We start from the raw sequence: 226,438 nt of genomic DNA, 5'->3' as shown, positions 1-226,438 counted from the left end.
CCACGCGCGGAGCACGGCGGTCGTGTGCGCCCCGAGGGCCGCCCACGAGTAGCCGAGTCGCACCTGGGACCGTTCGCCTCGCAGCTCCGCGACCGCACGGTCGAGCTCGGCGTTCAGCCGGCGGGCCGTGCCCGCGAAGGCGGCGCCCGCGGCCGTCGGCTCGACCCGGCGGGTGGTGCGGTGCACGAGCGGGGTGCCGAGCTCGTGCTCGAGCGCCGCGATCGCCCGCGAGACGGCCGCCTGCGAGAGCCCGAGGCGCGCCGCGGCCGCGGTGAACGAGCGCTCCTCGTCGAGTGCCACGAGGACCCGGAGGTGGCGAAGCTCGACATCCATGCGTCTAGCGTATCGATCGTCCGTGATTGCATTTCACTTCGAACACAATGCGACCTAGCGTCGAATCATGGAATCGACACGCGCGGCGAGCCTCGCCATGGTCGGCAGCGCGACCTCGGTCGCCGTCGGCGCCGCGATCGGCGCGACCGTCTTCCCGATCGTCGGGCCGGCCGGTGTCGTCGCCCTGCGCCAGGCGGTCGCCGCGATCGCGACGCTCGCCGTGGCCCGCCCCCGGCTCCGCGCGATCGGCTGGCGCCGCCTGCGCCCCGCCGTGCTGCTCGGCGCGGTGCTCGTCGTCATGAACCTCTCGCTCTACGCCTCGATCAGCCGGGTCGGCCTCGGCCTCGCGGTCACCCTCGAGTTCCTCGGCCCCCTCGCGGTCGCGCTCGTCGGTTCGCGCCGGCGGCTCGACCTCGCCTGCGCACTCGGAGCGGGGCTCGGCGTCGTGCTGCTCACCGGCACGGTCGCCGGCCTCGACCCGCTCGGCATCGCCTTCGGATTCGTCGCGGCGGGCGCCTGGGCGGCCTACATCGTCATCGGCCAGCGGGCCGCGCTCGCGCTGCCGGGCCTCACCGCGACCGCGGTCGCGAACACCGCCGCCGCAGCGGCCACCTCGCCGCTCCTCGTACTCGCGCTCATCGGGCTCGACCCGGCGGAGCTTCCGCGCGTGCTCCTCGTCGGGGTCGCGGTCGGCCTGCTCTGCTCGGCGCTCCCCTACGCGATCGACATGTGGGCACTGCGACGCGTCTCGAGAGCCAGGTTCGGCGTGCTGCAGAGCCTGCACCCGGCCGCGGCGACGCTCTTCGGCTTCCTCATCCTCGGGCAGACGCTCACCGGATGGCAGCTCGCGGGCATCGCGCTCGTGATGCTGAGCAACGTCGTCGCGACCGCACGCCCCGCCGACGCATCCGGCCCGCCCGACGCCGCGTCGCCGCGACCGGGGTCGCGTCGGCTCCGGCTAGGCTCGGGGGCGTGACCGGCTCAGCTGCCCTCTTCACCGACCGCTACGAACTGACGATGGTCGATGCCGCCCTGCTCGACGGCACCGCCCACCGCGAGAGCCTCTTCGAGGCGTTCGCGAGACGCCTGCCCGACGGACGCCGCTACGGCGTCGTCGCCGGCACCGGGCGCCTGCTCGAACTCGTCCAGCGGTTCCATTTCGAAGACGCCGAGCTCGAGTGGCTGCGCGAACAGGAGATCGTGCGGCCCGCGACGCTCGACTGGCTCGCCGACTACCGGTTCACGGGCGACATCTGGGGGTATCGCGAGGGCGAGGCGTACTTCCCGGGCTCGCCGCTGCTCACCATCCAGGCGTCGTTCGCCGAGGCCGTCATGCTCGAGACCGTGGTGCTCTCGACGCTCAACTACGACTCCTCCATCGCGAGCGCCGCAGCACGCATGGTGTCGGTCGCACTCGGCCGACCGATCGCCGAGATGGGTTCACGTCGCACGAGCGAACGCTCGGCGATCGCCGCCGCGCGCGCCGCCTACATCGCCGGGTTCGACGCGACCTCGAACCTGGAGGCCGGCCGCACCTGGGGCATCCCGACGATGGGCACCGCGGCGCACGCCTTCACGCTCCTCCACGACAGCGAGGAAGACGCGTTCCGCGCCCAGGTGGCCGCATTCGGCCCGAAGACGACCCTCCTCGTCGACACGTACGACATCACCCGCGGCGTCGAGCTCGCCGTGCAGGTCGCCGGTCCCGAGCTCGGCGCGGTGCGCATCGACTCGGGCGACCTGCCGACGGTCGTCGCCGCGGTGCGCGAGCAGCTCGACGCGCTCGGGGCGGTCGATACGAAGATCACCGTGACGAGCGACCTCGACGAGTTCACGATCGCGGGGCTCTCGGGCGCACCGGTCGACTCGTACGGCGTCGGCACCGCCGTGGTCACCGGCTCGGGCTTTCCCGCCGCAGGCATGGTCTACAAGCTCGTCGCCCGCAAGGACGACGCGGGCGAATGGGTGCCGGTCGCGAAGGCCTCGACCCAGAAGGCGAGCGTGGGCGGACGCAAGAACGCCGCCCGCAGGCTCGACTCGACCCGTACCGCTCGCGAGGAGCTCGTGTTCGTGGGCGACGGGCCCGACGGCGAGGCCGAGTTCGAGGCGGGCGACCGGCTCCGCCCGCTCATGGTCCAGCTGGTCGCGAAGGGCGAGCCCGACCCGGCGCACCTCGGTCCGGCCGGCACGGCCGCTGCGCGGGCGCACCGCGCCGAGGTCATGCAGGAGCTGCCGATCGAGGCGTTCCGCCTCGGCCGCGGCGAGCCGGTGATCCCGACGAGCTACCGCTGAAGAAGGTGCGCGCCTACGAGCGACGCATCTTCTCGTAGATCTCCTTGCAGGTCGGGCACACCGGGAACTTCTCGGGGTCGCGACCCGGCGTCCACTTCTTGCCGCAGAGCGCCTTGACCGGCTTGCCGGTGAGCGCCGACTCGAGGATCTTCTCCTTCTGCACGTAGTGCGAGAAGCGCTCGTGGTCGCCCGGCTCGATGGCCTCGTCCTCGAGGAGCTTCTCGAGTTCGCGGTCGAGGACGTCGGTGCCGCCGCCCGGCTGGCCGGGGTCGGCGATGCTGGCGCGCACGCTGTGGATCATGACGAAGAGTCTACGCGCGGCTCAGGCGCGGATGGCCGCGGCGAGCGTCTCGGGGCCACGGGCGTCGAACACGCGTCCGCCCCACCACACGCCGATCGCGAGTGCGCCGAGCCCGAGGCCGACGCCGGCGGCGAACGCCGCCGCATGCCACGACGGGTCGACGAGCACGCCCATCGCGGCGAAGATCAGGGCCGGAGCCGCGATGAGGACGGAGGCGAGCATCGTGAGCGACTGCACGAGTGCCGTGAGCCCGCCCGTGGCCTGGGGCTGCTGGAACGGGCTGTCGCCCGGCTTCACCGCAGGATAGGGGAACCGCGCGGACGCGACCGAGCCGACTCCGAGCCCGGCGAGCAGCAGCGCGGTGCTCACGCCGAGCAGCGACGGCAGGAGGCGCCAGTCGTCGAGCACGAAGACGGTGACCGCGCTGCCGAGGCCGATCACGAGGACGCCTGCGAGGAGCACCGGCACCAGCCGGCCGAACCGGTCGGAGACCCCGCGCACCCCGGACACGACGTGCAGCCAGATCGCGGTCGAGTCGTACGCGGTGTCGTTGTGCAGGCTCCAGCCGAGGAACAGGCACATGAGCGGCACCGGGATGAGCCCGAGGTACTGGGTCGGCACGCCGGCGACGCCGAGCGGCACCATCACGAGCACGGGCACGATCGGGATCATCACGACCGACACCCAGTAGCGGGCGTCGCGGAACCAGTACGTGAAGCTGCGGGCGGCGACGGCGCCCGTCGCGCCGTGCGGCATCCGATCGAACCAGCCGAGCCCGCGATAGCTCTTCGCCGAGGCCTCGCGGCCGGGCGTGACGAGCATCTTCGCGACGAGCGCCTGCCAGGCGAGCCAGACGGCGCCGAGCGTGGCCGCGGCGATGAGGAGTTCGAGCACGGCCGGACCCCACGCGCCGGCCGAGGCGTCGCCGGGCACCGCGAAGGCGGCGCCGAACGGCGTCCAGCCGAGGAATCCGCCGAGGGTCGAGAGGATGCTCTGCCCCGAGTTCGCCCAGTCGAGGGTCGCGATCGCGACGATGATGGGCGAGAGCATGACGATGAGCAGCAGGCCGATGACGCCGAGCAGTTCGCGGGCGCGTCGCGTCGACAGCAGGAACGATGCGAGCGCGGTCGTCACCCGGGCCAGGAGCAGGCAGGTCGCGAACGCGAGCGCGGCGGAGATGAGCGCGAGCAGGGTCTCGGCGACACCGCGCGACCAGGTGACGACGGTGCCGAGCAGCACGATGCCGAGCACGAGCGCCGGGATGCCGACGAGCCCGGCGACCGCGAGGCTCAGCGCGAGCGTGCGGTCGGGCAGGCCGAAGAGCGCGAACTTGCGCGGGTCCATCGTGTCGTCGGTGCCGAACACGAGCGGGAACACGATGAACCCGACCATCGTCGCCGACCCGGCGATGACGAGCGCGTTGCGGATCGTCTCGACGTCGCCGACGACGCGCAGCGCGACGAGCGAGAGGAACAGGACGATCGCGAGCCCGAGCCCGTAGACGAGCCCGACGACGATGCCGACGACCTGCCAGGTGCTCCGTTTGAAGATGTTCGCCAGCAGGCGCAGTTTCAGTCCGAGAAACTGTGCAACCATTCCATGCCTTCCGCAGCCTTGCGCCCGCCCGCGAGCTCGACGAATCGGTCTTCGAGCGTCTGGCCGGCGCGCACCTCGTCGAGGGTGCCGGAGGCGAGCACGCGGCCCGAGACGATGATGGCCGCCGAGTCGCACACCCGCTCGATGAGATCCATGCCGTGGCTCGAGAGCACCACCGTGCCGCCGCCCGCGACGTACCGTTCGAGGATCTCGGTGAGGTTCGCGGCCGACACCGGGTCGACCGACTCGAAGGGCTCGTCGAGCACGAGCAGCCGGGGCGAGTGGATCAGCGCGCACGCGAGCGCGATCTTCTTCGTCATGCCGGCCGAGTAGTCGGCGACGAGCCGGTCGACCGCGTCGTCGAGCCCGAATGCGGAGATGAGGTCGGCGCTGCGATCGCGCACCGTGCGGTTGTCGAGCCCGCGGAGCACGCCCGAGTAGTAGAGCAGCTGGCTGCCGGTCAACCGATCGAACAGGCGCAGGCGGTCTGGCAGCACGCCGGTCACGCGCTTCGCGGCGCGCGGGTCGGCCCAGGCGTCGATGCCGTGGATGGCGACCGTGCCGGCGTCGGGCCGCAGCAGGCCCGTGACCATCGAGAGCGTCGTCGTCTTGCCCGCGCCGTTCGGCCCGACGATGCCGAAGAACGACCCCGCGCGCACCGAGAGGCTGATGCCGTCGACCGCCGTGTTCTCGCCGAAGCGCTTCACGAGGCCGGAGATCTCGAGCACGCGCGGCGCATCGACGGGCGGCGCCGGCCGCGCCACCCGGAGGGTGCGCTTCTTGCGCGGCGCCGTCGACTTCTTCGCGGGGATCACGGTCACGGCCTGGGCAGCGATGGTCGGTGCGGATGCCTCGGCGGCGGGTGCGTCGTCGAGCACGCCGTCGGCGCCGGGCGCCTCGGCGGGCGAGGTCTCGGCGAGTGCCGCCGAGCCGTCGGGGTCGACCGCGTCGGCAGGCGGCGTCGTGACGCCTGCGGCGGGCGCTTCGTCCGATTCGTGGACCAGCACCTCCGTCGCCGCGGTCGCCGCCGTCGCCGCCGTGCGCTTGCGTTCGGTGGTCGCCTCCAGGTCGAACGCCCCGTCCTTCGCCGGGGCCTCCGCGGGCTCGACGGCGGGGGCCGCGGCGTCGCCGCCCTTGCGCGGGCCGCGTTCGGCGGCGGTGGTCTCAGTGGTGAGCGAGGCCGCCACGCGCTGCGACTGGCGATGCGCCGACGCCGACGCGGCGGCGCGATTGCGCGTCTCGGCGGCGCTCGCGACGCTCGAGGACCGGGTGGCCCCCGTCGATCGCGCGGCCGCGCTCCGCGCCGAGCTCGCCGAGGCCGACGCGGCGCGGGAGGCACCGCTGCGCTTCGATCCGGACGCCTCGGCCGTCGTGCTCGAGGGCGGCTCGCCCTCGGCCGCCGCGGCTGCCGCGGCGGCAGCGGCGGCCTTGTTGGCCTTGCGCGTCGCTGCGGCCTTCTTCGCTGCCGCCGAACGTGCCGCCGAACGCTCGGCGGGCGTCATCGCCGCGGTCTTCGACCTCGCGGAGGCCGGCTTCGCGCCGCCCTCCTTCGAGCCGGCCGGCTTCGCAGTTGCACCCTTCTCGGAGCCCGCCTTCGAACCGGCCGATGAGCCGGCGCTCGTCGAGCGGGCGCCGGAGCCGCCGGTCGACCCGGTCGGGGCACCACCCTGCTCGGACGCCCCCGCACCGGTGCCTTCGACAGCTTCGTCGTCGTGGTCGGAACGCGAAACGGAAGTCACCAAGCCAACCTACCAATGACCGCCCGTCGAGCGCGCCCCCGCCCTCGGCGGCGCTTTCTGTGCATTGCCTGTGCGTCGTATCACGATCCGACTACGACCGTCCGGCCCGAATGGCCCGTTCGGCAGGCGCCCCGATAGTCTGTAGTCCGGCATAACGGCGTGTCCATATGTGAACTTCCGGATGAACTCCGGGCGAATTCCTCGGTTCGAGGCCGCCCGGTGGGGGCGTCCGACCACCGAAGGAGATGCAGTGACCACCCAGATCGTGATTCTCGCGGCCGGCATGGGGAGCCGACTCGGGCGATCCCTCCCCAAGCCGCTCACCGAACTCAGCGACGGCCGCACCATCATGCGCCAGCAGTTCGACAACATCGAGCACGCGTTCGGCGGCACCGCCGACGTGACGATCGTCGTCGGCTACAAGCTCGAGCACATCATCGAGGCGTTCCCGCAGGCGTCGTTCGTGTACAACGAGGAGTACGACCAGACGAACACCTCGAAGTCGCTCATGCGCGCCCTCGCCGCGTCGCAGCAGGGCGGCGTGCTGTGGATGAACGGCGACGTCGTGTTCGACCCGGCGATCCTCGACCGGGCCCTTCCGCTCATCGCGCGCGACCAGTCCTTCGTCACGGTGAACACCGCGAAGGTCTCCGATGAAGAGGTGAAGTACACGACGAGCGCCGAGGGCTACATCAAGGAGCTCTCGAAGACCGTCAAGGGCGGCCTCGGCGAGGCGGTCGGCATCAACTACATCTCGAGCCGCGACAAGGCCACGTTCCTCGCGCACCTGCAGCGCGTCGGCGACCAGGACTACTTCGAGCGCGGTCTCGAGCTCGCGATCGAGCACAACGGCCTCCTCGTCGAGCCGATGGACGTCTCCGACCTCTACGCGGTCGAGATCGACTTCGCCGAAGACCTGGAGCGTGCGAACCACTTCGTGTGACCTGCAGCACACAGCGCAATGACGAAGAGCGGATGCCTCGAGGCATCCGCTCTTCGTCGTTCAGGGCACGTCAGGCGAGGGTGCGCGCGACGCCCGCCCGTGACAGCGAGCGCGCGATCACACGACCGAGCCAGGTGAAGACCACGGGGCTCAGCGTGAACATCGCGAGGTAGAGCACCCAGAACCAGGGCGCGTAGTGCTCGGGGCCGAGCGCGACGAACGTTCCGGCCGCGAGCGCGAGCCCCGATCCGCCGGCTGCGGCGTAGAACAGCCACGGCGACCACGAGCGGTAGCGCGTGACGAAGAACGGGAGTTCGAGGAGCGCGCCGACGAGCAGGCCCGTGAGCAGGAACCGCCAGATCCACTGCGGCGCGAACGCGGCGCCAACGAGCCCCGCGATGAACCCCGTGAGGATGCCGACCCCCGGGCGCTTCAGCAGTGCGAGTGCGACGGCGCTCGGCAGGAAGTGCGAGCCGATCGTGATGCCGTAGAGCATGGGCGCGATGCCCGCGATGAGGCCGGCGAAGTAGCCGGCTCCCGCGGCGAACAGGCCGCCGCCGACGCCGATCGCGGCGCAGCTCAGAATGACGCGGGTGCTGGTGCGGTGCACGGGTGCGCGGCTCCTCTCGACCGGGCTCGGCAGGTCGCCACCCGTCCGCATCAAATCTACCCCGCCCGGGCATCTACGATGAGATGCGTGACGAGCACCGCACCGGTCGCCTACGGCGACGCCCATCCGCTCCAGCGGACGCCGTGGGCGCGGTACCGGCACGCGCTCTGGCTGCTCACGACGCGCGACCTCAAGGTGCGCTACTCGACCTCGGCGCTCGGCTACGTGTGGTCGGTGCTCGACCCGCTGCTCATGGCGGGCATCTACTACTTCGTGTTCACGATCGTGTTCCAGCGGCTGAGCGGCACCGAACCGTACATCGTGTTCCTGCTGTCGGCGCTCCTGCCGTGGATGTGGTTCAACGGAGCGGTGTCCGACTCGACGCGCGCGTTCCTGAAGGATGCGAAGCTCGTTCGGTCGACGATGATCCCCCGCACGATCTGGGTCAACCGCATCGTGCTCGCGAAGGGCATCGAGTTCCTGCTCGCGATCCCGGTGCTCGCGCTGTTCGCGATCGTGTTCCGCGCGACCGTCTCGTGGGAGCTCGTGCTCTTCCCGCTCGGGATCGCACTGCAGGCGCTGCTCACGGTCGCCGTGTGCCTCATCGTCGCGCCGCTCGTCGTGTTCTTCCGCGACCTCGAGCGCGCGGTGAAGCTCATCCTGCGGTTCCTGTTCTACGCGTCCCCGATCGTCTACGGCGTCTCGAACCTGCCGGCCGACCTGCGCCCGTGGGCCGCCTTCAACCCGCTGTCCGGCATCTTCAGCCTCTACCGCGCCGGGTTCTTCCCGGGCGAGCTCGACTGGTTCTCGGTCGCGGTGTCGACCGGAATGTCGCTCGTGCTGCTCGCGCTCGGGCTGTGGGTGTTCCGTTCGTGCGAGCGTCAGGTGCTGAAGGAGATCTGATGACGGAAGCCACCACCGCCGTCTCCCCCGGCGCCGCCGCCCCGCCACCGCCGACCGCGATCCGCACGGAGGGCCTCGGCATCCGGTTCCGACGCAACCGCCGCGGCCGCCGTTCGTTCAAGGACCTGTTCGCCGGCAAGCGCCGCCGCAACCGGCCGGGCGAGTTCTGGGCGCTCCGCGACGTGTCGATCGAGGTGCGCCCCGGCGAGGCCATCGGCGTCGTCGGACGCAACGGCCAGGGCAAGTCGACGCTCCTGAAGCTCGTGGCGGGGGTCATGCTGCCCGACGAGGGCACGGTCGAGATCACGGGCGGCGTCGCGCCGCTCATCGAGATCACCGGCGGGTTCGTCGGCGAGCTCACGGTGCGCGACAACGTGTACCTGACCGCGGGCCTGCACGGCATGACGCGGGCGCAGATCGATGCGAAGTTCGACGAGGTCATCGGGTTCGCCGAGATCGGCGACTTCCTCGAGACGCCGTACAAGCACCTCTCGAGCGGCATGAAGGTGCGCATCGCCTTCGCGGTGATCTCGCAGCTCGAGGAGCCGATCCTGCTCGTCGACGAGGTGCTCGCCGTGGGCGACGCCGCGTTCCGCGAGAAGTGCTATCGGCGCATCGACGAGCTGCTCGCCGGCGGCCGCACCCTCTTCTTCGTCTCGCACAACGAGCGCGACCTGCGCCGGTTCTGCACGCGCGGTCTCTACCTCGACAAGGGCAGGCTCGCGCTCGACGCGCCCATCGACGAGGTGCTCGAGCAGTACAACAAGGACTACGGCACGAAGAAGTAGCGACGCTCGCGCGGTCGAGGAGCGCGCGACGGTGGGCCTTGTGCCTCGGGAGCCGTCTCGCAGAGCTCAGGCGAGTGCGTCGCGCTCGATGATCGCCCGGATCGCGGCGGCGTCGTTCGCCGTCTCGGTCACGACCTGCGGCGCGTCGAGGAGTTCGCGCAGGTGCTCGGGCACCTCGGGCGTCCGCCCGATCGCCTCCTCCACGATGTCGGGGAACTTGGCGGGCTTCGCGGTCTCGAGCACGAGCATCGGGATGCCTCGTTCGAGATTCCGACGCGCGACGGCGAGCCCGTCGGCCGTGTGGGGGTCGACGACCACGCCGTAGCGCTCGTGGGTCTCGCGGATCGCGGCGACCCGGTCGGCGTGCGTGCTCGAGCCGCTCACGAACCCGAACTCGCCGGCGAAGCGCTCGCGTTCTGCCGACAGGTCGAGCACGCCGTCGCGTTCGAGGCCAACCCAGGCCTCGCGGAGCCGCTCGGGGTCGCGCCCGAGCACCTCGAACACGAACCGCTCGAAGTTCGACGCGCGGGAGATGTCCATCGAGGGGCTCGACGTCGCGAGGGCCTCGACGCCGGCGCGCGGCCGGTACACGCCCGTGCGGAAGAACTCGTCGAGCACGTTGTTCTCGTTCGTCGCGAGCACGAGCCGGCGGATCGGCACGCCCATGCAGCGGGCGAGGTAGCCCGAGAAGATGTTGCCGAAGTTGCCCGACGGCACGGTGACGTCGATGCGTTGCGCAGCGCGCTCGGCCTCGGGCAGCGCATCGGTGACGCGCAGCCACGCCCAGACGTAGTAGACGACCTGCGCGCAGACGCGTGCGAAGTTGATCGAGTTGACCGCGCCGATGCGATAGCGCCGCTTGAACTCGGCATCGCCGGCGATCTGCTTCACGAGGTGCTGGCAGTCGTCGAAGTCGCCCGCGACGGCGATGTTGTGGATGTTCTCGTCGGTGAGCGAGTACATCTGTGCGCGCTGGAACCGGCTCATGCGCCCCTGCGGCGACAGCATGAACACCGCGATGCCGCGCTTGCCGCGCAGCGCGACCTCGGCGGCCGAGCCGGTGTCGCCCGACGTCGCGCCGAGGATGTTGAGGGTGGCGCCGTCGTGGGCGAGGGCGTACTCGAGCGCCTGCCCGAGGAACTGCATCGCCATGTCCTTGAAGGCGAGCGTCGGCCCCTCCGAGAGCCCCACGAGCGCGAGCTCGTCGTCGAGGCGCCGGATCGGCACGATCTCGTCGCGGTCGAACAACGCCGGGTCGTAGGCGGCGCGGCAGAGCCGTTCGAGGTCGTCGCGCGGGACGCCGTCGGCGTAGCGGCCGATCACCTCGATCGCGAGGCCGGCGTAGTCGAGCCCGCGCCACGCCTCGAGCTCGGCAGCCGACACCTGCGGCACCGTCTCGGGCACGACGAGACCCCCGTCGGGTGCGAGGCCCTCCACCAGGATCTCGGAGAACGGCGACGGCTGCATGCCGCCGCGGGTCGAGACGTACTTCACGGCGCTCCTCCGGGATCGGTGCGGAACTTCGATCGTATCGAGGATCGGCCGAGTGCGACGGCGGGTGACGCGGATGCCCCGAGCCGTCGACCGGCCCGAGGCATCCGTTCCCGCTCCGCCGTCCGTCGTCAGTCGGTGTCGCAGATGAAGTTCTCGAAGTGCCCGGGCGTCGACGAGAACGCCTTGCCCGAGTTCTCCTTCAGGTCCTTCGTGTAGACGATCGCCGCCTCGCGATACGCCGACCCGCTCGCGGACTGCACGTCGGCGAGGGTCGGTGCCCCGTCGAAGTCGGCGCGGGCGCCGGTCACGTAGGCGAGCTTCTCGAGCCCGAGCAGGTTGTTCGGGTCGAGCTTGCGCACGTTGTTCCATCCGCCGTAGGCCGCGTTGCAGGCCGTGTAGAGGTTGTACGCGCCGTTCCAGTCGAGCAGCTTGTCGCCGTCGTTCGGGCCGTTCGCCGAGACATCCGCCTGCAGCACGTCGCGGTCCCAGCCGCCGTACAGCCAGTCGGTGCCGTGGTGGTGCTGCCTGGTCTCCGCGCCGGCGTTCTCCGGCGCGGTGTCGGCGTACGCGGCGACCATCGTCTGCCACACGGCCGGGTCGGTGCCCGGTCGCGGCTGGTAGTCGAGGACGTCGGCGCCCGCCTCGGCCGCGGACTGGCCGTGACCGCCGAACAGCACGTCGATCCACTCGCCGTCCTCGCCCGGGTCGTTGCGGCCCGGCAGGTCGGGGCTGCCGACCGTCGGGTCGCCGCGACCGCCCCACATCACGTCGGCGCCGTCGTCGCCGTACGCGTAGTCGCCGCCGGAGTCGCCGTTCATGAGGTCGGCGCCCTCTCCTCCGTGCAGCGAGTCGTGCCCGGGCCCGCCGCGCATGCGGTCGGCACCGCCGACTTCGTGCCCGTTCTTCTCGAGCACCGAACCGTCGCGGTCGTGCGTGAGCGAGGTGCCGCGGTAGAGCGGGTGCGCCTCGAAGGGATGGAGCACCGCGTCCTGCGCGCCCGAGTCGGGACCGCCGAGGTTGATGCCGGGAGGGCCCTGGCTGTTGTGCGTGAGGAGGTCGGGATCGTCGCCGTCGCTGCCGTCGACCTCGACGAAGCGGGTCTGCACTCCGCCGCGGTCGCCCACCATCGCGTCTTCGCCGTCGCCGCCCCACATGGTGTCGTCGCCGAGCTCGCCGAACTGGTCGTCGTCGCCGTCCTCGCCGAACAGCCGGTCGTTGCCGTCCTGACCCCATTGGCTGTCGTCGCCGTCGCCGGCGCCTGCGGAGATGAGCGGGTTCGTGCCGTTGCCGCCGAAGACGAGGTCGGCGCCCCAGACCCCGGCCGCCGCCGGCGCTCCGACGTCGTAGCGGGTGACGTCGCGTTCGATCACCGCGGAGCCGTCGTCGGGCGGGTCGTTGTCGGGGTATCGCTCCTCGTAGACCGCGTAGGCGGCGGCGTCGCCCTCGCCCTCGACCGTGCGGTCGAGCTCGCCGTTGTCGCCGAGCTGGAAGTCGGCTTCGCCGTCGCCGAAGAGCCAGTCGCCCGTGTCGCGGTGGCCGGCGAGGTTCGATCCGCCGAACTGGTCGTCCTGCCCGTCGGCCTGCGCCGGGCCGACGAGGTCGGCGCCCGTGCTCGGGGAGCCGGGCAGGCCGGCCGGCACCGCCGGGAGCGCCGGCAGTACTCCGCCGACCTCGGGCGGCAGGGCGATCCCGCCGTACGCCGCGACCGGCCGGTCGCCGACGACGATGTCGGCGTCGCCGTTGCCGTGCTGGAAGTCGGCGCCGCCGTCGCCGAAGAGCGCGTCACCGCCGTCCTGGCCGAACTCGGCGTCGACGCCCGAGCCGCCGTTCAGCGTGTCGCGCCCGAACTCGCTCGGGAACGGCCCGTCGAGGTCGTGGTAGACGAGGCCGCGCCGCGTCTCGACGCCGAGCTGGCTCGTGACGTAGTGGAACTCCTCGGGCGCCGGGTCGTCGAGCTCGGGGCACGAGCTCGGGTCGAAGTCGACGCCGGGAACGTCGCGCACGACGCACGCGTTGTCACCGGCGAGCACGTCGGCGCCGCCGCCGCCCCAGAGCACGTCGCCCGTGTCGAGCTGGTCGGGGAACGACGAGCCGCCGATGACGTCGTCCTCGTCGGCGTTGCCCTCGAGCCAGTCGCCGTCCTGGTTGCCCTCCACCAGGTCGTCGTCGGCGTTGCCCTTGGCGAGGTCGTTGCCGCCCTCGCCGAACATCCGGTCGTTCTCGTCGTTGCCGGCCATGAAGTCACCGCCCGAGACCTCGGCGAGGTCGGCTCCGGTCTTGCCGGTGTCGAGCAGGGTGACCTCGCGGAAGACCCCGCCCGTGACGGGATCGGTCTGCCAGGCGTTCGGGTCATCGGGGTCGGCGTGACGCGTCAGCACCGCGTTGTCCCCCGTCATGACGTCATCGGCGCCGTTGCCCTGCATCTCGACCTCGCCCTCGTCGAGCGCGTGGTCGAATCCGTCGGGGTCGGCGAGCGGGTTGACCGGCGACGATCCGCCGATCAGGTCGTCGGCGCCGTCGGTCGAGTCGTCGGCCGTGTGGTCGCTCTCCTCGTCGAAGCCGAAGATGCGGTCCTGCCCGCCGTTGCCCTCGAGGTGGTCGTCGTGCGATCCGCCGCGCAGGGTGTCGGTGCCGTGTCCGCCGAATCCGCGGTCGTCGCCGCCCGTCGGCCAGGGGGCGGCCGCCGTGTCGAAGTCGCCCCAGATCGCGTCGCCGCCACCCACGGTGGGCGCCACGAGGCTCAGCTCCACGTCGGGCGAGCCCTGCGGGGTGCCGGGCTTCCAGCCGCCCGCGGGCGGCTCGATCTCGCGAGCCGGCGGCGCGATCGTCCCCTGGTCGCCGATGATGTCGTCGGGATCGGCACCGCCCACGAGGTGGTCGCCCGCGAGCTCGCCGAAGAGCTGGTCGTAGTCCTCGGCGCCGTAGAGCCGGTCGACGGCGTCCTGGCCGTGCAACTCATCGAGGCCCGTGCCGCCGTCGCCGATGTCGTCGCCGTAGGTGCCCACGACGAACGACGGCTCGAACGTCACGTCGTCGAGCGCGTCGAGCCTGGGATCGAACGCACCGTTGAACCCGCCGTCGACGTCGATCGAGACGTCGTCGCCGAACGTGCGGTCGTCGTCGGGCCCGCCGTACATGGTGTCGCCCGCATCGGCGCCCGCCGGGTCGTCGTGACCGCCGACGATGAGGTCGACGCCCTCCTGGCCGTGCAGCTGGTCGCTGCCTGCGTTGCCGATCACGACGTCGGCGCCGGGACCGCCGTAGCCGAAGTCGTCGTCGCCGTCGCCCCTGACCTCGTCGTCGCCGAGCTCACCGTAGAGGTGGTCGGCGCCGCCGTTGCCGTGCACCAGGTCACGACCCGCTCTGCCGTAGGCGTTGTCGGCGCCGCCCTCGCCGTAGACGCGGTCCTTGTCGGCACCGCCCGAGAGCGACGGGTCTCCGACGCCGACCGTCTCGCTCGGGTGCGCGACCCGTGCACCGGGCGCGCCGTCGATCGTCCCGTTGTCGCCGAGCACGAGGTCGTTGCCGTCGCCGCCGTCGGCCGTGTCGCCGCCCATGGTCGCGGCATCCGCGCCGTCGCCGTCGCCGATGAGCTCGTCGTTCCCGGCCTCACCGTTGATCGTGTCGGCGCCGGGTCCGCCCCACATCCGGTCGTCGTCGGGCCCGCCGTTCAGCGCGGGGTCGGCATCGGACTGGCCGTGCACCTCGTCGGCGCCGGCCTCGCCGTTGACCGCGTCGGCCCCGCGCCCGCCGTAGAGCAGGTCGGCGCCGTTCGACCCGTACAGCTTGTCTGCACCGTCTCCGCCCTGGAGCTGGTCGGCCGAGTCGTCGACACCGCTCGCGACGAGCCGGAACCCGCCGTACAGTTCGTCGGGGGCGCCGCCGCCGAAGATCACGTCGGCTCCCGCTTCGCCCTCGATGCGGTCGACGCCATCGGTGCCGGGTGCCGCCGTGCCTTCGGCCTCGACGGTGTCGTCGTCGGGCGTCGCGTCGGGCGGGTCGTCGCCGAAGAGCCGGTCGCCGCCGCTGCCGCCGAGGAGCGTGTCGGCGCCTGCGCCGCCGATGATGAGGTCGCCCGCATCGATCTTGTTGGGCTTGTCCTGGGGCGGCGTCTGGCCCGGCGGCACCGACAGCTTGTCCTTGCCGCCGCGCAGGGTGTCGTTGCCGGCGTCGCCGCGGATCACGTCGGCCGCCAGCCCGGCGTCGATGTTGTCGTTGTCACCGCCGCCGCTCAGGGTGTCGACGCCCTCGCCGCCCGTGATCGTGTCGCGCCCGCTGCCCGTACCGTCGGAGTTGTCGCCGGCTGCGGTGTTGGTTCCGTCACCGAGGTTGATCGTGTCGGCCCCGTTGCCGCCGTTGACCGTGTCGTCGCCCGAGCCCGTGATGATGCGATCATCGCCGTCGCCGAGCGTCTGCGCGTCGACCGGTGCGCTGAACGCCCACTCGCCCGCCTCGGGCGGCTCGGCCTCGGGGTTGAGGTCGCCCGGCTTGGCGCCGGCGCCCGATCCGTTGAACAGGAACGAGTCGTTGCCGCCGAGCGCGTCGATGATGCGCACACCGGCGCCCTTCTCAGTCTCGGTGTAGCCGAATGCGCTGATGCTGAACTCGTACTCGCCGCCCTGCGGTTCGGCGCTCAGCTGATGCACCGTGAACGACTCGTTCTCGACGTCCTCGAACGCCCCGCGCACGTCGGCACGACCGCCGACGTTGAGCACGACCCAGCCGCCTTCGACGCTCGCGAGATCGGGTGTCTTCGCCTCGCACGACGACGAGAACTCGAACAGCGTCACCTCGGCGAGACGCCAGCTGTCGGAGTAGCAGAACGGGCAGGGCCCGAACTCGGCGTACACCTCGAGGAAGGCGATGAGCTTGCCCTCGATGTCGAACAGGCAGATCGGCGTCTTGAACTTCGCGACGATCTCATCGATGTGCATGCGCCCGTCGGCCTCGGGGCTGTCGTTGAGATTGAGCCCGAACGTCGCGGTGATGCCGCCCTTCACGCCGGCCTCGGCGATGAAGATGTCGAGCTTCGCGCCCGCGGTGATCGTGCCCGACACCGAGAACTCGGGGATGTCCTTGCCCTCCGCGTCGAGGTCGGTGAGATAGAGGCTCTGCAGGAAGGCCTCGCCGGCCTTCGTCGCCGCGTCGAGTGCGCTGTCGACCTCACCGCCGATGATCGACTCGGCGAGCATTCGCACACCGCGCGTCGAGACGCCGCCGCCGACCTGGGCGTTCACGTCGAGCGCGCCGCCGATCGTGATGTACAGCACGCCGAAGAACGGGCCGAAGCTCTGCGTGTACTCCATGTGCACGGCGAGCGGGTCGGGCCGCCACTCGACGACGGCGCAGTCCTTGCCGAGCAGGAGGCCCACGAGGCAGGTCGGGTCGTCGAACATCGGGAAGGAGAAGTCCGACTCCCCGGCCGGCGCACCCTTCTGCCGCAGCTTGTCGAAGTCGCCGGATGTGCCGCCGAGCGCGGTGCCGACCTGGGCCTCCGGGTCGCCCGTCATCGCGGCCGAGCCTTGCACGGCCTTGAGCTTCTGATCCTGCGTGAGCGGAGCGCCACGGGCGGTCTCGGGCGAGAGCTCGAGCTCGTCGACGAGGATGAACGGCGAACCGTTCGCGAGTCCTTCGATCATCTCGAGGAAGTCGAAGAGCTGGTCGATGTCTTCGAGCAGCGACACGTCGACGACGCCGAACGCCTTCGCGAGGGTGGCCATCGTCACCGGGTCTCCTCCGAAGTACTCGGAGAGGTCGCTGATCACGGGGATCGGCGAGAACAGGAACTCCCGCACCGGCTTCGTGGGAGCGAGGATCGGGTCGAGTGTCTTCAGCACCGAGCCGAAGAGCTTGGTGAACATCTCGCCCGGCGCGACGCCGATGTTGCGCAGTTCGAGCTCGAGGTCGCCCGCGCCGGTGCCGTCGAACTCCCATGTGAGCCCGAACTCGGCGGTGAAGGTCGGCAGCGTCGTGTTGACGTTGCCGCCGTCGGCGATGCCGGTGTCGATGTCGAGGTCGAGTGCGATGCCGCCGTCGATGCGCGGCTCGGTGAGCAGGCCGCCGATGTCGCCCGAGAGGAACGACGAGATCGGGATGACGCTCGTGCAGTGCGCTCCACCGGTGACGCCGTTCCCGTACGTGGCCGGGTCGAGGTCCTCGCAGCCGTCGGCCTCGAGCCCGAGTTGTGCCATCAGACGTGCGCCGCTCGGCTGGTTCGGGTCGGTGCTGCGGTCTTCGGCCTGCATTCCGATGAAGCCGATGCGCCCGGTGATGGGTACCCCGGCGGTGAGGTTCGCCCCGACGTTCACCCGGATCTCCTCGAGGGCGTCCGCTCCCTCTGGAGTGGCCTCGCCCGTGCCGGGCACGGGGTTGTCGAGCAGGTAGAACCCGTCGTCGCGCGAGACGCCGAAGCCGAGCTCGACGGTCCAGCCGGCGCTCGCGGTGACCTTGCCGGTGAGCGAGAGCGGCAGGCCCGGCAGCCCGAGGTCGAGTGGGATCTCGCTCACGCCCGGGCACGCCGCGGCATCGCCGACGGGGCAGCCGCCCGTCAGGTCGCGTGCGCCCTGCCCGAGTTCGAGCTCGAACCTCAGGTCGACGAGGTACATCAGCGACTCGGTGCCGTCGCAGAGCTCGTCGCTGCCGCTGTCGTTGCAGATGGCGACGACGCGGATGTCGGTGGCGCTCGGGTCGTCCCCGGCGTCGCCGGGGAACACGCCGACGGCCTGGTAGTCGCTGTCGCGCAGTACCCCGGCTGCGATGAGCTTCTGCGCGAGCACGTCGCGGATCCCGCCCGCGCCGTACACCGCCGCGTTCACGTCGGAGTCGGGCAGGCCCGGGATCTGCGGGTCGTCGAGGAACGCCTTCACGTCTCCGAGTCCGTCGGCGAGTGCGGTGAGGTCTTCGCCGACGACCGGGAGATCGCCGCCGGCCTTGCTCGCGTCGATCGCGAGGCCGAGGATCTTGCTGATCGACTTCAGTCCGTCGCCGAAGCTGTCGAAGCTGAAGCTCGCGGCGTCGAGCACGCTGGCGAGAGCCGCGGGCGCATCGACCTCCAGGTCCGTGAGGCCGCTGGACGGGTCGGCTGGGTCGCCGTACCTGACCGTGAGGTAGTCGACCGCAGTCGGTGCGGTCGCCGGCGCGCCGCTCGGAAGCTCGGGGCCGGAACCGAGGTCGACGAGCACCGGCAGTGCAGCGCACGCGAACTTGCCCTCGACGGGCGCCTGTCCCGGGGCGGCGCACGTGTACTTGCCGCCCTCGGCGGGCGAGGTCACGCCGGCCGTGAAGTCGCCGTCGAAGAACGCGTCGAGTTCGCGAGGCTCCTCGGCCGGGTCTCCCGGCTGGGGTGCATTCGTGCGCTCGAGCGCGAATCGCACGCCGACCGCGATGCGACCGGTCTTGTTCGTCGCGTCGCCGAGTTGCGCCGAGAACGGCCCGAGGTGCACGCCGAGCTGCACCGACCCGGGCGGCTGCTCGGTGACCTCGGCCTTCACGCTCACCCGGCTCGAGTCGAGCAGGCGCGGAGGTGCTGCGGCGGCATCCTCATCGAGACCGACGACGAGCCCGAGGGCGAGCTTCGCCTCGAGGACGGCGTGCAGCGTGCCTTCGCCCTCGGTGCCCGCGATCGAGGGAAGCTCCGCATTCACGAACGACATCGGCACCTCGGCCTCGACCGACTTCGTGCCGTCGAACGCCGCGATCAGCGCGGGCTCGATCGCGCCGCCGTCGTCGAGGTCGCGCAGACGGAACTCGACCCCGAGGCCGAGCGCGTCTTCGAGGCCCTTCTCGAGCTTGGCGAGGTCGGTCGGCAGCAGCCCGCCGCGGAACTCGTTGTACTTGTCGCGGAGGCCGGTGACCTCCCGCAGGATGCTCTCGACGCCACGGTTCAGGAACGGCACCGTATCGCCGCCGACCACGCTGTCGACGGCGTCGAGCCGGTCGACCACGGCGCCGATGCCGTCGAGCGCGCGGCCGAGCAGCACGTCGGGCTCGGACGTGTCGATGTTCAGCGCCGCGAGCAGGGTCATCTCGTCGTTGCCGAGCACGACCGTCTGCCCCGGCTGGTCGAACGCGGGGCCGTCGACCGTGAACGTGCCGGGTGCCTCGGTCAGGTGCTGGGCGGCATCGAAACCGTGCCCGACGACCGTGTAGTCCGCGTCGATGAGGCCGCGCCGTACGGCCGCGGCGACCGGGTAGACGGCGGGCTCGCCGTCGTGCTCGTAGAGCCCGGCGAGCAGGTCGACGATGCGCGGCGTGGCGGTCTCGCCGGAAGCCGGGTCGACGTCGGCGCCGGTCGTCGGCGAGGTGCCGTCCGGCAGCAGCTTCCAGGTGCCGCCGATCGCCGCCGGCACGATGCCGAGCTGGCCCTCGCCGTGCACCGCGGCCTCGGCCTGCTCGGTGATGGTGAGCTCGGCGCCATCGATGAGCTCGGTGCCGAACCGCTCGTAGACCATCGGCGACTCGAACTCGACGACGGCGGTTGCGGCGTCGTCGGCTGCGGGCTCGGCCTCGTCGAGGTCGATGAGGATCGGCAGGTCGATGTCGTACGCGACGTCCGTCTCGACGGTCTCGGGGTCGCCGCTCGCCGAGACGCCGCGCAGGCCGGTCGTGTCGAGCAGTTGGTCGCCGAAGGCGGCCTGCCCGGGCGGCGGGGTGTCGTCGGTCGGCTGGTCCTCGAGCACCGGCGGCACGTCGGGCTGATCGTCGAGTGCGTGGTGCACGACGAAGTCGAGCCGCACCTCGGCGGCGTCGCGGTCGTAGACGGGCGTGATGGTGGCGGGTGCACCGGGGATGTCGCTCTCGATGCGGTCGGCGAGGTCGCCGACCGTCGAGATGCCGACATCGATCACGGGCTGGGGATCGGCCGGATCGGGGTCGGGGTCGGGTTGGACGTCGATGAGATCCTCGGCGAGCTTCGCGAACTCGCCGCCGAGGTCGTAGAGCTCGCTCAGCGTGCCGCTCGCGAGCGGCAGAGGGGCGTCGACGTTGGTGTGTCGCTGCAGTGCCCGCAACAGGGTGCCGTACTGGATGATGCCCGAGACGAGGTCGACCGGCCCCAGGCGGGTGAACGCCTCGAATGCGGCGCGATCCCCGTCGCTCGCGACGAGCTCGGCGAGCGGTTCGGGGACCTGCGCGAGGTCGGCGTCCATGGTCAGCGAGGGCGCCGGGTCGGACGACAGCCCGAGCAGCGACGACCCGAAGCGGATGTCGGCCGTCGCGGTGCCGGCGAGCTCGAACGTCGTGAGCTGGTCGGCCGGCACGGTGAGCTCGCCCGGCGTCTGCTCCCCACCCTCGAACGCCGGCGGCTCGAACATCGCGAGCCGGCCGTCGCCGTTGACGTCGTCGATCGTGCCCGACCATTCGGCGGAGACGTCGACGGAGCTGTCGTCGAGGATCTCGACGTCGGCCACGCCGATCGCGGCCGCGCCCCCGGGGAAGGCGAACGCGTCGTCGCCGGCGAGTTCGGCGGTGACCTCGACGGTGGGCTCGCCCGACGCGGTGTCGAGCCAGAAGCGCAGGCCCTGCGGGTCGGTGCGGACCGTTCCCGTGAACTCGAACGCGATCTCGTACGGAGCGGGGTCGGCCTCCGCGGTCACGAGGCGCAGCGGCTCGCCCCCGGGGCCGTCGGGGTCGACGATCGCGATGGGCGAGTCGACGGTACGCGAAGCGCGGATCGCGAGGTCGAAGCCACGCGTGTCCCCCGAGTCGACGAGGTTCGACGTCGTCAGCTCGAGCTGCGTCCCCGCGACGTCGGCGTCGAGTCCGTCGACGCCGGCCATGAAGTCGGCGGTCGTGGCCTGCTGCGCGAGGCCGAGGAGCGCCGTCTTCACGCCGACGATGAACGTGTTCGTCAGCTGCAGCGCCGCGCCGGGGCGGACGACCGCGACACCCGGTGCCGTGTCGGCGAGCGGCAGCGGAGCCGCGAGTGGGCCCACGTCCTCGTAGTCGCCGAGCGCGACCTCGGCGAGCGCCGCGATGCCCGCACGGAGCTGGGCGACATCGGCGGAGTCGGTCACGGGGTCGGCGTAGGCGACCTGCGCGCCGGTCAGGGCGAGCGCCCAGGCGCCGACGACGGCGATCGCCCGGAACGGCCATCGCCGACCGTCCTGGCGGCGCCGTCGGATCACGCCTTCGGCCTGCGTGTACGAACGGTTCGGGACGTTCTTGGCGCGCATGAGACTCCCCCAAGTCGATGCCGGCACGGTGCACGCCGTCGGCGTATGCACCCGTCGCCCGTTGTACTCCTCCGGAGAACGCGCTGACAAGAGAAACCCTCACTTTGGGGGGCAAAATCAGTCGGGGCGATCTAGGATCGACGGCATGGCCGAGCCGGTGCACACGATCACGTCGATGGACTCCGGTGCGCCTCGCGAGCACTCCGGGCACGCCGACGAGCACTCCGGGCACGCGAACGCCGATGGGCGGCCGTCAGTTGCACCGACCGTCGATGGGGGACGTGCCCATGGCGTCGAGCATGCGATCGATCGTGCGCTCGCCATCCAGCGACCGGTCGTCGTCGCGCACCTCCGGAGCATCCGCCGGCGAGCCCCCGGCGCGACGCCCGATCAGCTCGTCCGCATCCTCGAGCGCCGCTACCTCACGGCCGTGACGACCGGCGGCGCCGCCGTCGGTGCGACCGCGGTGATCCCGGGCATCAGCACCGGCATCACGCTCGCCCTGTCGGGGGTCGAGACCGCCGGCTTCCTCGAGGCCACGGCCCTGTTCGCCCAGTCGGTCACCGAGGTGCACGGCATCCCGCTGGAGAATCCCGAACGCGCGCGTGCGCTCGTGATGACCCTCATGCTCGGCGACGAGGGCAGTGATCTCGTCCGCCAGTTCGCGGGCCAGGTGACCGGCTCCGGCGTCGCACGCAGCGCGTACTGGGGCGAGCTCATCACGAACAGCCTGCCGAAGGCGGTGATGGGCACGGTCGTCGACCAGCTGCGCCGCACGTTCATGAGGCAGTTCGCCGTGCGCGGCGGCGCGGGGATCATCGGCAAGGCGATCCCGTTCGGCATCGGCGCCGCGATCGGCGGCGTCGGCAACCACATGCTCGGCCGCAAGGTGCTCGCCCAGTCGCGGCTCGCGTTCGGGCAGGCGCCCGCACTGCTGCCGTCCGAGCTCGAGCCCGTCGGCGACGACGCGGCCGTCGTGGCGGCGGGCCGGCGAGTCGCTCGTGCTGCCGGCGTCGTCGGCGGCGCGGTCGGGCGCGCGGCGAAGCGGCCGTTCGCGCAGATCGCAGCTCGACGCGCGACCGCGGAGACCGATGCCCGCGACGCCGCAGATGCCCGTGACACGCCGACCGCAGATGCTGGCGGCGGCGGCGGCGAAGCGGCCGCGCCTCCGGCCTGACCGGGGCCGGGCCTCGAGCGCAGCCCCCTATCCCAGTTCCACTCCGAGCAGCCCCGCGAGTTCCCGCGTCTCGACGTCGAGCACGTCTTCGGCCTTGCCGGCGTCGCGGCGCACCCGGTAGCGCCCGGCGAGGGCCGCGATGCGGTCGTCGACGTCGTGCTCGGGGTCGCGCTCGACGCAGCGCAGCGCGATCACGAACCAGCGCTCCGCGAGCTCGAGCTCGTCGGCCAGCTCGAACACCTCGGCGACGTCGAGCAACCGCCACCAGTCGTCGAGCCGGGCGGCGCGCAGCCGGTCGGCCTCGGCGATCGCCGCGTCGCGCTCACCGAGATCGAGCAGGATCGACACGAGCGTTCCGCCCGCCTCGCCCGGTTCGACATCGGATGCCTCGGCGGCACGCCGCGCGACCGCGAGTGCGCGATCGAGCTCACCGGCCGCTTCGAGGTGCTCGGCCGCGATGAACAGCAGCTGAGCGCGCCGCACTCCGTCGCCGAGCACGAACCCGTCGCCCTCGACCGCCCATCGCTCGAGCAGCTCGGCCTGCGCCGTGTGATGGCCCGGGCCGTCGGAGACCCGGAGCTCGAGGTCGTCGAGGTCGGCTTCGGTGATGAGCTGCGCCATGACGTCAGTGTAGGTCGACTTCGGAGGGACGCGACGGGTTTCGAGACGCGTCACCGCTTCGCGTCGACGCTCCTCGACCAGCGGGCTTGGTCGTGGCCTGGAGACGGCGCTGCGCGCCTACTCGACCGGCGAGCAGGGTGTCACCCGAGCTCGGCCTCGTCGCCCGCGCCCGATTCGGCCGCCTCGCCCTCGACGTCGTGATCGTCGACCTCTCCGTCAGCGGCGTGCAGCGCCGCGAAGCGCTCCCACTCGGCCATCAGGTGGTCGATCGCCGCATGGAACCTGGCGGTCGTCACCCCCGGCGTCGTGTCGCCGAAGTAGCGTTCGACCCAGAACTTCAGGCGCTCGAGCGCCTGCTCGTCGTGCGCCACCTCGTCGACGCGTTCGACCATGGCCGAGGCATCCCCGGCGTCGAGCCACTCGCACGCCTGCAGGTAGCCGCCCGTGTCGATCTGCGCGGCCGGGTTCGCCGGGCGCGTGATGAGCAGCGGCTTTCCGGCGGCGAGGCGGTCGTAGACCATCGCCGAGATGTCGACGATCGCGACGTCGGCGGCCGCGAGCTGCCAGCCGAGCTTCGGCCCGTCGTCGAACACGTGCTGCGCGGTGGGGTCGGCGGCGTTCGCCTGCTCGAGCGCGGCGATGATGCGCTTGTTCGCGGCGGCGTACTGCTCGTCGAGCACTCCCGAACGCGGGTGCGGGCGGTAGATGACCCGGTGCCGCCCGGTGGCGAGCAGGCCCTCGACGAGGGTGACGCCGTGCGACGCGATCGAGCCGTATGCGGCGGCCGCGCGGTCGCCCTCCCAGGTCGGCGCGTAGAGCACGACCTCGCGCTCGTCGGGCGTGTACGGCAACGGGCTGCCGTCGAGGTAGTGGTCGGCCTGCGGGCGCCCGATGGGGATCGCCCGCTTGTCGAAGTCGTAGTCCCACAGCACCTTGTCGAGCCGCGCGCGAGCCGCGTCGCCCGCGATCAGGGCGTAGTCGTACGCCTTGAACTGGTTCGTGGTCATGTACATCTTGTCGGACTCGCCGTGGTTGATGAACACGTGCCAGCGGCGCCCGTAGCGCATCATCTGGAAGTTCTTCGCGTTCTGGTTCACGTAGAGGATGACGTGCAGGTCCTGCTCATGGATGACCCGCTCGAGGTCGGCGACGCGACGCACGTACGCGACCGGCAGCGGCGACTCGTCGAGGAGCTTCAGCGCCGCGCCCGAGGCTCGGCTGAGGATCAGCACCGGATGCGTCTCGGCGAGCTCGGCGAGCGGGGCGTACCACTGACGCAGCTGGTAGAGGTTGACCTTGCCGTCGGCGAAGTACACGCCGACGCGGTAGCGGTGCGGCTCGAGCGGCGGCCGGTCGGCGAGCTTCGCCTTGAGCGACCGCTGCGCCCGCCGCGACCACATGATGTCTTTCGCGAGCTTCACGGCGCGACGCGCGTCTTTCCTCAATCCCACCGTCCAAGGGTAGCGAGCCCCGGCTGGGCGGATGCCTCGTGGCGGATGCGCGGCCGAGACCGAGAGCCGATCGTTACGGCGGCCGGTGGTCAGTCTCAACAGCCCGGACCCGAGGGGTTCGCCTTCCAAGCACCGATCGTGAGCACCGTGTGTCGACCTCACTCGCGAGCGACCTGGTACCCCGCGACCGCGAGAACGCCCGAGATCGGGCCGGCACCCCGAATCGCCGAACCGATACTCCGCCGACAACACCGCCTCGAGGGTCACCGTGTGCTCAGTGCGCTCGGCAGAGACAGAGCCGGTGCGGGTCGGGCTGAACTGGTTGGCGTCGAGGTCGGCCCGCCTCGCACCCGGCGACGCACTCTCCACCACTCCGCCGTCGCTGTGCGGCCACCGGAAGGCGTGCGATGAGCGGGTCATCCACAGAGTGGCGGCGGCGTCGGGTGCGGCAAGTTGCAGGACTCTGCGGTCGGCACCCCGCGTTGGGCGCCTGCCGACCCGATCGTCCTGCGTTCGTCGAGTCGACGCGGCAGCTGCGGTCGTCCGCGCGGCGGCACCGGTGGCAAGCTGCAGGACTGTTCGGCGGGCACCGTGCATGAAGAGCCGGCTCGACGGATCGTCCTGCATCTGGGTCTCGATACGTCGCCTGCGGCGGCGCCAACGACCAGCGAGACAGCGAGACTGCGAGACTGCGAGACTGCGAGACTGCGACGCCACGCTACTCGACCACCGGGGCCGGAGAACGGCCTCAGACGACGGGCGGGCGCCCTGCGCGAGTCATCCGCCAGACGGTGCGCCAGGAGATCGGCCGTCGCTCGCCGGGCGACTCCCGCCACCCGGCCCGCCACCCGCCGAACCAGGCGCCCAGCGCAGCGGGCCGCCGCGCCCAGCGCAGCACCTGGATCGCCGTCCACGAGCCGACGTAGAACGGCACGAGCACCGCGGGCAGGTTGCGTCGCGCGAGCCAGACCCGGTTGCGGGCGTTGAGCCGGTAGTAGTACGAGTGCCGGGCCGGATCGATCACCGGGTGAGCGGCCTCGAGGCCGCCCTCGTACCAGGCGATGTGCCCGGTGTCCCACACGCGCCACGCGAGCTCGATGCCCTCGTGCGCGTAGAAGAACGGGTCGGCCCAGCCGCCCGTCGCGTCGAAGACCGCGCGGGGCATGAGCACCGCGCCCTCCCAGCACGAGAAGACCGGGCTCGAGTGCGCCGGGTCGCCCTTCCGGATCCGGGGTATCCAGCGGCGCGGAGAGGCGAGACCGGTCGGGTCGACGACCCGGGGCTGGATGAGCCCGAGCTCGGGTCGCTCGGCGAGCAGACGGCAGCCGTCGGCGAGGAACGTGTCGCTCGGCAGGGACGCATCGTCGTCGAGGAAGAAGAGCGCCTCGCCCGCGACGAGCGGCACGCCGGCGTTGCGACCCGCGGGGATGCCGAGGTTCTCGGGAAGGTGCCGGGTCTTCACCCCGGCCGGCAGCGACGGGTCGGCGGTCGCCGGGTCCCAGCCGTTGCCGACCACGACGATGTCGACCTCCACGCCGCGCTGGTCGAGCACGCTGCGGATGCCGCGGGCGAGGTCGTCGGGCCGCTCGCCCATCGTGAGCACGACGACGCCGACGGTCGCGGTGCCTGCGCCCGTCGCGGGCGGGAGCGGAACGTCAGGACCGGACACGACGGCTCGCCATGATCGCGACGAAGTGGCCGATCACCGCGAGCACGGCGAGCGGCAGCAACGCCGCGACGACGATGCGGTCGACGAGGGGCTGGCCGGCGAAGAGCCCGACGACTGCCGCCGCGAACGCGATGAGCGTGAGCTCGACCGAGTGGTAGAGGCGGTGGAACGGCACGAACCTCGCCGCCCTGCGCAGCTTCGCGACGAGTCCGCCGCGGGGCGCCGTCTCGCCGTGCGTGTCGGCGAGCTTCGGCAGCCCGGCGTTCGCGCGGGCGACGTGCACCATGTCGTTGAGCGCCTTGTTGAGCACGATCACGAGCGCGAGCATCGCACCGATCGTGGTCCACAGGAAGTCCTCGGGGAACTCGAGCGGGTACGCGGCCGCGCGGATGCCGAGCGCGATCGGGATGAGCGCCTCGGTCGTGTAGTGGCCCACCTTGTCGAGGAACACGCCCGCGGGCGACGACGTGCGCCGCCAGCGCGCGACCTCGCCGTCGCAGCAGTCGACGAGCATCTGCAGCTGCCCGAGCACGACCGCGAGGAGCGCGCCCCAGACGCCCGGGATGAGGAGCGCGGCGGCCGTCGACCAGCCGACGAGGATCATGAGCCCGGTCACGCCGTTCGCCGAGATCCTGGTCTTCAGCAGCGCCCACGTGAGGTAGATCGAGAACCGGCGGAGGTACAGCGAAGCGGTCCAGTGCTCGGCGTTGCGGCGGCCGCGCACCTCAGGCGGCTGCGCGACGGCGCGCAGCTCTGCGATGTTCGCCGGCCTGGTCGTCACCGGTCGGGCGTCAGTCATCCCGTGCTCACCTTCCCGTGTGCCGTGCGATGTTGCTCGTCAGCGACAGGTAGCCGAGCACGAAGCCGATGCCCCACGTGACATGTATGCACGGCAACACTACGAGAAACCAGCCGGCGGTGCCCGCACCCCGGCCGCGGGCCTCGGCGATCGTCGCCGCCACGACGAAGGCCAGGTACACGAGCGGTGCGGCGAAGCCGAGGAGCAGCCACGGCGCGGCCCCCACGGCGAGCTGCACGAGCCCGCCGATGCCGAGCAGGAGGCCGATGGTCACGCCGACGACCATCGCCGGCGGAACGAAGTAGCGGAGGCCGTTCGATGCCGGGAAACGGCGGGCGAGCTCGCCCCGCCAGAGGCCCGTCGAGAACATCTGCCGCGCGAGCCGGTCGAGGCTCGAGCGCGGTCGGTACGTCACCGCGAGCTCGGGGGTGAACCACACGGTGCCGCCGGTCTCGCGCAGGCGACGGTTCAGCTCCCAGTCCTGGCCGCGCTTGATCGACTCGTCGAAGAGCCCGACCCGCTCGAGCGCCGACCGTCGGAAGACGCCGAGGTACACCGTCTCGGCCGGGCCCTCGACCCCGCCGACGTGGAACGCCGAACCGCCCAGCCCGACCTTGGTCGTGTAGGCCAGCGCGACCGCTCGTTCGAAGGGGGTCTCGCCACGCGCGTCCATGATGCCGCCGACGTTGTCGGCCCCCGTGCGCTCGAGCGTCTCGACGGCGATGCGCGCGTAGTCGACGGGCAGCATGGAGTGGGAATCGACCCGGACGACCACGGGGTACTGCGCGGCGCGGATGCCGATGTTGAGCCCCGCGGGGGTCGAGCCCACCGCGTTCTCGAGCACGCGCACCCGGTCGTCGCGCGATGCGAGGTCTCCGACGAGCTCGGCCGTGCCGTCGATCGACGGGCCGAGGGCGATGAGCACCTCGACCGGGCCCGGATAGTCCTGCGCGAGGATCGATTCGACGGCGGCCCGAACGTGGGTGGCGTCGTTCAGCACGGGCATGACGTACGACACGCCGACGAGCGACGACGGTGCCGTCTCGGGGTGGTGCTCGGGCATGTTCCTCATTCGTGCTCGGGTCGATCGAGCCTAACAGGCGACGCCTCGCGGCGGGCGACGCGCCGGGCGACGCCGAACGGGGCCGGATCGAATCCGATCCGGCCCCGTCGCGTGGCCTCGGGCCGAGGCATCCGTGCCGTTCTGGGTCAGCCCTCGAACGTGTCGAGCTCGACCGTCACGGTCTTGGTGTCGCCGTCACGGGTGACGGTGAGCTCGGCCTTGTCGCCGCCGGCCAGTGCGCGCACCTGGGCGGTGAGGTCGGTCTGGTCGGTGATCGGCAGGCCGTTGAAGCCGGTGACGACGTCGCCCTGCTTGAGGCCGGCCTTCTCGGCGGCGCCGCCCGACGAGACGTCGGTGATGAGCGCGCCGACCGTGTCGCTCTGCTCGTCGGCCGCGGCCGAGGTGACCGTCGCGCCGAGCAGGCCGTGGGTGGCCGAGCCGTTCTCGATGATCTCCTTCGCGATGCGCTCGGCGAGGTTCGACGGCACGGCGAAGCCGACGCCGATGTTGCCGCTCTGACCGCCCGACGAGTCGCCGGTGCCGAGGATCGCGACGTTCACGCCGATGAGCTTGCCCTCGCTGTCGACGAGCGCGCCGCCCGAGTTGCCCGGGTTGATGGCCGCATCGGTCTGGATGACCGGCAGCGCCACCTGGCCCGCGCCCGCAGCCTGCTGCTGCGGCGCCTGCTCCTGCGACTGGCCGCCCTCGTCGGGGATGTCGAAGAAGAAGTCGAACGGGCTGTCGCCGTTCTGGCCGCCGTCGCCCTGGCCGCTGTCGCCCTGGCTGTCGTCGCCCTCGGTGCTGTCGTCGGGGGTCGACGGGGCCGCCGAGGAGGCGACGTCGATCGAGCGGTTGAGCGCCGACACGATGCCGTTCGTCACGGTGCCCGAGAGGCCGAGCGGCGCGCCGATCGCGATCGCCGTGTCGCCCACGTTGAGCTTCGACGAGTCGGCGAACTCGAGCGGGGTGAGGCCCGACGCGTCGACCAGCTTGATGACCGCGAGGTCGCTGAGCGGGTCGGTGCCGATGAGCTCGGCCTTGTAGAGGTGGCCGTCGTTCGTCTTGACCTGGATGGTCGGGTCGGCGGTCGCGCCGTCGAGGGTCACGACGTGCGTGTTGGTGAGCACGTAGCCGTCCTTCGAGAGGATGATGCCCGAGCCGGTGCCCGCGCCCTCGCCGCTCGAGACCGAGATGGTCACGACGCTCGGGCTCGCCTTCGCGGCGACCGCCGAGATCTGGTTCACCGAGTCGGGGTCGTTGACGACGATGTTCTGCGCCGAGTTCGACGCGGCCGTCGAGTTCGCCGGCTGGTTCGCAGCGACGAGCGCGGTGATGCCGGCGCCCGAGGCACCGCCGATGAGGGCGGCGGCCACGATCGCGGCGGCGACGCCGAGTCCGACCTTGCGCTGCTTGGGCTCCTTGGCGGAAGCCGCGGGGCCGTGCTGGCCCGGGGCGCCGGCGATCGGCGCCGTGGGCTGCGACGGCTGCGGGCCGCCGAAGGCCGGGGGGACCTGGCCCGCGACCGGAGCCGTCGGGGCGGTCGCCTGCGTCTGCTTGGCGTACTGCGGGGCGTGGTAGGGCTGGGGCGCCTGGCCCGGCTGGTACACGACGCCGGTCGCGGCGGCCGGGGCCGCGGGCGCGGCAGGAGCCGGCTGCGGCGCGGCGGGAGCCGGGGCGGCGGGCGCCTCCGCCTTCGCGACCGTCTCGACGGCGGTCGTCTCGACGGCGGCGTCGGGCGTGGTGGTGACGGCGGTCGTCTCGACGGCCGCCTCGGGCGTGGTGGTCTCGTGGGCCTCGGTGGGGCCGGCCCCGGTCGCGGCCGAAACGGCGGCAGCGTCGGTGGTGCTGGTCACGGGCGTGGTCTGCTCCGCGGGGACGTCGGCCTCGCGGGGCTCCCCCGTGGCGCCGTTGGTCGTGTCGGTCATGTCTGCTCCTTCCAAAGCGATGCCAGCATCCCGCGGCAGCCTGTGCGGGGGATTTGCGGAGTCTATGTCTCGGCTATCAGCGAGCAGTGATTCATCCGGCAGTGGTCCGCCCCGGGCCCGGGCGACCCGAGGGCCCGGCGCCAGCGTACCGGCCCGAGCCTCGCGTACGGTGTGAAGATGAGCGACTTCTCCCCCGTGACGGCCGGTCTCAGCCCGTGGCAGCGCACGGCGGCCGGGGCGGGCCTGCTCGGCGCCGACGGTGCGATCGCCACCACGATCTTCGCCGAGATGAGCGCCCTCGCCGCACGCACCGGGGCCATCAACCTGGGCCAGGGGTTCCCCGACGAGGACGGCCCGGCCGCCGTGCTCGACGCGGCCCGCGATGCGATCGCGGCCGGGCTCAACCAGTACCCGCCCGGCATCGGCATGCCGGTGCTGCGCGAGGCGATCGCGCGCCACTGGTCCCGGTGGTACGGGATCGAGCTCGACGCGGCGTCCGAGGTGCTCGTGACCGCTGGCGCGACCGAGGCGCTCGCCGCGACGATCCTCGCGTTCGTCGACACCGGCGACGAGGTCGTGACCTTCGAGCCGTACTACGACGCGTATGCCGCGCTCATCGCGCGCGCGGGCGGCGTGCACCGCACGGTGCCGCTCGCGTTCCCCGGCTGGCGGCCCGATCTCGACTCGCTCGCCCGCGCGATCACCGACCGGACTCGCATGATCATCGTCAACTCGCCGCACAACCCGACGGGGGCCGTGTTCGACGACGACGTGCTCGCCGAGATCGTGCGCCTCGCGGAGCTCCACGACGTGCTCATCGTGACCGACGAGGTGTACGAGCACCTCGTCTTCGACGCGCCGCACCGCCCGATCGCGACGTTCCCCGGTGCCCGCGAGCGCACGATCTCGATCTCGTCGGGCGGCAAGACGTTCTCGACGACCGGGTGGAAGATCGGCTGGCTCAGCGCGCCCGCATCGCTCGTGAGCGCCGTGCTCGCGGTGAAGCAGTTCCTGACCTACGTGAACGGGGCGCCGTTCCAGCCGGCGATCGCGACCGGGCTCGACCTGCCCGACGAGTTCTTCGCCGGCGCCGCGGCGGCGCTCGCCGCGAAGCGCGACCTGCTCGCCGCGGGCCTCGAGTCGGCCGGGTTCGCGGTCTCGCCGCCGCAGGCGGGCTACTTCGTCGTCGCGGATGCCTCGCCGCTCGGCCACTCGGACGCGGCGCGGCTCTGCCGCGAGCTGCCGGGGCGAGCGGGCGTCGTCGGGGTGCCCGTGTCGGCGTTCGTGCACCCCGACCGCCATGACGCGTATCGCAGCCTCGTGCGCTTCGCGTTCTGCAAGCGCATGCCCGTGCTCGAGGAGGCCTCCGCGCGTCTCGCCTCACTCGGTCGCGGCTGAGCGGGGCACGACCGCGTACCGGCGCAGCGCGAGCGCCGGGTTCACCCGCCTGACGGCGGCGACGCGCTCGCGCGACACCCAGGCGACCGCGACGCCGGCCTGCTCGCCGAGGCCCGCGAGCTCGGTGCCCATGGGGTCGATGACGAAGCTGTTGCCGACCGCGACGGGCGGCGTCTGGTCGGCGGCGGCGAGGTACACGGTGTTCTCGATCGCGCGCGCGGTCGCGAGCGTGCGCCAGTGGTGCTCCTTCAGCGGGCCGCGCACCCACTCGGCCGGCACGAGCACGAGTTCGGCCCCGGCGTCGACGATCGTGCGCGTGACCTCGGGGAATCGCAGGTCGTAGCAGGTCTGCATCCCCACCGGCACGCCGTCGACGGTGAAGATCTCGGTTGCGTCGACCGCCCCCGCGACCACCCGGTCGGACTCCCGCTGCCCGAACGCGTCGTAGAGGTGCTGCTTGCGATACGTCGCCACGAGCCGCCCGTCGTCGTCGAACGCGACGAGCGTGTTCGAGAAGCGCTCGGGGTCGGAGGCCTGCTCGAGCATGCCCGCGACGAGGTGCACGCCGAGGTCGCCCGCGAGCGCGCCGAGCGCGCCCGCGAAGGCGCCGTCGATCGGCTCGGAGGCATCGGCCATCTCCTGGCCGAGCTCGGCGGTGAAGAACATCGAGTACTCGGGGAGCACGACGAGCCGCGCGCCGCGCGCCACCGCCGTGCGGGCGAGCCCCTCGATCGTGTCGAGATTCGCCGCGACATCCGCAACAGGTGCGAACTGCGCGACGGCGACCCCCAGGTCACCGCCGGATGCCTCGCCGTCGCTCCGTTCGTCATCCATCACGACCTCGCCGTCCACCATGCCACCAGCGTAGGCCCGGGCCTGGCCTCGAAGCGTCGCCCGCACTCCCGATCGGCGGGTGGCGACGCGGTACTGCGCATCACGGGCGGGTGTGCAAGCCCCTTCCGATGAGAATTCCGAGGTGCTGTACTGGCCGGGTTCATCACGGAGGCCGCGACGACGCGGACTCCGAACAGATCGGTCCCGCGCGACGAAGGGCAGACCGTCCGGCGCCACGGGTCCACGAGAGAAATGGGACACCGCCGTGCTCCGAGTACCATCAAGGGCGGTCGGCGCCGCCACGAGCATCGCCGTCGCCGCCGCGGCCTTCGTCGCGGCATCCGCCATGCCGGCCCAGGCCGACGACCACCTGAACCTTCCGGGCGAACCGACGATCACGCTGCCGATCAACGACAGCGAGGCCGGCGGCACCTACGACCAGGACTTCACCCGGGTCTACGCAGGCACGACGCCCGACGACACCCCCGTGTACATCTACGTGCCCGTGGGCACGCCGCTCGACGGCAGCGCGCCGACCGGCGTCGACAGCCTCGACCCCGCCTTCGACCCCACCCCCGACGACGAGTTCGTGCCGTGCGCCGACGCCGACGTCGCCGACTACACGCTCACGCAGGCGCAGATCGACTACATGGGCGCCGAGCTCTCGAACCAGATCGTCGCCGTCGACGAGGAGCACTTCGGGCCCATGGACGCGGCCGACCCCGACGAGCCCGCGAGCGACTCGCTCGTCATGGTGGTCTACAACGTGCAGGACACCCAGTACTACGACTGCACGGAGACCACGTACACCGCCGGGTACTTCGCCCCCGAGTTCATCGACTCGTCGGGCATGAACGCCATCGTGATCGACGCGTACGACTGGGCGAACCGGGTCGGCCCCGCCGACTCGGAGTGGAACGACGACGACCCCGACAACGACCAGCCGACCCTCTACGAGGGCGTCATCGCGCACGAGTTGGAGCACCTGCTGCACAACTACAGCGATCCCGGGGAACTCTCCTGGGTCGACGAGGGCCTCGCCGACTTCGCGGTGTTCCTCAACGGCTACGACGTCGGAGGCTCGCACCTCACCTACCACCAGGTGTTCTACGCCGAGACGTCGTTGACCAGATGGGGCGGCGGCCTCGAGAACTACGGCGCCGCGTACACCTTCTTCCAGTACCTGTGGGAGCAGGCCGGCGGCAACGGCGACGGAACCTACGAACCCGATCTCGAATACGACGGCGAGGGCGGCGACCTGCTGATCAAGCTCATCTTCGAGAACCCGGCCGACGGCATGGAGGGCGTGCAGGCCGCCATCGACGCCTTCAACGGCGAGACGGGCGCCGAGCTCCGCTCGGCCGAGGACCTCTACCGCGACTGGGCGGTCGCCGTCTACCTCGACGACGAGGCATCCGACCGTTTCGACATCAAGGCCGTCGACTTCGGCGACCCCGCGTTCACGAACTGGACCTTCGACATCGCCGACGACCAGTTCTGGGAGGGCCGGGGCTCGAACCAGGGCGCCCAGCCCGAGGCCAAGTGGCTGCGCCGGGCGAACCCCTCGAGCGACGTGGCGCTGCCGTACGGTATCCAGGTCGAGCGTTTCCGCAACCCCGGGCCGACCGTCACCGTCGCGCTCGACGGCGACGACACCACGCGGATCGCACCCCACACCGGCGACACGCACTGGTACGCCGGCTACGAGAGCCAGTCGGAGAACGTCCTCGACGTGGACGTCACCGGAGCGGTGACCTCGCTCGACTTCTGGACCTGGCACTTCATCGAGGAGGGCTGGGACTACGGATTCGTCGAGGCGCTCGTCGGCGGCGAGTGGGTCACGGTGCCCCTCGTCGACGACGCCGGCACCGAGGTGACGACCGATGACGACCCGCACGGCAACAACCCGACGGGCAACGGCCTGACCGGCACCTCGGGCGGTGAGTACTTCGTCGACGAGCCGGTGTACGTGCACTACACGGCGCAGCTGCCCGCCGGCACGACCGACGTGCAGTTCCGGTACTCCACCGACGCGGCGTACCTCGACACGGGCTGGTTCGTCGACGACGTGATGGTGAACGGCACCGCGGCGACGCTGTCGTCGGACGAGGGCGAATGGTTCGAGACGACGGGACTCCAGGACAACAACTGGACGCTCCAGATCGTCGCGACCTGCGACCTGACGCCGGGCGTCGACTCGCCCTTCGAGATCACCGACGACGCGGGCAACTTCGTCTACCGGCTCGAGGGCGACGCGATCTCAAAGGCCGGCTTCCAGACGAAGTGCGCGAGCGGCAACAACCGCGACTTCGTGACGCTCGTGTCGAACCTGCCGACGGGCGACCTGACGTACCTCGACGCCGGGTACACGCTCACGGTCACGAACACGGGGAACCGCAAGTCCGGCTGAGGCCGGGCCGTCGGCTCGGCGTGCCGAGCCGCTCGGGGCCGGGAGGATTTCGCACCCTCCCGGCCCCGGCATGCGTCAGTCGAACCGCGCCGCGATCGCCTCGACGGCCCAGCCGTAGTGCCCGCCGAGACACTCGTGCGCGGGTACCGCGAGCGGCTGGCCGAGCCAGTCGAACCGATCCGCATCGAAGAGCACGTCGCCGCCGATGGCCGACACCCGCGCGAGGGCGGCGGCATGGCTCGCCTGGACGCGGGCGAACGCCCGCGCGACGTCGCGCACGCGGTACTTGTCGCGCAGCGACCGGTTGAGTGCGTCCAGGTGCTCCCAGTCGTAGCCCTCGGCCGGATAGGCCGGCGTCGTGCCCGCATCGATCGCATCGAGCCAGCCGAGCAGCAGCTCGTGCCACGCGTGCAGGTGGTTGAGCACGTCCTGCAGGTCGCGGTCGCGCCCGGCGCCCGGAACGCCGGATGCCTCGGCGGACGCAGGGGCGATCGGGAACGGCCGATCGCGAACGGCCGGCGGGATCACGTCAATCACGTCCTCGAGCGTGCGGAATCCGCGCATCGCGGCGGCCTGCAGGGCGACGGCGGTCTCGGGTACGGGCATGTGGCCATCGTAGGGGCCCCACGGCGGCGGTCGGCCGGGTCGGTGCACGTCGATCGCCGTGAGCCGCGTGCGCGCCCGGTTACCTGTGAGTGCGCACATGTTGAGTGCCGATACTGCGAAGCGGAGGACATCACGGACTCCGGGCGCTGAAGAGGAGGTGCCCATGAACAAGAAACGCGCTCCACGCGAAGGCGCTCGAGCGGACGAGCGTTGGGAGACCGAAGGCGGATCGCTCGACGCCTCCGGAAACGAGGCCGACGCCGCCGACGCCCAGGCTGACGCCGACGCGCGGGTCGACGCCCACGCTGACGCCGACGCCGACGCCCGGGTCGATGCCGACGTCGAGGCGGACGCCCAGGTCGACTCCGTGGCCGACGCCGATGCGGCGGCCGGTCGCGGGGCGGCGCAGCGACGAGAGGGCCGCTGGCGCGCGGCGCAGGGCGAGCACTGGCACAAGGCCGACTACACCGACGAGACGAAGCGACGCGATGGGAATTGACGCCGCCGCAGACGGTGACGTCGCCCGTGCAAGTGCCCGGCGCAGAAAGCAGAAGGCCCGGAATCTCGACGATTCCGGGCCTTCTTCTCGTTGCGGGGGCAGGATTTGAACCTACGACCTCTGGGTTATGAGCCCAGCGAGCTACCGAACTGCTCCACCCCGCGGCACAAGAGAAAACACTAGCACGGGAAACGGGCACCGTCCAATCGGCCGCCTTCTCGCCCCGCGACCGCTGCGGCGAGCACGCTCATCGGGAGGCGGAAATCACGCCGAGCCCTCGGCCGCGGGTGTGCAGCATGTGCACGCCCGCGCGATTCGATTGGAGGTCTCCACAGCGACCGTGCGGCTTCGCTCGCGACATCCGCGAACCTTTGTGAGGAGTCTTAACTTACGTGGACGGCCTTGGTAGTGTCCCGGCAACCGCCGCACCCGCGGCGGCCGGCAGACCACGATCGATGAGGATTCCATGTCACCACGCCCCCTCCTGCGCGGCGCGGCCATCGCCGCCGCCACCACCGCGCTCATCGCCGCCTCCGCGGCCGCCCCCGCCGTTGCGAAGGGCCACGACGGGCCCGAAGGCCCGAGCGACATCAACGGCTACCGGAGCGTCGGCTACCTGATGGCCGACACCCCGGTGACCCGTGACTTCGAGATCGAGGACCTGCTCACGACGGGTGCCATCGAGGACGTCACCCACATCAACTACGCGTTCGGCAACGTCACCGCGAACCTCGCCTGCGAGATCACGGATGTCGCGGGCGAGGGCGATGCGTACAACGACTACCTGCGACTCGTCTCGCCGCAGGACTCGGTCGACGGCAAGCGCGACCTGCCGAACCGGCATCAGCGCCTCGCCGGCAACTTCAACCAGCTCAAGAAGCTCAAGGCCGTGAGCCCCGAGACGAAGGTGCTCATCTCGCTCGGCGGCTGGACCTGGTCGGACAACTTCTCGGCCGCCGCGGCGACCGCCGAGAGCCGCGAGCGGCTCGTCTCGTCGTGCATCGACCTCTACCTGAAGGGCGACCTGCCGAGGGTCGGCCATCTCGGCGGCCCCGGCGCCGCGGCCGGCGTCTTCGACGGCATCGACGTCGACTGGGAGTGGCCGGTCAACGGCGGCGAGACGGCCAACGCCTCCCCCGCCGACCGTGAGAACTTCCTCGCGCTCATGGAGGAGTTCCGCCGCCAGCTCGACGCGTACGGCGCCGAGACGGGCGAGGACTACCTGCTGACCGCGTTCGCCCCCGCGGGCGGCTGGAACACGAACGCGGGCGGCTGGACCGACCCGCGCCTCTTCGACGTCGTCGACTGGCTCAACATCCAGGGCTACGACTACGCGGGCGGCTGGACGGGCAACACGGGCCACCAGGGCAACCTGCACCCGGACGGCTCGAACAACTGGGGCCTCGCCCTCGACAACGCGGTCGGCCTCTACACGGCCGCCGGCGCCCGGCCGGAACAGCTCAACGTCGGCATCCCCGCCTACGGCCAGGGCTGGACGGGCGTGACCGTCGGCGACCGCGCCGTGTGGACGCCCGACCCCGCCGTCAGCTCGATCGGCACGAAGCCGTACTACGAGATCCGCTCGATCGGCGAGGGCTACTACGACCCCGCGATCGGCGCCTCCTGGCGCTACGACGCGGCGACCGGCCAGTGGTGGAGCCTCGACGACCCGAAGTCGGTCGAGCAGAAGGCCGAATGGCTCGCCGAACAGGGCTACGGCGGCGCGATGTGGTGGGACCTCTCGGGCGACTACCGCAACGAGCTCGGCGGCGCGCTCGGTGAGACGCTGCGCGCGGCCGAGGAGGGCCCGCTCGGCTGATTCCCCGGAGGACGGCGGATGCCTCGGAGCGGGCACGCTCCGAGGCATCCGTGCTGCTCGCGGTCGCGGGCCCGACGCGGGTCGCTACGCCGCCGACGGGTTGCGCGCGACGATCTCGTACGAGAGCGGCAGCCAGTGCTCGGCCGGCCAGCCGTACATGCCCTCGCCGAGCGCGGGCGTCGCCGGGTAGATCTGCCACGGCACCGAGTAGTGCTCGTCGAACGCCTCGACCTCGAGGCCGGCGTCGCGCAGCGCGCCGAGCACCGTGCTGAGCGGATGCAGCCATTCCCAGTTGCGGGAGTTGACGAGCTTCGCCCCGGGGTCGGCGTAGTCGCTCGGATCGTCGAGCACGTCGGGCTGCCCGGCGTTGTCGTACGCGTAGCTGATCGTCGGCAACCCACCGGGTCCGTCCGCCCCGTCGAGCACCATCGCCGACGGATGCCCCTCGGCGAAGTACAGGCGACCGCCCGGCTTCAGGAACCAGGCGACGATGCGCGCCCACTCGGCGATGTCGGGCAGCCAGTTGATCGTGCCCCAGGTCGCGAAGACGAGGTCGAACGACTCGGGCTCCGGCAGCATGTGCCGGGCGTCGTAGACGTTGGACTCGATGAACCGCGCGCGACCTTCGACGCCGAGCTCGGCGGCCATGCGCCGAGCCTCGGCGACGGCCGCGGGGGCGAAGTCGATGCCGACCGCCGTCGCGCCGCGGTTCACGAGCGAGAGCGTGTCCGAGCCGAAGTGGCACTGCAGGTGCAGCACCCGGACGCTCTCGAGGCCGTCGGGATGCAGCCGGTCGATGCCGGCCGCGGCGATCGGGTCGAGCACTCCCCCGCCGGCGCGCAGCGGCGCCTGGTCGTAGAAGTCGCTCGCCAGGTGCACCCCGACGCGCTCGTCCCAGTTGGCCCGGTTGTCGTCGAGCCACTCGCCGTCGCGCAGGTCGAAGCCCATCGTCAGTCGCCTGAACCGCCGTCGGTCGTGCCGCCGTCGGTCGTGCCGCCGCCCGACTCGTCGGTCAGGGCGATCATCTTCGAGATGATGTCGGCCAGCTGCGCGTCGGCCTGGCCGTATGCGGTCCAGTCGCCCTCCGCGAGTGCGGTCTGCTTGTTCTTCAGCGCCTGCTTGGCCTGGTTCAGCAGCGCCTGCATCTCGTCGCTCGGCGTCTCGGGCGTCGTCGGCGTCGAACCGCCGTTCTCGCCCTCGCCGCCCGGCTCGGGCTCGACGTTCTCGTCGCCCGTGGTCGCGCCCGAGTCACCGCCGAACAGCACGTTCAGCGCCTGGTCGAGCGTGTCCTGGAAGGCGATCTGGTCGCCGAACGCGACGAGCACCTTCTGCAGCAGCGGGTAGCTCGTGTTGCCCGTCGACTTCACGTAGACCGGCTGCACGTAGAGCAGTCCCCCGCCGACGGGCACCGTGAGCAGGTTGCCGTTGATGACGTCGGACTGACCCTGCTTCAGCAGGTTGAGCGACTGCGACACGCTCGGATCGGAGTTGAACTTCGCCTGGACCTGGCCGGGGCCGGGCACGTTGTCGTCCTCGGGGAGCGTGAGCAGCCTGAGCTTGCCGTAGCCGTCCGACCGCTTGCCGTCTTCTGCACCTGCGTCGGAGTCGACCGCGAGATACCCGCGCAGCACGTTGCGGCTCTGGTCGCCCCGCGCCTCGGGGATGAACGTCGAGTAGAGCGAGTAGGCCGGTGCGTCCTGGCCCGGCATCTGCATCGTCAGGTAGTACGGCGGCTGCAGCAAGGCGGTGTTCGCGCCCGCGGTCGGCTCCTTCGGCGTCGTCCACGCGTCTTCGCGCGAGTAGAACGGACTCGCCTCGGTGACGTGGTAGCGGCCGAGCACGGCGCGCTGCACCTTGAACAGGTCGGACGGGTAGCGCACGTGGCTCATGAGCTCGCCCGACATCTTGCTCATCGGCTCGACCGTCGTCGGGAAGACCTTCTGCCATGTCTGCAGCATGGGGTCCTCTTCGTCCCACGCGTAGAGCGTGACCGTGCCGTCGTAGGCGTCGACCGTGGCCTTCACCGAGTTGCGGATGTAGTTGACCTCGTCGAACGCGAGCGACGGGGTGAGGCCTTCGCTGTCGGCGATCGCCTCCGACATGCTCACCTTGTTCGAGTACGGGTACTGGTCGCTCAGCGTGTACCCGTCGACGACCCACACGATGCGCCCGTCGACGACGGTCGGGTAGGTGTCGGAGTCGAGCGTGAGGTACGGCGCGACCTTCTGCACGCGCTGGATCGGGTCGCGATCGTAGAGGATCTGCGAGTCGGTCGTGACCTCGTCGGAGAGGAAGATCTGCTCCGACTGGAACTTGAGCGCGTAGACGAGCTTCGTGAACACGTTGTCGAGCTTCGGCCCGCCGTCGCCCGCGAAGGTCGTCTGCGTCTGCTGCTCGTTGTCGCCGCCCGCCGGGTAGTCGAGCTCGATCGGATCGCTGCCCTTCGGGCCGCCCACGATCGAGTACTGCGGCGATCCCTCGCCGAAGTACACGCGAGGCTCGAAGTCGCCGAGCGTGCCCGACTGCGGGATGCCGGACTGGATGAAGACGGGCTGGCCGTCGACCGAGCGCTGGTTGCCGGCCGCGGCGACGAGGCCGTAGCCGTGCGTGTACACGAGGTGCGAGTTGAACCAGGTCTCGGCGTCGCCGAGGCCCGAGAGCTTGACGTCGCGGACGGCGACCACGGTGTCCTGGGTCTCACCGTCGATGTCGTAGCGGTCGACGTCGAGCTGCTTCGGGAACTGGTAGTACTGGCGGAACTGCTCGAGCTGTTCGAAGGCGGGCGAGATCACGAGCGGGTCCATCAGGCGGATGTTCGCGGTCGTCTCGGCGTCGGAGCGGAGCGCGCCCGGCTCGGCGTCGGTCTTCGCCTCGAACGGGATCTCCTCGACCTCCGCGACGCCGTACGCGTCGCGGGTGAGGTCGATGTTGCGCTGGATGTACGGCGCCTCGAGCGACTTCGCGCTCGGGTCGACCTGGAAGCGCTGCACGACCCACGGGTAGAGGGTGCCGATGAGCAGGCTCGTGACGATGAGCAGCGCCGTGCCGATGAGGGGCAGCCGCCACCTTCCGATGATCGCGGTCACGAAGAAGAGCACGGCGACGACGACCGCGACACCGGCGAGGATGCCTCGGCCCGGGATCACCGCGTTGACGTCGGTGTACGCGGCACCCGTGATGAGCGAGCCCGATTCGGTGACGGTGGCGTACTGGTCGAGCCAGATGCTGATGCCCTGCAGCAGGAGGTAGATGCCCGCCGTGACCGCGATCTGGATGCGCGCCGACTTCGAGATGACGACCTCGCGGCCCGAGACGCGGATGGCTCCGTAGAGGTAGTTCGTCGCGATGACGAGCAGCACCGAGAGCAGGACGACCGCCGACGCGAAGCCGACGACCCCGCGATAGAAGGGGAGCTCGAAGATGTAGAACCCGATGTCGAGGCCGAACTGCGGGTCGGTCTGCCCGAAGGGGGTGCGGTTCAGCCACGCGAGGGTGACCTCCCAGCGGCTCGAGGCGGAGACACCGGCGAAGACGCCGAGGACCACCGGGATGCCGTACATGGCGAGCCGGCGGAGCGGCTCGAACACCTCCTGGTAGCGGTCGAGCTGCGAGTTGAGCTTCGCGTACACCGGGCGCGTGCGGTACGCGATCTGGATCGAGCCCCACACCGGCAGGGCCATCGCGAGGAAGCCGATCACGAACAGCGAGGCACGGGCGATCCACTCGGTGGTGAGCACCGAGAGGAATCCGAGCTGCTGGTACCAGAGCACGTCGGCGTAGAGGCCGGTGAACACGAAGAACGCGATGACGAGCACCACCACGATGCCGATCGTGATGGCGATCGGCGCGCGACGGCGCGGAATCCTCGGTTCTTGCGGCTGTGCTGACACTCTCGGCCTCATGTTCGGTCGGGATGGGATCGGGACTCCATCCTAGAGTCGCGATGCTTGGAATCTGCTGGTCAGGAGGCGTCGCACGACGGGTAGGAACCCGTCACCTCGCCGTCGGCGAGGTCCTCGACGATCGTGCGCGCCTGGTCGAGCGTCGACACCGCGAAGACGTTCAGGCCGTCGGGGACATGCCCGACCACCTCGTCGCAGTTCGACTCGGGCGCGAGGAACCAGTCGGCGCCCGCGCCCTCGGCACCCCACAGCTTCTGGCGGATGCCGCCGATCGGGCCCACCCGGCCCGCCGAGTCGATCGTGCCGGTGCCCGCTACGACCTCGCCGCCGGTCATGGCGCCCGGCGTCAGCTCGTCGACGATGCCGAGCGCGAACATCATGCCGGCGCTCGGGCCGCCCACGTTGTCGAGCTGCAGTTCGACGTCGACCGGGAACTCGTAGTGCATGCGAACGCCGACCCCGAGCACGGGCGTGCCCCCGTTGTCGACCGGTGTCACCTCGACGGTCTGCTGCTCGCCGTCGCGCTCGATCACGATCTCCGCCGGGTCGTCCGTGCCGTGCTCGCCGACCGCCTGCTGCAGTTCGCCGATCGAGTGCACCGGGGTGCCGTCGAGCGAGACGATGACGTCGTCGGGCTCGATGACCCCGGCCGCGGGCGAGTCGTCGAGCAGCGACACGACGGTCACCTCGCGGGGGAAGTCGTAGCCCAGCTCCACGAGCGCCGCCGCGATCGCGTCCTGCTGGGAGTCGACCATCGCGGCCTGGTTCTGCGCATCGCGGTCGGAGTTCGACACCCCGGGCGGGAAGACGGCCTCGATCGGCATGACCGAGCGCGTGCGGTCGAACCATGCCGTCATCACCTCGATCCAGCTGGGGGTGTTGCCGGGCTTGCCGAACACGGAGACCGTGAGCAGGTTGAGCTCGCCGTCGGTCGGATAGGTCGTCTCGCCGGGGATGTGGATCAGCGGCACCTCATCGCCATCGGCGTTCTCGGCCGAGCCGAGGGTGTCGTAGACGGGACCGGGCGCCTCGATCACGTAGGGCGACGGCATCACGGCGAAGACGAGCCCGATCACGACCGCGACCGTGACGGAGCCCCAGCCGATGCGCTCGCGGAGCGACCACTCGTGCCGGTGATGCGCCGACGAGGAGTCGTCGGAGAAGAGGGCCATCGGGCATCCTTTCGCGCCGATCGCAGCGGGTGCGGGGGTTGCGGGGGCGGCCAGGCCGGCGCTGTTCGCGAAGGGCGGACACCCGAAGAGCCAGCCTAGGCCATTTCCCGGTCGCCACCCGGGATCGTCGCGTTACGGTTGAAGCGACGAGACGTGGAGGTGGCGCACGTGGCCGATCAGCAGGGTGAACCCGGCGACCGGAGCCCGGAGGACGAGTTCCGCGAGATGCTGCGGGAGCTGCTCTCGGGTGCCGGTGGCATCGACCCGTCGAAGCTCGCCGGCGCGGCCGGCCTGCCCGACGACCCGGCGAGCGTCGCGGCGCTGTTCGGGCAGTTGCAGCAGGCGATGAACCACAGCGGCGACGGCATCGACTGGAGCATCGCCACCCGACAGGGCGAGGAGCGCGCCGCGGCGGGCCAGCAGCAGATCTCCGACGCCGAGCGGGCCCGGTTCGACCAGGCGTTCCAGGTCGCCTCGCTGTGGCTCGACGAGGCGGTCGACTTCTCGTCGCTGCCGCAGACGCCCGAACTCCTCACCCGCAGGGCGTGGGTCGCCGCGACGATGCCGATCTGGACGCAGCTGGCCGAACCGGTCGCCCTCTCGATCTCCGACGCGCTCACGCGCGTGATGCTCGAGCAGGCGCCCGAAGAGATGCGCGGCATGATCGAGAACGCGAGCCGCATGCTGCGCGGCATCGGCGGCACGCTGTTCGCCATGCAGCTCGGCCAGGTCGTCGGCCAGCTCTCGACCGAGGTCGTCTCCGGCGGCGACGTCGGGCTGCCCCTGCTCGACGACTCGCGGGCGGCCATCCTGCCGCAGAACGCCGCCGAGTTCGGCCAGGGCCTCGACATCCCCACCGACCAGGTCGAGTTGTACCTCGCCGTGCGCGAGCTCGCGCACGCTCGGCTCTTCCGCCACGCGCGGTGGCTGCGGCTGCACTTCATCACGGCGATCACCGCGTTCGCGAAGGGCATCGACATCGACACCGACCGGCTCGAGCAGCTGGCCGAGGGCTTCGACCCGTCGAACACCGAAGAGCTGCGGCAGGCGGTCGTGTCGGGTGCGCTGATCCGCCCGAAGAGCGAGGCGCAGCAGGGCGCCCTCGCCCGCCTCGAGACGATGCTCGCGCTCGTGGAGGGCTGGGTCGACGCCGCCACCGCCGACGCGACCGGCCGACTCCCCCGTACCGACGCGATCGCCGAGACGATCCGACGGCGACGTGCGTCGGGCGGCCCCGCCGAGTCGGCGTTCGCGACGCTCGTCGGCCTCGAGCTGCGTCCGCGCCGCCTCCGCGAGGCGACCGCGATGTGGCGGGCCGTCACCGACGCGGTCGGCGTCGAGGCGCGCGACGCGCTGTGGGCGCATCCCGACCTCCTGCCGACGGCCGACGACCTCGACGACCCGAGCGGGCTCATCGCACGGCTCACCGGTGCCGACAGCGCCGAGAACGAGGCCGACGACGAGTTCGACCAGGCCCTCGAGCAGCTCCTCCGCGGCGAGACGCCGGCCGGCCCCGGAGAAGACGGCGAGTCGCCCGAGGCCTGAGCGCTCATCGCACGAGGGCACCCTGTGGAAGGATTCCGCGGCGGTGTCGGGTCCTGGGGCATGCTCTCGGCATGGCTCCGCGAATCGATCCGGCCCTCCCGCTCGTCTGGCGCTCGCCCGTCGAGCTGCAGCTCGGCGCCGAGACCCCGCGCGTGATCATCGACGACCCCGGCCCGCTCGAGACCGGGCTCATCGGCCTGCTGCGCCACGGCGCGAGCCTCGCGACGGTGCGCACGATCGGCGCCGGCCTCGACGGGTCTCCCGGCGACATCGATCGCGTGCTCGCGCTGCTCGCGCCGGCGTTCGTCGCGGACTCCGACGAGGCCGACGACGCCTCCGACCGTGCACCCGCCGAGACGGGGGCGCGGGCACTCGTCGTCGTCGACGGGCCGGCACCCTTCGCCGCGCGCCTGTCGGCCATGCTCGCCCATCTCGGCCACGCCACGACCACCCCCGCCGAATTCGACGGCGCCACGGCCGCCGCGGTGCCTGCGCTGGCGGTCCTCGCCGCGCACTGGGTCGTGCCGCCCTCGCAGCACCTGCGCTGGCTCCGGGCGGACGTGCCGCACCTCGTCGTCGTCGATGACGACCGGGGCTGGCGCGTCGGGCCGCTCGTCGAGCCCGGCCGCGGGCCGTGCGTGCGCTGCCTCGAGCTCGAGCGACGCGATCGCGACCCGGCATGGCCGGTGATCGCCGCGCAGCTCGCCGGTTCCCCGGCACCGTCCCTGCCCCGAGGCATCCGCGCGCTCTTCGACGCCGCCGTCGCGGCGGCCGGTGCCGTCGACGATCGACTCCGGCGCGGCGACGAATCGCTCATCGCGGCGAGCCTCAGACCGGGCGAGACGTCGCCGTCGACCTCCTATCGGCCGCATCCGGAGTGCGGGTGCCGAGCTCCTGCAGGAATCGCGACGGCTCCCGCTCCCCTCGCTGGCCGTCGCCCTGCCGGGCCCAGCTCAATCGCAGGCGTCGCCGTGCCCGCGTGAGGCCGACGTAGAGCAGTCGCCGCTCCTCGTCGATGGCGTCGAAGCCCTTGGCGTACGCGATCGGCAGCATGCCCTCGTTGAGGCCGACGAGGAACACCTCGTCCCATTCGAGGCCCTTCGCCGAGTGCAGCGTCGCGAGCGTCACCACCGCGAGCGCGGGCTCGTGCTGGGCCTCGGCGCGCGCGCGGAGGTCGTCGGCGAACTGACGGAAGGTCGTCCCGGCGGGGGCGTCGTCGACGAGTCGGGCGATCGCGTTGAGCGACTCCCACCGTGCGCGCACCGCGCCCGGCCCGTCCGGCGCCTGCACGCTCCAGCCGAGCGAACGCAGCACGTCGCTCACCGACTTGAACAGCGGTTCGCCCGTGATCGTGAGCGCGGCGGCCCGGAGCGCGTGCACCGCCTGGCGCACCTCGGGCTGGTCGAAGAACCGCGCCGCGCCGCGAACCCGCGACCCGACGCCGACCTCGTCGAGCGCGTGCTCGAGGATCGCCGACTGGGAGTTGACGCGCATGAGCACCGCGATGCGATCGGGCGTCACGCCCGCATCGACGCGATCGCGGATGAGCGTCGCGACGCCCCTCGCCTCGGCGAGGTCGTTCGCGTACTCGGTGACCTCGGGTTCAGGGGCATCCGCCCGCCCGTCGGTGACCGCCTCGAGGCGCAGCGCGCCCTCGCGGCCCCGCATCAAGCGGTTCGCCGTGTCGACGATCGGCCCGGTCGACCGGTAGTTGCGCTCGAGCCGCACGATCGTCGCGTCGTCGTAGCGGCGCTCGAAGCCGAGCAGGTAGTCGCTCGTCGCGCCGGCGAACGAGTAGATGGTCTGGCTCGCGTCGCCGACGACGCACAGCTCGGTGCGATCGCCGAGCCAGAGTTCCAGCAGGTGCTGCTGCGCCGGCGAGACGTCCTGGTACTCGTCGACGATGAAGTGCCGGTAGCTCTCGCGCACCTGCAGCGCGACGGATGCCTCGGTCTCGATCATCCCCGCGGTGGTGAGCAGCACGTCTTCGAAGTCGATCATGCGCCGCTCGTCCTTGACCTGCTCGTACGCCTCGACGAGCTCGACGAACTGCTCGATCGTGAGCCGCCCGGGGGCGCCGCGGCCTTCGAGCCGGGCGCGATACGCCTCGGGGCCGTGCAGGCCGACCTTGCGCCACTCGATCTCCGCGGCGACGTCGCGCAGGGTCGGCGTGTCGACCTTGAGGTTCACCCGCTCGGCCGCCTGCCCGAGCGCACGCCCCTTGTAGTCGAGCACGCGCGGCGCCGGTCCGCCGACGACGATCGGCCAGAAGTGGTTGAGCTGCGCCAGCGCGGCGGCGTGGAACGTGCGTGCGCGCACGGCACCGGCGCCGAGCGTCGCGAGCCGCCCCCGGAGCTCGGCCGCTGCACGGGCGGTGAAGGTGAGGGCCATCACCCGTGCGGGATCGTACGAGCCCGAGGCGACGCCGTAGGCGATCCGGTGCGTGATGGCCCGGGTCTTGCCGGTGCCGGCGCCGGCGAGCACGCAGACCGGTCCGTGCAGCGCCTCCGCCACGATGCGCTGCTCGTCGTCGAGCCCGTCGAGCAGCGGGTCGCCGGTGGTGCGGGCGTCGACGTCGGTCACGCGCCCGACCGCTCGGCGACCGCGGGTGCGCGGTCGGGTTCCTGCGGGGCGGTCTCGACCGGGCCGCCGTACCACTGTTCGATGAGCCACCGGGCGATCGAGGTCGCCCCGGGCAGGAGCACCCCGCCCCACGCGTCGGCCAACTCGTCGCGCGTGAACCACCTGAGCTCGAGGATCTCCTCGCCGTCGGGGGTCGCGGTCGCCGGGTCCGCGCCGGGGGCGACTCGCGCGGCGAAGCCGAGCATGAGGCTCGCAGGGAACGGCCACGGCTGCGAGGCGCGGTACTCGACCCGGTCGACGGCGATGCCGGCCTCCTCGGCGATCTCGCGCACGACCGCCTCCTCGAGCGACTCGCCCGGCTCGACGAAGCCGGCGAGCAGCGAGAACCGGCGCTGCTCCCACAGTGCGTTGGAGCCGAGCAGCAGGCGGTCGTGGTCGTCGGTGACGAGCATGATCACCGCGGGGTCGGTGCGCGGGAACAGCAGTGCGTCGTCGCGGTCGCAGCGCCGGACCCATCCGGCCTGGCCGGGTGAGGTGGTGGAGCCGCACCGAGGGCAGAATCCGTGCGCTGCATGCCAGTTCGCGAGGGCGAGCGCCTCGACGAAGAGACCGGCGTCGAGCGCGTCGACGGCCGTGGCCACGGCTCGGAGGCCCTGCCAGCGCGCAGCCTCGGGCTCGAGCGCGGCGGCCGTGTCGTCGTCGACGACGCGCGCCTCGTACGCGAAACGCGGATCGCGACCGAGGTAGATGCGCAGGTCGCCCGCCGGGGCCGCCGACGGCCGACGCAGCTCGAGCGCCGGCGCCGACCCGTCGACCTGCTCGGCCAGCAGCACGCGGTCGCCGTGCACGAAGAGCACCCGCGAGGCCGGGTCGGCGTCGAACGAGGACTCGAATCCGGGAGCGGTGCGGCGCCCGGCGTCGCGATCGATCACGGCCCGCGCGAACGGCGGCAGCGGGTCGTGCTCGGTCACTGGGCCCCTCTCACTGCGGTCTGCGGGAGTCGTCACCGCGGCTGCGGAGTCAGCGGGAAGGTGTGGCGGTCGCCCCTCGCCCGAAGATGCCTGCTTAAGCTGAATGCCATGGCCAGACCCCCTCTCACTCTAGCCGCGTTGGCCACGGCGGCGGTGCCCGGACTCGAGGTCAACGCGGCACGCGCGCACACGCGCCGCAGCCACGGGGCGTACGACGCCGTCGAGTTCCGCACCACCGACGGGCGCCACCTGATCATCCGCGTCCCGCGCACGCAGGCCGCCGAGTCCGAGCAGTCGGCCGACCTCGTCGCGCTCCGCGCGCTCACCCCCGGCATCCGCAGCAGGCTGCCGTTCGCCGTTCCGACGTTCGTCGGCCAGGCGCCCGTCGACGGCACGCGCGCCGTCGTCACCGACTTCCTCGAGGGCGGGATCTCGACCCCCGATGAGCTCACCTCGCACGACCGCCTCGCCGAATCGGTCGGCCTCGCGATCGCCGCGATCCACTCGCTGCCCGCCGGGTTCGTCGGCGACGCCGGCCTCACCCGCCAGTCCACCGACGGCGCGCGGGAGTCGGTCGTCGCGCTCGTCGGCCGCGCCGCCGACACCGGGCACCTCCCCGCGGCGCTGCTGCGCCGGTGGGAGGAGGCGACCGACGACGACACGCTGTGGCGGTTCCGCCCCACGGTCGTGCACGGCGGGCTCACCGCCGACGTCATCCTCAACGACGGCGAGACCGTGACCGGCGTGCTCGGCTGGTCGGGCCTCGCCGAGGGCGACCCCGCCCGAGACCTGCACTGGCTGCTCACCTCGCGCGGGGCGGCGGCCGAGCGGGCGCTCGGCGCGTACGTCGCGGCTCGCGAGGGCGGCGCCGACGCGCACCTGCCCCAGCGCGCCCTGCTCTACGGCGAGCTCGAGCTGGCGCGTTGGCTGCTGCACGGCGTCGACGAGCACGACCAGGCCGTCGTCGACGATGCGATCGGCCTGCTCGACGGGCTCGTCGAGAGCGTGCACGACCGCTCGAGCGAGCCGCTCTCGCCCGAGACGGGGCCCATCCTCGCCGTCGGCGATGTCGAGCGGATGCTCGACGAGACCCCTCACGACCGGCTTCCCTCCGACCGTGGCGGCGCCATGCTCACCGACAGCTACGACTTCTCGGCCCTGCAGTCGGGCGAGACGCCGATGGATGCCACGGCCCCGATCCCGCTCGACCTCAGCGACTGGGGCGATGCCGCCCCGCCGCGTTCGCCGGGGACCGCGGACAGCTCGAGCGAGGGGACGGACGGCGCCGGCGCTCAGGCAGGTGACGACTCGCGTGACGACGCCGACGACCAGGCCCGGCGCAACTCCGCCTCGTCGTAGAGGGCGTCGGGGCGGATGACCCGATCGTCTTCGACGAAGTAGAACACCGCGTCGACGGTCGACGGATCGACTCCGGCCCAGTGGGCGTACGCCAGTCGGTACAGCGCGAGCTGGGTCTGCTTGAGCTCGAGGTCGCGAGCATCGCGCGGCGCCTTGCCCGTCTTCCAGTCGACGACCTGCACGGCGATGCCCTGCGCGCCCAGCTCCGACGACGGGTCGACGTCGTAGACGGCGTCGAGCTTGCACACGAAGACGTTCTCGCCGAGCGGAAGGTGGAGTTCGAGCTCGACGGCGGCCGGTCGGCGGTCGCCCCACTCCGATGCCGCGAACCGCTCCTGCAGCGCACGGAGCCGATCGGGCGAGTCGTCGACGAGTGCGCCGCCGGCCGGGTCGTCGTCGAGTTCGACGAGCAGCGCATCGAGCTCGTCGAGCCCGGCCGGGGCGCTGCCCTCGATCGCGCCGATCGAGCGCTGCTCGACCCATTCGTGGAACAGCGTGCCGATGCGGGTCGCCCGGAACGGGCGCTGCGGCATCGGCCGGCGCAGCGCCGCCGCGACCTGGAGCGGGTCGTCGACGTAGTCCTTGAAGCGCGAGGCGGGGACGCGGACGGGGATCTCGGGCGCCGCGTCGGGTTCGTGCCTGCGCCGGCGCTCTTCGAGGAGCAGCCGGAGCTCGTCGGCCAGCCGCGGTCCGATGCCCTGGCCGGTGGGTCGGGTCGCCGCGAGCCGCACCGCCTCGGCCGCCGCCTCGACGGCATCGCGACGCCGGCCGAGCGGATCGAGCGGCCAGCGAACCCGCTCGGTCGAGCCGGTTCGCGGGTTCTCGGCTTCGGCGGGGGTGCTCGGCAGCGCATCGGCCGCGATCACGCCCGCGACCGCGAGTTCGCGCAGGAACGGGCTCGGCTCGCGGGCCGTCTTCTGGGTCGACCACCACGAGCCGGTGAGCAGCAGCTCGGACTTCGCCCTCGTGACCGCCACGTAGGCGAGTCGGCGCTCTTCCTCGGCGTGGCGCTCACGGTTCTCGTCGGCGAAGGCGGTGACGGCCTCGTCGAACTCGGCCTGGCTCTGGACACCTCGCCACTGCAGCTCGGGCAGCTCATCGTGGTCGCCCTTGAACTCGTTCGGCAGCTCGCCGAACGACAGCCAGCCCTTGGTCGAGCGCGGCTTCGACGGCACCTCGGCGTCGACCATGCGGGGAATCGCGACGAGGTCCCACTCGAGCCCCTTCGACCCGTGGATGGAGAGCAGCTGCACCGCCCCCGGCTCGGGTTCGTCGTGACGGGGCGAGAGCCGATCGCGCTGCTCGGCCTCGGTGAGCCACGCGAGGAACGCCCCGAGCGTCGGCTGCTCGGCCATCTCGACGAAACCGACGAGCAGTTCGTCGAACGCCTCGAGGCTCGGCGCTCCGAGCGGCTGCGCCGCGTTCGCGGCGACCTCGACGTCGAGCAGGAGCTCTTGTTGCACGAGGTTCACGAAGTCGACGAGCCCGAGTCCCGCGCGGCGGCGCAGCGACTGCAGCTGCGCTCCGGCGCGGCGCATGCGCGCGAGGCCGACCGGGCTGAACGCGCGGAGCGCCGAGTGCTGGTCGGGCGCCGTGAGCACGAAGTCGAGGGCGTCGACGATCGAGGGCGACTCGTCGACGGCGATCGACGAGCGCAGCCCCCTGCGCACGTCGTCGTCGAGGCGTCGCATCGCGAGGTCGCGGTCGGCGAGCCACTTGGCGAGGCCGCGGAGTGCATCGAGGTCGGCGGCCCCGATGCTCCACCTCGCGCCGCCGAGCACGCGGACGAGCTCGGAGCCCGCCGACGGATCGTGGAGCACCCGCAGCACGCACACGAGGTCGGCGATCACCGGCTGGTCGAGGAGACCGGCCATGCCGAGCACGTGCACGGGCACGCCCCGGGCCCGGAGCGCCTCGGTGAAGACCTCGGCGTTCGCGAAGGTGCGGCAGAGCAGCGCGCCGCTCGGGCGATCGCCCGTTCGGCCGAGGCGCGTCGCGAACCACTCGGCGACACGGGCGGCCTCGGCCTCGATCGTCTCGGCCCAGGCGACCTCGAGCCGGCCGGGCCCCGCGAACGGCGAGGCCGTGAGCGGTGCCTTCGGAATGCCGGCGTCGAGCGGGGCGATGAGCACGTTGGCGGCGTCGAGCACGATGCGGGGATTGCGCCAGCTCGTGGAGAGGTCGTAGACGGCCGCAGCGCCGGTCGTGGCGAAGTCGCGCCCGAACCGGGCGAGGTTCGCCGCGCTCGCGCCGCGCCATCCGTAGATCGACTGGTCGGGGTCGCCGACGGCCATGACCGGATGGTCGGCGAAGAGCGCCGACAGCAGGCGGGTCTGCACGACGCTCGTGTCCTGGTACTCGTCGAGCAGCACCGTGCGGTAGCGCTCGCGGTGCGCCGTCGCGACCTCGGGGTGCTGCTCGCAGATCGCGAGCGCGAGCGACACCTGGTCGGAGAACTCGACGAACCCGCGCTGCTGCTTCGCCGCAGCATAGGCGTCGGCGAGCTCGAGCAGCGGCGGAAGCGCCCCGACCACTCCGAGGGCGTCGACGAACGACGCGAAGTCGGTGCGCTTGCGCGGCGCCTCGATCGGCAGTCCCTCCATCTGCAGGAAGTCGCGCACCATGACGCGCACGTCGCGACTGTCGGCGACGTTCTCGGCGAGCGCCCGGCTGAGGCCCAGCACGGCGCCCGTGACGCGGTCGAGCGAGGCGTCGAGCTCGACGAGGCGGGGATCGGCCGATGCCTGCGCGACCGACCGCGCCAACTGCCAGGCCGATGCCTCGCCGAGCACCGAGGCGTCGGGCTCGCGACCGATCAGCATGGCGTGCTCGCGGTAGATCGCGCTCGCGAACGCGTTGTACGTGCCGACGGCGGCGGACCCGAGCGGGTCGAGCACGACCTCGGCGATGCCCTCGTCGACGAGTTGCCCGACTCGCTCGCGCACCCGCTCGGCGAGCTCGCCGGCCGCCTTGCGGGTGAACGTGAGCCCGAGCACCTCCGGCACTCCGACATGGCCGTTGGCGAGCAGCCACACGACGCGGTTCGCCATCGTCTCGGTCTTGCCGCTGCCGGCGCCCGCGACGACGATGCTCTGGCCGAACGGGTCGGCCTCGATGACGGCCCGCTGCTCGGGCGTCGGCGCGTGCAGGCCGAGTCGCGATGCGATGTCGAGCGCGCTGAGCCCCGCGCCCGTCGACGCCGATGACGCGCTCACGCGGACACCGCCGGGATCAGGTGCACCCGGTACTGCCAGGCGCCGAACCTCGAGCCGAAGCCGAGCTCGGCGGGCCCGTCGAAGCCCGACGCGGCCATCGTGCGCGCGACGTCGGCGAGCCGCTCGCGGAACTCGCCCTCTGCCTCGTCGTCGAACGGCTGCTGCGCCCGCTCGGTGTAGCCACGGCCGTGCGCCGGTCTTGCGACGTAGACGAGCTTCGCGCCGCCGAGCGATCCACCGCCGGGCACCGCCCCTGACCTGGCGGCCAGCTGGTACGCGGCGAGCTGCGGATGCGCCGCCGTCTGGGCCGCCGTCGGCGGGGTCCGGCCGGTCTTCAGGTCGACGATCACGGTCGTGCCGTCGGGCGAGACCTCGACCCGATCGATCGTGCCCGTGACGCGCACCCGATCGATCTCGAGCGTGAACCGCCCCTCGGCCTCGAGCAGCACCTTCTCGTCGTCGGCGAAGTTCGCGAGGTAATCGGCGGCGCCCTCGGTCATCTTGCGCGCGCCCCGGCGCTCGCGCTCGGCGACCCAGCCCGCCTCGAAGCGGAGTTCGTCGAGTCGGGCCGACACGCCCGCCCAGAGCGTCTCGACGCTCGTGTCGCCGTCGGCCCGGGCGCCGGCCTCTTCGACGACGGCGTGCACGATCGTGCCGATCGAGGCGGCGATGCCCGACGGGGGCGACGCGACGTGATCGATGAACCAGCCGAGCGGGGACTCCTCGACGCGGTCGATCTGCGACGGCGAGACCGCGACGACCGCCTCGGGGTCGCCGTCGAGGTCGACGAGCGGCGCCGAGGTCGAAGGCTCGGCCAGCCCGTACCAGTCGTCGGGATGGGCCCCGGCGACGCCGGCCTCGGCGAGCAGCGCGAGCGCCGCCGGCGCCTCGCCCGACGGAGACGCGACCGACTCGCGACGGAGCGCACCGACGAGGCCGCGCAGGTGCAGCGGGCGCGAGCGCGGCGTGCGCAGGCGGTCGGGCGCGTAGCCCATCAGCATCGAGGGCTGCTCGTCGTCGTTCGCGGTGCAGCTCAGCACCAGTTGCCGCTCGGCGCGCGACGCCGCGAGTGCGAAGAGCCGCAACTCGTCGCCCCGCACCGCGGCACGGGCCTCGGCGACCGTCTCGACCGACGGCACGGGCGCCCCGGACCGGAGGGCGCTCGCGGTGCGGGCGAGCAACCCGGCGTGCAGGAGCGTGCCGCGCGGGCGCAGGTTCGGCCATACTCCGTCTTGGAGGCCGGCGACGACCACGACGTCGAAGGCACGGCCGATGAGCGCCGGCGGCGTCGTGACGACCACCGACTCGGCCGCGCGCTGCGGCGCGAGCGAGTCCTCGGGCAGCTCGCTCGCGAGCACCTCGTCGATGAACCGGACGGCCGGCGCGTCGGGCTCTCGCTCGACGAACCGCTGCGCCGCGGCGAACAGGGCGACGGCGGCGTCGAGCGACCGGTTCGCCTCGTCGGCGAGCACGCCGGTGCCCGCCGCCTGCGGACCCCATTCGGCCGCGAGGGCGCTCGCGTTCCACACCGACCAGAGCAGCTCCTCGACCGTCCGGCCGCGCGCGGCCTCGGCTCGGGCGGCGGCCAGGAGCTTCGCGAGCCGTGCGGCCCGGCGCGCCGGTGCGGCGTCGATGGTGTCGAACCCGCCGGGTGCGGCGAGCGCCTCGACGAGCAGCTCGTCACCGGTGCGATCGCCGCCGCCCGCGAGTTCTTCGTGGCGGAGGGCGAGGCGGAGCCGCCTGAGCCCCACTGCGTCGAGCCGCCCGATCGGGCCCGTGAGCAGGCTCACCGCGAGCTCGGGGGTGAGGGGTTCGCGGTCGAGCACGAGCGAAACGGCCGAGAGGAGCGCGGCTGCCGCCGGCGCATCGCGCAGCGCCGTGCGCCCGGCGCCGCCGGCGGTCGGCACGTCGGCGAGCGCCAGCCCGCGCTCGAACGCGGGCACGTCGCCGCCGGAGCGGAGGACGACGGCCATCTTCGACCACGGCACGCCGTCGAGCAGGTGCCGTTCGCGGAGGAGCGCGGAGACCGCGCGGCACTCGGCCGCATGCGACGGCGCTTCGAGGCCGACGACGGACTCCAACGCGGGGCGGCCCTCGGCCGCGTCCTGGGTGCGGTCGTACCGGTCGCCGCCGCGCACCGGCCGCGCCCCGCGACCTTCGTCGCCCGCACCGGCCCGGTCGCCCCGCTCGACGCCGGCGGCCCGGTGCGCCCCGCCGAGCGCGGCGCCGATGTGACCGGTGGCCGACTGCACGACGGCGCGCAGGGCGGCGTCGCCTCGATGCACCGTCGGCAGCACATGGCGTTCGACCGGCGCCCCGTCGAGCACGCTGGAGAGCGCGCCGAGCAGTTCGGGCCGGCCGCCGCGGAATCCGTTGCTCGCGACGTCGGGATCGCCGATCGCGATCACCTGCACGCCGCGCGCGGCGAACGCGGCGAGCAGCGCCGCAGTCGCCTCTGTCGCCTCCTGCGCATCGTCGACCACGATGAGACGCAGCGCGGCCAGGCGCCCGAGGGCCTCGGCGGATTCGGCGTCGACCGTGCTGCGCCGCACGATCGCCGCGGCGAAGGCGGCGAGCTCGGCCGAGTCGTACTGGGTCGGGCGCACCTGCGCCTTGACCTCGTCGTACTCGGCGAGGAAGTCGGCGGCGGCCACCCATTCGGGCCGCCCGCACCGCTCGCCGAGCCGGGCGAGGGCCTCGGCGTCGACGCCGTGCTCGACCGCGCGCATCATGAGGTCGCGCAACTCGGTGCGGAAGCCCCGCAGCGCCCGCACCTCGGGCGAGAGCGGCTCGGGCCAGTCGGGCCCGAAGCCGTCGCGCACGCCGCCCTCGAGCAGTTCGCCGATGATGTGGTCGTGCTCGGCTCCGGTGAGCAGCGTGACGGGTCGGCCGGTGTAGGCACGCACGAGCTCGAAGGCGATCGAGTTCGCCGTCCTCGCGAGCGGCCCGCGCGTCGTGAGGCCGAGCCGCACCGCGAGCGCATCGCGCAGCGAGGTCGCAGCGGTGCGCGTCGCGGACACCACGAGCACCTCGTCGGCCGTGCCGCCCTCGCGCTCGATGCGGTCGGCGACGACCTCGATCGCGAGCGTCGTCTTGCCGCTGCCGGGCGCCCCGAAGACCGCCGCGTGCCCGCCGGAGACCAGACGGCGGACGAGCTCTGGAGCGGTTCGGGTGCCCTGCATGCCGGCAACGTTAACGTGTTCCGCCGACAGTGAACGCGAACGGCTCGCGCCTCGGCGATGTGTAGGGTTTCAGCAAGAGCAGAAAGGCGTACCGTGGACGTTCGCATCGGCATCCAGAACTCCCCCCGTGAACTCGGGTTCGAGACCTCCCAGTCGGCCGCCGAGGTCGAGCAGGCGGTCGCCGCGGCGCTCGCCGGGCAGGCCCCCCTGCTGAAGCTCGCCGATGACAAGGGCACCGTGTACGTCGTGCCCGCTGCTGCGCTCGCGTACGTCGAGATCGGCTCGGAGGAGTCGCGTCGCGTCGGATTCGTCGCCTGACGATGGAACTCCTCTTCGTCACGCTCGGCGGCGCCATCATCGGCATCGCCGCGCACTTCCTCTTCCCGCTCCGCAAGCTGCGGGGCGTCGCACTCGTGCCGGCGATCGGCGCGGGCGTCGCCGCCGTGGTCTGGGTGGCGCTCACCTGGCTCGGCTGGCCGTGGGACGGCGGATGGATCTGGGTCGTGTCGCTCGCCGCATCGGCGATCGCGTCCGCGGCCTCGGCCTGGCTCATCGGGCCTGGTCGCCAGAAGGCCGACGACGCCCGCTTCGAGCACCTCTCCCGGCACGGGCTCGGCAAGGCCTGACGGGCGTACCTGCCCGATCCGAACTCGTCCGTGCCCTCTGGCACGGGGGCGGTGTCAGGCCGTGAGCCCGAGCGCGTCCATGCGGCGGGTGTGCTCCGCGATGAGCTCGGTGAACACCGGCTCGACGCGATCGCCCGTGCGGTCCGCCGGCTCCGAGCCCCGCAGCGCCGAGCGCGCGATGAGCAGCGTGTCGCCGACGATGCTGCGTCCCCAGAGCGCGAGCCGGTCGGCGAGACCCGGTTCTGCCTCGATCGCGGCACGCAGTTCGGCGTCGAGCACCTCGCCGATCCCGCCGACGGCGAGGATCGATCGCACCCGCGCACGCAGTTCGACCGGCAGTCCCTCGGCCAGGCGGGTGAAGTAGTCGTCGAGCATGCCCGACGTCACGTGGATGCCGAGCATGAGCTCGTACTGGTCGGCGCCCGCGGTCGACTGCCCGAGCCGATCCGTCGCGGGCGCGAACGGCGCCATCACCGCGTCGGGTTCGACGTCCAGCCTGCGCAGCTCGGCGATGAGGTCGTGGTGCTTGCGCAGCGCGACGCCGGCTGCCGAGCTCAGCCGCTCCTTCGAGTGCATGGCCGCTGCGCCGATCACCGCCTGCGACAGGCTCTCGAAGAACTCGAGCTGGATGTACGCGGCCTGGCCGAGGAACGGCACCGGGTCGGGGACGAGCTCGGTGAAGTCGACCTTGGTGACCTCCGTCGGCGCGACCCGCGGACGCAGCCGCGGCAGCTCTTGACGCACGCCGCGCCGCTTGGACCAGAACACCACGCGAACAGCCTATCCGAGGCTCACAGGGAGTCTCCGATAGGGTGGTGGGGCATGCGGACGCTGGATCCGCGGCCGTGCGCCCGGGGATGAGTCGAGGCGCACCTTCCGACCTTCACTCTCGAAGCACGACCGACAGGCAGATCTTTGACCACTTTCACCGACCTCGGCATCGCGTCCGACATCGTCGACGCGCTCGCGGGCAAGGGCATCATCGATGCCTTCCCCATTCAGGAGCAGACCATCCCCCTCGCCCTCACCGGGCAGGACATCATCGGCCAGGCCAAGACCGGCACGGGCAAGACCTTCGGGTTCGGCCTGCCGCTCATCCAGCGCCTCGGCGACGACCCCGAGCACGGCGTCAAGGCGCTCGTCGTGGTGCCGACGCGCGAGCTCTGCGTGCAGGTGACCGAGGACCTCGAGCTCGCCACCTCGAACCGGCCCACGAAGATCGTGTCGATCTACGGCGGCAAGGCCTACGAAGGGCAGATCGAGCAGCTCAAGGCCGGCGCGCAGATCGTCGTCGGCACGCCGGGCCGCCTCATCGACCTCGCGAACCAGCGCCTCCTCTCGCTCGCCGACGTGCGCGAGGTCGTGCTCGACGAGGCCGACAAGATGCTCGACCTCGGCTTCCTCGCCGACATCGAGAAGATCTTCTCGAAGGTGCCCGCCGTGCGGCACACCATGCTCTTCTCGGCCACGATGCCGGGGCCGATCGTCGCGCTCGCCCGCCGCTTCATGTCGAAGCCGATCCACATCCGGGCGACCGACCCCGACGAGGGCCTCACGCAGGCGAACATCAAGCACCTCGTCTACCGCGCGCACTCGCTCGACAAGGACGAGGTGATCTCGCGCATCCTCCAGGCCGACGGCCGCGGCAAGACCGTCATCTTCACGCGCACGAAGCGTGCCGCCGCGAAGCTCGTCGAAGAGCTCAACGACCGCGGCTTCAACGCGGCCGCCGTGCACGGCGACCTCAACCAGGACCAGCGCGAACGCGCGATGGCCGCGTTCAAGGCGGGCAAGAAGGACATCCTGATCGCCACGGATGTCGCGGCCCGCGGCATCGACGTCGACGACGTGACCCACGTCATCAACCACACCATCCCCGACGACGACAAGACCTACCTGCACCGCGCGGGCCGCACCGGCCGCGCCGGCAAGACCGGCATCGCCGTCACGTTCGTCGACTGGGACGACCTGCACAAGTGGGCGCTCATCAACCGCGCCCTCGAGTTCGGCCAGCCCGAACCGACCGAGACCTACTCGTCGAGCCCGCACCTCTACACCGACCTCGACATCCCCGCCGGGACGAAGGGCCGCCTGAAGCCCGCCGCCCCCGCGGCGAGCGCGACGCGCTCGAGCACGGCCGGCCGGACCGAGGGCGACGCCGAGCGTGCTCCGCGCAGCCGCAACCGCCGTCGCACCCGCAACGGCGTGCCCGCGGGTGACGGCCAGGCGGTCGAGACCTCGGGCCAGACCTCCAAGGATGCCTCGGAGAAGGCTGCCGGCACCGGCACGCACGATGGCAAGGGCAAGGAGCACCACGACGGCAACGCCGCGCCTCGCCGTCGCCGTCGGCGGCGCGGCGGCAGCTCGGGCGGCGGGCAGACCGCCGCACCGGCGGCGCCGCAGGGCTGACCCCGACACCTCCACCTCGCGAGCGCGCAGGCCCCGTCGATGACGGGCGCCCGCGCGCTCGCGGCGTCTCAGCGCCCCACGAGTCGACGCGCTTCCGACGCCGCGGGCCTATTCGGGCGGCAGCACCGGCGCGCTGCCGCGCGCCTCGGCGACGAGCCGAGCGACCACGTCGGCCGCCGTGCGGCACTCCCCCAGGCGGTTCGGCTTGCCCGCGCCGTGGTAGTCGCTCGACCCGGTGATCTCGAGCCCGAATCTCGCCGCCAGTTCGCGCAGCCGGGGCTTGGCGTCGGCGCGGTTCTCGGGGTGGTCGACCTCGAGGCCGAACAGTCCGGCGTCGACGAGCTTGGCGAGGCGAGCGGGCGGCACGACCTGTTCGGCGCCGCGTGTGCCGGGGTGCGCGAGCACGGGCACGCCCCCGGCGGCGCGGATGAGGCGCACGCCCGTGAGCGGGTCGGGCGCGTAGTGCGGCTGGGCGTACCCGGCCCGAGGGTGCAGGATGCCGGCGAAGGCCGCCGAACGGGTCGCCGCATGCCCTCGGGCGACGAGCGCGTCGGCGATGTGGGGCCGTCCGATCGTCGCCCCCTCGACGGTCTGGTCGAGCACGTCGCTCCAGCTGAGGTCGTAGTCGCGCGCGATGCGCCGCACGATCTCCTCGGCGCGGGTGAGACGCGACTCGCGGATGCGAGCGGTCTCGGCGAGCAACGGCTCGTCGAGCGGGTCGACGAGGTAACCGAGCAGGTGCACGCTCGTGAACCCCTCGCGGGTCGACAGCTCCATGCCGGGGATGAGCGCGACGCCCGTCCCGGGCACCGCGGCGGCCGCCTCGGCCCAGCCGCTCGTCGAATCGTGATCGGTGAGCGCGACGGCCCGGAGCCCGGCGGCCGCCGCCTGCCGCATCAGTTCCGCCGGCGACTCGGTGCCGTCGGACACCACCGAGTGGGTGTGCAGATCGGCCTCGCCGATCGCGGCAGGAGCTCGCGACATCCCCCTATCGTATCGAGGGCGCCGTTCTCGGGGCCCTCTCAGAACCCGGCCCCGTAGGGTGGGTGGAATGCTCCCCCGCATCCTCGGCTGGGTCGTGATCGTCGGCACGGCCGCCCTCGCCGCCGTGCTCCTCTGGCCTCAGGCGTTCGGCTTGCAGAACCAGTGGATCGCGGCGCACGTCGTGGCGCTGCGCGGGGTCGCCGCCGTCTGCGGGGCGATCGTCGCGGTGCTGTTCCTCCTCCTCGCGATCCCGCGCCGCGGTCGTCGCTTCGCGATCGCCATGGCGATCGTGTTCGCCGTGTTCACCGCGGGCCAGGTCGCGGTGCTCGCGGTGCGTGGCACGGGCGGCGCGGCCACCGCCGCTGCCGACGACCGCGCGGCGGGTGCCTCGGGGCCCGAGGCGTCCGTCACGGTGCTGTCGTGGAACACCCTCGGCGAGGTGCCCGACGCGTCGACGATCGCGGAGCTCGCCCTCACGGAGGGCGCCGACGTCGTCGTGCTGCCCGAGACGACCGACTCGCTCGGCGAGGAGGTCGCGATCGCGATGCGCGAGGGCGGCTCGCCGATGTGGGTGCACACGCAGGCGTACGACGACATCGCGAAGGCCCGGTCGACGACCCTGCTCATCAGCCCGGAGCTCGGCGACTACGAGGTCGTCTCGGCCGACTACCCAGGCCCGCCGGGCAATACGAACACGCTGCCGAGCGTCGTGGCCGACCCGATCTCGGGCGACGGGCCGCGCATCGTGGCCGTGCACGCGGTCGCGCCGATCCGCTGGGAGCTGCGGAACTGGCGCAGCGACCTCGACTGGCTCGCCGAGCAGTGCACCGGCGAGAACGTGATCATGGCGGGCGACTTCAACGCGACGGTCGACCACTTCGCCGGGCGCGGCATCGACGGCGGCGACCTGGGGCGCTGCCGGGATGCCTCGGTGCAGGCGCGCGCCGCGGCGCTCGGCACCTGGCCCACCGACCTGCCGCCGCTGCTCGGCAGCCCGATCGACCATGTGCTGGCGACGCCCGGCTGGGCGGTCGAGGACTTCCGCGTGATCGAGTCGCTCGACGACGCCGGCAGCGACCACCGCCCGGTCGTGGCGACGCTGACCCGGGCGGGTTGACGAGCCCCGGACCATCCGCCGGCACTCGGGGCCGGTGCGAGAATGGGGGCATGGCGAACTCGAGCGACACCTCCACCACCGAGACCGCGGCAGCGGCGAACCCCTCCGGCGACGAGGCCGGACGCAACGCGAACCGGTCGACCACGCCGGGCTCCGAGGGCTTCAAGGCGTTCATCTCGAACGGTTGGGCCGAACGCGCCGAGACGCTGCCCGAGGCGCGCCCCCAGGCCGCGTACGCCGCCGCGCGCCGCGCGAAGGTCTCGGCCGAGTTCCCGGGCCGGCGGCTCGTCATCCCGGCCGGCGACATGAAGCAGCGGGCGAACGACACCGACTACCCCTACCGGGCGCACTCGGCGTTCGCGCACCTCACCGGCTGGGGGTCCGACTCCGAGCCCGGCGCGGTGCTCGTGCTCGAGCCCACCGGCGACGCCGGGCACGAGGCGACCGTCTACTTCCGCGAGCGCGCGGGTCGCGACTCCGAGGAGTTCTACGCGAACGCGGCGATCGGCGAGTTCTGGATCGGCCCGCGCCCGTCGCTCGCCCACGTCGCGGCCGACCTCGCGGTCGCGACCCGCGACATCAGCGCCTTCGACGCCGTGGTCGACCGGATCGACACCGCGACGCTCGTGGTGCGCGAGGCCGATGCCGCGCTCACCGAGCGCGTCGACCACGCCCGCATCCGATTCGCGGCCGAGCGCGTGCTCAGCGAGAACGCGCAGGACGCGGCGTTCTCGCTGGAGGTGGGCGACGAGCACGAGCCCGACGGCGAGCTCGCGCGCGTCGTGAGCGAACTGCGACTCGTGAAGGACGACTTCGAGGTCGCCGAGATGCGGGCGGCGATCGCAGCCACCGAGCGCGGCTTCGGCGAGGTGCTCGCCGAGCTCCCCCGCATCACCTCCGAGGTGCGCGGCGAGCGCGTCATCGAGGGCGTCTTCGCGACCCGGGCTCGGCTCGACGGCAACGACGTGGGCTACGGCTCGATCGCCGCGGCGGGCCCGCACGCGACGATCCTGCACTGGACCCGCAACGACGGGCCCGTCGTGCCGGGCGATCTCGTGCTGCTCGACGCCGGCGTCGAGATGGACACGTACTACACGGCCGACATCACCCGGACGTTCCCGGTCAACGGCACCTTCTCGCCCGTGCAGCGCCAGGTCTACGAGGCGGTGCTCGAGGCAGCCGACGCGGCGTTCGCGATCGTGAGGCCGGGCATCGTGTTCCGCGAGGTGCACGCCGCGGCGATGCAGGTGATCGCGCGCAAGACGGCCGAGTGGGGCTTCCTGCCCGTGTCGGCCGAGGAGTCCCTCGAACCCGAGAACCAGTTCCACCGCCGCTACATGGTGCACGGCACGAGCCACCACCTCGGGCTCGACGTGCACGACTGCGCGCAGGCCCGCCGCGAGCTCTACATGGACGGCGTGGTCGAAGCCGGCATGATCTTCACGATCGAGCCCGGCCTGTACTTCCAGCCCGACGACCTGACCGTGCCCGAGGAGTTCCGCGGCATCGGCGTGCGCATCGAGGACGACATCCTCGTCACGGCGGACGGCGCCGAGAACCTCTCGGTGCGCATTCCGCGCACCGCCGACGAGGTCGAGGCCTGGGTGCGCGGCGCGAGCCGCTGAACGATGCGTTCGCTCCCGCCGTCATCGGGCATGCACTCGCCGTCGCACGGGCGGTGAGTGCACGCCCGACGCTCGCAGATCAGGTGCGCTCGACCGTCGCCCGCCTCGCCCGCCACCAGGCCCAGAACCGGGCGAGCTGACGCTTCGTGAACGCCGCGGCGCGCTTCGCCCAGGCGAACTCGGTGCCCAGGATCGCGAGACCGAGGAAGACGACGAGCCAGCCGGGGCCGGGGAGCGGTACGAGCAGGAGGCCGGCCACCGTCACGATGCCGCCGAGCACCCCGACGAGCACGCGGTAGGCGCGCTGCAGGCCCGGGCGGCGGCCGATCGCCTGCCGCAGCCGCCGCAGCGCCCGACGGATGGGTCGGTCGGGCCGCTCGGCAGCGGCGATCTCATCCGCGATCTCGAGTTCGAGGGCGGGCCGCGGGGCGTCTCGTCCGGTGGTCATGCGCGTCACGATATATCGCGAGTCTGGGAGCTCCCCGGGTCTGGCGGGTCGCGCCGGGGCACGGCTAGGGTCGGGACGAACCCCGATCGCACCCACGTGCTGGAGGATCCATGTCGCACCGCCGCAGCACCCTCGCCGTTCTCGGCGCCGCGGGCCTCGCCCTCGCCGTCGCCACTGCCCCCGCCGTCGCCTCCGCCGCACCGGGCGAGCCCGGCGCACCCCGGTACAGCGCCGGCTCCGACGGTGCGGGCGACCCGTACTTCCCGCTCGCGGGCAACGGCGGCATCGACCTCGTGCACCTCGGACTCGACCTCGACTACACCCCGCCCGCACCCGAGCCGGCCCCGCTCGAAGGGCAGCTCGACGGCGTCGCGACGATCGACCTGCGCGCGACGCAGGACCTCGACCGGTTCGACCTCGACCTCCGTGGGCTCACGGCGACGACGGTCACGGTCGACGGTCACGCCGCGCGATTCGAGCAGACCGACAACGAACTCGTGATCACCCCGCGGCCGAAGCTGAAGCGCGGGCACGACGCCCGCGTCGTCGTCGAGTACGGCGGCACGACGACGAGGCCCACCGACATCGAAGGCGCGCTCTACGGCTGGGTGACGACCCGCGACGGCGCCATGGTCGTGTCGGAGCCCGACGGCGCCGCGACCTGGTTCCCGGTCAGCGACCACCCGACCGACAAGGCCGCCTACGACTTCGAGATCACGGTCCCCGAGGGGCTCGTCGCCGTCGCGAACGGCAGCCTCACCGGGTCGGACACGGCCGACGGTCGCACCACCTGGACGTGGCACGCTCCCGACCCGATGGCGGCGTACCTGGCCACCGCGAGCGTCGGCGACTACGTGCTCGACGACTACACGACCGCCGACGGCCTCCGCATCATCGACGCCGTCGACCCGGCGCTCCCGGCGTCCGCGTCGGCCGCGCTCGCGCTCACGCCGCAGATGATCGACTTCTTCGACGACCGCTTCGGGCCGTACCCGTTCGTCGCGTACGGCGCGATCGTCGACGACGACTCGGTCGGCTACGCGCTCGAGACCCAGACCCGCTCGTTCTTCTCGCGCCGCGCCGGCGAGGGCACCGTCGCGCACGAGCTCGCCCACCAGTGGATGGGCGACCACGTGAGCCCCGGCCGCTGGGCCGACATCTGGCTCAACGAGGGCTGGGCGACGTACGCGTCCTGGATGTGGGCCGAGCACCAGGGTCGCGCCACCGCCGACGAGAGCTTCGACGAGGTGATGTCGATTCCGGCCGACGACGAGTTCTGGAGCCTCGTCGTCGCCGATCCGCAGCCGCTCGGCCTGTTCGCCGACCCCGTCTACGACCGCGGCGCCGCGACGCTGCACGCCCTGCGCGTCGAGATCGGCGACGACGCCTTCTTCGAGCTCGCGACGGAGTGGGTCGACCGCTACGGAGGAGGCAGCGCGACGACGGCCGACTTCACGGCGCTCGCCGAGGAGGTCTCGGGGGCCGACCTCGACACCCTCTTCGCAGCGTGGCTCTTCACACCCCAGAAGCCGACGACCTGGTAGGCCGGTCGGTCAGGCCCCGTCGCCCTCCGAGGCGCGACGGCGCGCCGCATCGGCTTCACGAGCGGCACGGCGCGCGGCATCCTGCGCCTCGCCGTACGTGAGGCCCTGCGGTTCGTCACCCTGGCCTGTTGCCGAGCCGGATGTCTCGTCGCCGGCGCCCGTCGTCGCATCGCCGTCGCGCGGCGTCGGAGCCGGCGCGGCAGGCGGGGCCGACGCGGGCGTCGGGGTCGGTGCGGTCGGCGCCGCCGCGGCCGGGACCGCAGGGGCGACGTCGCTCGCGGTGCCGAGCAGGTTGCGCGCCCGGGCGACGTGCGACGGATCGGTGATGATGATCGCGTAGCGCCTTGCGAGCACCTGGATGTTCGACGTGAAGTCGCGACGGCGCCGGTTCACGGAGTACGTGACGACGCTGAAGATCATGCCGAACCCGGCACCGATGAGCACGGCGGCGCCGAGGATGCCGAGCGAGGCGCCGCTGGGCGCGAAGATGAAGAACAGCAACCCGAGGAAGAGGCCGAACCACGCCCCCGAGATCGCGCCGGCGCCGGCGGCCCGGCTCCACGTGAGCCGTCCGGTGATGCGCTCGACCGTCGTCAGGTCGGTGCCGATGATCGCCAGTTCCTTCACGGGGAACTCGGCCTTCGACAGGCGGTCGACGGCGTCTTGCGCCTCGGCGTAGGTCTCGAAGCCCGCGACCGTCTCGCCCTTCGGCATGGTCGGGAGCTCGCGGCCCGCGCGGCCGCCGAACGGCGTCTGGTTCGTCACCCGGCCATTGTCCCACGATGCGGGCCGGGTCGCCCGGATGGCGCCGCCGCCGAGGCATCCGGGGGCTAAGTTTGTAGCGTGAGCGCCACGAGAGTCTTCGTCGCCCGACTCGCCGGGTGCGCCGTCTTCGACCCCAACGGCGATCGAGTGGGCAAGGTGCGCGACGTCCTCGTCGTGTACCGCAAGAGCGACCCGCCGCGCGTGGTCGGGCTCATCGTCGAGATCCCGGGCAAGCGCCGCGTCTTCGTCTCGATCGGGCGCGTCACCTCGATCGGCGGCGGCCAGATCATCACGACGGGCCTCATCAACCTTCGCCGCTTCGAGCAGCGCGGCGGCGAGGTGCGCGTGATCGCCGAGATGCTCGGTCGCAAGGTCGGCTTCAACGACGGCTCGGGCACGGCCACCATCGAGGACGTCGCGATCGAGGAGCAGGAGCCCGGCGAGTGGGAGGTCGACCAGCTGTTCGTGCGTCGCCCCAAGGGCGCCTCGCCGTTCTCGAAGGGGCAGTCGGCGTACGTCACCTGGCGCGAGGTTCGCGAGCAGGTCGCGAAGGGCGAGGCCCAGTCGGCCGAACAGCTCATCGCGACGTACTCCGAGCTGAAGCCCGCCGACCTCGCTTCGACGCTGCTCGACCTGCCGGCGCAGCGCCGGCAGGAGGTCGCCGAGGAGCTGCCCGACGACCGTCTCGCCGACGTGCTGGAGGAGATGCCCGAGTCCGATCAGGTCGACATCCTCGCCGGTCTCGGCGACGACCGCGCGGCCGACGTGCTCGACCACATGCAGCCCGACGACGCGGCCGACCTCATCGCACAGCTGCCCGAAGAGCGCGGCGAGCACCTGCTCGAGCTGATGGAGCCCGAAGAGGCAGAAGACGTGCGGTTCCTGCTGTCGTACGGCCCCGACACGGCCGGCGGCCTCATGACGACCGAGCCGATCATCGTCTCGGCCGACGCGACCGTCGCCGAGGGGCTCGCGCTCATCCGCCGGCACGACCTGCCGCCCGCGCTCGGCGCGGCGGTCTGCGTCACGCTGCCGCCGTACGAGCCGCCGACGGGCCGGTTCCTCGGCATCGTGCACTTCCAGCGGATGCTGCGCTACCCGCCGCACGAGCGGCTCGGCACCCTCATCGACCAGGGCCTCGAACCCGTGACCGCCGACACCTCGGCCGCCGAGGTCAGCCGCATCCTCGCGAGCTACGACCTCGTCTCGGTGCCGGTGGTCGACGAGAAGCATCGACTCGTCGGGGTGGTGACGATTGACGACGTGCTCGACTACCTGCTGCCCGATGACTGGCGAAGTCACCCCGAGGAGGACGAGCTGGCCAAGCGCAGCACGGCGCGGGCGCAGCTGACGACGGGAAGCATCCCGATCCCATACGGAAGGAGGGGCGCAGATGGCACGCGCTGAGTCGGAAGACCGTCGATTCGACACGCCGAAGGGCATCCGCCGCACCGCCACCTTCCGCGGTTCGGGCGACAGCGACCGCTTCGGCCGCTTCACCGAGTGGGTGGCCCGCGGCATGGGCACGCCCGGCTTCCTCGTCGGGCTGTCGGTGTTCGCGATCGGCTGGATGGCGTGGAACACCTTCGCTCCCTCCGCCTGGCGCTTCGATGACATCGCGATCGGCTTCACGGCGCTCACCCTCATGCTCTCGCTGCAGGCGTCGTACGCGGCACCGCTGATCCTGCTCGCGCAGAACCGGCAGGACGACCGCGACCGCGTGCAGATCGAGCAGGACCGGCAGCGCGCCGAGCGCAACCTCGCCGACACCGAGTACCTCGCACGCGAGGTGGTCGCCCTGCGACTCGCCGTGAAGGAGCTCGCGTCGAAGGAGTTCATCCGCTCCGAGCTGCGCGCGATGCTCGACGAGCTCGACCGCCGCGACGAGGAGGAATCCGAACATGCTGGCTGACGCCGCCTCGGGCGACGCGGCGCTGCTCGAGGAGGCGGTGCGGCGCGTGCTCGCCTCCGTCATCGACCCCGAGATCCGCAAGCCCGTCACCGAACTCGACATGGTCGACCGCGTGGTCGCCCGCGAGGGCGGTCGCGTCGAGGTCGGCATCCGGCTGACGATCGTCGGGTGTCCCGCATCGGATCGCATCGAACGCGACGTGCGCCAGGCGGCCGAGTCGATCGTCGGGGCCGGCAACGCCGACGTGGAGCTCTCGGTCATGACGCCCGAGCAGCGGGCCGCCCTCACCGAACGCCTTCGCGGCGGCCGCGCCGCCCGCGGCAATCCGTTCGGCCCCGGCACCCTGACGAAGGTGCTCGCGGTCACGAGCGGCAAGGGCGGCGTCGGCAAGTCGACCGTCACGGCGAACCTCGCCGTCGCCCTCGCGGCGCGCGGGCTCGCGGTCGGGCTCATCGACGCCGACGTGCACGGGTTCTCGATCCCGGGCCTCCTCGGCCTCGTCGACGACGACGGCCTCGCCGCCCGGCCGACCCGGGTCGACGAGATGATCCTGCCGCCCGTCGCGCACGGCGTGAAGGTCATCTCGATCGGCATGTTCATCGAGCCGGCCGAGCCCGGGGCGCGCGCCTCGTCGACGGCCGTCGCCTGGCGCGGGCCGATGCTGCACCGCACGCTCTCGCAGTTCCTCACCGACGTGTACTTCGGCGACCTCGACGTGCTGCTCGTCGACCTTCCGCCCGGGACGGGCGACATCGCCATCTCGCTCGGCCAGCTGCTGCCGAACGCCGAGGTCGTCGTCGTCACGACGCCGCAGGCCGCCGCGGCCGACGTCGCCGAGCGATCGGGCGTCGTCGCGCGCCAGACCGGCCAGCGCATCGTCGGCGTGATCGAGAACATGGCGGGCCTCGTGCAGCCCGACGGGCAGGTGCTCGAGCTCTTCGGGTCGGGCGGCGGCGAGCTCGTCGCCGAGCGGCTCTCGGCCGGTCAGCCCGAGCCCGTGCCGCTGCTCGCGAGCGTGCCCCTCAGCATGGCGCTTCGCCAGGGCGGCGACGACGGCGTGCCCGTCGTCGTGTCGGCGCCCGACGACCCGGCCGCGCGCGCGATCGAGGCGGTCGCCGCACGCCTGGCCGGGATGCCTCGCGACCTCGCGGGCCGCCGCCTCGACGTCTCGGTGCGCTGAGCGCGAGCCGCTGGTCGACGAGCGCGCGCTCGGCCGACGGACACGTCACCGCTGAGGACAAGCTGCCCGCATCACGGCGAAACCGGAGAAGACGTCCTGAGCGGCGCGCTCGCTCCTGAAACGGGTGGACGGATCAGGTCGGCTCGACGACCCGTGCGAGCAGCTCGATGAGCAGGCGCTCGGTGAGCGACCCGGGCAGGGCCTCGACGAGCGCGAGCACGGGCGCGAGCCGGTCGGGCAGCGCCCCCTCGCCGCCGAGGAGCCCTGCGGCCGAGAGCACCGCGGCCGCGGCATCCGAGTCGAGCGAAGCGGCGAACAGGTCGAAGGCCGCCGCGTCGGTCCCGCCTGCATCGAGCAACGCTCCCCCGACCCCGCCGGGCAGGGCCTCCGCGAGCCCGGCGAGCGCGACCCGGCCGTCGATGCGCGGGATGCCGCGCACCTCGTCGGCCGCCGCCACGAGCGCCGGAACGAGTTCGGGCAGCACCCGCTCCGTGACCGGGGTGACCGTCAGGTGGGTCGTGTGCGGCAGTCGGGTGCCGTCGGCCTGGGCGAGTCCGGGCTGCAACTGCAGCTGCCAGCCGGCCTCGCGCGCGGCATCCGCCCAGTGGTGCGGGTCGACCCGCGACGTGACCGGAGCCGCCTCGTCGGCGGCGACCGCGAGCAGCGGCCCCACGGGCTCGCCGACGACGCGCAGGCCCTCGATGCCGTCGATCGCGGCGCGCAGCTCCGCGGTCGCACGCGCCGTCTGCGCGGTCAGGTCGCGGAAGCCGGGCTCGCCCAGCGCCTCGATGATCGCCCACGCCGCCGCGAGCGGCCCGGCCGGCTTCGAGCCCGTCATCGTGGGGTTCACGACCGGGTAGCCGGGCCAGCCGGTGGTCGCGAAGTACTGGCGGCGCTGGCGGTCGCGTCCGCGCGTGAGCAGCACCGAGGCGCCCTTCGGCGCGTAGCCGTACTTGTGCAGGTCGGCCGAGATGCTCGTGACGCCGGGCACCGACAGGTTCCAGGCGGGCAGCGGCTCGGGCCAGAAGGCGAGCGCGAATCCGCCGATGCAGGCGTCGACGTGGAGGGCGATGCCGCGGGCGGCGGTGATCGCGGCGACGTCGGCGACGGGGTCGAGGCTCGCGAACGGATAGGAGGGCGCACTCACCACAACGAGCGCGACGTCGTCACCCAGGCGCTCCTCGATCGCCGACGGCGCGAGGGTGCCGGTCTCCGGGTCGACGGGAACGAGGTCGAGCTCGAGGCCGAAGTAGTGGGCCGCCTTGTGGAACGCGGCGTGCACCGTGACGGGCGCGACGACGCGGGGCACCCGCGGCGAGCCGATCCGTGCGGCGCGCCAGGCGTCGCGGGCGGACTTCACTGCGAGCAGGCAGCTCTCGGTGCCGCCGGACGTCACCGAGCCGACGACAACCTCGCCGTCGGCGCCGCCGCCGTCGCCCCCGCCGAGCACGCGCCGGGCGAAGCCGACGACGGCGCGCTCCATCGCGGCGACGGAGCCGAACGTGGTCGGGTCGAGCCCGTTGACGGGTTGCACCCGCCGGGCGGCGCGGCCGGCGAGCTCGTCGAGTTCGTCGAGGCCCGAGTCGTACACGTACGACAGCACGCGGCCGCCGTGGGTGGGCGCGTCGGCGGCGCGCAGCGCGTCGAGCTCGCGCAGGATCTCGGATGCCTCGCGGCGGAACCCGATCATCGGGTGCTCCCTTCGGTGGTGCCGGCGGCACCGGTCGTTCCGGGGTCGCCGGCGATGCCGGCGAGGGCCGCGACGTCATGATCCACGTCGGCGCGGCGCAGCGGGTAGGCGCGCAGCACGACGACGCTGACCGCGACGAGCAGCGCGGGCACGAGGCTGAACGAGAGCGCGATGCCCGCGACCGCCGCCGCCGACTGCTCGACCGTCTCGGCGCCCCTCGACTCGAGGTAGCCGGTCGCGGCGAGCATGAGGGTGAGCAGCGTGGCGCCGAGCGCCATGCCGGCGGTCTCGCCCGCGGTCCACACGCCGCCGAAGCTGCCGGCGTTGTCGCGTCCGGTCCGCCGGGCGTCGTGCGAGATGACGTCGGGCAGCATCGCCATGGGCAGCGACTGCATGCCGGCGTAGGCGGCGCCCGCGACCGCGACGGGCAGGTACACCCAGGGGCCGGGCGCCCAGACGAGCAGGACCATGCTGAGGGCCGCGAGCGCGAACACGATGCTCGCGACGCGGAAGCCGCGCTCCTTGCCGACGCGGCGGGCGAGCCGCCCCCAGAGCGGGGCGAAGAACAACGCCGGGGCGATGAGCGCGACGAAGAGCAGCGTGACCGCGGTCTCGGACTCGAGCACCCACGTCGCCACGAACTGGGCACCCGCGAGCATGAGCCCGGTCGCGAGCCCCTGCAGCACGAACACCGCGAGCAGCACGCGGAACGGCAGGCTGCGACGCAGCGCGCGCAGTCCCTCGCGGTACCCGCCCTCGGCCGACACCGCCGACGCCCGCTGCTGCGATCGGCCGAGGGCCGCGGCATCCGCCCGCTTCGCCGTGCCCGCGGCGATCAGCATGCCGACGCCGATGACGACGCCCGCGACGATCGCCATCACGAGGTAGCCGGTCGCCTCGTCGTCGAACGCGTTGCGGATCTCGGGCCCGCCGGCTCCGAACAGCAGGATCGCGAGGGTGAGCACGACGACCCGCCACGTCAGCAGTCGGGTGCGCTCGTCGTAGTCGCCGGTGAGTTCGGCGGGCAGCGCGATGTACGGCACCTGGAAGAGGCTGAACGCGGTCGCGGTCGCGAGGAACGCGACGAACACCCACACCCCGGACGCCCCGGGTGCGACGCCCGCCGGCACCGCGAACGTGAGTGCGAAGCCCACGGGCAGGGCGATCGCGCCGACGAGCATCCACGTGCGGCGGGTGCCGGTGCGCACGAGCGCCCGGTCGCTGCGCGCGCCGATCCACGGGTCGATGACGACGTCCCACACCTTCGCGGCGGTGACCACGAGACCGGCGATGAGGGCGCTCACCCCGAGCGTGTCGGTGAGGTAGTAGACGAGGACGAGTCCGGGCAGCGTCGCGAACCCGCCGGTGCCGAGCGAACCGATCGCGTAGCGGGCGACGACGCCACGGGACAACGCGCCTCGGGACTGGGGACGCTCCGCTGCGGTCATGGGGGAAGTGTACTCACACGGCGGCGAAGTGGGTCACTTGACCTAGACTGTGCGCATGCGCGCCCAGACCGCCTCCCCCGACCTGTTCCGCAGCCTGACCGACGACGTCGTCGCGTCGGGCGCGGAGACCACCGCCGTGCCGACGCCCACCACGGGCGAGGTGCTGCACGATCTGCCCCGCTCGAGCGCCGACGACGTGCACGACGCCGTCGACCGGGCACGGCTCGCCCAGCTCGCGTGGGCCCGCGCCGGCTTCGCGGAGCGCCGCCGCGTGCTGCTCGCCGCGCACGACCTGCTGCTGGAGCGACGCGACGAACTGCTCGACCTCATCCAGCTCGAGAGCGGCAAGACCAGGGGGCAGGCGTTCGAGGAGATCTTCGAGGCCGCGTCGGTCACCCGCTACAACGCGATCGCGGCCCGCAGGGTGCTGCGCGGTCGTCCCGTCCGTTCCGGCATCCCGACCGTCGCGACCTCGCGCGTGCGCTTCGCACCCAAGGGCGTCGTCGGTGTCATCACGCCGTGGAACTACGCGCTCAGCCTCGCCGCCATGGACGTGGTGCCCGCCCTCGCCGCCGGTTGCGGCGTCGTGCAGAAGGCCGACGACCAGGGAGCACTGTCGATCCTCGCGCTGCGTCGCGCGTACATCGACGCGGGCGTGCCCGAAGCCCTCTGGGCGGTCGTGACGGGCGATGCGGCCGAGGTCGGTGAGGCGCTCACCGACACCGTCGACTACATCTGCTTCACGGGCTCGACGGCGACGGGACGCAGGATCGCCGAGAAGGCCGGGCGGCGCCTCGTCGGCGCCTCGCTCGAACTCGGCGGCAAGAACGCCCTGCTCGTGCTCGACGACGCCGACCCGGCCCGCGCGGCGGCGAATGCGGCCCACGCCTGCTTCTCGGCGATGGGGCAGCTGTGCGTCTCGATCGAGCGCATCTTCGTCGACCGGAGGATCGCGGGAGACTTCGAGCGCGAGCTCGTCGACCGGCTGCGTACCGCGAAGCTCGGCACGTCGGTCGGCTTCGGCGCCGACTTCGGCTCGCTCGCGAGCGCCGCGCAGCTCGCGCGGGTGCAGGCCCACCTCGACGACGCCGTCGAGAAGGGCGCGACCGTGCTCGTCGGCGGCAAAGCCCGCCCCGACCTCGGCCCGTGGGTGTTCGAGCCCACGATCCTCACGGGCGTGACCCCTGAGATGCGCGTCCACGCCGAGGAGACGTTCGGCGCGATCGCGTCGCTCTACCTCGTGTCGGGCGACGACGAGGCGGTGCTCGCCGCCAACGCGAGCGAGTACGGGCTGAACGCCGCGGTCTTCACCGGATCGACGCGCCGCGGCCACCGCGTCGCCGACGCGCTCGAGGCCGGGAGCGTCAACATCAACGAGGGCTACCGCGGCTCGTTCGCCTCGGTCGCCGCCCCCATGGGCGGCGTGAAGCAGTCGGGCGTGGGCCGACGCAACGGCGAGGCGGGGCTCCTGCGCTTCGTCGAGCCCGTCACGATCTCGCAGGCGGCCGGCCTGCTGCAGTTGCCGCGCACCTCGGCCGAGTACGAGGCGCAGGCGCCGCTGCTGCTGCTCCTGGCGCGGGCGCTCAAGGCCGTGCGCCGCGCCTGACCCGCGCGCGAGCCATCCCGGTCGGTCGTGTCACGAGCGCTTCGGGATGCCTCGGGCACGAGGCATCCCGGCCGATCAGGTGGCCTCGGAGTCGAACGGAGCGGGCTCGCCCGCGCCGAGCGCCTCCCGCTTGCGCTTGCGCTGCAGGTAGGCGGAGTTCTCGTTGACGCCCGCGCGCGCCACGACCGGCGTCGGCGCCGCCTCTTCGGCGAACGGGTCGACGTCGGTGAGCGCCTCGCGGATGATGCGCCGCGGGTCGTACTGGCGCGGGTCGAGCTTCTTCCAGTCGACGTCGTCGAAGTCGGGGCCCATCTCTTCGCGCATGCGGTCTTTCGCGCCGTTGGCCATGTCCCGCAGCGAGCGCACCAGCCGGCCGAGCTGTGCCGCGTAGTGCGGCAGGCGTTCGGGGCCGAGCAGGAAGACGGCGATCACCCCGATGATGAGGAGCTTCTCGAACGTCAGACCGAACACCCCTACAGGATAGTCGGCGGCGAGGCATGCGAACGCCACGCCATCGGCCCCCTAGGCTGGGGTGTCGAGAGAGCCACCAGGGAGCCGAACCGTGTCCGATCACGACCTGAACTGGAAGTACGTCGACGAGTCGGTCGTCGAGTCCGAGCCGATCATCAAGGCGCGTCAGCAGTCGCTCGAGCTCGGGGTCGATCCCGTCTCCCCTGCGGTGGGCGCCCAGCTCGCCGTCATCGCCGCCGCCTCGCGTGCGAGCTCCATCATCGAGGTCGGCACCGGGCTCGGCGTCTCGGGACTCTGGATGCTGCAGACCGCCAGGCACGCGATGCTCACGTCGATCGACACCGAGAACGAGTACCAGCAGCACGCCCGCCAGCACTTCGCCGACGCCGGCATCGCCGCGGCGCGCGTGCGACTCATCGCAGGTCGCGCGAGCGAGGTGCTCCCGCGCATGAACGAGAGCTCGTACGACATCGTGTTCGTCGACGCCGACGCCCCGTCGGTGATCGAGTACGCCGAACACGGCCTCCGCCTCGCAAAGCCCGGCGGCAGCGTGCTCGTGGCGCGCGCCCTCTGGAAGGGCCGCGTCGCCGACCCGGCCAAGCGAGACGAAGCGGCGAGCGCGTTCCGCACGCTCATCACCGAACTCGCCTCGTCGACGGCGGTCGCGACCGCGATCTCGCCCGCCGGCGACGGCCTGCTGCAGATCGTCAAGCTCGGCGCCTGAGCGCCCCTTAACGCCACGAGCCCCGAGAACGCTCTCGGGGCTCGAACAGTGCGTATAACTCAGGCAGGGTTCACGACGCCGCCGAGGACGTCGTAGAGCTCCTTGGCCTCAGCGTCGTTCACCGAGACGACGAGGCGCCCTCCACCCTCGAGCGGCACGCGCACGATGATGAGTCGCCCCTCCTTCACAGCCTCCATAGGCCCGTCTCCGGTGCGTGGCTTCATGGCCGCCATTGAGCTCCCCTTTCGCTGCTGAGATTCCATTATCGGACATCCCGAGCGTTGCTGTGAAATCGCCGCGAAGTTGTGGATGAGCGGTCGACCCTGATTCGCCCCCTGTTCACCGGCGTTTCGCCCACCCCGGATGTCAGGATTCCTGCCCCGATCAGGGAGGCGTCCAGTCGTAGTCGTCGACGCGCCAGACCCCGGCGAGCCACCAGTATTGGAGCGCGATGAGCAGCAGCACGATCGACCACCGGTACCATCGCGCCCTCGGCACCGCGAGCGCACCCACGATCGGGAACAGCGGCGCGAGGATGCGGAACGTCGACGACTGCGGGAAGAACACCGCGAAGAGGTACAGGCCGTAGCTCGCGAGCCAGAACCGGATGTCGACGCCGAGCCGGCGCACCGCAGGCAGGAACAGCATCGCCGCGAACCCGACCGCGAGCACGCCGACGGCGGCGATGCCCACCCAGGCCGGCAGCCCGACCCAGGTCGCCCACCACGCCCCGCCCTGGAACCAGGGCGTGAGCGGCACGAGCTCCTGCCTGCCGATGTACGCCGACCGCCAGGCCAGCTCGGTCTCGGTGTACCCGTCGACCTGCCCGGTCACGCCCCACACGATGAGCGGCCATGCGAACCCCGCGAGCACGGTGAAGAGCCCCACTCCGATCACGACGAGCTGCTCGCGCGGCGGGAACGGGTCGCGGTCGCGGTGCCACCAGCGCCACACGAAGTGCAATCCGAGGGTGAGCGCGAACGCGAGCGCCCCGGGTCGGGTGAACGCCCACGCGAGGACGACCGGTACGAGCCATCCGTACCGTCGATCGACCAGCAGGAGCAGCGCGAGCGCGACCCAGAGGAACCCGAGCGATTCGGCGTACCCGAACTGCATGATCGGCGACACCGGGGCGATCGAGAACAGCACCACGGCGAACAGCGCCCGGTCGGGTTCGAGGAAGCGCGACATGAGCCGGTGCAGGACGAGTGCGGCGCCGTAGCCGGCGGTGACCGCGACGATGACGGCCGCGAGCTTCCACGGCAGGCCGAGCAGGGTCGCGGCCTCGGTCGCGCCCGGGTAGAGCGGCAGGAATGCCCACGCGTTCTCAGCCACGTGGCCGTCGTCGGCGAGCGGCAGCTCGCGCGGATAGCCGCCGATGCCGATGATCTCGTACCAGCGGGCGTCCCACAGGCTCGCGAAGTCGAGGTAGCCGGGCTTCGCGCCCGTCCAGGAATTGGGCCCCTGCTGCCGCGCCACCTCGATCACCATGATCGTCGTCAGCACCCGGGCGGCGAGGTAGACGAGCGTGACCTTGACCCACCACGGGAGCAGCCGCCAGCGCACGCGCAGCGACCGGCGGGACACCCGGTACGGATCGGGTTCGCGCACCGCCGACCCCGAGTTCACGGAGTCTGCGCTCATGCCCCGGTGAGCCAGGCCCGCAGCGCCCGCTCGGTGTCGAGGATCTGGGCGACCTGCACGCGCTCGTCATCGGCGTGCGCCTTCAAGGGATCGCCCGGGCCGAAGTTCACGGCCGGGATGCCGAGGGCGCTGAAGCGCGCGACATCCGTCCAGCCGTACTTCGGCCGCGCCTCGGCGCCGACCGCGGCGACGAACTGCTGCGCGAGAGGGGCGTCGAGGCCCGGCCGCGCACCCTCGGCACTGTCGACGATGTCGACGTCGAAGCCCTCGAACACGGCGCGGACGAGGGCGGACGCCTCGGCGACGCTGCGGCTCGGAGCGAAGCGGTAGTTCACGGTGAGCACGGCCGAGTCGGGGATGACGTTGCCCGCGACGCCGCCCTCGACGAGCACGGCGTTGAGGCCCTCGCGGTAGGCGAGCCCATCGACCTCGACCGTCTCGGCCTCGTACTCGGCGAGGCGCGTGAGCGCGGGCGCGAGCTTGTGGATCGCGTTGTCGCCGACCCAGCTGCGCGCGGAGTGCGCCCGCAGGCCCGTCGTGCGCACCTCGGCCCGCAGGGTGCCGTTGCAGCCGCCCTCGACCTGCCCGTTCGACGGCTCGCCGAGGATCGCGAAGTCGCCCTCGAACAGCTCGGGGCGATTGCGCGAGAGCCGACCGAGGCCGTTGAGCGAGGCGGCGACCTCTTCGTGGTCGTACCACATCCAGGTGAGGTCGACGATGGGATCGGTGAGCTCGAGGGCGAGCTTCAACTGCACCGCGACGCCGGCCTTCATGTCGACGGTGCCGCGGCCCCACAGGTACTCGACGCCGTCGATCGTCTCGAACCGCGTCGGCAGGTTCTGGTTGATCGGCACCGTGTCGATGTGCCCGGCGATCACGACGCGGCGCTCGCGCCCGAGGTTCGTGCGCGCGACGACCGTGTCGCCGTCGCGGACGACCTCGAGGTGGGATGCCTCGGCGAGCGCCCGCTCGATGAGGTCGGCCAACGGGGTCTCGTCGCCCGAGACGCTGCGGATGTCGCAGATCGCCTGCGTGATGGCGACGGCGTCGGCGGTGAGGTCGAGCGAATCGGGGATCGCGGAGGGCATTCCCCGAGTCTATTCGCGGGTGGTCGGAGGGTCTGCGCGCACGACGACGACTCCTCGCGCCGACGGAGGGCGACGGGCGGATCGGGCTCAGCGTCCGCGAGCGCCGAGCATCGCCGCGTCGGCGGAGTGCGCCGCGTACGCGGCGCCGATCATCGGCGCCTCGTCCGAGAGCTCCGCCCGGATGACCGGGAAGCCCGGTCGGCGGAGCCCCGAGGACAGCGCCGGCTCGAGGAGGTCCCACGAGCGGGCGATCGTCCCGCCGATGATGAGCGCGTCGGCATCGAATCGGGCGAGCGGACCGTCGAGCGCTCGCCCGAGGAACGAGAACGCGTCCTCGAGCACGTCGCGTGCGATCGGATCGCCGCCGCGGGCCAGGTCGGCGATCTCCTTCACGTCGGGCACGGCTTCCGATCGGCCCGTCCTCCGCGAGTAGGCGGCCCTGATGGCCCGGCGCGACATCCGCGCCTCGATGCGCTGCCCCTCGAACTCGAGCAGATGCACCTCGCCGCCCGGAGCGGCGCCGTCGGTCAGTTCACCCGCGACGACCCATCCGGAGCCGACGCCGGTGCCGAGCGTGACGCAGCAGAATCTCGACAGGCCGCGGGCGGCGCCGGCCGCGTACTCGCCGAGTGCGAACGCGTCCGCGTCGTTGACGAACGTGAACGAGCTCGGCTCCGCGTCGAGGGCGTCGGCGAGCCGTGCGCGCAGGTCGATGCCGTACAGCGAGTCGAACTTCCCCACGCCGGTGTACCGCGCGATGCCGGCGGCGAAGTCGAACGGACCGGGCACTGCGACGGCCCAACGCCCCCCGTGCTCGGATCCGAGCACGCGGGCGGCGGCGGCGATGGCGTCGAGGATGTCGTCGGCGCTCCCGCCGGAGTTCAGGGGCCGGGTCAGGTGGGTGCCCCCGACGATCGCACGAGCGGCGAGGTCGATGACGGCGACGGCGACGTGGGTCCCGCCGAGTTCGATGGTCGCTACCCGGTTGCCGGTCACGGTGCTCCTTCCGTCGGCCCGTCGTCTGTTCCTAAGACAGCGCTGTCATACGGTGGAAGCTATCAGACTCCGACCACGGGTGTCCAACCTGGATCCCGCTCGATCGGCGCTCGACGTACGACGGACGCCCGGCGTCACACGCGGCAGCGCCCGCCGCCGCTCGCTACCCTTGGAGCATGCCCGCGAACGACGACGCCATCCGCCCTGCCCGCACGGCCTCCGCCGCCGGGCTCACGACGATCGCCGGCGACGGCACGGTGCTCGACGCGTGGTTCCCGAGGCCTCGGCTCGGCGCGGAGGCATCCCCCCTCGCCCCCGAGCACGCGGCCCTCGCGGGCGACGACGCCCGCCGCAACGTGCGCGTGGAGGTCGTCGAGCTCACGATCGACCTCGACGCAGCGCCCGGGGGCACCGCCGACGCCTACCTGCGGCTGCACGTGCTCTCGCACCTGCTCGCGGCCCCGAACACGGTCAACCTCGACGGCGTCTTCGCCCACCTTCCCGCCGTCGTGTGGACGAACGCCGGCCCCGTGCACCCGGCCGACTTCGACCGCCTGCGGCCGGCGCTCCAGCGCGCGGGCATCCACGCGACGGGGCTCGACAAGTTCCCGCGCCTCCTCGACTACGTGACGCCCGAGCGGGTGCGCATCGCGGACGCCTCGCGCGTGCGCCTGGGCGCGCACCTCGCTCCCGGCACGACCGTCATGCACGAGGGCTTCGTGAACTTCAACGCCGGCACGCTCGGCACCTCGATGGTCGAGGGCCGCATCTCGCAGGGCGTCGTCGTCGGCGACGGCAGCGACATCGGCGGCGGCGCCTCGATCATGGGCACCCTGTCTGGCGGCGGCACCCAGCGCATCGAGATCGGCGAACGGGCGCTGCTCGGCGCGAACTCGGGCATCGGCATCTCGATCGGCGACGACTCGGTCGTCGAGGCCGGACTCTACGTGACCGCGGGCACGAAGGTCGTCATCCTGGGCGACGACGGCGACGAGCGTACCGTGAAGGCGGTCGAGCTGTCGGGACAGCCGAGCCTGCTGTTCCGGCGCAACTCGCTGAGCGGCCGGGTCGAGGTGCTCGCACGCGACGGGCACGGCATCGTGCTCAACTCGGCACTGCACGCGTAGGGGCGCATCGCCCTCCGCATCCCACTCCCCGGGCGCTCCTCGACGGGCGGGACGTGGGTCATGCGCCCCACTGGCTCGGGGTACAGTGGTGCTCCGAGGCCGCCGAGTGGCGGCCCTCGTCATGCGCATCACGAAGGAGTGACGTGGGTACCGACGCCCCGAGAACCAGCCGCCATCGAGGCCTGAGCTTCCTCATCGGCCTCCTGGTCGCCGTGCTCGTGCTCGCGGTCGTCGGGGCCGGCATCGGCTGGTGGACGGTGCAGCGCTCCTTCCCCACGACGAGCGGACGCATCGACGTGCGGGGGCTCGACACCGACGTCACCGTCTACCGCGACGAGGCAGGCATCCCCCAGATCGTCGGCGACACGAGCCACGACCTCTTCTTCGCACAGGGCTACGTGCACGCGCAGGACCGGTTCTGGGAGATGGACTTCCGCCGCCACGTGACGGCGGGCCGGCTCGCGGAGCTCTTCGGCGAGTCGCAGGTCGGCACCGACACGTTCATCCGCACCCTCGACTGGCGCGGCATCGCCGAGCAGGAGTACGAGCTGCTCGACGAGGAGTCGCGCGCCTACTACGACGCCTACGCCGCGGGCGTCAACGCCTACCTCGACGAGCACTCGGGCGCCGACCTCTCGCTCGAGTACGCCGTGCTCGGGCTGCAGAACCCCGGCTACTCCCCCGAGCCGTGGACGCCGGTGGACTCGATCGCCTGGCTCAAGGCCATGGCGTGGGACCTGCGCTCGAACCTCGGCGACGAGATCGACCGCGCCCTGCTCACGACCGAGCTGACGCCCGAGCAGGTCGCCGAGCTCCACCCCGACTACGCCTGGGGGCAGATGCCGACGATCGTCGGCGGACCGATCGCCGCCGCTCCGGCCGCGACCGGGAGCCGGCCGCTCGATGCCGACGGCGCACCGCTCGCGACACCGGTCACGACCACGACGACGGATGCCTCGGCGCCAGGGTACGCCGCCCCGTTGACCTCGCTCGCCGCAGCCCTCGACGACCTCCCCGAACTGCTCGGTCCCGAGGGCGGCGACATCGGCTCGAACTCGTGGGTCGTCTCCGGCAGTCTCACCGAGAGCGGCAAGCCGCTCCTGGCCAACGACCCCCACCTCGGCCCGGCGATGCCGTCGATCTGGGCGCAGATGGGCCTGCACTGCACCGAGATCAACGACGACTGCGCGTTCGACGTGGCCGGCTACACGTTCTCGGGGCTGCCGGGCGTGATCATCGGGCACAACGAACGCATCGCGTGGGGGTTCACGAACCTCGGCCCCGATGTCGCCGACCTCTACCTCGAGCGGGTCGAGGGCGACTCGTACGAGCTCGACGGCGCGATGGTGCCGCTCACCCTCCGCGAGGAGGTGATCGAGGTCGCGGGCGGCGACCCGGTGACCATCACGGTGCGCTCGACCGGTCGCGGTCCCATCGTCACCGGCATCGGGAGCGACTTCACGGCCGTCGCGGATGCCGCAGCCGCGGCATCCCCCGACGAAGCCTCCGAGCTGCAGGTCTCCCTGCAGTGGACCGCGCTCACGCCCGGCACGACCGCCCAGGCGATCTTCGCGCTCGACCGCGCGCGCGACTGGGACGGCTTCCGCCACGCGGCGTCGCTCTTCGACGTGCCGGCGCAGAACCTCATCTACGCCGACGACGAGGGCAACATCGGCTATCAGGCGCCCGGCAAGATCCCGCTCCGCAAGTCGGGCGACGGCACGATGCCGCTGCCCGGGTGGACGAGCGCCAACGGCTGGAGCGGCATGCTGCCGTTCGACGAGCTCCCGAGCGTGCAGAACCCGCCCGCCGGGTACATCGTGACGGCGAACAACGCGGCCGCCGGACCCGACGGCCCGCTGCTGACGAAGGACTGGGACTACGGCTACCGCGCCACCGGGATCGACTCGCGACTCCGCGCGGCGCTCGAGGGCGGGGCGAAGCTCACCGCCGACGACATGTCGTCGATCCAGCTCGACACGTCCGATGCGAACGCCGCCCGGTTCCTGCCGGTGATCGCGGAGCTCGACCTGTCGGGCGACGCCGCTCGCGGCGCCGAGCTGCTCGATGGCTGGAACGGGCACGCCGACGCCGACAGCGCCGAGGCCGCGTACTTCAACGTGTTCTGGCGGACGCTCCTCGACGACATGTTCGGCGGGCTGCCCGCCGAGACCCTGCCGCAGGGCGGCGACCGATGGTTCACGGTCGTGGGCACCCTGCTCGGCCAGCCCGACTCGTCGTGGTGGGGCGAGGCATCCGGCGAGGTACCGGCTCGTGACGCGGCGATCGCGAAGGCGCTCGACGAGGCGTGGGACGAGGCGGCCGACCTCATGGGCGACGATGCCGCCGACTGGCGGTGGGGCGACCTGCACACGCTGACGCTCACCAACCAGAGCTTCGGCGAGTCGGGCGTCGCGCCCGTCGAATGGCTGTTCAACCGCGGGCCGTACGAGCTCGGCGGCGGATCGGCGATCGTGAACGCGATCGGATGGGACGCCTCGCAGGGGTACGGCGTCGACTGGGTGCCGTCGATGCGCATGGTCGTCGACCTCGACGACGTCGACCGATCGACGTGGATCAACCTCACCGGCGCCTCGGGGCACGCGTTCCACCCGAACTACGACGACCAGGCACCGCTCTGGCAACGGGGCGAGACGCGGCAGTGGCCGTTCACGCTCGACGCGATCGTCGCGTCGGCGCGCGACACGCTGCTGCTCCGCGCGGTCGAGTAGACGCTCTGCGCGGTATCGGGGGCGTCGCCGTGCCGTGGCTCCCCGACGCTCCCGCGTCGCTCCCCGACCGCGCGGTCAGGTGCGGATCGCGTTGATCGCGAGCCCGAGCACACGACTGCGCTGCGCCTCGTCGTCGAACGACGACACGGCCGCGACTCCCGAGACGAGCTTCACGACGTCGCCGATGGTGACGTCGTCGCGCACCTCGCCGGCGGCCTGGGCGCGCGCGAGCAGCGGCTCGCCGGCGCCCAGCATGATCGACCGGCATTCGCCGAGCACGGACGACTCGCGGTTGAGCCCCTCGAGCAGGGCGTGCTTGGTGCCCACGTACGAGACGAATCGGTCGAGCCAGGTCTCGAGCGCGGGCCACGGCTCGAGCGCCGAGACCTCGTCGGCCGCCTGGGCGAGCGCCTCGACCTCGCCCAGGTAGAGCGTCTCGATGAGGTCGTCTCGGGTCGGGAAGTTGCGGTAGAGCGTGCCGATGCCGACCCCGGCGCGCCGGGCGATGTCCTCGAGCGAGGCCGACGAGCCGTCTTCGGCGAACGCCTGCCGCCCCGCCGCGACGAGCGCGTCGAAGTTGCGCGCGGCGTCGGCCCGGCGGGGCCGCCGCGCCTCGAGGGTGTGCACCCGCAGCACCTCGGTCATTCCGCGCTCAACTCCTCTGCCGGTTGCGGCGGGCAGGTGACGTGCCGCCGACGAATTCCAGTGGACCCCTTGCGAAACGGAGGCACCCTCCGGTAATGTCGTCTTCGTCGATAACCGGAGGCTTCCTCCACTCGGAGCCATACTCCACTTTACCTCGCTCCTCGCGTTCGCGCACCTGACCGAAGGGTCCGCAGTGTCAACCACCTCACGCGCCGCTTTCGCGGCCATCGCCGTGAGCGTCGCCTCGCTCGCGCTGCTCCAGAATCTCGTCATCCCCGTCATCCCGACCATCGCCGCCGACTTCGGCGTCGCCGCCGACACGGCTTCGTGGACCAACACGGCCTGGCTCATCGCGGCCGCCGTCGCCACTCCCCTGCTCGGTCGCATCGGCGACCTCCGCGGGCGCCGCGCCACCTTCCTCGCCGTGCTCGCGGTCGTCGCCGTGGGCGACATCGTCGCCGCGGTCGCACCCGACCTCACGACCCTCATCGCGGGCCGCATCCTGCAGGGGGTGGGCGGGGCGCTGTTCCCCCTCGCGTTCGGCCTGCTGCGCGACGTCATGCCGCGCGAACGCCTCACCGGCGCGATCGGCGCGACGAGCGCGATCATCGGCATCGGCGGCGCCGCGGGCAGCGTGCTCGCCGGCCCGATCGCCGGCGTGCTCAGCTGGCGCGCGGTGTTCGCCGTCCCGCTCATCACCGCGATCGCGGGCATCGTGCTCGTCGCGCTCCTCGTGCCGGCGACCGGCACCCGCGCGACCGGTCGGGTGAACGTGCTCGCCGGCGTGCTGCTGTCGGGCTGGCTCGTCGCCCTCCTCGTCCCGCTCAGCTCCGGCGCCCGCTGGGGCTGGGGGTCGCCGCTCACGATCGGCCTGTTCGTGCTCGCCGCCCTGCTGATGGCCGCCTGGGCGGTCACCGAGCTGCGCTCGGCCGAGCCGCTCGTCGACCTGCGCCTGCTCTTCGCCCGTGAGCTCTGGCCGGTCAATGCGGCGTCACTGCTGCTCGGCGCCGCGGCATTCGGGTTCTGGGGCTACCTGCCGCAGTTCCTCGAGACGACGGCCGGCTGGGGGCTCGGCCTCGACGTGCAGGCCGCGGGGCTCGCCCTGCTGCCGCTGCTCATCGGCATGTCGGGCGTCGGCTTCGCCGCCGGGGCGCTCAGCCGCGTCATCCCGCTTCGCCTCATGCTCGCGGGCGGCGCACTGCTCATGGCCGCAGGCGTCGGGTTCGCCGTGTTCGACCACGACGCGGTGTGGAAGCTCGCGGTCGCCGGCGGCGTGTTCGGCGTCGGCATCGGGCTCGCCTACGCCTCGGCGGCGAGCATCGTCGTCGAGAGCGTACCCGCCGACCGCACCGGCGTGGCGACCGGCGTGAACGCGAACCTCCGCACGATCGGCTCGGCGATCGGATCGGCCCTCGTGAGCACCATCGTCTTCGGCGGCGCGGGCGGCACCGCCGCCCCGACGCAGACGGGCTACGACATCGCGTGGCTCACGGTCGCGCTGATGGCGGTGCTCGCCGCGGTCATCGTGCTCGCGGTCGGGCGAGCGCCCCGTACGGCGCGCCTCGACGAACTGGATGCCTCGCCGACGGCCGAACTCGTCGACGCGGCCTGATCGGCCGACGCGAAGGGTCCCGATTCCACCGGAATCGGGACCCTCGTCGTTCGTGCGCCCGACGCGCCGGGCTCAGGCGCCCGGGTAGTGCCGCACCGGCTCACCCGTGTAGAGCTGCTGCGGGCGACCGATCTTGGTCTGCGGGTCGAGGTTCATCTCGCGCCAGTGGGCGATCCAGCCGGGCAGGCGGCCGATCGCGAACAGCACGGTGAACATGCGCGTCGGGAAGCCCATCGCCTTGTAGATGACGCCCGTGTAGAAGTCGACGTTCGGGTAGAGCCGGCGCTCCTTGAAGTAGTCGTCCTGCAAGGCGAACTGCTCGAGCTCCTTCGCGATGTCGAGCAGCGGGTCGTCGATGCCGAGGCTCTCGAGCACGGCGTCGGCCGACTCCTTGACGATCTTCGCCCGCGGGTCGTAGTTCTTGTAGACGCGGTGCCCGAAGCCCATGAGCTTCACGCCGTCTTCCTTGTTCTTGACGCGCTCGACGAAGCGGGCGACGCCCTCGCCCGACTCCTGGATCCGGCCGAGCATCTGCAGCACGGCCTCGTTGGCGCCGCCGTGCAGCGGGCCCGAGAGTGCCTGGATGCCCGCCGAGATCGACGAGTAGAGGTTCGCACCGGTCGAGCCGACGAGGCGCACGGTCGAGGTCGACGCGTTCTGCTCGTGGTCCTCGTGCAGGATGAGCAGCCGGTCGAGCGCCTTCGCGAGCGTCGGGTCGATGCGATACGGCTCGGCCATGTTGCCGAAGTTCAGCCGCAGGAAGTTCTCGACGAAGTTCAGCGAGTTGTCGGGATAGAGGAACGCCTGGCCGACGCTCTTCTTGTGGGCGTAGGCGGCGATCACCGGCAGCTTCGCGAGCAGGCGCAGTGTCGTGAGCTCGACGTGGTCGAGATCGTGCGGGTCGGACGAGTCCTCGTAGTAGGTCGAGAGGGCCGCGACCGCGCTCGACAGCACCGACATCGGGTGCGCCGTGTGCGGCAGCGCCGAGAAGAAGCGCTTGAGGTCTTCGTGCAGCAGCGTGTGGCGGCGCACCTTCTCATCGAACTCGCCGAGCTGGTCGGCGGTCGGCAGCTGGCCGTAGATGAGCAGCCAGGCGACCTCGAGGTAGGTCGAGTGCTCGGCGAGCTCTTCGATCGGGTAGCCCCGGTAGCGCAGGATGCCCTGCTCGCCGTCGATGTAGGTGATCGCCGACCGCGTCGATGCGGTGTTGACGAATCCGTAGTCGAGCGCGGTGAGCCCCGTCTGGCGCGTCAGCGTCGACAGGTCGATGCTCGCATTGCCGTCGACCGCGGGGCGCACGGGGAACTCGGCGGTGCCGCCGGGGAAGCTGAGGGTCGCGGTCTCGGGGTTCTGCCCCGCCGCGGGGTTCACGACGTCGCTCACGGCGCCTCCTGTGATCGTCACTTGCGCGGTCACCTGCCTTTCGGGCTCGCGGCGTAGGGTCGGCCACGGTCCGACCTACAGCCTAGACGTGCCGGAGGCACACTGTCGCATCCGCCAAGAGATCGCTGTATACATTGGCGGCACCTGACACTGCGCCGCGCCGGGTTCGTGTCGGGATGCTACGAGCCGGCCGCCGCACGCAGGCGCGACGCCGCCGCGGCGATGCGCTCGTCGGTCGCCGTGAGCGACAGGCGCACGTGCTCGGGGTGGTGCACGCCGTAGAAGTGGCCGGGGCCCCCGATGATGCCGAGGTCGGCGAGCCGGCCGATCGACTCCCACGCGTCGCGCCCCTCGGTCGCCCACAGGTAGAGGCCGGCGTCGCTGCGGTCGATGCGGAAGCCGGCCGCCTCGAGCGCCGGCTTGAGCTGCGCGCGGCGCGCTCGGTAGCGCTCCTTCTGCTCGGCCACGTGCGCATCGTCGCGGAGGGCTGCGATCATCGCCTGCTGCAGCGGCTGGGCGAGCATGAGCCCGGCGTGCTTGCGCACGTTCGTGAACCGGCCGACGACCGTGCGGCACCCTGCGATGAACGCGGTGCGGTAGCCCGCCATGTTCGACTGCTTGGAGAGGGAGTACGCGACGAGCGTGTTCCGCCGGCTGTCGCCGACCACCCTGGGGTCGAGCAGGCTCGGCACCGCGCCCTCGGCCCACTCGCCCTCCCACCCGAGCTCGGCGTAGCACTCGTCGCCGACGATGACCGCGTCGAGCTCGAGGGCGCGCTCGCGCGCCGTGCGGAGCTCGTCGATCGTGAGCACGCGCCCGTCGGGGTTGCCGGGGCTGTTGAGCCAGACGAGCCTCGTCGCGTCGGGCCATTCGGCGGGGTCGTCGCTCGCCATCGCCGTCGCGCCGGCGAGCACCGCACCCATCTCGTAGCTCGGGTACGCGGCCTTCGGGTGCACGACGACGTCGCCCTCGCCGAGCCCGAGCAGGAACGGCAGCAGCGCCACGAGCTCCTTCGAGCCGACCGTGGGCAGCACGTTCTCGCGGGTGAGCCCGGTCACGCCGCGACGCCGGGCGAACCACGCGACGATCTCGTCGCGCAGCAGGTCGGAGCCGACGGTCTGCGGATACGCGTGAGCGTCGGTCGAGGCGGCGAGCGCCTCGCGCACGATCGCGGGCGTCTCGTCGACGGGCGACCCGATCGAGAGGTCGACCACCCCGTCGGGGTGGGCGGCCGCCCGCTCGCGGTACGGGACCATGAGGTCCCACGGATAGTCGGGCAGTTCGCCCCGCGCCACGGTCGGAACCTCGCCGACTAGTGCGCCTGCGGCGGAAGCGCCGCGATGATCGGGTGGTCCTTCGCGATGACGCCGACCTTCGCGGCACCGCCGGGCGAGCCGATGTCGTCGAAGAACTCGACGTTCGCCTTGTAGTAGTCGGACCACTCGTCGGGCAGGTCGTCCTCGTAGTAGATCGCCTCGACCGGGCACACCGGCTCGCACGCGCCGCAGTCGACGCACTCGTCGGGGTGGATGTAGAGCGAGCGCTCACCCTCGTAGATGCAGTCGACGGGGCACTCGTCGATGCACGCACGGTCTTTCACATCGACGCACGGGAGGGCGATGACATAGGTCACGGTGGTTCGTGCTCCTTCGGAGAGGCTGGATCTTCAGTCTATGCGCGGGCTCGGGCCCGCGACGGCAACTCGGGCCACGCGACGACGAGCACGGCGATGAGCGCGGGCGCGAACGACCAGACGGTGCCGAGGAGGTCGCCGACGACGAGCACCGAGCCGCCCGGCCCGGGCAGGTAGGTGAGCACGGCGACCATCACCACGAGGCCGGCCGCCGCGGCGGCCGTGATCGCGCGGCCCCGGGTCACGAGCCGGATGCCGACGAGGAGGGCGGCGATGCCGATGATCGCGACGACGAGGCCCCACGGGATCACCGCGTCACCGATGCGGAGCACCTGCCGGTGGCCGACCGTGGCGATCGCGCCGTAGACGGCGCCGACGAGTGCGGCGACGACGAGCGCGCCGACACGGGCGGCGATCGACGGCGACTCGTGGCGCACGACGTCGCTCATCGGGCGGCAGGGGTGGGGGTCGACGGCATGCGACGAGTCTACCGGGGCGGGCCCTCGGTGGGCTTGCGCCGGCGACCGCCGGCGCAGCGCCCGCGGGAGCCGATGCCGTAGCGTGGTCGGCACGCACCGAAGCACCGAGAGGATCGACGATGACCGACGCCACGACCGCCGCCCCGACCGACGTCCCCGAGGTGCGGGTCGAACGCGACGCCGACCTCGCCGTCGTCACGATCGACTGGCCGAAGGCACTCAACGCCCTCTCCCCCGCCGTGCTCGCCGCGCTCGAGACGGCGTTCACCGGGTTCGCCGACGAGATCGCCGGCGACGGTGCGGCGGTGCGCGGCGTGCTGCTGACCGGCGCGGGCGGACGAGCGTTCATCGCCGGCGCCGACATCCGGGCGATGGCCGGCCTCACCCCCGAGGAGGGCGAGGCGGCTGCACGCGCCGGCCACCGGGTCGCCGCCGCGATCGAGGCGCTGCCGGTTCCCGTCATCGCCTGCGTCGACGGGTTCGCGCTGGGGGGCGGGCTCGAGATGGCGCTCGCGTGCGACTTCATCTACGCGACCGACGCCTCGGCGTTCGGCCAGCCCGAGGTGCATCTCGGACTCATCCCGGGCTTCGGCGGTACGGTGCGACTGCCCCGCACGATCGGCCTCGCCCTCGCGAAGGAACTGATCTACACCGGCCGCCGCATCGGCATCGACGAGGCCGTCGCGGCGGGGCTCGTCGCCCGCCGCTTCGCCGACCGCGAGTCGATGTTCGCCGGCGCGCGCGAGACGATCGCGCTCGTGTCGCAGAACGCCGCCCCGGCCGTGGGCCTCGCGAAGCGCGTGCTCGTCGATGCGACGGGGATGCCGACCGCGACGGCGAGCGATCTGGAGATCGCGGGCTTCGGCGATGCGTTCCGAACGGCCGACATGCGCGAGGGGGTCTCGGCGTTCATCGAGAAGCGGGAACCCCGCTTCACCGGGGCGTAGGACGCCGAGCGGCCGAGGAGCGCGCGCCGAGGGAGCACGCGTATCGAGACCGGCGATCGTCGGCGCTCCTCGACCACCCGAGAGGACGTCAGCCGATGTGGGCGGCGAGCCAGGCGAACCCGTCGAACCGGGCCCCGTCGGCACCGAACATCTCGAGGTGCAGGTGCGGGCCGGTCGACTGGCCGGTCGTGCCGACGAGGCCGAGCTGCTGGCCGGCGGCCACGCGCTGACCGACCGACACCGCGATCGAGCCGAACTGCATGTGCGCGTACGAGCTCGTGACGAGCTCGCCGCCGATGTTGTGCTCGACCTCGACGTTGACGCCCAGGCCGCCGCCGTTCTCGGTCGCCTTCACGACGACGCCGTCGGCGATCGACATGACCGGCGTGCCGTCGCCGGGCGTGAAGTCGACCCCGTCGTGGAACGTCGAGCAGCCCGCGCAGGGTGCATCGCGCGGGCCGTAGCCGCCGCTGCGGCGGTCGGGGTTCTGCACCGGCCACACGACCACGTCGGACTCGATGATCGACACCGAGCCGAGCCCCGCGACCTGCGAGACGATGGGCGGCGGCGCCTTGACGACGTCGTACGACTCGGCCGCGAGCGTCGCCTCGACGGCGTCGGCACCGACCTCGACGTGTTGCGGGGTGAAGCTCACGGTGTCTTCGACGGGGGCATAGACCGACGCGCGGGACTCGGCATCGGTCGCGGTCACGGCGAGGGCGGGCACGCTCGTCGCGACGATCATCGCGCCGACGAAGCCCATCGCGGCGATCGAGAGCGCCTGGCGAGCGGTCGCTGGGCGACGTGCGGGGCGGCGGGCAGGAACGGGGGCGGCCGCGCGGCGGCCGTGCTGGGGGGAAGTCATCACGCGTTACGTATCAAAGGGGGTCGGGTTTCGTGGCGAAACTGGCTTGAGATCGAGACAATCTCAGCTACCGTACGCAGCGTTTCTGAGAGGAACCTCCGATACGCATGCATGGAAGCCGTGCGCCCTTGCGCGCTCTCCCCGCCCCGCCCCCGCCGCAGACACGACGACGCGGATGCCTCGGGGCCGGCCCCGGGGCATCCGCGTCGTGTGGTGGCGGAGCTGCGCTCAGCCCTGCTTCTTGAGGCGCGACGCCGCACGGGCGCGCGCCGTCTGGTCGAGCTCGACCTTGCGGATGCGCACCTTCTCGGGCGTGACCTCGACGCACTCGTCCTCGCGGGCGAACTCGAGGCACTCCTCGAGCGTCAGCTGGCGCGAGGGCGTCATCGACTCGAAGGTGTCGGCGGTCGACGAACGCATGTTCGTGAGCTTCTTCTCCTTCGTGATGTTGACGTCCATGTCGTCGGCGCGCGAGTTCTCGCCGATGACCATGCCCTCGTAGACCTCTTCGGTCGGGTTCACGAAGAAGGTCATGCGCTCCTGCAGGGCGATGATCGCGAACGGGGTCACGACGCCGGCGCGGTCGGCGACGATCGAGCCGTTGTTGCGGGTCGTGATCGCACCCGCCCACTCGTCGTACCCGTGCGAGATCGCGTTCGCGATGCCGGTGCCGCGCGTGATCGTCAGGAACTCGGTGCGGAAGCCGATGAGACCGCGGCTCGGCACGATGAACTCCATGCGCACCCAGCCGGTGCCGTGGTTCGACATGTTGTCCATGCGGCCCTTGCGGGCGGCGAGCAGCTGCGTGATCGCGCCGAGGTACTCCTCGGGGGCGTCGATCGTGAGGTGTTCGTACGGCTCGTGCGTCTTGCCGTCGACCTGCTTCGTGACCACCTGCGGCTTGCCGACGGTGAGCTCGTAGCCCTCACGGCGCATCTGCTCGACGAGGATCGCGAGCGCGAGCTCGCCACGGCCCTGCACCTCCCACGCGTCGGGGCGGCCGATGTCGAGCACGCGCAGCGACACGTTGCCGACGAGCTCGCGGTCGAGCCGGTCCTTCACCATGCGGGCGGTGAGCTTGTGGCCCTTGACCTTGCCGACGATCGGCGAGGTGTTGGTCCCGATGGTCATCGAGATCGCGGGGTCGTCGACGTGGATCGCGGGCAGCGGACGCACGTCCTCGGGGTCGGCGAGCGTCTCGCCGATCGTGATGTCCTCGAAGCCCGCGACGGCGATGATGTCGCCGGGGCCGGCCTCCTCGGCCGGGAAGCGCTCGAGCGCCTTCGTCTTCAGGAGCTCCGTGACGCGCACGTTCGAGTGCGAGCCGTCGTGGCGCACCCAGGCGACCGTCTGCCCCTTCTTGATCGTGCCGTTGAAGACGCGCAGGAGCGCGAGGCGGCCGAGGAACGGCGACGCGTCGAGGTTCGTGACCCACGCCTGCAGCGGCGCCTCGTCGTCGTACGAGGGCGCGGGGACGTGCTCGAGGATGGCGCCGAACAGCGGCTCGAGGTCTTCGTTGTCGGGCAGCGCGCCGTTCGCGGGCCGCGTGAGCGAGGCGCGGCCGGCCTTGCCGGAGGCGTACACCACCGGCACGTCGAGCAGGGCGTCGACGTCGAGGTCGGGCACGTCGTCGACGAGGTCCGACGCGAGGCCGAGCAGCAGGTCGTGGCTCTCCTCCTCGACCTCCTCGATGCGGGCATCGGGACGGTCGGTCTTGTTGACGAGCAGGATCACGGGCAGTCGCGCCTCGAGCGCCTTGCGCAGCACGAAGCGGGTCTGCGGCAGCGGGCCCTCGCTCGCGTCGACGAGCAGCACCACGCCGTCGACCATCGAGAGACCGCGCTCGACCTCGCCGCCGAAGTCGGCGTGGCCCGGGGTGTCGATCACGTTGATCGTGACGGGCCCGTCGGTCGCGTGGACCCCGTTGTACTCGACGGCGGTGTTCTTCGCGAGGATCGTGATGCCCTTCTCGCGCTCGAGCTCGTTCGAGTCCATCGCGCGGTCGTCGACGTGGGCGTGCTCGGCGAACGAGTGGGTCTGCTTGAGCATCGCGTCGACGAGCGTCGTCTTGCCGTGGTCGACGTGCGCGACGATCGCGACGTTGCGCAGGGAATTGCGGGTGGCCTTCGCCATGGATTTTCGTCCTCGCGGTGAGGCATCCGCCGGATCGGCCCGCCGGCCCGGAAACGGGCTCGGCTGGGCCGCGCGGATGCGCTGGATGGGAGTCTGTGGGAGCGCGGACGACCGTGGATCGACGGTTCGCGCCATGACAGCCTACCGCGCGCAACCGTGTGAACGCCGAACGCCCGGCATCCCATGTCGGATGCCGGGCGTTCGGGCGCATCTTGGGCGGCGTGGATGCCTCTCGGCCTCCTGCGCCCCCAGCTCGATGTCTCGCGCGCTTCGGAGCAGGTTGGCTGCCTTGCGGCGGCCTACGCCCCCAGCTCGATGTTCGCCCCGGGGATGGCGGCGAGCAGGTCGCGCGTGTACTGCTCCTTGGGGCTGCCGAAGACCTCGTCGGTCGTCGCCGCCTCGACGATGCGCCCCTTCTGCATCACGCAGACGTTGTCGGCGATGACGCGCACGACCGCGAGGTCGTGGGTGATGAAGAGGTACGTGAGGTTGAGCTCGGCCTGGAGCTCGGCGAGCAGGCGCAGGATCTGCGCCTGGACGAGCACGTCGAGCGCCGACACGGCCTCGTCGAGGATGACGATCTCGGGCTTGAGCGCGAGCGCCCGCGCGATGGCGATGCGCTGTCGCTGGCCGCCCGAGAGCTCGTTCGGATAGCGGCCGAGGAGCGTGCGCGGCAGCGACACCTGGTCGAGCAGCTCGAAGACGCGCTCGCGACGCGATGCCTTCGTACCGACCTTGTGCGTCTGCAGCGGCTCGGCGATCGTGTTGCCGATGTTGCGGAGCGGGTTGAGCGAACCGTACGGGTCCTGGAAGACCGGCTGCATGCGGCTGCGGAGCGCGAACAGCTCCTTGCCGCTCGTCGACGCCAGGTCCTTTCCGCCGACGACGATCTTGCCGCTCGTCGCCTCTTCGAGCTTCAGCAGCATCTTCGCGACGGTCGACTTGCCCGAGCCCGATTCACCCACGAGCGCCGTGGTGGTGCCGCGCCGGATCTGGAACGAGACGTCGTCGACCGCCTTGAAGTCGCCGGAACCGCGGATCTTGAACACCTTGGTGAGGTTCTCGACCACGATCGCCGGCGGCTGCGCGGCGGCGGCCTCGAGTGCCTCGGCGCGGGCCTCGGCCGTCGCGATGAGGTCGATCGCCTCGCCCGCCGCGGTCGCCGCGTCGGCCGCGATGGCCGACTCGGCCGCCGCGATGCTGCCCGTCGCCTGGATGCGGCGCGAGGCGAGGCTCGGTGCCGCGGCGACGAGTCGCTGCGTGTACGGGTGCTGCGGGTTCTGCAGGATCTCGCGCGACGGGCCCGCCTCGACGACCTGGCCCTTGTACATGACGAGCAGCTGTTCGGCGCGCTCGGCCGCGAGGCCGAGGTCGTGCGTGATGAACAGCAGGGTCGTGCCGAGCTCGCGGGTGAGCGACTCGAGGTGGTCGAGGATGACGCGCTGAACGGTGACGTCGAGCGCCGAGGTCGGCTCGTCGGCGATGAGCAGCTGCGGGTTCGCCGCGAGGCCCATGCCGATGAGCACGCGCTGGCGCATGCCGCCCGAGAACTGGTGCGGGTACTGCTTGAGGCGACGGTCGGCGTCCTGCAGGCCCGCCTCCTTCAGCACCTGGATCGCACGCGCCTTGACCTCTTTGCGGCCCGTGGCGATGCCGTTGGCACGGATCGCCTCCTCGACCTGGAAGCCGATCGACCACACGGGGTTGAGGTTCGACATCGGGTCCTGGGGCACGAAACCGATCTTGCGACCGCGGATGTGCTCCATCTCGTTCTGCGAAGCCTTGGCCAGGTCTTCGCCGTCGAGCAGGATCTGCCCGCCGGAGATGTGGCCGGTGCCCGGCAGCAGGTTGATGATCGCGTGCGCGGTCGTCGACTTGCCGGAGCCCGATTCGCCCACGATCGCGAGGCTGGAGCCGCGGTCGAGCGTGAAGCTCACGCCGCGGACCGCCTGCACGACACCGTTCTGGGTGCGGAACGCGACCTCGAGGTCTTTGACTTGGAGCAGGGGGGTGCTCATCGCTGGGCCCTCGCCTTCGGGTCGAGTGCGTCTCGCACGACTTCACCGAGCATGATGAACGAGAACACGGTCAGGGAAAGCGCGATCGACGGGTAGATCAGCACCTGCGGAGCGGTGCGGAGCGTCGTCTGCGCCTGGGCGATGTCGTTGCCCCACGACATGATGTTCGTCGGCAGGCCGACGCCGAGGAACGACAGGGTCGCCTCGGCGACGATCGCGCCGGCGAGCGAGATCGTCGCGATGACGATGACCGGGGCGATGGAGTTCGGCACGACGTGCGCCCAGAGGATCTTGAACCGCGATACGCCGATCGCCGTGGCGGCGGTGACGAAGTCGGAGTTCTTGACCCTCAGGATCTCGGACCTCAGCACTCGGGCTGTGGCCGGCCACGCGAAGATGCCGATCGCGAGGGAGATGACCCACACGCTGCGGTAGTTCGCGAGCACCGTCATGATCACGACCGCCGCGAGGATGTAGGGGATCGAGAAGAAGATGTCGCCGACGCGCGAGAGGATGCCGTCGGTCCAGCCGCCGTAGTAGCCCGCGAACGCGCCGAAGATCACACCGAGCGTGAATACGAGGATCGTCACGATGATGCCCACCGAGAGCGAGGTGCCCGCACCGTGCACGATGCGCGACCAGACGTCGCAGCCCTGCCGGGTGAAGCCGAGCGGGTGACCCGCGACGGGTGCGCCGTTGCTGTTGGCGAGCAGGCAGTTCGCGTTCGGAGGCTCGTTCGTGAACAGTCCGGGGAACAGCGCGATGAACACGATGATGAGGATCAGCGCGGACGAGATCCAGAACATCGGTCGGCGGCGCAGGTCGGCCCACGCGTCGATCCAGAGGTTCGACGGCTTGCCCTCGGTCTTGACCGAGTCGATGGCCTCGAGCTTGGTCTCCTCCAGCGGGGCGACGTAGTGCTCGATCGGGAGCTTCGATGAAGACTGGTCAGGCATAGCGGATCCTCGGGTCGAGCACGGCGTAGAGAAGGTCGATCAGGAGGTTCACGATGAGGTACAGCAGCACCATGATCGTGACGAAGGACACGACGGTGGGTCCTTCACCTCGGATGACCGCCTGATAGAGGGTTCGACCGACGCCGGGCACGTTGAAGATGCCCTCGGTGACGGTCGCGCCGACGAGGAGCGTGCCGAAGTCGGTGCCGAGGTACGTGACGACCGGGATCAGCGAGTTGCGCAGGATGTGCACCGGCACGATGCGCTTGCCGGAGAGTCCCTTGCTGTACGCGGTGCGCACGAAGTCGAGCCCCTGGGTCTCGATGACCGAGGAGCGCGTCAACCGCGAGATCTGCGCGAAGCTGATGGTCGCCAGCACCAGGGCCGGGAGGATGAGGTCCTGGGTCGGAGCACCGGCACCCACGGTCGGGCTGAACCAGCCCCACTGGATGCCCATGAAGTACTGCGCGACGAAGCCGAGCACGAAGATCGGCAGCGAGATGAGCACGAGGCTCACGCCGAGGCCGGTCGCGTCGAAGATTCCGCCCTTGCGCAGGCCGCTGATGAGGCCGACCGAGATGCCGGCGATCATCTCGAAGAAGATCGCGAGCAGCGCGAGGCGGATCGTCACCGGGAACGTTCGGGCGAGGACTTCATTGACCGGCTGGCCCGAGTAGGTGACGCCGAAGTCGCCTTGGAAGATGCCCGCGAGGTAGTAGAAGTACTGCACGATGAACGGTTCGTTCAGGTGGTACTGCTCGCGGAGCTGCTCGATCACACCGGGCGCCGGTGGCCGGTCGCCGAAGAGCGCCGCGATCGGGTCTCCGGGCATGGAGAAGACCATGAAGTAGATGAGGAAGGTGGCTCCGAGGAGCACGGGGATGATTTGGAGGAGTCGCTTTCCGGTGTACCAGAGCATCAGCGCTCCTCAGTGTCTAGTGCTGAGAGCATTTTGGGCCGCAATCACAGAGTCGTTCGGATATCAGCATGATGTCCGGGGCGTTGCCGCCCCGGACATCATGTTAGACGGGATTATAGACGAGGTGTCGTCTTAGCCCTGCGCCTTGGTGATCTCGGTGTACAGCGGAACCGAGTCCCAGCCGAACACCACGTTGTCGACCGTGTCGGCGGAAGCGCCGGTCACGTTCGAGTACCAGAGCGGGATGGCCGGAAGGTCCTTCAGGAGGACCTCCTGGGCCTTCTGGAAGGTCGCGGTCGCGTCTTCCGGAGTAGCGGCCTGCGAGCCCTCCTTCAGGAGGCCGTCGAACTCGGCGCTCGAGTAGCCCTCGTAGTTCGACCCGGCACCGGTCTGGTAGAGCGGCGCGAGGAAGTTGTACATCGAGGGGTAGTCACCCTGCCAGCCGGCGCGCGTGCCGCCGGTCAGCTTCTTGTTCTCGCGGTCGTCGAGGGCCGCGGCGAACGTCGGGTAGGGCTTGCCCACGGCCTGGATGCCGAGGGTGTTGGAGATCGAGTTCACGACCGCGTCGACCCAGGCCTGGTGGCCGCCGTCGGCGTTGTACGAGATGTCGAACACGGTGTCGCCGTAGGGCGAGATCGCGTCGGCCTCGGCCCACAGCTTCTTGGCCTCTTCGGGGTTGTAGTCGAGCACCTCGGCGCCCTCGAGCTGGTCGGTCCAGCCCGCGATGACCGGCGAGGTGTAGTCGGTCGCCGGGGTACGGGTGCCCTGGAAGATCACGTCGGTGATCTCGTCGCGGTTGATCGCCATCGAGATGGCGGCGCGACGGAGCTTGCCCTCGTCACCGCTCCAGTGCTCGAGGTAGTACGGCATGTTGAAGCCCTGGAAGATGGCCGCCGGCTGGTTGACCGCACGGTCGCCGAACTCGTCCTCGTAGGTCGCGAGCGCCGAGTCGGGCACGGCGTCGAGCACGTCGAGGTTGCCGGCCTGGAGGTCGGCGTACGCCGAGTCCTGCGAGGCGTAGAAGACGATGGTCAGGCCACCGTTCTTGGGCGTGCGAACGCCGTCGTAGTCGGGGTTCGTGACGAGGTCGATCTTCTCCTCGTGCGTCCACGCGTCGTCGCCGGCGAACATGTACGGGCCGTTGCCGATCGGGTGCTCGCCGAAGGCCTCCATGTCGTCGTACGCCGACTCGGGGAGCGGGTAGTACGCCGTGTAGCCGAGACGCAGCGGCCAGTCGGCCTCGGGGGCGACGAGCTTGACCGTGAAGGTCTTGTCGTCGACCACGTTGAGGCCGGTCAGCTCCGAGTCCTCGGTGTAGCTGAAGCCCTCGATGTTGTCGAAGAAGTACGAAGCGCTCTGGGCGTTGCTGAACTTCGCGCCGTAGTTCCACGCGTCGACGAACGACTGCGCGGTGACGTCGGTGCCGTCGGTGAACTTCTGCCCGTCCTTGAGGGTGACGGTCCAGGTCTGCTTGTCGTCCGACTCGATCGACTCGGCGACGTCGTTCACGATCTCGCCGTCGGCCGTGTACGACACGAGGCCCGCGAAGAGCGAGGTGACGATCTTGCCGCCGCCGGTCTCGGTGGTGTTGGTCGGGATCAGCGGGTTCTGCGGCTCGGAGCCATTCGTCGTGATGATCGCGGTGGGGTCGCCAGCGGCCTCGGTGGACTCGCCCCCGCCGCCGCTCGTGCAGCCGGTGAGCACCAGTGCGCCGGCGGCAGCAAGAGCAATGGCTGCAGCGCCGATTCTCTTGTTCTTCAATGTTCCTCCTGTGAGATGGGCGCGGAACAACACGGCTCTTGGCCGGGCTGTGCGCTTCGTGGTGCCAGACTACGAATCGTTCCCTGAGATGCAAAGTCGAGACGGAAACCGTTACCGAGGCGCAACCTAGCGACACCTTGCACGACATATTCCGCCGCGAATGCGCACGATCGTTGCGTGGGCGCCTCCCGTGCGATGATTGCGGCATGCCGGATGCACGACCACTGCACAGGCCGCACACAGGTGAACCCAAGGTGCGTGGTGCGCACGCGCGCTGGGCGTTCCGGCTGCGCGCCGAGATCGTCATCGTGCTCGGGCTCTCGCTCGGTGCGTCCGCGGTCTACTCGATCGTGTCCATCATCGCCCGCGTGACCGACACGACCCCGCTCGCGAAGCAGTCGGCGGCGATCAACCAGTCGCGTTCGAGTCGCGAGTGGCTCGACTTCACCTACCAGTTCCTCGACGTGTTCTTCGGCCTCTTCGTCGTCGCCCTCGCGATCTACCTGCTGTGGCAGCCGACGCGCAGCGGATTCCGCCGCATCGGGTTCGACCTCACGCGGCCCGGCCGCGACGCGGCATCCGGCCTCGCCCTCGTGCTCGTGATCGGCCTGCCCGGCCTCGCCCTCTACGCGCTCGGACGCGCGGCCGGCATCACCGTGACCATCGTGCCGTCACCGCTCGACACGCACTGGTGGACGGTGCCGATCCTCGTGCTCGCGGCGCTCAAGGCCGCCCTCACCGAGGAGATCATCGTCGTCGGCTACCTGTTCACGAGGCTGCGCGAACTGGGGGTGGGCCCGTGGGCGACGATCGTCTCGAGCGCGCTCCTGCGCGGCACCTATCACCTCTACCAGGGCTTCGGTCCGTTCGCGGGCAACGTCGCGATGGGGATCGTGTTCGGCTGGTGCTATTCGCGCTGGGGCCGCACGATGCCGCTCGTCATCGCCCATTGGGTGCTCGACATGGCGTCGTTCATCGGGTACCCGCTCGCGGTCGCGTGGTGGCCCGGGCTCTTCGCTCCGCCGGCCTGAGCGACCGCGTCGTCCCGCGATGGCGGGGACCGACGAGCACGCGGAAGCCTCGGGCGAGTCGCCTGCGGGGCGAGGCGTGCCTCGGGGCGAGGTGCCGTGCCGTCCGTTCGGGGCGCACCTCGGCGACGACGGCCGGCGCCTCCGCGACCGCCCGCACCTCGGGTGCGGCCTCGTCGGGCGGGATCGTCGCCGGCTCGAGGTCGCCCGAGAGTCGCATGCGCCGGGTCGGGGTGCAGACGACGCCGAGGTAGCCGCCGCGGGCGTAGTCCATCACGTCCTGCGCGTGCCGGATCGCCTCGGCCGCCTCGCCGACGCTGCCGCGGCGACGCATGCGCTGCTCGAGCACCCCCGTGTCGGCCGTCGCGACGCTCACGATGACGAACGTCGCGATGATCGCGATACCTGCGATCACATCGATGCCAGGCATGCGGCACCTCCCCGTGCGAGTGGAGCTCGGGCAGCCCGAACGGAAAGCCCGAGAGAATCTCAGTGTACTCCCGGGGTCGGTTCGGGGGTCCACCCGGAATCGGCGATCCGCCGCGCCGACGAGTCTTGAACCGCCCCCGGCCCGGGGGCGCCCACCGGCTCCGCCGGATCACAGAGATGGAATCGATTCCCATGAACCTCGCCGCCGCCTTCGCCGCCGGGCACCTCGCCGGCCGCGCCACCGACCGCCTGCACCGCACGACCGAGGCGGAGATCCGCGAAGCGCACGAGCGTGCCGTCGCCCGGCGAAGCGTCCGCTCCGGCGAGCCCGTGTCCGCGGCCCGGCGCGAGCTCACGGAGCGCGGCCGACACGCCGCGCCCCGCCTCGTGTAGCTGCGAACGCCGTCAGCCGCCGACCTTGTCGCCCGCCGGGGTCAGCACCCACCACACTCCGCCGACCCCCTGGCCGTTCGTGTCGCCCGCGGCGCTGTCGCCCGCATAGGTGTACAACGGCCAGCCGTTGAGCGTCACCTGCTTCGAGCCGTCGACTCCCGTGATCGTGCCGACCTCACCGGTCACGCCCTCGACCTCCGGCGCGTCGGAGTCGGTGGTCACGGCGGGCCAGTTCGTCGCGCACTGGCCCTCGCAGGTGCTCGAGTCGCCGCCCTGCGTGTCGGTGTCGAACATGTAGACGGTCATGCCGTGGCCGTCGACCACGATCTCGCCGAGGTCGGAGTCCGCGGTCGTGAGCGCCGACGACGAGCCGGCACCGCTGTCGGGCGCCTCCGTCGCGGTCGACGTCTCCCCACCGTAGCCCGTTCCGTCGGACGTGCCGCCCGACCCGCCGGACGTCCCCGTGCAGCCCGCGAGCGCGATGACGAGCCCGAGCACGGCGGCTCCTGTTGCAATGCGCGATTTCATGCGAATTCCCTCTTCTCCGGCATCGGCCGCGGTCGCGGCCCTGCAGTGAGCACGAGAGGGAGCGACGGATGGTTCAGCCGTTCAGTCGAGTGCGCTCCGCATGAGCACGTCGCCCGAGCCCACCGCCCGGATCTCGAGGGATGCGATCTCGTCGAGGTCGAGAGCGGCTCCCGCCGTGAGCCGGGCCTCGGTGCCCGGACTCGCCCGCCAGCTCGACACGTCCGTGCGCCCGCCGTCGTGCCCGACCACCACGAGCACGTACGGCCAGCTCGCGTCCGCGTCGCCGGATGCCTCGGTGTCGGCGTAGCGGCAGTCGAGTTCGATCCTCGTGCCCCACGCGACCTGTGTGAGCCTCGCGGTCGCGGTCAGCGGCACCTCCGCGACGGATTCGAAGGCCACCGACTCGGAGGCGACGGGCGTGCCGGTGAGGCCGATCGGCACGGCGATCGCGGCGACGAGCAGGACGGCGGCCGCCGCGGACGCGAGCCACCAGGTCCGCGCCCTGCGTCGGCGACGGCGACGACCCTCGAGCCGCACGACGTCGAGGAGGTCGTCGCGCGGGCCCGGCTGGGTGCCGGGCTCGCCCTCGCCGAGGAGTCCGTCGGCGCGCTCGGGCGTCAGGCGTGCGAGCAGGCCGGGCATCGGCGCGAGCTCGGCGACCGCGCGCCGGCAGCGGTCGCAGCTCTCGAGGTGCCGCTCGTACTCGCCGCGCTCGGCCGGCGAGAGCGCACCGAGCACGTAGGCGGAGTCCCATTCCGCGAAGCGCGCGTGATCGGGGTTCATCGCGTCACTCCCTTCTCCTGCAGTGCGAGCCGCAGCGCCCGGAGGCCGTAGTGCAGCCGGGACTTCACGGTACCCTCCGGGATCCCGAGCCGCCGCGCGACCTCCGCCACGCTGCATCCGCCGTAGTAGGCGTGCACGATCACCGCGCGGTGCTCCAGGCTCAGGGTCACCAGCGCCTCCTCGATCAACAGGCTCTCGAAGAGGGCGTCGGTCTCGTCCCCCGTCGGCGGCCCGGGCGGCTCGGGCGCCTCGGCGACTCCGATCTCGTGCCGTCGGCGTGCGCTGCGCGCCTCGTCGATCACGAGGTTGCGGGCGACGGTGATCATCCACGACCTCGTCGACGCGGGTTCTTGGGCGAGGATTCGAGGGCTCCGCCACGCACGCAGGAGCGTCTCCTGCACGATGTCGTCGGCGCCGGCGGGGTCTCCGGTGAGGTGGACCACGTAGCGCCACACCGTCGGGCCGTGCGCCTCGTACAGCGCGACCAGTCGTCGATCGTCATCGAGCGGCTCGTCGTCGTTCGGCATCCGTCACCTCCGGTCCTTCGACGGGAGAACGAGACGGCGGCGCGAAACGTTCAGCCTGCGGTGGAGGTGAACCGGCCGGGCGTGCGCGACGTGTTCTCGGCATGGATTCCACGATCGTCGCACCGCTCGCGTCCGGCGACCTCATCCAGGTCGCCGGACTGCCCCTGCATCCGCTCATCGTGCACGCGGTCGTCGTGCTCACTCCGCTCACGGTACTCGCGCTGCTGCTGGGCACGTTCTGGCCGCGGGCACGCCGCCGCCTCGGCATCGTGACCGCGCTGGGTGCCGCCCTCGTGCTGGTGCTCGTGCCGATCACGGTCGCCGCGGGGCGGTCGCTCGCGGCCGTGCTCGGCCCGATCCCCGCGGTCGCCCGGCATCAGGGGTTCGGCGAGATGCTCCTGCCGTGGGCCATCGCGCTCTTCGTCGTCGCTGCGGGCCAGTGGGCGTGGTTCCGTTTCGCCGACGACCGGGTGCGCCGAGACTCGCCGGGCGCGGCTCGCGCCGTTCGAGTCGGACTCGCCGCAGCATCCCTCGTCGTCGGGGTGGGCACGATGGTGCTGCTGGTGCTCATCGGCGACTCGGGAGCCCGCGCCGTGTGGGGCGGGCTCCCGAGCTGACGGTGGTCGCGACGAGGGCCATCGAATGTCGCCGTCTCCGCCCGACGCATCCGCTCCAGAGGAGACCGACGGTCGGAACGGCAACACTCGTGGGCGGGACACCCGAGCGGGCTACGCGAAGGCCTCCACCGGCGGGCAGGCGCACACGAGGTTGCGGTCGCCGTAGGCCTGGTCGATGCGGCGCACCGGGGCCCAGTACTTGTTGCGCACGAGGGAGCGCACCGGGTAGACCGCCTGCTCGCGGGTGTACGGGTGGCTCCACTCCCCCGCGATGGCCGACTCGGCCGTGTGCGGGGCGTTCCGCAACGGGTTGTCGTCGGCCGGCCACTCGCCGCGGCCGACCGCGTCGGCCTCGGCCTTGATCGCGACCATCGCCTCGACGAAGCGCTCGAGCTCGGCCAGGTCCTCGGACTCGGTCGGCTCGACCATGAGGGTGCCCGCGACCGGGAACGACATGGTCGGCGCGTGGAACCCGTAGTCGATGAGGCGCTTGGCGACGTCGTCGACGGTCACGCCGGTCTCCGCCGTGAGCGGTCGCAGGTCGAGGATGCACTCGTGCGCGACGAGCCCGTTCTCGCCCGTGTAGAGCACCGGGAAGTGCTCGCGCAGGCGCGACGCGACGAAGTTCGCCGCGAGCACCGCCGTCGCGGTCGCCTGCTTGAGGCCCTCCGAGCCCATCATGCGCACGTACGCCCACGAGATCGGCAGGATCGACGGGCTTCCGTACGGCGCCGCCGAGACCGGTCCGCCGCCGTGCACGAAGCCGCCGGCGTGGTCGGCGCGCTGCGCCATCGGGTGGCCGGGCAGGTAGGGCGCGAGGTGCGCCTTCGCCGCCACCGGCCCGACGCCCGGGCCGCCGCCGCCGTGCGGGATGCAGAACGTCTTGTGCAGGTTGAGGTGCGAGACGTCGCCGCCGAAGTCGCCGAAGCGCGAGTAGCCGAGCAGCGCGTTGAGGTTCGCACCGTCGACGTACACCTGCCCGCCGGCGTCGTGCACCGCCTGGGTGATCTCCTTCACCTCGTGCTCGTAGACGCCGTGCGTCGACGGGTACGTGATCATGAGGGCCGCGATCGATGCGGCGTGCTCGGCGATCTTCGCGCGCAGGTCGTCGAGGTCGACGTTGCCGAGCTCGTCGGTCGCGACGACCACGACGCGCATGCCGGCGAGCACCGCCGACGCCGCGTTCGTGCCGTGCGCGCTCGAGGGGATGAGGCACACGTCGCGCTCGGCCTCGCCGTTCGCACGGTGGTAGCCGCGGATCGCGAGCAGGCCCGCGAGCTCGCCCTGGCTTCCGGCGTTCGGCTGCAGCGACACCGTGTCGTACCCGGTGACCTCGGCGAGCCACGACTCGAGCTGCTCGACGAGCCCGAGCGAGCCGACGACGTCGGCCTCGGGCGCGAACGGGTGCAGGTTCGCGAAGGCGGGCCAGGTGACCGCCTGCATCTCGGTCGCCGCGTTGAGCTTCATCGTGCACGAGCCCAGCGGGATCATGCCGCGGTCGAGCGCGTAGTCGCGATCGGCGAGCTGCTTGAGGTACCGCATCATCTGCGTCTCGGAGTGGTGCGTGTTGAACACCGGGTGCTCGAGGTACGGCGAGGTGCGGCGGAGCGCCTCGGGGATGGCCGTCTCGGTGATCGCGCCCTCGAGTTCGCGCTCGTCGGGTCCGCCGAACGCCTGCGCGACCCGGTGCAGGTCGTCGAGCGTGGTCGTCTCGTCGACCGACACGTACACGGTCGCCTCGTCGGCCTCCCACAGCAGCACGCCGAGCTCGCGACCGCGGGCGACGACGTTCTTCGCGAGGCCCGGCACGTGCACCGCGAGCGTGTCGAAGTAGGCGTCGTGCGCGACTCGCTGGCCGAGGTCCTCGAGCCAGCCCGCGAGCAGCCTCGCCTTGCCGGCGGTCTGGGTGGCGATCGCGCGGATGCCGCGGGGCCCGTGGTAGACGGCGTACATCGAGGCCATCACGGCGAGCAGCACCTGCGCGGTGCAGATGTTCGACGTCGCCTTCTCACGGCGGATGTGCTGCTCGCGGGCCTGCAGGCTGAGGCGGTAGGCGGGGTGGCCCGCCGCGTCCTGCGAGACGCCGACGAGGCGGCCCGGCATCTGCCGCTCGAGGCCCTTGCGCACCGCCATGTAGCCGGCGTGCGGTCCGCCGAATCCCATCGGCACGCCGAAGCGCTGCGAGGTGCCGACGGCGACGTCGGCGCCGAGCTCACCGGGGCTCGTGATCAGTGCGAGCGCGAGCAGGTCGGCGGCGACGACGGCGAGCGCGCCCTGCGCCCTCGACGCGGCGATCACCGTCGACGGGTCCCACACCCGGCCCGAGGCGCCGGGGTACTGCACGAAGATGCCGAAGTGCTCGCCGAAGGCGGAGGCGTCCGTGTTCTCGGTGAGATCGACCTCGAGCAGCTCGATGCCGACCGCCTCGGCGCGCGAGGCGAGCAGCGCCTTCGTCTGCGGCAGCGCATCGGCGTCGACGACGAAGCGATTCGCCTTCGACTTCGAGCCGCGGCGGGCGAGCAGCATCGCCTCGACGACGGCGGTGCCCTCGTCGAGCATCGACGCGTTCGCGATGTCGAGGCCCGTGAGGTTCTCGACCATCGTCTGGAAGTTGATGAGCGCCTCGAGCCGGCCCTGGCTGATCTCGGGCTGGTACGGCGTGTACGCCGTGTACCAGCTCGGGTTCTCGAGCACGTTGCGCTGGATCACCGCGGGAGTGATCGTGCCGTAGTAGCCGAGGCCGATGAGCGGCGTGCGCACCGTGTTCTGGGCGGCGAGCGCCGCGAGCTCGGCGAGCGCTTCGCGCTCGGTCGCCGCCGCGGGGATGGCCGAGTTCAGCACCTCGCCCATGCGGATCGACGACGGCACGGCCGCCGACATGAGCGCGTCGAGCGAGTCGTAGCCGAGCTCGGCGAGCATGAGCGAGTGGTCGCTCGGCGAGGTGCCGATGTGGCGGCGCCCGAAGGCGTCGAGGTCGAAGGCCGACGAGGGCGAAGTCATCCGGGTGGTTCCTTACTCTCCGGTGAGGGCGACGTACTCGTCGCGGGTGAGCAGCTTCGGCAGGCTCGTGACCGTGACCTTGAGCAGCCAGCCCTCGCCGAACGGGTCGCTGTTCACGAGCTCGGGCGCGTCGACGACGGCCTGGTTCGCCTCGGCGACCTCGCCGCTCAGCGGGGCGAAGAGCTCGCCGACCGACTTCGTCGACTCGATCTCGCCGACGACGTTGCCCTCGGTGATGGTCGAGCCGGCGGCGGGCAGGTCGACGTAGACGACGTCGCCGAGCTTCTCGGCGGCGTAGTCGGTGATGCCGATCGTCGCGACGTCGCCGTCGACGACGACCCACTCGTGCTCTTCGGTGTACTGCAGGGCGTTGAGGTCGGTCATGGGGTGCTCCTTGTGGTTGGGATGACTCGGGGTTCGCGCCGCCCGCCCGTGCCGGGCCGGCGGCGCCGGGATCAGGAGGCGCGCTTGTAGAACGGCAGCGCGACGACGGTCGCGGGGATGCGCGTGCCACGCACGTCGACGAAGAGCGACGTGCCGTGCTCGGCGAGGCCGGGACTCACGTACGCCATCGCGACCGGGTGGCCGAGGGTCGGCGACAGCGCGCCGCTCGTGACGATGCCGACGCGAGCCGCATCGGCACCCTCGCCGTCGAACACCTCGTAGTCGGCGCGGGCGGCACGGCGCCCCTCGGCCGCGAGGCCGACGAGCACGGGCGCGTCGTCGGCGGGACCGCGTTCGATCGCGGCGCGACCGACGAAGTCGCCCTCCTTCGAGAGGGCGACGACGCGACCGAGGCCGGCCTGCACGGGCAGGATGTCGCGGCTGAGCTCGTGGCCGTAGAGCGGCATGCCCGCCTCGAGTCGGAGGGTGTCGCGGCTCGCGAGGCCGCAGGGCACGACGCGGGGACCGCCGGTCTCGGTCAGGGCCGCCCACAGGCGCGACGCCAGCTCGGGCGCGACGTAGAGCTCGAAGCCGTCTTCGCCGGTGTAGCCCGTCCGCGCGACGAGCACCGGCTGCCCCTCGAAGGTCGCCGGGAACGCCCGGTAGTACTTGAGCGCGGCGATCTGCGCGTCGAAGTCGTCCTGGTCGTTGCCGGGGCCGTCGACGCCGAAGCCGGGCGTCTCGAGCAGCACGGCGCGTGCGTCGGGTCCCTGCAGCGCGACGAGCGCGATGTCGTCGCTCTCGTCGGAGACGAGGGTGTCGAAGCCTGCGGCGCGGGTGCGCAGCTCGTCGGCGACGACGGCGGCATTCGAAGCGTTCGCCACGACCATGTACCGGTCGTCGCCGGTGCGGTAGACGACGAGGTCGTCGATGATGCCGCCGTCGTCGGCGAGCAGCAGCGAGTACTTCGCCTGGCCGACCTCGATCGCCGACAGCTTGCCCGCGAGCGCGTGGTCGAGCGCTGCAGCGGCCTCGGGGCCGACGAGCACGATCTCGCCCATGTGCGAGAGGTCGAAGATGCCCGACGTCGTGCGCACGGCATGGTGCTCGGCGAGGTCGGACGAGTAGCGCACCGGCATCTGCCAGCCGGCGAAGTCGGTGAAGCTCGCACCCGCGGCGCGGTGCACGGCATCGAGCGGGCTCCGTCGCTCGTCGGCGGGGATGGTGGTACCGGGGTCGTTCGTCACGAGTTCTCCAGACTGGCCGACGGACGGTGTCGGCGCGGTCGCGATTCGTGCGGCGGATGCCGCATGAGAACTCCCCCTCTGTCATGAGCCTGAGAGTTTCACGCGATGACGCGCTTTCACCGTGGGCGGCCCCGCGCGCATCGCGGGGCACTTTTCAGAGCGGCCTCGTCATCGCGGTGTGTGACCTGAGAGATTGGCAGGGAGGCTTGCTCCTTCGGTGCCGGGCGGCCCTGTTCGATGGAACTGAACGAGGCTCCGGCTCTCCCGCGACGCGTCGATGGCCCGGTATGAGGTTGTACCGTGATCCTAGCAGCGCCCGACCGGGCGGGCCGATGGTGTCCCCCTTCGCCCCCCGTACGCGGTACGGACGGCGATGTCCGCCGGGCGATAGCCTCGTCGCAACAGCAGGTTCGAGCTTGGGCGGGTGGTGCTGGTGACGCAAGCCTCGGGCGCGCGCGCGGCGGTGCAGGACGACGCCGCCGGAAGCCGCGACGACGTGCCGCGACCGACGTGGCCGGGCATCGGCGACGCGGTGTGGAGACGGGTCGGCCGCGTGCTCTCCCTCGCCGCGACCGTGCTGCTCATCGCCGTGGCCCTCGCCGAACTCGATCGGCTCATCGCGAGCGTCCCCGACGCCGACGGGCGGAGCCACTCCCTCAACCTCGTGCTCGGTCCGCTCGGGCCGTTCCAGCACGAGAGCTGGGCGGCCTGGGCGCACATGCCATGGCATGCCGACCTCGGCGTGTGGATCGCACTGTCCGCCGTGCTCGACCTCGTCATGGTGGCGGCGTACGCGACACTGCTCCGCGGCCTCGTGCGGCAGGCGCCGCGCCGGGCGCAGACGGTGCCGAGGATCGCCCTCATCGCGATCGTCGGGGCGGAGGTGCTCGAGGACGCGCTCCAGCTCGTCGCCGGACTCACCGTCGCGAACGGCCTCGAGGCGGCATCCGGTGCGGTCGGCGGCGTGCTCGTCTGGGCCACGGTCATCAAGGTGCTCGGGTTCGTCGTGTTCGGGGTGGCGGTGCTGCGGATCACGGCGTACCGGAGCTGGCTCGCCAACCGGATCGCCCGGCTGGGCCGCGCGATCTGGGTGCACCGCCTGGCCGCCCTCGCCATCGTCGTCCTCCTCGTGCTCGCCTGCATCCCGGCCGCCGACCTCCTCGACCAGCTGCCCGACGTGCAGCGCCAGTGGGCCGACGGCCCGATCGGCGCCGTGCACGGGTTCGCCGCGATCGTCGCGATGCTCGTCACGGGCGCACTCGCGCTCGCGCTCGGGCGCCGCCGCACCCGCTACATGATCGAGACCCGGGTGAACGGGTGGGTCGGCCGGCCGACGCCCCGGCCGTTCGATGCGGCATTCCCGTGGCTCATCGCACCGGTCGCCCAGATCGGCCTCGCGATCGCGACTGTCGCGATCGTCGGACCCGTCGATCCTGACGGGGCGTTCCCCGTGCACCTGCCGACCTTCCTCGCCGTGCTCGTCGTCGAACTGGTCATCGCCGGCCTCGCCGCGATCGGCGCCCGCTGGGTCGCACGTCACCCGGAGCAGCCCAGGCCCCTGTCGGTCGAGCGGGCGAGCGACAGCTGGATCGTCGGCGACTCGCTCTCCGCCGTCGTGCTCGTCGTCGGCGCGGTCGGCGTCGTGCGCTCGTTCCTCGTACCGCTCGTGCTCGGCGGCTCCGCGACGTCCGTGGCGGGTTGGCTGCTGGTGCCCGTGTCGGCCGCCGTCGCCGTGCTCGCGCCGATGGCCGTCATCGGCTTCGCCGACCGCACCTCGTGGGGCGGGCGCCTGCTGCGCGCGGGGCGTCTCGACCCGACCGACCACCGCTCGGCGAAGGACGGCAACGTGTCGCGCGCCATGCTCGTCGAGTGGATCGCGCTCGGGGTCGGCTCGGTCGCCCTCGTCGCGGCGATGCTCTGGCCGGCGCAGCTCGGCGCGGCGCTCGGCGCCGTCGCCGTCGTGCTCCTCGCACTCGGCGCCTGGGTGGCGGTGCTCGGCTCGTTCACGCTCATCCTGCAGGCACGGGCGCTCATCGCGCCCTTCCGCTGGCTCAACATGAAGGCGAGCCCCGTGATCGCGCTCGCCCTCGTGATGCCGCTCGCGATCAACGTCGCCCTCTCGGCCGTGCCGTGGGGGCTCTCCGACACGGCCCTGCACCGGGTGCACGTCTCGAACGAGGACTCCGCCCGCAACCTCGTCGAACCCGACGCGCTGGCCCAGCGTCTCGGCGACCTCCGATCGGAGAGCGCCTGCACCTACGAGGCCGAGGACGGGACACGGATCCGGCCGGTGTTCCTGATCGCGTCCGAGGGCGGCGGCATCCGGGCCGCCTACTGGACCGCCTCGGTGCTCGACGCGCTGCCGGGCTGCGCCGGGAAGTCCGGTCTCGTCGCGAGCGGGATCAGCGGCGGCTCGGTCGGACTCGCGCTCGCCAGTTCTGCGGGCACCAACCCGCAGGACGCCGACGGATCGCTCGTCGACTCGGCCGCGCGGCTCTCGGCGCCGGGCGCCGTGTCGACTGCGGCGCTCGCGCTCGTCGTCGGCGATGCGGTCGCGGGCGGGTGGGGCGTGCACATGCCGTCGTACCTCGATTCGTCTGAGACCGACGACGACGGCTGGCGCTGGCGGGATCGCGCCGCGCTCATCGAATCGTTCTGGGAGCAGGGCACGGCCCTCGGCGAGCCGTTCACGAACGACATCGACCCGCTGACGGGGGCGTTGCTCATGAACTCCGCCGACGTCGTCACGAAATGCCGGCTGCTCGTGCAGCAGGCGCCCGTCACCGCCGAGCGGGCGGCGTCGGACTTCGCACCGGTGGGCGGCGCGATCGGCCCGTGCGACGCCACCGGCGGGCTGCCGTCCATGCTGCAGTTCGGCGAGCTGCCCGGAGTCGACGGCGCGCAGGACGCGGCCGACTGCCTGGCGGGCCTCGACTGGTCGACGGCCGCCATGCTGTCGGCGCGCTTCGCGGTGATCACCCCGACCGGCAGCATGCCGGGCACGGGTCCGTGCCGCGACGTGGGCGGTCGCGCCGGCGCCCAGTTCGTCGACGGCGGGTACGTCGAACCGACGTCGCTCGCGACGATCGCCGACATCGCCCCGGCACTCATGAAGGTCTTCGCCGCCGTGAACGACGATCCGGCGTCCGACACCAAGCTCGTTCCGGTGCTCCTCTACCTGCGCAACTCGCAGGGCTACGACCTCGTCACCGACGTCACGAGGGCCGAGGCCGAACCGCTCGCGCCGATCACCGGCAATGCGGCACGGGTCCGGCTCACCGCGCAGGACGCGTGGATCCAGCGCATCGCGCTCACCCTCCCCGAGGCCTGTCCCGAAGGCGATGCCGCGTGCGCCGCGGCCGTCGACACCCTGATCGGCGACGAGGGCCGGATCGACGGCGGCGTCGTCGTGGTCGCACCCGCCTCCGAGCCGGCCGTCGTGCCCCCGCTCGGCTGGGCGCTGTCGTCGGCGAGCCGCGATCGGTTCACCGAGGCGCTGAGCACCGCCGCGCACTGCGGACAGGACTCGTTCGGCGAGCTCGAGGCCGCGAGCAGCCACTACCCCGGCCTCGACGAGCTGCCCCGGCTCTTCGAGCGCGACGGCGACGTCCGGGCCCTCCGCGACGACATGTGCGACCGGATCGCCGCGCAGCGCACCTCCGAGTGACCGGCGCGCCGGCGAGACATCCTGCCCCGCCGGCCCGCACCGCGCTCATTCCGGTCGGTTGCCGTGCCCGTCGTGCTCGAACGGGCTCGTGACGCCCTCGTAGGCGAGCGTCATCATCATTCCCTCGGCGGCGTGCTCGAGGTTGTGGCAGTGGTCCATCCAGATGCCGGGATTGTCGGCGACCAGGAGCACCTGCCACACCTCCCCCGGCCGAACGTCGACCGAGTCCAGCCGGAGCGGGGCACCGGTCGCGACGACCCCGTCGCGGGAGAGCACGAGCACGTGGTGCCCGTGCACGTGCATCGGATGCGATTCGAACCCGCGGTTGACGATCGTGAGCCGCACGAGGTCGCCCTCGCGCACCGACACGGGATCGATGTGCGGGAACACTCGGCCGTCGACCGTGTAGGCGTACTTCGGCGCACCGCCGACGAAGCGCGGCAGGCGGTCGAGCACGAGGCGCGCGTCGACGTCGGGGGTCGCCGCCGCGAGACGCACGGCGGCCGGGTCGGGCGCGCCGTACGACAGCAGGTCGAGCTCGGGCGCGGCCGAGGGCACCGGCATCGGAACCGCCGACGCGGTGTCACCGGCAACGGCGAGCGCCGGCCCCGAGGCATCCCCCTCGCCCGGCAGGAAGACGAGTCCCGCCTCGCGGGACCGGTCGACGCCGAGCGCGACGCGGGCGTCCGGCATCGTGAACTCGACGTCGATCCGTCCGCCGGCGGGCAGCCTGAGCGAACGATCCGCGACCTCGGCACCGCCGGCCAGGTCGCGGCCGTCGACCGCGACCACGGTGAACGGGACCCCCTCGAGTCGCGCAGCGAGCGGTTCGAGATCGGTGTCGGCGAGCCGCACCCGCACGCGCGTGCCCGGTGCGACCTCGCGGGTCTCGGCGTGCGCGTGCTCGCCGACGACGACGTGGGAGCCGAAGGTGTGCACGGGCGCGGAGACGTCGAGCGTCCCGGCGCCGTCGGCCGGCCTCGGGGGGTCGGCCGGTTCCACGACGAGCATGCCGTAGAGCCCCTTGCGCACGCCCTCGGCCGAACCCTGATGGGTGTGGTACCAGTACGTGCCCGGCTCGTCGGCCACGAAGCGGTAGTCGAACGAGTCGCCGGGCAGCACGGCGTCCTGCGTGACGCCGGCGACGCCGTCCTCCCCGTTCGGCACGTCGACGCCGTGCCAGTGCAGCGTGACCCCGGCGGCGATGTCGTCGTTGCGGAGCTCGACCTCGACGAGGTCGCCCTCGCGCACGCGGAGCTCCGGGCCGGGGACCTGCCCGTCGAACGTCCACGCGTCGATCGTCGCCCCGTCGTCGAGCACGACGAGCGAGCGCTTCGCGGTGAGGGTGAACCGGTCGGTGCGGCGGCCGGGGTCGGCCGGCGTGCGCAGGTCGGCGACCGAGACGGATGCCTCGGCACCGGCGCCGGCCGACGCGCCGGCCGCGACGGCGTGGTGGCCCGGGGCCGCCTCGAGGCTCGGTGGCGCGGTGTCGGCGAGCCATACCCAGCCGATCGATGCGCCGACGGCGAGGCCGGCGAGCGCGGCGAACCCGGTGACGGTGCGGCGGCCCCGCCTGTCGACGACGGCCCACGTCGCACCGATCGCGAGCGCGACCACCGCGAGCAGGACGACGGTCGGCACGACGCGCACCGGCCCGCCGATGATCCAGGTCTCGGCCGCCGCCCCCGCGACCGCGATGACCGCTGCGATGAGCGCGATGCGCGTCGCGGGGTCGTCGGTGCCGTCGGCTCCGTCGGCTCCGTCGGCGCGGCGGCGACGACCAATGGCGGCCAGACCCGCGACGCAGCCCGCGAGCGCGAGCGGGACGCCGACGAACAGCTTCTCGTCGGCGAACGCGACGTCGCGCACGGCGAGGCCGGCGGCGATCGCGGCGGCGCCCACGACGGCGAGGCATCCGCCCGCCGCGAACCAGCGGGCGTGCCGTGCACCGGTCGTCGCGGCGGCCGCCCAGAGGCCGGCCGCCGCGATGATCACGATGCCGTACAGGGCGAGGAGGGCCGCCGTGCTCATCGTGGGGTCCTCCTCGCCGTGGTGGTTGCGCAGGTCAAGCGACGCTCGTCGGCTGGGCCTGTTCGACCACGGTGTCGGTGGTCGGCTGCGACGACGCCGAGCCCTCGCGAACGAGCTTGCGCGCCCGGAAGAACAGCGCGACGCCGAGCACGATGATGAGTGCGCCGTTGAGGCCGTGCAGGCTCACCATGAGCATCGCCGGCAGCGGCGGGGCGGCGCTCTCCGGCCCGATGCCGAAGATCACGCCGGTCAGGATGAAGATGAGCAGCTGCAGGACGGTCAGCAGGAACACGGTCACCGTCATCCAGATCGTGCGCTTGCCGGCCCTCGCGAGCGCGGCGAACGCGATCATGGCGAGGGCGAGCACGCGAAGCACGATCTGCCCGTTGATGCCGTGCGCGCTGAACGCGTTCTCGTCGCCGGTCTCCATGCCGAACGTGCCGAATGCGGCGAGGTACACCTGCAGCATCGAGTCGACGATGAACAGGACGGTGGTCACGAGGAACGCCTTCTTCATGGCGCGCCTCCTCTCTGGTCGGGTGGGGATGGTGTCGGGACCCATCGAGCGTGCTCGCCCCCGGGCGCCCGGGCATCAGTGCCGACCCCGATCCCGGGTCAGCGGCGCCACCGAGTTCGCGTTCTGGTCAGAGTGACTGTAAGCTGTCGTCGACCACAGTTCGAGTCAGACTGACCTGAACTCTCCGAACCGAAGGACCGCTCGCATGCCGCAGCCCCGCGACGCCCAGATGCGCCTCGCCGTGTCGACGGTGATCTTCGCGCTGCGGCCGGACGCCGCCGGGCGCGCGGTGCTGTGGACTCCGCTCGTGCGCCGCACCCGCGAGCCGCAGCTCGGGCTCTGGGCACTGCCCGGAGGCTGGCTTCCCGTCAACGAAGAACTCGAGGTCGCCGCGGCGCGCACCCTGCGCGCGACGACGGGCCTCGCGCCCAAGTACCTCGAGCAGCTCTACACGTTCGGCGAGGTCGACCGCTCCCCCGACGCGCGCGTCGTCTCGGTCGTTTACTGGGCACTCGTGCAGAGCGACGAGGCGGCTCGCGCCGTCGCCGGGCCGAACGTGCGCTGGGTGCCGGCCGACACGCTGCCCGGGCTCGCGTTCGACCACAACCGCATCGTCGAGTACGCACTCTGGCGGCTGCGCACCAAGGTCGAGTACACCGAGCTCGCCCACTCGTTCCTCGGCGAGACCTTCACGCTCGCCGAGCTGCGCGAGGTCTACGAGGCGGTGCTGCAGCGGCCGCTCGACCCGGCGAACTTCCGACGCACCATGATCGCGTCGGGCCGCCTGCGCGAGACCGGCGAGCTGCTCGCCGGTGCGGCGCACCGCCCGCCCAAGCTGTACCGCTACGACGCCTCCGTCCGCACGGCCGGGGCCCGAGAACCGTTCCAGAGCGAGAGGCCAGCCTCATGACCATCACGACGCCGAGCATCCGCCGCGAGGCATCCGTCGACCGCAGCCTGCAGCTCATCGCTTCGGGCGCCGCGCCGGGGGCGAGCTGCGCACCCGAACTCGCCAAGGGCCCGTGGGAGTTCGACTCCGGCCCCGCCGGCTACGGCCCGGGCGCCTCGATGGGCGACGTCATCCCGACCGGGTCGCCGCGGCAGGGCGCGCTGCCCGAAGAATACCGGCTGGCCTCCGACGACGAGCTGCACGAGCGCATCCGCGCCGCGAAGGCGACGCTCGGCGACCGGGTCGTCGTGCTCGGCCACTTCTACCAGCGCGACGAGGTGGTGCAGCACGCCGACTTCGTCGGCGACTCGTTCCAGCTCGCGAACGCCGCGCTCACCCGGCCCGACGCCGAGGCGATCGTCTTCTGCGGCGTGCACTTCATGGCCGAGACCGCCGACCTGCTCTCCCGGCCCGACCAGGCGGTCGTCCTGCCGAACCTCGCCGCCGGCTGCTCGATGGCCGACATGGCCGACCTGTCGAGCGTCGAGGAGTGCTGGGAGCAGCTCGCCGACGTCTACGGCGACCTCGACGCGGTGGACGCCTCGGGGCGGGTGCCCGTCGTGCCGGTCACCTACATGAACTCGTCGGCGGCGCTCAAGGGGTTCGTGGGCCGGCACGGCGGCATCGTCTGCACCTCGTCGAACGCCCGCACGGTGCTCGAGCAGGTCTTCGAGCGCGGGCAGCGCGTGCTGTTCTTCCCCGACCAGCACCTCGGGCGCAACACGGCCAAGGCCATGGGGGTCGCGCTCTCGCAGATGCCGATGTGGAACCCCCGCAAGCCCCTCGGCGGGAGCACCGTCGACGAGCTCGCCGACGCGAGGGTGATCCTCTGGCACGGGTTCTGCTCGGTGCACAAGCGCTTCACCGTCGACCAGATCGCCGAGGCGCGCGCGACGCACCCGGGCGTGCAGGTCATCGTGCACCCCGAGTGCCCCATGCCCGTCGTCGACGCCGCCGACGCCGCGGGGTCGACCGACTTCATCGTGAAGGCGATCGCGGCGGCGCCCGCCGGTTCGACCTTCGCCATCGGCACCGAGATCAACCTCGTGCAGCGCCTGGCCGCCGAGCACCCCGAGCACACCATCTTCTGCCTCGACCCGGTCGTGTGCCCGTGCTCGACCATGTACCGGATCCACCCCGGCTACCTCGCATGGGTGCTCGAGGAGCTCGTCGGAGGGCGCGTCGTCAACCGCATCAGCGTGCCCGCCGATGTCGCGGATCCCGCGCGGCTCGCGCTCGAGCGCATGCTCGCGGCGAAGCCGCCGGCACCGACGCCCGCTCCGGGAGCCTGAGATGACGAGCGTGCTCGTCGTCGGCGGTGGCATCGGCGGCCTCTGGGCCGCCGTTCGGGCCGCCGACGCGGGGGCGGGCGTCGAGCTCGTCACGAAGACCGAGCTCGCCGAGACCAACACCCGCTACGCCCAGGGCGGCATCGCCGCGGCGCTGTTCCCCGACGACTCGGCCGAGCGGCACCTCGCCGACACGCTCGCCGCCGGCGCGGGTCTCGCCGACCCCGAAGCGGTGCGCGTGCTGTGCGACGAGGGGCCTGCGCGGGTGCGCGACCTCATCAGGTTCGGCGTCGCGTTCGACCGCGGCGAGTCCGGGCTCTCGCGCGGCCTCGAGGCGGCGCACTCGCGAGCCCGCATCGTGCACGCGGGCGGCGACGCGACCGGTGCGGCGATCGAGGCCGCGCTCGTCCACACGGTGCGCCGGCGTGCCGTGCGCATCGACGAACGCACGATGCTCGTCGACCTGCTCGTCGAGCCGGGCGACGACGGTCGTCCCGTCGTCGTCGGCGCCCGGCTGCTCGACGAGCACGGCGCGCTCGTCGAACGACGCGCCGACGCGGTCGTGCTCGCGACCGGCGGCAGCGGATGCCTCTATCGGCATACGACGAACCCCGACGTCGCGACCGGAGACGGCGTCGCCGCGGCGTGGCGCGCCGGAGCCGCGGTCGCCGACCTCGAGTTCACCCAGTTCCACCCGACGGCCCTCGCCGCGCCGGGCACACCGCTCATCTCCGAGGCCGTCCGGGGCGAAGGCGCGGTGCTGCGCGACGCCGCGGGCGCCCGGTTCATGGCGGACGTGCACGCCGACGCCGAGCTCGCCCCGCGCGACGTCGTCGCCCGCGCCGTCTGGCGTCGCATGACCGAGCAGGGCGGCGAACCCGTGCGACTCGATGCGACCGACCTCGGCGCGGCGTTCCTCGCAGAACGCTTCCCCGGGCTCGACCGGGTCGTGCGCGAGGCGGGCTTCGACTGGGCGCGCGAGCCGGTGCCCGTCACCCCGGCCGCGCACTACGCGATGGGCGGCATCGTCACCGACCTCGACGGCCGGTCGAGCCTCCGCGGTCTCTACGCGGTCGGCGAGTGCGCCCGCACGGGCGTGCACGGCGCGAACCGCCTCGCGTCGAACTCGCTGCTCGAGGCGGCCGTCTTCGGCGAGCGCGCCGCCCGCGCGATCACGGGCGGCGGCGCATCGCAGTCCGCCTCCCCGTCACCGACTGCAGCACCCGCTGCACGGCGCGCCGACGCGGCCTCCAACGGCGCGCCGTCGGAGCGTTCCGACGACTCGATCGGACGGCGCGGCGGCGTCGCCGACGGAGACGGAAGCGGAACCGGCTCGGGCGAGCGCACCCGCCTCGCTGGTGCGCCGGTCGAGCGCACCGCACTGCAGGAGCTCATGTGGCGCCGTGTCGGGCTCGAGCGCGACGTGCGCGGGCTCGCCGAGGCATCCGCGCTGCTCGACGCGTGGGACGCCCCCGCCCCCGTCGATCGCCGCCGCGCGGAGGACCGCAACCTGCTCGACCTCGCCCGACTGACCGTCGCCGCAGCGCTCGCGCGCCGCGCGAGCATCGGCGCCCACTTCCGCACCGACGACCCGCGCGCCGCGACCACCGCCGACCGGACGCGCACCACGACCCCCGACCTCGAGGAGGCCGCCTGATGACCGACACCCGTGAAATCGAGCGCATCGTCACCGCAGCCCTCGACGAGGACGCCCCCTGGGGCGACCTCACCGGCGACACGCTCATCCCGGCCGACGCGACCGCGACGGCCGAGCTCGTCGCACGCGAGCCCGGCATGCTGAGCGGCATCGACGTGTTCGCGGCGGCATTCCGCCTCGTCGACGCGCGCATCGCCGTGGAGCCGCTCGCGCGCGACGGCGAGCCCTTCGCGGCCGGTGCGGTGCTCGCCCGAGTGCAGGGTCCGGCACGGGGCATCCTGCGCGCGGAACGCGTCGGGCTCAACCTGCTGCAGCGCATGTCGGGCATCGCGACGCTCACGGCCCGATACGTCGCGGCGGTCGCCGGCACCGGCGCGCGCATCGTGGACACCCGCAAGACGACGCCGGGCCTGCGCAGCCTCGAGCGCCAGGCCGTGCGCGACGGCGGCGGGCGCAACCACCGCCGCTCGCTCTCCGATGCGATCATGGCGAAGGACAACCACCTCGCGGTGCTCACGGCCGGCGGCGTCGACCTCGCGACCGCGCTCCGCGAGGCGCGCGACCGGATGCCGCACACCGCGCACCTCGAGGTCGAGGTCGACCGCATCGACCAGATCGCGCCCGTGCTCGCGGGCGGGGCCGACACGATCATGCTCGACAACTTCACGACCGACGAGCTGCGCGCGGGCGTCGCGCTCATCGACGGCCGCACGATCGTCGAGGCGTCGGGCGGGGTGAACCTCGACACGGTCGCCGCGATCGCGGCGACGGGAGTCGACGTGATCTCGGTCGGCGCGCTCACCCACTCGGTGCGGTCGCTCGACCTCGGGCTCGACGTGGTGGTGGAGAGCGCCGCCGCCGGCGCCGCCCCCGCTGCCGCCCCCGCTGCCGCTGCCGCTGCCGCGAGGCATCCGTGATCTTCCTCGATCACGCGGCGACGACGCCCGCGCGCCGCGAGGTGCTCGAGGCGATGCGGCCGTACCTGACGGGTGCGTTCGGCAACCCGTCGAGCCGGCACGGGCTCGGCGACGAGGCGGCGCGGGCGCTCGCGGCCGCCCGGACGGCGGTCGCCGAGGCGATCGGCTGCCGGCCCGGCGACGTCGTCTTCACGAGCGGCGGCACCGAAGCCGACAACCTCGCGGTCAAGGGCCTCGCGCTCGCGGATCCGCGGGGCCGGCACGTGGTGGTCTCCCCCATCGAGCACGAGGCCGTGCTCGAATCGGCCGCCTACCTCGCCCGCCACCACGGCTTCGACGTCGACGAGGTCGCGGTGGACGCCGGCGGGCGCACGACACCCGACGCCCTGGCGGCCGTGCTCCGGCCCGACACGACGCTCGTGTCGGTGCAGCTCGCCAACAATGAGATCGGCACCGTGCAGCCCGTCGCGGAACTCGCACGACTCGCCCACGGCGTCGGTGCCCTCGTGCACACCGACGCGGTGCAGGCGGCCGGCCGGCTGCCGCTCTCGCTCGACGCGCTCGGCGTCGATGCGATCTCGCTCGCCGGCCACAAGATCGGAGCCCCGAAGGGCACCGGCGCCCTCATCGTGCGGGGCCGGCTGCCCCTCGAGCCCGTGCTGCACGGCGGCGGACAGGAGCGCGGGCGCCGGTCGGGCACCGAGAACGTCGCCGGTGCGGTCGCGTTCGCCACGGCCTTGCAGCTGGCCGAGGCCGAGCGCGCCGAGGCCGTCGAGCGCATCGGCGCGCTCGGCGCGCGGCTCACCGCGCGCGTGCTCGCCGAGGTGCCGGAGGCCCGGCTCACGGGCGACCCCTCCGACCGGCTGCCCGGCACCGTCTCGTTCGTCTTCCCCGGCACGAGCGGCGAGGCGGTGCTGCTCGAACTCGAACGCGACGGCGTCATCTGCTCGAGCGGCTCGGCCTGCGCCGCCGGACGCGACGACCCGTCGCACGTGCTGACGGCGATCGGCGTGCCCGCCGAGCTCGCGCAGACCGCGGTGCGGTTCACGCTCGGTTCCGCGACCACGCCGGCCGAGATCGAGGATGCCTCGGCCGCCGTCGCGCGGGCCGTGTCGGCGGTGCGCACTATCGTGAGGCCCTGATCGATTCGACACCGGTCGCCGCAGCCGCGGCGACCGGCACGGGCTTCGCAACGCGGCTGTTTCCATGCATTCCGATCCATCTCCGAATCCGGGAATAGCGCGTCGCCCGTACCGGGTTGACCCACCTGTCCGCTTCTTCCGCACCTTTCACGTCTCGACGCACGTTCCGGCGCGCTCCGCGCCGATCTCGATTGGAAACTCTGTGACCGAACGCGCCGTATCCGACCTCGACCCCTCGACCGCCTCCACTCCGGCCGTCGACGCCGACGCCGCGGCCCAGGACGCCGCGGTCGTCGCCCATCAGCCCGCCCACGGCGCGAGCAACACGCGCGTCATCTGGCTGCTGCTCGCCGCGACCTTCGTCGTCTTCCTCAACGAGACGATCATGGGCGTCGCGATCCCGCATCTCGTCGACGACCTGCACATCACGCTCTCGGCGGCACAGTGGCTGACCACGGCCTTCATGCTGACGATGGCCGTCGTGATCCCGATCACGGGCTTCCTGCTGCAGCGGTACCCGACCCGTCCCATCTTCATCACCGCGATGAGCCTGTTCTCGGCCGGCACGCTGATGGCCGCGCTCGCACCGGGCTTCGAGGTGCTCCTCGGCGCCCGTGTCGTGCAGGCCACCGGCACCGCCATCATGATGCCGCTGCTGATGACGACGCTCATGACCCTCGTCGCCCCGTCCGACCGCGGCCGGTTCATGGGGCGCGTCTCGATCGTCATGTCGGTCGCACCCGCGATCGGGCCGACGATCTCGGGGCTCATCCTGAACTACCTGACCTGGCGGTTCATGTTCTGGCTCGTGCTGCCGATCGCACTGGTCATGCTCGTCATCGGCATCCGCCGCGTCACGAACGTGAGCGAGACGCGCAAGCTGCCGATCGACGTGTTCTCGGTGATCCTCTCGGCGTTCGGCTTCGGCGGCCTCGTCTACGGGCTCAGCCTCGTCGGCGGTGTCGTCAGCGGTCGCAGCGCGGCCGACGCGACGGCCATGTGGGTCTCGCTCGCCGTCGGCGTCGCCGGCATCGCCGCGTTCATCGTGCGTCAGCTGATGCTGCAGCGCCACGACCGCGCCCTGCTCGACCTGCGCACGTTCACCTCGCGCAACTTCGCGCTGTCGGTCGCGCTCATGGTCGTCATGATGGCGGCGCTGTTCGGCACGATCATCCTGCTGCCGATCTACCTGCAGGACGTGCTCGGGCTCGAGCCGCTCTACACGGGTCTCCTGCTCCTGCCCGGCGGCCTCATCATGGGCCTGCTCGGGCCGACCGTGGGCCGGCTCTACGACCGGTTCGGTCCGACGCCCCTGCTCGTACCGGGCTCGATCGTCGTGTCGGGCGTGCTGTGGAGCCTGACGCTGGTCACCGACCACACGTCGCCCTGGCTCGTCCTCGTCGCGCACATGGTCATGTCGGCGGCGCTCGCCTTCATGTTCACGCCGCTGTTCACCTCGGCGCTCGGTTCGGTCGAACCGAGGTTCTATTCGCACGGCTCGGCGATCGTCGGCACCGTGCAGCAGGTCGCGGGCGCCGCGGGCACGGCGCTCTTCATCACCGTGATGACGTCGCGCGCAGCGATCGCCGAGGCGAACGGCGCCTCGACCGTCGCGGCGAACGCGGCCGGCATCAGCTCGGCGTTCATGGTCGGCGCGATCCTGTCGCTCGTGGCGATCGTCGGCGCGTTCCTCGTCCGCCGCCCGGCCGACATGGAGCAGGGGGCGCCGGTGGGCCACTGAGCCGCGGTACGTCCGAAGGGCGAGGGAGCACCGCTCCCTCGCCCTTCGTCGTCGGGCGCGCCGCCGTCAGCCGCAGTTCGGGCGGCAGCTGCGCTGCGAGAGCGCGTCGACGAGCACGGTCGAGAGGTCTTCGGGCTCCGTCGCCGAGTACGCGGCGCCCTGCGTGGCCTGGGCGATCTGCTGCATCGCCGCGAGGTCGGTGTCGGGCCCGAAGCCGATCATGATCACGGGCACGGGCTTCGCCGGGTCGTCCAGCTTCTTGAGCTCGGCGAGCAGGGTGTCGAGGTCGATGCCGTTCTCGTCTTCGTTGCGCCCGTCGGTGATGAGCAGCACCGAGTTGACCTTCTCGGGGTCGTACGACTCGCGCACGCGCTTCACGGCCGCGAGCGTCGTGTCGTAGAGGCCGGTCGCCCCACCGAGCCGAGCGGGCAGCGACTGGATGATGCCGGCGATCTGCTGAGTGTGGGCGGCGTCGGCGAGCGGCGCGATCGGCGAGACGTCCTCGTAGTCGAGGTCGCCGTTGCGCGCGGTGGAGAAGAGCCAGACCCCGAGCTCCACCTCGCCCGAGAACTTCTCCATGGCCCCGAGCGCCGCCTGCTGGAAGACGTCGATGCGTCGCAGCCCGTTGGCCGCCGGCTCCTCCATCGACCCCGACACGTCGATCACGGTCAGCATGCGCGAGCGCAGCGTCAGCACGCTCCAGGCGCGCAGGATCTCGAGCTGGGCCTGACCGTCGGTCGCCGGCTCCGCGCCCGGGCCCGAGGCGCCGACCCCGGCGAGGTCGAGCTTCCCGCTGCCGTCGGGCGCACGGAAGCCGTGCTTCGCGAAGGTCTTCGCCCCGTCGGCGAGGGCCGCCTCGAAATCGCCGAGCACCTCTCGCTTCGACTTCTCGAGGGTGAGATGCACGAAGGGGTAGTCGAGCGCGACGGTGCCGTCGGCCGGGTACGCGGCGACGAGCGGCTCGGCCGGCTCTTCGCCGTTGTACGCCGCGACCTGCGCCTCGCTCGTGACGACGACCGCCGGAGCCTCACCCACACCGAGCGAGCCGAAGGCGGCGCTCGTCGACGCGGGGATCGACTTGCCGAGCGCGAGCATCGCGCCCGCGAACTGCCGCGGATCGTCGGGCGAGGCGTGGCCGCGCAGCGCGAGGAGGCCCGCGAGGCTCGCCGCGGATGCCTCGGGGTCGGGCAGGATCGTCGGCAGGGTGCCGCGCAGCACCCGCGACCAGCTGACCGGCTCGCTCGCCAGCGCCGTGGCGTCGGTCGCCGCGGCGGCGAACACGATCGGCGTGGAGGCGACCGACCCGCCCGCCTCGACGACGGGGGGCGCCTGGCCGAGCGATGCGGCCGTCGCATTCATGCGATCGAGCCAGACACTCGATTCGGGCACCCAGGCGTCGGCTTCGATGGTGCCCGATGCGAGGACTGCGGACGTGTCGGCCGAGTCCTGCGGGGTGACCTTCGTCGTGACGCAGTTCTCCGACGCGCGGTCGAAGCGATCGGCGATCTCGGCGACCGCCGGCGCGATCGACCGGTCGGCGACGACGACGAGCTTCTGGGGGTCGTCGCAACCGGCCTCGGCGGAGGCGAGCAGCGGGTCGAGGTGCCCTCCGACCCAGAGGAAGACGCCCGTGCCGACGACGGCGACGACGGCGACCGCCCCGACGACGGACATGACGAGATTGCGGGCAGGCTTCTTCACCGGCGCCGCGACAGTATGACGTCCCACGGGTTCTCCAAGTGACGGGGTTGGGGGCCCGCCGAATCCTTGAACGGGTTCGCCCCGAACCGGGGAGCCCGGGGGAAGGATTTGCACCAGTGTAGGCGACGAGCCCCTGAACACGAAGTCCCCTCGGCTTTCACGGCGCCGGGCAAGGGGTTGACGCTCCTGCCGCGTCGGGCTAATCAGGAGAGTGCAGCCACCCACGAGGCATCCTGGCCGTTCTCATGGAGCATTTCGCGAACCGCGTCGAGGCGGGCGGGCGACTCGCCGCCCGGCTCCTCGAACGGTCGCGCTCCCAGGCGTCAGCGGCGCTGCACGACCCGGTCGTGCTCGGGCTGCCGCGCGGAGGCGTGCCGGTCGCCGCACCCGTCGCCGACGCGCTCGGCGCCCCCCTCGACGTGCTCGTCGTGCGCAAGCTCGGCACGCCGGGACAGCCCGAACTCGCGATGGGCGCGATCGGCGAGGAGGGCGCACTCGTGCGCAACGACGACGTCATCGCGTCGGCGCGCGTCGACCGCGCGCGATTCGACGCCGTGCTCCAGCGCGAGCGGGCCGAGCTCGACGCACGGGTGGCGCGCTTCCGCGGCGGTGCGTCGCCGGTGCCGCTCGCGGGGCGCGCCGCGATCGTCGTCGACGACGGCGTCGCCACCGGCGCGACGATGCGCGTCGCCTGTCGCGTGGCCCGTGCCCGCGGCGCCGCCCGGGTCGTCGTCGCCGTGCCGGTCGCCGCGCCCGACAGCCTCGCGGCGCTCGAGGCCTCGCCCGAGGTCGACGAGGTCGTGTGCCTCGCGGCACCGCCGGGATTCATGGCGGTCGGCATGCACTACCTCGACTTCGCCCAGACCGGCGACGACGAGGTCGCGCGCCTGCTCGCCGAACGCCGGCGACCATGACCGCGCGGCGTGGTCAGCCTCGCGGGTCGGTCGCCCGCGGGCGGCGGCCGACGACCACGACCGTGTCGTCCTCGTCCGCGTCGTCGGCCCGCACCGATCGCGGTTCGAGGCCCCCGGCGCGCATGAGCTCGGCCGCCGTGTCGGACTGCCACTCGCTCGTCTCGATGAGCAGGCTCCCGCCCGGCGCGAGCCACTCGCGCGCGGATGCCACGACCCGGCGATGCACGTCGAGCCCGTCCCGCCCGCCGTCGAGCGCGACCACCGCCTCGTGCTCGCGGGCCTCGGGCGGCATGAGCGCGATCTCGTCGGTGGGCACGTACGGGGCGTTGACCGCGAGCACGTCGATGCGGCCCGCGACCCCGGCGGGCAGGGCGTCGTAGAGATCTCCCTCGAACACGCGCCCGCCGCGCGGCTCGAGGTTGCGTCGGGCCGCGCGCACCGCGACCGGGTCGAGGTCGGCGGCGTACAGGTCGACCTGCGCCGCCGTCGCGGCCACGACGGCCCCGATGGCGCCCGCTCCGCAGCAGAGGTCGACGACGATCGCGGGGCGTCCGTGCGACCTCGTCGCCTCGCGCGCGATCCCGGCGGCCTCTGCGGCGAGCAGCTCGGTGCGATGCCGCGGCACGAACACGCCGGGTTCGACGGCGAGCCGGAGCCCGGCGAACTCGGCCCAGCCGAGCACGACCTCGAGCGGCTCTCCGGCGACTCGGCGGACGACGAGCGCCTCGAGCTCGACGTCGTCGTCGGTGGCGGCCGCCAGCAGCTCGGCCTCCGCCTCGGCGAAGACGCAGCCGGCCGCGCGGAGGCGGGCGACGAGCATGGGATCCGGATCGGCGGGCATTCCCGAAGCGTAATACGGGTGGCGCACCCTCGCGTCATGCCGTATGGTGCTCGACATGACCGCGTCGAACCGCAACTGGTGGCCCGCCTCCTAGGCGGCCTGCGCGTTCCGACGACTCACGACCGCCCGAGGGCGGTCGTTCCGTTTCTGCGGAGGGTCCATCCGAGGGCCCGACCCGGAGACACCATGACGAAGCTCCTCACCGCCCTGCTCGCCGCGAGCACGCCGCCCGCGTTCGCCGTCATCCGCCGCGAACGCGAGGCGACGCTCGATGTACTCGTCGGCGACGTGCTCGACGTCGAGCACCTCGCCGACATCCCGCTCGACGGCGCCGAGGTGCTCGCGCTCGTGCCGTTCCGGCAGGTGCGCGAGCGCGGTTTCGCCGCGCACGACGACGGCGCTCCGCTCCGATGCCTCGTCGTGCGCGAACGCGAGCAGGTCGCGGTCGACGCCGCGACCGGGCTGCTGCCGCGCCATCCGGTCGTCGTCGACGACCTCCGCGTCGACGTCGCCGACGACGAGTACGCCGCGATCGTTCGGCGCGTGATCGAGCGCGAGATCGGGCAGGGCGAAGGCGCGAACTTCGTGATCCGCCGCGAGTTCGCCGGCTCGACCGCCGAACGGCCCGCCACCGCCGTGCTGGGCTGGCTGCGCGCACTCCTCGAGCACGAGGCGGGCGCGTACTGGACGTTCGCGGTGCACACCCCCGGCCTCTCGGCGGTCGGCGCGACCCCCGAGCGCCATGTCTCGAGCGTCGGCGGCGTCGTCACCATGAACCCGATCTCCGGCACGTTCCGCCACCTCGACGGCCCGCCGTCGAACGACGCCCTCGAGGCCTTCCTCGCCGACGTCAAGGAGCGCGAGGAGCTCGTGATGGTCGTCGACGAGGAACTCAAGATGATGAGCGCCGTCTGCCCCGACGGAGGTCGCATCCGCGGGCCGTTCCTCAAGCGCATGTCCCGCCTCACGCACACCGAGTACGTGCTCGAGGGCCGGAGCACCCTCGACCCCCGCGAGGTGCTGCGCCGCACGATGTTCGCGCCGACCGTGACTGGCTCGCCGATGGGCAACGCCTGCACCGTGATCGCCCGCCACGAGACCACGCCGCGCGGCTACTACGCGGGCGTGCTCGCGCGGTTCACGCCGACGGCGTCGAGCTACGACCTCGACGCGCCGATCCTCATCCGCACCGCCTACCTCGACGGCGACGGCAGCGTGCGCGTGCCCGTCGGCGCGACGCTCGTCCGTCACTCCGACCCCGCCGGCGAGGTGGCCGAGACCCACGCGAAGGCGGCCGGGATGCTCACGGCGCTCGGTGCCATCCCGCGGCAGGACGACGCACGAGGCGGATCCGCCGTCGCCGACACCACGGGCGACGCCTCGGCCTCCGACCCGGTCGCGCTCGCCGAGCGCAACGCGCACCTCGCGCCCTTCTGGATCGCGCCCCAACCCGCCGCTCCCCCGCGCGGCGTGTCGGCGCTCGTGGTCGACGCGGGCGACGACTTCACGACGATGCTCGCGCACCAGCTGCACCACCTCGGCGTCGCGTCCCGGATCGTGCCGTGGCACGAGGCCCCGCTCGACGCCGCCGAGGATCTCGTCGTGTTCGGCCCCGGCCCGGGCGACCCGCGCGACGCCGGCGACGCGCGCCTGTTCCGGCTGCACGAGCTCATCGCCGCACGGCTCGGCCAGCGGCGCCCGATGCTCGCCGTCTGCCTCAGCCACCAGGTGCTCGCCCGTCTCTCGGGTCTCGCCGTCGCACCGCTGGCCGCACCGCAACAGGGCCTGCAGCGCGAGGTCGCGCTCTTCGGCGAGACCGCGACGATCGGGTACTACAACACGTTCACGGCGTACGATGCGGGGCTCGACCGCACCCCGCGACACGGACTCGAGATCGCCGCAGACCCGCACACCGGCGCCGTGCACGGCCTCAACGGCGCCGGCGTCGCATCGGTGCAGGGGCACCTCGAGTCGGTGCTCTCGATCGACGGGCTCGCCGTGCTCGAGCGCCTCGTCGACGCGGTGCTCGATGCCGGTGCGAGGCCGGGGGCGGTCAGCCGCGCGGATGTCGCGGCTCGAGGTGCAGCCTGACCATCGGGATCTCGGGGTCGGCTTCGCCGGTCGCATCGACGATCGAGCGCTGCAGCATCGCCCACGTCTTCGGGCGTTCACGCGCGTAGCGGTCGAGCAGGGCACGGCTCTCGACGGCGTCGAGCAGCTCGGCGCGCGCGGGGACCCGACGGCGCCAGCCCACACTGACGCCGCACCTGGGTTCGGCCTCGAGGTTCCGGTACCAGTGCGCGGTCGGCCCGAACCCCGAGGCGACGACGATGCGATCGCGCGACTCGTGCCGTGCCGCTTCGACGACGACGTACCGGCGTTCGCCGCTCACCCGTCCGCGATGCTCGAGCATGAGCAGCCGCCCGAAGAACAGGAAGCCGAACCCGGCCGTGAACATCGGGATCGGGAGTCGGACCGCCCACCGGGTCGTCAGGATCTTCGCGCCGAGATCCACCGCGCCCCTCTCGTTCGCCGCGATCAGTTCGCCGCGGTCCGCTCGGCGACCCGCCGCTCGCGCCACTCGTCGGCGAGGATGGCGTAGGTGTAGCCGTCGATCCACCCGAGCTCGGCGTGCCACGAGTCGCGCACGCCGTGCTGCTCGCGCCGCATGCCGAGCCGCTCCATGACCTTCCACGAGGCGATGTTGTCGGCGTAGCAGCCGGCGGTCACGCGGTGCGCGCCGAGCTCGTCGACGGCGAGGTCGATGAGCGCGCGGGCGATCTCGGTCGCGAACCCGCGACCTGCGTGGTGCGGGGCCACCCCGTAGCCGATGCCCGCCTCGGCGCGCACGTACTCGGCCGGGTCTCCGTGGGTCTGCCCCATCGCATCGGTGATCCAGAGGGATCCGGTGCCGACGACCTCGCCGTCGAGCACCGCGATCGCCGAGTGGTCGAGCGGGTCGTCGATGCCGTCGAGCCAGGTCTTCGTGAACGCCTCGGGCTCGACCTCGGTGCGCAGCAGCCACCGGGTCACCTCGGGGCGGTTGCGCCACACGAGGACCTGCTCGAGGAGTTCGCGGGTCGGCAGCCGGAGCTCGAGCGGGCCGGCGGGGCGCGGCCAGGCCACGTCGGAAGTCGTCATCCCCCCTGCCTACCATCCGGCACCGACGGTGTGCCACCCGCGGCAGGCGGGGCGCTACTTCACGAGCCGCGACAACACCCGGTCGGCCAGCGGCTTGCCGCCCGTCTGGCAGGTCGGACAGTACTGGAAGGTCGAGTCGGCGAAGATCACCTGCCGGATCGTGTCGCCGCACACCTCGCACGTCTCGCCGGTGCGGCCGTGCACGCGCATGGCGCGGCGCTTCGCGTCTTTCAGCTCCGCCGGAGGGCGACCGGATGCCACGGCCGCCGCCTCGGCGAGGGTGTCGCGCATCGCCCGGTAGAGCACCTCGGTCTGCTCGGGGGTGAGCTTCGCCGCGAGCAGGTAGGGCGAGAGCTTCGCGGCGTGCAGGATCTCGTCGGAGTAGGCGTTGCCGATGCCTGCGAACACCGACTGGTCGCGCAGCAGCCCCTTGATCTGCGTGCGCCGCCCGGCGAGGATGCCGGCGAAATCGTCGAGCGTGAAGTCGGCGGCGGTCGGGTCGGGGCCGAGCCGCGCGATGCCGGGGACGTCGGCGACGTCGCGCACGACGTAGACCGCGAGCGACTTCTTCGTGCCGGCCTCGGTCAGGTCGAATCCGGCCCCGTCGTCGAGGCGCACGCGCAGCGCGAGCGGCGACCTGCCCGGCTTCACCGGGGTCTTCGGCACCTCGTCGTACCAGCGCAGCCAGCCGGCACGCGCGAGATGGAACACCAGGTGCGCACCACCCGTCTCGACGTCGACGAACTTGCCGTGCCGATGCACGCCGTCGATGCGTTCGCCCTCGAGCGCGGAGAGCGGCGGGTCGAACGTCTTGAGCGCCGAGATCGCCGCGACCCGCAACGAGGCGAAGGCACGCCCGGTCAGCCGCTCGTCGAGGAAGGCGACGAGCGCCTGCACTTCGGGAAGCTCGGGCACAGAGGCATCCTGTCACCGACGGGCGACATCCGCACCCGGTGCATCGCGCGCTGCGTCAGGGCCGCCAGACGTACGGAGTCGTCGTCGAGACCTTCACGAGGCCCGACCGCTCGAGGATCGGGCGCGAGAACTCGGTCGAATCGCTGTGGAGGTATCGCTTGCCCATCGCCAGCGCGGAGCGCGCCCGCGCCGCGGTCAGTGCGCGGTAGATACCGCGCCCGCGCCATTCCTCGCGCGTCGCGCCGCCCCAGATGCCGGCGAAGTCCGATCCCTCGACCGGCTGGAGCCGACCGGCGCTGACGATGCGCCCGTCGGCCTCGGCGATCCAGAGTTCGGTGTCGTCGTCGCCGTCGAGCCGCCGCACCAGGTCGTCGGCGCGCTCGGCCGACACCGGGTCGCCGAACACCTCGTCCTGCATCGCGCTCATCGCCCGCACATCCCGTTCGTCGGCGGCGCGTCGCAGCACCACGCCCTCCGGCAGCGGCACGTCGGCCGTCAGCAGAGCGGCCTCGCCGACCATGATCGACTCCGGCTCCTCCGCGACGAACCCGTGCGCGACGAGGGCATCGAGGAGGCCGGGTGCGCGATCGTGCCCGCGGGTCTTCCACTCGACGGCCGTGATCGCCGGGTCGGCCGCGAAGTGCGCGAGGGTCGAGCCCACGAGCTCGCCCATCGAATCCTCGCGAACGCCCTCGAGGTCGCGGTAGCTCACGAAGCCGTACCCGCCGGGGAACATCGCGAGTCGAAGCGGCCCGCGCCGCTCGGCCGTGACGGCGTGCGCCGTCTCGGCGTCGGTGCGGAGCTGGTCGTCGTAGGCGTGCAGCAATGCGGCGGCGTCGGTCACCGCTCCATGATGGCCCATCCGCGCGGCTTCCGGCGCGAGGCATCCGATCGCCCCGGCCGGGGCCGTGCGGGAGGGCGCCGGCCGGGCCGATCGTGGTCAGCGACCGGCGCGCCCGGCGGGCGCGGCGGGCGCGGCGGGCGCGGGCCGGGCGATCACGAGATCGACGGGTTCGCGGCGGATCACGAGGGCGACCGCGACCGCGAAGACGACGGCGATGACGGCCATGAATGCGAAGCTCCACTCCCAGCCGCCGGATGTCTCGTGCAGGACGCCGACGAGCAGCGATCCCGCCCCGGCGATGGCGTAGCCGCCGCCCTGTGCGATCGCCGAGATCGCTCCGGCCGATGCGGCGTTCGCCGACATCCCGACGATGAGGCTGATGCCGAGCCCGAACGCCGCACTCTGCACTGCGCCGAGCAGGCCCACGACGAGCACGAACCCGTCGCTCGTGGCGAGGTGGAGCGCCCCGAGGCCGACCGCGACGGCGATGCCCAGGCCGGGGCCGAACCACGCCAGCACACGCGGCCTGCGGGCGAGCACGGGCGTCATGAGGGTCGGCACGAACCCGGCGATGCTGAACCATGCGAGGAGCGCACCGCGCACGGCGGGCGGCTCGCCCCGATCGGCGAGGAACTGCGGGAGCCACGCCGTGACCGCGAAGTAGAGCAGGGCCTGCAGCCCGAACACGGCCGTCACGAGCCCGATCGTGCAGCCGCCGCCGGGCGGCAGCCGGAGCCCGGGATGCTCGACCGCTCCGCCGCGGCCCGCGCCACGTCGCACCGCGAACGCCGTCGCCGCGGTCGCCGTGAGGGCGAGGAGGGCCCACATGCCGAGCGCGACGGGCGCGGAACCGGTCGCCGTGTACGCCGGCACGGCGAGCCCGGCCCCGAGCGCCGCGCCCACGCCGAACGACATGCTGCTGAGGCCGACCCAGAGTCCCGATGCGCGGAGCTCCTTGAGGAACTGCGGCAACAGCGTGCCCGCGGCCATGATGGCGACGCCAGCGACGAAGGTGCCGGGCAGCACGAGCACCGACGCGACGACCCGAGCCGCGAGCGTCGCGGCGAGCGCCGCCATCGACCAGGCGAGTGCGCGGGCGACGCCGACCCGCCTCGCGAGCCAGGGGCCGACGGGGGCGGTGAGTCCGAAGGCGATGACGGGCAGGGTCGCGAGCACGGTCGCGTCGGCCGAGGTCAGCCCGAACGCGAGGCGGGTCTCGTCGAGCAGCGCCGCGACGCCGGTGATCGCGGGGCGCAGGTTCACCCCGATCAGGAGGGCGGCGACGAGGCCGGCGGTCGTGCCGGCAACCACCCGCCGCTTGCGCCCGGCCCGCCGCTCAGGCGCCGACGACACGGAGGCCATCGGCGACGACGCGGCCGTCGTGGATGACGGTGCGGTCGCGACCCCGGTCCATGACCGCGCTCGTGGGCGTCTCACCGTCGACGAGCACGAGGTCGGCGCGGTCGCCGACGGCGACGCCGGGGCGGTCGCCGACACCCGTGACGCGGGGCGAATCATGCGACATGATGCTCGCGCCGCCCATGGTCGCCACGGCGAGCGCGAGCTCGATGTGGTCGTCGCGGCGGAACCCGTTGACGAACGCGAGCTGCCAGGTGCGGTCGAGCATGTCGCAGTTGCCGTACGGGCTCCAGTAGTCGCGCTGGCCGTCTTCGCCGAGGCCGACGCGCACGCCCGCCGCCGCGAGGTCGACGAGCCGCAGGTGGCCCGTCGTCGACGGCGCGACGGTGGCCATCGCGATGTCGAGATCGGCGAACTCGTCGATGAGGCGGCGGCTGACCGCCTCGGACACCGAGCCGAGATCGTACGCGTGCGACATCGTGACCTTGCCCTGCATGCCGAGCGCGCGCGTGCGCTCGAGCACGAGCTCGGTGCTGAACACGCCGAGCTCACCCGGCTCGTGCAGGTGGATGTCGATCTCGACCTGGTACTTCTCGGCGAGGCCGAACACGATGTCGAGGTGCTTCGCCGGGTCGCGGTCGAGCTGGCTCGGGTCGATGCCGCCCATGACGTCGGCGCCCTGCTTGAGCGACTCCTCGAGGAGCTCGACGGTGCCCGCCTCGCGCAGGATTCCGGCCTGCGGAAAGGTCATGACCTGCACGTCGGCGTGCGCGGCGAACTTCTCCTTCGCGGCGACGACCGCGTCGAACTTCTCGAGCCTGCAGTCGACGTCGACCTGCGCGTACGACCGCACCCGGGTCGTGCCCTTCGCGATCATCTGCTCGAGAGTGCCGGCGACGATCTCGTCGTGGGGCACGTCGGTGCTGCGCCAGTTCTCCCGGTCGTTCATCATCATGTCCCAGACACCGGGCCGACCCGTGTGCGGGCGGAACGGCAGGCCGATGCGGCTCGAGTCGAGGTGCACGTGCACGTCGCTGAACGCGGGCAGCGCGAGGCGGCCCCGACCGTCGACCGTGTCCGCCTCGGTGGCCGCGGCGGCGTCGTGGGGCCGGATCCCGCTGATGCGCGAGCCGTCGATGACGAGGTCGACGGGGTCGCCGCCCCAGGGGCGGACGTCATGGATGAGCATGCTGGAGTTCCTTTCGTGGCGACACCAAGGCTTTTCGTATACCAAAAGAACTTCACACTTTCCAGCATCGGACGCGATTGCGCAGGAGTGTGACCCAAGGATTAACCATGGTGATATCTTTTGTATACCAAATATTTCGAGAGGATACCCGTGCGCACGCTGATCACCGCCGATCACCTGCTCGCCTTCGACGGCACGAGCCACACCGAGATCAGAGACGGTGCCGTCGTGACCGAGGGCGATCGCATCGTGTACGCCGGTCCTGCCGTCGGCGCGCGCGACCTGGAGGTCGACGAGCGCATCGACCTCGGCGAGAGCCTCGTCATGCCGGGGCTCATCGATCTGGATGCGCTCACCGACATCGACCACCTCATCCTCGACTCGTGGTCGAGCGGCGAGGACGGCCCCCGCCTGCAGTGGTCGACCGAGTACTTCGACCGGCGAGCGCACGTGTTCACCGAGGCCGAGCGCCGTCGCATCCGCGAGATCGCGCTCGTGCAGCTCGCGCTGCACGGCATCACGAGCTACATGCCCATCGCCTCCGAGGTGCACTCCGCATGGGCGGAGTCGGCCGACGATTTCTTCGCGATGGCCGAGTTCTCGAGCCGGATCGGGTTGCGCGGGTTCCTCGGACCGTCGTATCGATCGGGCGTGCCCGTCGTCGACGAGACCGGTGCCCGCGACATCCGATTCATCGAGGAGGAGGGTCGCGCGGGCCTCGCCGACGCGATCCGATTCGTGGATGGCATCCGCGAGCTCGACGACCCGCTGCTGACCGGCGTCTTCCTGCCCTGTCGCATCGAGACCCTCTCCGCCGAGCTCATGGAGGCGACGGCCGCCGCCGCCGAGGCGCGCGACGCACTCGTGCGCATCCACGCCCTGCAGGGCGAGTTCGAGCGCGAGTACGTGATCGCCCGGTACGGGCGCACGCCGCTCGACCACCTGGAGGCGCACGGCCTGCTGCACGATCGCGTGATCGTGCCCCACGCCGTCGTCATCGACGTGCACCCCCTCGTGCACGGCGAAGACCGCGGCGACCTCGGCCGCCTCGCCGAGGCCGGCGTCTCGATCGTGCACTGCGCACTCACGAACGCCCGGTACGGGGCCGAGCTCTGGGACTTCGCGCGCTACCGCGACGCGGGCGTCAACTTCGCGCTCGGCACCGACTCGTTCCCGCCCGACCTCATCCGCGGGATCGACACGGGCGTCTCCGCCGCGAAGGTGCAGCACGGCGACCTCGCGAAGGGCGACATCGCCGCCTACGTCGACGCAGCCACCCTCGGCGGCGCGTGGGCGCTGCACCGGCCCGACCTCGGACGGATCGAGGCGGGTGCGACCGCAGACCTCACCGCGTTCCGCCTCGACGATGTGCGGATGGGGCCGACCGAAGACCCGATCCGCACGCTCGTGCTCAACGGCACCGCGCGCGACGCGTGCCTGACGATGGTCGCCGGCCGCGTCGTCATGCGCGACGGCCGGGTGCCCGGTGTGGACCTCGACGCGGTGCGCGCCGACACGAAACGGCTGTTCGCGAAGCTGCGCGCGGGCTACAGCGAGCGCGACGCCCGGCACGGCACGCCCGACGAGCTCTTCCCGCCCGTCTTCCCGGTGGCGGGCTGAGCGGGCACCATCAACCAGCACTGGGAGGAGGCGCTCGCCCATCGCGTCTATCGCGCTCTCCTGCACGCGATCATCGCCGGCGATCCGCGACGACGAGCAGGCGCACGAGCACGAACGGCTCTGTGAGGCCCTCCTCGCGGGCAATGCCGAGCTCGCCGGCTCGCTCGCCTACGCCCATATCGAACTCGGGCGCGCACCGATCCTTGCCCAGTCGGCCGACGTGCTCGCCGCTCGACCGAGAACGACGGAACACCCCGTGCCCGGCCCGAGGCCTCCCGGACGCCGAACGCGGAACGGTCCCGGGATGCGATGTCGGTGGGTGCTGAGATCATCTCAACATGGAGGTCACGGAACTGCGGCAGACCCGCGAACTTCGTGTCGGCGACACGCTCGTGAGCTCCACCGGCCGCGCCTACGAGGTGACGAAGCTCACCCGGGTGGGCCGAGGCATCCGCGTGCAGTACCTGACGCCCGAGGGGCAGCCCGGCCGGTTCACCGCCGCGCCCGATGCGACGAGCCGCGTCCGCATCGCCCACGCCCCGTTCGCAGCCTGAGCCGCCCGCCCGACGCTTCGACGCCGCAACGACAGGGTGCCCGCTCAGCGCAGCGGCAGTACCTCGCCGCCGGTCTGGCACGTCGGGCAGTACTGCGCCGTCGTGCTCGCGAACGTGAAGTCGCGCACCGTGTCGCCGCAGACCGGGCACGCTTCGCCCGCCCGGCCGTGCACGCGCATGGCGGCGACCTTCTCCGCTTTGAGGCGGTCGATCGGCACACCCCGCCGATCATCGATCGCCCGGTTGACGACCCCGACCGTGCTCGCGAACAGCCCGTCGAGCGCCGCCTCGTCGAGCGCCGCCGCGTGCTTGACGGGCGAGAGCTTCGCGGCGTGCAGGATCTCGTCGGAGTATGCGTTGCCGATGCCCGCGATCGACTCCTGCTCTTGCAGCACGGCCTTCACCTGCTTGCGTCGCCCCTCGACGGCGGCGTCGAAGTCGGCCCGGGTGAACTCGGGATCGGCCGGATCGGGCCCGAGCTTCGCCACCGCCGGCACCGCGATGGGGTCGTCGACGACCCAGAGCCCGAGCGAGACCCACTCGCCGGCATCGGTGAACTCGACAGCGGTGCCGTCGTCGAACTCGACGATCGCGAGTGCGGCCGGCCGGCCGTCGCCGGAGGCATCCACCTCGTCGTCGGATCCGTAGCGCGCCCAGCCGTGCCGCCCGAGCGAGACCACGAGGTGGCCCGTTCCGAGCACGAGGTCGAGCAGCTTGCCGTGACGCGACACCCCCTCGACGCGTTCGCCGACGAGCGACGTCGGCGGCGCCGTGCGCGTCTTCACCGTGCGGAACTCGACGACGTCGACCGCCGTGATCTCGTGACCGCGAAGTCGCTCGTCGAGCTCGTCGGCGAGCGCCTGCACCTCTGGTGACTCGGGCATGCGTCCAGCCTCGCACGACGACGGGCGGCCCGGAAGGGGCCGCCCGTCATCGTGCACTCACGACTCGGCCGAGAAGTCGAGCTCGGAGTCGGCGACCGCGATCATCGACCAGGTGCCGCCGTCCGCGTCCGTGAACTCGTACGCCGGCACGACGAGCACGCTGCCGTCGGGCTGCCATTGGCTCGCGAGTCCGAGTCGGGCGTCGACGATCTCGACCTCGTTCACCGGCCACGAGATGTGCACGCCGTCGGCGGGGGTCGCGGGCGGCTCGGTCGGCGGCGTGTAGACGTCGGGGGTCGCCACGGAGTCGCCCTCCGCGACGGCGTAGGGCATCGCGGTCATCTGCGCGCCGAACCGGGGGTCGGAGAGGCGCTCGAACGCCTCCTGCTCGCTCACGATCTCGTAGTCGCCGAGACGCACGACACGGGCGAGGAAGCCGCTCGCGCTGTACGTGCCCTGCGGCGTCAGTTCGATCGACCATGCCTGGTCGAGGCGCTGGCCGTCGACCACGGGCCAGGCCTGCGCCGACCGGGTGAACGCGCCCTCGTAGTTGTTGTCCGTCGTGTACTCGAACGCGCCGGGGTCTCCGCCGGCTGCGGCGATGAGCGACCGCAGCGCATCGGCCGCTGCGGCGTCGCTCGGCAGGTCGGGCACGGCGGGCTCGCACGGCTCGACCGGCGCAGCCGGCTCGGTCGCGCCCTCGAGGAGCTTGTTGCACTCGGCCCACGGGTCGAGCGCGGGGTTCATGAACCAGAAGCTCAGGGTGCCGTCGAGCCCGACCGACACCGAGGGACCGGTGCCGTCCTGCGGACCGGCGCTCCATGCCCCGTCCTTGAGCTCGGGCGCGCCCTCGACGCCGAGCGCCGCGGCGAGCGCGGAGACCGTCTCTGCGTTCGATGCGGAGCGCGGGTCGTAGCCGTAGCCGGCCGCGGTGCCCGACTCGGTCGAGAGGCCCGATGCGCTGAAGACGTTGCGGCCGTACCCGTACCCGTACGGGTACGCCATGTCGGCCGACATCTTGCCGGAGGCGTCGAATGCGCCGCCGACGGCCGGCGCCTGCTCGGTCACCGGCCGGTCGGCGGCACCGCTCGATTCACTGCCGCTATCACCGGCGCCTGGCAGGGAGATGGGCGGGGCAGCGGAACCTGCGAGCGTCGAGGCGCCGTTGAGTCCCGCACCTGCGGCGTAGCCGGCCCCTCCGACGATCGCGAGCGAGGCCGCGACGGCTGCGATCGCGATCCACCGCGGCCTGCGGCGCGCGCGCTCGGCTCGGAGGTCGGCGACGGGGGTGGTTCCGCCGCGGTCGGGCGTCGCACCTCCGGCTTCCGCGTCCACCGCGGCCGACGGCACCGCGGTGTCCGCCAGCACGCCGGCGACGATGTCGTCGGCGAACCCGTCGCGCGGTTCGACGCCTGCGGCCGGGTCGGCTGCGCGCAGCAGCGCCACCGGGTCGGATGCCTCGTCGGCGGGCAGCTCGCGCTCGAGCTCGTCGTCGGACCCGGGCTCGCCGTCGCGCTCGCGCTCGCCGTCGGACGCGAGCTCGCCGTCGCGCTCGAACTCGTCGTCGGACCCGAACTCGTCTTCGGGCTCGCGCTCGCCGGGCCCGTTCGGGTCGCGTTCGCGGTCGTCGTTCATGTCGATCAGCCTCCGTGGTGGGTACACATCGCATATGTCTCGGACCCGTCGGACCTTGCACGGCGCGCCCCCGGCACGCGAGCGCGGCAGGATCAGAAGGTCAGACGCTCGCCCCACGCCTCGCGAAGGCGTTTGCGGGCACGTGAGAGTGCGGCGTCCGCGCCCGAGCGCGAGATGCCGAGCACCTCGGCGAGCTGTTCGCCATCGAGCCCCTCCCACGCGTGCAGCAGCAGGATGCGGCGATCGCGCTCGCCGACGCTCGCGAGGGCGCCGCGCAGCTCGGCGTCGAAGAGCGCACTGAGCTCGGGATCGTCGGCGACGCGAGGTCGTCCGGCCTCCGGCACCTCCTCGACGGGAAGGTCGACGTGCTTGCGCCGGTGGTTCGCGAGGGTGAACCCGGCCGTGCGGTAGAGCCAGGGAAGCTCGGCGCTCTGCGGAACGTCGTCGCGCCGCCGCCAGGCCGTGGCGAACACCTCGGCGGCGAGATCCTCCGCGTCCTGACGGGGCCCGCGCCGGGCGAAGTAGCGCACGAGTGCGGTCGAGTGCGTGCGCACGAGACCCGTGAACCAGGCGACGTCGTCGCGCACCGCGGCCTCGACGTCGGGCGTGACAGGCGGGTCGGCGCTCGCTGGCATCGCGACTCCCTCGGTCGTCTCGACGGCGACGGCGGCATCGGCATTCCTCACACCATGCTTGTGTCACCCGTGCCGAGAGTCTTGCACGCGGCCGCGAAGATCGCCGATCCCTCAGGCCTCGGCGACCCGCCCACCCTCGACGCGCCAGCGCCGGTCGAGCCGCACGTGTTCGAGCATCCGCCGATCGTGCGTGACGAGCAGCAGCGTGCCCTCGTAGCCCTCGAGCGCCTGTTCGAGCTGTTCGATCGCGGGAAGGTCGAGGTGGTTCGTGGGCTCGTCGAGCACGAGCACGTTGACGCCGCGCGCCTGCAGCAGTGCCATGCCCGCGCGCGTCCGCTCGCCGGGCGAGAGGTCGTCGACCGGCCGCAGCACGTGGTCGGCCTTCAGCCCGAACTTCGCGAGCAGGGTGCGCACCTCGCCCGAGCTGAGTTCGGGCACGAGCAGCTCGAACGCGTCGGCGAGCGGCGTGCGACCGGCGAGCTGCGACCGGGCCTGGTCGATCTCGCCGATCGCGACCGAGGATCCGAGGCTCGCACGCCCGACTTCGGGCGCGATGCGACCGAGGAGGAGGCCGAGGAGCGTCGACTTGCCTGCCCCGTTCGGACCGGTGATGCCGATGCGGTCGCCGGCCTGCACCTGCAGCGAGACCGGTCCGAGCGTGAAGTCGCCCCGCGTGACCGATGCCGCATCGAGGGTCGCGACGACGGACGACGACCTCGGCGCCTGCCCGATCGTGAACTCGAGCTTCCACTCCTTCCGCGGCTCCTCGACCTCGTCGAGGCGGGCGATGCGGCTCTCCATCTGGCGCACCTTCTGCGCCTGCTTCTCGCTCGACTCGGTGGCCGCCTTGCGGCGGATCTTGTCGTTGTCGGGCGACTTCTTCATGGCGTTGCGCACGCCCTGGCTCGACCATTCGCGCTGCACCCGTGCCCGGGAGACGAGGTCGGCCTTCTTCGCGGCGAACTCCTCGTAGTCCTCGCGCGCGTGCCGGCGCACGGTCTCGCGCTCCTCGAGGTACGCGTCGTAGCCGCCGCCGTAGAGGCGGTTGGAGTGCTGCGCGAGGTCGAGCTCGAGCACCTTCGTCACGGTGCGCGCGAGGAACTCGCGGTCGTGGCTGACGAGGACGACCCCGCCGCGGAGGCCCGCGACGAACGCCTCGAGCCGGGCCAGGCCGTCGAGGTCGAGGTCGTTGGTGGGCTCGTCGAGCAGCACGAGGTCGAACCGCGAGCAGATGAGCGCGGCGAGGCCGACCCGGGCCGCCTGCCCGCCCGAGAGGCCGGTCATGAGCGAGTCGGCCGTGACGGCGTGGGCATCGACCGCCCCGTCGCCGACCGCGAGCCCGAGCTCCGCGAGCACCGCGGGCAGGCGCTCGTCGAGGTCGGCCGCCCCCGAGGCGAGCCAGCGCTCGAGCGCGACCGAGTACTCCTCCCCCGGGTCGACCCCGACGGGCGGTTCGGCGAGCGCGAGCTGTTCGGCCGCGGCATCCAGGCGGGCGGATGCCTCGGCGCACCCCGTGCGCCGGGCGACGTACTGGGCGATCGTCTCGCCCTCGACCCGCTCGTGCTCCTGCGGCAGCCAGCCGACGAAGGCGTCGGCGGGAGCCAGCGACACCGTGCCGGCGAGCGGCGCGATCGCGCCGCCGAGGATGCCGAGGAGCGTCGACTTGCCCGCGCCGTTGGCGCCGACGACGCCGACCACGTCACCCGGTGCGACCGTGAGGTCGAGGTCGTCGAACAGCGTCCGGTGGGCATATCCGCCCGCGAGGCCCTGGGCCACGAGAGTTGCAGTCACCGGACAACCCTAGTCAGCCCGGACTGAGCGCCGTGCCCTGCGCGCTCGGCCGTCGCGGCCGCACTCGCGCGGACGGGCCATGCCTCATTCGAAGACGGGCGCCAGGAACCGTCGCTCGTAGCGGCGGATGCACTTCGTCTCGACGGCGAAGCGGTACGCCTCGACGCACTCGGGGTCGGTTTCGGCGGCGCGGCGATACTGCTCGTACGCGGCGAGCGACGGGAACGTGAACAATGCGAACGCCTCGTCGCTGTCACCCTCGCTCGGCAGGAAGTAGCCGTGGTGGGTGCCGCCGAGGCGATCGACGAGTCGGATCCATCGCTGCCCGTACTCGCGGAACTCCGCGAGCTTGTCGGCGTCGATCTCGTAGCGCAGGTGCACGGTGACGGGTTTGCTCATCTGCGACATCCTGCCGCAGTTCGGCCGGGTCGAATACCGGGGGCGTACGCATACCGACACAGACATATGCGGTCGCATACGTTTGCGGGATGCTGCGTCGTCTCGTCTCCCGCGTCTACTGGGCCCTGAGCCGGTGGACACTCGGGGGCGAGCCCGCGCCCTCTCGACCCACCGTGCTGATCGGTGCTCCGCACACCTCGAACTGGGACTTCGTGCTCATGCTCGGCATCGCGTGGCGGCTCGGCATCGACGTGCGCTGGCTCGGCAAGAAGAGCCTGTTCGCGGGCTGGCGGGGTCCGATCATGCGCGGGCTCGGCGGGATCCCCGTCGATCGCGCCGATCCGAGCCGGGTCGTCGACGAGGTCGTCGCACGCATCCGCGCTGGCGAGGTGTTCGGCCTCGTGGTGACGCCCGACGGCACCCGCGGTGCGCACGAGTACTGGAAGTCGGGCTTCTACCGCATCGCGCGCGAGGCCGGCATGCCCGTGACCCTCGGCTACGTCGACCGCACGACGATGACGACCGGCCTCGGTCCGACGTTCGCGCTGACCGGCGACGTCGCCGCGGACATGGATCGCATCCGGGCGTTCTACGCCGACAAGGCGGGCGTGCACCCCGACCAGCGCGTCGAGCCGCGACTGCGCGAGGAGGCGGGGCGCGGCTAGTCCTGCTGGCGCTGGCGCCACTCGTCGGCGAGCAGTCCGAGCAGCACCTCGTCGAGGTGTTCGCCGACCACCCAGGCCGACGAGCGCAGCACCCCCTCGCGCACGAAGCCGTTGCGCTCGGCGGCGCGCAGCATCGCATGATTGTCGGCGAGCGTCTCGATCTGCAGCCGGTGCATGCCGCGGAACGCGAAGCCGTAGCGGCAGAGCGTCGCGACCACGTCGGTGCCGTACCCCTTCCCCCGCGTCGACGGCAGCAGGCCGAGCCCGATGTGCGCCGAGCGGTTGTGGGTGTCGATGCCCCAGAACGTCGCCGCCCCGATGAGGCTCTCGCCCTCGAGCTCGACGATCGAGAACTGCACGAGCCCCTCGGCGGCGTCGTCCACGACGAGCCTGCGGTCCTTCGTGCCCGGCGTCAGCGGGCGCCACGGCCCGCCGTCTGCGCGAGCGGAGTTGACCGGGTCGTCGAACAGTTCGGCCAGCAGAATCGGGATGTCGTCGTCGTGACGGGCCCTGAGCCCGATCTTGCCGCCTCGTAGCATGGTCTCTTTCCTATCGGGTCGGGGCTGTCGACGGCAAACCCCCGCCCTGCGACTCGGACCGGCCGGTGCTCTCCGGCCAACCGCTATCGGGCGGTCGGCCGCGGACCGTTCGCCGAGCGAACGATGCTGTGTTCGACACCGTCGAGGAGCCGAGCCAGGCCGAATTCAGCGCTGTCGAAGGACGTGTCGACGAGAGCACCGCTGGTGAGCGCCGCATGCAACGCCGGGAATCGTCGGGCAGTGACGAGCTGTGCCAGCAGCCGAGCCTCCGCCTCGACCACCTGCAGGGGTTCCTCGCCCGTCGCCCCGGCTCGCTGCTGGTATCCCCGCTCGATTGCGGCGTGGAACCGGGCGTGGCCCGTCACCTCGAGCACGACGGCGATGCGCTCCTGCTCGGTCAACCCGGTTCCGTCGAGCGCCGCCAACCCCGCGTCGAACCAGGCGAGGTTGTTCGGCGTGCTCGTGATGCCCCGGATCGGGATGTCCAGCATCCACGGGTGGCGCCGGTAGACCTCGGCCGATGCCGAAGCGTGCGCCTCGAGCTTGGCGCGCCACCCCTCCGCGCGGGCCACCGCGGCCGGTGGCGCGCCGGTGGCCCGCTCCTGGAGGAGGAGGACGAGCGTGTCCTTCGATCCGACGTATCGATAGAGCGACATCGCGGTGAGGCCGAGCGAGGCGGCGACGGCCGGCATGGTCACCGCATCGATGCCGTCGGCGTCCGCGATGGCGAGCGCCGCGTCGAGTACCTGGTCGAGGCTGTACTCGCGCCTCGGCCCGCGCTGGGCGGTCGGTGCTCTGCCCCAAGCGAGCGCGAGCTCGGCGGGAAGTGCGGGCAGCGCCGAGTCATCCGCCACGGCACCCTCCTCAAAGCTCAGCTCCAGCATAGGCCGAGGCCGATCACGGACTCGCCCCGATGGCGGGAGCAGATCAGGCTGCGGACCAGCCGCCGTCGGATGCGAGGACGACACCGTTGATGTTCGCAGCCGCGTCGCTCGCGAGCCACGCAACAGTGCTCGCGATCTGCTCGGCGCTCGCCGGGGGCGACATCGTCGCCTGCATGATCGGGCCGACGCGACCGGGGCCGTACTCCGACTTCACGGACATATCGAGCCCCGTGACCACCGCGCCCGGCGCGACCGCATTCGTGCGGATTCCCTGCGGCCCGTACATCACTGCGCAGCTCTTCGTCAGACCGACGACCGCATGCTTCGACGCCGTATACGCGGCACCGCCGACAGAGCCGCGAAGCGCGGCTTCGGAGGCGATGTTCACGATCGCACCCGACGACCGGCTCCGCATCAGCGGAATCACCGCGCGGGTCGTGCGAAGCACTGCGGTCACGTTGATGTCGAAGATGCGCTGCCACGTGGCGTCGTCGACCTCGTCGGCGGGTACGACGCCGTCCATGACGCCGGCGATGTTGGCGAGCACGTCGACCCGGCCCTCGGCTGCGCGGAGGAGCTCGCCCACGGTCGCCTCCTGCGTGAGATCGCCGGTGACGACGCGGAGATCGAAGTCGCCGAGATCGGCGATCAGGTCGTGCAATCGGTCCTCGGCGACGTCGTTTGCGACGACCGTCGCGCCCGCACGCGCGAGGATCTGAGCCGTCGCCCATCCGATGCCGGACCCGGCCCCGGTCACGATGGCGGTTCGCCCGGTGAATCGAGCGGTGTTGTGGTCGGTCATTTCGTCCTCGCTGTCGATGAAAAACTAGTACTTACATAAACTGTATATGTCAGCACGGGTTGTTGTCGACCGACTGTCGCTCGGGCGAGGCATGTTCAGGACCATCGCATAACCTGAAGTCGGCCGCGGAACGCTCGGCTCGACGGAAGGCTTCGCGTGAACATCACCCAGCTTCGACGGTTCGTCGCCGTGGCCGAGGAGCTGCACTTCCCACGTGCCGCCGACTCGCTCGACATCCCCCTCGCTTCCCTCCACTCGTCGATCGAGAAGCTCGAGACCGAGCTCGGGCGCCCGCTGTTCACCCGGCAGAAGCCGACCCGCCTGACGGAGTTCGGGGCGGCCTTCCTGCCCGAGGCCCTGGCCGAGATCGCTGCGGCGCCGCAGCCCGCCGCGGGGCCCCCGGTCAAGGCCGGCGGCAAGGCGAAGGCGTCGAAGGGCCGGGGCCGCGCCCCGATCGTGAAGGGCCAGCCCAAGCCCTACAAGAAGCGCCAAGGGCGCTGACCGGTCGACCGCGCATCGGATGACAGACCGGCCGACAAGCCGGGCAGGGGCGGCGACACGCCGTGCTCAGCCCGGACGCTGCTCCGTTCGCCGCCGTCTCACCGACGTCGGGCGAGAATCGCACCGTACGGACGACGGCCGGGGTCGGTTCGCGTGTGCACCGCGACCACCTCGAAACCCGCGACCTCGAGCGCGGATCGCATCTCGGGCACGGGCCAGAAGTACGCGGTGACCACGGCGTGATCGAACGGCTCCAGTCGAGGGCCCTCGAAGAAGCCGATGAGCAGCTCGCCGCGCGGGCGGAGAACGCGCGCGAACTCGCCGAGGATCGCGGGCACCTGCTCGGGTTCGGTGTGGATGACCGAGTACCAGGCGAGCACGCCACCGAGCGCGCCGTCGTCGGCGGGAAGCGATTCGAGCCTGCCGAGCCGGAACGTCACGTCGGGGAATCGCTCGGTTGCGCCCTCGATGAACTCGGGCACCATGTCGACGCCCTCGACCGCGACGCCGTGGTCGGCGATGAACCTCGTCCAGTGTCCCGGTCCGCAGCCCGCGTCGATCGCCGGGCCCTCGATCATCGTCGCCCAGTGAGCGATCAGGTCGCGGTCGGGGGCGGCCATGGCGTCGACCGACCCGAGCAGTTCGGTGTACTCGGCGGCACGCGAACGATAGCGCTCGCGCACGTCGGCCGACGTCGTCGCTGGATCGCCGCGCATCTCAGCCCTCCCAGTCGCGCCTCAGCAGTCCGTAGACCCAGGTGTCGGACACATCGCCGTTGACGATACAGTCCTCTCGCAGCGTTCCCTCGCGCACGAAGCCGAGCTTCTCGAGCACTCGGGCCGACGCCGCGTTGCGCGTGTCGGTCTCGGATTGCACGCGATTGAGATCGAGCGCGTCGAAGGCCCACTCGAGCATCGCGCGCGCCGACTCCGTCGCGTAGCCGTGGCCCCAGGCGGCCTTGGTGAAGCAGTACCCCAGGGAGGCGCTTCGAAAGTCGGGGTTCCAGCCGTTGAACGTGCACCAACCGACGAACGCCTGGTCGGCGACGCGTTCGATCGCCACGCGCGCACCGCTGCCCTCTTCCGCCATGCGTCGGCACCCGTCCATGAAGCGGGCGATCGAGGCCCGGTCGACCCACGGCGGGGAGTCCCAATAGCGCAGCACCTCCGCGTCGCTCAGCAGCTCGAAGAGCTCGTCGCCGTCGGCCTCCGTGAACGGACGGAGTCGCAGGCGCTCGGTGTGCAACGTCGGAGTCGGCAGTGTCATGGAGCCATCCTCGCAGGCACCGACCGCCTCGCGGTCAGACCGCGGCGAGGAACGCCTTCACCCGCTCCAGGAGCAGGGCGGATGCCTCGGGGTCGTACGCCTCGAGCGAGGAATCGACGAACAGGTGCTCGTCACCGGGGTAGACGAACAGTTCGGCGTCGTTCGTCGAGCCGACCAGTTCGCGCGCGGCGGGCAGGTCCTCGTCGAAGAACTCGTCGCCCTCCTTGCCGTGGATCTGCACCGGCACGCCCTCGGGCCAAGCTCCCCCGAACTCCGAGACGGGGATGCAGGAGAGCATGAGGAGCGCCCCGCGGGCACCCGGCCGCGTCTGCGCGAGTCGCTGCGCGATCGTCACGCCGAAGGAGAGCCCGGCGTAGACGAGGTCGGGGCCGAGCGCCGCGGCTGCGGCGGCGCCGCGCTCGCGGATCGCGTCGAACCCGGCTTCACGCGCGAACGCGAACCCCTCCTCGATGCTGCCGAACGTGCGGCCGTCGAACAGGTCGGGCGCGTGCACGGTGTGGCCGTCGCGTCGCAGGTCGTCGGCGAAGGCCCGGACGCCGTCGGTCAGCCCCTGGATGTGGTGGTAGAGCAGCACTTCGGCCATGTCAGCGGCTTCCTTCTCCGAATGATCGACTGTTTTGGATTATTCCATGATGCTAGTCTGTTCGATCATGGCGGACAACCCTCCGGACTACGCGCTCGCCGATCGGATGGCACTGACCGATCCCGCGCAGGTGAGAGCCATCGGGCACCCGGTCCGCACCACGATCCTGCAGCTCCTCCACGAGCGGGCTGCGACGGTCAGCGAGCTCGCGGAGGCCATCGGGCGCCCCAAGAGCACGGTCGCGCATCACGTGGACGTGCTCGCCCGCAACGGCCTGCTCCAGGTGGTGCGGACGCGGAAGGTGCGGGCGATCGAGGAGCGCTTCTACGGGCGAACGGCGCGCATGTTCTACGTGGCGGCCGAGTCGTCATCCGCCGGCGGGGAGGCCTCGGGCGACTTCAACGACTTCGAGGTCGCGGCACGCGAGTCGGCGACGGCCTTCGAGCAGGGAAGGCTCTGGGGCTTCATCCGGCATGCGCGGATCTCGGAGGATCAGGCCTCCGAGTTCTGGGACCGGATGGCCGAACTGGTCGAATCGTTCGACCGGTTGCCGAGGTCGGGCGAGACCGTCTACGGGTTCACGATCGGCATCTACCCCACGTCATATCCGGCCCTGCCCACCGCGGAGTAGATACCGCGCGCCTCGACGTCGGACCGGGATCCGACGAGGCCGACATCGGCGCACCGACGCAGAGAAACGGCCCCGGCACAACCCCTTGTCCGGCGCGCGCGCCGGCTCGTTGAATGATGCTGTCGCCGAAAGGGTGGAATCACTCATGGATACGAGCATCTGGATCTGGATCGTCGTCGCGATCGTCGTGGTCGCGATCATCGTCGCCGTCGTGGTCTGGGCCACGTCGCGGCGCCGGGCCGAGGCGCGGGCGGAGGCCGATCGCCGTCGTGCGGCTGAGCTTCGGGAGAAGTCGGACGAGACGGCCCGGGACGCCCGCGAGCAGGCCGCCGCGGCCTCGCAGGCCGAGGCCGCCCGGCTCGCCGCCGAGTCGAACGCCGCCGAGGCCGAGGCATCCGCCGAGCGCGCCAGGCTGGAAGCGGATCGGCTGGCGCGCGAACGAGCCGAACGCGCGGATCGTGCGGCTCACCTCCAGGAAGAAGCGGATGAGCACGCCCGCCGTGCGGCGGACGTCGACCCCGACGTGTCGACCGAGACGACTCGCGCCCGCCATGCGAGCAGCGACGACCAGGACGGTCACGTCGGCGAGGACGAACGCGTCGCCGCGCGGGCGGCGGACGAGCGGACCGCCGTGGACGATGCGCACCCCGCGGCCACGAACGAGGCGGCTGTGGACCCCGGCCGCGATGATCCCCGGCGGGCGGACGGCACTGCCGTGTGACGCCGACCCGAGCGGCGCGTGCGAACCGTTGAGGCTACAGTCCATGCATGGAGCTGACTGACGCCGAGGTCGCCGTCGCCGCCGCCCGGGCCGGTGCGGAGGTGGTCGCGCGCACGTATGGCGACGGGTCGCGGGCTGGTCGTCTCAGCGGACCCGGAAACGCACGACCGGATGCTCGCCGTCGTCGAACCCCGTCTTCGAGCGCGGCACGGGAGCGCGTGATTCCGCCCGGCTGAGGCATCAGTCGCGGAAGACTCACACGTTGAAGCGGAACTCCACCACGTCGCCGTCCTGCATGACGTAGTCCTTGCCCTCCATGCGGGCCTTGCCCTTGGCACGGGCCTCGGCGACCGAACCGGTCTCGACGAGGTCGGCGAACGAGATGACCTCGGCCTTGATGAAGCCGCGCTCGAAGTCGGTGTGGATGACGCCGGCAGCCTGCGGGGCCTTGTCGCCCTTGTGGATCGTCCACGCGCGCGACTCCTTGGGGCCGGCGGTGAGGTAGGTCTGGAGGCCCAGCGTGTCGAAGCCGACGCGCGCGAGCTGGTCGAGGCCCGACTCGTCCTGTCCGGTCGAGGCGAGCAGCTCGGCCGCATCCGCGGGGTCGAGGTCGATGAGCTCCGACTCGATCTTCGCGTCGAGGAACACCGCCTCGGCGGGAGCGACGAGCGCCGCGAGCTCTGCCTTCTTCGCGGCATCCGTGAGCACCGCCTCGTCGACGTTGAAGACGTAGATGAAGGGCTTGGCGGTCAGCAGCCCGAGCTCCTTGATCGGGGCGATGTCGACCTTCGACGCCGAGAGCGGGGTGCCGGCCTGCAGCACCTCGAGCGCCTCCTTCGCAGCGGCGAGCACCGAGGGGTCGAGCTTCTTGCCCTTGACCTCCTTCTCATAGCGCGTGATGGCGCGCTCGAGGGTCTCGAGGTCGGCGAGGATGAGTTCGGTGTTGATGGTCTCCATGTCGGCCTTGGGGTCGACCGCGCCGTCGACGTGCACGACGTCGGAGTCGCTGAACCCGCGCACGACCTGGGCGATCGCGTCGGCCTCGCGGATGTTCGCGAGGAACTTGTTGCCGAGGCCCTCGCCCTCGGAGGCTCCGCGGACGATGCCGGCGATGTCGACGAACGACACGGCCGCGGGCAGGATGCGCTCCGAGCCGAAGATCGAGGCCAGCTGCTCGAGGCGCGGGTCGGGCAGGTTCACCACGCCGATGTTGGGCTCGATCGTCGCGAACGGGTAGTTCGCCGCGAGCACCTGGTTCTTGGTGAGGGCGTTGAAGAGGGTGGACTTGCCGACGTTGGGCAGGCCGACGATGCCGATAGTGAGAGCCACGGGGGTCTATCGTACCGGTCCGGTGATGGCGGGCCCATGAGCGCGGTGGCGCGGATGCCTCGTGCCGGCACTTGCCTCGGCATACCAGTAAGTGGTAGCTTACCGTTCGTGGAGGCTTACCAAGTGCTCGACGCGCTGGGAGACCCGACCCGGCGCCGCATCGTCGAACTGCTGGCGACCTCGGGGCCGCTCTCGGTCGGCGAGGTCGCCGCTGGACTGCCCGTGAGCCGGCCCGCCGTCTCGCAGCACCTGCGGGTGCTCGCGAGCAGCGGCCTCGTCACGCACGACGCGGTCGGCACCCGCAACATCTACCGCCTCGACGACCGCGGCGCCGAGGCCCTGCGCGGCTGGCTCGACGAGTTCTGGTCGGCCGCGCTCTCCCGCTTCGCGGAAGCCGCGGAACGCGAATCGAAGGAGTCATCGTGAACGAGGACGTCATCATGGACGACATCCCGGGCGAGCCCGCCCCTCCGGCCGACGCGATCGTGAAGACCGTGCACGTGCCGCTCGCACCCGACCGGGCGTTCGAGCTCTTCACCGCCCGCATCGCCGAGTGGTGGCCGCTCGCGACCCACTCGGCCGGCCACGAGGACGCGGTCGACCTCGCGATCGACGGCCGGGTCGGCGGGCTCATCGTCGAGACGCTGCGCGACGGCTCGACGAGCGTGTGGGGCACGATCACCGGATGGCAGCCGCCGCACGCGCTCGCCTTCACGTGGCATCCCGCCCTCGGACCCGAGGAGGCGACGCAGGTCGCCGTCGCGTTCGCGGCCGACGCGGCCGGCTGCGCCCTCACGCTCGTGCACACGGGCTGGGCGAAGCGCCGAGACGGCGACGTGCGGGACCGCTACGTCACCGGGTGGGATTTCGTGCTCGGACGGTTCGTCGCCGCTGCGGCCTGATCGCCTGCGAGCGGCGTCGGCCCCGGGGCATCCGCCGCGCAGGGATGTCGATCAGGCGAGCCGCGCCCGGAAGCAGCGCGTCAGGTACGGCACCTCGAGCTCGTCTCGGCCGACGAGATCGGGATGCCGGGCGAGCAGTTCCTCGAGCTTCGCGATCGTGTCGGCCTGCTCGGCGGCGCCGGCGGTGATGAAGGTCGAGCGCGAGCGCACGAGGTCGAGGAAGCCGTCGCGGCTCATCCGCGCCGCCCAGGCCACCGTGTGCTCCTCGATCGGGCCGAACGGTGCGCCGATGCGCACGTACTCCTCGAAGCCGGCGCTCGCGTCGTGGCGCTCCTGCATGATCTCGCCGGCCTCGCGCAGCCAGCCGACACTCGTGTCCCGGCTGTTCCAGACGAGGCCGAGCACGCCGTCCGGGCGCAGCACGCGCGCGATCTCGGGCACCGCGCGCTCGGGGATGAACCAGTGCCACGCCTGCCCGACCACGACCGCGTCGACGGCATCGTCCTCGATCGGGATGTCCTCCGCCGTGCCGAGGATGCGCGGCACCCCGGGCACGGCGATCTCGAGCTCGTCGAGCATCTCCTCCACGGGGTCGACCGCGATCACCTCGCGATCGAGTTCGACGAGCGCCTGGGTCAGCTTCCCGGTGCCCGCGCCGAGGTCGAGCACGCGCTTCGCATCGCCCACGAGCCACGCGACCGCCTCAGCGGGGTAGCCCGGCCTGGCCGCGTGATACACGGATGCCGCGGAGCCGAACGATCGCGCGGCATGCTCGTTCTCGGGGCCGAGGGGATTCATGGTCCCCATTCCATGCCCGCGGCGAGGCATCCGTCAACCGTCGGCGGGCCGTGCGACGATGCCCGCATGCCAGTGGATTTCACCGCCATCGACTTCGAGACCGCGAACTCCTCCGGCGCCTCGGCCTGTTCGGTCGGGCTGGTCAAGGTACGCGACGGGCGCGTCGTCGACCGGGCGTACTGGCTGCTGCGCCCCCCGTTCCCCCACGACGAGTTCAACGAGTGGAACGTCCGCATCCACGGCATCACGCCCGACATGGTCGCGGACGCCTCGGGCTGGGCAGCGCGCCTCGACGAGTTCCGCGAGTTCACGGGCGACGACTGGCTGGTCGCCCACAACGCGACCTTCGACATGGGCGTGATCGCGAAGACGAGCGAGGCCTTCGGCCTCGAGGCGCCCTCCCACCGCTACCTCTGCAGCCTGCAGGTCGCCCGCAAGACGTACCACCTCGACTCCTACCGCCTGCCCGTCGCGGCGATGGCCGCGGGCTTCGAGGACTTCTCGCACCACAACGCCCTCGACGACGCCGCGGCGTGCGCGGCGATCATGGCGCACGCCGCGCAGCGGCACGACGCCGACGACCTCGATGCGCTCGCGCGCATCACGGGCGTGCGCGTCGGCATGCTCGGCGCGGCGCGGCCGGCGTCCGTGCGGGCTCCGGCGGTCGAGTAGGCGCGCTGCGCCGTATCGAGACCACCGCGACCATCGGCGTCGAGACCCCGCTCCCCCGAGCGCCTCGCCCCCGATGTCGGCGGCCCCTGCGACACTCGTGGCATGGAGATCCTGCTGCTCATCATCGGCCTCGTCGTCGGCATCGCGCTCGGCGCGCTCGGCGCGTGGTTCCTCGCGCAGCGACGCGCCGCCGGGTCACCGGTCGAAGCGACGGTCGTCGAAGACCCCGCGCTCGTCGCCGCGCGGCACGAGCGCGAGCTCGTCGAGCTCCGGGCCGCGGGCGAAGCCGCGCTCGCTCGCGCCGTCGCGGCCGAGCAGCAGACCCAGGCCGAGCTGCGCGCCGACCTCGCCGCCGCGTCGGCCGCCGTCGACGGGCTGCGCGAGCAGCTCGACCAGCAGCGGGCGCAGCAGCGCGATGCGGCCGAGCAGCAGCGGGCCGACCAGGCCGAGCGGGCCGAGCGCGAGAAGCGCGAGAGCGCGGTGCTGCAGGCGCTGAGCCCCGTGCGCGAGACGCTCGCGAGCATGCAGCAGAAGGTCTCGGAGCTCGAGCAGCAGCGCAGCTCCCAATACGGCTCGCTGGCCGAGCAGCTCAAGCAGGCCCAGGCCGCCGACGAGCGGCTGCGGGCGACGACCGAGTCGCTCGCGAGCGCCCTGCGCTCCAACAGCACGCGCGGAGTCTGGGGCGAGACGCAGCTGCGCCGGGTGGTCGAGGCCGCGGGCCTGCTCGAGCACGTCGATTTCGGTGTGCAGCACTCGATCTCGACCGATGCGGGCCGTGGGCGTCCCGACATGGTCGTCTACCTCCCCGGCGGCAAGTACATCCCGCTCGACTCGAAGGTGCCGCTCGAGCACTACATCGAGGCGTCCTCGATCCCCGAGACGGCCGTGGGCGAAGAGGCGGCGCGCCGCAAGTCGCTCATCGAACGGCACGTCAAGGCGGTTCGCCTGCACATCGACGCGCTCTCGAAGAAGACGTACTGGCAGGGCTTCGACGCCTCGCCCGAGTTCGTGATCGCGTTCATCCCGAACGAGTCGCTGCTCTCCGCCGCGCTCGAGGCCGACGCCACGCTCCTCAACTACGCCTTCGAACGTCGGGTCGCCCTCGCGTCGCCCGTCAACCTGTTCGCGGTGCTCAAGACGATCGACTACGCGTGGCAGCAGCAGGCCGTCTCCGACGAAGCGAAGAAGCTGTTCGACCTCGGCAACACCCTCTACCAGCGCATCGGCGTGCTCGCCGGTCACGCCGACGGTCTGCGCAAGGCGATCGAGCGCACGGTCGACAGCTACAACAAGTTCGCGAGCTCGCTCGAGTCGAGGGTGCTCGTGACCGCACGCCAGTTCCCGGGCATCAACGAGGCGAAGCTCGTGTCCGTCGCCGAGCCGCAGTCGATCCACGAGTCGCCGCGTCGCCTCACCTCGCCCGAACTGACCGAGGGTGAGGCGGCCGTCCCCGCCCCGGTCGCCGACGACCCGATCCAGAGTGACGACCACGCGGCCCCGGTCGCCGCGAGCGAAGCGGTCGACCGCGCCACGCCGACCACCGCCTTCGACGAGGGCGACGACGCGCTGCTTCCGCTCGATGACGCCTTCGAAGGCGCCGACATCGACCCCGAGGTCCGTTCAGCCTCGAACTGACGCGGTCCGACGGCGGCGTGCGTTGCACGAGCGCGCGGTCGCCGGCGGGCATCGACCCGTCGCGCGAGCGCAGCGGCGCGAGCGCGCGCACGTAGCGCCGACGCGGGCGTCTCAGGGCTGCAGCACGCTGAGCACGTTCCCCGCGGGGTCGCGGAACCAGCAGATGTCGGGTCCCGTCCCTGCCTCGCGGCCGTGCGCGATGCCGCGCTCATCGGTTCCGTAGTCCAGGTCGCCCGCGTAGATCTTCGTCACCACACCGGCGGCGTTGAGCTCGTCGGCTGCGGCGTCGACGTCCGCGACGACGAAGTTCAGCACCGTGAAGCCGGCGGGTTCGTGATCGGGCTTGCCGTACACGAACAAGGTCTGGCCCGACGGCAGCGTCAGGCGAAGACCGCCCATGTCATCGGCGACATCGAGCCCGATCACGTCACGGTAGAAGTTCCGCGCCGCGTCGATGTCGTCGACCGCGAGTCCCGGAAACGCGTCCAGCATCTGCACCATGGCTCCCCCTCGGGTCGAGTGCACGCAGCGTGCGGACACCCCGCGCCGAGCCTCGCAGGTCCCGTGCACCGCGGCAAGGCCGTGCGGAGCGCACGATGCGCTGCGCTCCCGCGCGAACTCGTTCGGGGCGCACTCCCGCAACTCGAGAGCCCTGCCGAACTCCGACCTGCGGGAAAGCCCCCGGAGCGAGGGAACGCGCCCTGACGCGTCTCAGTCCTCGTCGAGCCACTTCGAGGCGAGGTGCTCCGCCTGGATCCGCCGCAGCGTTCCCGACTTCGAGCGCAGCACGACCGACTCGGTGACGATGTAGTCGCCCTCGCGCTTCACGCCGGCGACGAGCGCGCCGTCGGTGACGCCGGTCGCGACGAAGAAGGTGTTGTCGCCGCGCACCATGTCGTCGATCTCGAGCACCGCGTCGACGTCGAGGCCGGCGGCGATGCCCCGCTCGCGCTCGGCGTCGTCCTTCGGCGCCAGCCGGCCCTGCATGAAGCCGCCGAGCGCCTTGACGGCGCAGGCCGTCGTGATGCCCTCGGGGCTGCCGCCGATGCCGACGCACATGTCGATGCGGCTGCCGCTGCGGGCCGCGTTGATGCCGCCCGCGACGTCGCCGTCGAGGATGAGGCGGGTGCCGGCGCCCGCCGCGCGGATGTCGGCGATGAGCTGCTCGTGGCGCGGGCGGTCGAGCACCGCGACGAGGATGTCTCCGACGTCCTTGCCGAGCGCCGCGGCCAGCGCACGGATGTTGTCACCGATGGGCTTGCGGATGTCGACGACCCCGTGGCCCGCAGGCCCGGTCACGATCTTGTCCATGTAGAACACGCTCGAGGCGTCGAGCATCGTGCCACGGTCCGACACGGCGAGCACCGACAGCGCGTGCGATCGGCCCGCGGCCGTGAGCGAGGTGCCGTCGATCGGGTCGACGGCGATGTCGCAGGCCGGTCCGTTGCCCGAGCCGACGCGCTCGCCGTTGAAGAGCATCGGCGCCTCGTCCTTCTCACCCTCGCCGATCACGATGACGCCGTCGAAGTCGACGGTCGAGAGGAACGCGCGCATCGCGTCGACGGCCGCGCCGTCGGCCGCGTTCTTGTCGCCCTTGCCGATCCACGGCACCGCCCGGATCGCCGCCGCCTCAGTCGCCCGCACGAGCTCGAGCGCGAGGTTGCGATCGGGGTGGTGGAACAGGCTGGCTTCGTTGCTCATGAGCGGGGTCCTCCAGGACGCGTCTGCGCCGTGGTCGTGCCGCGGCGCGCCGATCGGCGGTGATCCCGCCGTTTCGAGCCTAACGAGCCGACCGCGCCATCCGATGAAATTCGGCGGCCCACGGCGCGCAAGTTCGACGATTCTTAACCGTCGAGCAAGTCGACCCACCCGGCCACGCGTTCGGAGGTCGACCAGCGGTGCACCCGTGCCCCACCCGGCATCGCCAGCACGCCCGGCAGCGAGACGCCGATCTCGCAGTCCGTGACCGCGGCGAGGAGCAGGTCGACGGCCTCGACCGGCGCGGCGCAGAGGACGTCGAGAGCCACGACGTCGTCGATCGGGCGGAGGCCCGCGAGGTGGGCGAGCACGCCGACCCGCTCGCGCTCCGACTGCGGCGCGAACCGGGCCAGCATCGAACCGCCGAGTGCACGTGCGCCGGTCGCCACGATGACGCCCTCGGGCGCCCCGCCGATGCCGACCACCGCGTCGAGGCCGGCGATTCCACCCTGTTCGCCGTCGGTGCGCGATGCGGACGACCGGCCGTGCAGCGCCCGGAGGCTCAGCTCGACGTCGCCGTGCTCGAACAGCTCGACCCGACCGCCCGCTGCTTCGACCGCCTCGGCGTACGGCCGATTGCGAGGTCGATCCTGCACGGCGACCAGCACCTCGTCCGGCGCGACACCGCGCCGCGCCGCGGCGGCGGTCACGACCCGCACGACCGCGCCCGCGATGCCTCCCTCCGAGGCATCCGGCGCCGTGATGCCGGGCACCCACGTGACGAGCTTCTCGAGGTAGTGCGCCGGCCCGAGATCGAACAGTCCGCCGCGCGGTGCCACCGCGATGACCGCCATCGCACCGGGGCGTCCGGCGGCGGCGAGCCGGGTGCCGTCGACCGGATCGACGGCGAGGTCGATCGCCGGGTCGCCCGGCCGTGCACGACCGAACCGCTCCCCCAGGTGCAGCATCGGCGCACCGTCCTTCTCCCCCTCGCCGACGACGACCCTCCCGTCGAACGGCACGTCGGCGAGCGCGGCGCGCATCGCGGCGACCGCCGCGGCGTCGACCGCGTGGCCGTCGCCGGAGCCGATGAGGGGCAGGCAGGCGGCGGCGGCCCGCGCGACGGCGGGCACGAGCGACGAAGTCATGAGCCCATCCTGCCCGCCGTTCATCGTCCGCCGCGCGCCGCAGGTCATCAACATCTGAGCCTTGCTCGCGAGTCGTTAGACTCGTGCCGAACCCACTGTCGTCATCGAAGGAGCACCATGCCCATCGCCACCCCCGAGCAGTACGCCGAGATGCTGGACACCGCGAAGGCCAAGGGCTTCGCGTTCCCCGCCTTCAACGTCTCGAGCTCGCAGACCCTGAACGCGGTGCTCCAGGGCCTCACCGAGGCGGGTTCGGACGGCATCATCCAGGTCACGACGGGCGGCGCCGACTACTTCGCCGGCCACACCGTGAAGGCCCGGGCGACGGGCGCCCTCGCCTTCGCGCGCTTCGCGCACGAGGTCGCGAAGTCGTACCCCGTCACCGTGGCCCTCCACACCGACCACTGCCCGAAGCCGGCGCTCGCCGACTTCGTCTTCCCGCTCATCGAGGCCTCCGAGGCCGAGGTGAAGGCGGGTCGCAACCCCATCTTCCAGTCGCACATGTGGGACGGCTCGGCCGTGCCGCTCACCGAGAACCTCGACATCGCGAAGGAGATCCTCCCCCGCATGAAGGCGATCAACGCGATCCTCGAAGTCGAGATCGGCGTCGTCGGCGGCGAGGAGGACGGCGTCAAGCACGAGGGCTCCAACGAGGCGCTCTACACGACCCTCGAGGACGCGATCGCGACGGTCGAGGCGCTCGGCCTCGGCGAGCAGGGCCGCTACATGGCCGCCCTCACCTTCGGCAACGTGCACGGCGTCTACGCACCGGGCAACGTGAAGCTGCGTCCTGCGCTCCTCAAGGAGATCCAGGACGGCCTCGCCGCCAAGTACGGCACCGGTGAGAAGCCGCTCGACCTCGTCTTCCACGGCGGTTCGGGCTCGACCGACGCCGAGATCGCCGAAGCCGTTGCGAACGGCGTCGTGAAGATGAACATCGACACCGACACGCAGTACGCGTTCACGCGTTCGATCGCCGGCTACATGTTCCAGAACTACGACGGCGTGCTGAAGGTCGACGGTTCGGTCGGCAACAAGAAGCAGTACGACCCGCGGGCGTGGGGCAAGGTCGCCGAGTCGGCGATGGCCGTGCGCGTGGGTGAGTCGACCCGTCAGCTCGGGTCCGCCGGCCAGTCGATCACCGCGTAGGGCACCGGATGACTCCCGACGAGGCCGCTCGTACGCCCGACGACGCCGTGGCCGGTGCCGCTGCCCCGCAGCCGCCGGTCACGCCGTCCGCCGACGAGCGGCCTCGTCCGAGATACGGCGAGTACGCCCCGGAGGGGTGGACCTGGCAGCCGCCCGCCGACCCCCACTCGGCCGGCACGAACCACGCGCCCGACGCTGCCGGCCCGGCAGCCGGTTCGGCACGCTCCGCCGGCGCCCCCGTCCCGGCGTACGCCCGGCCCGGCGCGGTCGCCCGGCCGACCGACCGCGCCTGGACGGTCGCGCTCCTCGTCTTCGGCGCGATGGGCGCCGTCTACAACGTGCTCTCGCTCGTCTCCCTGCCGTCGAGCATGCTCCAGTCGCTGCAACTGACGGCCTCGATGCTCGGCACCACGCCGCCGACCGAGTTCAACGCCGGGCCCGTGACGCCCATCGCGATCGCCGTCGGCGTGATCGCGCAGCTCGCACTCTGGTTCGGGGCACTCGTCTGGTCGCGCGCACGCATGCGGGCCGGCACCAGCTCGTGGTGGATCCCGCTGCTCGCCGGCGTCGTCGCGTTCATCGTCGTGATGATCGTGACCTACGTGGTGGCGTTCAGCGATCCGGCCTTCGCCGAGTTCTTCCTGACGATTCCGACGGCGACCCCCTGACGGGCGCCGCGGCGTATCCGCCCCTCCCCTACCCGAGCGCCTCGATCGCGCCCGTCTCAGGTTCGGCGGTCGCCGACTCCACCGCCTCCGCGTCGCGCTCGTCCTCGCGGGCCGTCTCCTCCTCGCCGTCGACCGGCGCCGCGAACTGGGCCTGGTAGAGCCGCGCGTACGCACCGCCCGCGGCGAGCAGACCCGAGTGCGTGCCCTGCTCGACGATGCGGCCCGACTCCATCACGAGGATCAGGTCGGCGTCGCGGATCGTCGACAGCCGGTGCGCGATCACGAACGACGTGCGGTCGGCGCGCAGCGCGTTCATCGCGTGCTGCAGCAGCAGCTCGGTACGGGTGTCGACCGAGCTCGTCGCCTCGTCGAGGATCAGCACGGCCGGCTGCGCGAGGAACGCACGCGCGATCGTGACGAGCTGACGCTCGCCCGCCGAGAGGTTGGAGGCCTCGTCGTCGAGCACGGTGTCGTACCCGTCGGGCAGCGTGCGCACGAATCGGTCGACGTAGGTCGCGCGGGCGGCCTCGAGGATCTCCTCCTCCGAGGCATCCGGCCGGCCGTAGGCGATGTTCTCGCGGATGGTGCCCGAGAACAGCCACGTGTCCTGCAGCACCATGCCCATGCGCCCGCGCAGCTCGTCGCGCGTCATGCGCGTGATGTCGACGCCGTCGAGCGTGATTCGCCCGGCGTCGAGCTCGTAGAACCGCATGATGAGGTTCACGAGCGTCGTCTTGCCGGCGCCGGTCGGCCCGACGATCGCGATCGACTGCCCGGGCTCTGCGGTCAGCGAGAGGTGCTCGATGAGCGGCTTCCCGGGGTCGTAGCTGAACGACACGTCCTCGAACACCAGGCGACCGGACGCCTCGCCGGGCGCGGCTGCCTCGGGCACCTCGGGCTCTTCGGGGTCGGCCACCTGCTCGTCGGCGTCGAGCAGCTCGAACACGCGCTCGGCGCTTGCGACGCCCGACTGCAGCAGGTTCGCCATGGAGCCGAGCTGGCTGAGTGGCTGCGTGAACTGGCGCGAGTACTGGATGAACGCCTGCACGTCGCCGAGCGAGATCGAGCCGCCGGCGACCATGAGCCCGCCGACGACGGCGATCGCGACGTAGACGAGGTTGCCGACGAACATCATGGCGGGCATGATGATGCCGCTCACGAACTGGGCGCCGAAGCTCGCCGTGTAGAGCTCCTCGTTCTTCTCGTCGAACGACTGCTCGACCTCGTGGCGCCGCCCGAAGACGCGCACGAGGGCGTGGCCCGAGTAGGCCTCCTCGATGCGGGCGTTGAGCGTGCCCGTGTGCGTCCACTGGGCGATGAACTGCTTCTGCGACCGCTTCGCGATGATCGTCGTGATGAGCAGGGTCAACGGGATCGTCACGAGCGCGATCACCGCGAGCAGCGGCGAGATGACGAACATCATGACGAGCACGCCGACGACCGTGAGGAGCGACGTGAGCAGCTGGCTCATCGTCTGCTGCAGGGTCTGCGAGATGTTGTCGATGTCGTTCGTCACCCGCGAGAGCAGTTCGCCGCGCTGCATCTTGTCGAAGTACGACAGCGGAAGCCGGTGGATCTTCTCCTCGACCTCGCGGCGCAGCCGGTAGACCGTGCGCTGCGTCACGCCGTTCAGCACATACGCCTGCGCCCAGCCGAACAGCGAGGCGAGCACGTAGAGCAGCAGCACGAGTCCGAGCACCGCGGCGAGCGCGGCGAAGTCGATGCCCTGCCCCGGCACGATGTTCTGCATCGACGCGATCATGTCGGCCTGCTGGGTGTCGCCCGAGGCGCGCAACTGGTCGACGACCTGCTGCTGGGTGACTCCCGCGGGCATCTGCAGCGAGACGAACCCCTCGAAGATGATGTTCGTCGCCTGGCCGAGGATCTTCGGGCCCAGCACGCTGAACACGACGCTCACGACGCCGAGCAGGATGACGAACACGACGAGTGCACGCTCCGGCTTCAGCCGCCCGATGAGCCGCTTCGCGCTCGGGCCGAAGTTCATCGACTTCTCGGCGGGCATGCCCATGCCCGCCATCGGGCCGCCGCCCATCGGCCCGCGACGCACCGGCGGGCGCGGCGTCGCCGCCGCCTCGGTCTTCTGCTCGCTCACGCTGCCGCCTCCTCTGCGCTCAGCTGGCTCTCGACGATCTCGGCGTACGCCTGCGAGGTCTCGAGCAGCTCGTCATGGGTGCCGCGAGCGGTGATGCGGCCGTCTTCGACGACGAGGATCTGGTCGGCGCCCGTGATCGTCGCGACGCGCTGCGCGACGACGATCATCGTGGCGTCGGCGACGTCGCGCTGGAGTGCGGCGCGGAGCCGCTGGTCGGTCGCGGTGTCGAGCGCCGAGAACGAGTCGTCGAAGAGGTAGATCGGCGGTCGCTTCACGAGCGCCCTCGCGATCGAGAGGCGCTGCCGCTGACCGCCCGACACGTTCGTGCCGCCCTGCGCGATGGGGGCGTCGAGGCCGCCCGGCATGGCGGCGACGAAGTCGCGCCCCTGGGCGGTCTCGAGCGCCGCCCACAGCTCGTCGTCGGAGGCATCCGGGTCGCCGTACCTGAGGGTCGAGCCGACGGTGCCGGCGAACAGGTAGGGCTTCTGGGGCACGAGGGCGAACTGCGCGTTGAGCAGCTCGGGGTCGAGATCGCGCACGTCGACGCCGCCGACGAGCACGCTGCCGCTCGTCGCGTCGAAGAGCCGAGCGGCGAGGTTCACGATCGTCGTCTTGCCGACGCCCGTCGAGCCGATGATCGCGGTCACCTCGCCGGGGCGGGCCGTGAAGCTGAGGTCGTGCAGCACGGGTGCCTCGGCTCCCGGGTAGGCGAAGCTCACGCCCCGGAACTCGACGGTGCCCGGCGCCGTGAGCGCGATGACCGGCTGCACCGGGTCGTGCACCGTCGACTCGGTCTCGAGGACCTCGCCGATGCGGCCGGCCGAGACGACCGCGCGCGGCAGCAGGAACGCGATCATCGTCGCCATCATGACCGCCATCAGGATCTGGATGAGGTAGCTGAGGAACGCCGTGAGCGACCCGACCTGCATCGACCCGTCCTCGACGCGGAACGCGCCGAACCACAGCACGGCGATGCTCGAGAGGTTGAGCACGAGCATGACGATCGGGAAGACGAGCGCGAACAGCCGGCCGGCCTTCAGCGCCGTGTCGGTGAGCGCGTCGTTGGCGTCGTCGAAGCGCTCCGACTCGACGCCTTCGCGCACGAACGCGCGGATGACGCGGATACCGGTCAGCTGCTCGCGCAGCACGCGGTTGACGCCGTCGATCTTGCGCTGCATCGACTGGAAGAGCGGCACCATGCGGCTGATGATGAGCCCGACCGAGATGAGCAGCACGGGTACGGCGACGACCATGATCCACGACAGCGCGAGGTCCTCCTTGAGCGCCATGATCACGCCGCCGATCGCGAGGATGGGCGCAGAGACGAGGATGGTGCAGCTCATGAGCACGAGCATCTGCACCTGCTGCACGTCGTTCGTCGAGCGGGTGATGAGGCTCGGAGCCCCGAATCGCGACACCTCCTGCTCGCTGAAGTCGGCGACCCGGCGGAACACCGAGCGGCGCACGTCGCGCCCGAGGCCCATGGCGGTCTTCGCACCGAAGTAGACCGCCGTGATCGAGGCGGCGACCTGCACGAGCGTGATGCCGAGCATGACCGCGCCGGTCGAGAGGATGAAGCCCGTGTCGCCGGTGGCGACGCCGTCGTCGATGATGTCGGCGTTGAGGCTCGGCAGGTACAGCGATGCGATCGACTGCACGAGCTGGAAGAAGATCACGGCGGCGACGAGCCAGCGGTACGGGCGCAGGTACGTTCGCAGCAGTTTCAGCAGCATGGTTCGGTTCCCCTCGGGGCGGCGGTTCGGGTGGCGGGGTGGTCTGCGGGCGCGGCGGATGCCTCGGCGGCGGTGTCGCGCCGGCCGATGATGCCGTGCACGATGAGGTCGGCGAGCCGGTCGGAGTCGAGGCCGGTGGTCTGGGCGAACTGCGGCATCGCCGACGAGAACGCGATGATGCGCACGAACGCGAACACGTCGGCGGGCGGCACCCGCAGTCGTTCGAGCTCGGGCGCGAGCAGGTGCTCGAAGATGGCGACGATCGCGCCGGGGTCGATCGACTGCGGCGGTCGCGGCCGGGCGCCGAGCGCGGCGAAGACGCCGAAGATGCCGCTGAAGCGGTCCTGGAAGCGGTCGATGACGAGGCGCATCTTGAGGTCGAGCGGCAGGCCCGGGTCGATGCGGCGCAGCGCCTCGCGGAACGGCTCGGGGTCGAGGAACACCTCGACGGCCGCGTCGATGATCGCCTCCTTGTTGTCGAACACGCGGAAGAGCGTGCCCTCGGCGACGCCGGCCGCCTCCGCGATCTGCCGGGTCGTGACGTCGCGACCGTACTGCGAGAGCAGGGGCACGGTGGCCGCGGCGATCGCGGCCCGCCGGTCGTCGACGGACATCGGCTTGGCCCGGCCCTGCCTGGTCGGCGGCGGGGTCGATGCCTGGGCGGGCGGCATGGTGGACATGAGCGCGAGCGTAGCACTGAGTGAGCGCTCACTCACATCATGTTCGCCGAGGGCGAGCGACCCGGCGGCCGCGCCTGCGCTACCGTGGCGACGTGCCGAGCCGCGACCTCCCCGCCGACCGCATCGCCCGCATCGCCTCACGGGTCTCGACGGTCGAGCTCCTCTTCGACCTCGTCTTCGTCTTCACCATCAGCCGCGTCGCCGAGATCGTCGTGCATCAGCCCGACGTCACCGGCATCGCGCAGGCCGCGCTCGTGCTCGGCCTCGTGTGGTGGATGTACGACGCGTTCGCCTGGCTCACGAACCAGGCCGCGCCCGACACCGCGTTCGTGCGCATCGCGCTCATCGGCGCGATGGCGGCGTTCCTCGTCATGTCGCTGGCGATCCCCGAGGCGTTCGGCGCGACCGGCGTGCTGTTCGGCGCGAGCTACATCGTCGTCGCCGTGATCCACGCCGCCCTGTTCATCCACCGGGGCGGCCGCGCCGCCGCGCGACGCATGCTCGTCGTCGGACCGTCGAACGTGCTCGTCGGCGTGCTGCTCGTGTGCTCGGGCTTCGTCGAGGGCCCGCTCGACTGGGTGCTCTTCACCCTGCCGTTCGCCGCCTTCTTCATCTCCGCCGCGCTGAGCTCGCGCGGCGGGTTCGACCCGGGCGCGACGCACTTCGTCGAGCGGCACGGGCTCGTCATGATCATCGCCTTCGGCGAGTCGATCGTCTCGGTGGGCGTCGGCGCGACCGGCCACGAGATCGAGCCGGCGCTCATCGTCGGCGCGGTGCTCGCGGTCGGGCTCGTCGCCGCACTGTGGTGGTGCTACTTCACCGGTGACGACGAACGCGCGGAGCGGGCGATCGCCGAGGCGCCGGCCGAGGCGCGCACCCGCCTCGCCCTCGTCGCCTTCTACCTCGAGCACCTCGCGATGATCTTCGGCCTCGTGCTGCTCGCGGCGGGCCTGCACGAGCTGCTCGGCCATGCCTTCGCCCCGGCCGAGCCATCCGGCGCCTGGCTCGTCGCGGGCGGCACGGCGGTGTACCTCGTCGCCGACGCCGCCTATCGGCGCACGCTCTCGCTCGGCCCGATCGCGTGGCGGCTCGGTGCCGCGGCCGTCGCCCTCGCGACCGCGCCGCTCGGCGCGTTGGCCTCGGGCGCGGCCCAGCTCGCCGCGGTCATCGCGATCGTCGCCGCCGCGCTCACGCTCGAGGCGGCGTCGGCGGGTCGCCGCGAGCCCGTCGCCGCGACGGCGGGCTGATCGGGGCTCGCGTCAGGCGTCGGCGGCGCGGTTGCGGCCTCCGAGCGCACGCGCGTCGCGATTGCCCTGGAGGTCCTTGCGGAGCTCCTTCGGCAGCGAGAACATGAGGTCCTCCTCGGCCGTCTTCACCTCGTCGACCTCGGCGTACCCGGCGTCGGCGAGCTCGAGCAGCACTTCTTTCACGAGGCCCTCGGGCACCGAGGCGCCGCTCGTGACGCCGACCGTGGCGACCCCGTCGAGCCACTCCTGGCGGATCTCGCTCGAGTAGTCGACCCGGTACGCCGCCTTGGCCCCGTTCTCGAGCGCGACCTCGACGAGGCGCACGCTGTTCGACGAGTTCGCCGAACCGACGACGATCACGAGCTCGGCCTCCTGCGCGACCTTCTTGATCGCGACCTGGCGATTCTGGGTGGCGTAGCAGATGTCGTCGCTGGGCGGGTCCTGCAGATTCGGGAACCGTTCGCGCAGGCGCCGCACCGTCTCCATCGTCTCGTCGACCGAGAGCGTCGTCTGCGAGAGCCACACGACCTTGTCGGGGTCGCGCACCTCGATGTTGGGCACGTCGTCGGGGCTGTTCACGAGGGTGACGTGATCTGGCGCCTCGCCGGCGGTGCCCTCGACCTCTTCGTGGCCCTCGTGGCCGATGAGCAGGATCTCGAAGTCGTCGCGCGCGAACCGCACGGCCTCGCGGTGCACCTTCGTGACCAGTGGGCAGGTCGCATCGATCGCGTGCAGGCCGCGGTCGGACGCGGCGTTCACGACGGCGGGCGCGACGCCGTGGGCGCTGAACACGATGTGGGCGCCCTCGGGCACCTCGTCGACCTCGTCGACGAAGATCGCCCCCTGCTTCTCGAGCTCGGTGACGACGTGGATGTTGTGCACGATCTGCTTGCGCACGTACACCGGTGCGCCGTAGTGCTCGAGCGCCTTCTCGACCGCGATCACCGCGCGGTCGACACCGGCGCAGTAGCCTCGGGGCGCCGCGAGCAGCACGCGCTTGGGTCGGTCGACCGGGTTATCCTTGAGCCGGCCGCGCACGCTCGGGATTCTGGGCATGCCAAGGCCGATCCGCGGGGCATCAGTCAAGCTCGTCACGATGCCGAGTCTACGCGGCGCACGCAGGCGGGCGGCTGGGAGGCCACGGTGACGGATGCTCCGGCGACACGCGAGGCGCCGTGGCCGGTCGCTCTCCTCTCGGGCAAGCTCAAGCAGTACATCGATCGTCTCGGAACGGTGTGGGTCGAGGGCGAGCTCACCCAGTGGGGCGTGTCGGGCGGCAACGTCTACGGCAAGCTGAAGGACCTCGACGCCGACGCGACGGTCTCGTTCCAGATCTGGTCGTCGGTCAGGGCTCGACTCGGCGAGGAGTTCAAGCAGGGCGACCGCGTCGTCGCCCTCGTGAAGCCGAACTGGTGGGTCAAGGGCGGCTCGCTGTCGATGCAGGTCTTCGAGATGAAGCACGTCGGCCTCGGCGACCTGCTCGAGCGACTCGAGCGTCTGCGAGCCCAGCTCGCCGCCGAAGGACTCTTCGACCTCGATCGCAAGCGCCGGCTGCCGTTCCTCCCGGGCGTCGTCGGGCTCGTCACCGGCAGAGACAGCGACGCCGAGAAGGACGTGCTGCGCAACGCGCGGCTTCGCTGGCCGGCCGTCGAGTTCCGCGTCGTGCACGCGGCCGTGCAGGGCGACCGCACCGCGAGCGAGGTCGTCTCGGCGATCCGGCGCCTCGACGCCGACCCCGACGTCGAGGTCATCATCGTCGCGCGCGGCGGCGGCGACTTCCAGAACCTGCTCGGCTTCAGCGACGAACGGGTCGTGCGCGCCGCCGCCGAGGCGACGACCCCCATCGTGAGCGCCATCGGGCACGAGGCCGACCGACCCCTGCTCGACGAGGTCGCCGACCTGCGCGCCTCGACCCCGACCGACGCGGCCAAGCGCGTCGTGCCCGACGTCGGCGAAGAACTGCTGCGCGTCGAGCAGGCCCGCGCCCGCATCGCACTCCGCCTGCGCACGCTGGTCGCCCACGAGATCGACCGCGTCGGACACCTGCGTTCTCGCCCGGCGCTCGCCGACACCTCGTGGATCGTCGACCGCCGGGCCGAAGACCTCACGCGCTGGGTCGCACGCGGCGTCGAGCTCGTCGAGCGTTCCATCGAACGGCAGACGCACCGGATCGGCGAGCTCCGCGGTCACCTCCGGGCGTTGTCGCCGCAGGCGACGCTCGACCGCGGGTACGCGATCGTGCAGGGTGCCGACGGGCACGTCGTGACCTCGCCGGCCGCCGCGCCCGTCGGCGCAGCGCTCACGGTGACGCTCGCCGCCGGCGCCATCTCGGCGAGATCCGAGGGCGAGGCGCCGGCGCCGGCCCGATCGGGCGACGCGGGCGCGACCGAGCCGGTCGGCGGCGGCGAATAGAATGGGCCCCATGCCCTCCACCCCCGATGTCGCCGAGCTGAGCTACGAGCAGGCGCGCGACGAGCTCGTGCGCGTCGTCGGCGAGCTCGAGCAGGGTTCGGCCACGCTCGAGCAGTCGCTCGCGCTGTGGGAGCGCGGCGAGGCCCTCGCGGCCCGGTGCGAGGAGTGGCTCATCGGCGCGAAGGCACGCCTCGACGCGGCGCGGGCCGGCGCCGCGGCATCCCTGTCGGGTCGCGACTCGGCCGACCCCGAAGGCGACGAGCGCTGATGGCCGAACGCGCACCACGGGTCGTCGCCGAGCTCGGCCGCCCCGAGACCCCGGCCGAGACGGCCGCCCGCAAGGCCGACGCCTCGCTCAAGCACCGGCAGCGCCAGACCCTCAAGAACCTCGTGCTCGCGCTCGGCGCGAGCCTCGCGATCGTCGTCGTGATCGTGCTCATGGTGCCGCGCAGCGACACCCCGATCGATCGCGACATCGACGTCTCCGCCGTCGCCGAGCAGGTGCAGGCGGTCCGCGACGAGCCGATCGCCGTGCCCGAGCTGCCCGAGGGCTGGCGCGCCAACGCCGCCGAGCTGCGTACCGACAAGACCGACGACGTCACCGCCTGGTACGCGGGCTATCTCACGCCGAGCGACGAGTACCTCGGCCTGTACCAGGGCTTCGACGCGAACCCGACCTGGGTCGCGAACCAGCTCGCGCGCACCCTCGCGACGGGGACCGTGAACATCGACGGCGTCGACTGGACCATCTACGACAACCGCAAGACCGACGCCGACGTCGGCAACGCGCGGTACGCACTGACCACCGAGTCGGGCGGCAGCACCTTCGTGCTGCTCGGCACGGCCACCCCCGAAGAGTTCGCCACCTTCGCCACGGCGATCACGCCGACGATCGAGGCGCAGGACTAGACCACGAGGAGCCACGTGACCGAGCAGCCGAACGATGCGCCCACCGCCCGTCCCGACACTCCGGCCGCCACGTGGCGCGAGTTGCGCCGGGGCAACGAGCGCTTCATCGCCGGCGAGCCCGAGCACCCCCGCCAGGACATCGACCACCGCGGCTCGCTCGCGCACGCCCAGCGGCCCATCGTGGCGATCTTCGGCTGCAGCGACTCGCGCCTCGCCGCCGAGATCATCTTCGACGTCGGCCTCGGCGACGCGTTCGTCGTGCGCAACGCCGGCCAGGTGGTGACGCCGTCGGCCCTCGGCTCGCTCGAGTACGCCGTGGGCATCCTCGACGTGCCGGTCATCATCGTGCTGGCACACGACGAGTGCGGGGCGGTGCGCGCCGCGATCGACTCGCAGGCGCCCGACGCCGCGCCGCTGCCGCCTCACATCGCGGGTCTCGTCGAGAAGATCGTCCCCGCGGTGCGCAAGGTCGCCGGCGGCGACGGCCCGATCGAGCCGAGCCATGTCGACACCGCGTTCGTCGGTCGTGAGCACCTGCGCAACACCGTCACCGAGCTCGTCGAGAGCTCCGAGATGATCAGCGACGCGGTCGCAGCAGGTACGCTGGCTATCGTCGGCGCGAACTACCGACTGTTCGAAGGTCGCGTCGAGACCGACATCGTCATCGGTCGCATCTGACGCCGCCGCGCGCGGCATTCGCCGGCCGCGCCGGCATCGCAGCCGGGCCCACCGGCATCGCAGAAAAGGGGAAGCACACCGTGGTGGACAACGCCGCCGACTACCGCATCGAACACGACACGATGGGCGAGGTGCGGGTGCCCGCGCGGGCCCTGTACCGGGCTCAGACGCAGCGCGCGGTCGAGAACTTCCCCATCTCGGGGTCGGGTCTCGAGCCCCAGCAGATCCAGGCGCTCGCCCGCATCAAGAAGGCGGCAGCGCAGGCCAACGCGCGCCTCGGCGTTCTCGACCAGGGCATCGCCGACGCGATCGTGGCCGCCGCCGACGAGGTCATCTCGGGCGCACACGGCTTCACCGAGCACTTCCCGGTCGACGTGTACCAGACCGGCTCGGGCACGAGCTCGAACATGAACATGAACGAGGTGCTCGCGACGCTCGCGACCTCGAAGCTCGGCAGCGCCGTGCACCCGAACGACCACGTCAACGCCTCGCAGTCGTCGAACGACGTGTTCCCGACCTCGGTGCACATCGCGGTCACGGCCGCGCTCATCGACGACCTCATCCCGGCGCTCGACCACCTCGCGGTCGCCCTCGAGGCGAAGGCCGAGCTGTGGGCCGGCGTCGTGAAGGCCGGTCGCACCCACCTCATGGACGCGACGCCCGTCACCCTCGGCCAGGAGTTCGGCGGCTACGCCCGCCAGGTGCGCCTCGGCATCGAGCGCGTGCGCTCGGCGCTCCCCCGCGTCGCCGAGGTCCCGCTCGGCGGCACCGCCGTCGGCACGGGCATCAACACCCCCGCCGGCTTCCCGCAGCTCGTCATCGAGCTGCTGCAGTCCGAGACCGAGCTGCCGATCACCGAGGCGGCCGACCACTTCGAAGCGCAGGCGAACCGCGACGGCCTCGTCGACGCGTCGAGCGCGCTCCGCACGATCGCGGTGAGCCTCACGAAGATCGCCAACGACCTGCGCTGGATGGGCTCGGGCCCGAACACCGGCCTCGGCGAATTGCACATCCCCGACCTGCAGCCGGGCTCCTCGATCATGCCCGGCAAGGTCAACCCGGTCGTGCCCGAGGCCGTGCTCATGGTGTGCGCCCGGGTCATCGGCAACGACGCGACCATCGCGTGGGGCGGCGCCTCGGGCGCGTTCGAGCTCAACGTGCAGATCCCGGTCATGGGCACTGCGCTCCTCGAGTCGATCCGCCTGCTCGCCAACTCGGTGCGCGTCCTCGCCGACAAGACCATCGACGGCCTCGAGGCGAACGTCGAGCGCGCGACGGCCCTCGCCGGCATGTCGCCCTCCATCGTGACGCCGCTCAACAAGCTCATCGGCTACGAGGCCGCCGCGAAGATCGCGAAGCACTCGGTCGCCAAGGGCATCACGGTGCGCGAGGCCGTCATCGACCTCGGCTACGTCGAGCGCGGCGACCTGACGGTCGAGCAGCTCGACTCGGCCCTCGACCTGCTCTCGATGACGCGCCCCCCGCAGGCGAAGTAACGTCACCGATGAGGATGCCTCGTGCCGGCTGCCGGCACGAGGCATCCGTCGTGTTGGGCAGGTGCGAGAAAGCTCGACGCGCGTCGGGCGGCGCCCCCAGGGGCGGAGCTGGCCGCGGCGCGATCTCTGGGCCGGCGAGCCGGTCACGACTCAGGCGATCGGCTCGACCAGATGACGTCGCCACTCGGGCGCCGCGTCGCCGCCGCGCGTCGTCCAGTACTCGCGACCCTCGACGATCAGCCCCTCGCGCACGCGCCAGAAGGAGGCGGCACGGAACACGCCGACGCCCTCGTGCGGCACCTCGACCTCGGAGACGACCCGGTCGCCGTCGGCGACGATCGAGATGATGCGGATCGACCACCCCTCGGGGTATTCGGCATTGACGGCGACGAAGTTCTCGGGGCCGACGATGCGCTCGAGCGAGGCGAACCACTCGACGACGAGCTCGTCGGCGAGCAGTGCGCGCACACCCGCCCAGTCCCTGGCCTGCATCCTCGTCCAGAGGGCTCGGATCACGTTCGCGGGCGCGGTGTCTGCAGGCATGCCGATATCGTGCCGCCTTCCACCGACATCGCGCACTGCGGCATCGGCTTCCACGCCCGCGGTCCAGCGCCCGGGGAGGCCCGGTGCGCCGCCCCGCCGAGCGAGCCCCGCTACGCCAGCTCGGCCCCGTCGAGCAGTTCCGACACCAGCGCCGCGATCGCCGACCGCTCGCTGCGCGTGAGCGTGATGTGCGCGAACAGCGGGTGGTCCTTCAGCGTCTCGATGACGCTCGCGATGCCGTCGTGCCGGCCGACGCGCAGGTTGTCGCGCTGGGCGACGTCGTGGGTGAGCACGACCCGCGAGTTCTGGCCGATACGGCTGAGCACCGTGAGCAGCACGTTGCGCTCGAGCGACTGCGCCTCGTCGACGATCACGAAGGCGTCGTGCAGCGATCGTCCGCGGATGTGCGTGAGCGGCAGCACCTCGAGGATGCCCCGGTCGACGACCTCGTCGAGCACGTTGTCGGAGACGACCGAGCCGAGGGTGTCGAACACCGCCTGGCCCCAAGGATTCATCTTCTCGCCCTGGTCGCCCGGCAGGTACCCGAGCTCCTGGCCGCCGACGGCGTAGAGCGGGCGGAACACCATGATCTTCTTGTGCTGCTGGCGCTCGAGCACCATCTCGAGCCCGGCGCACAGCGCGAGCGCCGACTTGCCGGTGCCTGCCCGGCCGCCGAGCGAGAGGATGCCGATCTCGGGGTCGAGCAGCAGGTCGATCGCGAGGCGCTGCTCGGCCGACCGGCCGTGCAGGCCGAAGACCTCGCGGTCGCCGCGCACGAGCTTCACCTCGCCGTCGCCCACGACGCGGCCGAGTGCCGAGCCCCGGTCGGAGTGGATGACGAGGCCCGTGTTGACCGGCAGCCCTTCCACCTCGCGCGTGATCATCGACTCGTGCTCGTAGAGCTTCGCCATGTCGTTCGAGCCGAGCGAGAGCTCGGCCATGCCGGTCCAGCCCGAGTCGAGCGCGAGCTCGTGCCGGTACTCCTGCGCGTCGAGGCCGATCGATGCGGCCTTCACGCGCAGCGGCAGGTCCTTCGAGACGACCGTCACCGGCACGCCGTCCTGCTGCAGGTTCGCCGCGCAGGCGAGGATCCGCGAGTCGTTGTCGCCGAGCTGGAGCCCCGACGGCAGCACCTTCGGATTCGAGTGGTTGAGCTCGACCCTGAGCGAACCGCCGTCGCCCACGGGGATCGGGAAGTCGAGCCGCTCGTGCGCGACGCGCAACTCGTCGAGGATGCGCAGCGACTGCCGCGCGAAGTACCCGATCTCGGGGTCGTTGCGCTTCGCCTCGAGCTCGGTGATGACCACGACGGGCAGCACCACCGCGTGTTCGGCGAAGTTGAAGAGTGCGCGCGGATCGCTGAGCAGCACCGACGTGTCGAGCACGTACGTGCGCTCGGCCTGTGCAACGCCCTCGCGGGGCTCCGCTGCGTCGCGCTCCCCCGCGCGAACGTCCGAACGACCGACCGAATCAGGAGTAACCGATGACGCCACAACCGCTCCCGCCCCGAGCATTCCTGCCCGGTTCACGCGCCTGCCGCCGATCCCTCCCGAAGTCGGTTCCGGTGGCCGACCCGAACGGGTGATCTACCCGTTGAGCCGAACCTACGTCCGGCCCGCTGGATCCGCGGAAGCGACACGCGCATCGTCATGTCGTGTTCACCTTCGGAGGGCGGATGCCTCGGCGCCGGCGCCGGCGCCGAGGCATCCCGATCGTGCGCGGTGACCGGCCTCAGTAGGAGGCGGCCGTCGAGTACGAGACGAACGCGCCCCGCAGCATCTCGAGCGTCTCCTCGCTCGTCGCGGCGTGGATCGAGAGCCGCACCGTCCCGAGCCTGGTCGTCGCCGTCACACCGTGGTTGTGCAGCGAGGCGGTGAGCACCGTGACCTGGTCTGCCGGCGGTTCGAGCACGACGATGCCCGCGCGCTCCTGCTCGTCGCGCGACGACGCCACGGGAATGGCGTACTCGTCGGCGAGCTCGATCACCCGGCTCACCCGATCGGCGACGGCGGCGTTGATCACCGGCACGGTCACGTCGGCGATCTCCTCGAGCGCGGCCGCGAGGCGCGCCTGCGCGAGCGGGTCGGGGTTCGAGACCCGGTAGGCGCGGGCGTCGGGCGCCGGCGGGGGCACATGGCCCCACGGCTCGGCCTCCTCGGTCGCGCTGAATCCGGAGAAGACGGGCGTGAGTCGCTCGAGAGCCCGGTCGGAGAGCGCCAGGATGCCGGTGCCCCAGCCCGCACGGCACCACTTCTGCCCGCCCGTGACGACGACGTCGGCCGCCTCCCAGGGGGCGTCGACGATGCCGAAGCCCTGGATCGCGTCGACGATGAGCAGTCGGTCGCCGATCACCTGCCGGACGCCCTCGATGTCGCAGAGGTAGCCGGTGCGCGAGTCGACGAGGCTCACCGCGACGGCGACGACGCCCTGCTCGAGCTGTTCGCGGATCTGCCCCGGCGTCACCTTGCCGTGGTCGGTCTCGAGCCACACCGGCTGGACCGTGTGCAGCGCCTCCTGCGCACGCACGGCGGCGATGGGCAGGCTCGGGAACTCCTCGGCCGACAGCAGCACTCCCCCGGTGAGCCCGAACATGGCGTGCATGAGGCCGGTCGTCGCGTTCGGCTCGAACGCGATCTGGTCGACCGGGAAACCGGTCAGCGCCGAGGCGGCCGCGCGCACGCGCGAGTCCTGCTCGCCGAATGCGTCGAGGCTGCCGTGCCGGGCGCGCTGCAGCACCTGGGTGAATGCGAGGGTCTCCTCCGCGGCGGCCGTCGAGAGCGGCCCCACGCGGCCGTAGTCGAGGTACCCCGGCTCCTCGGTGAAGCCGGCGGTGAAATCGTCGATGGTCACGTTGCGTGCCCCCTTCTCCGTCGATCATCATGACAGAACGGGTGGATGCCTCGCAGCGCGCCGCCGCGAGAACGGGTGGTCAGCCGCCGAATCGGCGATGGCGTTTCGCGTAGTCGCGGAGCGCCCGGAGGAAGTCGACCTTGCGCAGGTCGGGGCCGAGCGCCTCGACGAAGTAGAACTCGGAGTGCGCCGACTGCCAGAGCATGAAGTCGCTGAGCCGCTGCTCGCCCGAGGTGCGGATCACGAGGTCGGGGTCGGGCTGGCCGCCCGTGTAGAGGTGCTCGCCGATGAGGTCGGGCGTGAGCCGCTCGGCCAGGTCTTCGAGGCTGCGACCCTCGGCGTGGTGCGCAGCGACGATCGAGCGCATGGCGTCGGTGATCTCCTTGCGGCCGCCGTAGCCGACCGCGAGGTTGACGTGCAGGCCGTGCTTGTCGGCCGTGCGGTGCTCGGCGGCGTCGAGCGCGGCGACGAGCGGCCCGGGCAGCCCCGTGTCGCTGCCGACGTGCTGCACGCGCCAGTCCCGGTAGTGACTGAGCTCCTCAGCGAGGTCGGCGATGATCTCGAAGAGGTCCGAGAGCTCGTCGCCGGGGCGGTTGCCGAGGTTGTCGCTCGAGAGCAGGTAGAGCGTGACGGTCGAGATGCCGAGGTCGTCGCACCACTCGAGGAACTCCCGCATCTTCGCGGCGCCCGCCCGGTGCCCGTCGGCCGCCGTGCGATAGCCGAGCTGCTTCGCCCAGCGACGGTTGCCGTCGATGATCATCGCGACGTGGCGGGGCAGGCCGGCGGGGTCGAGTCCGCGACGGAGCCGGTTCTGGTAGAGCCGGTAGAGGATCCCGCGACCGAGGGGCTGATCGCTCGTCTGCACGGCACTACGCTACCCCCTCACCCTCCTCGAACTCACAGCGGACCGTGATGGGGCAGGCCCTACGCTGTGACCATGACCCCTGAGCGCCACCACGACCCCGCGGATCTCGCAGACGAGTTCGCGCGGCCCGTGGCTCCCGACGACCCGGGCGACCTCGCGGTGTCACGCGAGGAGCACGGCCCCGACCTGCCGAACATCCCGCTGCTGGACGACTCGTTGAACCACGCGGTCGAGGTGAAGCCGACGTGGCGGGGGTGGATCCACGCCGGCACCTTCCCCGTCGCCATCGCGGCGGGCATCGTGCTCATCTGCCTCGCGCAGGGTGCGCCCGCGAAATGGGCCTCGGCCGTGTTCATGCTGACGTCGATGCTGCTGTTCGGCAACTCGGCGCTGTACCACCGCTTCAACTGGAAGCCGAAGACGAAGGTCGTGCTCAAGCGCATCGACCACGCGAACATCTTCCTGCTGATCGCGGGCACCTACACGCCGCTCGCCATCCTCGCCCTCCCGCCGGCGAAGGGCTGGCTGCTGCTCGCGATCGTGTGGGGCGGGGCCCTGCTCGGCATCGGGTTCCGGGTGTTCTGGATCCATGCGCCGCGCTGGCTGTACGTTCCGCTCTACCTGCTGCTCGGCTGGGCCGCGGTGATGTACCTCGGCGACCTGCTCGCGGCGAACGTCGCGATGATGGTGCTCGTCATCGTCGGCGGCCTGCTCTACACGGTCGGCGCGGTCGTCTACGGCCTGAAGAGGCCGAACCCGTGGCCCGGCGTCTTCGGCTTCCACGAGATCTTCCACGTGTGCACGGTGCTCGCCTTCATGTGCCACTGGACCGCGACGCTGCTCATCGCGATGGCACCGGTCTACCACGTGGGCTGATCGACGCCGGCGTCCGGTGGCCAGTCGCGACGAAGGACCGCGTCGACACCCGCCCCGAGCTACTCGGTCGGGCGGTCGGGCGCCTCGCCCGAGGCATCCGGCCGGTCGTCGCCCTCGCCGAACTCGGCGAGCTCCGCGTCGCGTGCCGCCGCCTCGTTCTCGGCGTCGATCTGCGCGCGCACCTGCGCGCGGTAGTTGGTGCGGCGGATGCGGCGGACCATGTCGAGGACGAGCAGCAGCACCGCCACCATCACGAGGAACGTGACGACGAAGCCCCATACGCCGGGGGTGACCGTGTCGGGGTCGAACTCCTCCTTGCCGTCGGCGAGGACCAGCGTCGCCGAGGACAGCAGGGAACGGACGGAGTCGACGAGCATCGGCCAGCCTTTCGGGGATGGATCCTGCCCTCAGGGGGCGGGTTTAGGCTTGATGCAGCCTAGTCGATCCACCTCCGAAGGAGCCCCGTGACCACGTCGCTCGACGAACGGTACGGCCGCACGCGCCGCAACCGCTCGCGTGATCGGTTCCTGCTCATCGCCGGAGCCGTCGCGGTCGCCGTCGTGATCGTCGCGTGGGTCGTCTGGGCCGGCCTCGACGGCTCGAAGCCGCAGGTCGAGGTCACCGACACAGGCCACCGGCTCATGAACGAGGAGCGCGCGGTCGAGGTGAGCTGGAACCTCTCGGTCCCGCCCGGCAACGAGACCGCCTGCATCGTGCAGGCCCTCAACGCCGACTTCGCCATCGTCGGCTGGAAGACGATCATCGTGCCGCCGTCGACCGAGCACATCCGCGCGCTCACCGAGACCGTTCGCACGGCGCAGGAGGCGAACACCGGTTTGATTTACCGCTGCTGGCTCACCTAACATGGGTCATTCGCCCCGACCCATGTCGGGGCGACACGTCTATCCGGCGCGGCTTCGCGGGCTCCATGCCCGCGAGGGGGACCGCACCGGGTATCCCGACACAGGAGTGTGCATCATGGCGCAGGACGCCACTGTCACCTGGCTCACCCAGGACGCCTACGACCGACTCGCGGGCGAGCTCGAGCAGCTCTCGACGACCGGTCGCGAGGAGATCGCGAAGCGCATCGAGGCGGCCCGCGAAGAGGGCGACCTCAAGGAGAACGGCGGCTACCACGCTGCGAAGGACGAGCAGGGCAAGATCGAGGCCCGGATCCGCCAGCTCAAGGAGCTGCTGAAGACCGCCGAGGTCGGCGAGGCGCCCGCGTCGAAGGGCATCGTCGAGTCTGGCACCGTCATCACCGCCGTGATCGCCGGCGACGAAGAGACGTTCCTCATCGGCAGCCGTGAGATCGCCGGTGATTCCGAGCTCGACGTGTGGAGCGAGCAGTCGCCGCTCGGCGCCGCCATCCTCGGCCTCAAGGTCGGCGAGAAGACGAGCTACACCGCGCCCAACGGTCGCGAGATCGCCGTGGAGATCACGAGCGTCGACACCTGGGGCGGCCAGTAGTCGCCCGCGACCGGTCCAGCGCGAAGAGCGGATGCCTCGGAGGCATCCGCTCTTCGCGTCTCGGCGGCGAGCAGCACCGGTTCAGGAGAAAGCCCGCTGTTCAGGACGAGACCACGAGGATCGTCCTGATTCCGCGCCGGTCTCCTGAGACGGCGGCTGCTCAGTCGTCGAGCACGACCGGTTCGTAGCCGGCACGGCGCAGGACTTCGACGACCTCGGCGCGATGCTCGGGCCCGCGCGTCTCGACCGAGATGTCGATCTCGACCTCGGAGATCTGCATGCCGCGGCCGTGGCGCGTGTGCAGCACCTCGACGACGTTCGCATGCGAACCCGCGAGCAGCTCGGCGACGCGCACGAGCTGGCCGGGCCGGTCGGGAAGGCCGACGCGGACCGTGAGGTAGCGGCCGGAGGCGGCGAGCCCGTGCGCGATGACGCGCTGCATGAGCAGCGGGTCGATGTTGCCGCCCGAGAGCACCGCGACCACCGGACCGTCGTTCGGCACGGCCCCCTTCATGATCGCGGCGACGGCGACGGCACCGGCGGGTTCGACGACGAGCTTCGCGCGCTCGAGCAGCACGAGCAGTGCGCGAGCGATGTCGTCCTCGGTGACGGTGACGACCTCGTCGACCGCGTCGCGGATGATCTCGAAGTTGAGTTCGCCGGGCCGGTAGACGGCGATGCCGTCGGCGATGGTCGGCACGACCGGCACCGTCTGCGGAGCCCCCGCCGCGAGCGAGGCGACGTACGGCGCCGCGTTCTCGGACTGGACGCCGATGATCCGGATGCTGCGCCCCTCCGCCGCGGCCCGCTGCTTGGCCGCACTCGCGATACCGGCGGCGAGGCCGCCGCCGCCGATCGGCACGACGATCGTCGTGGCGTCGGGCGCCTGGTCGAGGATCTCGAGCCCGAGGGTGCCCTGACCCGTGACGACGTCGACGTGGTCGAAGGGCGGGATCACGACCGCACCGGTCTCCGCCGCGAAGGCGGCTGCCGCTTCGAGCGTCTCGCCGACCGAGGCTCCCGCGAGCACGACGTCGGCGCCGTAGGCCTTCGTCGCCTCGAGCTTCGGCAGGGCGACGCCGACCGGCATGAAGATCGTGGCGCGGATGCCGAGCTCGCGTGCGGCGAATGCGACGCCTTGGGCGTGGTTGCCGGCCGAGGCGGCGACGACGCCGCGCGCTCGCTCCTCCGGCGTCAGCGAGGACATGCGGTGGTAGGCGCCGCGCAGCTTGTACGAACCCGTGCGCTGCAGGTTCTCGCACTTGAGGCGCACGGGCGCGCCGAGCACCCGCTCCAGGTAGCGGGAGGACTCCATCGGCGTCGTGCGGGCGACGCGGGCGACGATGTCACGGGCGGCCTCGAAGTCGGCGAGCGCGGGGCCGGCGATCGTGTGGTTCAACTCGTTCATTCTCCTCGCTGGAAGCCGGGACGCTGCGGGACGGTGCGCCACAGCGGCGAACGCACGGCGACGGTCGACGGCGGGGCGTCGTCCTTCCAGTCGCCGCTCGAGATGTACAGGATCATCACGTTGACGACCGCCGCGACCGGCACCGCGAAGAGCGCGCCAGGGATGCCCGCGAGGAACGACCCGGTCGCGACTGCGACGACGACGCCCAGCGGATGCACCTTGACCGCGGTGCCCATGATGAGCGGTTGCAGCACGTGCCCCTCGATCTGCTGCACGAGCAGCACGATGCCGAGCATGATCACGGCCGGCCAGAAGCCGCTGTACACGAGCGCGACGAACACCGCGAGTGCACCCGTGACGACGGCGCCGACGATCGGGATGAACGACCCGAGGAACACGAGGATGGCGATCGGGATGGCGAGCGGCAGCCCGAGGAAGAACGCACCGAGTCCGATGCCGATCGCGTCGATCGTCGCGACGAGGATCTGCACGCGGACGAAGTTCTGCAGCGTCTCCCAGCCGGCCTGGCCGGCACCGTCGACGGCGGTGCGTGCCCGTCGTGGGAAGATGCCGACGATCCAGTTCCAGATGCCACGGCCGTCGATCAGCATGAAGAGCGTGGCGAAGAGGGCGAGCAGCATGCCGGCGAGGAAATGACCGACCGTCGATCCGAGCGAGAGCGCCCCGCTCCAGATGATGCCCATGTCCTGCTGCACCGCGGTGACGGCCTGCTCGACCCAATCGTTGAGCTGCGCCTCGGTGATGTGCAGCGGACCGGCGAGGAGCCAGGCACGGAAATCGTCCCACGCGACGAGCGACTGGGCGGTGAGTTCGTCGGCCCCGCGCACGATCTGCCAGATGCCGAGCGTGAGCAGTCCGCCGACGACGGCGAGTGCGGAGAGCATCGCGACGGCGACCGCGAGCCACTTCGGCCAGCCGTGCCGCCGGAGGAACGCGGAGAAGGGCACGAGCAGGGCGCTGAGGAGCACCGCGACGAGGAGCGGGATCAGGATGAGCCGCAACTGGATGACGAGGAAGACGACGACCGCGAGCACCCCGGCGATCAGCAGCAGACGCCACGACCATGCACCGGCGAGGCGGACGCCGTAGGGCACGCTCGATTCGACATCACCGCTCGCGGGTTCGTGGACCTGCTTCGCCGCCGGCTCGGGCGCAGCACCGAAGCCGAACCATCGTCGTGCGCGTCGTCCGCCTCGTCCCGCCCCGCCCGAGTCCGCCATTCATCCAGTCTAGGCACGGCGTATGCGCACCTCGGCATGCCGTGCCCGGGGCGGGCGCCGCTCGCCGATGTCGGTGGCGGACGCTAGCGTCGGTGTCACCATGGTCGACGTCGTCAGTCCCGCCCTCGCCCGCCGCATCGCACTGGCCGCGCAGGGCTTCTCCCGCCCGCACCCCGAGGCCGCCGGCACCCGCGCCCTGAACGGCGTGGTCGACCGGCTCGGCCTGCTCCAGATCGACTCGGTCAACGTGTTCGAGCGCAGCCACTACCTACCGGCCTTCAGCCGGGTCGGCGACTACGACCGGTCGCTTCTCGATCGCATCACGTCTGGCCGTCGCGGGCGCATGGTCGAGTACTGGGCGCATCAGGCGGCGTACATCCCGCGCGAGCTGTGGCCGTTGTTCGAGTTCCGGCGCGACGAGTACCGACAGGCCGGCAACGACTGGGGCGGCTGGGTGGCCGACGAGCACGGGCTCGCCGGCTGGCTGCGCGCCGAGCTGACCGAGAAGGGTCCGCTCCGCGCGAGCGAGATCGAGCACGATGCGAACGTGCGGCGCGGCCCCTGGTGGGGCTGGTCCGACGTGAAGCGCACCCTCGAGATGATGTTCCGCACCGGCGACGTCGTCTGCGTCGACCGGCAGCGGTTCGAGCGCGTCTACGCCCTGCCCGAGCAGGCGCTGCCCGCCGAGCTGCTCGACGCGTCTCCGCCCGTCGACGAGGCCGTCCGCACGCTCGTCGCGCTCGCGGCCAGCGCCTACGGCATCGCCACCGAAGCCGATCTCGCGGACTACTGGCGCATGAAGCGGGCGCCGGTGCGCCAGGCGATCGCCGAGCTCGAGGCTGCCGGCGTGCTCCTCCCGGTCGAGGTACCCGGTTGGCGCACCGGCAGCCGGGCGACGCCGGCCTGGCTGCATCGCGATGCCCGGCGACCGCGCCGCATCGAGACCGTCGCGCTGTTGTCGCCGTTCGATCCGGTCGTGTGGTTCCGCCCACGCACCGAGCGTCTGTTCGACTTCCACTACCGCATCGAGATCTACACGCCAGAGCCCGACCGCCGGTTCGGCTACTACTCGCTGCCGTTGCTCATCGACGATCGCGTGGTCGGCCGGGTCGATCTCAAGAGCGACCGCAAGGCGGGCGTCCTGCGCGTGCAGTCCGCGTGGACCGAGCCCGATGCCCCGGCAGACACGGCGGCGCGGCTGGTGCCCGTGCTGCGCCGAGCGGCGGCCTGGCAGGATCTCGACGACGTGCTGGTCACCGGTCGTGGCGACCTCTCCCCCGCGCTCGCGGCCGAACTCGGGTCTGCTGCGCAGCTCGTCGAGGTCGGCTAGAAGCTGCCGCCCATCTCCTCGAGTCGCTTGACCCGATCGGCGATCGGCGGGTGGGTCGCGAAGAGTCGGCTCATGACGCCCGGCTTCAGCGGGTCGGCGATCCAGAGGTGCGCCATCGACGAGTTCTGCCGCTGCATCGGCCGGCCGTACGCCTCGAGCTTCTCGAGGGCCCGCGCGAGGGCGTCGGGATGCCGCGTGGTCATCGCCCCCGTCGCGTCGGCGAGGTACTCGCGCTGTCGGGAGACGGCGAGCTGCACGAGGCTCGCGACGAGCGGCGCGATGAGCATCGCAACGAGGCCGAACACCATGACGATCGGGTTCGAGTTGTTGTTGTTGCGACCGAAGAACGCCATGCGCACGAACATGTCGGAGATGAAGCCGACCGCGACCACGAGCCCGAACACGATCATCGACAGCCGGATGTCGTAGTTGCGCACGTGCCCGAGCTCATGCGCCATGACGCCCTCGAGCTCGGCGTCGTCCATGATCTCGAGGAGACCCGTCGTCGCCGCGACGACGGCGTGCTCGGGATCGCGGCCGGTCGCGAACGCGTTGGGCGCGGGGTCCGAGATCACGTAGACGCGCGGCATCGGCGTGCCCGTCGCGATCGAGAGGTTCTCGACCGTGCGCCAGAGGCGCGGGTGGTCGGCCTTCGACCGGACCTCGATCGCCCCCGACATCGAGAGCGCCTGGCGGTCGGCCGTGAAGTACTGGATGAGCGCGTACCCGGTCGCCACGACGAGCGTCACGACGACGATCGTGAGGTCCTGGTAGACGACCGCGGCCAGCCACCCCAGCCCGCCGATGATGGCGAGGAAGAACAGGATGATGAAGACGGTGTTGCGCTTGTTCCTGGCGATCGCGCGATACAAGGCCGGCCCTTAGAACTGGACGCGCGGAGGCTCGGCGATCGCCGCCGCCTCGGTGACCTCGAAGAAGTCGCGCTCGTGGAAGCCGAGGCCCCGAACGAACAGGGTGTTCGGGAACACCTTGATCTTCGTGTTCAGCTCGCGCACGCCGCCGTTGTAGAACCGGCGCGACGCCTGGATCTTGTCTTCGGTGTCGACGAGCTCGGCCTGCAGCTGCAGGAAGTTCTGGCTCGCCTGCAGCTGCGGGTACGCCTCGGCGACCGCGAAGATCGACTTCAGCGCCTGCTGCATGTGGTTCTCGGCGACGCCGGCCTCTGCGGGGCCCTGCGCCTGCAGGGTCTCGGCGCGTGCCTGCGTGACCGACTCGAACACGCCCTTCTCGTGCGCCGCGTAGCCCTTGACCGCCTCGATGAGGTTCGGGATCAGGTCGGCCCGGCGCTTGAGCTGCACGGTGATGTCGCTCCACGCCTCGTCGACGCGGACGTTGAGGGTGACGAGCGAGTTGTAGGTGGCCCAGAGGTAGATGCCGATGATCACCACGAGTGCGACGACGATGATGACGGGGATGAGCCATTCCATGGCACGGACTCCTAGCGCATTCGGCGGCAGAACTGGGGCGTGAACAATCCTACCGATCGGTCTCGTCGCGGAACGGCCTTCCCATGAGACTCGGAGGAACCCCGCGGCGGGCTCCGGGGCGGGGCACCGGAGAGGCACAGCGTGTGACGGAGCACCCCGAGCCGGCCCCCGGGGTTAGGCTCTGGGTGTGACGGAGCGCATCCCCCGACGGCGCCCGGGTCGCCCCCGCGGCGCGAAATCGGGTGACACCAGGGCGCGCATCCTCGCCGCCGCGACCGAGGAGTTCGGCGAGCGCGGCTACGAAGCGGCGTCGATGCGGGCGATCGCCCGTCGCGCCGGCGTCGATCCCGCGCTCGTGCACCACTACTTCGACGACAAGCAGCACCTCGTCACCGAGGTCGTCGAGGTGCCGCTGCAACCCGACCGCCTCGTCGCCGGCGCGCTCGACGGCCCGCTCGACGGCCTGGGCGACCGGCTCGTGCGCGCAGTGGTCACCGCGTGGGACTCGGCGACGGTGCGCCCGGCCGCGGTGGCCGCCCTGCGATCGGCGATCGGCCAGGGACCGGTGTCGCGGATGCTCCGCGAGTTCCTGCGACGCGAGATCATGCACCGCATCGCGGAGCACCTCGACGAACCCGACGCCGAGCTCCGCGCCGAACTCGCCGCGTCACAGCTCGTGGGCGTCATCATGGTGCGCTACGTGCTCGAGTTCGAGCCGGTCGCGTCGCTGCCGACCGACGAGCTCGTCGCCCGTGTCGGCCCGTCGGTGCAATGGCACCTGACCGGACGTCCTCCGGGGTCTTGACAGGGCACCCGCGCAGGCGAATTATTCAGCACATGGTGAATAGCTCGGATGCCTCGCCACCGCCCCCGCACCGGGGCGCCCACGCGATCGCGGGATCGGGGGCGGCGGTCGTCGCCGAGGACCTCCACGTCGTGCGCGGTGGTGCCGCGGTGCTCGACGGCCTGTCCCTCGCGGTGCCGAGCGGCATGATCGTGGGGCTGCTCGGCCCGAGCGGCAGTGGCAAGACGACGCTGATGCGCTCGATCGTGGGCGCACAGGTCGTGAAGTCGGGACGAATCGAGGTGCTCGGCCGCCCGGCCGGCAGTCGGGAACTGCGACGCCGGGTCGGCTACGTCACGCAGCAGGCGAGCGTCTACGACGACCTCACCGTGCGGCAGAACATCTCGTACTTCCGCCGGGTGCTCGGCGCGCCGGCGGGCGACGCCGACCGGGTCATCGACCGCACGGATCTGCGTCCGGTCGCCGATCGGCTCGTCGGCTCGCTGTCGGGCGGGCAGCGCGGCCGCGTCTCGCTCGCCGCCGCCCTGCTCGGCAGCCCCGAGCTGCTCGTGCTCGACGAGCCGACCGTCGGGCTCGACCCGGTACTCCGGGTCGACCTCTGGGGAATGTTCCGGAACCTCGCCGACGAGGGCACGACGCTCCTGGTCTCGAGCCATGTCATGGACGAGGCGAAGCGGTGCGACCGGCTGCTGCTGATGCGCGACGGCGCGCTGCTCGCCGACGACACGGTGCAGGGCGTGCTCGAGGTCACGGGCACCGACGACGTCGAGACGGCGTTCCTCCGGCTCATCGATCGAGGCGAGCCCGACCTGAGGTCGCTCGACGACGAGCAGAGCGGTGCGCACGGCCGGCACGAGGAGGAACCGCGATGACGCCCGCACGGACCCTCGCGACCACCGGCCGGGTGCTCGGTCAGATCCGGCACGATCACCGCACGATCGCGCTGCTGCTCGTCGTGCCCAGCCTGCTCATCGGCCTCGTCGCGTGGATCTTCGTCGACACCGACGTGTTCGCCGACATCGGCCCCGCGATGATCGCGCTGTTCCCGTTCATCGTGATGTTCCTCGTGACGAGCATCGCGACGCTGCGCGAGCGTCGCAGCGGCACGCTCGAGCGGCTGCTGGCGATGCCGCTCGGCAAGGGCGACTTCATCCTCGGCTACGCGCTCGCCTTCGGCCTGCTCGCCGTCGCGCAGACCGCGATCGTCGTGTCGTTCGCCGTCTGGGTGTGCGGTCTCGAGATCGAGGGGTCGATCTGGCTGCTGTTCGCGGTCGCGGTCGCCGACGCGCTGCTCGGCACCGCGCTCGGGCTGCTCGCGAGCGCGTTCGCGCGCACCGAGTTCCAGGTCGTGCAGTTCATGCCGCTCATCGTCTTCCCGCAGATCCTGCTCGGCGGCATATTCATCCCGCGCGACCAGCTTCCCGCAGGGCTCGAAGAGATCAGCGACTGGCTGCCGCTCAGCTACGCGATCGACGCACTCCAGGCGGTCGCCGCCGACAGTGAGTCGACCGAGTGGATCATGGTGAGGATCCTCGCGATCGCAGCATGGATCGTCGGCTCCATCGTGGTCGGCTCGATCACGCTGCGTCGACGAACGCCCTGACGCGGTTCTCACGCGCGTCTCCCCACTTTCGAGCGCGTCTCTCGACAACGACATCGCCGGGGGAGCATGATCGTCACACCGTTGTCCCTCGACCGGAAGTGAGCGATGCGCAAGAAACTGTTCGCGGCCCTCGCGGCCCTCGCCACCGTCTGCGGCCTCGCCGTCGGTGCCGCCCCCGCCCAAGCGTCGACCGGCGGCTCCGCCGACGGCGAGCTCCACCCCGATGTCGGGCTGATCGCGTTCTACGACAGCACCGGCCGCTACCGCTGCAGCGCGACGCTCGTGTCGCCGACGGTCGTCATCACGGCGGCGCACTGCACGCTCGGCACACTCGGCAAGACGCTCGTGACGTTCGACACCTTCCTCGACGACGCTCCTCCGAGTTTCCTCCCGACCGCCGCCGACCCGGCCGTGGGTTACACGGCCGACGAGCTCGCCGACGCGGGCTACCTCTCGGGCACGGCGTACACGCATCCGCAGTACTCCGACTTCACCGACACGAAGAACTGGAACGACGTGGGCGTGATCGTGCTCGACGAGCCGGTGGCCTCGCACGGCGACGGCTACCCGCAGATCGCGGAGACCGGCACGCTCGACGGCATCGCGCAGCGGGCACTGTCGAAGACGCTGTTCACGGCGGTCGGCTACGGCACCGAGGTGCGGCAGGAGGGCGACAACATGAAGCCCGAGCCCGAGAGCTACCCGATCCTGCGCCGGTACGTCGACATGCCCGGGCAGAAGCTCACGCCGCAGATCCTGCAGACCAACGGCAACGAGAAGGACCCGTGGGGCACGGGCGGCACCTGCTTCGGCGACTCGGGCGGGCCGGTCTTCCTCGACGGCGAGCTCGTCGCGGTGACGAGCTACGGCTACACCTCGAACTGCCGGTACCTCGGTGGCTACCAGCGCGTCGAGATCCCCGTCGTCGACGAGTGGCTCGCGGAGTTCGGTCTCTGACCGACGCTTCGACCGGTGAGGGCGGGTGCCGAACGGCACCCGCCCTCACTGCGTCGAGGATCAGGGGTTCGCCGCGTCCCGTCGTGCTGCGCCGGTCGGGCGGGTGCCGCCCGGTGTCGTGCCGAGCACCCGGTCGAGGTAGGGGTTCGCGAACCGCAGCTCGGGGTCGAGCTCGTCGCGAACCGCGAGGAAGTCGTCGAAGCGCGGGTACACCTCGCGCAGTGTCTCGGCGGTCTGCGTGTGCATCTTGCCCCAGTGCGGGCGTCCGCCGTGATCGCGCATGATCGCCTCGACGGCGGCGAAGTACTCGCGCTCGTCCTCGCGGAAGTAGCGGTGCACGGCGATGTAGCCAGACTCGCGCCCGTGGGCCGTCGAGAGCCAGTTCTCGTCGGCCGCGGCCGCGCGGACCTCGATCGGGAAGCTGATGCGCCAGCCCTTCCGCTCGATGAGCGCCCGCACCTCGCGGAGGGCGTCGGGCACGTCGGCGAGCGGGATCGCGTACTCCATCTCGCGGAAGCGCACGGTGCGGTTCGTGACGAACACCGAGGGCGAGAAGTCGGCGAAGTCCCGCCCGCTCTGCAGCCGCTCGACCTGGCGCGCGAAGAACGGGATGACGCCGGGCGCGGCCGTGCCGAGCGCGCAGACTCCGCGGAAGACGCCGTTCGCGAGCAGCTCGTCGTCGAGCCAGCGCGAGACGCGACCGAGCGGCTTCCGCGGGGCGTCGCCCGGGAGCCGCGTGTTCGTCTTGGTCATCGCGACCTCGGTGTGCGGATGCCAGTAGAACTCGAAGTGGTCGACGGCGCGCACGCGCTGCAGCCACCCGTCGAGCACGTCGGTGAGCGGCTCGGGCCGCTCGATCGCGTGCAGCACGAAGCGCGGCACGAGCTGCAGGGTCACCTCGACGAGCACGCCGAGGGCGCCGAGCCCGAGGCGCACCGCGGGCAGCAGCTCGGGATGCTCGGTCTCGCTCACGGTGACGAGCTCGCCCGTGCCGGTGACGAGCTTCGCGGCGACGATCTGCGTCGCGAGGCCGCCGAAGCCGAGCCCGGTGCCGTGGGTACCGGTCGACGTGGCACCGGCGATCGTCTGCTTGTCGATGTCGCCCATGTTGGCGAGTGCGAGGCCGTAGGGTGCGAGCAGCGCCGGCAGCCGGTGCAGCGGGGTTCCTGCGCCGAGCGTCACCCGTCCGGTCGCGACATCGGCGTCGATGACGCCCGAGAGGTCGGCGAGGTCGAGCTGCACACCGGGCGCGACCGCGATGCCGGTGAAGCTGTGCCCCGAGCCGACGGGCTTGATGCGCAGGCCCGCCGCAGCCGCGGCCTGCACGGCGCGCTGCACCGCCTCGGGCGAGTCGGGTCGTTCGACGCGCAGCGGCCGCACCGCCTCCGTCCGGCCCCAGTTGCGCCAGGTTGCTCCGGTCGCGGTCACAGGAACGCCATCCCTTCTCCCCGGTACGTCGGGATCATCGCCACGGTGTCGTCGCCGTCGACGACGGCGAACTCGTTCAGGTGCTCGGCGAGCTCGCCCGACTTGGTGTGCCGGAACCAGACGCGGTCGCCGACGGCGAGCGAGCGAGCGGCGCGGCCCGACACCGGGGTCTGCACCTCGCCCGCCATCTCGCGGGGCTCCATCACGAGCCCCTCCGGCCACACGATGCGCGGCAGCCGGTCGGCCGCGGGCGGCCCCGAGGCGATCCAGCCTCCGCCGAGGATCGTCGCGTGCTTCGCGCTCGGGCGTCGCACCACGTCGAGCGCGAAGGCGGCCGCCGGCGCCGGCGTGAAGTGCTCGTAGCCGTCGAAGAGGTGCCCGCCGAAGAGACCCGAGCCCGCGGCGATCTCGGTCACCGACGCATCGGCCGAGGTCCGCTCGAGCGAGCCCGTGCCGCCGCCGTTGACGAACTCGAGGTCGGCGACCTCGCGCACCGCCGCGACGGCGCGGGCGCGGCGCTCGAGGAGTTCGGGCATCGAGCGCGACTGCATCCAGCGGTTGACCGCTCCGTCGACGGGGCGCCCCTCTGGGCGGTTCACGACGCCTGCGATCTGCGCCTCGTACGACATCATGCCGACGAGCTCGAAGCCCGGCCGCTTCGCGATGTACGCGGCGAGCGCACCCGCGTCGGCGGGCTCGTGCACGGGCGACCGGCGCACGCCGAGGTGGCCGAGCACCGGGGCGTCCCAGGAGGCGTCGAGCTCGAGGCAGACCCGGATGCGCTCGCGCCGGCCGGGCGGCAGCACGGAGTCGACGAGGTCGAGCTGCGCCGGCGAGTCGACCATGAGCGTGACCCGCGCGGCGAAGTCGGGGTCGGTCGCGAGTCGCCTGATGCCGCCCCGCTCGGCGGTCGGGTAGCCGACCACGACGTCGTCCACGGTGTCCGCGAGCCAGAGCGCCTCGGCGAGCGTGTACGCGAGCACGCCCCGGTAACCGGGCATCGCGAGCAGGGCCTCGACGACGCCCCGCACGCGCACCGACTTCGACGCGACGCGGATCGGCGTGCCGTTGGCGCGCCGCAGCATGTCGAGGGCGTTGTGCCGCAGGGCGCCGAGGTGGAGCGCGCCGACGGGGGCGTCGAGATGGCGCGTCGCCTCGGTCAGCCGCGGCCAGTACTCCGCCGGACGGCGCCAGCTCGAGGCATCCGCGGCCGGGGTGCCGGTCTTGCGCAGGTCGAGGCCGGCCATCAGCGCACGCTCCGCACCCGCGCGACCGCGAACGCCCCGGCGGTCGAGAGCGCCGCACCGAGGAGGAAGACGAGCATGAACGAGCCGGAGACGACGACCGCGGCCGCACCGATCATGGGGGCGACCGCCTGCGGCACGGCCGAGGCGATGTTCATGATGCCGAGGTCCTTGCCTCGACTGGCGGCGTCGGGCAGCACCTGCGTCGCAAGGGCCTGGTCGACGGAGAGGAAGCAGCCGTACCCGAGGCCGAGCATGCCGGCGGCGACCATGGCGACCGTGAGATCGGGGAAGAGCGCGAGCAGCAGCGCGGCGACGCCCTGCAACGCCGAGGCGACGAACACGAACTGCTTGCGGCGTCCGAGACGGTCGGAGAGCCGGCCGCCCACGAGCGAGGCGAGGATCACGAACACCATGTAGACGAGCGTCAGCACGATGAGGTCGTCCTCGGCGTGCTGGTCGTTCAGCTGGAACATGAGGAAGTAGAGCAGCAGGCTCGTGCCGAGCGCGTTGCCGGTCGAGACCAGCACGCGACTGAGCAGCGTCCAGCCGAAGTCGGGGTGCTTCCGCGGGCTGATCCAGAACCCCGCGATGACGCTCCGGGGTGTCATCGGGGTGCGCAGGGCGCGCTCGAGCGGCTCGTCGTGCCGAGTCAGGAAGGGCACGGCGAGCACGACGAGCAGCACCGCGAGCAGCAGGTAGCCGAGTTCGGCGTCGGTCACGAGCTCGGTCACGAGGATGAGCCCGACGATGATGCCCACCGCCTGCGGCGCAGACATCCACCCCGAGACGAAGCCGCGTTGGTTGACCGGCACCTGGTCGGAGATCGTCGCGGTGAGCGCGGCGGTCATGATGCAGAACCCGACGGATGCCGCGACCCATGCCGCGCCGATGGCCCACATCTCGGTCTGCCAGCCGAGGAGCACGAGCGAGGCGGCGAAGACGAGCGCGCCGATGAGGATCCACGGCCGGCGACGGCCGAACCGGCTCGTCGTGCGGTCGGAGAGCGCGCCGGTCAGGGGGTAGGCGATGATCGTCGCGACCGCGGCGATCCCCGAGACCGTTCCGAACGCGACGACCGAGTCGACCCAGTGCTCGGGCTGCAGCTCGGCGTCGATCTGCGCGGGCAGCAGCAGCTGGACGGGGGTGAGCTGCGCCATCCAGATACCGAGCCAGACGGTCGCGAACGACGCGATCCAGCCGGCGCCGACGCGACGCGTGGGCTCGGCGAAGGCGGCGGGGGCCTCGGGGCCGGCCCCGCGGGGGGCGGCCGGGTCGATGCGGGTCATCGGGGGTCTGCCATTCTCGAGACGGCGTCGGCGGCGGCCGCCGCGACGCGGGCCGCGGCCGCGTCATCGCGGTCGACGAGCCAGGTGATGGTGAGGCCGTCGCTGAACGCGACGAGCACGCGGGCGACCTGGTCGACGGGCAGGCGCCACGTCGTGCCGGTGAGCTCGGCGGCGGCGGCGAGCGCCTCGACGAGGAGGTCGACGTAGCGCGCGTACTGCGCGATCGCGAGCGGGTGCCGCTCGGGCGAGCGGAGGGCGTACTGGGTGAGCTCGAGCATCGCCTGCTCGTGCTCGGGGTCCTCGCGCAGGTGCTCGAAGTATCGCAGCATGCCCGCTTCGAGGAGATCGCCCAGGCTCGCGCCCTGCTCGGCGGCAGCAGCGAGTTCGTCGACCGCGATGGCCTTCCGCTCCCGGGCGACCACGACGCCGATGAGCTCGTCGATGAGCTCGTCGCGTGATTCGAAGGCGTAGTGGAAGCTTGCGAGGCTCATGCCTGCCTCGGCGACGATCGCGCGGGTCGTCGCTTGCGCGAGCCCTTCGCGGGAGACCACGCGCAGCGCGGCCTCGGTGAGCGCTGCGCGGCGCTCGGCCGCCGACATCCGCGTCATCGCGTTCTCCTGCTCCTTCGCGGGGCACGGCGCGCAGCGATGCGCCGACCGTGACTGGGACAATTGACCCAGTTGCAACAGTATGCAGCATCGGGACAGAGATCGCCACGCCGGGCGCTACGCTCGCATCATGCGCCTCGGGGTTCTCGACGTCGGTTCGAATACCGTGCACCTGCTCGTGGTCGACGCCCACCCGGGCGCTCGGCCGATCCCGACCGCGTCGCACAAGTCGGTGCTCCGCCTGATGCGCTACCTCGAGCCAGATGGCGCGATCAGCGCCGAGGGCGTCGCGGCGATCCTCTCATCGGTCGGCGACGCCGCGAAGGCGGCGCGCGAGGCCGGCATCGACGAGTTGCTCGCCTTCGCGACCTCGGCGATCCGGGAGGCTGCGAACGGCGAACACGTGCTCGATCTCGTCGAGCGCGAGACGGGCGTGCGGCTCGCCGTGCTGAGCGGTGACGACGAGGCCCGCCTCACCTTCCTCGCGGTGCGGCGGTGGTTCGGCTGGTCGGCCGGCCGCATGCTGCTCTTCGACATCGGCGGCGGCTCGCTCGAGATCGCCCAGGGCAGCGACGAGGTGCCCGACGTGGCGCGATCGCTGCCGCTCGGCGCCGGGCGGTCGACCGTGGCCTTCCTGCCCGACGATCCGCCCTCGAGCGATCAGGTCGATCGACTGCGCGAGCACGCGCGCGCCGTGCTCGCGGGAGCGGTCGCCGACTTCGCGGGTCTCTCCTCCCCCGACCATGTCGTCGGCTCGTCGAAGACGATCCGCTCGCTCGCGCGCCTGGCCGGCTGGACGGAGGACGGCGTCGGTTCCGATGAGCGCAGCATCCTGCGGCGCAAGGGCCTCGACGACTGGATCCCCCGACTCGCCCGCATCCCCGCGGACGCACGTCCAGCACTGCCGGGCATCACGGCCGACCGCACGTTCCAGATCGTGGCGGGTGCGGTGGTGCTGTCCGAGGCGATGCGCGCCTTCGACGTCTCCGAGCTGGATGTCTCGCCCTGGGCCCTGCGCGAGGGCCTGATCCTGCGTCGACTCGACCTGATGGAGTGATCCGCGGCGACTGGCGGCGGCACACCACGCAGAACGGCGGCGGCCGCGCACCTTCGTGCCNACTCGACCTGATGGAGTGATCCGCGGCGACTGGCGGCGGCACACCACGCAGAACGGCGGCGGTCGCGCACCTTCGTGCTCGACCGCCGCCGTTTCGATCGTGTTCGTCAGCCGGCGAGCGCCTTGGCCTTCAGCTGGTCGTACTCGGCCTGGGAGATCGCACCCGAGTCGAGCAGGCCCTTGGCCTTCTCGATGTCGGCGGCCGCCGAGCTGCCGCCGGCCCCCGCGACGCTACGGATGTACGCGTTGGCCTGCGCCTGCGCGTCCGCCTGCTCCTGCATCCGACGCTCCGACATCGACCGGCCCCGTGCGATCAGGTAGATGAACGCGGCGAGGAACGGCAGGAACACCAGGAAGACGACCCAGAGCGCCTTCGCCCAGCCGTTGAGCGTGTGGTCGCGGAAGATGTCGATGATGATCGTGATGAAGATCCAGATGCACGCGATCATGATGTAGATCCAGAAAAGCCAGACGAGGAAGTCCCAGAAACTGTTCATTGGCGTGCCCTTTCGTCACTCCGCGAGACCGTCGCGCGCGAGGATGCCTCGAAGCTACTCCTGCCCCGACCGAGCGCGCATCATTCGATTCGAGTGACGCCGAGCGTGTCGTAGGTGGCGAGCGGCACGATGCCGGCCGCGGCAGCGGCCACCCGCTCGTCGCCGGCGACCAGGACGTCGGCCTGCAGCGTCGCGACCGCGAGGTACTCGGCGAGCGACGGATCTTCGAGGTCGAGCTGTCGTGCCAGCCGCCAGGCGGTCGCTCGTGAGACGCGATCGCCCAGGAGCCGCATGCGGAGCGAGGCGAGGCCCTCGAGAGCAGTGCGTGCGTCGCGCTCGTCGAGCCGGCCGTCGCGCACCTCGCGGTAGAGCAGCGACATCGCGTGGCTGCGGATGAGGGACGGTGCGACGAACGGGTGCGTCGCCTCGGCATTCCGCCCGTCGCGGATGAGACGCAGTGCCGTCACCGCATCGATCGCGTACCTGGTCGTCTCAGGGTCGCCCATGGCTCCAGTGAACCCCTCGCGACCGACATCGTCGAGCGCCGGTGACCGGCGCTCGTGTCGTCGTGCCCGTGCCCGGTGCCCCGCGCCCGTGCCCGGTGCCCCCACTGGGACTCGAACCCAGACTTGAGCTTGGGCCGAGGACCCAGCGCCGCCTGCCGCCGGTGCCGCAGGTGCCCCCACTGGGATTCGAACCCAGACTTGAGCGGGTTTAAGCCGCCTGCCTCTGCCGGTTGGGCTATGGGGGCGTTGTGCGCGCAGACGCAGAACGCGGCGCCGCCCCGAGGGGCGACGCCGCGTCACAGCATAGTCACGACCGTACCGCTACTTGGCGGCGACGGGCTCCTTCTCGGCCGACTTCGCCGGCTTGGCCTTCGCCGCGGCCTTCGCGTCGGCGGCCGGTGCAGGGGCCTCGGCGGCCGGCGGCTTCGGACGCGCGGCGAACGCCTCGAACTGTGCGCGCGGCTGCTGCAGTGCCGAGAGCGACACGATGTCGCGACCGAGCCAGAAGTTGTTCCACCAGCCCCAGAAGACGCGGAACTTGCGCTCCCAGCTGGGCATGGCCAGGCCGTGGTAGCCGCGGTGGGCGAACCATGCGAGCAAGCCCTTGATCGCGAGCTTGCCCGACTGGAACACACCCGAGCCGATGCCGAGGCCGGCGACGGCACCCAGGTTCTTGTGCACGTAGTTCTTGGGCTCTTCACCGCGCAGCACGGCGACGATGTTCTTCGCGAGCAGCTTGCCCTGGCGCACGGCGTGCTGCGCATTCGGCACGCAGTAGCCGCCGACGCCGCCGCCGGTGAGGTCGGGCACGGCCGAGATGTCGCCGGCCGCCCAGGCGTCAGCGACGATCTCGTCGTCGTCTTCGCCGCCGACCCGCAGGTCGGCGCGGGTCTTGATGCGGCCGCGCTCTTCGACGGGCAGGTCGCTCGAGCGGACGATGGCGGGGTTCGCCATCACGCCGGCGGTCCACACGATGAGGTCGCTCTCGAAGCTCTCGCCGGTCGACAGCTCGATCTTGCCGTCGACGGCGCTCGTGAGCTGCGTGTCGAGGTGGATCTCGGCGCCGCGCTGGGCGAGGTGCTTGATGACCCAGTGGCTCGTCGGCAGCGAGACCTCGGGCATGATGCGGCCCATCGCCTCGATGAGGTGGAAGTGCGTCTCGTCGAAGGTGAGCTGCGGGTAGTACTCGAGCAGTGCGCTCGCGAACGAGCGGAGCTCGGCGAACACCTCGATGCCGGCGAAGCCGCCGCCGACGACGACGAACGTGAGCAGGCGCTCGCGCTCGGGCCCGGGCGGGAGGTTCGAGGCCTTGTCGAAGTTCGTGAGCACGCGGTCGCGGATCGCGACGGCCTCTTCGACGGTCTTCAGGCCGATCGCGTTGTCGGCGATGCCGGGGATCGGGAAGGTGCGCGAGACGGCGCCGCCCGTGACGACGACGACGTCGTACTCGAACTCCCAGGGCTCACCGAGCTCGGGGGTGATGGTCGCCGTCTTCGACGCGTGGTCGATCTTGGTGACCTTCGCGGTGACGACGTTGGTCTTCTTGAGGTGGCGGCGGTGCGAGGTGACCGAGTGGCGCGCCTCGATCGACCCGGCTGCGACCTCGGGCAGGAAGGGCTGGTACGTCATGTACGGCAGCGGGTCGACGACCGTCACCTCGGCCTCGCCGGGACGCAGCCACTTCTCGAGCTTCCACGCCGTGTAGAACCCCGCATAGCCACCGCCGACGATGAGAATCTTGGGCACGGTGAATGGACTCCTCAGTATCTGGTGGATGCGACCCGGTGCGCGCGATCAGTGGTCGCGCGTGCGTACCGCTCGCCTGGTGTGCCGAATGGCGCCGATGCCCAACAGCGCTGCTAGCGTACCAAATCCTGCGACCAACGAGAGCGGCACGGTGATGTAGGCGAGCGTCCACGGCGTCGGCAGCATGGTCGCCGTGCCCTCGTCGGCGGGCGGCGGCGGGTCGGCGATCGGTACGATCTGCTGTTCGGTCGCCTCGGGGGTCGGCGTCGTCGACGTGGCTCGGCGGTGGATGGTGATCCACTCCTCGAGGCTGCCGAGCGGGTTCGCGTCGACCGGCTCGACGTCGGCCTCGAGCGCTGCGACGGGATCGATGAGCCCGTGGCCGTACAGCGGGCTGGGCACCTCGTGCCCGTCGGGGTCGGCGGTCTGGATGACGCGGTTGATCACGTTGGCCGCATCGAGGTCGGGGTACTCGGCGCGGACGAGTGCGACGAGCCCCGAGACGAGGGGCGCCGCGCCGCTCGTGCCGCTCCAGATCGCGACGCGACCGTCGGGCCGCACGCCGACGAGGTCTTCGCTCGGTGCGGCGACCCCGAGCGTGATGCCCTGGGAGCTCGCGTCGAGGCTCGCGTTCTTCTCCTTGTCGACGCCCGCGACCGCGAGGACGCCGGGGATGGTCGCCGGCGCACCGACCTCGGTCGTGCCGTTCCCGCGGTTGCCGGCCGCGGCGACGACGACGACGTCGTGCTCGAAGGCGTAGGTGAACGCGTCGTCCCAGCTCTCGGGCCAGTCGCGGGTGTTGCGGGTGAGCGACATGTTGATGACGTCGGCCCCGTTGTCGACGGCCCACTTGACGCCCTCGGCGATCTGCTCGTCGTTCGACTTCGCGGCCCCCGTGTCCTGGCCGAACGCGACCGACACCGTCAACAGGTCGGCCTCGGGCGCGACGCCGATCACGCCGTTGCCCTCGCCCGTGCCGCGGCCGGCGAGGAGGGAGGCGACCATCGTGCCGTGGGCGCTCTCGTCGGGGTCGCCGACCGGCGTCTGGCCGTCGGGACTGCCGAGGCCCGAGACATCCGTGCCGCCCTTGACGACGCCCCGGAGCTCGGTGACGTTGCCGTTCACTCCCGTGTCGATGATCGCGACCGTGACGCCCTTGCCCTGCGTCGTCGACCAGGCCGTCGTGAAGCCGTAGTCGCCGAGCCAGTACTCGTAGTCGCGCACGGTGTCGGCATGCGCGGGTGCCGCGCCGCCGAGCGCGACGGCGACGGCCGCGACGACGGCGACCGCCGACGTCGCGGCGGTCGCACGCGCGCGCGCGATGCGGTTCGGGCGGGTCATGCCTCGTCGACTCCGTAGTCGGGGCACTTGCAGACGTCGGGCGACCAGCTCGACCGGGCGAGCGCGAGGTCGCCGATCGGGTTGGCGCCGGGGCCGGCGGCGAGCGCATGGGCCGCGAGCGCGTGCAGGCACTTCACGCGGGTCGGCATGCCGCCGGCGGAGATGCCGGCGATCTCGGGGACGTCGCCGAAACCCTCGCGGTCGGCGAGGTAGTCGCGGTGGGCCTGCTCGTAGCCGGCGCGCACCTCGGCGTCGTTCGCGAGCAGCTCGCTGAACTCGACCATGAGCTGGCCGGCCTCGAGGAACGACATCGCGGCCGTCGCGGCCGGGTGCGACAGGTAGTAGAACGTCGGGAACGGCGTGCCGTCGGCCAGGCGCGGCGCCGTCGCGACCACGGTCGGATTGCCGCAGACGCAGCGGGCGGCGATGCCGACGACATTGCGCGCCGGACGGCCGAGCTGCGCGGAGACGACGGCGAGATCGCGCTCGGTGACGGGTTCGAAGGGCGGGCGGGTCATCGGCCGTCCTCCGTCGCGGGTGCACCGGTCGGCGCCGTCGTCGCGGGGGCGTCGCTCGCCGGCGCGTCGGTCGCGCCGGCTTCGGGCGCGAGCCCCGCGGTCATCACGGAGTCGAGCAGGGTGCGCATCCAGTCGCCCTTCGATTCGGTCACTTCGGCTGAGACGGCCGTCGTCTCGTCGGTCTTCGCGGCCGCGTCGCGGTCGTCGATGACGAGGTAGCTCACCTCGCCCGGCATCACGTAGTAGAGCCGTTCACGCGCCTGCGTGACGATGAACGTCTCGTCGTTCCATCGCTCGCGCTCGTCGCGGAGCCGCTGCACCTCCTCCTCCTGCGCGGAGACGGCGGCCTTGAGCTCTGCGAGCTGCGCACGCTGCTGGGCGAACGCCGCGATCGTCGGCGCGAGCACCACGACCGCGAGCACGAGTATGCCCAACATGATCAGCGAGAAACCTGAGAATCGGATGCCGCTGAGCCATCCGGCTCGCGTCGCCGACGCAGCACCGGCGCCGGCGGAGGCGGTGGAGCGGGGCTTGGCGCCCCTCGGCTTCGCACTCGAGGACGAGGCGTGCGTGCTCGTCTTCGACGGCTTCGCGGTCGACGACGATTTGGCGGACCGGGAGGAATTCGCGCTCGACCGGGCGCGCTTCGCCTCGCCCGCGTCGGACGCCGGGCCCTTCGCCGACGACGCCGGCTCCGAGGCATCCGCCCTCGGCTTCGACCTCGGCACGCGCGAGCCGGCAGGGTTCGCGGGCCTGCGGGGGGTGCGGGACGACTCGCCGTTCATCGCCCTCCTCATGACGGCCCGGAATGGGACGACGGGGGCGGCCACCCGGCCGCCCTCGTCGCGATGTCGCTACGCGATCACGCCGTGAAGCGCGGGAACGCCGTGCGGCCGGCGTACACCGCGGCCTCACCGAGCTCTTCTTCGATCCTCAGAAGCTGATTGTACTTCGCCACGCGCTCGCTCCTCGCGGGCGCGCCCGTCTTGATCTGACCCGCGTTCGTGGCGACCGCGAGGTCGGCGATCGTCGTGTCCTCGGTCTCGCCCGAACGGTGCGAGAGCACCGCGGTGTAGCCCGAGCGCTGCGCGAGCGACACGGCGTCGAGGGTCTCGGTCAGCGTGCCGATCTGGTTGACCTTGACGAGGATCGAGTTGCCCGCGTGCTTGCCGATGCCGTCGGCGAGGCGCTTCGGGTTCGTGACGAACAGGTCGTCGCCCACGAGCTGCAGCTTGCCGCCGAGCTCGGCGGTGAGGGCGGTCCAGCCCTCCCAGTCGTCCTCGGCGAGCGGGTCTTCGATCGACACGAGCGGGTACGCGGCGGCGAGCTCGGCGTAGTAGGCGCTCATCTCGGCCGACGTGCGGTCCTTGCCCTCGAAACGGTAGGCGCCGTTCTCGAAGAACTCGGTCGACGCGACGTCGAGGCCGAGCGCGATGTCGGTGCCGAGCGTAAAGCCGGCCTTGCCGATCGCCTCCGAGATGAAGTCGAGCGCGTCGCGGTTCGACGCGAAGTCGGGCGCGAAGCCGCCCTCGTCGCCGAGGCCGGTCGAGAGGCCCTTGGCCTTCAGCAGGCCCTTGAGCGCGTGGTAGGTCTCGACGCCCCAGCGCAGGCCCTCGGAGAAGGTCGGCGCACCGACCGGGAGGATCATGAACTCCTGGATGTCGACGCCGGTGTCGGCATGCGCACCGCCGTTGATGATGTTCATCATCGGCACGGGCAGCACGTGCGCGTTCGGGCCGCCGAGGTAGCGGAACAGCGGCAGGTCGGCCGAGTCGGCGGCGGCCTTCGACACGGCGAGCGAGACGCCGAGGATGGCGTTCGCGCCGAGGCGGCTCTTGTTGTCGGTGCCGTCGGCCTCGATCAGGGCGGCGTCGACGAGGCGCTGGTCGCTCGCGTCGAGGTCTTCGATGGCCGGGCCGAGCTCGTCGAGCACGGCGTCGACGGCCTTCTGCACGCCCTTGCCGAGGTAGCGGTCGGCGTCGCCGTCGCGCAGCTCGTACGCCTCGAAGGCACCGGTCGAGGCGCCCGAGGGCACCGCGGCGCGGGCGAGGGTGCCGTCGTCGAGCAACACCTCGACCTCGACGGTCGGGTTGCCGCGCGAATCGAGAATCTCGCGCGCACCTACAGCTTCGATGAATGCCACAGTGGACTCCTCTGTGATGGGGGTGACTGGTGGACGACGCCGTCGTGATCCGCGCCCAAGTCTAGAGGTCGAGGATGTCTCGTGCTCGCCGCGTGACTCCCCGCGGCCGCCCTACGCCGTGAGCTCGCGGAACTCGAGCGACGCCGCGCCGTTCGCCTCGGCGTTCACGGTCGCGAACGCGTCGAACCCGTCGGCGGTGACGCGGTCGAGCAGGGCGCGCAGGTTCTTCACGCGACGCTCGAGGCGCACCCGCGACCCGGAGGCCACGAGTTCGGCCTTGATCGCGAGGAGGCGCTCGGCGGGGACGTCCCCGTCGTGCACGAGCACGACCGCACGGGGGCGCGCGTCGTCGCGCACCTCGAGCAGGTCGACGATGCGCTCGAAGCCGATGGAGAAGCCGCACGCCGGCACCTCCTGGCCGAGGAACCGCCCGATCATGTGGTCGTAGCGGCCTCCGCCGCCGAGCGAGTAGCCGAGCTCGGGGTGCGCGATCTCGAAGATCGTGCCGGTGTAGTAGCCCATGCCGCGCACGAGGGTCGGGTCGAACTCGATCGCCGCTTCGGGCATCGCGTCGCGGAGGGCGAGCAGGTCGGCGTACGCGGCGCCGTCGAGCCATGCGGGCGGGGGCACGACGCCGTCGGCCAGGTGCCAGTCGGCGCTCGTGAGCCCCTCGAGGGCCGTCGCGACGTCGGCGTCGGCCGTGACCGCACCGAGCTCGGCGAGCTCGTTCGCCACTCCCCCGACCCCGATCTTGTCGAGCTTGTCGATCGTGATGAGCGCACGCTCGCGCAGGTCGTCGGGCACGCCCCACGACGCGAGGATGCCCTGCAGGATGCGCCGGTCGTTGATGCGGATCGTGCAGCCGGCGAGCCCGAGCGCGTCGAGCGTCGCGACGGTCGCGGTCAGCAGCTCGAGCTCGGCGAGCGGGGTCGCGTCGCCGATGACGTCGATGTCGCACTGCACGAACTGGCGGTAGCGCCCCTTCTGCGGGCGCTCGGCACGCCAGACGGGCGCGATCTGGATCGAGCGGAACACGGGCGGCAGCGCCGCGCGGTGGGTCGCGTAGAACCGCGCGAGCGGCACGGTCAGGTCGTAGCGCAGGCCGAGGTCGGCCAGTGCGAGGGCGTCGCCGGATGCCGCGGCCGAGGCGAGGTCGTCGGGGGTGAGCCCGCGCTTCATGACGGCGAAGGCGAGCTTCTCGTTGTCGCCGCCGAGTCCGGCGTGCAGGCGTGACGAGTCCTCCATGACCGGCGTCTCGATCTCGTCGAAGCCGTGCGCCGCGTAGACGCCGCGGATCACGCCGAGGGCGTGCTCGCGTCGGGCCTTCTCGGCGGGGAGGAAGTCGCGCATGCCGCGCGGGGGCGTCACGTTCTGGGCCATGCGCCCCATTCTTCCAGTCGCGGGCGACCGGGTCGTGCCCGCTCTCGTTCGCAACGGCTTCGCAACGCCTCCGGCGCCGCCCTCGCGCACGGGCCGCACCCCGCCCTACACTCGACCGGACGACGCTCGGCCGACCACCGCGGCGCCGGAGGGGGGATCCGCATGTCGGGCATCACGGTCGAGGGCGTCGCCCGGTCGTTCGGCGACGTGCACGCCGTGCGGCACGCGAGCTTCGAGGTCGCGCAGGGCTCGGTCGCCGGGTTGATCGGGCCGAACGGCGCGGGCAAGACGACGCTGCTGCTCATGCTCGCGACCCTGCTGGTCCCCGACTCGGGCAGCATCCGGGTCGCGGGCTACGATCCCGTCACCGAGCCGCACCAGGTGCGACGGCGCATGGGCTGGATGCCCGACGCGCTGGGCTCGTGGCCGTCGCTCGACGTGAGGACCGCACTCACGACGAGCGGCCGGATGTACGGGATGGAGTTCGACGAGGCATCCCGCCGCGCCGACGAGCTCATCGGGCTCGTCGGGCTGACGCCGCTCGCCGACCAGCCGACCCGGGTGCTCTCCCGCGGCCAGAAGCAGCGCTTGAGCCTCGCGCGCGCCCTCGTGCACGACCCCGAGGTGCTGCTGCTCGACGAGCCGGCCTCGGGACTCGACCCCGCCGCCCGCACCGAGCTGCGCGAGCTCGTTCGACGCCTCGCGCACGAGGGCAAGACCGTGATCGTCTCGAGCCACGTGCTCGCCGAGCTCGAGGAGATGGCCGACACGGCGGTCTACCTCGCAGCCGGCGAGACCGCCGCACCCGACGAGGTCGCGCGGGCCGGCCGCACGGCGCGCGACTGGCGCGTCCGCTCGCTCGACCCCGACCGCCTCGCCGCGGTGCTCGGCGCCGCCGGCTACGGCGAGGTCTCCGTGGTCGACCGGTTCGGCGCCGTCGTGCCGTTCGCGAGCGAGGCCGACGCCGCTCAGATGCTCGCCCACCTCGTCGGCTCGGGGGTGCCGATCTCGTCGTTCGCCCCTGCGGTCGGCGACCTCGAACACGTCTTCCACGACCTCAACCGATCGGACGGCGACGCATGAACGGGTTCCTGCGGGGCATGTGGCTGATCGTCACGCTCGACCTGAAGCAGCGTGTGCGCGGCATCGCCTGGTACGTGCTGCTCGGCGTCTTCGTCGTGCTCGTGACGGCCGTCACCGCCCTCGTCGTGATCGCGACGAACGCGTGGGACTCCGGCGGCGGCGGCGTCTTCTCGACGATCGTCTTCTTCGTGCTGCTGCTCGGCACGCTCGTCTCCCCCGCGCTCAGCGGCAACGCGATCAACGGCGAGCGCGAGGCGGGCACGCTCGCGACGACGCAGGTCACGCTCGTCACGACGGCGCAGCTCGTGATCGGCAAGTGGGTGGCGGCCTGGCTGACGGCGCTCGCGTTCCTCGCCGCATCGCTGCCGTTCCTCGCGTTCGGCATCGTGCTCGGCGAGGTCTCGCCGGCCACCGTGATCACCACGGTGCTCGTGCTCGCGGTCGAGCTCGGCATCATCGCCGCGATCGGCGTCGGCCTCTCGGGCCTCGTCACGCGCCCGCTGTTCTCCGTCGTCGTCACCTACCTCGTCGTCGCGGCCCTGTCGGTCGGCACGCTCATCGCGTTCGGCCTCGGCGGGGCGGCGGTGCAGACGACCGTGAAGCAGACGATCATCGGCGTCGACTACCAGCAGCTCGACGAGAACGGGCTCGCCCCCGGCGGCGGGGAGGTGCCCTGCCTGCCGCCGAACACCTGGGAGCAGCAGACCCCCAGGTTCGACCTCGTCTGGGGGTTCCTCGCGGCCAACCCGTACGTCGTCGTCGCCGACGCCGCGCCCGGCTCGTTCGACGAGGACGGCAACCCGACCGACCTGTTCGGCTGGATCGCGGTCGGCGTGCGGCAGGCTCAGCAGGCGCCCGAGACCGAGGTCGTCATCGACGAGTGCAGCGAGTACTCGTCCAAGGGCTACGCGCCCTACGACTCCCCGACCCCTCGGGAGATCTACGACGGCTCGGTGCCCTCGTGGTTCGTCGGGCTCACGATCCACCTGCTGCTCGGCGCGGGCGCCCTCGCCTGGGCGTGGAGGCGCACGGAGGTGCCCGCGAAGCGCCTCGCCGCGGGAAGCCGCATCGCGTGACCCGCGCCGAGCGGGTGCTCGTCGTCGGCGCGACCGGCGTGCTCGGCGCGCCCGCGGTGCGCGCGCTCGTCGCGGAGGGGCGCACGGTGTTCGGCACGAGTCGAAGCCCCGAGCGCCTCCCCGTGATCGAGGCCGCCGGGGCGACGGGGCTCCTGCTGGACGTGCTCGACCGCGAGTCGGTCGACCGTGCCGTCGCTGCGGCCCGCCCGACCGCCATCGTCTTCCTCGCGACCGATCTCGCCGCGCTCGACTACGCGGCCAACGCGCGCCTGCGGATGGAGGGCGCGCCCGCGCTCGTCGATTCCGCCCGCGCGGCCGGCGTCGGACGGGTGATCGCCGAGGGAATCTCCTGGGCCCCGGACGACGCGCCCGTCGCAGCACTCGAACGCGCCGTCGCCTCGCATCCGCACGGCATCGTGCTGCGGCTCGGGCTCCTGTACGGGCCGCGGACCTGGTACGCCGCCGACGGCGCCTTCACCGCGAAGGCGGGCGAGGGGCGCGTCGACGCGATCGCCGAGACCACGAACTGGCTCCACGTCGACGACGCGGTGTCGGCAGTCGTCGCGGCGCTCGACTGGCCCGCCGGCATCGTCGACGTGGTCGACGACGAACCCGCGCCGCTCGACGACTGGGCGGGCGTGCTCGCGGCCCGCGCCGGCTTCTCCGGCCGGCCGGCGACGAGCGCGCGCGGGCCCGCGCGGGTGGCGGATGCCTCGACCGCGAAGTCGCTCGGCTGGTGGCCGGCTCGTCCCTCGTGGCGCGACGGGCTCGGCTTCGGCTGATCGTCCGGCCAGGTGCTGCACGGCAGTCGGCGCGATCGACGATCCCGCCCGTGCGATTCGCCGTGCCGCTCAGCCGCCCGCGGCGGCGCCTCCCGGCGCCTCCGACCGGTCCTCTGCCGCGTCCGCCCGCTCAGCGCGTCGCACCTCGTCCTCGAACGCGCGCACGGCCCCGCGCAGCGCCCGCTCGGCGTCGAGGCCCTGCGCACGCGCCGACGCGACGAGACCGAAGAGCAGCCGCCCGAGCTCGCGCTCGGTCGCCGGTGCGACGGGCGCCGGGATCGAGGCATCCGCGACCGCCGCGGCGGTGACGCCCGCCTTCTCGGCCTTCCCGAGCATCTTCTGCGCGAGCGCCAGCGCGGGCATGCCGCGCGGCACGCCGTCGAGCACGCTCGTGCGGTGCGGCTTCTCGTCGGCCTTCAGGTCTTCCCAGAACGCGACGACGTCGTCGGCCGTCTCGGCCTCGCGGTCGCCGAACACGTGGGGGTGCCGCGACACCATCTTGGCCGTCATATGGCGTGCGACGTCGTCGATGTCGAACCGCTCGCCGTCGGTGTGCGCTGCGATGTCGGCGTGGAAGAGCACCTGGTAGAGCACGTCGCCGAGCTCCTCGATCATCTCGGCGCGGTCGCCCGCCTCGATGGCGTCGATGAGCTCCCAGCATTCCTCGACGAGGTACTGCACGAGCGACTCATGGGTCTGGTCGGCGTCCCACGGGCAACCGCCCGGGGCGCGCAGCAGCGCGACGGTGGCGATGAGTTCGTCGAGACCGGCGTGGGCTTGGCTCATACCGGCAGCCTATGCCGGGCGGGCCCGGTCGGCCCCGTTCGCGGGCGTGCCCCGCCCGCCCGTGCCCGCCCGCCCGGGTCAGTGCACGAACGCGAGCAGCAGCGCGACCGCGATGAAGAGGCCGCCGAACACGAGGTTGAGCGTGCGCTGGCCGCGCGCGGTGCGGGTGAACCGGCGGAACCCGTGCGCGGCGGCGGCGAAGAACCCCCACATGACGGCGATGTCGACGGTGATCACCGTCACGGTCACGATGAGGTACTGCACCCAGAGCGGCTCCCCCGGGCGGATGAACTGCGGCAGGAACGCCAGGAAGAACACGATGGCCTTCGGGTTCAGGAGGTTCACCCAGAGCCCTCGGCGGAACATCGACCAGCGGCTCTCGGATGTCGCGGCGAGCGCGCGGCCCGAGGCATCCGTCTCGTCGTCGTCATCGGCCGGGAGCGTCGGCTTCGCGAGCATCTGCCGGATGCCGAGGTAGACGAGGTACGCGGCGCCGGCGTACCGGATCACGTTGAACGCGAACTCCGACGAGGCGACGAGCACGCCGACGCCGAGCGCCACGATCGCGATGTGGATGACGAGGGCCGCCTGCTGGCCGAGGATGCCCCAGATCGACCGGCGGAAGCCGTGGTTGAGCGAGTTGCCCATCGTGTTGATGGCGCCCGCGCCGGGGGTGAAGCTGATCACGAGGCACGCGACGAGCAGCGTGATCCAGAGCGAGAAGGGCATCCCGTCAGCCTAGGCGGCGGCCGCCGCGCCCTCGTCGCCGCCGGGCGACCGCGGTGCGGCGCCGCGGTCGCGGGCGGCCCGCCGATAGGATCGACGCGGAGAGCCGGGAAGTCTGGTCGGCAGCACACGTACGTCGTACCCCGAAGGATCCGCATGAACGTCCTCCGCTCCGAACGCTGGGCCGCCGCCCTGCTGCTCATCGCCGCCGCACTCGGCCTCATCATCGCCAACACGCCCGTCGGCCCCTCGCTGATCGAGCTCAAGACCGAGCACCTCGATCTGCCGTGGCTCGGGCTCGACCTGTCGCTCGGGCATTGGATCAGCGACGGGCTGCTCGCGATCTTCTTCTTCATCGTCGCCGTCGAGCTCAAGCGCGAGCTCGTGATCGGCGAGCTGAACTCGCTGTCGAAGGCGCTGCTGCCGGCGATCGCGGCGGTCGGCGGCGTGATCGTTCCGGCGCTCATCTACGTCGGGTTCACGGCCGGCACCGACACGGTCGACGGCTGGCCGATCCCGACGGCGACCGACATCGCCTTCGCGCTCGGCGTGCTCGCGGTGTTCGGCACGTGGATCCCGACGCGCGTGCGCGTGTTCCTGCTCGCCCTCGCGGTGCTCGACGACCTCATCGCGATCCTCATCATCGCGTTCTTCTTCACGAGCGACGCCGACCTCGCGGCGCTCGGCTTCGCGGGCATCGCGATCGCGCTGTTCGGCGCCGTGAGCCGGCTCATGAAGCCGCGCTCGTCGTACATCCTCGCCCGCCGCCCGCAGTGGCCGATCGTGCTGCTGCTCATCGTGCTCGGCGTCGTCGCCTGGTACTTCGTCTACCAGTCGGGCGTGCACGCGACGATCGCGGGCGTCGCGCTCGGCCTCGTGATGAGCCGTCGCCCCGGCGGTCGCGCCGCGCACGCGCTCGAGCCGTGGTCCAACGGCGTGATCCTGCCGCTGTTCGCCCTGTCCGCGGCGATGGTGGCGATCCCGCAGGTGCGGCCGAGCGAGCTGGATCCCGCGTTCTGGGGCATCCTCGTGGCACTGCCCGTCGGCAAGGTCATCGGCATCACGCTGATCGGCGGACTCGGCGGACTCGTCGCGCGACGCCGGCCCGGCGCGACGCCGCTGACCGTCGTCGACCTGCTCGTCGTCGGCGCCCTGGGCGGCGTGGGCTTCACCGTGTCGCTGCTCATGAACGAACTCGCGTTCGCCGGCATGCCCGCGGTCGCCGACGAGGGCACCCTCGCCGTGCTGCTCGGTTCGGGCGTCGCGATCGTCGGCTCGGCGATCGCCGTCTCGCTGCGGTCGGCCTGGTATCGGCGTCACGGCGCGAAGTCGGGAGTCGGAGGGGCGTTCGCGCACTGACCGGGCCGGCGCCGTGCTGCGCGCAGCGCTCAGGCCGCGACGGGCGCCGGCTCGAAGATGTTCGCGATGAGCCGCGACACCCACTCGATGAGGTCGGCGTCGCCCGGCGGTTCGCCGCCGGGGGTCGGCCACGGCACGAGGATCACGTCGTTCTGCGCGAAGTGCTTCGCCCCCGGGTACATGCGCTCGAGCCGCACCCGACGCGAGTCGGGGATCTGCGCCGGCCCGATGCGCAGCTTCGAGCCCGTCGCGATGACCTCGCCGAGCCCCGCGAGCTGCGCCTGGCGCCGCAGCCGCGAGACGGCGACGAGATGCTCGACCGACTCGGGCGGCGTGCCGTAGCGGTCGACGAGCTCTTCGACCACCTGGTCGATCTGCCCGTCCTTCGAGGCCGGGCCGCTCGCCGCCGACAGCTTCTGGTACGCCTCGAGGCGCAGCCGCTCGCTGTCGACGTACTCGTCGGGGATGTGCGCGTCGACCGGCAGCTCGAGCCGGAGCTCGGTCTGGCCCTCGGCCACGTCGCCCCGGAAGGCCGAGACCGCTTCGCCGATCATGCGCAGGTAGAGGTCGAAGCCGACACCCGCGATGTGCCCGGCCTGCTCGGCGCCGAGCAGGTTGCCCGCACCGCGGATCTCGAGGTCTTTCAGGGCGACCTGCATGCCGCTGCCGAGCTCGTTGTTCGCCGCGATCGTCGAGAGCCGGTCGTGCGCGGTCTCGGAGAGGGGCTTGGCCGGGTCGTAGAGGAAGTACGCGTACGCCCGCTCGCGGCCGCGGCCGACGCGACCGCGCAACTGGTGCAGCTGCGAGAGGCCGTACTTGTCGGCCCGGTCGATGATGATCGTGTTCGCGTTCGCGATGTCGAGGCCGGTCTCGATGATCGTCGTCGAGACGAGCACGTCGAACTTGCGCTCCCAGAAGTCGCTCACGATCTGGTCGAGCGAGTGCTCGTTGAGCTGTCCGTGGGCGACCGCGATGCGCGCCTCGGGCACGAGCTCGGCGAGCTGCGCCGCGACCCGGTTGATCGACGAGACCCGGTTGTGCACGAAGAACACCTGGCCCTCGCGCAGCATCTCGCGGCGGATGGCGGCGGCGACCTGCTGCTCGGAGTACGGCCCGACGAACGTGAGGATCGGGTGGCGGTCTTCGGGCGGGGTCGCGAGGGTGGACATCTCGCGGATGCCGGTGACCGCCATCTCGAGCGAGCGCGGGATCGGGGTCGCGCTCATCGCGAGGATGTCGACGTTCGTCTTGAGCTTCTTCAGCGTGTCCTTGTGCTCGACGCCGAACCGCTGCTCCTCGTCGATGATCAGGAGGCCGAGGTCTTTGAAGGACACCTTCTCGGTGAGGATGCGGTGCGTGCCGATCACCAGGTCGACGGTGCCGTCGGCGAGCCCGGCGACCGTCTCGCGCGCCTCCTTGTCGGTCTGGAACCGGCTGAGCGCGCGCACGTGCACGGGGAAGCCCGCGTAGCGTTCGTTGAACGTCTCGAGGTGCTGCTTCACGAGCAGCGTCGTCGGCACGAGCATCGCGACCTGCTTGCCGTCTTGGATGGCCTTGAACGCCGCGCGCACGGCGACCTCGGTCTTGCCGAAGCCGACGTCGCCGGCCAGCAGCCGGTCCATCGGGATCGGCCGCTCCATGTCGGCCTTCACCTCGTCGATCGTCTGCAGCTGGTCGTGCGTCTCGGCGTACGGGAACGCCTCTTCGAGCTCGTGCTGCCACGGGGTGTCGGGCCCGAACGCGTGCCCCTTCGCGGCCATGCGCGCCGAGTACAGCTTCACCAGCTCGACCGCGATGTCGCGCACCGCCTTGCGGGCGCGGCTCTTCGCCTGCGACCAGTCGCTGCCGCCCATCTTCGAGAGCGACGGCGCCTCGCCGCCGACGTAGCGCGACAGCAGGTCGAGCTGGTCCATCGGCACGAACAGCCGGTCGCCCGGCTGCCCGCGCTTCGACGACGCGTACTCGAGCACGAGGTACTCGCGCACGGTCGTCGGCTGCCCGGCGATGCCCGCGGTGCGGCTCGGGCCCTTCGGCCTCGTGCCGGTCGCGACCTCGCGCTGCACGAGCTCGACGAACCTGCCGATGCCGTGCGTCGAGTGCACGACGTAGTCGCCCGGCTTCAGCTGCAACGGGTCGACGACGTTGCGGCGCCTCGTCGCGAGCTTCTTGCCCGCGCGGGCGTCGTACCCGGCGGAGCGACCGTAGAACTCGGCCTCGGCGATGACGCCGAGCTTCGCCTCGGGCACCTCGAATCCGCGCGACGCCTCGGCCTGGACGAGGTACGCGACGCCGGGTTCGAGCTGCTCGGGCACCGACTCGACGATGCGGCCCGCGAGCCCGGCGTCGGCGAGCACGTCGCGGGCGCGCTCGACGAGGCCATGACCGGCCGCGGCGACGACGAGCGACCAGCCGTCGCGCAGGCGTTCGGCGACGTGGTCGACGGCGCCCGAGACGTTGCCCTGGAAGCTCGGCATCGCGTTCGCCGCGATGCGCACGTACGAGGCATCCAGCTCGAGGTCTTCGGATGCCTCGCCCGCGTCGAACGCCGAGAGGGTCCACCAGACCCGGCCCGGGTCGGCCTCGCCCGGGGCGCTGAACAGCGTCGCCTCGCGCAGTCGCGCGACCGTCAGGAAGTCGCCGGCGTCGAGGTCGATCGGCGCACCCGCGCCGACGGTCGCGGCGTTCCATGCTGCGGCGAGGAACTCGCGGTTGGTCTCTGCGAGGCTCGTGGCGCGACCGGTGACGCGCTCGGGCGCGATCACCGCGACCGCCGCCTCACGGGGCAGGTAGTCGACGAGCGGCACGAGCCGCTCGGTCAGGGCGGGCGCCAGCGATTCCATGCCCTCGACCGGGATGCCCTCGGCGATCTTCTCGAGCATGGCCGAGAGGCTCGGGAACTCGTGCACCATCTCGCGGGCCCGCTGCCGAACCGCCGGCGTGAGCAGCAGCTCGCGGCTCGGCGAGAGGCTCACGCGTTCGACCGGGTCGGGCAGCGATCGCTGGTCGGCGACCGAGAACGCCCGGAGCTCTTCGACCTCGTCGCCGAAGAACTCGACGCGCACGGGGTGGTCGGCCGTGGGCGGGAAGACGTCGAGGATGCCGCCGCGCACCGCGAACTCGCCGCGCCGCGACACCATGTCGACACGGGCGTACGCGAGGTCGACGAGCCGCAGCGCGATCTGGGACAGGTCGTGGCCGCGGCCGCCCCGGGTGAGCTCGATCGGCTCGATCGCCGCGAGGTTGTCGGCGAGCGGCTGCAGCGCCGCGCGCACCGATGCGACGACCACGAGCGGATGCCTCGGGCCGGCCTCGCCGGCCCACTCGTGCATGCGGCGGAGGGCGTGCAGGCGCCGGCCGACCGTCTCGGCGCTCGGCGACAGGCGCTCGTGCGGAAGGGTCTCCCACGCGGGGAACTCGAGGAGCTCGGCGTCGGGAAGGTACGGCTCGAGCGACGCCCGCAGGGCCTCGCCCTCGCGGCTCGTGGCCGTGACGACGAGCATCGCCGGGGCGAGCCCGGCGGCGGCGCGGCGCTCGAGGAGCGCGGCGAGCATCGGCGCATCGAGGCCCGACGGCGCCGAGAAGTCGGCGTTGCGCTGAGCCTCGGCGAGGGCGCGATCGATCGTGGAGGCGCGCGAAAGCACCGTGTTCAGACCCTTGAGGCTCACCGGAGAAGTCTATGCCGCGCCCCCGACACCTCGGCCCGGGCCGATACGATTGCCCCGCCCCGACGGAAGGACCCACCGCATGATCATCGCCGCCGCAGACGGATCGGCCCTCGGCAATCCCGGCCCCGCCGGGTGGGCCTGGTACGTCGCCGACGACTGCTGGGCGGCCGGCGGGTGGAAGCACAGCACGAACAACGTCGGCGAGCTCACCGCGGTGCTCGAGCTCTTCCGCGCGACCGCCCACCTCGACGACGAGCTGCTCGTGCAGTGCGACAGCCAGTACGTCATCAACTCGGTGACGAAGTGGATGCCGGGGTGGAAGCGCAAGGGCTGGCGCAAGGCCGACGGCAAGCCGGTCATGAACGTCGAGATCCTGAAGGAGATCGACGCCGCCATCGCCGGGCGCCGCTATCGCTTCGAGTGGGTGAAGGGCCATGTCGGCCATCCGATGAACGAGGCCGCCGACGAGCGGGCCCGCGCCGCCGCCGAGGCCTTCCGCAGCGGCCTCCCGGTGCCCGCAGGACCCGGTTGGTCGGGCGCGTGCGAGAGCGATGCCGCGGTCGCGACCGCCGTGGTCGAGGGGCTGCCGGCGGCCGGGGCCGACGACGGATCGGTGGTTCCGGCCCGGGCCGATGCGTCCGCCGCCGTCGAGACCGCGCCGCACGACGACCGGTCGCCGGCCGACGCGACGCTCTTCGACTTCGACGACCCGACCGCCGACTGGCTCACGATGACGCTCGACCTCACGGTCGACGAGCACTCGCGACTCGTCGAGCGCGCCCGAGCCGCGGGCACGAGCCCCGAGGAGTTCCTCCGCGGGCTGATCTGAGCGAACCGGCGCCCGCGCCCGTCGCCCTCAGCTCGGCGAGTGGAACCGCTGCTGCGCGGCGAGCAGCCCGTCGCTCGCGACCGCCTCGACGGCGTCCGCGGCGTCCGAGATCAGGTTCGGCAGCGCCTGCCGCTCGGTGCCGGAGAAGTCCTTGAGCACGAAGTCCGCCGGGTCCTGCCGGCCGGGCGGGCGGCCGATCCCGACCCGCACCCTGACGAACTCGGGCCCCTGCGACTTCGCGATGTCGCGCAGTCCGTTGTGGCCGCCGTGCCCGCCGCCCTGCTTGAGCTTCACCGTGTCGAACGGCAGGTCGAGCTCGTCGTGCACGACGATGATGCGCTCGGGCGGCACCCCGTAGAACTTCACGAGCGCCGACACCGGCCCGCCAGAGGTGTTCATGTACGAGTTGGGCTTGGCCACGACGAGTTTCGGGCCTCCGGGGCGCACGAATCCCTCGGCGACGCGCGAGGGGGTCTTGTGGCTCTTGAACGCCGCGCCGAGGCGCGTCGCGAGCTCGTCGGCGACCATCTGGCCGACGTTGTGGCGGTTGCCGGCGTACTGCGCGCCGGGGTTGCCGAGTCCGACGACGAGCCAGGTGTTCTCGGCCATGCCGTCGTCCTCTCGTGCGCGCGCCCGCCTGAACCACGCCATCCGTGCTCCGCCCGGGTCGAATCAGGGCCGCTCCGGCCCGCAACGAGCGTACCCGCTCAGAACGTCGCCTGATGCGAGTCGTCGTACGTGATGCGGTCGGCGAGCATGCCGCGCAGCGGCAGCCTCAGGCGGGTGAGGCCGGCGAGCCGCTCGGGCGTCGGCGCGGTGAGCGTGTCGATGAGCCGCTCGGTTCCGTCGGCGAGGATGCCGCGGATCGACGGGGTGTAGACGACGACGTTCCCCTCGATCGTGAGGGTCGTCGCGGTGTTGCGGAGGCCGCCGTCGCCGGCCGGCACGTCGAGCTGGAACCCGTCGATCACGATGCGGTCGGCGCTGATCCGGATCGCCCGCTCGGTCGACCCGTCGGCGAGCTTCACCGAGACGATCGCGAGCCCCGAGAGCCCCTCGATCGCGAGGCCGTCGGCCGAGAGGGTCGCCGGGTCGCCGGTGAACACGGGCGCATCCTCGTCGAGGGGTGCGAGCACCGGGGTCTTCGGAGTCGGGGATGCCCCGGGCTCGCCGCCGGGCACGACCGGGCCGGGCGTTGCCGGCGGATCGGTGGGCACGGGCGTGGGCGTCGGTTCGGGAGCCGGGGTCGGCTCGGGGGTGGGCGTCGGCTCGGGCGTGGGCGTCGGCTCGGGCGTCGGGTCGTCGCACTCGCCGAGTCCGAAGAACTGCTCGAGCGGCGTCGGCTCCGGGCAGCCGTCGGTCGCCGAGGCGCGCAGGCCGGGCGTCGCCGAGGCGCCCTGCGCGGTACCCGTGACGAGCAGCAGCGCGAGCGCGGCGATCGCGCCCGCGCGCAGGCGGCGCGCGCGGCTCATTCGGCGTCCTCCGAGGCGTCGGCGGGCGAATCGGCGGAGCCGCCGGCGTCCGCGTCGGGGGCCGCGTCCGTCGCGGCCGGGTCGTCCACGCCGTCGACGCGTTCACGCCGCGGAGCCCATGAGACGACCATGATGCCGCCGACGCAGCCGAGGAGGAACCCCACGAAGAAGCCGCCGAGGTTCACCGCGACGAGCGAGTACACCGAGGCGGCGAGCACGATCACGCCGTAGAAGATGCGGTGGGCGGGCATCGCGACGGCGAGCACGCCTGCGAGGGCGACGACGATCGGCAGGATCGTCGCCTGCATGCCCTCGATGCCGACGTGGATCGTGAGGTTGCCGAGGTCGAGCTGGCTCGACAGGAACAGCGCGGCTCCCGCGAGCACCGTGATGATGCCGCCGATGAGCGGGCGGGATCGGTACCACGCGCCGAATCCGCCCGGGCGGGCTGCATCGTCGCGATCCGATCGGTCGTCGTCGTCGCGCGTCGTCGCTCCGAGGGCGGCGAGCACGTCGGTGCCGGCGGTCTCCTCGAGGTCGGTCTGCTGGTCGTGGGTCGCGGGCATCGGTGACTCCTTCGTCGTGTGCTGGCGCGTCGTGGTGCTGGCTGTGAGGGTCGCGGGGCGGGTGTCGTCGGGTCGCACCCGCCCCGCGGGTCATCCGGCGTCGCGGCCGGCGCGGCTCAGAAGCATTCCTTGCCGTTGGTCAGCTGCAGGTGCAGCCCGTTGAGCGTGAACACCCCCGCCTGCGTGCTCCAGGCGGTCTGCTTGAGCCCGGCGATCTTGATCGTGTCGGCGTCCTGGGCGAAGCCGCCGGCCTCGCCCTTCGCCGGGGTCTTGACCGTCGAGGCATCCACGCCGATGCGGATGTTGCCGAACGTGGCGTCTCCCTGCAGGTCGGTGAGCCCGATCTGCAGGTCGCTCGCGGTGGCGGGCTTGCCGCCGCCGCCCGCCGAGATCAGCATGCCGAGCTTGCCGAGCGGCGTGTCGGTGACGACCGACTGGCAGAGGTCGGAGAGCGAGGCCTCGCCGATGTTCGAGATCGCGACGGGGTGCGGTGTGCCGTTCTTCTCGGCGGCCACACCGGCGTACTGCGAGAACGCGCTGCCGTCGAGCGAGGACGCCGCGATCTTGAACTGGCTGCCCGAGACGGCGAACGAGACCGGCACGGCGCCGTTCGCGACACCGGCCATGACGAGACTGGCTGCGACGCCGACCGGCACCGCGGCGATCGCGACCCGGCCGAGGCGCGAGCCAGTGAGTGAGCGGAACTTCATGGATCCTCCTTGATGCACTGAAGCGGGCGGCGGTTTCGCCGCCACGCCGACTGTACGGAGGCTATTGACTTGTCGTCAACAGTTGTTCACTCGAAGTCAATAACGATCGGGTCACCGAGGTCCCGCCCGGTGCGCACCGGCGCCGTTAGGCTCGGAGCATGGCCGCCCGAGTCGACGAGATCCCCGCATCGCGGCGGGCACGGCTCTCGCCCGACGAACGTCGCGCCCAACTCATCGCACTCGGCGTCGCCGCCCTCGCCGAGCACCCGCTCGGCGAGCTCAACATCGAGCGCCTCGCCGCCGATGCGGGCGTCTCGCGGGCGCTCCTGTTCCACTACTTCGGCTCCCGCCACGGCTTCCAGCGCGAGCTCGTGAAGACGGCGCGCGACAGCATGCTGCTCGCCACCGAACCCGACCAGTCGCTCGCCCCCCTCCCCCGGCTCACCGACACCCTGCGTCGCACCGTCGGGTTCGTGCGCGCGCACGGCGGCACGTTCTTCTCGCTCGTGCGCGGCCCCGCGAGCGGCGACCCGCAGATCCGCGAGGTCGTCGAGCAGGCGCGCGTGCTGCAGACCGAGCGCGTCGTCGTGCTCTTCCGCGAGCTCGGCGTCGAGCCGTCGTCGAAGCTCCGCATCGGACTGCGCGGCTGGCTCGCGTTCACCGAACAGGCGCTCGTCGACGCGGCGCTCGCCGACGAGCTCGGCGACGACGAGATCGTCGAGCTGCTCGAGCACGCGCTGCGCGGCATCGCCTCGGAGATCGCGCCCGAGGCGTCGCGCGTGCTGTTCGAAGCCTGACCGCGCACCACCCGCCGTTCTCGTCTTCCCGGAGGCGGAGGGCGCCGGGACGACGAAGGCCCGCCGGCGACCTTCCGGTCGCGGGCGGGCCCTCGTGAGCGCGGCGTACGCGCGGCGCGATTACTCGGCGGCAGCCTCTTCGGCGGGCGCCTCGGCCTCGGCCTCCGCCTCGGCGGCGGGAGCGGCCTCTTCACCGAGGTCGACCTTCTGCGGCGTGTGCACGTTGACGACGAGCGCCTCGGCGTCGGTCAGGAGCGTCGCGCCCTTGGGCAGCTCGACGTCCTTCGCGTGGATCTGCGTGCCCTCCTCGAGGCCCTCGACCGAGACGACGACGTTCTCGGGGATGTGGGTCGCCTCGACCTCGAGCGAGAGGGTGTGGTGGTCGAGGTCCGCGACGGTGCCCGCGGCCGACTCGCCCTCGAGGTGCACGGGCACCTCGACCTGGACCTTCTCGCCCTTCTTCACGACGATGAGGTCGAGGTGCTCGATGATCTGGTGCACCGGGTCCTTCTGCACGTCCTTGACGAGCACGAGCTGGCTCTTGCCGCCGACCTGCAGGTCGAGCACGGCGTTCGCCTTGCGGATGAGCAGGCCCACCTGGTGCGCGGGCACGGTGACGTGCTGCGGGTCGGTGCCGTGGCCGTAGATGACCGCGGGGATCTTGCCGGCGGCACGGATCTTGCGGGCCGCACCCTTGCCGAAGCTCTCGCGAGCCTCGGCGATGACCTTGTTGTCGTCGTCCATGATGTTCTCCTTGCGGGGCCGGGCGCTTCGCCCTGACGGCCCAGATCGTGTGTCTGTTGTTTTCGACTCGAACGCGCGCAGCGTGCTGCGCAGAGCGTGAGGAAAAGCCGTGGAGCCTGCCCCTACCGCGTCGATCACGGATGCCTCGCCCGCCGTTCGCACGGCGACGCGGCGTCCCTCGCCGAAGTCCAATCGGCAAGTCTACCAGCCCGGACGACGGCCACGAGGCATCCACCTCACCGCAACACCGTGCAACCGTGAGGCCGGCTCACAGTACGCTGGAAGCCGACCCCACACCTTCTCGAGGAGAAACTCCGTGCCTGTCACCCCTTCAGCAAACATCGGCGTCGTCGGACTCGCGGTCATGGGGTCGAACCTCGCCCGCAACCTCGCGAGCCGCGAGGGCAACACGGTCGCCGTGTTCAACCGCTCGCCCGAGCGCACCCGCACGCTCGTCGCCGAGCACCCCGAGGCCGAGTTCGTCGCGAGCGAGTCGTACGACGACTTCGTCGCGTCGCTCGTCAAGCCGCGCACCGCGATCATCATGGTCCAGGCGGGCAAGGGCACCGACGCGGTCATCTCCGAGCTGGCCGCGCGCTTCGAGCCGGGCGACATCATCGTCGACGGCGGCAACGCGAACTTCCACGACACGATCCGCCGCGAGGCGGAGATCTCCCCCACCGGCATCCACTTCGTCGGCACCGGCATCTCGGGCGGCGAGGAGGGCGCGCTCAACGGACCCTCGATCATGCCCGGCGGCACGGCCCAGTCGTACGAGACGCTCGGACCGATCCTCGCGTCGATCGCCGCCCGCGCCCCTGAAGACGGCGCACCCTGCGTCACGCACGTCGGCACCGACGGGGCCGGCCACTTCGTGAAGATGGTGCACAACGGCATCGAGTACGCCGACATGCAGCTCATCGCCGAGGCCTACGACCTCATCCGCCAGGCCACCGGCAAGACGCCCGCGGAGATCGCCGACATCTTCGCCGAGTGGAACACCGGCGAGCTCGAGAGCTACCTCATCGAGATCACGGCCGAGGTGCTGCGTCAGGTCGACGCCGAGACGGGCGAGCCGCTCGTCGACGTCATCCTCGACTCGGCCGGCGCGAAGGGCACCGGCGCATGGACGGTGCAGAACGCGCTCGACCTCGGCGTGCCCGTCTCCGGCATCGCCGAAGCCGTGTTCGCGCGCAGTCTCTCGTCGCAGCGCGGCCAGCGCGCGGCGGCGACCGACCTGCCCGGCCCGTCGGGCGCGTTCACGGTCGCCGACCCCGACGCGTTCATCGAGGACGTGCGCCAGGCGCTCTACGCCTCGAAGATCATCGCCTACTCGCAGGGCTTCGACGAGATCATCGCCGGTGCCGCGCAGTTCGGCTGGGACGTCAAGAAGGGCGACATCGCCCGCATCTGGCGCGCCGGCTGCATCATCCGCGCCCGCTTCCTCAACCGCATCGCCGACGCCTACGCCGAGAACCCCGAGCTCGTCGCGCTCGTCGTCGCCCCGTACTTCCGCGACGCCGTCACGGGCGCGCAGGAGGCCTGGCGGCGCGTCGTCGTCGCGGCCGCGCAGTCGGGCATCCCGGCGCCCGCGTTCAGCTCGTCGCTCGCGTACTACGACGGCCTGCGCGCCGAGCGCCTGCCCGCCGCGCTCGTGCAGGGCCAGCGCGACTTCTTCGGCGCGCACACCTACCAGCGCGTCGACAAGCCCGGCGTCTTCCACACGCTGTGGTCGGGCGACCGCACCGAGATCGAGACCACGCCCTCGTCGCACTGACGACACGAGGCATCCACGGATGCCTCGGACCCGAGATGCCCGCTCCCGCATGGAAGCGGGCATCTCGCGTCTCATGCGTCCGCCGCTCCTCGGCCCGGCGCAGTCGCGGTTAGGCTCGACGCATGGCCGAACCGAAGTGGCGCAGCGAGGGCCACGACCCCGACTACCGCTTCACGCTCGCGAACGAGCGCACGTTCCTCGCCTGGATCCGCACCGCGCTCGCCCTCATCGCCGGCGGCGTGCTGCTGCACGAGTTCGCGGCGAACGTCGGCCCCGGCCCCGTCATCACGCTGCTCGCCGTCCTGCTCGGCCTCGCGGCGGCGGCCCTCGCACTGCTCTCGTACTTCCGGTGGCGCAGCAACGAGATCGCGATGCGCCACGGCGGCCGCCTCGGCTACAGCTGGGCGCTTCCCGTGCTCGCGGGCGTCTGCCTCATCGCGGCGGTCGTCCTCACCGTCTTCCTGGCCCTGCCATGAGCGACCAGGCCGCCCGCGATCCCGGGCTGCAACCGGAGCGGACCTCGCTGTCGTGGAGCCGCACGGCGCTCATCGTCGCCGTGAACGCCCTGCTCGCCCTCCGAACCGGCTTCGTCGAAGGCGAGGACTGGCTCGTGGTCGCGGGTGTCGTGCTCGTCGGCGCAGCGGCCGCCGTCGCCGCGGTCGGCACGGTCCGGCGGCGGCAGCTCGATGCCGGGCGGTTCGCGCCGCCCGCATCGCTCATCGTCGCGATCGCGGCCGTGACGGTCGTGGCCGCAGCCGCCGGCATCGGTTCGATCCTCGGCAGGAGCCTGCCATGACCGACGACCACCCCGAGCTCGACGACCGGCCGCACGACGACGGGCCGGTCTACGGCGGGCGCCGGCGCCGGGCGCTGCGCATCACCGTGCTCATCGCGCTCGGCGCCCTCGTGCTGCCCCTCGTGCTCTCGCTCGTCGGCCAGGCGCAGTCGGCCGCGGCCCGCGCCTGCGCCGTCTACGTCGAGCGGTTCGACATCGAGGCCGAGGGCTCGCAGGTGTCGTTCGAGCTGTTCGGCGCGGGCGGGCCCGGTTGGCAGTGCTCCGCCATCGCGCCCGGCGGCGTCGCGACGCCGCTCGCGAATCTCGGGCTGCTGCCGTCGGCACCGACGCCGGTGCAGCCCGACGAGCGCGGGACGTGATCGGGCGCCCCGGTCGTCAGAGCGCGTTCGTCGCGGGATCGGGATCCGGCGAGGGATCGCCCGGGTTGCGGAGGAACACGATCACCCAGCTGAACACGAGCACCGCGACCACGAGCTCGACGGCGGTGAGGTTGTAGTAGCCGTTGATGAAGAACACCGCCATGACCACGATCACGGCGACGTCCACGTAGCCGAGGATCACGAACGGGCGAGGCGCCGACGGCAGCCACCGATGCAGCGCGAGCACGAGCACGGTGAACACGATCGCCATGCCGGTCGCGGCGAGATTGTGCGCCTGGAGGTACTCATCGACCGGGAAGACGCCGACGCACGCGAGCAGGATGCCGAGCAGGGCGAGCAGTGCGGTGACCTTGCGACGCCCCTTCACCTCCTTCGGCGTCACGGCCGTGATCGACGCGACGGCGTAGTGCGCGATCGTGGTGACGAGCACGCCCGCGATGATGAGCGTCAGGTTGAACGCGAGCGCCGAGATGTCGTCGGTCATGCCGAGCGAGCTCAGGTTCATCTTCCACCAGTACGGGTCTGAGGCGCTCAGCATGCTCGCGAGCGCCCCGAGCACGAGGAAGACGGCGAGCACGAGCGACAGCAGCAACGGGTTCATGTGCACCGACGAGAGGAATACCGCATAGGCGGTGAGCGCGACGGCGACGCCAGTGAGCGCCGCAGCCGGCACTGCGAACACGACGGCGTCGACGAAGCTCAGGCTGAGCACGGAGGCCAGGCCGGTCCAGCCGAGCAGCACGACGACGGCGTGCGCGATGGCCAGGGCCGCGACGTCGAACCAGCGCAGGCGCCCGCGCAGCTCGGTCGGGTCGTCGCCGCTCGTCGCTGAGCCCGTCGAGCGGGAGGCGCGGGTCGCGACGACGGCTCGCCCGAAGACGAAGACGGCCGCCGCCACGACGGCCGCGGTGATCGCGATCGCCTGACCGAGCGACCCCGGCCCGGAGATCGGCAGCTCACTGTCGCGGTAGAGCAGCCACGAGACGGGTGCGACGACGACGAACACCGCGCCGGCGATCAGGAGTGCCACGGATTCGAGCGACTGGGTGTTCGCGGCCGGGTGGCGCAGCAACCTGGTGATCGACGTGGACATCGCACTCCCTCACCTCGGCGCCCGGGAGCTCGATCGAGCGATCCGTCCCGGTCGTTCGCGGCGGCCCGCCGTGGGCCTCAGCCGCAACCTAGCACCCCCGCGAACACGTGCCCGAGAGCCCCGATCGAGCGTCGCGAAACGGGCTGGCGTGCGGAGCGTCGTCGAAGTATCTTGATATCAAGATACTTCGGAGGTCGGCATGCTGCATCACGTCCAACTCGCCTGTCCGCCCGACAGCGAGAGGGCGCTCCGCGACTTCTACACCGGCGTGCTCGGCTTCGCCGAGCTCGAGAAACCGGCCGCCCTCGCCGCGCGCGGCGGGTGCTGGTTCCGAGGGCACGGCATCGAGCTGCACCTCGGCGTCGAACCCGAATTCAGGCCCGCGACCAAGGCGCACCCGGGCCTGCTCGTGACCCGCCTCGACGAGTGGGCGGTCCGACTGCAGGGCGCCGGCTATCCCGTGCGGTTCGACGACGACTTCCCGGGGATGCGCCGCTTCTACAGCGAGGACTGCCATGGCAACCGGCTCGAGTTCCTCGAGCCGGTCGGCTGAGCGCCGGTCGTCGCCCTCCGCCTCACTCCGCGGGGTCGTCGGGGAAGACCCGCTTGTACTTGCGGCCGTCGGACAGCTCGACGGTGCGCGCCTCGAGCTGTCCGCGGTTCACCCGCTGGTAGATCGCCTGCGCCGTGACCCCGAGCTTCGCCGCCGCCTCGGCGACCGAGAGCCCCGGCAGGTCGGTCGGCACGCTCGACGGTCGCTCGCGCTTACGGCGCCGGCTGGCCTCCTGGCGTTCGGCGATCGCAGCGTCGTCGCCGGCCCAGCGGTACTTGGCGGCCGAGGGACTCAGCCCCGCGGCGTCGGCGATCTCCTCCCACCCGGTGCCGGCGGCGACGGCCTCACGCACGGCAGCCAGCACGGCCGGCTCGGCTTCGAGGGCGGACACGAGCGTGCGGATGCCTCGGAGCCGCTCGAGCGGCGAGGCATCCCCCTCGTCGTCGCCGTCGCCCGTGGTGAGCGCGTCGAGGGTCGCGAGCTCGGCGAGCGCCCTCGCGGTCTCGGCGGAGAGGAACGACACGGCGCCCTGCTCAGCCGTTGATGAGGCCGTTGCGCACCTCGCGGCGCAGCACCTTGCCGATGAGCGAGCGCGGCAGGTCGTCGGCCTGCACGATGCGCTTGGGCACCTTGTAGGGCGTCAGCCCGTCGCGCGCGAAGTCGCGGAGCGCGCGCTCGTCGAACACGGCGCCGTCGCGCAGGACGACGACCGCGACGACCTGCTCGCCCGAATGCTCGTCGGGCAGGCCGACGACGGCGGCGTCCTCGACGTCGTCGTGCGCGCGCAGGGCCTCCTCGACCTCGCTCGGCGACACGTTGAAGCCGCCAGTGATGATCAGCTCCTTGATGCGGTCGACGATGCGCACGAAGCCCTCGTCGTCGATCGCGACGATGTCGCCCGTGCGGAACCAGGGCGCACCGCCGGCGGGGTCGTCGACGAACACGGCCTCGGTCTCGTCGGGCTTCAGCCAGTAGCCCGAGAACACCTGCGGGCCGCGCACGACGAGCTCGCCCTCCGCGCCGGGCGCGACATCGGTCATGGGGTCGTCGGGGTCGACGACGCGGCACTCGGTCGACGGCAGCGGCAGGCCGACCGTTCCGGCCCTGCGGTTCTGCGCGACCGGGTTCGCCATGAGCACCGGCGAGCACTCGGAGAGTCCGTAGCCCTCCACCAGGAAGCCGCCGGTCGCCGCCTCCCAGGGCTCGACGACCTCGGCCGAGAGCGGCATGGCGCCGGAGATCGCGATCTGGATGCCGTCGAGCGACACCCCGGCGGCCGCGGCCGCCTTGGTGAGCCGGTCGTAGATGGGCGGCACCGCGGGCAGGAACGTGGCGGGCCGCTTCTTGACGACCTTGAGCACGAGCTCGGGGTCGAACTTGGGGAACAGCACGAGGCGCGCGCCCATGCTCATCGCGAACGTGAGGCACAGCGTCAGTCCGTAGGCGTGGAACATCGGCAGCACCGCGTAGACGACCGCACTGCCGCGCGGCACGTCGGGCACCCAGGCGCGCGCCTGCGCCGCATTGACCTCGAGGTTGGCGTGCGTGAGGGTCGCGCCCTTCGGGCTGCCGGTCGTGCCGCTCGTGTACTGGATGAGGGCGACGTCGTCGACGCCCGGCGCGATGATGTGCGGGTCGATCGGCGCCGAGGAGGCGAGGTCCTCCCAGCGGATCGCGCCGCGCACCTTCGTCGTGAGCGCCGCACGAGACTCGCGGGCCTTCGCGATCGGCAGGCGAAGCATCGCCCGCATCGCGAACGGCATCGCCCGGGTCACGTCGACCGAGATCAGGTGCGGCACCGCGACGTCGTCGGGGAAGGCCTGGATCGTCTCGACGACGTTGCTCCAGGCGATCGCGACGCGGGCGCCGTGGTCCTCGAACTGATGGCGCAGCTCGCGCGGCGTGTAGAGCGGGTTGTGCTCGACGACGATCGCGCCGAGCCGCAGTACCGCGTAGAACGCGACGATGTGCTGCGGGCAGTTCGGCAGCACGAGGGCGACCGGGTCGCCCTTCTGCACGCCGAGCAGGCGGAGCCCTTCGGCGACGCGCTCGATCTCATCGCCGAGTTCGCGGTACGTCATCGTGCGCTCGAAGAACTCGAGCGCGACGTGGTCGGGGTACTGCTCGACCGACGCGCGGATCAGGTCGTAGAGCGAGCCTTCGGGCGTCTCGACCTCATCGGGCACGCCGTCGGCATAGCTCGCGACCCACGGCCGGCCGGGAAGGGCCGAGCGCACGATCAGGCCTCGCCGTTGAACATGCTCGTGACCGAGCCGTCTTCGAACACCTCGCGGATCGCGCGGCCGAGCAGCGGTGCGATCGGCAGGATCGTGAGGCCGGCCCAGCGTCGCTCGGGCGGGAGCGGAATCGTGTCGGTCACGACGACCTGGTCGATCGCCGGGTCCTGCAGGCGCTCGGTCGCGGGGTCGCTGAAGATCGGGTGCGTCGCCGCGACGATGACCTTCTCGGCGCCGTTCTCCTTCAGGGCCTGCGCGGCCTTCACGATCGTGCCGCCGGTGTCGATCATGTCGTCGACGAGCAGGCACACGCGGCCCTCGACGTTGCCGACGATCTCGTGGACGGTGACCTGGTTGGCGACCTTCGGGTCGCGGCGCTTGTGGATGATCGCGAGCGGAGCGCCGAGCTCGTCGGCCCACGTGTCGGCGACGCGGACGCGACCCATGTCGGGCGAGACCACCGTGAGCTTGGTGCGGTCGTCGGCCGACAGGCTCTCTTGGAAGTGGCGCAGCAGCACCGGCTTCGCGAAGAGGTGGTCGACGGGGCCGTCGAAGAAGCCCTGGATCTGCGCGGCGTGCAGGTCGACGCTCATGATGCGGTCGGCCCCCGCCGTCTTCAGCAGGTCGGCGACGAGGCGCGCCGAGATCGGCTCGCGGCCGCGACCCTTCTTGTCCTGCCGGGAGTACGGGAAGTACGGGGCGACGACGGTGATGCGCTTCGCCGAGGCGCGCTTCAGCGCGTCGAGCATGATGAGCAGCTCCATGAGCCACTCGTTGACGGGCGGGCCGAACGACTGCACCACGAAGACGTCGCACCCGCGGACCGACACCTCGAAGCGGGTGTAGATCTCACCGCTCGCGAACGTGCGGTGCTCGGTCGGGGCGAGTTCGGTGCCGAGCGTCGCGGCGACCTGTGCGGCGAGCGCGGGATCGCTGCGACCCGACACGACGACGAGTCGCTTCTTGGTCTTCGCCTGCAGCCCCGGTGCGATGTTGTTCTCTCGGTCGAGGTCAACGACCTTCTTCTTGCGCCCCATGGTTCGCCTTCTGCTCACTCGCCTCGTTCGACGGACCGCGCCTCGGCGGCGACACGAGCCGCCTCCGTACCGGGCCGATGTTCTTCGACCCACCCCTCGATGTTGCGCTGAGGGGCGACGCTGAGGGCCAGTGCCCCCGCGGGAACGTCCTTCCGGACGATCGCGCCTGCGCCGGTCTTCGCTCCGGGACCAAGCCTAACGGGCGCGACGAGCACGGTGTGCGAACTCGTGTGCACCTCGTCGGCGATCTCGGTGCGGTGCTTGTTGACGTCGTCGTAGTTCGCGGTGATCGTGCCGGCGCCGAGGTTCACGCCGCGGCCGATGGTCGCGTCGCCGACGTACGAGAGGTGCGGCACCTTGCTGCCCTCGCCGATCGTCGTGTTCTTCGACTCGACGAACGCCCCGATCTTGCCGTCGGCGCCGAGCACCGTGCCGGGGCGCAGGTACGACCACGGGCCGACGGTCGCGCCGGCGCCGATCACGGCGAGCGTGGCGTCGGTGCGCTTCACGTGGGCGCCGGCACCGACCTCGCAGTCGACGAGGGTCGAGTCGGGACCCACGATCGCGCCGGTCTCGATGAGGGTCGCCCCCTTGAGCTGGGTGCCGGGGCGGATCGTCACGTCGGGTTCGATCTTCACGGCCAGGTCGATCCACGTCGTCGCGGGGTCGTCGATCGTGACGCCGGCGAGCTGCCAGCCGCGAACGATGAGCGCGTTGAGCCGTGCCGCGGTCTCCGACAGCTGTGCGCGGTCGTTGACGCCCGCGACGAGCCACGGCTCGGACACGGGCACGGCCTCGACTTCCGAGCCCGCCGCGCGGAGCAGCCCGATGACGTCGGTCAGGTACTTCTCGCCCTGCGCGTTGTCGGTCGTGAGGTTCGCGAGCTGGTCGCGCAGCGCCGAGGCGCCGAAGGCGTAGATGCCGGCGTTGATCTCGGCGATCGCCCGCTCGGCCTCGCTGGCGTCCTTCTGCTCCACGATGCGGTCGAAGGCACCCGAGTCGCCGCGCACGATGCGACCGTAGCCCGTGGGGTCGTCGTAGACGGCCGAGAGCACGGACGCGGCGGAGGCCGTGCCGCGGTGCTGCTCGAGGAACCCGGCGAGGGTGTCGGCGTCGAGCAGCGGCACGTCGCCGTTCAGGACGAGCACGTCGCCGTCGAAGTCGTCGGGCAGGGCGGCGACGGCGAGCTCCACGGCGCGGCCGGTACCGTCGACCTCGTCCTGGTCGACGATGACGATGCCCGGGAACTCGGCCTCGACGGCGGCGGCGACGCGGTCGCGCTCGTGCCGCACGACGGCGAGCACGTGCGCCGCGTCGAGCGCCTTCGCCGTGGCGAGCACGTGGCCGACGAGCGGCGTGCCCGCGATCGGGTGCAGCATCTTCGGCAGGGACGACTTCATGCGGGTGCCCTGGCCGGCGGCGAGGACGATGATCGCGAGGTTCTGGTCGGTCATTCGGGCTTCCTGTCGGTTGCTGGCGGATGTCTCGGCGTCGGCCGCGGTGTCACGGGTAACCCGATCGCGGCCGGGCGGGCTCCGCCACCAGGATTCGAACCTGGTCCTCACAGCTCCAAAGGCTGTCGTGCTGCCGTTACACCATGGCGGAACGCGCGGGCGGCTCGGCTCGCGCGACATCAAGTCTGCCATGGCGGCCGGGGCCCGAACGGCGCCGGCCGCGGCCGTCAGAACGCCCGCCGAGGCATCCGCACCGGCTGACGCCCCGACCGGCGGGATAATGGCGAGGTGAGAGATGCTGACGAGGTCGACCGGATCGTCGACGACTGGGAGCGGGAGCGCCCCGATCTCGACTTCGCCCCGCTGCAGGTGCTCTCGCGGGTCGCGCGGCTCTCGAAGCACCTCGATCGCGCCCGCCGCCAGGCGTTCGCCCGGTCCGAGCTCGAGGCCAGCGAGTTCGACGTGCTCTCGGCGCTGCGCCGTGCCGGGGCGCCGTACCGGCTCTCCCCCAAGCAGTTGCTGCAGCAGACGCTCGTGTCGAGCGGCACGATGACGAACCGCATCGACCGGCTCGTCGAGCGCGGGCTGGTCACCCGCCAGACCGACCCCAACGACGGCCGCGGCATCCTCGTCGAGATGAGCCCCGCGGGGCTCACCCGTGTCGACGCCGCGATCACCCGGCTGGTCGACGCCGAGGCCGAGCTGCTGGCGCGACTGCCCGCGGCCGAGCAGAAGCGGCTCGCGGGCCTCCTGCGCAAGCTCAGCCTCGGGTTCGACGCGGGCTGAGCGCAGTCCGCCGGCGCCCTCGCCCGGAGGCACCCGGTCAGGCGTCGTCGTCGCGCGCGAACCAGCGGACGCCGCCGTCGTGCACGATGAACTGCGACCACACCTCGACGTGCTCGTTCCGGCAGGCCGCTGCCAGTCCGCACGCCCATTCGCGGTCGACAGGAGTGCTCCGCTCGGGACCGCGGCGCTCCCAGGCGAAGGCGACCCGCGTCGCCCCGATGAAGTCGCAGACGTACGCCACGCGGTTCGCCAGCAGCTGCGCGGCGGTGCCCTCGGGGGTCGGCCCGTCGGGGGCACCGGGGTAGTCGGCCATCGGCATCATGAGCAACTGGTAGCCCTCGTCATCGAAGAAGAGCGTCCACAATTGACGGCGGAACGCCCGCTGGATGAGCTCCTCGACCCGGTCCTGCAGTGCAGCGTCGGTCATCACGGGTACGTCGGGCAGATGCGGGTCGGTGCTGCACTGGCTCGTCGGTTCGGTGTCGGCGTCTCGGTCGGTCATGCGTCGATCCTGCGGGCGCGCCGGGGTGGTGCCGCCCGCGACGGCCCGATTCGTGACGGATGCCGCGGAGCAGCGCCTGTGGAGGATGGGTCGTGCGCCCGACTCCTCGGCGCATGCTCGAGGTGCCGTCTGCCGGGTGGGCCCTGGGCGGACCGGCGTCTCGCACCGACGTCCGGCCGCGTCCCGGGCCCGAACGTTCGCATTCGCAGCGCGTCGCGGCCGCGCATTCACTCGGCGAAACACTCGAACATTCATTCGAATCTTGATACGATGGGGCATGGCCTTCGACGAGCACACCACCTCCGTTCCCGGAGGACTCGCGGTGCCCGTCGCGCCGTCACCCGCAGCGTTCCCACCCCCCTCCGAGATGTCCCCGTTCGCTCGTGCGCAAGAGGGCCTCGCCGTCCTCGTCGACGCCGCCGTGCGAGCGCAACGCATCGAGGCGATGCATCGCGCCATGCACATCGACGTGATCGCGATGACCGTCGCCTTCGCACTGCGCCATGCCGGCGCATTCGTGTCGGCGTCGCTGTCGCCCGCGCGTCGCGACGAGATGGCGCGCCGCAGCGTCGTGGCCGAACTCGCGGCCGCGCTGCGAACCCCAGAGCGCACGATGCAGCGCGAGATCGACGAAGCGTGGGTGCTGTCGAACCAGCTGCCGGCCACCCTGTCGGCGCTGCGACGCGGCGAACTCACGATGCAGCACGCTCGGGTCATCGTCGGCGCCGGCTGCGATCTCGCCGACCGGCCGCGCGTGCGTGCCGAGCTCGACGAGCGCCTCGCCGCGCTCGGGGCCGACCTCACTGCGGCGAAACTGCGGGGCAAAGCCCGCCGACTTCGTGAAGAGCTCCTCGCCGAGACGACGTCAGAACGGCATCGGGCCGCCCGCGAGACCCGGCGAGTCGAATTCGAGCCCGCCACCGACGGCATGGCCTGGCTGCACGTGCTCCTGCCGGCGGCCGATGCGTTGAGCATCTTCGTGCGGCTCGACGACGCCGCACACACCGCCGCCGGCGCCGACGTCAGGGGCGTGAGCGGTCGGGTTGGCGGCGCCGGCCGCGGTGATGAAGACCGCAACCACGAGCAACTTCGCGCCGACTTCGCCGGCGACCTCCTCCGTTTCGGCCTTCTCCCCGCTGGCGACCGCGGAGCGGAGGCGATCGCGTCGGCGCGTGCGACGGTGCATGTCACCGTTCCGGTTTTCACGCTCATGGGGCTCGACGAGACGCCGGGGCACCTCGACGGCTACGGGCCGATCGACGCCGACACCGCACGACGCCTCACCGCGACCGCTCCCTCGTTCACCCGGTTGCTCACGCACCCCGTGACGGGCGCGGTGCTCGATGTCGACCGTGCGAGCTACCGACCGCCGGCCGACCTGCGCCGCTGGCTGCGGGTGCGAGACGGCACCTGCCGCTTCCCCGGCTGCAACAGGCCGGCGGGTCGCAGCGAGATCGATCACACCCGCGACTACGCCGACGGCAATCCGACCGCGCACGACAACCTCGCGCACCTCTGCGCCGGGCATCATCACCTGAAACACGAGACGGCCTGGTCGGTCGTGCACCGTGGCGGCGGCATCCTCGAGTGGCGCTCGTCTTCGGGGCGGGTCTACGCGACCCATCCGGCCGAACCGATACCGACGACACCACGGCCGGCCGATGACCGCGATCACCGTGATTGCCGCGATCACCGCGAGCCAACCGTGCCGGGTCGGGTTGCCGACGACGCATCGCGCCGGCCGAACGTCGAGCCGGACGGCGATGAGTACCCACCGAACGCGCCGTTCTGACCAGTCCCATCGACGCCACCGGGCCGATCACTGCACCGGGCCGATCACCACACCGGGCTGAGCACCGCAGGGCGCGCCACAGATCACACTGAACCGATCACCACGAGCCGATCATCACACCGGGTGATGACCGCAGAGCGCACCAGAGACCGCACCGGGTGAAGACCGCAGAGCGCAGATCACCGCCGAGCGCCGACGAACGGCGCCCACGACCGCCCGCGACCGCTGCGAACGAACGACTCGACGCCGTCCGAGCCGCTACCGGCGCATCACCTTGCGGGCGAGCCAGTTGCCGAGGAACTGCAGCGCCTGCACGAAGACCACGATGAGCAGGAGCGCGGCCCACGTGATCGCCGGCTCGAACTGGCGGTAGCCGTAGACGAGCGCGAAGTTGCCGAGCCCGCCGCCGCCGATGAACCCCGCCATCGCGGTCATGTCGACGATCGCGACGACGATGAACGTGTACCCGAGGATGAGCGGTCCGAGCGCCTCGGGGATGACGACCGTGCGCAGGATCCTGACCGGCCCGGCGCCCATCGCCCGTGCCGCCTCGATGACGCCCGGCGACACGGTGACGAGGTTCTGCTCGACGATGCGCGAGATCGCGAACGATGCCGCGATCGAGAGGGAGAAGCTCATGGCGTCGTTGCCGATGCCGATGCCGATCACGTAGCGGGCGAGCGGCTGCACGGCGGCGATGAAGATGATGAACGGGATCGGGCGGAAGAAGTTGATGACGACGTTGAGCACGTTGTAGACGATCGGGTTCGGCATGAGGCCGCCCGCACGCGACGCGTAGAGCACGATGCCGAGCACGAGCCCGATCGCGCCGCCGATGAGCAGCGTCAGTGCGACCATGTACAGCGTCTCGAAGGCGGCGGTCCAGAAATCGGGGCCGAGCTCGAACAGGCGATCCATCAGCGGGCCTCCGTCACTTCCGCGCGCGACGCGATCGAGGCGAGCACGCTGTCGATGGAGGCATCCGCCCCCCTGATCGCGAGCGTCAGGTGGCCGAACGCTCGCCCCTGGATGTCGTTGATGCCGCCGTAGACGAGCTCGAAGTCGAGCCCCGCGTTCGCGAGCTCGACGAAGACCTGTGCCTGCGAGGCGTCGCTGTCGCGGAACGAGATCGTGACGATGCGGCCCTCGTGGCGCTCGCGCAGCACCGCGAGCTCGGCGGGCGACGGCACGCCCTTCACGACCGTCGCAACGAACCGCTGCGACGACGCGTTCCGCGGCCTCGAGAACACGTCGAAGACCTCGCCGTTCTCGATCACGCGGCCGCCGTCCATGACGGCGACCTTCGTCGCGATCGACTGGATGACGTCCATCTCGTGGGTGATCACGATGATCGTGACGCCGAACTCGCGATTGACGCGCTTGAGGAGTTCGAGCACCTCCTGCGTCGTGTCGGGATCGAGTGCGCTCGTCGCCTCGTCGGCGAGCAGCAGCCGTGGCGACGTCGCGAGCGCCCGGGCGATGCCGACGCGCTGCTTCTGGCCGCCCGAGAGCTGGTCGGGGAACGCCTTCGCCTTCTCGGCGAGCCCGACGAACTCGAGCAGTTCGGCGACCCGGGGCTCGATCTCGGCCTTCGACCACCCGGCCACCTTGAGCGGGTAGGCGATGTTGCCGGCGACGGTCTTCGCGCCGAACAGGTTGAACTGCTGGAAGATCATGCCGATGCCGAGGCGGATGCCGCGCAGTTCGCGTTCGGGAAGGCCCACGATCTCGCGGCCGTCGATCTCGATCGATCCGGCGGTGGCGGGCTCGAGCGCGTTCACGAGCCGGAGCAGGGTCGACTTGCCCGCTCCCGAATAGCCGATGATGCCGTAGACGTCGCCCGGCTCGATGTCGAGGGTGACGTCGTCGACGGCGACGATCTCAGCCCCGTCACGACCTTGGGGCGGATACGCCTTGGTGACGTTCTTCAGCGCGACGAGCGCCATGGTGGTTCTCCTCCTGGGCTTGTGGCCCGCATGGAACGCCGCAGGCGGTGGGCACTGATTCGGCGCCCACCGCCCGCGGCGATCGTCGTCCCCGTCGGGAGACGAGCAGACGAGCAGACGATCAGCCCGAGTGCGCCTCGGTGTCGGCCTGGACCTTCGCGAGCGAGTCCTCGAGGTCGGCGACCGGAGTGGTCGCCGGCACACCCGTGCCGCCCGAGGCCTCGATGAGGCCGGCCTGCACGTCGGGGTCGGTCTGGAAGATCTCGACGAGCTTCTTGTACGTCGCGTTGTCCTTGTCCTCGGCGCGGGTCGCGAAGATGTTGACGTAGGGCAGCGCGTTCGGGTCGGTCGGGTCGTCCTTCGCGATCGCGTCCTCGAACTTCAGCCCGGCGTCCTCGACGAAGTCGTTGTTGATGACGGCGGCGGCCACGTCGGGCAGCGAGGTCGGGGTGAGGGCCGCGTCGAGCGCGGTGACCTTCACCTTCGACTTCGCCTCGTCGATGTCGGCGAGATCGCTGAAGATCGTGCCGCCGCTCTTCAGCTCGACGAGGCCGGCCGACTGCAGCACGAGCAGCGCGCGGGCCTGGTTCGACTCGTCGTTCGGCACGGCGACGGTCTCGCCCTTCTCGATGTCGTCGACCGACTCGTATTTCGTCGAGTAGAGGCCGAGCGGGTAGATCGCCGTCGCGCCGATCGGTGCCAGGTCCTCACCGGCCGACACGTTGTAGTCGGCGAGGTAGACGATGTGCTGGAACTGGTTGAGGTCGAGCTCGCCCTCGGTCGTCGCGGGGTTCGGCTGCGCGTAGTCGGTGAAGTTCACGATCTCGATCCTGATGCCCTCGTCGGCCGCGGCCTTCTCGAACGCGTCCCACTGGGGGTCGCCCGCGCCGACCACGCCGATCTTCACGACGTCGTCGGAGCCGGCCTCGGCGCCGGCGGCGCCGTTCGAGGCGCAGGCCGCGAGCGTGGCGACGAGGGGCACCGCGGCGAGCGCGGCGATGACTGAGGTGATGCGGGTACGGCGTGACATGGGGTTCCTCTCTCGGTGGGCGCACGCGAACGAGGGCCTGATCGGCTGGGTGCCGGCATGGCTCCGCCACGGAGGATGTCGGTGGGGGCTTCGATGCCGCGAACGCGGGCGCATCTCCACGTTAGGCGAAGCATCTTCGCCCTGTTGACCACATGGTCACACTGCGTCACAGCTTCTGCGACGTCACCCCTCGAGCAGCTCAGATACTTCGAGCCAACGCGTCTCGAGATCGGCCACGGATGCCTCGAGCTCGCGCAGCTCGTCGCCGAGCGCGCCGAGCCCCACGTAGTCGGACTGGTCGTGACGGGCGAGTTGCTCGTGATGCCGGGCGATCTCGCCCTGCAGCTTCTCGAGCCGACGGTCGATCGAGGCGAGCTCCTTCTCGGCGGCCCGGCGATCGGCGCCCGCCAGGGAGGGCGCGCTCCCGGATCCCGTCGCGACCGGCTGGGCCGGTTGCGAAGCGTGCGCCTCGTAACCTCGGCGCTCGGATGCGGACGGCGTCGGCCGTGAGGCATCCGCCGTCTTGCGCAGCTCCAGGTACTGCTCAACTCCGCGCGGCAGGTCGCGCAGGTGACCGTCGATCACCGCGAGCTGCCGGTCGGTGACGCGCTCGATGAGGTAGCGGTCGTGGGAGACCACGAGCAGCGTGCCCGGCCAGGAGTCGAGCAGGTCCTCGATGGCAGCGAGCATGTCGGTGTCGAGGTCGTTGGTGGGCTCGTCGAGGATGAGCACGTTGGGTTCCTGCAGCAGGATCAGCAACAGCTGGAGCCGCCGCTTCTGCCCGCCCGAGAGGTTCTTCACCGGGGTCGACAGCTGCTGGCTCGAGAACCCGAGGCGCTCGAGCAGCTGCCCGGGCGTGAGCTCGACGGCCTTCGAGCCCTGTCCGATCGTGTAGCTCGCCCGTTGCTCGGCCACGACCGCCGACACGCGTTCGTCGCCCCACTCGGCGAGTTCGGCGAGTTCCTGGCTGAGCGTCGCGATCTTGACCGTCTTGCCGCGCTTGACGCGGCCCGAGGTCGGCGTCACCGCGCCGGTGACCAGGCCGAGCAGCGTCGACTTGCCGGCGCCGTTGACGCCGAGGATGCCGGTGCGTTCCCCCGGCGCGATCCGCCACTCGACATCGCGGAGCACCGTGCGCGGCGCCCCGTCGAGTCCGGGGTACTCGACCGTCGCGTCGAGCAGGTCGACCACGTCCTTGCCGAGCCGCGAGACCGCGAGCCGGCTGAGCTCGACGGCGTCGC

General features: G+C 71.7%; 201 protein-coding genes, 3 tRNA genes and 1 riboswitch (2 of these 205 only partly in view). Of the genes, 81 read left to right on the top strand and 123 right to left on the bottom strand.

Going from position 1 to position 226,438, the window contains the following annotated elements; genetic code table 11:
- A protein-coding gene (locus PX701_RS05525) for a LysR family transcriptional regulator (RefSeq protein ID WP_275505717.1) crosses the window boundary here: on the bottom strand, window positions 1-333 show its beginning. Its footprint begins 537 nt before the window's first position; the window shows 333 of its 870 coding nt (coding positions 1-333); the start codon lies at window positions 331-333; its stop codon lies off the left edge, out of view.
- 67 nt (window positions 334-400) lie between these two features.
- Between PX701_RS05525 and PX701_RS05520 the strand changes: the two genes are divergently transcribed.
- A complete protein-coding gene (locus PX701_RS05520) occupies window positions 401-1,309 on the top strand; it encodes an EamA family transporter (RefSeq protein WP_275505716.1) in 909 nt (302 codons plus the stop codon).
- Complete coding sequence (locus tag PX701_RS05515) at window positions 1,306-2,625, top strand: nicotinate phosphoribosyltransferase (protein ID WP_275505715.1); 1,320 nt, start codon at window positions 1,306-1,308, stop codon at window positions 2,623-2,625. Before PX701_RS05520 ends, PX701_RS05515 begins: the two co-directional genes overlap by 4 nt.
- Window positions 2,626-2,638: 13 nt before the next feature.
- Here PX701_RS05515 and PX701_RS05510 read toward each other — a convergent pair whose 3' ends face one another.
- Genes PX701_RS05510 through PX701_RS05500 form a run of 3 tightly spaced genes read right to left on the bottom strand, consistent with a single transcriptional unit; the run spans window position 2,639 to window position 5,709 of the window.
- Window positions 2,639-2,926 (bottom strand): DUF3039 domain-containing protein, encoded by a 288-nt coding sequence (locus tag PX701_RS05510; protein WP_231430578.1) that lies wholly within the window; start codon window positions 2,924-2,926, stop codon window positions 2,639-2,641.
- 21 nt (window positions 2,927-2,947) lie between these two features.
- A complete protein-coding gene (locus tag PX701_RS05505) occupies window positions 2,948-4,522 on the bottom strand; it encodes a hypothetical protein (RefSeq protein ID WP_275505714.1) in 1,575 nt (524 codons plus the stop codon).
- Window positions 4,498-5,709 (bottom strand): ABC transporter ATP-binding protein, encoded by a 1,212-nt coding sequence (locus PX701_RS05500; protein WP_308191640.1) that lies wholly within the window; start codon window positions 5,707-5,709, stop codon window positions 4,498-4,500. Before PX701_RS05500 ends, PX701_RS05505 begins: the two co-directional genes overlap by 25 nt.
- On the opposite strand from PX701_RS05500, the gene PX701_RS05495 reads away from it, so the two are divergent.
- Together PX701_RS05495 and PX701_RS05490 are read left to right on the top strand one after the other, a co-directional pair.
- On the top strand, window positions 5,693-6,280 hold the full coding sequence (locus PX701_RS05495; protein WP_275505713.1) for a hypothetical protein: 588 nt from the start codon (window positions 5,693-5,695) through the stop codon (window positions 6,278-6,280). The genes PX701_RS05500 and PX701_RS05495 overlap by 17 nt on opposite strands.
- A 231-nt stretch (window positions 6,281-6,511) precedes the next feature.
- Window positions 6,512-7,204, top strand: a complete 693-nt coding sequence (locus tag PX701_RS05490) for a phosphocholine cytidylyltransferase family protein (RefSeq protein ID WP_231430574.1) — start codon at window positions 6,512-6,514, stop codon at window positions 7,202-7,204.
- Window positions 7,205-7,274: 70 nt separating this feature from the next.
- On the opposite strand, the gene PX701_RS05485 is transcribed toward PX701_RS05490, so the two are convergent.
- Window positions 7,275-7,814 carry an ECF transporter S component gene (locus PX701_RS05485; protein ID WP_231430572.1) on the bottom strand — a complete coding sequence of 180 codons (540 nt, stop codon included), beginning with the start codon at window positions 7,812-7,814 and terminating at the stop codon, window positions 7,275-7,277.
- Window positions 7,815-7,901: 87 nt separating this feature from the next.
- Between PX701_RS05485 and PX701_RS05480 the strand changes: the two genes are divergently transcribed.
- The gene (locus PX701_RS05480; RefSeq protein WP_275505712.1) at window positions 7,902-8,717 is read left to right on the top strand and encodes an ABC transporter permease; all 816 of its coding nucleotides are present in this window, start codon (window positions 7,902-7,904) and stop codon (window positions 8,715-8,717) included.
- A complete protein-coding gene (locus PX701_RS05475; protein ID WP_231430569.1) occupies window positions 8,717-9,505 on the top strand; it encodes an ABC transporter ATP-binding protein in 789 nt (262 codons plus the stop codon). Before PX701_RS05480 ends, PX701_RS05475 begins: the two co-directional genes overlap by 1 nt.
- Window positions 9,506-9,571: 66 nt before the next feature.
- On the opposite strand, the gene thrC is transcribed toward PX701_RS05475, so the two are convergent.
- Both thrC and PX701_RS05465 read right to left on the bottom strand, forming a co-directional pair.
- Complete coding sequence (thrC, locus tag PX701_RS05470) at window positions 9,572-10,999, bottom strand: threonine synthase (protein WP_231430568.1); 1,428 nt, start codon at window positions 10,997-10,999, stop codon at window positions 9,572-9,574.
- Between the two features lie 128 nt (window positions 11,000-11,127).
- Window positions 11,128-21,171: a hypothetical protein gene (locus PX701_RS05465; RefSeq protein WP_275505711.1), complete on the bottom strand. Its 10,044-nt coding sequence runs from the start codon at window positions 21,169-21,171 to the stop codon at window positions 11,128-11,130.
- 145 nt (window positions 21,172-21,316) lie between these two features.
- Between PX701_RS05465 and PX701_RS05460 the strand changes: the two genes are divergently transcribed.
- The gene (locus PX701_RS05460) at window positions 21,317-22,348 is read left to right on the top strand and encodes a hypothetical protein (protein ID WP_275505710.1); all 1,032 of its coding nucleotides are present in this window, start codon (window positions 21,317-21,319) and stop codon (window positions 22,346-22,348) included.
- Between the two features lie 27 nt (window positions 22,349-22,375).
- Here the strand turns inward: PX701_RS05460 and PX701_RS05455 are convergent, their stop codons facing one another.
- The 6 genes from PX701_RS05455 to PX701_RS05430 all read right to left on the bottom strand — a co-directional run bounded on the left by PX701_RS05455 (window position 22,376) and on the right by PX701_RS05430 (window position 29,876).
- Window positions 22,376-22,969, bottom strand: a complete 594-nt coding sequence (locus PX701_RS05455; RefSeq protein ID WP_275505709.1) for a hypothetical protein — start codon at window positions 22,967-22,969, stop codon at window positions 22,376-22,378.
- 140 nt (window positions 22,970-23,109) lie between these two features.
- Window positions 23,110-24,420 carry a CDP-glycerol glycerophosphotransferase family protein gene (locus tag PX701_RS05450; RefSeq protein WP_231430564.1) on the bottom strand — a complete coding sequence of 437 codons (1,311 nt, stop codon included), beginning with the start codon at window positions 24,418-24,420 and terminating at the stop codon, window positions 23,110-23,112.
- Between the two features lie 748 nt (window positions 24,421-25,168).
- Window positions 25,169-26,089: a glycosyltransferase family 2 protein gene (locus tag PX701_RS05445; RefSeq protein WP_420831048.1), complete on the bottom strand. Its 921-nt coding sequence runs from the start codon at window positions 26,087-26,089 to the stop codon at window positions 25,169-25,171.
- On the bottom strand, window positions 26,076-26,888 hold the full coding sequence (locus PX701_RS05440; RefSeq protein ID WP_231430562.1) for a CDP-alcohol phosphatidyltransferase family protein: 813 nt from the start codon (window positions 26,886-26,888) through the stop codon (window positions 26,076-26,078). The genes PX701_RS05445 and PX701_RS05440 overlap by 14 nt, the downstream gene beginning before the upstream one ends.
- A gap of 7 nt (window positions 26,889-26,895) precedes the next feature.
- Window positions 26,896-27,951: a glycosyltransferase family 2 protein gene (locus tag PX701_RS05435; protein ID WP_275505708.1), complete on the bottom strand. Its 1,056-nt coding sequence runs from the start codon at window positions 27,949-27,951 to the stop codon at window positions 26,896-26,898.
- A 146-nt stretch (window positions 27,952-28,097) separates the two neighbouring features.
- Window positions 28,098-29,876 (bottom strand): trypsin-like peptidase domain-containing protein, encoded by a 1,779-nt coding sequence (locus PX701_RS05430; RefSeq protein WP_231430559.1) that lies wholly within the window; start codon window positions 29,874-29,876, stop codon window positions 28,098-28,100.
- A 177-nt stretch (window positions 29,877-30,053) separates the two neighbouring features.
- Between PX701_RS05430 and PX701_RS05425 the strand changes: the two genes are divergently transcribed.
- A complete protein-coding gene (locus PX701_RS05425) occupies window positions 30,054-31,274 on the top strand; it encodes an aminotransferase class I/II-fold pyridoxal phosphate-dependent enzyme (RefSeq protein WP_275505707.1) in 1,221 nt (406 codons plus the stop codon).
- Here the strand turns inward: PX701_RS05425 and PX701_RS05420 are convergent.
- A complete protein-coding gene (locus tag PX701_RS05420) occupies window positions 31,257-32,129 on the bottom strand; it encodes a carbon-nitrogen hydrolase family protein (protein WP_338029106.1) in 873 nt (290 codons plus the stop codon). The genes PX701_RS05425 and PX701_RS05420 overlap by 18 nt on opposite strands.
- A 244-nt stretch (window positions 32,130-32,373) precedes the next feature.
- Between PX701_RS05420 and PX701_RS05415 the strand changes: the two genes are divergently transcribed.
- Complete coding sequence (locus PX701_RS05415) at window positions 32,374-34,518, top strand: M6 family metallopeptidase (RefSeq protein WP_275505706.1); 2,145 nt, start codon at window positions 32,374-32,376, stop codon at window positions 34,516-34,518.
- Between the two features lie 75 nt (window positions 34,519-34,593).
- Here the strand turns inward: PX701_RS05415 and PX701_RS05410 are convergent, their stop codons facing one another.
- Window positions 34,594-35,124, bottom strand: a complete 531-nt coding sequence (locus PX701_RS05410) for a ClbS/DfsB family four-helix bundle protein (RefSeq protein WP_275505705.1) — start codon at window positions 35,122-35,124, stop codon at window positions 34,594-34,596.
- 163 nt (window positions 35,125-35,287) lie between these two features.
- On the opposite strand from PX701_RS05410, the gene PX701_RS05405 reads away from it, so the two are divergent.
- The gene (locus PX701_RS05405; protein WP_275505704.1) at window positions 35,288-35,623 is read left to right on the top strand and encodes a hypothetical protein; all 336 of its coding nucleotides are present in this window, start codon (window positions 35,288-35,290) and stop codon (window positions 35,621-35,623) included.
- A 90-nt stretch (window positions 35,624-35,713) separates the two neighbouring features.
- On the opposite strand, the gene PX701_RS05400 is transcribed toward PX701_RS05405, so the two are convergent.
- Window positions 35,714-35,787: transfer RNA gene (locus tag PX701_RS05400), tRNA-Met, on the bottom strand.
- Between the two features lie 302 nt (window positions 35,788-36,089).
- Between PX701_RS05400 and PX701_RS05395 the strand changes: the two genes are divergently transcribed.
- Entirely contained in the window at window positions 36,090-37,442 is a 1,353-nt protein-coding gene (locus PX701_RS05395; RefSeq protein WP_231430552.1) for a glycoside hydrolase family 18 protein, read from the top strand.
- A gap of 84 nt (window positions 37,443-37,526) precedes the next feature.
- Here PX701_RS05395 and PX701_RS05390 read toward each other — a convergent pair whose 3' ends face one another.
- The 3 genes from PX701_RS05390 to PX701_RS05380 are packed head-to-tail and all read right to left on the bottom strand — an operon-like array spanning window position 37,527 to window position 42,516.
- Window positions 37,527-38,390 (bottom strand): class I SAM-dependent methyltransferase, encoded by an 864-nt coding sequence (locus tag PX701_RS05390; RefSeq protein ID WP_275505703.1) that lies wholly within the window; start codon window positions 38,388-38,390, stop codon window positions 37,527-37,529.
- Window positions 38,391-38,392: 2 nt separating this feature from the next.
- Window positions 38,393-41,344: a UPF0182 family membrane protein gene (locus tag PX701_RS05385; RefSeq protein WP_376931416.1), complete on the bottom strand. Its 2,952-nt coding sequence runs from the start codon at window positions 41,342-41,344 to the stop codon at window positions 38,393-38,395.
- 59 nt (window positions 41,345-41,403) lie between these two features.
- The gene (locus tag PX701_RS05380; protein ID WP_275505701.1) at window positions 41,404-42,516 is read right to left on the bottom strand and encodes a YlbL family protein; all 1,113 of its coding nucleotides are present in this window, start codon (window positions 42,514-42,516) and stop codon (window positions 41,404-41,406) included.
- 168 nt (window positions 42,517-42,684) lie between these two features.
- Here PX701_RS05380 and PX701_RS05375 point away from each other — a divergent pair, with 168 nt between their 5' ends.
- A complete protein-coding gene (locus PX701_RS05375) occupies window positions 42,685-44,061 on the top strand; it encodes a zinc-dependent metalloprotease (RefSeq protein WP_374201106.1) in 1,377 nt (458 codons plus the stop codon).
- Between the two features lie 828 nt (window positions 44,062-44,889).
- On the opposite strand, the gene PX701_RS05370 is transcribed toward PX701_RS05375, so the two are convergent.
- Both PX701_RS05370 and nudC read right to left on the bottom strand, forming a co-directional pair.
- On the bottom strand, window positions 44,890-46,644 hold the full coding sequence (locus PX701_RS05370; protein ID WP_275505700.1) for an ATP-dependent helicase: 1,755 nt from the start codon (window positions 46,642-46,644) through the stop codon (window positions 44,890-44,892).
- Window positions 46,641-47,615, bottom strand: a complete 975-nt coding sequence (gene nudC, locus PX701_RS05365) for an NAD(+) diphosphatase (protein WP_275505699.1) — start codon at window positions 47,613-47,615, stop codon at window positions 46,641-46,643. Before nudC ends, PX701_RS05370 begins: the two co-directional genes overlap by 4 nt.
- A gap of 108 nt (window positions 47,616-47,723) precedes the next feature.
- Between nudC and PX701_RS05360 the strand changes: the two genes are divergently transcribed.
- A complete protein-coding gene (locus tag PX701_RS05360; protein ID WP_275505698.1) occupies window positions 47,724-48,974 on the top strand; it encodes a phosphotransferase in 1,251 nt (416 codons plus the stop codon).
- On the opposite strand, the gene PX701_RS05355 is transcribed toward PX701_RS05360, so the two are convergent.
- Together PX701_RS05355 and PX701_RS05350 are read right to left on the bottom strand one after the other, a co-directional pair.
- Window positions 48,908-52,189: an ATP-dependent DNA helicase gene (locus PX701_RS05355; RefSeq protein ID WP_275505697.1), complete on the bottom strand. Its 3,282-nt coding sequence runs from the start codon at window positions 52,187-52,189 to the stop codon at window positions 48,908-48,910. The genes PX701_RS05360 and PX701_RS05355 overlap by 67 nt on opposite strands.
- Window positions 52,186-55,371 carry a UrvD/REP family ATP-dependent DNA helicase gene (locus PX701_RS05350; protein WP_275505696.1) on the bottom strand — a complete coding sequence of 1,062 codons (3,186 nt, stop codon included), beginning with the start codon at window positions 55,369-55,371 and terminating at the stop codon, window positions 52,186-52,188. The genes PX701_RS05355 and PX701_RS05350 overlap by 4 nt, the downstream gene beginning before the upstream one ends.
- A gap of 93 nt (window positions 55,372-55,464) precedes the next feature.
- Between PX701_RS05350 and PX701_RS05345 the strand changes: the two genes are divergently transcribed.
- Both PX701_RS05345 and PX701_RS05340 read left to right on the top strand, forming a co-directional pair.
- Window positions 55,465-55,689 carry a DUF3107 domain-containing protein gene (locus PX701_RS05345; RefSeq protein ID WP_231430543.1) on the top strand — a complete coding sequence of 75 codons (225 nt, stop codon included), beginning with the start codon at window positions 55,465-55,467 and terminating at the stop codon, window positions 55,687-55,689.
- Window positions 55,690-55,691: 2 nt separating this feature from the next.
- Window positions 55,692-55,997 (top strand): hypothetical protein, encoded by a 306-nt coding sequence (locus PX701_RS05340; RefSeq protein ID WP_231430541.1) that lies wholly within the window; start codon window positions 55,692-55,694, stop codon window positions 55,995-55,997.
- Between the two features lie 54 nt (window positions 55,998-56,051).
- Here the strand turns inward: PX701_RS05340 and PX701_RS05335 are convergent, their stop codons facing one another.
- Window positions 56,052-56,768: a ferritin-like fold-containing protein gene (locus PX701_RS05335; protein WP_231430539.1), complete on the bottom strand. Its 717-nt coding sequence runs from the start codon at window positions 56,766-56,768 to the stop codon at window positions 56,052-56,054.
- A 144-nt stretch (window positions 56,769-56,912) separates the two neighbouring features.
- On the opposite strand from PX701_RS05335, the gene PX701_RS05330 reads away from it, so the two are divergent.
- Window positions 56,913-58,406 (top strand): DEAD/DEAH box helicase, encoded by a 1,494-nt coding sequence (locus PX701_RS05330; RefSeq protein ID WP_231430538.1) that lies wholly within the window; start codon window positions 56,913-56,915, stop codon window positions 58,404-58,406.
- Window positions 58,407-58,514: 108 nt separating this feature from the next.
- On the opposite strand, the gene PX701_RS05325 is transcribed toward PX701_RS05330, so the two are convergent.
- Complete coding sequence (locus PX701_RS05325; protein ID WP_231430537.1) at window positions 58,515-59,390, bottom strand: PHP domain-containing protein; 876 nt, start codon at window positions 59,388-59,390, stop codon at window positions 58,515-58,517.
- A gap of 67 nt (window positions 59,391-59,457) precedes the next feature.
- Here PX701_RS05325 and PX701_RS05320 point away from each other — a divergent pair, with 67 nt between their 5' ends.
- Together PX701_RS05320 and PX701_RS05315 are read left to right on the top strand one after the other, a co-directional pair.
- Window positions 59,458-60,507: an endonuclease/exonuclease/phosphatase family protein gene (locus PX701_RS05320; RefSeq protein ID WP_275505695.1), complete on the top strand. Its 1,050-nt coding sequence runs from the start codon at window positions 59,458-59,460 to the stop codon at window positions 60,505-60,507.
- A 50-nt stretch (window positions 60,508-60,557) separates the two neighbouring features.
- On the top strand, window positions 60,558-62,132 hold the full coding sequence (locus tag PX701_RS05315; protein WP_231430534.1) for an aminopeptidase P family protein: 1,575 nt from the start codon (window positions 60,558-60,560) through the stop codon (window positions 62,130-62,132).
- A gap of 79 nt (window positions 62,133-62,211) precedes the next feature.
- On the opposite strand, the gene PX701_RS05310 is transcribed toward PX701_RS05315, so the two are convergent.
- The gene (locus PX701_RS05310) at window positions 62,212-62,580 is read right to left on the bottom strand and encodes a TIGR02611 family protein (RefSeq protein WP_275505694.1); all 369 of its coding nucleotides are present in this window, start codon (window positions 62,578-62,580) and stop codon (window positions 62,212-62,214) included.
- Window positions 62,581-62,690: 110 nt separating this feature from the next.
- On the opposite strand from PX701_RS05310, the gene PX701_RS05305 reads away from it, so the two are divergent.
- The gene (locus PX701_RS05305; protein ID WP_275505693.1) at window positions 62,691-64,124 is read left to right on the top strand and encodes a M1 family metallopeptidase; all 1,434 of its coding nucleotides are present in this window, start codon (window positions 62,691-62,693) and stop codon (window positions 64,122-64,124) included.
- A gap of 9 nt (window positions 64,125-64,133) precedes the next feature.
- Here the strand turns inward: PX701_RS05305 and PX701_RS05300 are convergent, their stop codons facing one another.
- Window positions 64,134-64,889: a YflT domain-containing protein gene (locus PX701_RS05300; protein ID WP_231430528.1), complete on the bottom strand. Its 756-nt coding sequence runs from the start codon at window positions 64,887-64,889 to the stop codon at window positions 64,134-64,136.
- Between the two features lie 78 nt (window positions 64,890-64,967).
- Here PX701_RS05300 and PX701_RS05295 point away from each other — a divergent pair, with 78 nt between their 5' ends.
- Genes PX701_RS05295 through PX701_RS05285 form a run of 3 tightly spaced genes read left to right on the top strand, consistent with a single transcriptional unit; the run spans window position 64,968 to window position 67,981 of the window.
- Window positions 64,968-66,296: a magnesium transporter MgtE N-terminal domain-containing protein gene (locus PX701_RS05295; protein ID WP_231430526.1), complete on the top strand. Its 1,329-nt coding sequence runs from the start codon at window positions 64,968-64,970 to the stop codon at window positions 66,294-66,296.
- A complete protein-coding gene (locus PX701_RS05290; RefSeq protein WP_231430524.1) occupies window positions 66,283-66,801 on the top strand; it encodes a DUF1003 domain-containing protein in 519 nt (172 codons plus the stop codon). The genes PX701_RS05295 and PX701_RS05290 overlap by 14 nt, the downstream gene beginning before the upstream one ends.
- Window positions 66,791-67,981 (top strand): Mrp/NBP35 family ATP-binding protein, encoded by a 1,191-nt coding sequence (locus tag PX701_RS05285; protein ID WP_275505692.1) that lies wholly within the window; start codon window positions 66,791-66,793, stop codon window positions 67,979-67,981. Before PX701_RS05290 ends, PX701_RS05285 begins: the two co-directional genes overlap by 11 nt.
- Before the next feature lie 133 nt (window positions 67,982-68,114).
- On the opposite strand, the gene PX701_RS05280 is transcribed toward PX701_RS05285, so the two are convergent.
- Together PX701_RS05280 and PX701_RS05275 are read right to left on the bottom strand one after the other, a co-directional pair.
- Window positions 68,115-69,671 (bottom strand): pyridoxal phosphate-dependent decarboxylase family protein, encoded by a 1,557-nt coding sequence (locus tag PX701_RS05280; RefSeq protein WP_231430520.1) that lies wholly within the window; start codon window positions 69,669-69,671, stop codon window positions 68,115-68,117.
- On the bottom strand, window positions 69,668-71,119 hold the full coding sequence (locus PX701_RS05275; RefSeq protein WP_275505691.1) for an MFS transporter: 1,452 nt from the start codon (window positions 71,117-71,119) through the stop codon (window positions 69,668-69,670). Before PX701_RS05275 ends, PX701_RS05280 begins: the two co-directional genes overlap by 4 nt.
- A gap of 55 nt (window positions 71,120-71,174) precedes the next feature.
- On the opposite strand from PX701_RS05275, the gene PX701_RS05270 reads away from it, so the two are divergent.
- Window positions 71,175-72,725 carry a succinic semialdehyde dehydrogenase gene (locus PX701_RS05270; protein ID WP_275505690.1) on the top strand — a complete coding sequence of 517 codons (1,551 nt, stop codon included), beginning with the start codon at window positions 71,175-71,177 and terminating at the stop codon, window positions 72,723-72,725.
- Window positions 72,726-72,800: 75 nt separating this feature from the next.
- On the opposite strand, the gene PX701_RS05265 is transcribed toward PX701_RS05270, so the two are convergent.
- A complete protein-coding gene (locus PX701_RS05265; RefSeq protein WP_231430515.1) occupies window positions 72,801-73,196 on the bottom strand; it encodes a sec-independent translocase in 396 nt (131 codons plus the stop codon).
- A 91-nt stretch (window positions 73,197-73,287) separates the two neighbouring features.
- Between PX701_RS05265 and PX701_RS05260 the strand changes: the two genes are divergently transcribed.
- A complete protein-coding gene (locus tag PX701_RS05260) occupies window positions 73,288-73,920 on the top strand; it encodes an O-methyltransferase (RefSeq protein ID WP_231430513.1) in 633 nt (210 codons plus the stop codon).
- Window positions 73,921-73,979: 59 nt separating this feature from the next.
- Here the strand turns inward: PX701_RS05260 and PX701_RS05255 are convergent, their stop codons facing one another.
- From PX701_RS05255 to PX701_RS05240, 4 genes are all read right to left on the bottom strand, one after another.
- Entirely contained in the window at window positions 73,980-74,153 is a 174-nt protein-coding gene (locus PX701_RS05255; protein WP_067875042.1) for a DUF3117 domain-containing protein, read from the bottom strand.
- Window positions 74,154-74,304: 151 nt separating this feature from the next.
- Entirely contained in the window at window positions 74,305-75,564 is a 1,260-nt protein-coding gene (locus PX701_RS05250; protein WP_231430512.1) for a hypothetical protein, read from the bottom strand.
- Complete coding sequence (dapE, locus tag PX701_RS05245) at window positions 75,561-76,652, bottom strand: succinyl-diaminopimelate desuccinylase (protein WP_275505688.1); 1,092 nt, start codon at window positions 76,650-76,652, stop codon at window positions 75,561-75,563. The genes PX701_RS05250 and dapE overlap by 4 nt, the downstream gene beginning before the upstream one ends.
- Before the next feature lie 87 nt (window positions 76,653-76,739).
- Window positions 76,740-77,648, bottom strand: coding sequence for an ROK family protein (locus PX701_RS05240; protein WP_275505687.1), 909 nt, complete (start codon window positions 77,646-77,648; stop codon window positions 76,740-76,742).
- Between the two features lie 176 nt (window positions 77,649-77,824).
- On the opposite strand from PX701_RS05240, the gene dapD reads away from it, so the two are divergent.
- Window positions 77,825-78,775, top strand: coding sequence for a 2,3,4,5-tetrahydropyridine-2,6-dicarboxylate N-succinyltransferase (gene dapD / locus PX701_RS05235; RefSeq protein WP_275505685.1), 951 nt, complete (start codon window positions 77,825-77,827; stop codon window positions 78,773-78,775).
- Between the two features lie 143 nt (window positions 78,776-78,918).
- Complete coding sequence (locus PX701_RS05230) at window positions 78,919-81,507, top strand: penicillin acylase family protein (RefSeq protein ID WP_275505684.1); 2,589 nt, start codon at window positions 78,919-78,921, stop codon at window positions 81,505-81,507.
- 75 nt (window positions 81,508-81,582) lie between these two features.
- Here PX701_RS05230 and PX701_RS05225 read toward each other — a convergent pair whose 3' ends face one another.
- The gene (locus PX701_RS05225) at window positions 81,583-82,152 is read right to left on the bottom strand and encodes a TetR/AcrR family transcriptional regulator (RefSeq protein ID WP_231430507.1); all 570 of its coding nucleotides are present in this window, start codon (window positions 82,150-82,152) and stop codon (window positions 81,583-81,585) included.
- Between the two features lie 139 nt (window positions 82,153-82,291).
- Here PX701_RS05225 and PX701_RS05220 point away from each other — a divergent pair, with 139 nt between their 5' ends.
- Complete coding sequence (locus tag PX701_RS05220) at window positions 82,292-83,764, top strand: MFS transporter (RefSeq protein ID WP_338029108.1); 1,473 nt, start codon at window positions 82,292-82,294, stop codon at window positions 83,762-83,764.
- Window positions 83,765-83,836: 72 nt separating this feature from the next.
- On the opposite strand, the gene PX701_RS05215 is transcribed toward PX701_RS05220, so the two are convergent.
- The 4 genes from PX701_RS05215 to PX701_RS05200 all read right to left on the bottom strand — a co-directional run bounded on the left by PX701_RS05215 (window position 83,837) and on the right by PX701_RS05200 (window position 87,229).
- Window positions 83,837-85,147 (bottom strand): citrate synthase, encoded by a 1,311-nt coding sequence (locus PX701_RS05215; RefSeq protein WP_231430505.1) that lies wholly within the window; start codon window positions 85,145-85,147, stop codon window positions 83,837-83,839.
- Between the two features lie 179 nt (window positions 85,148-85,326).
- On the bottom strand, window positions 85,327-86,442 hold the full coding sequence (gene dapC, locus PX701_RS05210; protein WP_275505683.1) for a succinyldiaminopimelate transaminase: 1,116 nt from the start codon (window positions 86,440-86,442) through the stop codon (window positions 85,327-85,329).
- A gap of 17 nt (window positions 86,443-86,459) precedes the next feature.
- Window positions 86,460-86,780: a ferredoxin gene (gene fdxA / locus PX701_RS05205; protein ID WP_231430504.1), complete on the bottom strand. Its 321-nt coding sequence runs from the start codon at window positions 86,778-86,780 to the stop codon at window positions 86,460-86,462.
- Window positions 86,781-86,818: 38 nt separating this feature from the next.
- Window positions 86,819-87,229, bottom strand: a complete 411-nt coding sequence (locus tag PX701_RS05200) for a histidinol dehydrogenase (protein ID WP_231430503.1) — start codon at window positions 87,227-87,229, stop codon at window positions 86,819-86,821.
- A gap of 149 nt (window positions 87,230-87,378) precedes the next feature.
- Between PX701_RS05200 and PX701_RS05195 the strand changes: the two genes are divergently transcribed.
- The gene (locus PX701_RS05195) at window positions 87,379-88,206 is read left to right on the top strand and encodes an enoyl-CoA hydratase/isomerase family protein (protein ID WP_275505682.1); all 828 of its coding nucleotides are present in this window, start codon (window positions 87,379-87,381) and stop codon (window positions 88,204-88,206) included.
- A gap of 88 nt (window positions 88,207-88,294) precedes the next feature.
- On the opposite strand, the gene PX701_RS05190 is transcribed toward PX701_RS05195, so the two are convergent.
- The 6 genes from PX701_RS05190 to PX701_RS05165 form a co-directional block, all read right to left on the bottom strand.
- Window positions 88,295-89,071, bottom strand: a complete 777-nt coding sequence (locus PX701_RS05190; protein WP_231430501.1) for a M23 family metallopeptidase — start codon at window positions 89,069-89,071, stop codon at window positions 88,295-88,297.
- A gap of 228 nt (window positions 89,072-89,299) precedes the next feature.
- A complete protein-coding gene (gene typA / locus PX701_RS05185; RefSeq protein WP_275505681.1) occupies window positions 89,300-91,204 on the bottom strand; it encodes a translational GTPase TypA in 1,905 nt (634 codons plus the stop codon).
- A 299-nt stretch (window positions 91,205-91,503) separates the two neighbouring features.
- The gene (locus tag PX701_RS05180; RefSeq protein ID WP_231430499.1) at window positions 91,504-93,222 is read right to left on the bottom strand and encodes a dipeptide ABC transporter ATP-binding protein; all 1,719 of its coding nucleotides are present in this window, start codon (window positions 93,220-93,222) and stop codon (window positions 91,504-91,506) included.
- On the bottom strand, window positions 93,219-94,178 hold the full coding sequence (locus PX701_RS05175) for an ABC transporter permease (RefSeq protein ID WP_231430498.1): 960 nt from the start codon (window positions 94,176-94,178) through the stop codon (window positions 93,219-93,221). Before PX701_RS05175 ends, PX701_RS05180 begins: the two co-directional genes overlap by 4 nt.
- A complete protein-coding gene (locus PX701_RS05170) occupies window positions 94,171-95,097 on the bottom strand; it encodes an ABC transporter permease (protein WP_231430497.1) in 927 nt (308 codons plus the stop codon). The genes PX701_RS05175 and PX701_RS05170 overlap by 8 nt, the downstream gene beginning before the upstream one ends.
- Before the next feature lie 132 nt (window positions 95,098-95,229).
- Window positions 95,230-96,858 (bottom strand): peptide ABC transporter substrate-binding protein, encoded by a 1,629-nt coding sequence (locus PX701_RS05165; protein WP_231430496.1) that lies wholly within the window; start codon window positions 96,856-96,858, stop codon window positions 95,230-95,232.
- A 206-nt stretch (window positions 96,859-97,064) separates the two neighbouring features.
- On the opposite strand from PX701_RS05165, the gene PX701_RS05160 reads away from it, so the two are divergent.
- On the top strand, window positions 97,065-97,889 hold the full coding sequence (locus tag PX701_RS05160) for a CPBP family intramembrane glutamic endopeptidase (RefSeq protein ID WP_255679888.1): 825 nt from the start codon (window positions 97,065-97,067) through the stop codon (window positions 97,887-97,889).
- Here PX701_RS05160 and PX701_RS05155 read toward each other — a convergent pair.
- Entirely contained in the window at window positions 97,831-98,316 is a 486-nt protein-coding gene (locus PX701_RS05155) for a hypothetical protein (protein WP_275505680.1), read from the bottom strand. The two genes, PX701_RS05160 and PX701_RS05155, sit on opposite strands and share 59 nt — an antisense overlap.
- 176 nt (window positions 98,317-98,492) lie before the next feature.
- Here PX701_RS05155 and PX701_RS05150 point away from each other — a divergent pair, with 176 nt between their 5' ends.
- On the top strand, window positions 98,493-98,708 hold the full coding sequence (locus PX701_RS05150) for a hypothetical protein (protein WP_275505679.1): 216 nt from the start codon (window positions 98,493-98,495) through the stop codon (window positions 98,706-98,708).
- A gap of 12 nt (window positions 98,709-98,720) precedes the next feature.
- On the opposite strand, the gene PX701_RS05145 is transcribed toward PX701_RS05150, so the two are convergent.
- From PX701_RS05145 to PX701_RS05135, 3 genes are all read right to left on the bottom strand, one after another.
- The gene (locus PX701_RS05145) at window positions 98,721-99,236 is read right to left on the bottom strand and encodes a COG4315 family predicted lipoprotein (RefSeq protein WP_231430492.1); all 516 of its coding nucleotides are present in this window, start codon (window positions 99,234-99,236) and stop codon (window positions 98,721-98,723) included.
- An 81-nt stretch (window positions 99,237-99,317) separates the two neighbouring features.
- Window positions 99,318-100,019, bottom strand: a complete 702-nt coding sequence (locus PX701_RS05140) for an anti-sigma factor family protein (RefSeq protein WP_275505678.1) — start codon at window positions 100,017-100,019, stop codon at window positions 99,318-99,320.
- Window positions 100,016-100,546 carry a sigma-70 family RNA polymerase sigma factor gene (locus PX701_RS05135; protein WP_231430490.1) on the bottom strand — a complete coding sequence of 177 codons (531 nt, stop codon included), beginning with the start codon at window positions 100,544-100,546 and terminating at the stop codon, window positions 100,016-100,018. Before PX701_RS05135 ends, PX701_RS05140 begins: the two co-directional genes overlap by 4 nt.
- A 101-nt stretch (window positions 100,547-100,647) precedes the next feature.
- On the opposite strand from PX701_RS05135, the gene PX701_RS05130 reads away from it, so the two are divergent.
- Complete coding sequence (locus tag PX701_RS05130) at window positions 100,648-101,163, top strand: DUF2231 domain-containing protein (protein WP_231430489.1); 516 nt, start codon at window positions 100,648-100,650, stop codon at window positions 101,161-101,163.
- A gap of 111 nt (window positions 101,164-101,274) precedes the next feature.
- Here the strand turns inward: PX701_RS05130 and gcvP are convergent, their stop codons facing one another.
- From gcvP to gcvT, 3 genes are all read right to left on the bottom strand, one after another.
- Window positions 101,275-104,163, bottom strand: a complete 2,889-nt coding sequence (gene gcvP / locus PX701_RS05125) for an aminomethyl-transferring glycine dehydrogenase (RefSeq protein ID WP_231430488.1) — start codon at window positions 104,161-104,163, stop codon at window positions 101,275-101,277.
- A 12-nt stretch (window positions 104,164-104,175) separates the two neighbouring features.
- Window positions 104,176-104,547 carry a glycine cleavage system protein GcvH gene (gene gcvH, locus PX701_RS05120; protein ID WP_231430487.1) on the bottom strand — a complete coding sequence of 124 codons (372 nt, stop codon included), beginning with the start codon at window positions 104,545-104,547 and terminating at the stop codon, window positions 104,176-104,178.
- Window positions 104,548-104,618: 71 nt separating this feature from the next.
- Entirely contained in the window at window positions 104,619-105,794 is a 1,176-nt protein-coding gene (gcvT, locus tag PX701_RS05115; protein ID WP_231430486.1) for a glycine cleavage system aminomethyltransferase GcvT, read from the bottom strand.
- A 164-nt stretch (window positions 105,795-105,958) separates the two neighbouring features.
- Window positions 105,959-106,071, bottom strand: a riboswitch (glycine riboswitch).
- Window positions 106,072-106,227: 156 nt separating this feature from the next.
- Here gcvT and PX701_RS05110 point away from each other — a divergent pair.
- Window positions 106,228-109,461: a hypothetical protein gene (locus PX701_RS05110; protein WP_231430485.1), complete on the top strand. Its 3,234-nt coding sequence runs from the start codon at window positions 106,228-106,230 to the stop codon at window positions 109,459-109,461.
- A gap of 45 nt (window positions 109,462-109,506) precedes the next feature.
- Here the strand turns inward: PX701_RS05110 and PX701_RS05105 are convergent, their stop codons facing one another.
- Together PX701_RS05105 and PX701_RS05100 are read right to left on the bottom strand one after the other, a co-directional pair.
- Window positions 109,507-111,492, bottom strand: coding sequence for a multicopper oxidase family protein (locus PX701_RS05105; RefSeq protein ID WP_275505677.1), 1,986 nt, complete (start codon window positions 111,490-111,492; stop codon window positions 109,507-109,509).
- Between the two features lie 34 nt (window positions 111,493-111,526).
- Window positions 111,527-112,009, bottom strand: a complete 483-nt coding sequence (locus tag PX701_RS05100; protein WP_231430483.1) for a DUF6220 domain-containing protein — start codon at window positions 112,007-112,009, stop codon at window positions 111,527-111,529.
- A 205-nt stretch (window positions 112,010-112,214) separates the two neighbouring features.
- Between PX701_RS05100 and PX701_RS05095 the strand changes: the two genes are divergently transcribed.
- The 6 genes from PX701_RS05095 (at window position 112,215) to PX701_RS05070 (ending at window position 119,704) form a co-directional block, all read left to right on the top strand.
- Window positions 112,215-112,919 (top strand): NUDIX hydrolase, encoded by a 705-nt coding sequence (locus PX701_RS05095; RefSeq protein ID WP_275505676.1) that lies wholly within the window; start codon window positions 112,215-112,217, stop codon window positions 112,917-112,919.
- Window positions 112,916-114,250, top strand: coding sequence for a quinolinate synthase NadA (nadA, locus tag PX701_RS05090; protein WP_275505675.1), 1,335 nt, complete (start codon window positions 112,916-112,918; stop codon window positions 114,248-114,250). The genes PX701_RS05095 and nadA overlap by 4 nt, the downstream gene beginning before the upstream one ends.
- A 1-nt stretch (window position 114,251) precedes the next feature.
- Window positions 114,252-115,904: an L-aspartate oxidase gene (gene nadB / locus PX701_RS05085; RefSeq protein WP_275505674.1), complete on the top strand. Its 1,653-nt coding sequence runs from the start codon at window positions 114,252-114,254 to the stop codon at window positions 115,902-115,904.
- Window positions 115,904-116,821, top strand: coding sequence for a carboxylating nicotinate-nucleotide diphosphorylase (nadC, locus tag PX701_RS05080; protein WP_275505673.1), 918 nt, complete (start codon window positions 115,904-115,906; stop codon window positions 116,819-116,821). Before nadB ends, nadC begins: the two co-directional genes overlap by 1 nt.
- Entirely contained in the window at window positions 116,818-117,963 is a 1,146-nt protein-coding gene (locus PX701_RS05075) for a cysteine desulfurase family protein (RefSeq protein WP_275505672.1), read from the top strand. Before nadC ends, PX701_RS05075 begins: the two co-directional genes overlap by 4 nt.
- A gap of 202 nt (window positions 117,964-118,165) precedes the next feature.
- Window positions 118,166-119,704 (top strand): MDR family MFS transporter, encoded by a 1,539-nt coding sequence (locus PX701_RS05070; protein ID WP_231430477.1) that lies wholly within the window; start codon window positions 118,166-118,168, stop codon window positions 119,702-119,704.
- A gap of 66 nt (window positions 119,705-119,770) precedes the next feature.
- Here the strand turns inward: PX701_RS05070 and PX701_RS05065 are convergent, their stop codons facing one another.
- Window positions 119,771-121,405 (bottom strand): substrate-binding domain-containing protein, encoded by a 1,635-nt coding sequence (locus PX701_RS05065; RefSeq protein ID WP_231430476.1) that lies wholly within the window; start codon window positions 121,403-121,405, stop codon window positions 119,771-119,773.
- A gap of 245 nt (window positions 121,406-121,650) precedes the next feature.
- On the opposite strand from PX701_RS05065, the gene PX701_RS05060 reads away from it, so the two are divergent.
- Complete coding sequence (locus tag PX701_RS05060; protein WP_231430475.1) at window positions 121,651-122,319, top strand: phosphoribosyltransferase; 669 nt, start codon at window positions 121,651-121,653, stop codon at window positions 122,317-122,319.
- A 13-nt stretch (window positions 122,320-122,332) separates the two neighbouring features.
- Here the strand turns inward: PX701_RS05060 and PX701_RS05055 are convergent, their stop codons facing one another.
- Window positions 122,333-123,160 carry a putative protein N(5)-glutamine methyltransferase gene (locus tag PX701_RS05055; RefSeq protein WP_275505671.1) on the bottom strand — a complete coding sequence of 276 codons (828 nt, stop codon included), beginning with the start codon at window positions 123,158-123,160 and terminating at the stop codon, window positions 122,333-122,335.
- A gap of 186 nt (window positions 123,161-123,346) precedes the next feature.
- Here PX701_RS05055 and PX701_RS05050 point away from each other — a divergent pair, with 186 nt between their 5' ends.
- Complete coding sequence (locus PX701_RS05050) at window positions 123,347-125,251, top strand: anthranilate synthase family protein (protein ID WP_275505670.1); 1,905 nt, start codon at window positions 123,347-123,349, stop codon at window positions 125,249-125,251.
- Here PX701_RS05050 and PX701_RS05045 read toward each other — a convergent pair.
- The 6 genes from PX701_RS05045 to PX701_RS05020 all read right to left on the bottom strand — a co-directional run bounded on the left by PX701_RS05045 (window position 125,214) and on the right by PX701_RS05020 (window position 130,608).
- Window positions 125,214-125,675 carry a nitroreductase family deazaflavin-dependent oxidoreductase gene (locus PX701_RS05045; RefSeq protein ID WP_275505669.1) on the bottom strand — a complete coding sequence of 154 codons (462 nt, stop codon included), beginning with the start codon at window positions 125,673-125,675 and terminating at the stop codon, window positions 125,214-125,216. The genes PX701_RS05050 and PX701_RS05045 overlap by 38 nt on opposite strands.
- Before the next feature lie 23 nt (window positions 125,676-125,698).
- Window positions 125,699-126,301: a GNAT family N-acetyltransferase gene (locus PX701_RS05040; RefSeq protein ID WP_275505668.1), complete on the bottom strand. Its 603-nt coding sequence runs from the start codon at window positions 126,299-126,301 to the stop codon at window positions 125,699-125,701.
- Between the two features lie 54 nt (window positions 126,302-126,355).
- On the bottom strand, window positions 126,356-127,216 hold the full coding sequence (locus PX701_RS05035; protein WP_231430470.1) for an Fpg/Nei family DNA glycosylase: 861 nt from the start codon (window positions 127,214-127,216) through the stop codon (window positions 126,356-126,358).
- Window positions 127,217-127,271: 55 nt separating this feature from the next.
- Window positions 127,272-128,078, bottom strand: coding sequence for a GNAT family N-acetyltransferase (locus PX701_RS05030; protein WP_420831045.1), 807 nt, complete (start codon window positions 128,076-128,078; stop codon window positions 127,272-127,274).
- 78 nt (window positions 128,079-128,156) lie between these two features.
- On the bottom strand, window positions 128,157-129,371 hold the full coding sequence (locus tag PX701_RS05025; protein WP_275505666.1) for an MFS transporter: 1,215 nt from the start codon (window positions 129,369-129,371) through the stop codon (window positions 128,157-128,159).
- 25 nt (window positions 129,372-129,396) lie between these two features.
- Window positions 129,397-130,608, bottom strand: coding sequence for an amidohydrolase family protein (locus PX701_RS05020; protein WP_275505665.1), 1,212 nt, complete (start codon window positions 130,606-130,608; stop codon window positions 129,397-129,399).
- 150 nt (window positions 130,609-130,758) lie between these two features.
- Here PX701_RS05020 and PX701_RS05015 point away from each other — a divergent pair, with 150 nt between their 5' ends.
- A complete protein-coding gene (locus PX701_RS05015) occupies window positions 130,759-132,228 on the top strand; it encodes a chlorohydrolase family protein (protein WP_275505664.1) in 1,470 nt (489 codons plus the stop codon).
- 338 nt (window positions 132,229-132,566) lie between these two features.
- The gene (locus PX701_RS05010; RefSeq protein ID WP_231430465.1) at window positions 132,567-132,782 is read left to right on the top strand and encodes a hypothetical protein; all 216 of its coding nucleotides are present in this window, start codon (window positions 132,567-132,569) and stop codon (window positions 132,780-132,782) included.
- Between the two features lie 44 nt (window positions 132,783-132,826).
- Here PX701_RS05010 and PX701_RS05005 read toward each other — a convergent pair whose 3' ends face one another.
- The 5 genes from PX701_RS05005 to PX701_RS04985 form a co-directional block, all read right to left on the bottom strand.
- Entirely contained in the window at window positions 132,827-133,666 is an 840-nt protein-coding gene (locus PX701_RS05005; RefSeq protein WP_275505663.1) for a DNA-formamidopyrimidine glycosylase family protein, read from the bottom strand.
- Between the two features lie 57 nt (window positions 133,667-133,723).
- Entirely contained in the window at window positions 133,724-135,301 is a 1,578-nt protein-coding gene (locus PX701_RS05000) for a hypothetical protein (protein WP_275505662.1), read from the bottom strand.
- Window positions 135,302-135,393: 92 nt separating this feature from the next.
- A complete protein-coding gene (locus PX701_RS04995) occupies window positions 135,394-135,987 on the bottom strand; it encodes an RNA polymerase sigma factor (protein WP_275505661.1) in 594 nt (197 codons plus the stop codon).
- Window positions 135,988-136,047: 60 nt separating this feature from the next.
- On the bottom strand, window positions 136,048-137,727 hold the full coding sequence (locus PX701_RS04990; protein WP_275505660.1) for an ABC-F family ATP-binding cassette domain-containing protein: 1,680 nt from the start codon (window positions 137,725-137,727) through the stop codon (window positions 136,048-136,050).
- 84 nt (window positions 137,728-137,811) lie between these two features.
- Window positions 137,812-138,126, bottom strand: a complete 315-nt coding sequence (locus PX701_RS04985) for an NIPSNAP family protein (protein ID WP_275505659.1) — start codon at window positions 138,124-138,126, stop codon at window positions 137,812-137,814.
- An 89-nt stretch (window positions 138,127-138,215) separates the two neighbouring features.
- Here PX701_RS04985 and PX701_RS04980 point away from each other — a divergent pair, with 89 nt between their 5' ends.
- A complete protein-coding gene (locus PX701_RS04980) occupies window positions 138,216-138,791 on the top strand; it encodes a 1-acyl-sn-glycerol-3-phosphate acyltransferase (protein WP_275505658.1) in 576 nt (191 codons plus the stop codon).
- On the opposite strand, the gene PX701_RS04975 is transcribed toward PX701_RS04980, so the two are convergent.
- From PX701_RS04975 to PX701_RS04965, 3 genes are all read right to left on the bottom strand, one after another.
- Window positions 138,788-139,330 (bottom strand): GNAT family N-acetyltransferase, encoded by a 543-nt coding sequence (locus tag PX701_RS04975; protein ID WP_231430458.1) that lies wholly within the window; start codon window positions 139,328-139,330, stop codon window positions 138,788-138,790. The genes PX701_RS04980 and PX701_RS04975 overlap by 4 nt on opposite strands.
- 83 nt (window positions 139,331-139,413) lie before the next feature.
- Window positions 139,414-140,214 carry a TetR/AcrR family transcriptional regulator gene (locus tag PX701_RS04970; protein ID WP_231430457.1) on the bottom strand — a complete coding sequence of 267 codons (801 nt, stop codon included), beginning with the start codon at window positions 140,212-140,214 and terminating at the stop codon, window positions 139,414-139,416.
- Between the two features lie 43 nt (window positions 140,215-140,257).
- The gene (locus tag PX701_RS04965) at window positions 140,258-141,016 is read right to left on the bottom strand and encodes an SDR family NAD(P)-dependent oxidoreductase (protein WP_275505657.1); all 759 of its coding nucleotides are present in this window, start codon (window positions 141,014-141,016) and stop codon (window positions 140,258-140,260) included.
- Window positions 141,017-141,172: 156 nt separating this feature from the next.
- On the opposite strand from PX701_RS04965, the gene PX701_RS04960 reads away from it, so the two are divergent.
- Window positions 141,173-141,517, top strand: coding sequence for a LysR family transcriptional regulator (locus PX701_RS04960; protein ID WP_231430451.1), 345 nt, complete (start codon window positions 141,173-141,175; stop codon window positions 141,515-141,517).
- Window positions 141,518-141,615: 98 nt separating this feature from the next.
- On the opposite strand, the gene PX701_RS04955 is transcribed toward PX701_RS04960, so the two are convergent.
- The 3 genes from PX701_RS04955 to PX701_RS04945 are packed head-to-tail and all read right to left on the bottom strand — an operon-like array spanning window position 141,616 to window position 143,387.
- On the bottom strand, window positions 141,616-142,233 hold the full coding sequence (locus tag PX701_RS04955; protein ID WP_275505656.1) for a class I SAM-dependent methyltransferase: 618 nt from the start codon (window positions 142,231-142,233) through the stop codon (window positions 141,616-141,618).
- A gap of 1 nt (window position 142,234) precedes the next feature.
- Window positions 142,235-142,783 carry a GNAT family N-acetyltransferase gene (locus PX701_RS04950; protein ID WP_231430446.1) on the bottom strand — a complete coding sequence of 183 codons (549 nt, stop codon included), beginning with the start codon at window positions 142,781-142,783 and terminating at the stop codon, window positions 142,235-142,237.
- Window positions 142,784-142,817: 34 nt separating this feature from the next.
- A complete protein-coding gene (locus PX701_RS04945) occupies window positions 142,818-143,387 on the bottom strand; it encodes a dienelactone hydrolase family protein (protein ID WP_231430443.1) in 570 nt (189 codons plus the stop codon).
- 67 nt (window positions 143,388-143,454) lie between these two features.
- Between PX701_RS04945 and PX701_RS04940 the strand changes: the two genes are divergently transcribed.
- Both PX701_RS04940 and PX701_RS04935 read left to right on the top strand, forming a co-directional pair.
- Entirely contained in the window at window positions 143,455-144,018 is a 564-nt protein-coding gene (locus PX701_RS04940) for an ArsR/SmtB family transcription factor (RefSeq protein ID WP_275505655.1), read from the top strand.
- 85 nt (window positions 144,019-144,103) lie between these two features.
- A complete protein-coding gene (locus PX701_RS04935; RefSeq protein WP_275505654.1) occupies window positions 144,104-144,739 on the top strand; it encodes a hypothetical protein in 636 nt (211 codons plus the stop codon).
- 255 nt (window positions 144,740-144,994) lie between these two features.
- Here PX701_RS04935 and ychF read toward each other — a convergent pair whose 3' ends face one another.
- Window positions 144,995-146,068 carry a redox-regulated ATPase YchF gene (gene ychF / locus PX701_RS04930; protein WP_231430438.1) on the bottom strand — a complete coding sequence of 358 codons (1,074 nt, stop codon included), beginning with the start codon at window positions 146,066-146,068 and terminating at the stop codon, window positions 144,995-144,997.
- Window positions 146,069-146,176: 108 nt separating this feature from the next.
- Between ychF and PX701_RS04925 the strand changes: the two genes are divergently transcribed.
- Window positions 146,177-146,494: an ArsR/SmtB family transcription factor gene (locus PX701_RS04925; protein WP_231430436.1), complete on the top strand. Its 318-nt coding sequence runs from the start codon at window positions 146,177-146,179 to the stop codon at window positions 146,492-146,494.
- Complete coding sequence (locus PX701_RS04920) at window positions 146,491-146,970, top strand: SRPBCC domain-containing protein (RefSeq protein ID WP_275505653.1); 480 nt, start codon at window positions 146,491-146,493, stop codon at window positions 146,968-146,970. Before PX701_RS04925 ends, PX701_RS04920 begins: the two co-directional genes overlap by 4 nt.
- 51 nt (window positions 146,971-147,021) lie before the next feature.
- Here the strand turns inward: PX701_RS04920 and PX701_RS04915 are convergent, their stop codons facing one another.
- A complete protein-coding gene (locus PX701_RS04915; RefSeq protein ID WP_275505652.1) occupies window positions 147,022-147,768 on the bottom strand; it encodes a class I SAM-dependent methyltransferase in 747 nt (248 codons plus the stop codon).
- A 66-nt stretch (window positions 147,769-147,834) separates the two neighbouring features.
- On the opposite strand from PX701_RS04915, the gene PX701_RS04910 reads away from it, so the two are divergent.
- Window positions 147,835-148,440, top strand: coding sequence for a 3'-5' exonuclease (locus PX701_RS04910; protein ID WP_275505651.1), 606 nt, complete (start codon window positions 147,835-147,837; stop codon window positions 148,438-148,440).
- 102 nt (window positions 148,441-148,542) lie between these two features.
- A complete protein-coding gene (locus PX701_RS04905) occupies window positions 148,543-150,075 on the top strand; it encodes a DNA recombination protein RmuC (protein ID WP_275505650.1) in 1,533 nt (510 codons plus the stop codon).
- A 111-nt stretch (window positions 150,076-150,186) separates the two neighbouring features.
- Here PX701_RS04905 and PX701_RS04900 read toward each other — a convergent pair whose 3' ends face one another.
- The 3 genes from PX701_RS04900 to PX701_RS04890 all read right to left on the bottom strand — a co-directional run bounded on the left by PX701_RS04900 (window position 150,187) and on the right by PX701_RS04890 (window position 152,921).
- Window positions 150,187-150,576: a VOC family protein gene (locus PX701_RS04900; protein ID WP_231430426.1), complete on the bottom strand. Its 390-nt coding sequence runs from the start codon at window positions 150,574-150,576 to the stop codon at window positions 150,187-150,189.
- A gap of 210 nt (window positions 150,577-150,786) precedes the next feature.
- Window positions 150,787-151,776 carry a class II fructose-bisphosphatase gene (gene glpX / locus PX701_RS04895; protein WP_231430425.1) on the bottom strand — a complete coding sequence of 330 codons (990 nt, stop codon included), beginning with the start codon at window positions 151,774-151,776 and terminating at the stop codon, window positions 150,787-150,789.
- A 143-nt stretch (window positions 151,777-151,919) separates the two neighbouring features.
- Entirely contained in the window at window positions 151,920-152,921 is a 1,002-nt protein-coding gene (locus tag PX701_RS04890; RefSeq protein ID WP_275505649.1) for a fructose-bisphosphatase class II, read from the bottom strand.
- A gap of 117 nt (window positions 152,922-153,038) precedes the next feature.
- Here PX701_RS04890 and fbaA point away from each other — a divergent pair, with 117 nt between their 5' ends.
- The gene (gene fbaA, locus PX701_RS04885) at window positions 153,039-154,070 is read left to right on the top strand and encodes a class II fructose-bisphosphate aldolase (RefSeq protein ID WP_231430422.1); all 1,032 of its coding nucleotides are present in this window, start codon (window positions 153,039-153,041) and stop codon (window positions 154,068-154,070) included.
- Window positions 154,071-154,078: 8 nt separating this feature from the next.
- Window positions 154,079-154,738, top strand: coding sequence for a DUF6264 family protein (locus PX701_RS04880; protein WP_231430420.1), 660 nt, complete (start codon window positions 154,079-154,081; stop codon window positions 154,736-154,738).
- 28 nt (window positions 154,739-154,766) lie between these two features.
- Here the strand turns inward: PX701_RS04880 and PX701_RS04875 are convergent, their stop codons facing one another.
- Genes PX701_RS04875 through PX701_RS04865 form a run of 3 tightly spaced genes read right to left on the bottom strand, consistent with a single transcriptional unit; the run spans window position 154,767 to window position 159,264 of the window.
- Window positions 154,767-156,791 carry an ABC transporter ATP-binding protein gene (locus PX701_RS04875; protein ID WP_275505757.1) on the bottom strand — a complete coding sequence of 675 codons (2,025 nt, stop codon included), beginning with the start codon at window positions 156,789-156,791 and terminating at the stop codon, window positions 154,767-154,769.
- Between the two features lie 56 nt (window positions 156,792-156,847).
- Window positions 156,848-158,584 carry an ABC transporter ATP-binding protein gene (locus PX701_RS04870; protein ID WP_275505648.1) on the bottom strand — a complete coding sequence of 579 codons (1,737 nt, stop codon included), beginning with the start codon at window positions 158,582-158,584 and terminating at the stop codon, window positions 156,848-156,850.
- Complete coding sequence (locus PX701_RS04865) at window positions 158,575-159,264, bottom strand: TetR/AcrR family transcriptional regulator (RefSeq protein ID WP_275505647.1); 690 nt, start codon at window positions 159,262-159,264, stop codon at window positions 158,575-158,577. Before PX701_RS04865 ends, PX701_RS04870 begins: the two co-directional genes overlap by 10 nt.
- Before the next feature lie 92 nt (window positions 159,265-159,356).
- On the opposite strand from PX701_RS04865, the gene PX701_RS04860 reads away from it, so the two are divergent.
- The gene (locus PX701_RS04860) at window positions 159,357-160,511 is read left to right on the top strand and encodes a low temperature requirement protein A (RefSeq protein WP_231430413.1); all 1,155 of its coding nucleotides are present in this window, start codon (window positions 159,357-159,359) and stop codon (window positions 160,509-160,511) included.
- Between the two features lie 12 nt (window positions 160,512-160,523).
- On the opposite strand, the gene PX701_RS04855 is transcribed toward PX701_RS04860, so the two are convergent.
- Complete coding sequence (locus tag PX701_RS04855; RefSeq protein ID WP_231430412.1) at window positions 160,524-161,567, bottom strand: 4-hydroxy-3-methylbut-2-enyl diphosphate reductase; 1,044 nt, start codon at window positions 161,565-161,567, stop codon at window positions 160,524-160,526.
- A gap of 87 nt (window positions 161,568-161,654) precedes the next feature.
- On the opposite strand from PX701_RS04855, the gene xseA reads away from it, so the two are divergent.
- From xseA to PX701_RS04830, 5 genes are all read left to right on the top strand, one after another.
- Window positions 161,655-162,923, top strand: a complete 1,269-nt coding sequence (gene xseA, locus PX701_RS04850; RefSeq protein WP_275505646.1) for an exodeoxyribonuclease VII large subunit — start codon at window positions 161,655-161,657, stop codon at window positions 162,921-162,923.
- A gap of 10 nt (window positions 162,924-162,933) precedes the next feature.
- Window positions 162,934-163,191 (top strand): exodeoxyribonuclease VII small subunit, encoded by a 258-nt coding sequence (locus tag PX701_RS04845; RefSeq protein ID WP_374201104.1) that lies wholly within the window; start codon window positions 162,934-162,936, stop codon window positions 163,189-163,191.
- A complete protein-coding gene (locus PX701_RS04840) occupies window positions 163,191-163,832 on the top strand; it encodes a DUF4245 domain-containing protein (RefSeq protein ID WP_231430409.1) in 642 nt (213 codons plus the stop codon). The genes PX701_RS04845 and PX701_RS04840 overlap by 1 nt, the downstream gene beginning before the upstream one ends.
- Window positions 163,833-163,847: 15 nt before the next feature.
- On the top strand, window positions 163,848-164,510 hold the full coding sequence (locus tag PX701_RS04835) for a carbonic anhydrase (RefSeq protein WP_275505645.1): 663 nt from the start codon (window positions 163,848-163,850) through the stop codon (window positions 164,508-164,510).
- Window positions 164,511-164,590: 80 nt separating this feature from the next.
- A complete protein-coding gene (locus tag PX701_RS04830; RefSeq protein ID WP_374201103.1) occupies window positions 164,591-166,006 on the top strand; it encodes a class II fumarate hydratase in 1,416 nt (471 codons plus the stop codon).
- 150 nt (window positions 166,007-166,156) lie between these two features.
- Here PX701_RS04830 and PX701_RS04825 read toward each other — a convergent pair whose 3' ends face one another.
- From PX701_RS04825 to PX701_RS04810, 4 genes are all read right to left on the bottom strand, one after another.
- Complete coding sequence (locus PX701_RS04825) at window positions 166,157-166,549, bottom strand: nuclear transport factor 2 family protein (RefSeq protein ID WP_275505644.1); 393 nt, start codon at window positions 166,547-166,549, stop codon at window positions 166,157-166,159.
- A gap of 110 nt (window positions 166,550-166,659) precedes the next feature.
- Window positions 166,660-168,063 (bottom strand): PhoH family protein, encoded by a 1,404-nt coding sequence (locus tag PX701_RS04820; protein ID WP_231432299.1) that lies wholly within the window; start codon window positions 168,061-168,063, stop codon window positions 166,660-166,662.
- A gap of 217 nt (window positions 168,064-168,280) precedes the next feature.
- Window positions 168,281-169,399: an aminotransferase class V-fold PLP-dependent enzyme gene (locus PX701_RS04815; protein ID WP_231430406.1), complete on the bottom strand. Its 1,119-nt coding sequence runs from the start codon at window positions 169,397-169,399 to the stop codon at window positions 168,281-168,283.
- A 79-nt stretch (window positions 169,400-169,478) separates the two neighbouring features.
- Window positions 169,479-170,264 (bottom strand): isoprenyl transferase, encoded by a 786-nt coding sequence (locus PX701_RS04810; protein ID WP_231430405.1) that lies wholly within the window; start codon window positions 170,262-170,264, stop codon window positions 169,479-169,481.
- Between the two features lie 72 nt (window positions 170,265-170,336).
- Between PX701_RS04810 and trhA the strand changes: the two genes are divergently transcribed.
- Entirely contained in the window at window positions 170,337-171,140 is an 804-nt protein-coding gene (trhA, locus tag PX701_RS04805; RefSeq protein ID WP_308191636.1) for a PAQR family membrane homeostasis protein TrhA, read from the top strand.
- Between the two features lie 59 nt (window positions 171,141-171,199).
- On the opposite strand, the gene PX701_RS04800 is transcribed toward trhA, so the two are convergent.
- Window positions 171,200-171,517 (bottom strand): hypothetical protein, encoded by a 318-nt coding sequence (locus tag PX701_RS04800; protein WP_231430404.1) that lies wholly within the window; start codon window positions 171,515-171,517, stop codon window positions 171,200-171,202.
- Window positions 171,518-171,604: 87 nt separating this feature from the next.
- On the opposite strand from PX701_RS04800, the gene PX701_RS04795 reads away from it, so the two are divergent.
- Entirely contained in the window at window positions 171,605-172,003 is a 399-nt protein-coding gene (locus PX701_RS04795; RefSeq protein WP_231430402.1) for a DUF4307 domain-containing protein, read from the top strand.
- 115 nt (window positions 172,004-172,118) lie between these two features.
- Window positions 172,119-172,610, top strand: a complete 492-nt coding sequence (gene greA / locus PX701_RS04790; protein WP_231430401.1) for a transcription elongation factor GreA — start codon at window positions 172,119-172,121, stop codon at window positions 172,608-172,610.
- Window positions 172,611-172,770: 160 nt separating this feature from the next.
- Here greA and ilvA read toward each other — a convergent pair whose 3' ends face one another.
- On the bottom strand, window positions 172,771-174,018 hold the full coding sequence (gene ilvA, locus PX701_RS04785; RefSeq protein ID WP_231430399.1) for a threonine ammonia-lyase: 1,248 nt from the start codon (window positions 174,016-174,018) through the stop codon (window positions 172,771-172,773).
- On the bottom strand, window positions 174,015-175,259 hold the full coding sequence (locus PX701_RS04780) for an AI-2E family transporter (protein ID WP_231430398.1): 1,245 nt from the start codon (window positions 175,257-175,259) through the stop codon (window positions 174,015-174,017). The genes ilvA and PX701_RS04780 overlap by 4 nt, the downstream gene beginning before the upstream one ends.
- Before the next feature lie 100 nt (window positions 175,260-175,359).
- Here PX701_RS04780 and PX701_RS04775 point away from each other — a divergent pair, with 100 nt between their 5' ends.
- Window positions 175,360-176,589 carry a winged helix-turn-helix domain-containing protein gene (locus PX701_RS04775; protein WP_275505643.1) on the top strand — a complete coding sequence of 410 codons (1,230 nt, stop codon included), beginning with the start codon at window positions 175,360-175,362 and terminating at the stop codon, window positions 176,587-176,589.
- On the opposite strand, the gene PX701_RS04770 is transcribed toward PX701_RS04775, so the two are convergent.
- Both PX701_RS04770 and PX701_RS04765 read right to left on the bottom strand, forming a co-directional pair.
- Entirely contained in the window at window positions 176,586-177,461 is an 876-nt protein-coding gene (locus PX701_RS04770) for a M48 family metalloprotease (RefSeq protein WP_231430396.1), read from the bottom strand. The genes PX701_RS04775 and PX701_RS04770 overlap by 4 nt on opposite strands.
- A gap of 9 nt (window positions 177,462-177,470) precedes the next feature.
- Window positions 177,471-178,037 carry a LemA family protein gene (locus PX701_RS04765; RefSeq protein WP_231430395.1) on the bottom strand — a complete coding sequence of 189 codons (567 nt, stop codon included), beginning with the start codon at window positions 178,035-178,037 and terminating at the stop codon, window positions 177,471-177,473.
- Window positions 178,038-178,224: 187 nt separating this feature from the next.
- Here PX701_RS04765 and PX701_RS04760 point away from each other — a divergent pair, with 187 nt between their 5' ends.
- From PX701_RS04760 to PX701_RS04745, 4 genes are all read left to right on the top strand, one after another.
- A complete protein-coding gene (locus tag PX701_RS04760; RefSeq protein WP_231430394.1) occupies window positions 178,225-178,842 on the top strand; it encodes a TetR/AcrR family transcriptional regulator in 618 nt (205 codons plus the stop codon).
- 32 nt (window positions 178,843-178,874) lie between these two features.
- The gene (locus tag PX701_RS04755; RefSeq protein WP_275505642.1) at window positions 178,875-179,714 is read left to right on the top strand and encodes an ABC transporter ATP-binding protein; all 840 of its coding nucleotides are present in this window, start codon (window positions 178,875-178,877) and stop codon (window positions 179,712-179,714) included.
- Complete coding sequence (locus tag PX701_RS04750; protein ID WP_231430392.1) at window positions 179,711-180,445, top strand: ABC transporter permease; 735 nt, start codon at window positions 179,711-179,713, stop codon at window positions 180,443-180,445. The genes PX701_RS04755 and PX701_RS04750 overlap by 4 nt, the downstream gene beginning before the upstream one ends.
- A gap of 105 nt (window positions 180,446-180,550) precedes the next feature.
- Window positions 180,551-181,402 (top strand): trypsin-like serine protease, encoded by an 852-nt coding sequence (locus PX701_RS04745; RefSeq protein WP_231430391.1) that lies wholly within the window; start codon window positions 180,551-180,553, stop codon window positions 181,400-181,402.
- Between the two features lie 60 nt (window positions 181,403-181,462).
- Here the strand turns inward: PX701_RS04745 and PX701_RS04740 are convergent, their stop codons facing one another.
- The 4 genes from PX701_RS04740 to PX701_RS04725 are packed head-to-tail and all read right to left on the bottom strand — an operon-like array spanning window position 181,463 to window position 185,971.
- The gene (locus tag PX701_RS04740; protein WP_275505641.1) at window positions 181,463-182,830 is read right to left on the bottom strand and encodes a D-arabinono-1,4-lactone oxidase; all 1,368 of its coding nucleotides are present in this window, start codon (window positions 182,828-182,830) and stop codon (window positions 181,463-181,465) included.
- Complete coding sequence (locus tag PX701_RS04735) at window positions 182,827-184,077, bottom strand: alanine racemase (protein ID WP_275505640.1); 1,251 nt, start codon at window positions 184,075-184,077, stop codon at window positions 182,827-182,829. Before PX701_RS04735 ends, PX701_RS04740 begins: the two co-directional genes overlap by 4 nt.
- The gene (locus PX701_RS04730) at window positions 184,077-185,363 is read right to left on the bottom strand and encodes an MFS transporter (RefSeq protein ID WP_275505639.1); all 1,287 of its coding nucleotides are present in this window, start codon (window positions 185,361-185,363) and stop codon (window positions 184,077-184,079) included. The genes PX701_RS04735 and PX701_RS04730 overlap by 1 nt, the downstream gene beginning before the upstream one ends.
- Window positions 185,360-185,971 (bottom strand): TetR/AcrR family transcriptional regulator, encoded by a 612-nt coding sequence (locus PX701_RS04725; protein WP_231430385.1) that lies wholly within the window; start codon window positions 185,969-185,971, stop codon window positions 185,360-185,362. The genes PX701_RS04730 and PX701_RS04725 overlap by 4 nt, the downstream gene beginning before the upstream one ends.
- 130 nt (window positions 185,972-186,101) lie before the next feature.
- Here PX701_RS04725 and PX701_RS04720 point away from each other — a divergent pair, with 130 nt between their 5' ends.
- Window positions 186,102-187,028, top strand: a complete 927-nt coding sequence (locus tag PX701_RS04720; protein ID WP_275505638.1) for a Ppx/GppA phosphatase family protein — start codon at window positions 186,102-186,104, stop codon at window positions 187,026-187,028.
- A gap of 167 nt (window positions 187,029-187,195) precedes the next feature.
- Here PX701_RS04720 and PX701_RS04715 read toward each other — a convergent pair whose 3' ends face one another.
- The 7 genes from PX701_RS04715 to PX701_RS04685 form a co-directional block, all read right to left on the bottom strand.
- Window positions 187,196-187,585, bottom strand: a complete 390-nt coding sequence (locus PX701_RS04715; RefSeq protein ID WP_231430382.1) for an SHOCT domain-containing protein — start codon at window positions 187,583-187,585, stop codon at window positions 187,196-187,198.
- Window positions 187,586-187,665: 80 nt separating this feature from the next.
- Complete coding sequence (locus tag PX701_RS04710; protein ID WP_275505637.1) at window positions 187,666-188,091, bottom strand: type II toxin-antitoxin system VapC family toxin; 426 nt, start codon at window positions 188,089-188,091, stop codon at window positions 187,666-187,668.
- Between the two features lie 171 nt (window positions 188,092-188,262).
- Window positions 188,263-188,336 (bottom strand) — tRNA-Leu (locus PX701_RS04705).
- Window positions 188,337-188,412: 76 nt separating this feature from the next.
- Window positions 188,413-189,837: an NAD(P)/FAD-dependent oxidoreductase gene (locus PX701_RS04700; RefSeq protein ID WP_275505636.1), complete on the bottom strand. Its 1,425-nt coding sequence runs from the start codon at window positions 189,835-189,837 to the stop codon at window positions 188,413-188,415.
- A 48-nt stretch (window positions 189,838-189,885) separates the two neighbouring features.
- Window positions 189,886-191,178, bottom strand: coding sequence for a S8 family serine peptidase (locus PX701_RS04695; protein ID WP_275505635.1), 1,293 nt, complete (start codon window positions 191,176-191,178; stop codon window positions 189,886-189,888).
- Window positions 191,175-191,696, bottom strand: coding sequence for a DUF501 domain-containing protein (locus tag PX701_RS04690; RefSeq protein ID WP_231430377.1), 522 nt, complete (start codon window positions 191,694-191,696; stop codon window positions 191,175-191,177). The genes PX701_RS04695 and PX701_RS04690 overlap by 4 nt, the downstream gene beginning before the upstream one ends.
- Entirely contained in the window at window positions 191,693-192,133 is a 441-nt protein-coding gene (locus tag PX701_RS04685) for an FtsB family cell division protein (RefSeq protein WP_231430375.1), read from the bottom strand. The genes PX701_RS04690 and PX701_RS04685 overlap by 4 nt, the downstream gene beginning before the upstream one ends.
- On the opposite strand from PX701_RS04685, the gene PX701_RS04680 reads away from it, so the two are divergent.
- A complete protein-coding gene (locus PX701_RS04680; protein ID WP_275505634.1) occupies window positions 192,132-192,569 on the top strand; it encodes a hypothetical protein in 438 nt (145 codons plus the stop codon). The genes PX701_RS04685 and PX701_RS04680 overlap by 2 nt on opposite strands.
- Here PX701_RS04680 and eno read toward each other — a convergent pair.
- On the bottom strand, window positions 192,559-193,839 hold the full coding sequence (gene eno, locus PX701_RS04675) for a phosphopyruvate hydratase (protein WP_275505633.1): 1,281 nt from the start codon (window positions 193,837-193,839) through the stop codon (window positions 192,559-192,561). The genes PX701_RS04680 and eno overlap by 11 nt on opposite strands.
- Before the next feature lie 111 nt (window positions 193,840-193,950).
- Window positions 193,951-195,219 (bottom strand): histidine--tRNA ligase, encoded by a 1,269-nt coding sequence (gene hisS, locus PX701_RS04670; RefSeq protein WP_275505632.1) that lies wholly within the window; start codon window positions 195,217-195,219, stop codon window positions 193,951-193,953.
- A gap of 162 nt (window positions 195,220-195,381) precedes the next feature.
- Here hisS and PX701_RS04665 point away from each other — a divergent pair, with 162 nt between their 5' ends.
- Genes PX701_RS04665 through PX701_RS04655 form a run of 3 tightly spaced genes read left to right on the top strand, consistent with a single transcriptional unit; the run spans window position 195,382 to window position 198,160 of the window.
- Complete coding sequence (locus tag PX701_RS04665) at window positions 195,382-196,302, top strand: ABC transporter ATP-binding protein (RefSeq protein WP_231430369.1); 921 nt, start codon at window positions 195,382-195,384, stop codon at window positions 196,300-196,302.
- Entirely contained in the window at window positions 196,299-197,378 is a 1,080-nt protein-coding gene (locus PX701_RS04660) for an ABC transporter permease (protein WP_275505631.1), read from the top strand. The genes PX701_RS04665 and PX701_RS04660 overlap by 4 nt, the downstream gene beginning before the upstream one ends.
- Window positions 197,375-198,160, top strand: coding sequence for an NAD-dependent epimerase/dehydratase family protein (locus tag PX701_RS04655; RefSeq protein WP_231430367.1), 786 nt, complete (start codon window positions 197,375-197,377; stop codon window positions 198,158-198,160). The genes PX701_RS04660 and PX701_RS04655 overlap by 4 nt, the downstream gene beginning before the upstream one ends.
- Before the next feature lie 69 nt (window positions 198,161-198,229).
- On the opposite strand, the gene PX701_RS04650 is transcribed toward PX701_RS04655, so the two are convergent.
- Together PX701_RS04650 and PX701_RS04645 are read right to left on the bottom strand one after the other, a co-directional pair.
- Entirely contained in the window at window positions 198,230-198,946 is a 717-nt protein-coding gene (locus tag PX701_RS04650; protein WP_275505630.1) for a nucleoside triphosphate pyrophosphohydrolase, read from the bottom strand.
- Window positions 198,947-199,024: 78 nt separating this feature from the next.
- On the bottom strand, window positions 199,025-199,675 hold the full coding sequence (locus PX701_RS04645) for a LysE family transporter (protein WP_275505629.1): 651 nt from the start codon (window positions 199,673-199,675) through the stop codon (window positions 199,025-199,027).
- Window positions 199,676-199,828: 153 nt separating this feature from the next.
- Here PX701_RS04645 and PX701_RS04640 point away from each other — a divergent pair, with 153 nt between their 5' ends.
- Window positions 199,829-201,031: a Na+/H+ antiporter NhaA gene (locus PX701_RS04640; protein ID WP_231430363.1), complete on the top strand. Its 1,203-nt coding sequence runs from the start codon at window positions 199,829-199,831 to the stop codon at window positions 201,029-201,031.
- Between the two features lie 29 nt (window positions 201,032-201,060).
- On the opposite strand, the gene mfd is transcribed toward PX701_RS04640, so the two are convergent.
- The gene (mfd, locus tag PX701_RS04635) at window positions 201,061-204,696 is read right to left on the bottom strand and encodes a transcription-repair coupling factor (RefSeq protein WP_275505628.1); all 3,636 of its coding nucleotides are present in this window, start codon (window positions 204,694-204,696) and stop codon (window positions 201,061-201,063) included.
- A 79-nt stretch (window positions 204,697-204,775) separates the two neighbouring features.
- On the opposite strand from mfd, the gene PX701_RS04630 reads away from it, so the two are divergent.
- Window positions 204,776-205,525, top strand: a complete 750-nt coding sequence (locus tag PX701_RS04630) for an RNase H family protein (protein ID WP_275505627.1) — start codon at window positions 204,776-204,778, stop codon at window positions 205,523-205,525.
- 27 nt (window positions 205,526-205,552) lie between these two features.
- Here the strand turns inward: PX701_RS04630 and pth are convergent, their stop codons facing one another.
- The 4 genes from pth to PX701_RS04610 all read right to left on the bottom strand — a co-directional run bounded on the left by pth (window position 205,553) and on the right by PX701_RS04610 (window position 208,273).
- Window positions 205,553-206,134, bottom strand: coding sequence for an aminoacyl-tRNA hydrolase (gene pth / locus PX701_RS04625; RefSeq protein WP_231430360.1), 582 nt, complete (start codon window positions 206,132-206,134; stop codon window positions 205,553-205,555).
- 98 nt (window positions 206,135-206,232) lie between these two features.
- Window positions 206,233-206,997, bottom strand: a complete 765-nt coding sequence (locus tag PX701_RS04620) for a hypothetical protein (RefSeq protein WP_275505626.1) — start codon at window positions 206,995-206,997, stop codon at window positions 206,233-206,235.
- Window positions 206,994-207,563 carry a DUF6114 domain-containing protein gene (locus PX701_RS04615; RefSeq protein ID WP_231430358.1) on the bottom strand — a complete coding sequence of 190 codons (570 nt, stop codon included), beginning with the start codon at window positions 207,561-207,563 and terminating at the stop codon, window positions 206,994-206,996. Before PX701_RS04615 ends, PX701_RS04620 begins: the two co-directional genes overlap by 4 nt.
- Before the next feature lie 116 nt (window positions 207,564-207,679).
- Window positions 207,680-208,273 (bottom strand): DUF6230 family protein, encoded by a 594-nt coding sequence (locus PX701_RS04610; RefSeq protein ID WP_231430357.1) that lies wholly within the window; start codon window positions 208,271-208,273, stop codon window positions 207,680-207,682.
- Window positions 208,274-208,431: 158 nt separating this feature from the next.
- Here PX701_RS04610 and PX701_RS04605 point away from each other — a divergent pair, with 158 nt between their 5' ends.
- Window positions 208,432-209,070 carry a TetR/AcrR family transcriptional regulator gene (locus PX701_RS04605; RefSeq protein ID WP_231430356.1) on the top strand — a complete coding sequence of 213 codons (639 nt, stop codon included), beginning with the start codon at window positions 208,432-208,434 and terminating at the stop codon, window positions 209,068-209,070.
- 120 nt (window positions 209,071-209,190) lie between these two features.
- On the opposite strand, the gene PX701_RS04600 is transcribed toward PX701_RS04605, so the two are convergent.
- Window positions 209,191-209,814, bottom strand: coding sequence for a 50S ribosomal protein L25/general stress protein Ctc (locus PX701_RS04600; protein WP_231430355.1), 624 nt, complete (start codon window positions 209,812-209,814; stop codon window positions 209,191-209,193).
- A gap of 364 nt (window positions 209,815-210,178) precedes the next feature.
- Between PX701_RS04600 and gndA the strand changes: the two genes are divergently transcribed.
- The 4 genes from gndA to PX701_RS04580 all read left to right on the top strand — a co-directional run bounded on the left by gndA (window position 210,179) and on the right by PX701_RS04580 (window position 212,746).
- Window positions 210,179-211,591, top strand: coding sequence for an NADP-dependent phosphogluconate dehydrogenase (gene gndA, locus PX701_RS04595; protein WP_275505755.1), 1,413 nt, complete (start codon window positions 210,179-210,181; stop codon window positions 211,589-211,591).
- Between the two features lie 122 nt (window positions 211,592-211,713).
- Window positions 211,714-212,067, top strand: a complete 354-nt coding sequence (locus PX701_RS04590; protein WP_231430354.1) for a YidH family protein — start codon at window positions 211,714-211,716, stop codon at window positions 212,065-212,067.
- On the top strand, window positions 212,064-212,387 hold the full coding sequence (locus PX701_RS04585) for a DUF202 domain-containing protein (protein WP_231430353.1): 324 nt from the start codon (window positions 212,064-212,066) through the stop codon (window positions 212,385-212,387). Before PX701_RS04590 ends, PX701_RS04585 begins: the two co-directional genes overlap by 4 nt.
- Window positions 212,384-212,746 (top strand): hypothetical protein, encoded by a 363-nt coding sequence (locus PX701_RS04580; RefSeq protein ID WP_231430352.1) that lies wholly within the window; start codon window positions 212,384-212,386, stop codon window positions 212,744-212,746. The genes PX701_RS04585 and PX701_RS04580 overlap by 4 nt, the downstream gene beginning before the upstream one ends.
- Window positions 212,747-212,762: 16 nt before the next feature.
- Here PX701_RS04580 and PX701_RS04575 read toward each other — a convergent pair whose 3' ends face one another.
- On the bottom strand, window positions 212,763-213,860 hold the full coding sequence (locus PX701_RS04575; RefSeq protein WP_275505625.1) for a DUF998 domain-containing protein: 1,098 nt from the start codon (window positions 213,858-213,860) through the stop codon (window positions 212,763-212,765).
- Window positions 213,861-214,059: 199 nt separating this feature from the next.
- Here PX701_RS04575 and PX701_RS04570 point away from each other — a divergent pair, with 199 nt between their 5' ends.
- Window positions 214,060-214,413: a VOC family protein gene (locus PX701_RS04570; protein WP_275505624.1), complete on the top strand. Its 354-nt coding sequence runs from the start codon at window positions 214,060-214,062 to the stop codon at window positions 214,411-214,413.
- A gap of 22 nt (window positions 214,414-214,435) precedes the next feature.
- On the opposite strand, the gene PX701_RS04565 is transcribed toward PX701_RS04570, so the two are convergent.
- From PX701_RS04565 to PX701_RS04545, 5 genes are all read right to left on the bottom strand, one after another.
- Complete coding sequence (locus PX701_RS04565; protein ID WP_275505623.1) at window positions 214,436-214,936, bottom strand: hypothetical protein; 501 nt, start codon at window positions 214,934-214,936, stop codon at window positions 214,436-214,438.
- Window positions 214,937-214,946: 10 nt separating this feature from the next.
- Complete coding sequence (locus tag PX701_RS04560; RefSeq protein ID WP_275505622.1) at window positions 214,947-216,650, bottom strand: long-chain-fatty-acid--CoA ligase; 1,704 nt, start codon at window positions 216,648-216,650, stop codon at window positions 214,947-214,949.
- Window positions 216,651-216,652: 2 nt separating this feature from the next.
- On the bottom strand, window positions 216,653-217,687 hold the full coding sequence (locus tag PX701_RS04555) for a ribose-phosphate diphosphokinase (protein WP_231430347.1): 1,035 nt from the start codon (window positions 217,685-217,687) through the stop codon (window positions 216,653-216,655).
- 14 nt (window positions 217,688-217,701) lie between these two features.
- Entirely contained in the window at window positions 217,702-219,141 is a 1,440-nt protein-coding gene (gene glmU, locus PX701_RS04550) for a bifunctional UDP-N-acetylglucosamine diphosphorylase/glucosamine-1-phosphate N-acetyltransferase GlmU (protein WP_231430346.1), read from the bottom strand.
- A 79-nt stretch (window positions 219,142-219,220) separates the two neighbouring features.
- Window positions 219,221-219,292 (bottom strand) — tRNA-Gln (locus PX701_RS04545).
- Window positions 219,293-219,429: 137 nt separating this feature from the next.
- Between PX701_RS04545 and PX701_RS04540 the strand changes: the two genes are divergently transcribed.
- Window positions 219,430-219,927 (top strand): MarR family winged helix-turn-helix transcriptional regulator, encoded by a 498-nt coding sequence (locus PX701_RS04540; protein WP_231430345.1) that lies wholly within the window; start codon window positions 219,430-219,432, stop codon window positions 219,925-219,927.
- A 37-nt stretch (window positions 219,928-219,964) separates the two neighbouring features.
- Here PX701_RS04540 and PX701_RS04535 read toward each other — a convergent pair whose 3' ends face one another.
- Window positions 219,965-220,429 carry a hypothetical protein gene (locus tag PX701_RS04535; RefSeq protein ID WP_231430344.1) on the bottom strand — a complete coding sequence of 155 codons (465 nt, stop codon included), beginning with the start codon at window positions 220,427-220,429 and terminating at the stop codon, window positions 219,965-219,967.
- 277 nt (window positions 220,430-220,706) lie between these two features.
- On the opposite strand from PX701_RS04535, the gene PX701_RS04530 reads away from it, so the two are divergent.
- Window positions 220,707-222,221 (top strand): HNH endonuclease signature motif containing protein, encoded by a 1,515-nt coding sequence (locus tag PX701_RS04530; RefSeq protein WP_275505621.1) that lies wholly within the window; start codon window positions 220,707-220,709, stop codon window positions 222,219-222,221.
- Window positions 222,222-222,479: 258 nt separating this feature from the next.
- Here PX701_RS04530 and PX701_RS04525 read toward each other — a convergent pair whose 3' ends face one another.
- The 4 genes from PX701_RS04525 to PX701_RS04510 all read right to left on the bottom strand — a co-directional run.
- Window positions 222,480-223,139 carry a methionine ABC transporter permease gene (locus PX701_RS04525; RefSeq protein ID WP_275505620.1) on the bottom strand — a complete coding sequence of 220 codons (660 nt, stop codon included), beginning with the start codon at window positions 223,137-223,139 and terminating at the stop codon, window positions 222,480-222,482.
- A complete protein-coding gene (locus PX701_RS04520) occupies window positions 223,139-224,167 on the bottom strand; it encodes a methionine ABC transporter ATP-binding protein (protein ID WP_231430339.1) in 1,029 nt (342 codons plus the stop codon). Before PX701_RS04520 ends, PX701_RS04525 begins: the two co-directional genes overlap by 1 nt.
- A 121-nt stretch (window positions 224,168-224,288) precedes the next feature.
- On the bottom strand, window positions 224,289-225,197 hold the full coding sequence (locus tag PX701_RS04515; protein ID WP_275505619.1) for a MetQ/NlpA family ABC transporter substrate-binding protein: 909 nt from the start codon (window positions 225,195-225,197) through the stop codon (window positions 224,289-224,291).
- A 183-nt stretch (window positions 225,198-225,380) separates the two neighbouring features.
- On the bottom strand, window positions 225,381-226,438 hold the 3' portion of the coding sequence (locus PX701_RS04510; protein WP_275505618.1) for an ABC-F family ATP-binding cassette domain-containing protein. 805 nt of this gene lie beyond the right edge of the window; 1,058 of the gene's 1,863 nt are visible here — the last part of the coding sequence; its start codon lies beyond the right edge, outside the window; the stop codon is at window positions 225,381-225,383.

The sequence above is a fragment of the Agromyces chromiiresistens genome (assembly GCF_029167465.1).
Taxonomy (GTDB): Bacteria; Actinomycetota; Actinomycetes; order Actinomycetales; family Microbacteriaceae; genus Agromyces; species Agromyces chromiiresistens.
This window is presented reverse-complemented; position numbering and strand designations above follow the sequence as displayed.

What these genes read in the sequence shown, in the direction of transcription:
- PX701_RS05520 (WP_275505716.1), top strand. Translation starts at nt 401, where the DNA reads ATGGAATCGACACGCGCGGCGAGCCTCGCCATGGTCGGCAGCGCGACC.
- PX701_RS05510 (WP_231430578.1), bottom strand. Translation starts at nt 2,926, where the DNA reads ATGATCCACAGCGTGCGCGCCAGCATCGCCGACCCCGGCCAGCCGGGC.
- PX701_RS05505 (WP_275505714.1), bottom strand. Translation starts at nt 4,522, where the DNA reads ATGGTTGCACAGTTTCTCGGACTGAAACTGCGCCTGCTGGCGAACATC.
- PX701_RS05475 (WP_231430569.1), top strand. Translation starts at nt 8,717, where the DNA reads ATGACGGAAGCCACCACCGCCGTCTCCCCCGGCGCCGCCGCCCCGCCA.
- PX701_RS05465 (WP_275505711.1), bottom strand. Translation starts at nt 21,171, where the DNA reads ATGCGCGCCAAGAACGTCCCGAACCGTTCGTACACGCAGGCCGAAGGC.
- PX701_RS05460 (WP_275505710.1), top strand. Translation starts at nt 21,317, where the DNA reads ATGGCCGAGCCGGTGCACACGATCACGTCGATGGACTCCGGTGCGCCT.
- PX701_RS05455 (WP_275505709.1), bottom strand. Translation starts at nt 22,969, where the DNA reads ATGGCGCAGCTCATCACCGAAGCCGACCTCGACGACCTCGAGCTCCGG.
- PX701_RS05440 (WP_231430562.1), bottom strand. Translation starts at nt 26,888, where the DNA reads ATGACTGACGCCCGACCGGTGACGACCAGGCCGGCGAACATCGCAGAG.
- PX701_RS05435 (WP_275505708.1), bottom strand. Translation starts at nt 27,951, where the DNA reads ATGCCCGAGCACCACCCCGAGACGGCACCGTCGTCGCTCGTCGGCGTG.
- PX701_RS05430 (WP_231430559.1), bottom strand. Translation starts at nt 29,876, where the DNA reads ATGACCGACACGACCAACGGCGCCACGGGGGAGCCCCGCGAGGCCGAC.
- PX701_RS05425 (WP_275505707.1), top strand. Translation starts at nt 30,054, where the DNA reads ATGAGCGACTTCTCCCCCGTGACGGCCGGTCTCAGCCCGTGGCAGCGC.
- PX701_RS05420 (WP_338029106.1), bottom strand. Translation starts at nt 32,129, where the DNA reads ATGGTGGACGGCGAGGTCGTGATGGATGACGAACGGAGCGACGGCGAG.
- PX701_RS05410 (WP_275505705.1), bottom strand. Translation starts at nt 35,124, where the DNA reads ATGCCCGTACCCGAGACCGCCGTCGCCCTGCAGGCCGCCGCGATGCGC.
- PX701_RS05405 (WP_275505704.1), top strand. Translation starts at nt 35,288, where the DNA reads ATGAACAAGAAACGCGCTCCACGCGAAGGCGCTCGAGCGGACGAGCGT.
- PX701_RS05395 (WP_231430552.1), top strand. Translation starts at nt 36,090, where the DNA reads ATGTCACCACGCCCCCTCCTGCGCGGCGCGGCCATCGCCGCCGCCACC.
- PX701_RS05390 (WP_275505703.1), bottom strand. Translation starts at nt 38,390, where the DNA reads ATGGGCTTCGACCTGCGCGACGGCGAGTGGCTCGACGACAACCGGGCC.
- PX701_RS05385 (WP_376931416.1), bottom strand. Translation starts at nt 41,344, where the DNA reads ATGAGGCCGAGAGTGTCAGCACAGCCGCAAGAACCGAGGATTCCGCGC.
- PX701_RS05380 (WP_275505701.1), bottom strand. Translation starts at nt 42,516, where the DNA reads ATGGCCCTCTTCTCCGACGACTCCTCGTCGGCGCATCACCGGCACGAG.
- PX701_RS05360 (WP_275505698.1), top strand. Translation starts at nt 47,724, where the DNA reads ATGGCCAGACCCCCTCTCACTCTAGCCGCGTTGGCCACGGCGGCGGTG.
- PX701_RS05350 (WP_275505696.1), bottom strand. Translation starts at nt 55,371, where the DNA reads ATGCAGGGCACCCGAACCGCTCCAGAGCTCGTCCGCCGTCTGGTCTCC.
- PX701_RS05340 (WP_231430541.1), top strand. Translation starts at nt 55,692, where the DNA reads ATGGAACTCCTCTTCGTCACGCTCGGCGGCGCCATCATCGGCATCGCC.
- PX701_RS05325 (WP_231430537.1), bottom strand. Translation starts at nt 59,390, where the DNA reads ATGTCGCGAGCTCCTGCCGCGATCGGCGAGGCCGATCTGCACACCCAC.
- PX701_RS05320 (WP_275505695.1), top strand. Translation starts at nt 59,458, where the DNA reads ATGCTCCCCCGCATCCTCGGCTGGGTCGTGATCGTCGGCACGGCCGCC.
- PX701_RS05315 (WP_231430534.1), top strand. Translation starts at nt 60,558, where the DNA reads ATGGCGAACTCGAGCGACACCTCCACCACCGAGACCGCGGCAGCGGCG.
- PX701_RS05310 (WP_275505694.1), bottom strand. Translation starts at nt 62,580, where the DNA reads ATGACCACCGGACGAGACGCCCCGCGGCCCGCCCTCGAACTCGAGATC.
- PX701_RS05305 (WP_275505693.1), top strand. Translation starts at nt 62,691, where the DNA reads ATGTCGCACCGCCGCAGCACCCTCGCCGTTCTCGGCGCCGCGGGCCTC.
- PX701_RS05290 (WP_231430524.1), top strand. Translation starts at nt 66,283, where the DNA reads ATGGCACGCGCTGAGTCGGAAGACCGTCGATTCGACACGCCGAAGGGC.
- PX701_RS05285 (WP_275505692.1), top strand. Translation starts at nt 66,791, where the DNA reads ATGCTGGCTGACGCCGCCTCGGGCGACGCGGCGCTGCTCGAGGAGGCG.
- PX701_RS05280 (WP_231430520.1), bottom strand. Translation starts at nt 69,671, where the DNA reads ATGATCGGGTTCCGCCGCGAGGCATCCGAGATCCTGCGCGAGCTCGAC.
- PX701_RS05275 (WP_275505691.1), bottom strand. Translation starts at nt 71,119, where the DNA reads ATGACCGCAGCGGAGCGTCCCCAGTCCCGAGGCGCGTTGTCCCGTGGC.
- PX701_RS05270 (WP_275505690.1), top strand. Translation starts at nt 71,175, where the DNA reads ATGCGCGCCCAGACCGCCTCCCCCGACCTGTTCCGCAGCCTGACCGAC.
- PX701_RS05255 (WP_067875042.1), bottom strand. Translation starts at nt 74,153, where the DNA reads ATGGCGGCCATGAAGCCACGCACCGGAGACGGGCCTATGGAGGCTGTG.
- PX701_RS05250 (WP_231430512.1), bottom strand. Translation starts at nt 75,564, where the DNA reads ATGAGCGCAGACTCCGTGAACTCGGGGTCGGCGGTGCGCGAACCCGAT.
- dapE (WP_275505688.1), bottom strand. Translation starts at nt 76,652, where the DNA reads ATGCCCTCCGCGATCCCCGATTCGCTCGACCTCACCGCCGACGCCGTC.
- dapD (WP_275505685.1), top strand. Translation starts at nt 77,825, where the DNA reads ATGCCCGCGAACGACGACGCCATCCGCCCTGCCCGCACGGCCTCCGCC.
- PX701_RS05225 (WP_231430507.1), bottom strand. Translation starts at nt 82,152, where the DNA reads ATGACCGAGGTGCTGCGGGTGCACACCCTCGAGGCGCGGCGGCCCCGC.
- PX701_RS05200 (WP_231430503.1), bottom strand. Translation starts at nt 87,229, where the DNA reads ATGAGCGACGTCGTGCGCCACGAGTCGCCGTCGATCGCCGCCCGTGTC.
- PX701_RS05195 (WP_275505682.1), top strand. Translation starts at nt 87,379, where the DNA reads ATGACCGACGCCACGACCGCCGCCCCGACCGACGTCCCCGAGGTGCGG.
- PX701_RS05190 (WP_231430501.1), bottom strand. Translation starts at nt 89,071, where the DNA reads ATGACTTCCCCCCAGCACGGCCGCCGCGCGGCCGCCCCCGTTCCTGCC.
- typA (WP_275505681.1), bottom strand. Translation starts at nt 91,204, where the DNA reads ATGGCGAAGGCCACCCGCAATTCCCTGCGCAACGTCGCGATCGTCGCG.
- PX701_RS05180 (WP_231430499.1), bottom strand. Translation starts at nt 93,222, where the DNA reads ATGAGCACCCCCCTGCTCCAAGTCAAAGACCTCGAGGTCGCGTTCCGC.
- PX701_RS05175 (WP_231430498.1), bottom strand. Translation starts at nt 94,178, where the DNA reads ATGCCTGACCAGTCTTCATCGAAGCTCCCGATCGAGCACTACGTCGCC.
- PX701_RS05170 (WP_231430497.1), bottom strand. Translation starts at nt 95,097, where the DNA reads ATGCTCTGGTACACCGGAAAGCGACTCCTCCAAATCATCCCCGTGCTC.
- PX701_RS05160 (WP_255679888.1), top strand. Translation starts at nt 97,065, where the DNA reads ATGCCGGATGCACGACCACTGCACAGGCCGCACACAGGTGAACCCAAG.
- PX701_RS05155 (WP_275505680.1), bottom strand. Translation starts at nt 98,316, where the DNA reads ATGCCTGGCATCGATGTGATCGCAGGTATCGCGATCATCGCGACGTTC.
- PX701_RS05150 (WP_275505679.1), top strand. Translation starts at nt 98,493, where the DNA reads ATGGAATCGATTCCCATGAACCTCGCCGCCGCCTTCGCCGCCGGGCAC.
- PX701_RS05145 (WP_231430492.1), bottom strand. Translation starts at nt 99,236, where the DNA reads ATGAAATCGCGCATTGCAACAGGAGCCGCCGTGCTCGGGCTCGTCATC.
- PX701_RS05140 (WP_275505678.1), bottom strand. Translation starts at nt 100,019, where the DNA reads ATGAACCCCGATCACGCGCGCTTCGCGGAATGGGACTCCGCCTACGTG.
- PX701_RS05135 (WP_231430490.1), bottom strand. Translation starts at nt 100,546, where the DNA reads ATGCCGAACGACGACGAGCCGCTCGATGACGATCGACGACTGGTCGCG.
- PX701_RS05130 (WP_231430489.1), top strand. Translation starts at nt 100,648, where the DNA reads ATGGATTCCACGATCGTCGCACCGCTCGCGTCCGGCGACCTCATCCAG.
- gcvP (WP_231430488.1), bottom strand. Translation starts at nt 104,163, where the DNA reads ATGACTTCGCCCTCGTCGGCCTTCGACCTCGACGCCTTCGGGCGCCGC.
- gcvH (WP_231430487.1), bottom strand. Translation starts at nt 104,547, where the DNA reads ATGACCGACCTCAACGCCCTGCAGTACACCGAAGAGCACGAGTGGGTC.
- PX701_RS05105 (WP_275505677.1), bottom strand. Translation starts at nt 111,492, where the DNA reads ATGAGCACGGCGGCCCTCCTCGCCCTGTACGGCATCGTGATCATCGCG.
- PX701_RS05100 (WP_231430483.1), bottom strand. Translation starts at nt 112,009, where the DNA reads ATGAAGAAGGCGTTCCTCGTGACCACCGTCCTGTTCATCGTCGACTCG.
- PX701_RS05095 (WP_275505676.1), top strand. Translation starts at nt 112,215, where the DNA reads ATGCCGCAGCCCCGCGACGCCCAGATGCGCCTCGCCGTGTCGACGGTG.
- nadA (WP_275505675.1), top strand. Translation starts at nt 112,916, where the DNA reads ATGACCATCACGACGCCGAGCATCCGCCGCGAGGCATCCGTCGACCGC.
- nadB (WP_275505674.1), top strand. Translation starts at nt 114,252, where the DNA reads ATGACGAGCGTGCTCGTCGTCGGCGGTGGCATCGGCGGCCTCTGGGCC.
- nadC (WP_275505673.1), top strand. Translation starts at nt 115,904, where the DNA reads ATGACCGACACCCGTGAAATCGAGCGCATCGTCACCGCAGCCCTCGAC.
- PX701_RS05060 (WP_231430475.1), top strand. Translation starts at nt 121,651, where the DNA reads ATGGAGCATTTCGCGAACCGCGTCGAGGCGGGCGGGCGACTCGCCGCC.
- PX701_RS05055 (WP_275505671.1), bottom strand. Translation starts at nt 123,160, where the DNA reads ATGCCCGCCGATCCGGATCCCATGCTCGTCGCCCGCCTCCGCGCGGCC.
- PX701_RS05050 (WP_275505670.1), top strand. Translation starts at nt 123,347, where the DNA reads ATGACGAAGCTCCTCACCGCCCTGCTCGCCGCGAGCACGCCGCCCGCG.
- PX701_RS05040 (WP_275505668.1), bottom strand. Translation starts at nt 126,301, where the DNA reads ATGACGACTTCCGACGTGGCCTGGCCGCGCCCCGCCGGCCCGCTCGAG.
- PX701_RS05030 (WP_420831045.1), bottom strand. Translation starts at nt 128,078, where the DNA reads ATGGGCCATCATGGAGCGGTGACCGACGCCGCCGCATTGCTGCACGCC.
- PX701_RS05020 (WP_275505665.1), bottom strand. Translation starts at nt 130,608, where the DNA reads ATGCTCATCCATGACGTCCGCCCCTGGGGCGGCGACCCCGTCGACCTC.
- PX701_RS05010 (WP_231430465.1), top strand. Translation starts at nt 132,567, where the DNA reads ATGGAGGTCACGGAACTGCGGCAGACCCGCGAACTTCGTGTCGGCGAC.
- PX701_RS05005 (WP_275505663.1), bottom strand. Translation starts at nt 133,666, where the DNA reads ATGCCCGAGTCACCAGAGGTGCAGGCGCTCGCCGACGAGCTCGACGAG.
- PX701_RS05000 (WP_275505662.1), bottom strand. Translation starts at nt 135,301, where the DNA reads ATGAACGACGACCGCGAACGCGACCCGAACGGGCCCGGCGAGCGCGAG.
- PX701_RS04985 (WP_275505659.1), bottom strand. Translation starts at nt 138,126, where the DNA reads ATGAGCAAACCCGTCACCGTGCACCTGCGCTACGAGATCGACGCCGAC.
- PX701_RS04980 (WP_275505658.1), top strand. Translation starts at nt 138,216, where the DNA reads ATGCTGCGTCGTCTCGTCTCCCGCGTCTACTGGGCCCTGAGCCGGTGG.
- PX701_RS04975 (WP_231430458.1), bottom strand. Translation starts at nt 139,330, where the DNA reads ATGCTACGAGGCGGCAAGATCGGGCTCAGGGCCCGTCACGACGACGAC.
- PX701_RS04970 (WP_231430457.1), bottom strand. Translation starts at nt 140,214, where the DNA reads ATGCTGGAGCTGAGCTTTGAGGAGGGTGCCGTGGCGGATGACTCGGCG.
- PX701_RS04965 (WP_275505657.1), bottom strand. Translation starts at nt 141,016, where the DNA reads ATGACCGACCACAACACCGCTCGATTCACCGGGCGAACCGCCATCGTG.
- PX701_RS04955 (WP_275505656.1), bottom strand. Translation starts at nt 142,233, where the DNA reads ATGCGCGGCGATCCAGCGACGACGTCGGCCGACGTGCGCGAGCGCTAT.
- PX701_RS04950 (WP_231430446.1), bottom strand. Translation starts at nt 142,783, where the DNA reads ATGACACTGCCGACTCCGACGTTGCACACCGAGCGCCTGCGACTCCGT.
- PX701_RS04945 (WP_231430443.1), bottom strand. Translation starts at nt 143,387, where the DNA reads ATGGCCGAAGTGCTGCTCTACCACCACATCCAGGGGCTGACCGACGGC.
- PX701_RS04940 (WP_275505655.1), top strand. Translation starts at nt 143,455, where the DNA reads ATGGCGGACAACCCTCCGGACTACGCGCTCGCCGATCGGATGGCACTG.
- PX701_RS04915 (WP_275505652.1), bottom strand. Translation starts at nt 147,768, where the DNA reads ATGAATCCCCTCGGCCCCGAGAACGAGCATGCCGCGCGATCGTTCGGC.
- PX701_RS04910 (WP_275505651.1), top strand. Translation starts at nt 147,835, where the DNA reads ATGCCAGTGGATTTCACCGCCATCGACTTCGAGACCGCGAACTCCTCC.
- PX701_RS04905 (WP_275505650.1), top strand. Translation starts at nt 148,543, where the DNA reads ATGGAGATCCTGCTGCTCATCATCGGCCTCGTCGTCGGCATCGCGCTC.
- PX701_RS04900 (WP_231430426.1), bottom strand. Translation starts at nt 150,576, where the DNA reads ATGGTGCAGATGCTGGACGCGTTTCCGGGACTCGCGGTCGACGACATC.
- glpX (WP_231430425.1), bottom strand. Translation starts at nt 151,776, where the DNA reads ATGAGCAACGAAGCCAGCCTGTTCCACCACCCCGATCGCAACCTCGCG.
- PX701_RS04890 (WP_275505649.1), bottom strand. Translation starts at nt 152,921, where the DNA reads ATGACTTCGTCGCTCGTGCCCGCCGTCGCGCGGGCCGCCGCCGCCTGC.
- fbaA (WP_231430422.1), top strand. Translation starts at nt 153,039, where the DNA reads ATGCCCATCGCCACCCCCGAGCAGTACGCCGAGATGCTGGACACCGCG.
- PX701_RS04880 (WP_231430420.1), top strand. Translation starts at nt 154,079, where the DNA reads ATGACTCCCGACGAGGCCGCTCGTACGCCCGACGACGCCGTGGCCGGT.
- PX701_RS04875 (WP_275505757.1), bottom strand. Translation starts at nt 156,791, where the DNA reads ATGGGCGGCGGCCCGATGGCGGGCATGGGCATGCCCGCCGAGAAGTCG.
- PX701_RS04870 (WP_275505648.1), bottom strand. Translation starts at nt 158,584, where the DNA reads ATGCTGCTGAAACTGCTGCGAACGTACCTGCGCCCGTACCGCTGGCTC.
- PX701_RS04865 (WP_275505647.1), bottom strand. Translation starts at nt 159,264, where the DNA reads ATGTCCACCATGCCGCCCGCCCAGGCATCGACCCCGCCGCCGACCAGG.
- PX701_RS04855 (WP_231430412.1), bottom strand. Translation starts at nt 161,567, where the DNA reads ATGCCCAGAATCCCGAGCGTGCGCGGCCGGCTCAAGGATAACCCGGTC.
- PX701_RS04845 (WP_374201104.1), top strand. Translation starts at nt 162,934, where the DNA reads ATGCCCTCCACCCCCGATGTCGCCGAGCTGAGCTACGAGCAGGCGCGC.
- PX701_RS04840 (WP_231430409.1), top strand. Translation starts at nt 163,191, where the DNA reads ATGGCCGAACGCGCACCACGGGTCGTCGCCGAGCTCGGCCGCCCCGAG.
- PX701_RS04825 (WP_275505644.1), bottom strand. Translation starts at nt 166,549, where the DNA reads ATGCCTGCAGACACCGCGCCCGCGAACGTGATCCGAGCCCTCTGGACG.
- PX701_RS04820 (WP_231432299.1), bottom strand. Translation starts at nt 168,063, where the DNA reads ATGCTCGGGGCGGGAGCGGTTGTGGCGTCATCGGTTACTCCTGATTCG.
- trhA (WP_308191636.1), top strand. Translation starts at nt 170,337, where the DNA reads ATGACCCCTGAGCGCCACCACGACCCCGCGGATCTCGCAGACGAGTTC.
- PX701_RS04800 (WP_231430404.1), bottom strand. Translation starts at nt 171,517, where the DNA reads ATGCTCGTCGACTCCGTCCGTTCCCTGCTGTCCTCGGCGACGCTGGTC.
- greA (WP_231430401.1), top strand. Translation starts at nt 172,119, where the DNA reads ATGGCGCAGGACGCCACTGTCACCTGGCTCACCCAGGACGCCTACGAC.
- ilvA (WP_231430399.1), bottom strand. Translation starts at nt 174,018, where the DNA reads ATGAACGAGTTGAACCACACGATCGCCGGCCCCGCGCTCGCCGACTTC.
- PX701_RS04780 (WP_231430398.1), bottom strand. Translation starts at nt 175,259, where the DNA reads ATGGCGGACTCGGGCGGGGCGGGACGAGGCGGACGACGCGCACGACGA.
- PX701_RS04775 (WP_275505643.1), top strand. Translation starts at nt 175,360, where the DNA reads ATGGTCGACGTCGTCAGTCCCGCCCTCGCCCGCCGCATCGCACTGGCC.
- PX701_RS04765 (WP_231430395.1), bottom strand. Translation starts at nt 178,037, where the DNA reads ATGGAATGGCTCATCCCCGTCATCATCGTCGTCGCACTCGTGGTGATC.
- PX701_RS04755 (WP_275505642.1), top strand. Translation starts at nt 178,875, where the DNA reads ATGGTGAATAGCTCGGATGCCTCGCCACCGCCCCCGCACCGGGGCGCC.
- PX701_RS04750 (WP_231430392.1), top strand. Translation starts at nt 179,711, where the DNA reads ATGACGCCCGCACGGACCCTCGCGACCACCGGCCGGGTGCTCGGTCAG.
- PX701_RS04745 (WP_231430391.1), top strand. Translation starts at nt 180,551, where the DNA reads ATGCGCAAGAAACTGTTCGCGGCCCTCGCGGCCCTCGCCACCGTCTGC.
- PX701_RS04735 (WP_275505640.1), bottom strand. Translation starts at nt 184,077, where the DNA reads ATGGCCGGCCTCGACCTGCGCAAGACCGGCACCCCGGCCGCGGATGCC.
- PX701_RS04730 (WP_275505639.1), bottom strand. Translation starts at nt 185,363, where the DNA reads ATGACCCGCATCGACCCGGCCGCCCCCCGCGGGGCCGGCCCCGAGGCC.
- PX701_RS04725 (WP_231430385.1), bottom strand. Translation starts at nt 185,971, where the DNA reads ATGACGCGGATGTCGGCGGCCGAGCGCCGCGCAGCGCTCACCGAGGCC.
- PX701_RS04720 (WP_275505638.1), top strand. Translation starts at nt 186,102, where the DNA reads ATGCGCCTCGGGGTTCTCGACGTCGGTTCGAATACCGTGCACCTGCTC.
- PX701_RS04715 (WP_231430382.1), bottom strand. Translation starts at nt 187,585, where the DNA reads ATGAACAGTTTCTGGGACTTCCTCGTCTGGCTTTTCTGGATCTACATC.
- PX701_RS04710 (WP_275505637.1), bottom strand. Translation starts at nt 188,091, where the DNA reads ATGGGCGACCCTGAGACGACCAGGTACGCGATCGATGCGGTGACGGCA.
- PX701_RS04695 (WP_275505635.1), bottom strand. Translation starts at nt 191,178, where the DNA reads ATGACCCGCCCGAACCGCATCGCGCGCGCGCGTGCGACCGCCGCGACG.
- PX701_RS04690 (WP_231430377.1), bottom strand. Translation starts at nt 191,696, where the DNA reads ATGACCCGCCCGCCCTTCGAACCCGTCACCGAGCGCGATCTCGCCGTC.
- PX701_RS04680 (WP_275505634.1), top strand. Translation starts at nt 192,132, where the DNA reads ATGATCAGCGAGAAACCTGAGAATCGGATGCCGCTGAGCCATCCGGCT.
- PX701_RS04685 (WP_231430375.1), bottom strand. Translation starts at nt 192,133, where the DNA reads ATGTTGGGCATACTCGTGCTCGCGGTCGTGGTGCTCGCGCCGACGATC.
- hisS (WP_275505632.1), bottom strand. Translation starts at nt 195,219, where the DNA reads ATGGCCCAGAACGTGACGCCCCCGCGCGGCATGCGCGACTTCCTCCCC.
- PX701_RS04665 (WP_231430369.1), top strand. Translation starts at nt 195,382, where the DNA reads ATGTCGGGCATCACGGTCGAGGGCGTCGCCCGGTCGTTCGGCGACGTG.
- PX701_RS04660 (WP_275505631.1), top strand. Translation starts at nt 196,299, where the DNA reads ATGAACGGGTTCCTGCGGGGCATGTGGCTGATCGTCACGCTCGACCTG.
- PX701_RS04650 (WP_275505630.1), bottom strand. Translation starts at nt 198,946, where the DNA reads ATGAGCCAAGCCCACGCCGGTCTCGACGAACTCATCGCCACCGTCGCG.
- PX701_RS04645 (WP_275505629.1), bottom strand. Translation starts at nt 199,675, where the DNA reads ATGCCCTTCTCGCTCTGGATCACGCTGCTCGTCGCGTGCCTCGTGATC.
- PX701_RS04640 (WP_231430363.1), top strand. Translation starts at nt 199,829, where the DNA reads ATGAACGTCCTCCGCTCCGAACGCTGGGCCGCCGCCCTGCTGCTCATC.
- PX701_RS04630 (WP_275505627.1), top strand. Translation starts at nt 204,776, where the DNA reads ATGATCATCGCCGCCGCAGACGGATCGGCCCTCGGCAATCCCGGCCCC.
- pth (WP_231430360.1), bottom strand. Translation starts at nt 206,134, where the DNA reads ATGGCCGAGAACACCTGGCTCGTCGTCGGACTCGGCAACCCCGGCGCG.
- PX701_RS04620 (WP_275505626.1), bottom strand. Translation starts at nt 206,997, where the DNA reads ATGAGCCGCGCGCGCCGCCTGCGCGCGGGCGCGATCGCCGCGCTCGCG.
- PX701_RS04615 (WP_231430358.1), bottom strand. Translation starts at nt 207,563, where the DNA reads ATGCCCGCGACCCACGACCAGCAGACCGACCTCGAGGAGACCGCCGGC.
- PX701_RS04610 (WP_231430357.1), bottom strand. Translation starts at nt 208,273, where the DNA reads ATGAAGTTCCGCTCACTCACTGGCTCGCGCCTCGGCCGGGTCGCGATC.
- PX701_RS04605 (WP_231430356.1), top strand. Translation starts at nt 208,432, where the DNA reads ATGGCCGCCCGAGTCGACGAGATCCCCGCATCGCGGCGGGCACGGCTC.
- PX701_RS04600 (WP_231430355.1), bottom strand. Translation starts at nt 209,814, where the DNA reads ATGGACGACGACAACAAGGTCATCGCCGAGGCTCGCGAGAGCTTCGGC.
- gndA (WP_275505755.1), top strand. Translation starts at nt 210,179, where the DNA reads ATGGGGTCGAACCTCGCCCGCAACCTCGCGAGCCGCGAGGGCAACACG.
- PX701_RS04590 (WP_231430354.1), top strand. Translation starts at nt 211,714, where the DNA reads ATGGCCGAACCGAAGTGGCGCAGCGAGGGCCACGACCCCGACTACCGC.
- PX701_RS04585 (WP_231430353.1), top strand. Translation starts at nt 212,064, where the DNA reads ATGAGCGACCAGGCCGCCCGCGATCCCGGGCTGCAACCGGAGCGGACC.
- PX701_RS04580 (WP_231430352.1), top strand. Translation starts at nt 212,384, where the DNA reads ATGACCGACGACCACCCCGAGCTCGACGACCGGCCGCACGACGACGGG.
- PX701_RS04575 (WP_275505625.1), bottom strand. Translation starts at nt 213,860, where the DNA reads ATGTCCACGTCGATCACCAGGTTGCTGCGCCACCCGGCCGCGAACACC.
- PX701_RS04570 (WP_275505624.1), top strand. Translation starts at nt 214,060, where the DNA reads ATGCTGCATCACGTCCAACTCGCCTGTCCGCCCGACAGCGAGAGGGCG.
- PX701_RS04555 (WP_231430347.1), bottom strand. Translation starts at nt 217,687, where the DNA reads ATGGGGCGCAAGAAGAAGGTCGTTGACCTCGACCGAGAGAACAACATC.
- glmU (WP_231430346.1), bottom strand. Translation starts at nt 219,141, where the DNA reads ATGACCGACCAGAACCTCGCGATCATCGTCCTCGCCGCCGGCCAGGGC.
- PX701_RS04535 (WP_231430344.1), bottom strand. Translation starts at nt 220,429, where the DNA reads ATGACCGACCGAGACGCCGACACCGAACCGACGAGCCAGTGCAGCACC.
- PX701_RS04530 (WP_275505621.1), top strand. Translation starts at nt 220,707, where the DNA reads ATGGCCTTCGACGAGCACACCACCTCCGTTCCCGGAGGACTCGCGGTG.
- PX701_RS04525 (WP_275505620.1), bottom strand. Translation starts at nt 223,139, where the DNA reads ATGGATCGCCTGTTCGAGCTCGGCCCCGATTTCTGGACCGCCGCCTTC.
- PX701_RS04520 (WP_231430339.1), bottom strand. Translation starts at nt 224,167, where the DNA reads ATGGCGCTCGTCGCGCTGAAGAACGTCACCAAGGCGTATCCGCCCCAA.
- PX701_RS04515 (WP_275505619.1), bottom strand. Translation starts at nt 225,197, where the DNA reads ATGTCACGCCGTACCCGCATCACCTCAGTCATCGCCGCGCTCGCCGCG.